General features: G+C 58.6%; 215 protein-coding genes (2 of these 215 running past the window's edge). 114 read left to right on the top strand and 101 right to left on the bottom strand.

All coding sequences use genetic code 11. The features are described from left to right. The 5 genes from LG327_RS03155 to LG327_RS03135 form a co-directional block, all read left to right on the top strand. Positions 1 to 267, top strand: the final stretch of a protein-coding gene (locus tag LG327_RS03155) for a restriction endonuclease (RefSeq protein WP_404365625.1). It extends 924 nt beyond the left edge of the window; only the last 267 of its 1,191 coding nucleotides appear in the window; the start codon falls outside the window, past its left edge; the stop codon is at positions 265 to 267. A 92-nt stretch (positions 268 to 359) separates the two neighbouring features. After that, on the top strand, positions 360 to 989 hold the full coding sequence (locus LG327_RS03150) for a hypothetical protein (RefSeq protein ID WP_404365623.1): 630 nt from the start codon (positions 360 to 362) through the stop codon (positions 987 to 989). Between the two features lie 122 nt (positions 990 to 1,111). Then, positions 1,112 to 1,669: a DUF1643 domain-containing protein gene (locus LG327_RS03145; protein ID WP_404365620.1), complete on the top strand. Its 558-nt coding sequence runs from the start codon at positions 1,112 to 1,114 to the stop codon at positions 1,667 to 1,669. Positions 1,670 to 1,787: 118 nt separating this feature from the next. After that, positions 1,788 to 2,642, top strand: coding sequence for a hypothetical protein (locus LG327_RS03140; protein ID WP_404365617.1), 855 nt, complete (start codon positions 1,788 to 1,790; stop codon positions 2,640 to 2,642). 537 nt (positions 2,643 to 3,179) lie between these two features. After that, positions 3,180 to 4,124, top strand: a complete 945-nt coding sequence (locus tag LG327_RS03135; protein ID WP_404365615.1) for a hypothetical protein — start codon at positions 3,180 to 3,182, stop codon at positions 4,122 to 4,124. 102 nt (positions 4,125 to 4,226) lie between these two features. Here the strand turns inward: LG327_RS03135 and istB are convergent, their stop codons facing one another. Beyond that, positions 4,227 to 4,982, bottom strand: coding sequence for an IS21-like element helper ATPase IstB (gene istB, locus LG327_RS03130; RefSeq protein ID WP_404361672.1), 756 nt, complete (start codon positions 4,980 to 4,982; stop codon positions 4,227 to 4,229). Continuing rightward, on the bottom strand, positions 4,975 to 6,471 hold the full coding sequence (istA, locus tag LG327_RS03125; protein ID WP_404361671.1) for an IS21 family transposase: 1,497 nt from the start codon (positions 6,469 to 6,471) through the stop codon (positions 4,975 to 4,977). Before istA ends, istB begins: the two co-directional genes overlap by 8 nt. Before the next feature lie 389 nt (positions 6,472 to 6,860). On the opposite strand from istA, the gene LG327_RS03120 reads away from it, so the two are divergent. The 4 genes from LG327_RS03120 (at position 6,861) to LG327_RS03105 (ending at position 9,549) form a co-directional block, all read left to right on the top strand. Continuing rightward, positions 6,861 to 7,391 (top strand): hypothetical protein, encoded by a 531-nt coding sequence (locus LG327_RS03120; RefSeq protein WP_404365612.1) that lies wholly within the window; start codon positions 6,861 to 6,863, stop codon positions 7,389 to 7,391. Positions 7,392 to 7,529: 138 nt separating this feature from the next. Continuing rightward, complete coding sequence (locus LG327_RS03115) at positions 7,530 to 8,198, top strand: DUF6998 domain-containing protein (RefSeq protein WP_404365609.1); 669 nt, start codon at positions 7,530 to 7,532, stop codon at positions 8,196 to 8,198. A 30-nt stretch (positions 8,199 to 8,228) separates the two neighbouring features. Then, entirely contained in the window at positions 8,229 to 9,323 is a 1,095-nt protein-coding gene (rho, locus tag LG327_RS03110; RefSeq protein ID WP_404365606.1) for a transcription termination factor Rho, read from the top strand. Positions 9,324 to 9,393: 70 nt separating this feature from the next. Continuing rightward, positions 9,394 to 9,549, top strand: a complete 156-nt coding sequence (locus tag LG327_RS03105) for a hypothetical protein (protein WP_404369185.1) — start codon at positions 9,394 to 9,396, stop codon at positions 9,547 to 9,549. A 40-nt stretch (positions 9,550 to 9,589) separates the two neighbouring features. On the opposite strand, the gene LG327_RS03100 is transcribed toward LG327_RS03105, so the two are convergent. The 3 genes from LG327_RS03100 to LG327_RS03090 all read right to left on the bottom strand — a co-directional run bounded on the left by LG327_RS03100 (position 9,590) and on the right by LG327_RS03090 (position 13,178). Beyond that, positions 9,590 to 10,426, bottom strand: a complete 837-nt coding sequence (locus LG327_RS03100) for a substrate-binding periplasmic protein (protein ID WP_404365603.1) — start codon at positions 10,424 to 10,426, stop codon at positions 9,590 to 9,592. Between the two features lie 472 nt (positions 10,427 to 10,898). Beyond that, a complete protein-coding gene (locus tag LG327_RS03095; protein WP_404365600.1) occupies positions 10,899 to 12,806 on the bottom strand; it encodes a methyl-accepting chemotaxis protein in 1,908 nt (635 codons plus the stop codon). 192 nt (positions 12,807 to 12,998) lie between these two features. After that, positions 12,999 to 13,178 carry a hypothetical protein gene (locus tag LG327_RS03090; protein ID WP_404365597.1) on the bottom strand — a complete coding sequence of 60 codons (180 nt, stop codon included), beginning with the start codon at positions 13,176 to 13,178 and terminating at the stop codon, positions 12,999 to 13,001. Positions 13,179 to 13,384: 206 nt separating this feature from the next. On the opposite strand from LG327_RS03090, the gene LG327_RS03085 reads away from it, so the two are divergent. After that, positions 13,385 to 13,939, top strand: coding sequence for a hypothetical protein (locus LG327_RS03085; RefSeq protein ID WP_404365594.1), 555 nt, complete (start codon positions 13,385 to 13,387; stop codon positions 13,937 to 13,939). A gap of 129 nt (positions 13,940 to 14,068) precedes the next feature. On the opposite strand, the gene LG327_RS03080 is transcribed toward LG327_RS03085, so the two are convergent. Then, positions 14,069 to 14,341 carry a BrnA antitoxin family protein gene (locus tag LG327_RS03080; protein WP_404365591.1) on the bottom strand — a complete coding sequence of 91 codons (273 nt, stop codon included), beginning with the start codon at positions 14,339 to 14,341 and terminating at the stop codon, positions 14,069 to 14,071. Further along, entirely contained in the window at positions 14,316 to 14,627 is a 312-nt protein-coding gene (locus LG327_RS03075; RefSeq protein ID WP_404365588.1) for a BrnT family toxin, read from the bottom strand. Before LG327_RS03075 ends, LG327_RS03080 begins: the two co-directional genes overlap by 26 nt. Before the next feature lie 134 nt (positions 14,628 to 14,761). Here LG327_RS03075 and rho (LG327_RS03070) point away from each other — a divergent pair, with 134 nt between their 5' ends. Beyond that, the gene (rho, locus tag LG327_RS03070; protein ID WP_404365585.1) at positions 14,762 to 15,814 is read left to right on the top strand and encodes a transcription termination factor Rho; all 1,053 of its coding nucleotides are present in this window, start codon (positions 14,762 to 14,764) and stop codon (positions 15,812 to 15,814) included. 81 nt (positions 15,815 to 15,895) lie between these two features. On the opposite strand, the gene LG327_RS03065 is transcribed toward rho (LG327_RS03070), so the two are convergent. From LG327_RS03065 to LG327_RS03030, 8 genes are all read right to left on the bottom strand, one after another. Then, positions 15,896 to 16,801, bottom strand: coding sequence for a nucleotidyl transferase AbiEii/AbiGii toxin family protein (locus LG327_RS03065; RefSeq protein WP_404365582.1), 906 nt, complete (start codon positions 16,799 to 16,801; stop codon positions 15,896 to 15,898). Between the two features lie 47 nt (positions 16,802 to 16,848). Next, complete coding sequence (locus LG327_RS03060; RefSeq protein WP_404365578.1) at positions 16,849 to 17,469, bottom strand: type IV toxin-antitoxin system AbiEi family antitoxin domain-containing protein; 621 nt, start codon at positions 17,467 to 17,469, stop codon at positions 16,849 to 16,851. Between the two features lie 220 nt (positions 17,470 to 17,689). Continuing rightward, on the bottom strand, positions 17,690 to 18,241 hold the full coding sequence (locus LG327_RS03055) for a hypothetical protein (RefSeq protein WP_404365575.1): 552 nt from the start codon (positions 18,239 to 18,241) through the stop codon (positions 17,690 to 17,692). A gap of 236 nt (positions 18,242 to 18,477) precedes the next feature. Beyond that, positions 18,478 to 18,921, bottom strand: coding sequence for a hypothetical protein (locus LG327_RS03050; protein ID WP_404365568.1), 444 nt, complete (start codon positions 18,919 to 18,921; stop codon positions 18,478 to 18,480). Next, entirely contained in the window at positions 18,909 to 19,328 is a 420-nt protein-coding gene (locus LG327_RS03045; RefSeq protein WP_404365565.1) for a hypothetical protein, read from the bottom strand. The genes LG327_RS03050 and LG327_RS03045 overlap by 13 nt, the downstream gene beginning before the upstream one ends. Positions 19,329 to 19,330: 2 nt before the next feature. Further along, positions 19,331 to 20,098, bottom strand: coding sequence for a hypothetical protein (locus tag LG327_RS03040; RefSeq protein ID WP_404365563.1), 768 nt, complete (start codon positions 20,096 to 20,098; stop codon positions 19,331 to 19,333). Positions 20,099 to 20,471: 373 nt separating this feature from the next. Further along, entirely contained in the window at positions 20,472 to 21,086 is a 615-nt protein-coding gene (locus LG327_RS03035) for an alpha/beta fold hydrolase (protein ID WP_404365560.1), read from the bottom strand. Beyond that, a complete protein-coding gene (locus LG327_RS03030; protein WP_404365557.1) occupies positions 21,086 to 21,421 on the bottom strand; it encodes a hypothetical protein in 336 nt (111 codons plus the stop codon). Before LG327_RS03030 ends, LG327_RS03035 begins: the two co-directional genes overlap by 1 nt. Before the next feature lie 311 nt (positions 21,422 to 21,732). Here LG327_RS03030 and LG327_RS03025 point away from each other — a divergent pair, with 311 nt between their 5' ends. From LG327_RS03025 to LG327_RS03010, 4 genes are all read left to right on the top strand, one after another. Further along, entirely contained in the window at positions 21,733 to 22,392 is a 660-nt protein-coding gene (locus LG327_RS03025; protein ID WP_404365554.1) for a hypothetical protein, read from the top strand. A gap of 305 nt (positions 22,393 to 22,697) precedes the next feature. Further along, the gene (locus LG327_RS03020) at positions 22,698 to 23,066 is read left to right on the top strand and encodes a hypothetical protein (RefSeq protein WP_404365552.1); all 369 of its coding nucleotides are present in this window, start codon (positions 22,698 to 22,700) and stop codon (positions 23,064 to 23,066) included. A 341-nt stretch (positions 23,067 to 23,407) separates the two neighbouring features. Beyond that, positions 23,408 to 24,799, top strand: coding sequence for a hypothetical protein (locus LG327_RS03015; protein WP_404365550.1), 1,392 nt, complete (start codon positions 23,408 to 23,410; stop codon positions 24,797 to 24,799). 130 nt (positions 24,800 to 24,929) lie between these two features. Beyond that, positions 24,930 to 25,688 (top strand): hypothetical protein, encoded by a 759-nt coding sequence (locus LG327_RS03010; protein WP_404365547.1) that lies wholly within the window; start codon positions 24,930 to 24,932, stop codon positions 25,686 to 25,688. A gap of 215 nt (positions 25,689 to 25,903) precedes the next feature. Here LG327_RS03010 and LG327_RS03005 read toward each other — a convergent pair whose 3' ends face one another. Beyond that, entirely contained in the window at positions 25,904 to 26,080 is a 177-nt protein-coding gene (locus tag LG327_RS03005; RefSeq protein ID WP_404365545.1) for a hypothetical protein, read from the bottom strand. 500 nt (positions 26,081 to 26,580) lie between these two features. Between LG327_RS03005 and LG327_RS03000 the strand changes: the two genes are divergently transcribed. The 4 genes from LG327_RS03000 to msrB all read left to right on the top strand — a co-directional run bounded on the left by LG327_RS03000 (position 26,581) and on the right by msrB (position 30,406). Continuing rightward, on the top strand, positions 26,581 to 26,874 hold the full coding sequence (locus tag LG327_RS03000; RefSeq protein ID WP_404365542.1) for a hypothetical protein: 294 nt from the start codon (positions 26,581 to 26,583) through the stop codon (positions 26,872 to 26,874). 47 nt (positions 26,875 to 26,921) lie between these two features. Continuing rightward, complete coding sequence (locus LG327_RS02995; protein WP_404365539.1) at positions 26,922 to 27,623, top strand: response regulator transcription factor; 702 nt, start codon at positions 26,922 to 26,924, stop codon at positions 27,621 to 27,623. Between the two features lie 3 nt (positions 27,624 to 27,626). Continuing rightward, positions 27,627 to 29,138 (top strand): ATP-binding protein, encoded by a 1,512-nt coding sequence (locus LG327_RS02990; protein ID WP_404365537.1) that lies wholly within the window; start codon positions 27,627 to 27,629, stop codon positions 29,136 to 29,138. A gap of 80 nt (positions 29,139 to 29,218) precedes the next feature. Continuing rightward, complete coding sequence (gene msrB / locus LG327_RS02985) at positions 29,219 to 30,406, top strand: peptide-methionine (R)-S-oxide reductase MsrB (protein WP_404365535.1); 1,188 nt, start codon at positions 29,219 to 29,221, stop codon at positions 30,404 to 30,406. A 9-nt stretch (positions 30,407 to 30,415) separates the two neighbouring features. Here msrB and LG327_RS02980 read toward each other — a convergent pair whose 3' ends face one another. The 6 genes from LG327_RS02980 to LG327_RS02955 all read right to left on the bottom strand — a co-directional run bounded on the left by LG327_RS02980 (position 30,416) and on the right by LG327_RS02955 (position 36,168). Then, positions 30,416 to 30,694 (bottom strand): hypothetical protein, encoded by a 279-nt coding sequence (locus LG327_RS02980; RefSeq protein WP_404365533.1) that lies wholly within the window; start codon positions 30,692 to 30,694, stop codon positions 30,416 to 30,418. Positions 30,695 to 31,184: 490 nt separating this feature from the next. Next, positions 31,185 to 31,802, bottom strand: coding sequence for a TetR/AcrR family transcriptional regulator (locus tag LG327_RS02975; protein WP_404365531.1), 618 nt, complete (start codon positions 31,800 to 31,802; stop codon positions 31,185 to 31,187). Then, positions 31,795 to 32,637, bottom strand: coding sequence for an alpha/beta fold hydrolase (locus LG327_RS02970; protein WP_404365529.1), 843 nt, complete (start codon positions 32,635 to 32,637; stop codon positions 31,795 to 31,797). Before LG327_RS02970 ends, LG327_RS02975 begins: the two co-directional genes overlap by 8 nt. After that, on the bottom strand, positions 32,627 to 34,408 hold the full coding sequence (locus LG327_RS02965) for an amidohydrolase family protein (RefSeq protein ID WP_404365527.1): 1,782 nt from the start codon (positions 34,406 to 34,408) through the stop codon (positions 32,627 to 32,629). The genes LG327_RS02970 and LG327_RS02965 overlap by 11 nt, the downstream gene beginning before the upstream one ends. A 129-nt stretch (positions 34,409 to 34,537) precedes the next feature. Next, a complete protein-coding gene (locus LG327_RS02960; protein WP_404365526.1) occupies positions 34,538 to 35,419 on the bottom strand; it encodes an ion transporter in 882 nt (293 codons plus the stop codon). Between the two features lie 170 nt (positions 35,420 to 35,589). After that, positions 35,590 to 36,168 carry a DUF3365 domain-containing protein gene (locus LG327_RS02955; RefSeq protein ID WP_404365524.1) on the bottom strand — a complete coding sequence of 193 codons (579 nt, stop codon included), beginning with the start codon at positions 36,166 to 36,168 and terminating at the stop codon, positions 35,590 to 35,592. 137 nt (positions 36,169 to 36,305) lie between these two features. On the opposite strand from LG327_RS02955, the gene LG327_RS02950 reads away from it, so the two are divergent. After that, on the top strand, positions 36,306 to 36,632 hold the full coding sequence (locus LG327_RS02950; RefSeq protein WP_404365522.1) for a monooxygenase: 327 nt from the start codon (positions 36,306 to 36,308) through the stop codon (positions 36,630 to 36,632). A gap of 14 nt (positions 36,633 to 36,646) precedes the next feature. On the opposite strand, the gene LG327_RS02945 is transcribed toward LG327_RS02950, so the two are convergent. The 4 genes from LG327_RS02945 to LG327_RS02930 all read right to left on the bottom strand — a co-directional run bounded on the left by LG327_RS02945 (position 36,647) and on the right by LG327_RS02930 (position 39,526). Further along, positions 36,647 to 36,856 carry a hypothetical protein gene (locus tag LG327_RS02945; protein ID WP_404365520.1) on the bottom strand — a complete coding sequence of 70 codons (210 nt, stop codon included), beginning with the start codon at positions 36,854 to 36,856 and terminating at the stop codon, positions 36,647 to 36,649. Positions 36,857 to 36,942: 86 nt separating this feature from the next. Beyond that, positions 36,943 to 37,752, bottom strand: a complete 810-nt coding sequence (locus LG327_RS02940; RefSeq protein ID WP_404365518.1) for an OmpA family protein — start codon at positions 37,750 to 37,752, stop codon at positions 36,943 to 36,945. 27 nt (positions 37,753 to 37,779) lie between these two features. Further along, complete coding sequence (locus tag LG327_RS02935) at positions 37,780 to 38,154, bottom strand: DUF4398 domain-containing protein (protein ID WP_404365517.1); 375 nt, start codon at positions 38,152 to 38,154, stop codon at positions 37,780 to 37,782. A 283-nt stretch (positions 38,155 to 38,437) separates the two neighbouring features. Next, on the bottom strand, positions 38,438 to 39,526 hold the full coding sequence (locus LG327_RS02930; RefSeq protein WP_404365515.1) for a substrate-binding domain-containing protein: 1,089 nt from the start codon (positions 39,524 to 39,526) through the stop codon (positions 38,438 to 38,440). Between the two features lie 140 nt (positions 39,527 to 39,666). Between LG327_RS02930 and LG327_RS02925 the strand changes: the two genes are divergently transcribed. The 10 genes from LG327_RS02925 to LG327_RS02880 all read left to right on the top strand — a co-directional run bounded on the left by LG327_RS02925 (position 39,667) and on the right by LG327_RS02880 (position 51,283). Next, positions 39,667 to 40,164 (top strand): formate dehydrogenase subunit gamma, encoded by a 498-nt coding sequence (locus tag LG327_RS02925; protein WP_404365514.1) that lies wholly within the window; start codon positions 39,667 to 39,669, stop codon positions 40,162 to 40,164. Further along, positions 40,157 to 41,743, top strand: a complete 1,587-nt coding sequence (locus tag LG327_RS02920; protein WP_404365512.1) for a formate dehydrogenase beta subunit — start codon at positions 40,157 to 40,159, stop codon at positions 41,741 to 41,743. The genes LG327_RS02925 and LG327_RS02920 overlap by 8 nt, the downstream gene beginning before the upstream one ends. 1 nt (position 41,744) lies before the next feature. Beyond that, positions 41,745 to 44,624: a formate dehydrogenase subunit alpha gene (gene fdhF, locus LG327_RS02915; RefSeq protein ID WP_404365510.1), complete on the top strand. Its 2,880-nt coding sequence runs from the start codon at positions 41,745 to 41,747 to the stop codon at positions 44,622 to 44,624. Positions 44,625 to 44,637: 13 nt separating this feature from the next. Beyond that, entirely contained in the window at positions 44,638 to 45,531 is an 894-nt protein-coding gene (fdhD, locus tag LG327_RS02910; protein WP_404365509.1) for a formate dehydrogenase accessory sulfurtransferase FdhD, read from the top strand. Between the two features lie 54 nt (positions 45,532 to 45,585). Then, positions 45,586 to 45,819 (top strand): formate dehydrogenase subunit delta, encoded by a 234-nt coding sequence (locus LG327_RS02905; protein ID WP_404365507.1) that lies wholly within the window; start codon positions 45,586 to 45,588, stop codon positions 45,817 to 45,819. Between the two features lie 123 nt (positions 45,820 to 45,942). Continuing rightward, positions 45,943 to 47,274, top strand: coding sequence for a sodium-dependent transporter (locus LG327_RS02900; protein WP_404365506.1), 1,332 nt, complete (start codon positions 45,943 to 45,945; stop codon positions 47,272 to 47,274). Positions 47,275 to 47,450: 176 nt separating this feature from the next. Further along, positions 47,451 to 48,374 carry an ABC transporter substrate-binding protein gene (locus LG327_RS02895; RefSeq protein WP_404365504.1) on the top strand — a complete coding sequence of 308 codons (924 nt, stop codon included), beginning with the start codon at positions 47,451 to 47,453 and terminating at the stop codon, positions 48,372 to 48,374. Positions 48,375 to 48,410: 36 nt separating this feature from the next. Then, entirely contained in the window at positions 48,411 to 49,565 is a 1,155-nt protein-coding gene (locus LG327_RS02890) for an ABC transporter permease (protein ID WP_404369183.1), read from the top strand. Between the two features lie 24 nt (positions 49,566 to 49,589). Further along, positions 49,590 to 50,537, top strand: coding sequence for an ABC transporter ATP-binding protein (locus LG327_RS02885; protein WP_404365502.1), 948 nt, complete (start codon positions 49,590 to 49,592; stop codon positions 50,535 to 50,537). Further along, positions 50,537 to 51,283: an ABC transporter permease gene (locus LG327_RS02880; RefSeq protein ID WP_404365500.1), complete on the top strand. Its 747-nt coding sequence runs from the start codon at positions 50,537 to 50,539 to the stop codon at positions 51,281 to 51,283. Before LG327_RS02885 ends, LG327_RS02880 begins: the two co-directional genes overlap by 1 nt. Before the next feature lie 29 nt (positions 51,284 to 51,312). Here LG327_RS02880 and LG327_RS02875 read toward each other — a convergent pair whose 3' ends face one another. After that, the gene (locus tag LG327_RS02875) at positions 51,313 to 52,080 is read right to left on the bottom strand and encodes a hypothetical protein (protein WP_404365498.1); all 768 of its coding nucleotides are present in this window, start codon (positions 52,078 to 52,080) and stop codon (positions 51,313 to 51,315) included. A gap of 385 nt (positions 52,081 to 52,465) precedes the next feature. On the opposite strand from LG327_RS02875, the gene LG327_RS02870 reads away from it, so the two are divergent. From LG327_RS02870 to LG327_RS02855, 4 genes are all read left to right on the top strand, one after another. Next, positions 52,466 to 53,104 carry an esterase/lipase family protein gene (locus tag LG327_RS02870; RefSeq protein ID WP_404365496.1) on the top strand — a complete coding sequence of 213 codons (639 nt, stop codon included), beginning with the start codon at positions 52,466 to 52,468 and terminating at the stop codon, positions 53,102 to 53,104. A gap of 124 nt (positions 53,105 to 53,228) precedes the next feature. After that, positions 53,229 to 54,068 (top strand): peptidylprolyl isomerase, encoded by an 840-nt coding sequence (locus tag LG327_RS02865; protein WP_404365494.1) that lies wholly within the window; start codon positions 53,229 to 53,231, stop codon positions 54,066 to 54,068. 190 nt (positions 54,069 to 54,258) lie between these two features. Next, positions 54,259 to 55,026 (top strand): lipase secretion chaperone, encoded by a 768-nt coding sequence (locus tag LG327_RS02860; protein ID WP_404365492.1) that lies wholly within the window; start codon positions 54,259 to 54,261, stop codon positions 55,024 to 55,026. Positions 55,027 to 55,226: 200 nt separating this feature from the next. Beyond that, positions 55,227 to 55,586 (top strand): PilZ domain-containing protein, encoded by a 360-nt coding sequence (locus LG327_RS02855; RefSeq protein WP_404365490.1) that lies wholly within the window; start codon positions 55,227 to 55,229, stop codon positions 55,584 to 55,586. 93 nt (positions 55,587 to 55,679) lie between these two features. Here LG327_RS02855 and LG327_RS02850 read toward each other — a convergent pair whose 3' ends face one another. From LG327_RS02850 to LG327_RS02840, 3 genes are all read right to left on the bottom strand, one after another. Next, entirely contained in the window at positions 55,680 to 57,704 is a 2,025-nt protein-coding gene (locus tag LG327_RS02850) for a PA domain-containing protein (protein WP_404365488.1), read from the bottom strand. A gap of 257 nt (positions 57,705 to 57,961) precedes the next feature. Continuing rightward, complete coding sequence (locus LG327_RS02845) at positions 57,962 to 58,405, bottom strand: YHS domain-containing (seleno)protein (protein WP_404365486.1); 444 nt, start codon at positions 58,403 to 58,405, stop codon at positions 57,962 to 57,964. 128 nt (positions 58,406 to 58,533) lie between these two features. Further along, on the bottom strand, positions 58,534 to 59,100 hold the full coding sequence (locus tag LG327_RS02840; protein ID WP_404365484.1) for an OsmC family protein: 567 nt from the start codon (positions 59,098 to 59,100) through the stop codon (positions 58,534 to 58,536). A 157-nt stretch (positions 59,101 to 59,257) separates the two neighbouring features. Between LG327_RS02840 and LG327_RS02835 the strand changes: the two genes are divergently transcribed. Further along, complete coding sequence (locus tag LG327_RS02835) at positions 59,258 to 60,316, top strand: GlxA family transcriptional regulator (protein ID WP_404365482.1); 1,059 nt, start codon at positions 59,258 to 59,260, stop codon at positions 60,314 to 60,316. On the opposite strand, the gene LG327_RS02830 is transcribed toward LG327_RS02835, so the two are convergent. Then, positions 60,200 to 60,664: a DUF4174 domain-containing protein gene (locus tag LG327_RS02830; protein WP_404365480.1), complete on the bottom strand. Its 465-nt coding sequence runs from the start codon at positions 60,662 to 60,664 to the stop codon at positions 60,200 to 60,202. The genes LG327_RS02835 and LG327_RS02830 overlap by 117 nt on opposite strands. Positions 60,665 to 60,866: 202 nt before the next feature. Further along, complete coding sequence (locus LG327_RS02825) at positions 60,867 to 61,331, bottom strand: OmpA family protein (protein WP_404365478.1); 465 nt, start codon at positions 61,329 to 61,331, stop codon at positions 60,867 to 60,869. Positions 61,332 to 61,459: 128 nt separating this feature from the next. On the opposite strand from LG327_RS02825, the gene LG327_RS02820 reads away from it, so the two are divergent. Then, positions 61,460 to 62,911 carry a rhomboid family intramembrane serine protease gene (locus LG327_RS02820; protein ID WP_404365477.1) on the top strand — a complete coding sequence of 484 codons (1,452 nt, stop codon included), beginning with the start codon at positions 61,460 to 61,462 and terminating at the stop codon, positions 62,909 to 62,911. Positions 62,912 to 63,094: 183 nt separating this feature from the next. Here the strand turns inward: LG327_RS02820 and LG327_RS02815 are convergent, their stop codons facing one another. Continuing rightward, the gene (locus tag LG327_RS02815; protein ID WP_404365475.1) at positions 63,095 to 64,564 is read right to left on the bottom strand and encodes a hypothetical protein; all 1,470 of its coding nucleotides are present in this window, start codon (positions 64,562 to 64,564) and stop codon (positions 63,095 to 63,097) included. A gap of 229 nt (positions 64,565 to 64,793) precedes the next feature. On the opposite strand from LG327_RS02815, the gene LG327_RS02810 reads away from it, so the two are divergent. The 5 genes from LG327_RS02810 to LG327_RS02790 all read left to right on the top strand — a co-directional run bounded on the left by LG327_RS02810 (position 64,794) and on the right by LG327_RS02790 (position 71,377). Further along, positions 64,794 to 66,617, top strand: coding sequence for an ABC transporter ATP-binding protein (locus tag LG327_RS02810; RefSeq protein ID WP_404369180.1), 1,824 nt, complete (start codon positions 64,794 to 64,796; stop codon positions 66,615 to 66,617). 170 nt (positions 66,618 to 66,787) lie between these two features. After that, positions 66,788 to 69,550 carry an aconitate hydratase AcnA gene (gene acnA, locus LG327_RS02805; protein ID WP_404365473.1) on the top strand — a complete coding sequence of 921 codons (2,763 nt, stop codon included), beginning with the start codon at positions 66,788 to 66,790 and terminating at the stop codon, positions 69,548 to 69,550. A gap of 137 nt (positions 69,551 to 69,687) precedes the next feature. Continuing rightward, positions 69,688 to 69,999, top strand: coding sequence for a DUF2288 domain-containing protein (locus LG327_RS02800; protein ID WP_404365471.1), 312 nt, complete (start codon positions 69,688 to 69,690; stop codon positions 69,997 to 69,999). A gap of 34 nt (positions 70,000 to 70,033) precedes the next feature. Further along, entirely contained in the window at positions 70,034 to 70,405 is a 372-nt protein-coding gene (locus LG327_RS02795) for a hypothetical protein (RefSeq protein WP_404365469.1), read from the top strand. 60 nt (positions 70,406 to 70,465) lie between these two features. Further along, on the top strand, positions 70,466 to 71,377 hold the full coding sequence (locus tag LG327_RS02790) for a lysine exporter LysO family protein (RefSeq protein WP_404365467.1): 912 nt from the start codon (positions 70,466 to 70,468) through the stop codon (positions 71,375 to 71,377). 150 nt (positions 71,378 to 71,527) lie between these two features. Here LG327_RS02790 and LG327_RS02785 read toward each other — a convergent pair whose 3' ends face one another. From LG327_RS02785 to LG327_RS02765, 5 genes are all read right to left on the bottom strand, one after another. Beyond that, positions 71,528 to 71,989, bottom strand: coding sequence for a helix-turn-helix domain-containing protein (locus LG327_RS02785; RefSeq protein ID WP_404365465.1), 462 nt, complete (start codon positions 71,987 to 71,989; stop codon positions 71,528 to 71,530). A gap of 630 nt (positions 71,990 to 72,619) precedes the next feature. Further along, a complete protein-coding gene (locus LG327_RS02780) occupies positions 72,620 to 73,990 on the bottom strand; it encodes a nicotinate phosphoribosyltransferase (RefSeq protein ID WP_404365463.1) in 1,371 nt (456 codons plus the stop codon). Beyond that, complete coding sequence (locus LG327_RS02775; RefSeq protein ID WP_404365461.1) at positions 73,987 to 74,541, bottom strand: isochorismatase family protein; 555 nt, start codon at positions 74,539 to 74,541, stop codon at positions 73,987 to 73,989. The genes LG327_RS02780 and LG327_RS02775 overlap by 4 nt, the downstream gene beginning before the upstream one ends. Before the next feature lie 185 nt (positions 74,542 to 74,726). Beyond that, on the bottom strand, positions 74,727 to 75,935 hold the full coding sequence (locus LG327_RS02770; RefSeq protein ID WP_404365459.1) for an HD-GYP domain-containing protein: 1,209 nt from the start codon (positions 75,933 to 75,935) through the stop codon (positions 74,727 to 74,729). Positions 75,936 to 76,064: 129 nt separating this feature from the next. Beyond that, entirely contained in the window at positions 76,065 to 76,883 is an 819-nt protein-coding gene (locus LG327_RS02765) for a TatD family hydrolase (RefSeq protein ID WP_404369178.1), read from the bottom strand. 136 nt (positions 76,884 to 77,019) lie between these two features. Here LG327_RS02765 and LG327_RS02760 point away from each other — a divergent pair, with 136 nt between their 5' ends. After that, the gene (locus tag LG327_RS02760) at positions 77,020 to 78,291 is read left to right on the top strand and encodes a D-amino acid dehydrogenase (protein WP_404365457.1); all 1,272 of its coding nucleotides are present in this window, start codon (positions 77,020 to 77,022) and stop codon (positions 78,289 to 78,291) included. Positions 78,292 to 78,300: 9 nt separating this feature from the next. Here the strand turns inward: LG327_RS02760 and LG327_RS02755 are convergent, their stop codons facing one another. The 4 genes from LG327_RS02755 to LG327_RS02740 all read right to left on the bottom strand — a co-directional run bounded on the left by LG327_RS02755 (position 78,301) and on the right by LG327_RS02740 (position 84,230). Beyond that, the gene (locus LG327_RS02755) at positions 78,301 to 79,797 is read right to left on the bottom strand and encodes a flavin-containing monooxygenase (RefSeq protein WP_404365455.1); all 1,497 of its coding nucleotides are present in this window, start codon (positions 79,795 to 79,797) and stop codon (positions 78,301 to 78,303) included. 151 nt (positions 79,798 to 79,948) lie between these two features. Next, positions 79,949 to 80,431 carry a DUF4124 domain-containing protein gene (locus LG327_RS02750; protein ID WP_404365453.1) on the bottom strand — a complete coding sequence of 161 codons (483 nt, stop codon included), beginning with the start codon at positions 80,429 to 80,431 and terminating at the stop codon, positions 79,949 to 79,951. 133 nt (positions 80,432 to 80,564) lie between these two features. Next, positions 80,565 to 81,761 (bottom strand): OmpA family protein, encoded by a 1,197-nt coding sequence (locus tag LG327_RS02745; RefSeq protein WP_404365452.1) that lies wholly within the window; start codon positions 81,759 to 81,761, stop codon positions 80,565 to 80,567. Between the two features lie 189 nt (positions 81,762 to 81,950). Continuing rightward, on the bottom strand, positions 81,951 to 84,230 hold the full coding sequence (locus LG327_RS02740; RefSeq protein WP_404365451.1) for an ATP-dependent helicase: 2,280 nt from the start codon (positions 84,228 to 84,230) through the stop codon (positions 81,951 to 81,953). 80 nt (positions 84,231 to 84,310) lie between these two features. On the opposite strand from LG327_RS02740, the gene LG327_RS02735 reads away from it, so the two are divergent. From LG327_RS02735 to LG327_RS02725, 3 genes are all read left to right on the top strand, one after another. Further along, complete coding sequence (locus LG327_RS02735) at positions 84,311 to 84,694, top strand: DUF2237 family protein (RefSeq protein ID WP_404365449.1); 384 nt, start codon at positions 84,311 to 84,313, stop codon at positions 84,692 to 84,694. Between the two features lie 4 nt (positions 84,695 to 84,698). Further along, positions 84,699 to 86,828, top strand: coding sequence for a tRNA(Met) cytidine acetyltransferase TmcA (locus tag LG327_RS02730; RefSeq protein ID WP_404365447.1), 2,130 nt, complete (start codon positions 84,699 to 84,701; stop codon positions 86,826 to 86,828). Between the two features lie 116 nt (positions 86,829 to 86,944). After that, on the top strand, positions 86,945 to 87,682 hold the full coding sequence (locus LG327_RS02725; protein WP_404365445.1) for an ankyrin repeat domain-containing protein: 738 nt from the start codon (positions 86,945 to 86,947) through the stop codon (positions 87,680 to 87,682). An 11-nt stretch (positions 87,683 to 87,693) separates the two neighbouring features. Here the strand turns inward: LG327_RS02725 and LG327_RS02720 are convergent, their stop codons facing one another. Further along, on the bottom strand, positions 87,694 to 88,797 hold the full coding sequence (locus LG327_RS02720) for an enoyl-CoA hydratase/isomerase family protein (protein WP_404365443.1): 1,104 nt from the start codon (positions 88,795 to 88,797) through the stop codon (positions 87,694 to 87,696). 227 nt (positions 88,798 to 89,024) lie between these two features. Here LG327_RS02720 and LG327_RS02715 point away from each other — a divergent pair, with 227 nt between their 5' ends. Beyond that, positions 89,025 to 89,360, top strand: a complete 336-nt coding sequence (locus LG327_RS02715) for a c-type cytochrome (RefSeq protein WP_404365441.1) — start codon at positions 89,025 to 89,027, stop codon at positions 89,358 to 89,360. A 90-nt stretch (positions 89,361 to 89,450) separates the two neighbouring features. Here LG327_RS02715 and ppnN read toward each other — a convergent pair whose 3' ends face one another. Further along, complete coding sequence (ppnN, locus tag LG327_RS02710) at positions 89,451 to 90,833, bottom strand: nucleotide 5'-monophosphate nucleosidase PpnN (protein ID WP_404365439.1); 1,383 nt, start codon at positions 90,831 to 90,833, stop codon at positions 89,451 to 89,453. Between the two features lie 154 nt (positions 90,834 to 90,987). On the opposite strand from ppnN, the gene thiI reads away from it, so the two are divergent. Next, positions 90,988 to 92,442, top strand: coding sequence for a tRNA uracil 4-sulfurtransferase ThiI (gene thiI, locus LG327_RS02705; RefSeq protein ID WP_404365437.1), 1,455 nt, complete (start codon positions 90,988 to 90,990; stop codon positions 92,440 to 92,442). A 35-nt stretch (positions 92,443 to 92,477) separates the two neighbouring features. Here thiI and LG327_RS02700 read toward each other — a convergent pair whose 3' ends face one another. Beyond that, positions 92,478 to 93,491: a histone deacetylase family protein gene (locus LG327_RS02700; RefSeq protein ID WP_404369175.1), complete on the bottom strand. Its 1,014-nt coding sequence runs from the start codon at positions 93,489 to 93,491 to the stop codon at positions 92,478 to 92,480. A gap of 210 nt (positions 93,492 to 93,701) precedes the next feature. Here LG327_RS02700 and LG327_RS02695 point away from each other — a divergent pair, with 210 nt between their 5' ends. Beyond that, complete coding sequence (locus LG327_RS02695) at positions 93,702 to 95,156, top strand: NAD-dependent succinate-semialdehyde dehydrogenase (protein WP_404365435.1); 1,455 nt, start codon at positions 93,702 to 93,704, stop codon at positions 95,154 to 95,156. Positions 95,157 to 95,660: 504 nt separating this feature from the next. After that, entirely contained in the window at positions 95,661 to 97,826 is a 2,166-nt protein-coding gene (uvrD, locus tag LG327_RS02690; protein ID WP_404365433.1) for a DNA helicase II, read from the top strand. Here the strand turns inward: uvrD and LG327_RS02685 are convergent. After that, positions 97,802 to 98,218 carry an acyl-CoA thioesterase gene (locus LG327_RS02685; protein ID WP_404365431.1) on the bottom strand — a complete coding sequence of 139 codons (417 nt, stop codon included), beginning with the start codon at positions 98,216 to 98,218 and terminating at the stop codon, positions 97,802 to 97,804. The genes uvrD and LG327_RS02685 overlap by 25 nt on opposite strands. Before the next feature lie 258 nt (positions 98,219 to 98,476). Here LG327_RS02685 and LG327_RS02680 point away from each other — a divergent pair, with 258 nt between their 5' ends. The 6 genes from LG327_RS02680 (at position 98,477) to LG327_RS02655 (ending at position 104,960) form a co-directional block, all read left to right on the top strand. Next, on the top strand, positions 98,477 to 99,526 hold the full coding sequence (locus LG327_RS02680) for a substrate-binding domain-containing protein (RefSeq protein ID WP_404365430.1): 1,050 nt from the start codon (positions 98,477 to 98,479) through the stop codon (positions 99,524 to 99,526). Positions 99,527 to 99,664: 138 nt separating this feature from the next. Beyond that, on the top strand, positions 99,665 to 101,053 hold the full coding sequence (gene pstC / locus LG327_RS02675) for a phosphate ABC transporter permease subunit PstC (RefSeq protein WP_404365428.1): 1,389 nt from the start codon (positions 99,665 to 99,667) through the stop codon (positions 101,051 to 101,053). Next, on the top strand, positions 101,046 to 102,323 hold the full coding sequence (gene pstA / locus LG327_RS02670; protein ID WP_404365427.1) for a phosphate ABC transporter permease PstA: 1,278 nt from the start codon (positions 101,046 to 101,048) through the stop codon (positions 102,321 to 102,323). Before pstC ends, pstA begins: the two co-directional genes overlap by 8 nt. A gap of 11 nt (positions 102,324 to 102,334) precedes the next feature. Next, entirely contained in the window at positions 102,335 to 103,219 is an 885-nt protein-coding gene (gene pstB, locus LG327_RS02665; protein ID WP_404365425.1) for a phosphate ABC transporter ATP-binding protein PstB, read from the top strand. A 35-nt stretch (positions 103,220 to 103,254) separates the two neighbouring features. Continuing rightward, a complete protein-coding gene (gene phoU, locus LG327_RS02660) occupies positions 103,255 to 103,977 on the top strand; it encodes a phosphate signaling complex protein PhoU (RefSeq protein WP_404365424.1) in 723 nt (240 codons plus the stop codon). 140 nt (positions 103,978 to 104,117) lie between these two features. Then, positions 104,118 to 104,960, top strand: a complete 843-nt coding sequence (locus LG327_RS02655) for a DUF2059 domain-containing protein (RefSeq protein WP_404365422.1) — start codon at positions 104,118 to 104,120, stop codon at positions 104,958 to 104,960. Between the two features lie 41 nt (positions 104,961 to 105,001). Here the strand turns inward: LG327_RS02655 and LG327_RS02650 are convergent, their stop codons facing one another. The 5 genes from LG327_RS02650 to mnmH all read right to left on the bottom strand — a co-directional run bounded on the left by LG327_RS02650 (position 105,002) and on the right by mnmH (position 109,519). Further along, the gene (locus LG327_RS02650) at positions 105,002 to 105,367 is read right to left on the bottom strand and encodes a histidine triad nucleotide-binding protein (RefSeq protein WP_404365420.1); all 366 of its coding nucleotides are present in this window, start codon (positions 105,365 to 105,367) and stop codon (positions 105,002 to 105,004) included. 3 nt (positions 105,368 to 105,370) lie between these two features. Next, a complete protein-coding gene (locus tag LG327_RS02645; protein WP_404365418.1) occupies positions 105,371 to 106,669 on the bottom strand; it encodes an FAD-dependent monooxygenase in 1,299 nt (432 codons plus the stop codon). 53 nt (positions 106,670 to 106,722) lie between these two features. Continuing rightward, positions 106,723 to 107,268 carry an aminoacyl-tRNA deacylase gene (locus LG327_RS02640; RefSeq protein WP_404365416.1) on the bottom strand — a complete coding sequence of 182 codons (546 nt, stop codon included), beginning with the start codon at positions 107,266 to 107,268 and terminating at the stop codon, positions 106,723 to 106,725. 212 nt (positions 107,269 to 107,480) lie between these two features. Beyond that, positions 107,481 to 108,314, bottom strand: a complete 834-nt coding sequence (locus tag LG327_RS02635; protein WP_404365414.1) for a mechanosensitive ion channel family protein — start codon at positions 108,312 to 108,314, stop codon at positions 107,481 to 107,483. Positions 108,315 to 108,367: 53 nt separating this feature from the next. Beyond that, entirely contained in the window at positions 108,368 to 109,519 is a 1,152-nt protein-coding gene (mnmH, locus tag LG327_RS02630; RefSeq protein ID WP_404365412.1) for a tRNA 2-selenouridine(34) synthase MnmH, read from the bottom strand. Between the two features lie 139 nt (positions 109,520 to 109,658). Here mnmH and LG327_RS02625 point away from each other — a divergent pair, with 139 nt between their 5' ends. Then, entirely contained in the window at positions 109,659 to 110,315 is a 657-nt protein-coding gene (locus tag LG327_RS02625) for a class I SAM-dependent methyltransferase (protein ID WP_404365410.1), read from the top strand. A gap of 439 nt (positions 110,316 to 110,754) precedes the next feature. Here LG327_RS02625 and LG327_RS02620 read toward each other — a convergent pair whose 3' ends face one another. Further along, positions 110,755 to 111,153, bottom strand: coding sequence for a VanZ family protein (locus LG327_RS02620; protein WP_404365408.1), 399 nt, complete (start codon positions 111,151 to 111,153; stop codon positions 110,755 to 110,757). 104 nt (positions 111,154 to 111,257) lie between these two features. On the opposite strand from LG327_RS02620, the gene cysZ reads away from it, so the two are divergent. The 6 genes from cysZ to LG327_RS02590 all read left to right on the top strand — a co-directional run bounded on the left by cysZ (position 111,258) and on the right by LG327_RS02590 (position 119,579). Then, positions 111,258 to 112,010, top strand: coding sequence for a sulfate transporter CysZ (gene cysZ, locus LG327_RS02615; protein ID WP_404365406.1), 753 nt, complete (start codon positions 111,258 to 111,260; stop codon positions 112,008 to 112,010). A 32-nt stretch (positions 112,011 to 112,042) separates the two neighbouring features. After that, positions 112,043 to 114,904: an RNA polymerase-associated protein RapA gene (gene rapA, locus LG327_RS02610; RefSeq protein ID WP_404365404.1), complete on the top strand. Its 2,862-nt coding sequence runs from the start codon at positions 112,043 to 112,045 to the stop codon at positions 114,902 to 114,904. Between the two features lie 102 nt (positions 114,905 to 115,006). Then, entirely contained in the window at positions 115,007 to 117,454 is a 2,448-nt protein-coding gene (locus LG327_RS02605) for an acyl-CoA dehydrogenase (protein ID WP_404369172.1), read from the top strand. A gap of 131 nt (positions 117,455 to 117,585) precedes the next feature. Then, positions 117,586 to 117,966 (top strand): fluoride efflux transporter CrcB, encoded by a 381-nt coding sequence (crcB, locus tag LG327_RS02600; protein ID WP_404365403.1) that lies wholly within the window; start codon positions 117,586 to 117,588, stop codon positions 117,964 to 117,966. Positions 117,967 to 118,236: 270 nt separating this feature from the next. Beyond that, positions 118,237 to 118,443, top strand: a complete 207-nt coding sequence (locus LG327_RS02595; protein ID WP_152205488.1) for a cold-shock protein — start codon at positions 118,237 to 118,239, stop codon at positions 118,441 to 118,443. 221 nt (positions 118,444 to 118,664) lie between these two features. Then, positions 118,665 to 119,579 carry a bile acid:sodium symporter family protein gene (locus tag LG327_RS02590; RefSeq protein WP_404365401.1) on the top strand — a complete coding sequence of 305 codons (915 nt, stop codon included), beginning with the start codon at positions 118,665 to 118,667 and terminating at the stop codon, positions 119,577 to 119,579. 33 nt (positions 119,580 to 119,612) lie between these two features. Here LG327_RS02590 and LG327_RS02585 read toward each other — a convergent pair whose 3' ends face one another. Then, the gene (locus tag LG327_RS02585; protein WP_404365399.1) at positions 119,613 to 120,410 is read right to left on the bottom strand and encodes a dienelactone hydrolase family protein; all 798 of its coding nucleotides are present in this window, start codon (positions 120,408 to 120,410) and stop codon (positions 119,613 to 119,615) included. Between the two features lie 206 nt (positions 120,411 to 120,616). Here LG327_RS02585 and ald point away from each other — a divergent pair, with 206 nt between their 5' ends. The 7 genes from ald to LG327_RS02550 all read left to right on the top strand — a co-directional run bounded on the left by ald (position 120,617) and on the right by LG327_RS02550 (position 126,928). Beyond that, a complete protein-coding gene (gene ald, locus LG327_RS02580; protein WP_404365397.1) occupies positions 120,617 to 121,738 on the top strand; it encodes an alanine dehydrogenase in 1,122 nt (373 codons plus the stop codon). A gap of 47 nt (positions 121,739 to 121,785) precedes the next feature. Further along, positions 121,786 to 122,358 carry a glutathione S-transferase family protein gene (locus LG327_RS02575; RefSeq protein ID WP_404365396.1) on the top strand — a complete coding sequence of 191 codons (573 nt, stop codon included), beginning with the start codon at positions 121,786 to 121,788 and terminating at the stop codon, positions 122,356 to 122,358. Between the two features lie 184 nt (positions 122,359 to 122,542). Beyond that, on the top strand, positions 122,543 to 123,154 hold the full coding sequence (locus tag LG327_RS02570; RefSeq protein WP_404365394.1) for a Yip1 family protein: 612 nt from the start codon (positions 122,543 to 122,545) through the stop codon (positions 123,152 to 123,154). 105 nt (positions 123,155 to 123,259) lie between these two features. After that, the gene (gene ilvD / locus LG327_RS02565; protein ID WP_404365392.1) at positions 123,260 to 124,936 is read left to right on the top strand and encodes a dihydroxy-acid dehydratase; all 1,677 of its coding nucleotides are present in this window, start codon (positions 123,260 to 123,262) and stop codon (positions 124,934 to 124,936) included. 93 nt (positions 124,937 to 125,029) lie between these two features. Further along, on the top strand, positions 125,030 to 125,485 hold the full coding sequence (locus tag LG327_RS02560; RefSeq protein WP_404365390.1) for a CopD family protein: 456 nt from the start codon (positions 125,030 to 125,032) through the stop codon (positions 125,483 to 125,485). Between the two features lie 2 nt (positions 125,486 to 125,487). Further along, positions 125,488 to 126,417 (top strand): D-alanyl-D-alanine endopeptidase, encoded by a 930-nt coding sequence (gene pbpG, locus LG327_RS02555; protein WP_404365389.1) that lies wholly within the window; start codon positions 125,488 to 125,490, stop codon positions 126,415 to 126,417. Positions 126,418 to 126,445: 28 nt separating this feature from the next. Continuing rightward, a complete protein-coding gene (locus LG327_RS02550; RefSeq protein WP_404365387.1) occupies positions 126,446 to 126,928 on the top strand; it encodes an asparaginase domain-containing protein in 483 nt (160 codons plus the stop codon). A gap of 37 nt (positions 126,929 to 126,965) precedes the next feature. Here the strand turns inward: LG327_RS02550 and LG327_RS02545 are convergent, their stop codons facing one another. Further along, positions 126,966 to 127,661, bottom strand: a complete 696-nt coding sequence (locus LG327_RS02545; protein ID WP_404365386.1) for a pseudouridine synthase — start codon at positions 127,659 to 127,661, stop codon at positions 126,966 to 126,968. Further along, positions 127,661 to 128,701, bottom strand: coding sequence for a metal-dependent hydrolase (locus LG327_RS02540; RefSeq protein WP_404365384.1), 1,041 nt, complete (start codon positions 128,699 to 128,701; stop codon positions 127,661 to 127,663). Before LG327_RS02540 ends, LG327_RS02545 begins: the two co-directional genes overlap by 1 nt. A gap of 40 nt (positions 128,702 to 128,741) precedes the next feature. Between LG327_RS02540 and arfB the strand changes: the two genes are divergently transcribed. Next, entirely contained in the window at positions 128,742 to 129,158 is a 417-nt protein-coding gene (gene arfB, locus LG327_RS02535) for an alternative ribosome rescue aminoacyl-tRNA hydrolase ArfB (protein ID WP_404365382.1), read from the top strand. A 21-nt stretch (positions 129,159 to 129,179) separates the two neighbouring features. Here the strand turns inward: arfB and LG327_RS02530 are convergent, their stop codons facing one another. Next, positions 129,180 to 130,445 carry a lytic murein transglycosylase gene (locus LG327_RS02530; protein ID WP_404365380.1) on the bottom strand — a complete coding sequence of 422 codons (1,266 nt, stop codon included), beginning with the start codon at positions 130,443 to 130,445 and terminating at the stop codon, positions 129,180 to 129,182. 184 nt (positions 130,446 to 130,629) lie between these two features. Here LG327_RS02530 and LG327_RS02525 point away from each other — a divergent pair, with 184 nt between their 5' ends. Beyond that, positions 130,630 to 131,460, top strand: coding sequence for a response regulator (locus LG327_RS02525; protein WP_404365379.1), 831 nt, complete (start codon positions 130,630 to 130,632; stop codon positions 131,458 to 131,460). Here LG327_RS02525 and phoR read toward each other — a convergent pair. The 5 genes from phoR to LG327_RS02500 form a co-directional block, all read right to left on the bottom strand. After that, complete coding sequence (phoR, locus tag LG327_RS02520) at positions 131,449 to 132,780, bottom strand: phosphate regulon sensor histidine kinase PhoR (RefSeq protein ID WP_404365377.1); 1,332 nt, start codon at positions 132,778 to 132,780, stop codon at positions 131,449 to 131,451. The genes LG327_RS02525 and phoR overlap by 12 nt on opposite strands. A gap of 38 nt (positions 132,781 to 132,818) precedes the next feature. Further along, positions 132,819 to 133,511 carry a phosphate regulon transcriptional regulator PhoB gene (gene phoB, locus LG327_RS02515; RefSeq protein ID WP_404365376.1) on the bottom strand — a complete coding sequence of 231 codons (693 nt, stop codon included), beginning with the start codon at positions 133,509 to 133,511 and terminating at the stop codon, positions 132,819 to 132,821. Positions 133,512 to 133,585: 74 nt separating this feature from the next. Further along, positions 133,586 to 134,473: a 4-hydroxybenzoate octaprenyltransferase gene (gene ubiA, locus LG327_RS02510; RefSeq protein ID WP_404365374.1), complete on the bottom strand. Its 888-nt coding sequence runs from the start codon at positions 134,471 to 134,473 to the stop codon at positions 133,586 to 133,588. Between the two features lie 86 nt (positions 134,474 to 134,559). Then, on the bottom strand, positions 134,560 to 135,141 hold the full coding sequence (locus LG327_RS02505) for a chorismate--pyruvate lyase family protein (protein WP_404365373.1): 582 nt from the start codon (positions 135,139 to 135,141) through the stop codon (positions 134,560 to 134,562). Further along, a complete protein-coding gene (locus LG327_RS02500; protein WP_404365372.1) occupies positions 135,122 to 135,679 on the bottom strand; it encodes a hypoxanthine-guanine phosphoribosyltransferase in 558 nt (185 codons plus the stop codon). The genes LG327_RS02505 and LG327_RS02500 overlap by 20 nt, the downstream gene beginning before the upstream one ends. Before the next feature lie 257 nt (positions 135,680 to 135,936). On the opposite strand from LG327_RS02500, the gene rd reads away from it, so the two are divergent. Both rd and LG327_RS02490 read left to right on the top strand, forming a co-directional pair. Further along, on the top strand, positions 135,937 to 136,104 hold the full coding sequence (rd, locus tag LG327_RS02495; RefSeq protein WP_166257106.1) for a rubredoxin: 168 nt from the start codon (positions 135,937 to 135,939) through the stop codon (positions 136,102 to 136,104). Between the two features lie 61 nt (positions 136,105 to 136,165). Beyond that, entirely contained in the window at positions 136,166 to 137,320 is a 1,155-nt protein-coding gene (locus LG327_RS02490) for an NAD(P)/FAD-dependent oxidoreductase (RefSeq protein ID WP_404365370.1), read from the top strand. A 41-nt stretch (positions 137,321 to 137,361) separates the two neighbouring features. On the opposite strand, the gene LG327_RS02485 is transcribed toward LG327_RS02490, so the two are convergent. After that, positions 137,362 to 137,763 (bottom strand): hypothetical protein, encoded by a 402-nt coding sequence (locus LG327_RS02485; RefSeq protein ID WP_404365369.1) that lies wholly within the window; start codon positions 137,761 to 137,763, stop codon positions 137,362 to 137,364. A 148-nt stretch (positions 137,764 to 137,911) separates the two neighbouring features. Here LG327_RS02485 and LG327_RS02480 point away from each other — a divergent pair, with 148 nt between their 5' ends. Further along, entirely contained in the window at positions 137,912 to 138,778 is an 867-nt protein-coding gene (locus LG327_RS02480; protein ID WP_404365368.1) for an acyl-CoA thioesterase, read from the top strand. Positions 138,779 to 138,794: 16 nt separating this feature from the next. Here LG327_RS02480 and LG327_RS02475 read toward each other — a convergent pair whose 3' ends face one another. From LG327_RS02475 to LG327_RS02465, 3 genes are all read right to left on the bottom strand, one after another. Continuing rightward, positions 138,795 to 141,350 carry an EAL domain-containing protein gene (locus LG327_RS02475; RefSeq protein WP_404365366.1) on the bottom strand — a complete coding sequence of 852 codons (2,556 nt, stop codon included), beginning with the start codon at positions 141,348 to 141,350 and terminating at the stop codon, positions 138,795 to 138,797. A gap of 121 nt (positions 141,351 to 141,471) precedes the next feature. After that, positions 141,472 to 141,921 (bottom strand): flavodoxin, encoded by a 450-nt coding sequence (locus tag LG327_RS02470; RefSeq protein WP_404365364.1) that lies wholly within the window; start codon positions 141,919 to 141,921, stop codon positions 141,472 to 141,474. A 55-nt stretch (positions 141,922 to 141,976) separates the two neighbouring features. Continuing rightward, complete coding sequence (locus tag LG327_RS02465) at positions 141,977 to 143,080, bottom strand: GGDEF domain-containing protein (protein ID WP_404365362.1); 1,104 nt, start codon at positions 143,078 to 143,080, stop codon at positions 141,977 to 141,979. Positions 143,081 to 143,304: 224 nt separating this feature from the next. Here LG327_RS02465 and LG327_RS02460 point away from each other — a divergent pair, with 224 nt between their 5' ends. Together LG327_RS02460 and LG327_RS02455 are read left to right on the top strand one after the other, a co-directional pair. After that, positions 143,305 to 144,867 (top strand): inorganic phosphate transporter, encoded by a 1,563-nt coding sequence (locus tag LG327_RS02460; RefSeq protein ID WP_404365360.1) that lies wholly within the window; start codon positions 143,305 to 143,307, stop codon positions 144,865 to 144,867. Positions 144,868 to 144,959: 92 nt separating this feature from the next. Continuing rightward, on the top strand, positions 144,960 to 145,226 hold the full coding sequence (locus LG327_RS02455; RefSeq protein ID WP_404365358.1) for a hypothetical protein: 267 nt from the start codon (positions 144,960 to 144,962) through the stop codon (positions 145,224 to 145,226). A 58-nt stretch (positions 145,227 to 145,284) separates the two neighbouring features. On the opposite strand, the gene panP is transcribed toward LG327_RS02455, so the two are convergent. The 3 genes from panP to LG327_RS02440 all read right to left on the bottom strand — a co-directional run bounded on the left by panP (position 145,285) and on the right by LG327_RS02440 (position 148,278). Continuing rightward, positions 145,285 to 146,961: a pyridoxal-dependent aspartate 1-decarboxylase PanP gene (gene panP / locus LG327_RS02450; protein ID WP_404365356.1), complete on the bottom strand. Its 1,677-nt coding sequence runs from the start codon at positions 146,959 to 146,961 to the stop codon at positions 145,285 to 145,287. 198 nt (positions 146,962 to 147,159) lie between these two features. Continuing rightward, on the bottom strand, positions 147,160 to 147,498 hold the full coding sequence (locus LG327_RS02445; protein WP_404365354.1) for a DUF503 domain-containing protein: 339 nt from the start codon (positions 147,496 to 147,498) through the stop codon (positions 147,160 to 147,162). Between the two features lie 144 nt (positions 147,499 to 147,642). Next, positions 147,643 to 148,278, bottom strand: coding sequence for a TetR/AcrR family transcriptional regulator (locus LG327_RS02440; RefSeq protein WP_404365352.1), 636 nt, complete (start codon positions 148,276 to 148,278; stop codon positions 147,643 to 147,645). Positions 148,279 to 148,568: 290 nt separating this feature from the next. Between LG327_RS02440 and LG327_RS02435 the strand changes: the two genes are divergently transcribed. The 5 genes from LG327_RS02435 to LG327_RS02415 all read left to right on the top strand — a co-directional run bounded on the left by LG327_RS02435 (position 148,569) and on the right by LG327_RS02415 (position 154,678). Then, on the top strand, positions 148,569 to 148,790 hold the full coding sequence (locus LG327_RS02435; protein WP_404365350.1) for a hypothetical protein: 222 nt from the start codon (positions 148,569 to 148,571) through the stop codon (positions 148,788 to 148,790). A gap of 115 nt (positions 148,791 to 148,905) precedes the next feature. Then, positions 148,906 to 149,928, top strand: a complete 1,023-nt coding sequence (locus tag LG327_RS02430; protein WP_404365348.1) for a lipase secretion chaperone — start codon at positions 148,906 to 148,908, stop codon at positions 149,926 to 149,928. Between the two features lie 285 nt (positions 149,929 to 150,213). Then, positions 150,214 to 151,155 carry a porphobilinogen synthase gene (gene hemB / locus LG327_RS02425; protein ID WP_404369169.1) on the top strand — a complete coding sequence of 314 codons (942 nt, stop codon included), beginning with the start codon at positions 150,214 to 150,216 and terminating at the stop codon, positions 151,153 to 151,155. Between the two features lie 85 nt (positions 151,156 to 151,240). Continuing rightward, on the top strand, positions 151,241 to 153,331 hold the full coding sequence (ppk1, locus tag LG327_RS02420; RefSeq protein WP_404369167.1) for a polyphosphate kinase 1: 2,091 nt from the start codon (positions 151,241 to 151,243) through the stop codon (positions 153,329 to 153,331). Positions 153,332 to 153,385: 54 nt separating this feature from the next. Continuing rightward, complete coding sequence (locus LG327_RS02415; protein WP_404365346.1) at positions 153,386 to 154,678, top strand: DUF945 family protein; 1,293 nt, start codon at positions 153,386 to 153,388, stop codon at positions 154,676 to 154,678. A 73-nt stretch (positions 154,679 to 154,751) separates the two neighbouring features. Here LG327_RS02415 and coaD read toward each other — a convergent pair whose 3' ends face one another. Next, on the bottom strand, positions 154,752 to 155,234 hold the full coding sequence (coaD, locus tag LG327_RS02410; RefSeq protein WP_404365344.1) for a pantetheine-phosphate adenylyltransferase: 483 nt from the start codon (positions 155,232 to 155,234) through the stop codon (positions 154,752 to 154,754). Positions 155,235 to 155,373: 139 nt separating this feature from the next. Then, the gene (locus tag LG327_RS02405) at positions 155,374 to 156,819 is read right to left on the bottom strand and encodes a coniferyl aldehyde dehydrogenase (protein ID WP_404365342.1); all 1,446 of its coding nucleotides are present in this window, start codon (positions 156,817 to 156,819) and stop codon (positions 155,374 to 155,376) included. A gap of 215 nt (positions 156,820 to 157,034) precedes the next feature. On the opposite strand from LG327_RS02405, the gene LG327_RS02400 reads away from it, so the two are divergent. After that, on the top strand, positions 157,035 to 157,697 hold the full coding sequence (locus tag LG327_RS02400; RefSeq protein WP_404365340.1) for a TetR/AcrR family transcriptional regulator: 663 nt from the start codon (positions 157,035 to 157,037) through the stop codon (positions 157,695 to 157,697). A 168-nt stretch (positions 157,698 to 157,865) separates the two neighbouring features. Here the strand turns inward: LG327_RS02400 and yihA are convergent, their stop codons facing one another. Next, positions 157,866 to 158,510: a ribosome biogenesis GTP-binding protein YihA/YsxC gene (yihA, locus tag LG327_RS02395; protein WP_404365339.1), complete on the bottom strand. Its 645-nt coding sequence runs from the start codon at positions 158,508 to 158,510 to the stop codon at positions 157,866 to 157,868. Between the two features lie 193 nt (positions 158,511 to 158,703). Between yihA and LG327_RS02390 the strand changes: the two genes are divergently transcribed. From LG327_RS02390 to LG327_RS02380, 3 genes are all read left to right on the top strand, one after another. Beyond that, entirely contained in the window at positions 158,704 to 159,312 is a 609-nt protein-coding gene (locus tag LG327_RS02390; RefSeq protein ID WP_404365337.1) for a c-type cytochrome, read from the top strand. A gap of 204 nt (positions 159,313 to 159,516) precedes the next feature. Next, positions 159,517 to 160,149, top strand: coding sequence for a thiol:disulfide interchange protein DsbA/DsbL (locus tag LG327_RS02385; RefSeq protein WP_404369164.1), 633 nt, complete (start codon positions 159,517 to 159,519; stop codon positions 160,147 to 160,149). An 87-nt stretch (positions 160,150 to 160,236) separates the two neighbouring features. Next, positions 160,237 to 161,097, top strand: a complete 861-nt coding sequence (locus LG327_RS02380) for an endonuclease/exonuclease/phosphatase family protein (RefSeq protein WP_404365335.1) — start codon at positions 160,237 to 160,239, stop codon at positions 161,095 to 161,097. A 72-nt stretch (positions 161,098 to 161,169) separates the two neighbouring features. Here LG327_RS02380 and rpmG read toward each other — a convergent pair whose 3' ends face one another. The 3 genes from rpmG to radC all read right to left on the bottom strand — a co-directional run bounded on the left by rpmG (position 161,170) and on the right by radC (position 162,480). Continuing rightward, the gene (rpmG, locus tag LG327_RS02375) at positions 161,170 to 161,325 is read right to left on the bottom strand and encodes a 50S ribosomal protein L33 (protein ID WP_071263342.1); all 156 of its coding nucleotides are present in this window, start codon (positions 161,323 to 161,325) and stop codon (positions 161,170 to 161,172) included. Positions 161,326 to 161,336: 11 nt separating this feature from the next. Beyond that, on the bottom strand, positions 161,337 to 161,573 hold the full coding sequence (gene rpmB / locus LG327_RS02370; protein ID WP_404365333.1) for a 50S ribosomal protein L28: 237 nt from the start codon (positions 161,571 to 161,573) through the stop codon (positions 161,337 to 161,339). A gap of 232 nt (positions 161,574 to 161,805) precedes the next feature. Further along, on the bottom strand, positions 161,806 to 162,480 hold the full coding sequence (gene radC, locus LG327_RS02365; protein ID WP_404365331.1) for a DNA repair protein RadC: 675 nt from the start codon (positions 162,478 to 162,480) through the stop codon (positions 161,806 to 161,808). A 199-nt stretch (positions 162,481 to 162,679) separates the two neighbouring features. Between radC and coaBC the strand changes: the two genes are divergently transcribed. From coaBC to argA, 7 genes are all read left to right on the top strand, one after another. Continuing rightward, positions 162,680 to 163,918, top strand: coding sequence for a bifunctional phosphopantothenoylcysteine decarboxylase/phosphopantothenate--cysteine ligase CoaBC (gene coaBC, locus LG327_RS02360; protein ID WP_404365329.1), 1,239 nt, complete (start codon positions 162,680 to 162,682; stop codon positions 163,916 to 163,918). Further along, positions 163,915 to 164,376 carry a dUTP diphosphatase gene (gene dut / locus LG327_RS02355; protein WP_404365328.1) on the top strand — a complete coding sequence of 154 codons (462 nt, stop codon included), beginning with the start codon at positions 163,915 to 163,917 and terminating at the stop codon, positions 164,374 to 164,376. The genes coaBC and dut overlap by 4 nt, the downstream gene beginning before the upstream one ends. Positions 164,377 to 164,509: 133 nt before the next feature. Next, positions 164,510 to 167,125 carry a phosphomannomutase/phosphoglucomutase gene (locus LG327_RS02350; RefSeq protein WP_404365326.1) on the top strand — a complete coding sequence of 872 codons (2,616 nt, stop codon included), beginning with the start codon at positions 164,510 to 164,512 and terminating at the stop codon, positions 167,123 to 167,125. An 81-nt stretch (positions 167,126 to 167,206) separates the two neighbouring features. Continuing rightward, positions 167,207 to 168,103 (top strand): acetylglutamate kinase, encoded by an 897-nt coding sequence (gene argB, locus LG327_RS02345; protein ID WP_404365324.1) that lies wholly within the window; start codon positions 167,207 to 167,209, stop codon positions 168,101 to 168,103. A gap of 52 nt (positions 168,104 to 168,155) precedes the next feature. Then, positions 168,156 to 169,535 carry an acetylornithine deacetylase gene (locus LG327_RS02340; RefSeq protein WP_404365323.1) on the top strand — a complete coding sequence of 460 codons (1,380 nt, stop codon included), beginning with the start codon at positions 168,156 to 168,158 and terminating at the stop codon, positions 169,533 to 169,535. 29 nt (positions 169,536 to 169,564) lie between these two features. Continuing rightward, positions 169,565 to 170,752: an acetylornithine deacetylase gene (gene argE / locus LG327_RS02335; RefSeq protein WP_404365321.1), complete on the top strand. Its 1,188-nt coding sequence runs from the start codon at positions 169,565 to 169,567 to the stop codon at positions 170,750 to 170,752. A gap of 45 nt (positions 170,753 to 170,797) precedes the next feature. After that, positions 170,798 to 172,105: an amino-acid N-acetyltransferase gene (argA, locus tag LG327_RS02330; RefSeq protein ID WP_404365319.1), complete on the top strand. Its 1,308-nt coding sequence runs from the start codon at positions 170,798 to 170,800 to the stop codon at positions 172,103 to 172,105. Here the strand turns inward: argA and LG327_RS02325 are convergent. Next, positions 172,076 to 173,146, bottom strand: a complete 1,071-nt coding sequence (locus LG327_RS02325) for an aminopeptidase (protein ID WP_404365318.1) — start codon at positions 173,144 to 173,146, stop codon at positions 172,076 to 172,078. The genes argA and LG327_RS02325 overlap by 30 nt on opposite strands. Before the next feature lie 100 nt (positions 173,147 to 173,246). Between LG327_RS02325 and LG327_RS02320 the strand changes: the two genes are divergently transcribed. Together LG327_RS02320 and LG327_RS02315 are read left to right on the top strand one after the other, a co-directional pair. Continuing rightward, entirely contained in the window at positions 173,247 to 177,008 is a 3,762-nt protein-coding gene (locus tag LG327_RS02320) for a DUF1631 family protein (protein ID WP_404365316.1), read from the top strand. A gap of 50 nt (positions 177,009 to 177,058) precedes the next feature. Further along, the gene (locus tag LG327_RS02315; RefSeq protein ID WP_404365314.1) at positions 177,059 to 177,925 is read left to right on the top strand and encodes a phosphoribulokinase; all 867 of its coding nucleotides are present in this window, start codon (positions 177,059 to 177,061) and stop codon (positions 177,923 to 177,925) included. 16 nt (positions 177,926 to 177,941) lie between these two features. Here LG327_RS02315 and LG327_RS02310 read toward each other — a convergent pair whose 3' ends face one another. The 3 genes from LG327_RS02310 to LG327_RS02300 form a co-directional block, all read right to left on the bottom strand. After that, positions 177,942 to 178,787, bottom strand: coding sequence for a pirin family protein (locus LG327_RS02310; protein WP_404365312.1), 846 nt, complete (start codon positions 178,785 to 178,787; stop codon positions 177,942 to 177,944). Between the two features lie 147 nt (positions 178,788 to 178,934). Then, entirely contained in the window at positions 178,935 to 179,726 is a 792-nt protein-coding gene (speD, locus tag LG327_RS02305; RefSeq protein WP_404365311.1) for an adenosylmethionine decarboxylase, read from the bottom strand. Between the two features lie 253 nt (positions 179,727 to 179,979). Continuing rightward, positions 179,980 to 180,399 (bottom strand): OsmC family protein, encoded by a 420-nt coding sequence (locus LG327_RS02300; RefSeq protein ID WP_404365309.1) that lies wholly within the window; start codon positions 180,397 to 180,399, stop codon positions 179,980 to 179,982. 258 nt (positions 180,400 to 180,657) lie between these two features. Between LG327_RS02300 and crp the strand changes: the two genes are divergently transcribed. Next, positions 180,658 to 181,299: a cAMP-activated global transcriptional regulator CRP gene (gene crp / locus LG327_RS02295; protein ID WP_404365307.1), complete on the top strand. Its 642-nt coding sequence runs from the start codon at positions 180,658 to 180,660 to the stop codon at positions 181,297 to 181,299. 46 nt (positions 181,300 to 181,345) lie between these two features. On the opposite strand, the gene LG327_RS02290 is transcribed toward crp, so the two are convergent. The 5 genes from LG327_RS02290 to LG327_RS02270 all read right to left on the bottom strand — a co-directional run bounded on the left by LG327_RS02290 (position 181,346) and on the right by LG327_RS02270 (position 186,246). Then, positions 181,346 to 182,305: an alpha/beta fold hydrolase gene (locus LG327_RS02290; protein ID WP_404365305.1), complete on the bottom strand. Its 960-nt coding sequence runs from the start codon at positions 182,303 to 182,305 to the stop codon at positions 181,346 to 181,348. A 96-nt stretch (positions 182,306 to 182,401) separates the two neighbouring features. Beyond that, the gene (locus LG327_RS02285; protein ID WP_404365303.1) at positions 182,402 to 183,595 is read right to left on the bottom strand and encodes a M24 family metallopeptidase; all 1,194 of its coding nucleotides are present in this window, start codon (positions 183,593 to 183,595) and stop codon (positions 182,402 to 182,404) included. 72 nt (positions 183,596 to 183,667) lie between these two features. After that, complete coding sequence (locus LG327_RS02280) at positions 183,668 to 184,273, bottom strand: DUF938 domain-containing protein (RefSeq protein ID WP_404365301.1); 606 nt, start codon at positions 184,271 to 184,273, stop codon at positions 183,668 to 183,670. Between the two features lie 54 nt (positions 184,274 to 184,327). Further along, positions 184,328 to 185,062, bottom strand: a complete 735-nt coding sequence (locus tag LG327_RS02275) for a glutathione S-transferase family protein (RefSeq protein ID WP_404365299.1) — start codon at positions 185,060 to 185,062, stop codon at positions 184,328 to 184,330. Positions 185,063 to 185,184: 122 nt separating this feature from the next. Beyond that, positions 185,185 to 186,246, bottom strand: a complete 1,062-nt coding sequence (locus LG327_RS02270; protein ID WP_404365298.1) for a PA0069 family radical SAM protein — start codon at positions 186,244 to 186,246, stop codon at positions 185,185 to 185,187. A 154-nt stretch (positions 186,247 to 186,400) separates the two neighbouring features. On the opposite strand from LG327_RS02270, the gene LG327_RS02265 reads away from it, so the two are divergent. From LG327_RS02265 to LG327_RS02255, 3 genes are all read left to right on the top strand, one after another. Next, on the top strand, positions 186,401 to 187,501 hold the full coding sequence (locus tag LG327_RS02265) for a M14 family zinc carboxypeptidase (protein WP_404365296.1): 1,101 nt from the start codon (positions 186,401 to 186,403) through the stop codon (positions 187,499 to 187,501). A gap of 1 nt (position 187,502) precedes the next feature. Further along, on the top strand, positions 187,503 to 188,243 hold the full coding sequence (locus LG327_RS02260) for an alpha/beta fold hydrolase (RefSeq protein WP_404365295.1): 741 nt from the start codon (positions 187,503 to 187,505) through the stop codon (positions 188,241 to 188,243). A gap of 82 nt (positions 188,244 to 188,325) precedes the next feature. After that, on the top strand, positions 188,326 to 188,940 hold the full coding sequence (locus LG327_RS02255; RefSeq protein WP_404365294.1) for a glutathione S-transferase family protein: 615 nt from the start codon (positions 188,326 to 188,328) through the stop codon (positions 188,938 to 188,940). A 65-nt stretch (positions 188,941 to 189,005) separates the two neighbouring features. Here LG327_RS02255 and LG327_RS02250 read toward each other — a convergent pair whose 3' ends face one another. The 7 genes from LG327_RS02250 to rpe form a co-directional block, all read right to left on the bottom strand. After that, positions 189,006 to 189,773 (bottom strand): substrate-binding periplasmic protein, encoded by a 768-nt coding sequence (locus LG327_RS02250; RefSeq protein ID WP_404365292.1) that lies wholly within the window; start codon positions 189,771 to 189,773, stop codon positions 189,006 to 189,008. Positions 189,774 to 189,878: 105 nt separating this feature from the next. Next, a complete protein-coding gene (gene trpC / locus LG327_RS02245; RefSeq protein WP_404365290.1) occupies positions 189,879 to 190,694 on the bottom strand; it encodes an indole-3-glycerol phosphate synthase TrpC in 816 nt (271 codons plus the stop codon). 45 nt (positions 190,695 to 190,739) lie between these two features. Further along, the gene (gene trpD, locus LG327_RS02240; RefSeq protein ID WP_404365289.1) at positions 190,740 to 191,771 is read right to left on the bottom strand and encodes an anthranilate phosphoribosyltransferase; all 1,032 of its coding nucleotides are present in this window, start codon (positions 191,769 to 191,771) and stop codon (positions 190,740 to 190,742) included. Positions 191,772 to 191,923: 152 nt separating this feature from the next. Then, positions 191,924 to 192,502: an aminodeoxychorismate/anthranilate synthase component II gene (locus LG327_RS02235; protein WP_404365287.1), complete on the bottom strand. Its 579-nt coding sequence runs from the start codon at positions 192,500 to 192,502 to the stop codon at positions 191,924 to 191,926. A gap of 15 nt (positions 192,503 to 192,517) precedes the next feature. Beyond that, positions 192,518 to 194,005: an anthranilate synthase component I gene (gene trpE, locus LG327_RS02230; protein ID WP_404365285.1), complete on the bottom strand. Its 1,488-nt coding sequence runs from the start codon at positions 194,003 to 194,005 to the stop codon at positions 192,518 to 192,520. Between the two features lie 232 nt (positions 194,006 to 194,237). Continuing rightward, positions 194,238 to 194,927 carry a phosphoglycolate phosphatase gene (locus LG327_RS02225; RefSeq protein ID WP_404365283.1) on the bottom strand — a complete coding sequence of 230 codons (690 nt, stop codon included), beginning with the start codon at positions 194,925 to 194,927 and terminating at the stop codon, positions 194,238 to 194,240. Continuing rightward, positions 194,924 to 195,595: a ribulose-phosphate 3-epimerase gene (gene rpe / locus LG327_RS02220; protein ID WP_404365281.1), complete on the bottom strand. Its 672-nt coding sequence runs from the start codon at positions 195,593 to 195,595 to the stop codon at positions 194,924 to 194,926. Before rpe ends, LG327_RS02225 begins: the two co-directional genes overlap by 4 nt. Positions 195,596 to 195,756: 161 nt before the next feature. Here rpe and LG327_RS02215 point away from each other — a divergent pair, with 161 nt between their 5' ends. Further along, entirely contained in the window at positions 195,757 to 196,734 is a 978-nt protein-coding gene (locus LG327_RS02215; RefSeq protein WP_404365280.1) for a DUF3530 family protein, read from the top strand. Positions 196,735 to 196,772: 38 nt separating this feature from the next. On the opposite strand, the gene LG327_RS02210 is transcribed toward LG327_RS02215, so the two are convergent. Genes LG327_RS02210 through LG327_RS02200 form a run of 3 tightly spaced genes read right to left on the bottom strand, consistent with a single transcriptional unit; the run spans position 196,773 to position 199,273 of the window. Further along, the gene (locus tag LG327_RS02210) at positions 196,773 to 197,528 is read right to left on the bottom strand and encodes a molecular chaperone DjlA (RefSeq protein WP_404365278.1); all 756 of its coding nucleotides are present in this window, start codon (positions 197,526 to 197,528) and stop codon (positions 196,773 to 196,775) included. A gap of 3 nt (positions 197,529 to 197,531) precedes the next feature. Then, on the bottom strand, positions 197,532 to 198,221 hold the full coding sequence (gene murU, locus LG327_RS02205) for an N-acetylmuramate alpha-1-phosphate uridylyltransferase MurU (protein ID WP_404365276.1): 690 nt from the start codon (positions 198,219 to 198,221) through the stop codon (positions 197,532 to 197,534). Continuing rightward, positions 198,218 to 199,273, bottom strand: coding sequence for an aminoglycoside phosphotransferase family protein (locus tag LG327_RS02200; RefSeq protein ID WP_404365274.1), 1,056 nt, complete (start codon positions 199,271 to 199,273; stop codon positions 198,218 to 198,220). Before LG327_RS02200 ends, murU begins: the two co-directional genes overlap by 4 nt. A gap of 237 nt (positions 199,274 to 199,510) precedes the next feature. Between LG327_RS02200 and LG327_RS02195 the strand changes: the two genes are divergently transcribed. From LG327_RS02195 to slmA, 9 genes are read left to right on the top strand one after another with little or no spacing between them, the layout of a single operon-like run. Beyond that, positions 199,511 to 201,907 (top strand): LPS-assembly protein LptD, encoded by a 2,397-nt coding sequence (locus LG327_RS02195; protein WP_404369161.1) that lies wholly within the window; start codon positions 199,511 to 199,513, stop codon positions 201,905 to 201,907. Between the two features lie 45 nt (positions 201,908 to 201,952). Further along, positions 201,953 to 203,275 carry a peptidylprolyl isomerase gene (locus tag LG327_RS02190; RefSeq protein ID WP_404365272.1) on the top strand — a complete coding sequence of 441 codons (1,323 nt, stop codon included), beginning with the start codon at positions 201,953 to 201,955 and terminating at the stop codon, positions 203,273 to 203,275. After that, positions 203,272 to 204,267, top strand: a complete 996-nt coding sequence (pdxA, locus tag LG327_RS02185; protein WP_404365270.1) for a 4-hydroxythreonine-4-phosphate dehydrogenase PdxA — start codon at positions 203,272 to 203,274, stop codon at positions 204,265 to 204,267. Before LG327_RS02190 ends, pdxA begins: the two co-directional genes overlap by 4 nt. Beyond that, positions 204,264 to 205,121 carry a 16S rRNA (adenine(1518)-N(6)/adenine(1519)-N(6))-dimethyltransferase RsmA gene (gene rsmA, locus LG327_RS02180; protein WP_404365268.1) on the top strand — a complete coding sequence of 286 codons (858 nt, stop codon included), beginning with the start codon at positions 204,264 to 204,266 and terminating at the stop codon, positions 205,119 to 205,121. Before pdxA ends, rsmA begins: the two co-directional genes overlap by 4 nt. Next, the gene (locus LG327_RS02175) at positions 205,114 to 205,914 is read left to right on the top strand and encodes a symmetrical bis(5'-nucleosyl)-tetraphosphatase (protein ID WP_404365266.1); all 801 of its coding nucleotides are present in this window, start codon (positions 205,114 to 205,116) and stop codon (positions 205,912 to 205,914) included. The genes rsmA and LG327_RS02175 overlap by 8 nt, the downstream gene beginning before the upstream one ends. A gap of 13 nt (positions 205,915 to 205,927) precedes the next feature. Further along, positions 205,928 to 206,314 (top strand): DUF423 domain-containing protein, encoded by a 387-nt coding sequence (locus LG327_RS02170; RefSeq protein ID WP_404369158.1) that lies wholly within the window; start codon positions 205,928 to 205,930, stop codon positions 206,312 to 206,314. Positions 206,315 to 206,322: 8 nt separating this feature from the next. After that, entirely contained in the window at positions 206,323 to 206,523 is a 201-nt protein-coding gene (thiS, locus tag LG327_RS02165) for a sulfur carrier protein ThiS (protein WP_404365265.1), read from the top strand. 57 nt (positions 206,524 to 206,580) lie between these two features. Then, on the top strand, positions 206,581 to 207,387 hold the full coding sequence (locus LG327_RS02160) for a thiazole synthase (RefSeq protein WP_404365263.1): 807 nt from the start codon (positions 206,581 to 206,583) through the stop codon (positions 207,385 to 207,387). A gap of 20 nt (positions 207,388 to 207,407) precedes the next feature. Next, positions 207,408 to 208,016, top strand: a complete 609-nt coding sequence (gene slmA / locus LG327_RS02155) for a nucleoid occlusion factor SlmA (RefSeq protein WP_404365261.1) — start codon at positions 207,408 to 207,410, stop codon at positions 208,014 to 208,016. A 309-nt stretch (positions 208,017 to 208,325) separates the two neighbouring features. Here the strand turns inward: slmA and LG327_RS02150 are convergent, their stop codons facing one another. Together LG327_RS02150 and LG327_RS02145 are read right to left on the bottom strand one after the other, a co-directional pair. After that, positions 208,326 to 209,126, bottom strand: coding sequence for an inositol monophosphatase family protein (locus LG327_RS02150; RefSeq protein WP_404365260.1), 801 nt, complete (start codon positions 209,124 to 209,126; stop codon positions 208,326 to 208,328). A 47-nt stretch (positions 209,127 to 209,173) separates the two neighbouring features. After that, on the bottom strand, positions 209,174 to 210,469 hold the full coding sequence (locus tag LG327_RS02145; RefSeq protein ID WP_404365258.1) for a pyridoxal phosphate-dependent aminotransferase: 1,296 nt from the start codon (positions 210,467 to 210,469) through the stop codon (positions 209,174 to 209,176). A 226-nt stretch (positions 210,470 to 210,695) separates the two neighbouring features. Here LG327_RS02145 and LG327_RS02140 point away from each other — a divergent pair, with 226 nt between their 5' ends. Next, on the top strand, positions 210,696 to 211,358 hold the full coding sequence (locus LG327_RS02140) for a response regulator transcription factor (protein ID WP_404365257.1): 663 nt from the start codon (positions 210,696 to 210,698) through the stop codon (positions 211,356 to 211,358). On the opposite strand, the gene LG327_RS02135 is transcribed toward LG327_RS02140, so the two are convergent. The 3 genes from LG327_RS02135 to LG327_RS02125 all read right to left on the bottom strand — a co-directional run bounded on the left by LG327_RS02135 (position 211,341) and on the right by LG327_RS02125 (position 215,315). Continuing rightward, positions 211,341 to 213,137, bottom strand: a complete 1,797-nt coding sequence (locus LG327_RS02135) for an ATP-binding protein (protein ID WP_404365255.1) — start codon at positions 213,135 to 213,137, stop codon at positions 211,341 to 211,343. The genes LG327_RS02140 and LG327_RS02135 overlap by 18 nt on opposite strands. 164 nt (positions 213,138 to 213,301) lie before the next feature. Next, positions 213,302 to 213,616: a DUF3301 domain-containing protein gene (locus LG327_RS02130; protein WP_404365253.1), complete on the bottom strand. Its 315-nt coding sequence runs from the start codon at positions 213,614 to 213,616 to the stop codon at positions 213,302 to 213,304. A 76-nt stretch (positions 213,617 to 213,692) separates the two neighbouring features. Continuing rightward, on the bottom strand, positions 213,693 to 215,315 hold the full coding sequence (locus tag LG327_RS02125) for a methyl-accepting chemotaxis protein (protein WP_404365251.1): 1,623 nt from the start codon (positions 215,313 to 215,315) through the stop codon (positions 213,693 to 213,695). A 209-nt stretch (positions 215,316 to 215,524) separates the two neighbouring features. On the opposite strand from LG327_RS02125, the gene LG327_RS02120 reads away from it, so the two are divergent. Next, on the top strand, positions 215,525 to 217,234 hold the full coding sequence (locus tag LG327_RS02120) for a putative bifunctional diguanylate cyclase/phosphodiesterase (protein WP_404365249.1): 1,710 nt from the start codon (positions 215,525 to 215,527) through the stop codon (positions 217,232 to 217,234). Positions 217,235 to 217,314: 80 nt separating this feature from the next. After that, complete coding sequence (locus LG327_RS02115; RefSeq protein WP_404365247.1) at positions 217,315 to 218,298, top strand: helix-turn-helix domain-containing protein; 984 nt, start codon at positions 217,315 to 217,317, stop codon at positions 218,296 to 218,298. A 72-nt stretch (positions 218,299 to 218,370) separates the two neighbouring features. On the opposite strand, the gene LG327_RS02110 is transcribed toward LG327_RS02115, so the two are convergent. Both LG327_RS02110 and LG327_RS02105 read right to left on the bottom strand, forming a co-directional pair. Beyond that, entirely contained in the window at positions 218,371 to 221,460 is a 3,090-nt protein-coding gene (locus LG327_RS02110; protein WP_404365245.1) for an efflux RND transporter permease subunit, read from the bottom strand. Continuing rightward, positions 221,460 to 222,587, bottom strand: a complete 1,128-nt coding sequence (locus LG327_RS02105) for an efflux RND transporter periplasmic adaptor subunit (RefSeq protein ID WP_404365244.1) — start codon at positions 222,585 to 222,587, stop codon at positions 221,460 to 221,462. The genes LG327_RS02110 and LG327_RS02105 overlap by 1 nt, the downstream gene beginning before the upstream one ends. Before the next feature lie 267 nt (positions 222,588 to 222,854). Between LG327_RS02105 and LG327_RS02100 the strand changes: the two genes are divergently transcribed. Beyond that, complete coding sequence (locus LG327_RS02100) at positions 222,855 to 223,361, top strand: J domain-containing protein (protein WP_404365242.1); 507 nt, start codon at positions 222,855 to 222,857, stop codon at positions 223,359 to 223,361. 10 nt (positions 223,362 to 223,371) lie between these two features. On the opposite strand, the gene LG327_RS02095 is transcribed toward LG327_RS02100, so the two are convergent. Beyond that, the gene (locus LG327_RS02095) at positions 223,372 to 224,148 is read right to left on the bottom strand and encodes a secretin (RefSeq protein WP_404365241.1); all 777 of its coding nucleotides are present in this window, start codon (positions 224,146 to 224,148) and stop codon (positions 223,372 to 223,374) included. A 199-nt stretch (positions 224,149 to 224,347) separates the two neighbouring features. Here LG327_RS02095 and LG327_RS02090 point away from each other — a divergent pair, with 199 nt between their 5' ends. Both LG327_RS02090 and LG327_RS02085 read left to right on the top strand, forming a co-directional pair. Then, on the top strand, positions 224,348 to 224,488 hold the full coding sequence (locus LG327_RS02090) for a hypothetical protein (protein ID WP_404365239.1): 141 nt from the start codon (positions 224,348 to 224,350) through the stop codon (positions 224,486 to 224,488). Positions 224,489 to 224,517: 29 nt separating this feature from the next. Further along, on the top strand, positions 224,518 to 225,472 hold the 5' portion of the coding sequence (locus tag LG327_RS02085) for a 3-deoxy-7-phosphoheptulonate synthase (RefSeq protein ID WP_404365237.1). The gene runs 116 nt beyond the window's last position; the window shows 955 of its 1,071 coding nt (coding positions 1-955); the start codon lies at positions 224,518 to 224,520; its stop codon lies beyond the right edge, outside the window.

Genomic DNA, 225,472 nt, shown 5'->3' with positions numbered 1-225,472 from the left:
ATCATTCAGTGCAAACATTGGCAGTCTAAGAGCGTGGGGCCAGCGGACATTGCGACCCTCAAAGAACAGATGAAGCTTTGGGAGCCTCCTAGAGTTGATGTCCACGTTATTGCGACCTCGGGTAGGTTTACATCAGATGCGGTTGCCATTGTCGAAAAGCACAATCAATCTGACAGCGCTCTTAGAGTTGAGATGTGGGCAGAAAGTCATTTGGAGCGACTACTTGCGAGTAGGCCAGGGATAATTGCTGAATTCGGGCTGCGGTAGAAAGCAACATAACCAGGCGCTGCTGCCGGACAGTTTTTCCGCTGCGCTCCAAAACTGCTGCAGAGCGCGGCGTTAGGTTGTCAGGAGAACGGGTGCAACACGATTCCGATCTAAACAAGCTCATTAAAACGAAGCTTGCTCTCATCGACCAAGATTGCGAGAGCGAGACTCGGGGTGTAGTTAATAACCTGTATTCGGGTATCAAGTACGAAGGCGGGAGGCTCCATGTCCCCGACTTTCAAAAAGCGGCAAACCTCATGGCTGCTGTCATATCCTGCAAAGAGAAGCGGTTCAATTCTGAGATTTCGCGAATCCTAAGCACCTCCGGTGGCTTTCGTAATTCCAACGAGTTGGAGCGCGCCAAAGAGCATGTTTCAAAATATTTTGAGGAAGATCTATATCTCAAGCGTTTTGACGGATTTCTTGAAGGTGTTGAACGGGCAGCTGGGCGATACGGGTTAAAGTTTGACGGTCGGGCGTATCGAACCGATATTGCGTCATCGCTGTTCGAAGTAGCGATTAAAAACTCAGCTCGACGGGCTGTGGCTTCAGTTCACGCGGAGCTTGCTATTCACTTGCACAGTGATCGGCTTGAGCCTAGAGAAAATTTGCCTGGGGCAAATGATATTGTCGATCTGAAGCCTAACTTTATGGGTTTCGGTATAAACTTCAATGCGTTAATCAAACGGCTACAGGCAAAGTGCCGCAATGGGAAAACCTAACAAGGCCAGGCACGGCGACGCCTACTACATTGCGGCTTCGCCTCCATTCCGTAGCCGCGCATGCTGACAGCGTTAGGCATCACCGTTATCTAACTACAACCTGTCGACTAAGAGATAGATCGATGTCCAAATTCTCAACCGCAGCGATCGGCTCAGCAGCCCCGCTTCCTGACGCGTCGGTCGATCTACTCATCGTGGAGCGGACAGTCTTTAGCTGTGACAGAACCCACCGTTTCACGCTCTTCCGGTATTGGGGCAATCCAGACGACTATGCCTGCGGCATTAGCATGAACCCATCTGGCGCAACTGAGGACGTTGGCGATCCAACTGTAGATGGGATGGTTCGTCGAGCTCGAGAGCACTGGGGTGTTGGTGCGTATTACCAACTTAATGTCATGTCCATTCGAGGCACTTACTCGTCAGATTTGGCCAGAACAGCGGTGGTAAGCCTTCCGGATAACGATGAATGGATTCGGCAAATAGTGGCCAGAGCACGAATCGTTGTAGTGAGCTGGGGAAATCCTGGTCACAATTCAGGACGTGGTCCTGAGGTAGAGGCGATCTTGCGCGAAGTGTGTGACCCAACGAAGGTCTATTGCTTTGGTAAGAATAAGAACGGCTCTCCGGTTCACCCTCTCTATCAACGGATTGACGCGCCGTTGATTCCATTCTTTGTGTAGACGCAATGTGCCCCAAGTTGGCATATCAATGCCTAACCCATCATTCCACCGGACCCGCGCGAACAGCCGTGCAGGCCGGTGAATTTAGACGTTAGTTGCCAAGATAAAGAGGGGTTCCGTGGAAGAACAAAAAGAATGCAGTAGTCGTAACATTCCCCTCCCGGTTCAACGTGAGGTAAGGCAGCGCTGTGGTTTCGGCTGTGTAATCTGTGGAATGCCTCTTTATGAGTACGAACATATGGAGGAATGGGCCAAAGTCAAAAGGCATGTGGCGGATGAGATCACCTTGCTCTGTGATCAACATCATCGCGAAAAAACGGGAGGATTGTTGCCCAAAGATGCGGTTCGCGAGGCAAACGATAACCCATTCAATTTAAGAGATGAAGTGTCCAAACCCTACAATTTGCACTTTTCTGGCCGAGAAGCATGCGTTGAAATTGGAGGTAACAGTTTTACTTGCGAAGATCAGGGTTATGGAACTGTAATGGTGCCAATTAGTATCGACGGCACTCCTCTTGTCGGCATAATCTTGGCTGATGGACATTTTTTGTTGAATTTGGTAGTTTTCGACGAATTCAATATCCCCATTCTTCACATCAAAAATAACCAGCTGTTTTACTCAACTCAAACATGGGATATACAGATGGTGGGAACTAACCTTATTATCAGGGAAGCGCATAGAAAAATCCTGATAGAAATTGATTTTCAGCCACCGAACAAGATAGTAATAAATCGTGGACGCTTTCTCAGAAATGGAGTGGAAGTTTTGGTTCGTCCATCCAATATACTTGTTACCAATAACTCTACTATCGTGAGCAAGTGTCATGCGCATGGCTGCTATGGTGGTCTGGTGATAGGTCATCATGAACATCCAATTGGCGGCTTTATGACGCTTGGAAATATCCGCAGGTATCTTGGAGATCGGAAAGCAGCACTAAAGTACGAGAGGGAATGGTTGGAAATCAATATATAATCCCAGAACCCAGGTAACTAAAAAATGTTAAGCACTCATCAACAACGGAGATTAAGAATCAAGTGAATACTACAAACATAGAAGACGAGTATTTCAAATATTTTATTTGTGCACTAAAAAATGAGAACGTTCGGCCAGCATCAAGTTTACAATATTTAAAACAAGAGTCTGATGGCAAAGTAATTACGGTTAACCAGTTGACGCTCAGTGTGACTACCCAGGCGGGCTGGATGTAGCTGCCGATTATCGATGCTGGCGGCATGGTGGCGAGGCCGAGCAGCCAGGGGGTGTCCTGAGGGTAGCCAAACGGGCCGAGCAGAATCAGTCGCTTGACCCGGCCCGGGTGCCTGGCTGCATAGTGAGGGATAAAAGCCGGGAGAGATTTATTTCTTTGAGTAATAAAAATTTCCCTATCAAGAGCGCGGCTGGGTCAGACTTCATTGACCTGTTGCAGAGGGGAGGTGATATAAAGAATTCTTCCCCAGAGGCTTCTTCCTCTCGTGGTTAAGCTCTACATTCTGGACAGGAGAGGGATTGATGGACGTTTCGATAGCCAGCGTATCTGAAAGAGATATCGATTTTTTGCTGCTTGAGGAATTCATTGCCTCCCCGGCCTTTGGCCTTTGGTTTGTCGGGCAGGCACTTACTCAGACTGGCTACCAAGGGCAGGTCGTCGATGCGCGTCGTTCGGTGACAGACACCACCGGAGAATCGGACATTGAGGTTACGTTTGAGGACGCCGAGGGGCGACGCACCCTTTTTCTGCTGGAGAATAAGGTTGGCGCTGGGTTTCAGCCGCAGCAGGCGGCGCGATACCGGCTCCGCGGGGAAGGATATGTATCCCGGGGTATCTGCAACGAATGCTGTAGCGTCATCGTGGCCCCAAGCCGTTATTTTGGCCTCTCCTCCGGAAATAAAGGGTTTGACCACAAAGTCACCTACGAAATGATTCTGAACTGGTTTCGCTCAGCAGAGGGTCTTGGAAACCGGAGGGACTATAAAGTTGCACTGCTGCAAGCAGCAATAGAGAAGGGCACGCTTGGCTATCAGCCCGAAGAAGACTCCGCCATAAGTTCCTTTTGGCGGGAGTACTGGTTGTGCTCCTGTGAGCACGCACCTGAGCTTGAGATGCAGGAGCCCGGCGGCAAGCCTGCCGGATCTACCTTCGTTTCCTTTCATCCTCCCGAAATGCCTCGCGGCATAAATCTGGTGCACAAGTTAACCCGCGGCTACGTTGACCTCCAGGTGCACGGAGCCGCTGTTCGGCTGAATTCACTGCGCGCGCAGCTCCAGCCTGTACTTGCTGAGAGGATGACAGTAACGAGGGCAAGCAAGTCTGGTGCAGTAAGGCTCAGCGTACCGCGACTAGATACATCCCGCCCAGTCGACTCACAGACGGCAGAAATTCTCGCTGGCCTCCAGGCAGCACAGCAGCTTTTCAGGTGGTACTGCATGAATGAGCAGGCCTTCGCCGATTTTTAATCTCCATAATAGATAGGATAGGCACATTAGGAGGAGAATCTATGCAGCGTCAACTATCTTGGCCGGTCCAGCGTCAATTAAGTTGGCCGGTTGACGGTGAACCTATGTTGTCTGCTTCTTAAGTGAGGCTTTCCTCCGGTAGCTTTCCCCCACGCATTGAAGGATGGTGGCGTGATGAACCAGCCGGTCGATGGCTGCGACGGTCATGATGGTGTCTTCGAACAGCTTGTCCCAGTGCTCGAAGTCCTGATTGGAAGTGATGATCAGGCTGTGGCGCTCGTAACGATGAGCGATCAGCTCGAACAACACGCTGCTTTCCTGCTCGGTTTTTCGAACATAGCCCAGGTCGTCGATGATGAGCACAGCGTACTTGTCGAGACGGGCCAGAGCATCGCTAAGACGCAGGGCTTCCTTGGCGCGTTGCAGGCTTTGTACGAGCGCCGTGGCGGCCATGAACTTGACCCGGATGCCAGCGTCGATCAGGCCGTAACCGATGCTGGTGGCCAGGTGGGTTTTGCCGATCCCGCTGGCACCGAACAGCAACAGGTTGTCGCCGCGCTTCACCCAGTCAGGCTGGTTAATCAGCTGGCTGATGTGAGGCCTGGTCACCCCGGTCACCGCGTCGAAGTTAAAGCTGCCCAACTGCTTGCCCGGTGGTAATGCGGCGTCTTTCAGATAGCGCTGTAAGCGCTTGTCTTCCCGTGAGGCAAGCTCCAGAGCACACAGCTCGCTCAGGTACTGTTCCGGACGCCAGTGTTCCGTCACGGCCTTATCCGCCAGGGGTTGCCAGTGATCCTTGATGCTGCCCAGGCGCAGGTGTTTCAGCATCAAGGGTAGTGAGGCCGTCACGTCACTCATGGCAGCCTCCCATGTGCAGCAGCGCCTGGTAGTCACCCAGTGCATGCTGATGAACCACCATCGCCGGCAGAGCCGGTTTGAGGCTCAGGAAGCGGTCTTCGCATTCCAGCAGGCTGGGGAGTTTGCCGCGCTCAATGCCGGCCAGCACGTAACGACCCAGGGCGCTTTCGCGGTCGCTCTTCTTGGCCAGGTGCAACAGTCTCACGATGTAGTGACAGGCCTTGTCGGCACTCAAGGCCTCATCGACGTGCTGCCAGATACGCCGGTAATCGTCGCCGGGTAGCAGGTCATCCCGCCACTGAGCGTGGCGGAAGGCGCGGGGCTTTTTAACCAGGGATTCGATCACATGGTGGTAATTGACGCTGCGCCGCCGTTGCTGTCCCCGGGCGTGGATGCGGGGCAGTGTCAGTGTTTGCACCCCAGCGCACCACAGTTCCAGGCGGGCATCGAACAGGCGTACCGTCAGCCGGCTGCCGATCAGTCGTGATGGCACCGTGTAGGTCACCCGCTTGAGCACGATGGTGCTGGTGCGACTGACCCGCAAGGTGTGCTCAGTGTAGGTGCTGCTGTCATGAACAGGCAGTGGTTGGAGACGTTGCTGCTCTGCCTTGAACGCAGTGCTGACCCGGCGGTTGCGCCGTGCCACCACCGTCTCCACGAAGTTTTCGTAGGCATCACGGGTGGTAAAGTCATGGCTTCCGCGCAGCAGCAGGGCCTGTTTGAGTTGCTGCTTGATATGGTTGTTGGGCGATTCGATGGCACCGTTCTCATGAGCCACGCCCCGGTTGTTGCGGGTAGCCTGAACGTTGTAGTGGTGACAGAACCCGGCAAATCGCTCGGTAAAGTCTTCCTGCTCCTGGCGGTTCTTATAGGCGGCGCTCAGACTGTCCGTGCGTAATTGTCGCGGCACTCCGCCACTGTTCCGGAAGGCTTTTTGCAAGCCATCTGACAGTGCACTGAAGCTCTCCCCACCGTAGATGACCTGGGCGTAGGCCCAGCCGCTGGCAACCAGACGGTAATGGAACAGCTTGTGCGGCAAGGCCTCACCCGCAATGGTCACCGGCTCTTTAACCCAGGTGAAGTCAGCAATGCCCAGTTCTCCAGGCTCGTGGGTCTGAACGAACATGACCGGCTGGGCTGGCCCGTGTAATTGTCGCCAGCGGCCAATACGCCGTTCCAATGTGCGCCGCGCACGGGGATCGAACTGATCTGTATGGTACTCACAGAGGTGGTCAAAAATACCCACTGGCGTGAGGTCGGACGATGACTCCAGCAGCGGCAACACGATGCTGTCCCAGACCTCTGCCAACGGGTCTTTACGGGTACGCCAATTGCGCTCTCGCTTCTGGGGCTGGTGCAATTGCTGATCTATGCGCCGGGCGGAGCGCTCCGAGATGCCCGCCCTGGCCGCAGCGACGGTCTGTGTCTGGCTTTTGCGGTGATGCATGAATAACCTGACCTGTTGATCTGTAATGTGTTTGCCCGACACAGCGACTCCTCCGTTCTGCTGTGTCGGACCCTATCAGATCAACCGGCCAGGATAGTTGTCGCCGGACCGGCCAAGTTAATTGTCGCGCTATAAGAATCCTTAACTCCGACAGCATTTCGGCCCAAACATGATCAATGTTTGAGAAATATCGGCTTTTCGGAAGGATTGGCGCGTTTCGGAGGCAATACATGGGCCCGCCCGGGCTTCAGACGAGCAAAACCCCGATCGTCTGCCGACAGGTTACCCGGCTTTGGAGAATGGAGGTTAAAGGGGGCGGAGGTCGATGTCGGTACTACTATTTCCTATAGTGGATAGGGCAGGGCAAAATGCGCTTGAGTGCCTGGCCAGCTTGGTTCATTTTTCGATTAGTTCGAGGGACGGCCGCTCCTATGTTAAGCGAACTAGACTTGGATAGGGCATTTGCGGATAAACTCAGCTCGTCAGACGAGTTTTGTAGCTGGGTTCTGGGTAAGACAAAATTTAAAAACGTATCTGGCGATGCGACGCTTCTGCACCGGGAACAAGCGAAAGCCAAACCCCGTAAAAAGCCAGAAAACTGGTGGCGGCATTGGTGGTGCCGGTTGCAGGACGGTAGCGAATCCGAAACGGATATCTTTGCTGTGTTTGGACTTACGAGCTCTCAGGAACGCGTTGCTCTTCACATCGAAAATAAGCCACCTAAAGGTAAATTCACCCCTCACCAACACCTGAATTACAGTCGCCGAGCAGAATTCATGGCGAATAAATCGCAGTATCTCAATTACTCGGCTTTCACAACCATTCTCGTTGCACCCAAGGCGTTCATGGATGCGAATGACGAAGAAGTGACCTACTTCGAGTGCCTGATTACATACGAGGCGATTGGGGAGTTTATTCCGCAATTCGCGCGATCCCTCGCGGAAGCCAGGACCAAGGATTAACAAATAAAACCGCCGGCACCTTTCGCGGATTTCTTGGCCTCATGCTCCCAGGTGACCCTTGAGCAGCAGGCATCATCTATAGCCAGATGGGCTTACGTAACGACCAGGGGCATTCAGCATAAAAATAACAGAGGTTTTATGGCACTAACGCAGATGCAGATCATCCAGTCATTGGGAGAAGCCATGGCCTGGTTTGAGCGGGAGCTGAACTGGGGCGTGCCGCCGACGGAGTTGCGCCACCTCTGCGGCCGTATTGGGGAACTGTACGCGGCGCTGATCACCAACGGCCAGATGGCGACCGAGGTCAACCAGCAGGGTTATGACGTAGTCAGCGCCAGCGGTGAGCGGATCTCAGTCAAGACTACGGCCACTATGGGATACGGTGGCCATGTCTCCTTTAACCCAAACTCGCTCGCATTCGTCGACCGGGTCCTGGTGCTCCGAATCAACACCGAAGAGATGCAGATTGAGACACTCCTCGACGCCCCGGTGGCGGACGCTGTTCAAGCTATGTCCGCCGAACATGGTGGTAAACGGAATCTCTCCCTCGGTCCGCTGGGCCGGAAGGAGCGGCCAAGAAGCGAGCTCAAGACCGTTCGGGAAGTCGATTTTCGGGAATATACCGTCCGCGAACTGGAGAATGGGAGTATCGAGGTCGAACAGGACGGCAGCCTTTTTGTCCCCGCAAAGCCTGTGCTGCGGGAGCTCGCCAGGGACCTGAACATTGGCCTGTTGAACAGCAACGGCAATCCTCTTAACACCCGTCAGCTCGGTAGTCAGATTATTGCCAGCTTGAGTGAGGCATGATCTTCAGACTTATTTTGTGCACACTGGTTTTTGCCCTGGGCTGGCTTTGTCGAAAATGATCTTCAGCAATCTGTCAGGGCTTCTGTTTTTTTGGCGTTATCAGCCCATTTCGAAAAACATCTATTAAACAGGATCTATCAGACAGTCATGACGAGAAAGACATTAAGTTTAACCCGGAAACCAAATAAAGATGCTAAACCAGTGGCCGAGGAAGCCGAAGCTATGGTTGAGGTTGAGAGTGAGACTGATCCACAAAAACGTTTTTTAAACGGTGTTGTTATCAATCCAGCGCCGGGGATTCGCCTGGAGTCAGGTTCAGAAAAACTCACGGTGCGCGCGATGGATCTGATCACGCCGATTGGAATGGGGCAGCGGGGTTTGATCGTTGCACCGCCGGGGTCTGGAAAATCGACGATTTTAAAAGATATTTGCCAGGCGGTGGGAAAGGCGTATCCCGAGATTAAACTTTACGCGTTATTGATAGATGAGCGACCCGAAGAGGTCACTGATTTCAGGCGTAGCGTCCCGGCTGAGGTACACGCTTCTTCTTCGGATGAAAGCTATGCTCATCACGTTCGCGTGGCCGATGAGCTTCTTGATATCGCCCGCCAACAGGCTGGTGAGGGTCACAACGTCATGATTGTGATTGATTCTCTCACGAGGCTTTCGCGTGTGCACAATGCGGAGCGAAAGAGCAGCGGTCGTACCATGTCTGGCGGGGTTGATGCTCGAGCGATGGAGATCCCGAGGAGGCTGTTTGGCTCTGCACGAAACCTTGAGAATGGCGGCTCGCTTACCATTCTGGCAACCGTTCTGGTTGATACCGGCAGCCGCATGGACCAGGTCATATTTGAGGAATTCAAGGGCACGGGGAACATGGAGCTGGTTTTATCAAGAGACGTTGCGAGTCAACGAATCTTCCCCGCGCTGGATATTTCGAAAAGCAGTACACGCCGTGAAGAGCTGCTGTTAGATCCGAAAGATTTAGACAAAATAAGAGCGTTGCGCCGGGCGCTTGGCGGTCTCAAACCGCTACAGGGCACAAAAAAGCTGGTTGAGCTGCTTGAGAAGTATCCCACAAATGCCGAGCTTCTGAAAAACATCCCCGGGACGCCCATCGATTGAATCCGCGCTACGGGGTCAGACCCGCGTCGGATTGCAGGACCTGACTCTGTTCCCCCCTGCCGGCGCGCCGATGATCAATTATGGTATTTTTTTAAATGCGCTGATCGCGTTTCTGCTGACAGTATGGATCATCTTTTTTGTTGTGAAATTTATCAATCGCCTGCGCCCAGGGGCGTTCTGTTTGACAGATGCAACACCTTTCATAGCGCTTTCCTTGCTGCTTTAGTCCTGTGATACCGAGTCCGCCAGGACCCGAGCCCAATTTTTTATTGCAGGGAACTCACACCAGCCCAATTTGGTATGCTGTCAAAATAATCCGAGCGTATTTGTTCTATTTCTCCGCTCGAACGCATCTCACTTAATATCTTATCGAGTGGTTCGACAAGGCTGAGATTTCTTTCATGTAGATAATGGTAAAGCGCCTCTGAATGAAGCACAGGGCTTACTATCTGAACATTCGAAACTGGCAAGTGTAAAAGAGAGATTCTCGCATTGGTTTCAGAAAGGAGAGTGTATTTAGCTCTCCCTAGACTTAACATCGTTAGCGCTTGATTTATGTTGACAACAAAATGGCACTCAATTCGATTTGCACTGACCAACTTCTCTACTATTATAATCCCTCGTACACACAATGGATCGTTCCGAATATCCTCAATTCCGTGGATATTCGCGCTATCCTGTTGTCCAAGCGCAACAATATCAATGGAGTTTATTGCTGTCGGTACAGCGTGTAAATTTGGGTAGATTGAGCTGAGATTAGCAATACGTGAAACTTCACCATCGTATTCCCCCCTGTTCGCGGACATCAATGAGCGAAGATTTGGTAATTTATGGACTACAAGCTGATAACCCAATTTATCGTAAGCTTTTCGTAGTACTCTGATTGAGACATCTTGAATAAAGGCTTTTTCAGGGGCTGCCAAATTAATGGTTGGCCGCGCTGGAACGCTTCCTGGCTCAGCCAGCGTTGCCGTTGTAAAGGAGGTGAAGCCAGCGCACAGGCACACAATGAGCCAAGCTTTATAGAAGCTTTGTGGATGAACTATTGCGGCTTTGGACCGGGCAAGAAACATCGTTTTCATTTTCCCATCGTTAGCAGACATTTTCAGGCCGCGTGTCAGGACTACATCATGACCGCTTCCTACTCCAGAAAATCAACGCCCTTGTTAACTTCAATAGGTACCGAATCCGCCGCCAGGCTCTCCGACACCAACCCCACTACCGGCACCGCAACTAAAACCCGTTGTCGCCATTGCATCTACATTACCGCCGAAATGGCCTTATGCAATCATAATGCCTTTGTTAAGGTTGTTCCCGTAATAAAACGGCAGAAAGCCCTCGTCCGACCCCATAATCTGGAGCGTTTGTGAGGAAACTGGAAGGAACCAGAATGCTGCGATGATCAGCAGGCCTGTTCTCATTGGGTCTTCGTCCAAGTGATCGATCGGGGTAGGCCGCCCATCTGGCAGACCAGATACCCGTTGCGGAGCCTCGAAGATGATCGTACAGGGTCAATGCGGTACCGATACAAGCCACTTCTCGGCTTCGCTTCGATCCCTGGACGGAGTTCTTGATTCAGATTTTAAATTTCTGCAGTAATTGCTGCAGCTCGTTAGCAAGCTCAGATAGCTGTTCGCTGGCCAGATGTGTCTGACCGGCTCCCTCAGCCGATTGATTACCAATGTCGTTTATTTTGACAACATTCCTGTTGATTTCCTCAGCAACAGACGTCTGCTCTTCTGCAGCCGTGGCGATTTGAAGATTCATATTACGGATCGTCATGACCGCATCGGTGATGGATTTAAGTGAATCTCCAGCTTTAGCAGCCTGTTCAACACTCGCACTGCTCACTTTTTGGCTCTGGCGCATGGCCTCCACGGCTTCTGCAGTCCTGCCCTGAAGCTGTTCTATCATCGTTTGAATTTCTTGAGTCGAGTCCTGTGTTCTTTTTGCTAACGTCCGAACTTCATCTGCCACGACGGCGAAGCCCCGCCCCTGTTCACCTGCTCGAGCCGCTTCGATGGCAGCATTCAAAGCCAATAAATTCGTTTGCTCCGCGATACCGCGTATTACGTCCAGAACAGAGCCAATATTGGCACTATCCTGCTCTACAGACATGACAACACCTGTTGCCCGCTCAATTTCTTTGGCGAGTTGATTGATGGATTGAACGGCATGATCCACGATCGTATTTCCAGACTGCGCCTCCATATCGGCATCTTGCGCGGCAGCAGATGCTTCATTGGCGTGTTTCGCGACCTCCTGCACGGTGGCCGTCATTTCATTCATTGCAGCGGCAACCTGATCGGTCTCATTCTGCTGCTGTTTTACCCCGTCCCGTGTTTGCTGTGTGACGTAGGACATTTCATCTGCCGCAGACGCCAACTGTTCGGTTGACTCGGTTACTTTTCTCAGGCTCTGCTGCACTTTTTCCGCGAACTGGTTAAAGCCACGTGCCATCATGCTGACTTCATCTTTGCCCACTTCTGACAGGCGCTGAGTAAGATCTCCGTCCCCATCGGCAATTTCCTGCATTGCCTCCGCCGCCTGGCGAACGGGACGAGAAATGCTGCGCGAAATCGCTGTCGCGATGAACGCAGCAATCGCAATCGCAATCAAGCTGGCAATGAGTACCGCATTGCGGGCGGTAGAAAGCAGTCCCAGGTAGTCACTGCGCTTTCGTGCCACCTCCAGCACCCCGACAGGGCTGCCACCAAAGTCGGTAACGACTTCACCATAGACAGCATATGGTGTCCCACTTTGATTCACTCGAACGACCCTTGGCCCGGCACTTGAGATCGAACTAAGCAGCTCTTTGGTAAGCAGCGGATTTTCAAGGGTTGAGGCAAATTGCTCAAAACGACCACCTTGCTCAACGTGCAATGCTACGTCTACACCGTATTGTTCTTTGAAGTTGTCGAAAAATGGCTGACCAAATGACATTCCAAACTCGACTGAGCCCACGTGTTGACCATTTACACCGATCGGAGCCAAACCACGAATCCCAAGACCAGCGCGTCCACGCTCCAGGCCCATGAGGGATCGTTGATCCCGGTTTGTTACCAGAATGGTTTCACGAATTTCCGACAAATCATCGCCAAATTTTTCGGGGCGATGAGCCCTGAGAAATGAGGTGGCTGGAGGAAGATGATACTGGAACTGCGCTACGTTGAATTCACGCTTCAGGGTCTTAAAAAGCGGAACCGAAGTGCTGGCCAAGCCCTCACGATCACCCATAATTAATGCCTGACGAACTTCAGGAAAACTGGCGATCACCGTACTCATCGCCTCGGCAGTTCGACCCTCCGAGGAGATTTCAGCCATTGCGCTTTTGTAGAGATTTTTCAGCTCGTTATCTTCTGCAGACTCAATCACCCGACTGATCTGAGTCAACGTTAACGGAATTATGAGGGCAAATATTACAAGCAAAACCGCGGCAAAACCGAGAGCCAACCGTGTGCTTATTTTTACTCGTGCCAGCATTGTGCGTCATTCCTCAAAGTAATCGTCAGGTTTTCCCTGCGAGCTGCCCTTGCCGGCCAGTTGTATCAGAATGGCTGCTATGTAAGTCACCGATAGCTATAGCTTTGGGTGAATCACGGCGAGTGGGTTCTGCCAGGTCGCTTTGTACCGAATGTTATCGGCAGCCTTTGGGCTTTCTGAACTTTTTTGAAGTTAATGACTTTTTTCATCATCGCAGGAGGCGGCCTCGGCTCTTGGATTGCGGGGATAGTAGTGCTTGAGCCCGCTGTATTGCTGTACCGCCACGCCCTGAAGCAGGATGCGATCCTGCTCATCAATCACAACCACAACGCTGTTGTCGGAATGCAGATCAATAGCGGAGAATAAGGTCATGTCAGCCTCCTGTAGTGGCAGGTGTGTTCGCCAACTACCGGCCTACTCCGGATGATCGGCTATGGGAGGCTGGCTACATGATCTTCAGGTCTATTTTGACTTTGCGGGAACTGAACTCGGGAAAAAACCAGGTGGCCGAATCACTGGTATGGAGCTATTTTTCTCGAAGGCGTCCCTGAGGGATTGGCGTTGAAATGAGACAAGCCGTGCTAATAGCACTGTTCCTGTTTTTAACAGGCTGCGCCTCCACAGAAGTGACGGAAAACCATATTGGATTCGCTGAATCGACCAACCTGGACGCGTTTGTCGGTTGTTACAGGAATTGCAGCAACCCATCGGACGGCTCAGCGCCCGCGTGTTTGACCTCAATCCTCTGGCCGGACGCGTTTACTTCAGAAACAGGGCCAGAGGCGGTCAACATTCAGAAAGGCGATGGCAACAGTCTAATCGCTTCTGCGATCTCAGATGGTGTCGTGCTCAAACAATCCCGATTCCAGGAAGGAGAAGATTTCGAGTTCAAGGCCGGCCTGCTCGAGCTGAAGCGAGAATACATTGCCTCCGGCGCCCGCGACCCTGGTAATCCCTTCATTGGTGTTGTGACCAGTAAGACGGTCCTTGGGCTGGATGCGTCTGGCCAGGGCCGCATCAGCCAATCGACTGCCTTCGCCGGGACTGGCTTTTTGATAATACCCCTCGCCGGGAAAACATCGAACACACAAAAGATTGAACGGGCCCCAGGAGATCTGTGCGGGCGGATCTAGGTATCAAAAAACCGTAATGAAACCGGGACAGACTTATTTTGTGCACACTGGTTTTTTGCCCTGGGCTGGCTTTGTCGAAAACGGTCTTCAGCAATCTGTCAGGGCTTCTGTTTTTTGGGATTATCAGCCTCAAGTGCGACGGCTGTCGTTCACGTCATCCGCAAGCCAGGCCTTGATCAGCGATTGATAGGGCATATCCCGCTTGTTAGCTTCGATTTTGATCCGATCAAGAAGGGTTTCCGGTAACCGGAGTGAGATCGTCCTGGTTGAGGGTTTCAGCTTCGGGAACGAAGCCGGCTTGGCCTGACTCCAGTCCACGTAGTCTGTGGAATCGTGCGTTTCCCAGAACTCCCGCTCTTCTGCTTCAGTTTTGAACTCAGGCATCTTTTTTGGTTTGCTCATAAACAGCCCTCTCTTTGCGGTGCATGTCGCGAGCGGAAATCACTCTGATCAGCGCACCGTTCTGCCTCAGTGTGAACGTAATGTGGAGCAGTCTCTCATCATCCGTTGCACCAAGCGCATGAAAACGGGCCTCAGCCTGGCTGTGTTTGGAGTCATCCAGCACCAGAAGCGGCTCATTAAAGAAAATCTCTTCCGCTTCGGACTGGTTTACGGCATGTGTCTCCGCGTTTTTGCGGGAGTTGCCTTCGTCCCAGTCAAAGCCAGTAACTTGTGCCCGATTGATCATAAAAGTATATTATCAGCATATACACAGGCGTCAACAAGTGCTAACCAGCGCAGGCACGGCGACGCCATTTCCATTGCGGCTTCGGCTCCATTCCAGGGGCGCGCATGCTGCAAGCGTCATACGGATAAAGCTCAATGAATTGGTCTTTGGCGTTATCAGCCCATTTCGAAAAATATCTATCAAACCGGAGCTATCAGTCAGCCATGACGAGAAAGACATTAAGCTTAACCCGGAAACCAAATAAAGACGCTAAACCAGTGGCTGAGGAAGCCGAAGCTATGGTTGAGGTTGAGGTTGAGGGTGAGGCTGATCCACAAAAACGTTTTTTAAACGGTGTGGTTATCAATCCAGCGCCGGGGATTCGCCTGGAGTCAGGTTCAGAAAAACTCACGGTGCGGGCGATGGATCTGATCACGCCGATTGGAATGGGGCAGCGAGGTTTGATCGTTGCACCGCCGGGGTCTGGAAAATCGACGATTTTAAAAGACATTTGCCAGGCGGTGGGAAAGGCGTATCCCGAGATTAAACTTTACGCGTTATTGGTAGATGAGCGACCCGAAGAGGTCACTGATTTCAGGCGTAGCGTCCCGGCTGAGGTACACGCTTCTTCTTCGGATGAAAGCTATGCTCATCACGTTCGCGTGGCCGATGAGCTTCTTGATATCGCCCGCCAACAGGCTGGTGAGGGTCACAACGTCATGATTGTGATTGATTCTCTCACGAGGCTTGCGCGTGTGCATAATGCGGAGCGAAAGAGCAGCGGCCGTACCATGTCTGGCGGCGTTGATGCTCGAGCGATGGAGATCCCGCGGAGGTTGTTTGGCGCTGCACGAAACCTTGAGAATGGCGGCTCGCTTACCATTCTGGCAACCGTTCTGGTGGATACCGGCAGCTGCATGGACCAGGTTATATTTGAGGAATTCAAGGGCACGGGGAACATGGAGCTGGTTTTATCAAGAGACGTTGCGAGTCAGCGAATCTTCCCCGCGCTGGACATTTCGAAAAGCAGTACACGCCGTGAAGAGCTGCTGTTAGATCCGAAAGATTTGGACAAAATAAGAGCGTTGCGCCGGGCGCTTGGCGGTCTCAAACCGCTACAGGGCACAAAAAAGCTGGTTGAGCTGCTTGAGAAGTATCCCACAAATGCCGAGCTTCTGAAAAACATCCCCGGGACGCCCATCGATTGAATCCGCGCTACGGGGTCAGACCCGCGTCGGCCAAAAATTTCGCGCTGCCCTCTTTCTTCTCCCGCGCCCCCTGAAATTAAACTAGCCATCCTCCCGCCGACTCCATGGCCCGGATGGTCGCCAGATTTTCTTCTGCGTTTGGGTGGCCGTGTCCGTGATCACGGGATCAAGAAATTCAACTACCGCCTCTACCACTTCCCGGAACGTTTCTGGCACATGGTCTTGGCCAAGACGCTTACGGAAAGCCTGCCACTGTGGCTGCCTGGTACCCACGAATCCGTCGGAAAAGGGATTGGTTTCAGGGATTTCCGTCTTACGTTTCGCAAAGGTGCCCGCAACCGCACCCTTGAGGTTTTCCGACTGGAATTCGTGCTGGCGCGAGAGCAACCAGATATCGTAAAAATCCTTCATCCGGCTGTTCAGTTCGCCAAGCTTCACCATCGCCTGAAACTTCTCGGCAATTGAGGTCTCCGGGGGGTAGCATTTGATCCCAGCGGCAGGAAAATCCAGCAATGTCGGAAACTCCAGCCAGGAAGGGAGGGGAAATATGGGATCGCCGAAACCGATATCCAGTTGCATCGCAATTCTGGTGCTGTCGAGAAAACCAATGAAGGCCACCCTCAGCCCCTGGTAATCCGCATCCTCGGTAATGCCTTCTGCTTTTAGAGTATCCGGATCGAAACGCAGGCCGTCATCCACCACCTCAGCAGAAATAATGTCCTTAACCTGTGCGAGGATCGCCTCAGGGTCGTTGCTGGTCTGGCCCAGCATATCGATATCCCGCGTCGGGCGGCTGCTCAGCCCCTGCATGGCCCAGAGCATCAGCGCACCTTTGAGGGTAAAGCAATGATTATGAGGCGACTGGCTCAGGCGATACAGGAACCGCTCCATAGCGTAATACTGCAGCAGTTCCTGAAAAGGGCGTTTGTCTTCCCGGGATTTATTCAGCAGTCTCTGTCGAACAGACGCAGCGGTATTTTTGGCCATCGTGATCTCCTTTCACTTTGGTTATTCCGTTGATTGAGTGATTCCATTCACAGCCTGGCCTCCACATAGGGAGCCATCACATTGGCGACCCGGCAGATTCTCGCGTATTCCATCAGTTTGCCCGGCAGGAAGGTTTTGCGGGTGCGGTAAAGCTCCAGAGCTTCCAGCACGACATCCATACCGATACGATTTCGGAACTTGAAGCAGTCCGCCAGAGTTTTCTCAGGGCTGTAGACCTGTAGCGTGATGCCATCCACGTCCACCCGTTCAATGCCTTCGCTGAAGGCCCGACCGGAGAACCGGTACCCGGCCACCGGCGGATATTCCAGAACCGGTAGTCGGGCACCCCTCTCCACGGCCAGATGCACCTGATGGGGAATCTGTGTGGTGATGCCATGCCAGTCCAGAGCGGAAATAAGGCAGAGCACGGCGTTGGGGAAACGGGTGCCAGCAGCGACAAGATCAGGGTTTTCAATAGAGGGCAGATCCGCCAGCCGATAGAGACCACGGCTCACCGGCTCGATCAGTCCCTCATCCCGAAACTGATAGAACTGATACCGGCTGATACCCTCGTCCAGCGCCTCGCTCAGCCGAAGCTGGCCGCCGTGCTCGCAGAACAGGGTTTGGAGTTGCGCCCGCGGAGATCGGGCCGAGCCAGAGTCAGACAAACTGTCACCACTTATTGATATCTGGTGACAGTTTGTCTGATTGCGGTTAAGGGTTCAAGCAGCAGGTTTGTCGGCATTTTATGCCTTTTGGCTCTGTATAGGATGAGGGGAGCTGGATATCAAGCTTTTCGGTAATACCTTGCCGGAGACTGGCCAAGGTAGGAGCCGCCACCGGGAAGGAAAGGGATCACACCGACGACGTTACAGGACCCTCGCCCCGCTATTCCCCTTTCGTTCTGCTGCTCAGGATAAAAGTGTTGACGTCGTGGTCCTCCTGGCCGGGCGAACGCAAAAATTCGATGACAGCAGGGTTGCTGCAAAGCGAAGGGGAGTCGACCCAGACTTCCTTCGCCCATTTTCCCGTCATTACAAAGGGAGAGGCACAACGGTGGTAGCCATGGGAAGAAAAATAATCTGACCAGAACTTCTGGCCGAGATGGAAGCCCGTAAAGGTTAAAGCTACCGCCACCAGGGACAGATAGGCCGTGATGTTCAGCGTCCTTGCATGGGAGGCTTTGGTTTTTCTGGGTTTTATGCTGACAACCGAGCTGTAGATACCGAGAAACACCATCAGCAGAAATAAAGACCATCCGCCATAAATGATGTTGATTCCCCGCTCCTTGACGATCAATGACGCTGATCCATTGACCATTTCACGGTACTCAGCATGCAAAGACGGAACGATCAGGATTAGAGTAATGCCCACTGCTCCGCAAACACCGGCCAGAAAAAGCCCGCCCCAGAAGTTTGTGTTTGAATCCGATGTGCTCAAGATCAGTTCCTAAAAGCGGAAGTTGTTGCTTCTGGAAAACCTGTTTATGAAGTTCATGGCACCTTCAGTTGAAAACAGATAGTACGTGGGTTTAGAACAGATAGGACAGGCACAGCATAAGGCCTGTGTCGCTAAAAGAAGGCGGCAACTTCAGTGAACTGCTGCCCAGATGATGTTCATTGCTGTTTCTGTGTGGGTCATTCAGGCGGCTTGGCCGCGTCTTTCACGGCCCGGTCTCAGTTGGGATCGGAGCACTTGAAGATAACAATCCCCTCATACCAGTCGGTTTTGGGTGTATAGGTCACCATTTCCAGGCGCGCATGATGAGGCCCTCCGGCATAGGACGCGCTGGCAGCCTTGGTGCTGTAGTCATTTTCACGATCCCTGGCTTCCACATAAAAGTCCATCAGAGTCGCTTCGCCGCCCTGAATCCTTGAACGACCGGTAACCACCCGGAACTGAAACGATGCATCCTCGTAAACGGTGACCTGGCCGCCAGTTTCACCCTGCATCCCGGTCAGGAGCACATGTTTGCTCTCAAGGAGCCCATCCTCAACGCCCGGGAACTGGTCCGCTGAGATAGTGCACAGAAGTTCCAGGCTGGCCGCTGATAGATGAGGGCTTGCAGCGAGGGCCAGAATCAGCATTAAGGAACGGAAAACTGACTTCATGTCGGGCATAGTGATGTGTCTTTTGTGTAGGTTATAAACACTGAGCGGATGCCGGAACTGCGGCTCTCACAGGGTTGGTAATCGTTATTCTCGAGTAGAGAGTAGTAGCGGTCTTCAAGCAGCCATCCAGATACAAAAAGCACTATTGCCACAACCAAAAACAGATCACCCTGCCGCCTGAGCAATCTGCTTTTTTTTGAATGGCTGGGGCCACGTCCAAAAGTGCTGATAATGTGCAGAATCGGCAAGACCAGTGGGAGCAGCAGATACCGAATGCCCGTTTGCGTATCTATGACAGGTTTTGCCGCCATTATGTCCTGATAGGTTGATGACCAGATCCACAGAAACAGGGCAAAAAAGGCCAGCGCCAGGCAATGCATTAATGCCACAAAAAGCATTGTGAGATTAAGGCGCATGTTTAGTAGCGTCCACCCATGCCGGGCATTCTGCTGATGGCTCTTTCAATAAGACTTCTTTCGAAACGATAGACTTGCCTGCTGACCTCACCAATCGTCCGGTCATGAGCTGTTTCCATGGCCGCGATCAGGGCGTTGGTCACGCCAAACTTCCCATCCAGGTAGTCCAGAGTAAATCCCGTGGCTACACCAACGGCAACTGCTGCAATGAGGGGGCCTGCAGCAACTGTTGTTACTGCCCCCGCCGCAAAAGCCGCTCCCGAGCCAACAAGTGTGGCAAGCCCAATTTTTGTAAGATCGGTAGCTGTGCGGCCAATTAACTGAGTAAGCGTTGCTTCTTCATCCAGCAGATACTGCAGGACATTGACAGGAACCGTTAGGTAAATAGTAAGACGCGTCCCCTTAATAAGGTTTCGGTTGACACCTTTTTGACCAATTGCAAGATCCACGATTTTGGGGTGTGTAGACAAATACCTTGTGCCGGTGAGTTTCTGGCGAAGCCCTGGGTACCCCTTCAAAATGACATAGGTAGTGCCATTCACGTTTTTGGTAACTGCTCGACCAGTGAGACCGACCTCGTTGATCAGCGCTCGGGCTAACAGGATGTCCTGGGCGGGTGATACCAATGCGGCCGCTGTGTGGGGGTTGATGCTGTCAGATGCGGTGGTTCGCAGCTTCTGTGCAATTTCGCGAAACTCATCCAGAGACATGATGTGCAGTTCTTCTGGATTGGCGTTGATGGTGCTCTGTAACTGGCGGGGGTTGGACATCCATGATCCTCATTAGTAGCTTGGCGATACCGTAAGCTGTCGACACACTTACCGCGTATCCGTTCGTCGCATGAATCCTTATGCGGCCGGAGCGGAACTATACCAAGGTATATTGCCGTAGACCAAGCTGATGCAGCATTTTCTGGGAGCCTGGTCTGGGTTTGAGCGAATAGGGGTACTCCCCCGGGATCATGGGCAGGTCCATTCCGGTTCAATTACCCCACCGGCATTGCTGCTACAGGCGGCAGCCAGGCCCTGGCGGAGGCAGAGCGCCGCATCCCGGGCCGTGTTTTCAGGCAACTCTTCCATCGGAATGTGGTCTACTGTGGGATAGACCACCAGGCCGGCGTCTGGCAGGTTCTGCCGCCAGCGATCAGCTAATGTTAACGGTACCCAGCTGTCTTCTTTCCCACATCAGCAGTGTTTCGGCGGTGATGCTGCTGAATATCGGGGGCTTTGGGTTATCCGTGCGGGCATCAACAAGTTCCAGTGTTTTCATATAAACAGGCTTGGCGCCGGGTCGCTGGTTCATGTGGACGTAGCGGCTGTAAGATTCCGGAGTGATCCGGTCGCTGTCACCGTACACCCAGTTGAAGCTCAGTGTGACTACCCAGGCGGGCTGGATGTAGCTGCCGATTATCGATGCTGGCGGCATGGTGGCCAAGCCAAGCAGCCACGGGGTGTCCTGAGGGTAGCCAAACGGGTCGAGCAGAATCAGTCGCTTGACCCGCCCCGGGTGCCTGGCTGCATAGTGGGCGGCCATTAAACCGCCCAGGGAATTGCCTGCCAGAGACACCTGGTTCAGGCCCAGCTGGTTCACGAAACCCTCAAAGGTTGCCAGCAGCTCTTTTTCATTGAAGGCTTCGAGATCTGCGGGTGCCCCGGTCAGGCCGAACCCGGGCATGTCCAGGGCAATGACTCTGTGGGTTTTGGCAAGTTCTTCAGCCCACCCGTCCCAGGTCTGGAGGGCAGAGAAAATGCCATGCATCAGTATGATTGTCTCGCCGGTGCCGCGATCCTGGAATGAATGTCATAGTCGTTGACGTGTACGAAGCATGAATACTCGTTGGTGTAGCGGGCCTTGAGATCGTCGTCCTGCATGCTGATCAGGCCGCCCCAGTGACTCATGGTCGGGGTAGACTTCATCGAGGAGCCGATGGCAGAGCAGCCTGATATGGCTGACATCATGGTCAGTAGCAGGGTGAGGACAAGCGGCAGTCGGGCGGTCTGATGCAGCGTCCCTGGCTTCATTCCGTACATGGGTGTGGTATCCGGTAAAATGAATTCGATGGCTAGGATGGCAACATTCCCCAGATGGAACATTGACCCTACTGTCCTGCTTTCAGGGGCATCAGGTCAGCTTTGCATTTTTGCCAACTTGAACACCTTTTCAGCAGTCCTTGAAGCAAGAACCAGAACAGACACAACACGAGGGCTGTGTTGTTAAAAGAAAGCAAAGGCTTCGGGGAGTGGCCGGCCGGGCGCCCGTCAGTCGCCTTCCCGCGGCGCCCGCCATGCCGCATCTTCGAACACCTCGATAAAATCCTTGAACATTGAATACCCGGTTGACAGCGAGTTGCAGCTCCGCAAATAATCCGCTCTCAGGATATTAACCCCCACTAAGGATAGTGACTATGAGCCAGGCAGGCGTGCTTTCCCGTTACGTAACCCCCGACTTTTCAACAGCTCCTCTTGCTGCGCTGGCGGACCTGATGGGACTAAAGCGATTTTCGCCAGAAATCTTAGCTAAACCCGAAATCTATGGTCCGATACTCACCGGCATCGCCACTTTCCGGCATTTGCCGACTGCTCAGCAGATGCAGATTCAACGCTCTATCGTCACCAATGCTCCGGGCGTGATGATTGCGCCCCTACGGACGTTGATCTCCGATCTGAGCGTTCAGCGTTACTGGTATATGTGGAGCCTTTCCGATGAAGAGCTGAAAGAGTTTTACCAGTTCTCCAGGAGAAAGGCTGAGGTCACGGATCAATATGATGTGATTGCTCTGCCCAGCCCCACGGTAGCCACTCTGGCAGGGGCGGTGTACGCAGTCGCAGACAAAGGGCTCAGAGCTCACGCCTCGAACATCGTTTCTTCCACGCTCAGGGCGCCTATCGTCCAGGAGACCGCCAGAAAACTGGGATTGAGTACTGCGCGGGCAGAAGTTGCGGGAGCGATCGCGGTACCGACCCTGATCTGTATTTCCGTCGTCAATTTCATGGCCCTCAAAGAGTCCGGTAAAGCGAGGCGTGAACTGGCTGCCAGAGGACTTCTGGCGTATAGCGACCTGTAAAATGATTCTGATCGGAGCCGTATCGGTTTTATTGGGGTGGCTGCTGTACGTAGCGGGACTCAGGGCGATAGTCGCCAACTCGGTGACCGTGAACCTCGTTCTTTGGTCACGATGCGTGGGCGCATGCAGCCTGTTGCTGGCCAATGGAGCAATGTTCTTCGTGGGCCTCCCCTATGGGGAGGCCGACTGGTCGGTTACCTTCATCCTGTGGCCGATTTTCGCTTTGGCTCTGGATGCGGGCTATAGAGTTGCCGCCGGACCGCGAACTTCGCAGCCTCTCACGGACGTTAAGGACAGCAGCACTGATGAAAATTAATGCATTTCTTGTGTTCCTGCTCCTTTCAATATCTGGCTTCACTCAGGCTCTGGAGATCGAAAGGCGCATCCTGGAACAGACCGCTGTATATGTGAATCTGCAGATCTGTTCGAACACCTACAGTGAATACCAGAACGACCAGGCTTCAGCTGAGAAATTCCTGGAGGTTTCGTTGGCCATCCAGCGAGAGTACATGGAAGGGGATGAATTTGATCAGTTCATCCACGCTATCCAGGAAGCACATGACCAACAAAAACACATCAAGGTTTACGAAAACGAGACCCGGGAAGAGTTTTATCTGAGGGTGTTCAATGATACCCGCTGTAGACGAGAGCTGGAGTTGGCCGAGGGGTTTTGAGAGCTCCCAGTCTCGTTTGCAGCCCCGGTGCTGTAGCCATTTTTCAGGATCCCTCCGTTCCATATAAAAATCCATCAGTCGCTACTCCATTCTCGCAAGCGCGCTCGCGGTTCAGTGTGTTGTGCTGAGCTACCGGGCATTCACATTTCTTCCCTGCTTGCGAAGCTGCCAATCTCACACATTGGATACCCGTTGCGGGCCCTCGCTTTCGCACCCTGCTGGGCTATGCTTGGCTTATCTGCGGGCGGTTGTGGGTGGCTTGCGGGAGTATCATTCCAGACGGTGCAGAGTAGTGGTGGTAACAGGAAGTTCTGCCCGAAAAAATCAAAAAGGAATTTGCCATGAAAGATCGCTCTAAAGGCGCCCGTTTCGCCCTTGTTATCGCACTGGTTGTGTCACTGTCGGCCTGTATTTCTCATCAGCGACACCGTACCGAATCCGGTTTGTGTGTTTCCGCCAACCCTCTTGAAGAATGTTCGCAGCATACGCTTCAGGTATTTCAGTCTCCCGAGGCGAGTGGCGAAGAGTACCACCTGGGCTTTGTCGAATTCGACGACCAGGGTCAGCTCTGGGACCGTGGGCAATTGCGGGAGGTGATCGGCCAGGTCAATACCCTTGCGGCGGATCAGGATCTGCTGATGGTGGTGTTTGCCCATGGCTGGAAACACAGTGCGCAGGCCGGGGACAGTAATATAACCAGTTTTCGGAAGTCACTGCGTCGACTGAGTGCAGTGGAGTCAGCGATAAGCGCCAGGACCGGTACGCCGTCAAGGGCGGTGGTGGGCATTTACCTCGGCTGGCGCGGCGGCTCAGTGAGTCTGCCTGGATTGAAAGAGCTGACATTCTGGGAGCGCAAGAATACCGCCCATAAAGTAGGGCGCGGCGGTGCCACGGAATTACTCAGCCGCCTGGAGCTGGTGCAGAAAACCAAGCGTGCCCAGGCGCTTGCCGATGGCAAACCCAACCGCACCCGTTTTGTGGTGGTGGGGCACAGCTTTGGAGGAGCTCTGGTCTTTTCCGCGATGAGCGAAATTCTGGAGAACGGATTTGTGCAAACCCATGGTCCGGACGCCGTGGTCAGCGATACGGTGGGGTTCGCGGATCTGGTGGTGCTGATCAACCCGGCTTTCGAGGCTGCACACTATTCGACGCTCAGTGACATGGCCAACGAGCGGCGCCGCTACTTTCAGAGCCAATTGCCGGTGCTCGCGGTACTCACCTCCGAGGACGACGATGCCACCGGCAAGGCTTTCCCCATGGGGCGCTGGTTTGCCACGCTGTTTGAAACCGAGCGGGACGCCCAGCGATTCAATCCCGTTCTTGGGGAGAACGAAACAATAGATCAGGGCTCTGCGAATATGACCGCACTGGGCCACTTCGGTCCCTATCTCACCCATTACCTCCGGGCGACGGACACCTTCGCGGACCGCGAACAGGCCACGTTCGATCCGTCCGCGGAAGTTCAGACCTTCGTTGAAGCCAGCAGGGGCTGGGAGAAGGACGACAGGGGGAGTCGCATCCCATTTGAAGGGGCGGTGCTTGAACGCACGGAATCCTCGGCGGGGCGCAATCCCTATCTGAATATCCGGGTGGATGGTGAATTGATCAGGGATCACAACGATATCTATGATCCAAGAATTGCGAGCTTTATTCGTCAGCTGATTCTGATTTCTTCCCAGAGCCTGGATACGGAGAGCCGGGTGGATTCCCGGGCCAGGATGGCCAGTCCCTGACCGTGGTTGCGCGCGGGGGCCGTGCTACCAATCCTCGGGAAACTATGAAAAGCTGAGTGGGAGTCGTGTCCACTGAAGTGGTGCAGGATCATGCCGCTTCACCCCACCTGGTCGGTGGAGGGATAATTCAATGAAAACGCTAGCAAGAATTGCCATCATTGCTGCTGGTGTCATCCTGGTCTTATCGACTGCGTGGATAGAACCAACTGCCACGGAGGTCAAATGGTCCAAAGCCATAGCGGATACCCTGAAGGTCATAGGTGCCTCCCTCGTTTTGGCGGTTGTTGTCTTCTGGCTTGAGCAATGGGTCCACAAGGAACTCAGGAAGGGCGCAAAGGTAAGCCTGATTACAGCGGACAAGAGATGTGATGCGCTCAAAAAAGCTGTGAGTGAACATCAGTCAAATGACCTCTTCACAACGAGATATTCCTCCCGATCGATTGGTAACGCAGACAAATCGAAAGCCTATATCGCTGCATTGGACTCCAGGATCTATTCGAAGACATCGGACGTTTACAGGATCGTCACGCTCGATAACGAACAGAAGCTCAGTCACGTCAAGGATCTGATCAACAAGCACTGGAAAAACGACAGATTTGCCATAAAGGCACTCGATCCGAATGCTGGCATCAGGCTTGTCGATCTTGTCTGTGTCGACAATCATTTTGTATGTCTGGGTATTGAGACGCGTACACCTGAAGAGAATTACTGGGTGCGGATCGATGACGATGATATAGCCATACACTTCCGCAAGTATTTCTTCGAAAGCCACTGGAATCGCGACGAAGCGCGAGAAATAAAGCCGTTAAGGGCACTGGACACCGAAGAAGGTAAAAACGCCGCCATCCAGAAGGTGGAGGAGATGTACCATGAAATACACGGGGCCTGAGGAGCCTCCGAAGAATGACGGCTTTGCGGGCAATCAAAAACCTGATCATAGGTCGGCAGAATTTGAGCCCAACTCTGATCAATAAGGTAGGCAGGACAGGCAAGACAACTCGTTCCTGTCCCGGTTGGTTTCACTCAGGGGCTGGTTTTGCTCTGGTCAACTGAACGCCAACCACGCTGTTATCGAAAAATCTTTAACCCGGCGTCGCCGGACCGTCAAATATCTTCCATGCATTCAGCGATATCGTCGATACCCTTCATGGGCATCGGCGGCCGGCCGCTGTCGAAGGTTACCCAGAACGAAGCTGCCGAGGCATCAATATATTTGGCTGGTTCGTTTTCTGGCCAGCGCTTCTGCTCTGTCTCAAGGCTTTTTTTGGACTCAAGAAACATCCCCGGGGCGAATTCGACCTTGCCTGTCTCCTTTTAATTGATTCCGCGTCCCAGGAGAATTTTTCTGAACGTGGACTGGTATATTGGCCATCCCACACCATCGGGATAGGGATGTTTTTTAGCCTATGGCATTACATTTTTAATACAAGACCAGCAATCCATTTGTGATTTACATCAATTCCACGCAGTTCTGCTGAGTGCAAAAACCGGGACAAGATTTTTTTTCACGCCATTACATCAAGTTGGTTTCGGTGCTGCCGTCTGAGTTGCGCCATCTCTGCGGTGCTGGTGGGGAGCTCTACGCGGCGCTGATCACCAAGGGCAACCCTCTTAAAACCCCGGGGTAATCCCCCAATAGCCAGCAGCAGCCGTTACAGATTTGTGAAGTTTGCGCTATAGAATCGTAATTGCTTTGTGACTGGCCTGTGATGGCGGCCACTCATGCTGTTTCCCGAGCCTGTCATACGGTTTGGCGGGTAACTGAACTCTGGGAGAACACCATGAACAGATATACCAATGCAGCCGGCATCGCGACCATGCTCGTTATGGCCATGGGAGTTGTCGTGGCTCACGCTGATGATATGAAATCGTCCGACACCATGATGCAGGACACCATGAAGGGTGATGACATGAAGGATCATATGAAGGACGAGGGCATGAAGAGCGACATGAAGGACTCTTCGAAATCCGGCACCATGGCGGGTGATACCATGTCCGACGAGGACTCCATGATGTCCGAGGACATGAAAACCATGGACGACAAAGGCATGCACAGCGATACCATGGACGAGTAGGAGGCACTGACTGTGCCCGACCTGACCACCCCGGGAGCCCGGAGTTAATGGCACGACACGTATTGATCATTGAGGACAACGCGGGCATTGGTCAGCTCGTGCGCATGCACGTGGAGGACCTGGGCATGCAGGCTACTCTGAAGGATCGGGGCGATACCGGCCTGGCGCGTTTCCAGCAGGGTGGTATCGACCTGGTGATTCTGGACCTGATGCTGCCAGGGCTGGACGGCCTTGCGGTGTGCCGTGAGATTCGTGCCGGTGAGGATTACGTGCCGGTGCTGATGCTGACGGCCAAGGGCACCGAGCTTGACCGGGTACTGGGGCTGGAAATGGGCGCGGATGACTATCTCACCAAGCCTTTCAGCGTGGCCGAACTGGGTGCCCGCATCAAGGCCCTGTTCCGGCGGATTGATGCCATGGCGGCCAGGTCGGAGAAGGATGCCGATAGCGAGGAAATTCAGATTGAGGGGCTGCGCATCGACCCGGCCAGGCGCCGGGTAGAGGTCCGTGGCGAGGAGGTGGAACTCACTGCCCGTGAATTTGAGCTGCTGTGGCATTTCGCCAGCCATCCCGGGCGCGTGTTCAGCCGCGCCCAGTTGCTGGATGCGGTCTGGGGCTACAACCACGAAGGTTACGAGCATACCGTCAACACCCACATCAACCGCCTGCGCAACAAGATTGAGCGGACACCCGCCACCCCCGACTTTATCCAGACAGTCTGGGGCGTGGGTTACCGGTTCATGGACTGACTCATGCCCAAAGCCCTGCCAAGTACCCTCTACGCCCGTCTGGCTCTGGGGCTGTTCCTGCTCCTGGTTGCCGTGGGCATCATCTATTCCTTCGTCAGCATCTATACCCTGAAGCAGTACAACGCCTCGTTGAATCAGGAGCTGAACCGGGACCTGGCCAAACATCTGGTGGCAGACCGCAATCTGGTGGATGAGGGGCGCCTGGACGAAGAGGCCCTGAAGGAGCTGTTCGAGCTGTACATGACCATCAATCCCAGTATCGAGATTTACCTGCTGGATACAGACGGCACCATCCTCTCCTATTCCGCCGACCCGGCAAAGATCAAGCGCAAGCGGGTTTCCCTGGAGCCCATCCGCACACTTCTGGAGGATATGAGCGAGTACCCGGTGCTGGGAGATGACCCCCGCAGCCACGACCGGCGGAAGGTGTTTTCGGTGACGCCGGTACCCTCAGCGGAGAACCCGGAAGGCTACCTCTATGTGGTGCTGCGGGGCGAAGAATATGACCTGGCGGAAGCCATGGCCCGCAGCGACCACTTCATAGAGATGAGTGCCTGGGCTGTGGGCATCAGCCTGACGGTGGGCATGCTGGCGGGGCTGGCGGTATTCCATCGGCTCACCCGGCGCCTGACTCATCTGACACAGCAGGTGGAGGCATTTGCGAGCAGTGGCATGTCCCGGCCTCCCCGGTCGTCCCTTCAGCGCAGGCCAAAGGGGGGAGGTGACGAGATTGATTATCTGGCGGGGCGGTTTGACCAGATGGCGGAGCGGATTGCCAACCAGATCGAGCAGTTGCAGGACAAGGATGCCCAGCGCCGGCGCCTGGTCGCCCAGGTCTCCCACGACCTGCGGACGCCGCTGGCTTCCATGCAGGGGTACATCGAGGCACTTCGCATGAAGCGCGAGAGCCTCAGCGCTACCGAGCAGGACGCCTTCCTCGACATTGCCCTGCAGGAAGGCCGACGCCTCGGCCGGCTGGTGGACGAACTGTTCGAGCTGGCGGCGCTGGAAGCCCGGGAAAAAGTCCCGCAGGCTGAGCCATTTGTACTGGCGGAGCTGGTCCACGATGTTGCCCAGAAGCATGGGCCGGAGGCTGCCAGCAAACAGGTGACCCTTGAGGTGAGCGGCAATGCACCAAACCCCATGGCCTTTGCTGACCTGGCCATGACCGAACGGGTGCTGGATAACCTGATCAGTAACGCCATCGCCTACAGTCCGGCGAACAGCCAGGTCGAACTGGTGATTGCGGGCAACGGCCAGTCGCTGGAAGTCAGTGTCCGCGATGCCGGGCCTGGTATCCCGGAGCCGGAGCTGGAACATATCTTCGAGCCTTTCTGCCAGGGCTCTCACACCCAGACCCAGAACCAGGCGCTCAGCCACATGGGGTTGGGGCTGGCCATCGCACAGCGGATGATGACGCTGCAGCAGGGGTCTATCAGTGTCGTCAACCGTCAGCCCCAGGGTGCAGAGTTCGTCATTTGCCTGCCTGCGGACAACCCACAGCCCGCTTTATAGATTCGTGAAGATTTGCGGACACTCCTGTGATTTCACCCATATAGAGTAAAACCTGAGATTGTTATCAGGAGAAAAAGCTTATGAAACGCATCATGGTTTATGGTTCGCTGGTTTTTATGGTCGCTCTGGCGGCTGTTGCAGTGAACGCGACCAGTTCAGTGAATACCGACTCCGCATACGCCCCGGATGATCCCGACCTGGCAGTGGCTACCTTTGCCGGCGGCTGTTTCTGGTGTGTGGAAGCCGGCTTTGAAAAGATTCCCGGCGTGGTGGAGGCCGTCTCCGGCTATAGCGGGGGCGATGAGCCCAACCCGAGCTACAAGGAGGTATCTGCCGGGCGCACCGGTCATACGGAGGCCGTTCAGGTTTATTATGATCCGCAAAAGATCACCTACGAAGGGCTGTTGGCGGGGTTCTGGCGCTTCATGGACCCCACTGATGCCAATGGTCAGTTTGTTGACCGGGGCAGGCAGTACCGTCCAGCCATCTTCTACCATAACGCTGAGCAGCGGCGCCTGGCCGAGGCCTCCAGGCAGGCCCTGACAGAGTCCGGCCGCTATGACGAGGCGGTGGTGATTGAAATCCAGCGGCTCAAGTCATTCCATGACGCGGAGGATTACCACCAGGACTACTACAAAAAGAATCCGATCCGCTACAAGCTCTATACCCTCAATTCCGGCCGCTACCAGTTTATCGATGAGGTTTGGGGCGAGGACCAGAAGATCGATTTTTCCCGGTTCAGGCCCGAGGCCGACACCATGGGTATGAAGGACAGCGACGGGCAGGCTTTCGTCAAGCCGAGCGATGCCCAATTGCGTGAAATGCTGACCGGGAGGCAGTATTACGTCACCCAGGAGGATGGCACCGAACCGGCTTTCGAGAACGAGTACTGGGATGAGACGCGCCCGGGATTGTATGTGGATGTGGTATCCGGCGAGCCTCTGTTCTCGTCCCGCGACAAGTACAGGTCCGGTACCGGCTGGCCCAGCTTTACCCGGCCTATCAGCCCCGATGCCGTGGTTGAAAAAGCGGACCGCTCCTGGTTCGGGGTCCGGACGGAAATTCGCAGCACGATGGCCGACTCCCACCTTGGGCATGTCTTTGATGATGGTCCTGCTCCCACCGGTCTGCGTTATTGCATGAACTCGGCGGCATTGCGGTTTATCCCACTGGAGCAGATGGAGAAGGAGGGCTACGGCCGTTACGTCAGCGAGGTCACGCGCAGCCCGGCAGGGGAAGTAAACGACGTAAACAGCGAAGCGAAGTAAACAGGACCGTCAAATATCTTCCATGCATTCAGCGATGTCGTCGATACTCTTCATGGGCATCGGCGGCAGGCCGCTGTCGAAGGTTACCCAGAACGAAGCTGCCGAGGCATCAATATATTTGGCTGGTTCGCTTTCTGGCCAGCGCTCCTGTTCTGCCTCCAGGCATTTATTGGACTCAAGAAACATCCCGGGGGCGAATTCGACCTTGCCTTTCTCCAATGCCTGATCCATCAGTCGATGCACCTCAGCAGGGTGGCGGCGCCGTTCAACTCCATTGCGTCTTTCCATTGCCTATCTCCTTTTATTGTTTCCCGCGTCCCCAGGAGAATTTTTCTGAACGCAAATTGATATATTGGCCATCCCGAACCATCGGGATAGTGATATTTTTCACCCCAATGCATTACACCTTTAATACAAGACTAGCAGCCCACTCGTGATTTGAATCAAATTCCCGACAGTTCTTCTGAGTGCAGCACCAATCGGTTCTGAATTAATTGAAAATTCAAGGGTGGGCTGGTTGGTATTACAGATAGGGTAATGACAGACATACAAGCCAATGACAGACAAATGACAGACAGGACAGGCACAGAGCCAGGGGGGATCCAGACAAATGACAGACAGGACAGGCACAGAGCCAGGGGGGATCCTGAGCTCCGAGGGCATTCCAGCCCAGGCCTGATCAGTATTTGAGAGATGTCCGTTTTGCGGTCGAGTGTTATGCGGTTACGCCAGAAGTGAAAGGCACTGCAGAAACTTCAGAAAAGAGGCCACCGCCGGTTCACCTTTCTGCGTACTGCCTGATCATCGCCAGCGAACATTCCAGCCGCTCCCGGTCCGCGGCTTCGTTGTTCTCGATAAAACCGTTGATGGTTTCGCCATGGAACTGGTTGACGATGCAGTTGACAAAGGCGGGGAAGTCGGGGTGTTTTTGAGCGAGAGCCGGGAACATGCTGATGGCCCGTTCCAGTGTGCGCTCACGATTGTGCCGCCAGATGGGCACCATGGCGGTACGCAGGGTGGTGTCGGTGCGGGCGGCCAGAATCAGCTCGAACCAGGCTTCGTTGTCCCGCGCGCGGCAGTTCTCCCGTAACAGGCCCAGGGCCAGCCGGAAGGGGTCGTCTTCCTGGTTGAGTGCCTGGAAGCGGCGGTCATAGTGGTCGATCAGCGCATTGCTCACGTCATCCGCCACCTCGATCAGCAGGTCCAGGCGAGTTTTGAAGTGGCGGAAAAGGCCGCCCTGGGACACGCCCGCCCGATGGCATATCTGCTGAATGCTGGTGTTGGCATAACCCACTTCGATCAGGGATTCCCGGGCCGCATCCAGCAGTTTGCGGATGGTCGCTTCCCGACGTTCCTGCTGGGTCCGCCGGAGTGGGGTTGTGGCATTGTCAGGCATTTTCGCTCGCTTGCTCTGCGGTTCTCTGTGCTGTCGTTTCGGGTATGTCGGTTTCCAGCACGGCTGCAATTATGGCCTCAGGCGCTTCTGCCGGCACCCAGTGGCCGCACTCTGGTACCACGTGCATGCGTCGGGGGTGAAGGAGGCGGCCCTGGTAAGTGGGAACGTAGGGGTCGTCCGCTCCCCACACCAGGTCGATAGGCACCTTGCGGGCCAGCAGCTCCACGCGGGACTGCCAGGGCTGGAAACGCCGTGGCGGCATTGAGCGGTAGAGTCTGAGTACGCTGTTGCGGGTCTCAGGCCGGGTGGCTCGCCCGGCGTACATGGCGTGTATCTGGCTTTTGTCCAGGCGCTGGCTACCCCGCTGGATTTCCCAGCGAAACAGCGGTTCGTTCATCATGGCCATGGACAGTTCACCCAGTACGGGGGTCTGCCAGACCCGGGCCCAGGGGTGCCACTGGTAGAGATGGGAAAACGGGAAGGAACCGCCCACGATGCGGCTGACGCGCTCGGGGTACAGGCAGGCGAAGGCCATGCCGAAGATGCCGCCCCAGTCGTGCAGGATCAGGGTGACCGGCTGTTCAATACCCAGGGCGTCGAGCAGATCCTTCACAAAGGTGGCGTAGCCCTCGAGGCTGTAATCGAAACCGGACGGCACCTGGGAGCGGTAAAAGCCCGGCAGATCCGGGGCATAACAGGTGTAGTGGTCCCTGATGCCGTCTATGACCGGCTGCCAGAGCTCCGCCGAATCCGGCACCCCGTGGAGCAGCAGCGCAGGTGATCCCTTGCCATCCCGGGCTACGTAAATGCGCCCGTTCTGTACGTTAACCTGCATGTTTGATCCCCTTGTCCGTAGCATTGTCCGTAGCGGGGAGGAAGGTGCCGAAGCGGGTGCTTTTGCCCAGATCTTCCGCAAAGGTCTCGTTACGGAAAGCCAGGCCGCCGTTGATGAAAACGGCGGTCACCAGTCCCTCGTTGCGGTTAACGATGCGGGGGATGCCGCCGAATGCCTCGATTGGTGCTTCGTGGTAGTCGTCCAGGGGCTGATCCAGCCTGGTCGGATCAATCACGGTGATATCGGCACGATCGCCTTCGCGGATATAGCCAGCTTCGATGCCGAACCAGTCCGCCAGTTCGCCGGTCAGTCGCCACACGGCTTTTTCCATGGACATGATCGGCTCGCCCCGCTCCCGCGCCTGATGGACCAGTTTTAGCAGGCGTAAGGGGAAGTTGTAATAGGCCATGTTGCGAATGTGCGCGCCGGAGTCGGCAAAGCTGATGATCACGGACGGGTCCTGAACCAGCTTCTCCACGACTTTGGGATTGTGATTGGCAATGACCGTGTGCCAGCGCAGGTCGGTGCCGTATTCCACGATCAGATCAAGGAACAGGTCGACAGGATGCAGGCCCCGGGCATCGGCCACCTCGCCAAAGCTCTTGCCCGCCAGTGAGTCATCCGGGCATGACACAATCAGGGCGTCATGAAAATCCCGCTGCCATACCCGTGGGCCCCAGTTGTTCTCATAGTCCTTGCGGAACCAGCGCCGGTAACTTTCCTCGTGCAGCAGTTCATTGCGCTCCACTTCATCCCGCAGATGCAGGGCGGCCTGGCCTGCGCCAAATTCTTCAAAGATCACCAGATCAATACCGTCGGCATAGACCTCGAACTTGTTGGGCAGGGTCTGCCAGCGAAAGTCGGCCTTCAGCAGCCGGTTGAACCAGCCGGTCAGGGGGGCGACAACCTTGACCAGCAGGGGGTTGGCCTTCAGGTCCATGAGTGAGAGCAGGGTGGTCTTCAGGGGCTTGCGCCAAAGGCCTACGCTCTCCGAGAGGAACAGGAACATGTTCCATTTGGTGACGATGTTGGGGGCGCCCTGATGAATGCGGCCGCGCCGGCGGAGAATGCGGTTAAAACGGCGGAACTCCGACCAGGGCGCATAGGTGGAGGGCAGGGAAGCGCTGCGGTAGCGGTCGCCGTCGAGTTTGTCCCAGCTGGTGGTCATGGTGGACAGGCCCAGCAGCCCCTCATCCAGTGCCTCTTCGAGGATGCCTTCCATGGTTTGCATCTCGGCTTCCGTTGGCCGCTCGTCTCTGCTCACGGCCCGGCCGAGACCCATGACGGCGGTGCGCAATTCGGAATGGCCGAGAAAGCTGGTGACGTTGGGGCCGAGCGTGTGCTGCCTGAGAAAAGCAACGAACTCCCTGGGGCGGTGCCAGGTTTTTTTGGCCTGCAGCAGGGGCAGCACATGTTCCCGGGGCACGGATTCCACGCGGGTGAAGAGATCGGCGCAGTCTTCCGGATCGGCCAGAATCATGCTGATGGAGCAGCTGCCGAAGGTCACGGTGGTCACGCCATGGCGCACGGATTCGCTGAGGGCCGGCGCTGCCAGCATCTCGGCATCGTAATGGGTGTGGGTATCCAGAAAGCCCGGCATTACCCATTGGCCGGCGGCATCAATGGTTTCGCTGGCCTCAGCGTCGGCAAAAGGGGTGTCCGCCATGCTCGCGACCCGGCCGTCTTTCAGTGCCAGGTGGCGGACGCGTGCGGGCTGGGGGCTGCCGTCGAAAACGAGGCCGTTATTAATGATGGTATCGAACCTGGGCATGATGTTCTCCGCGACCGATTTTGTTGTTTTAGGGGCAGGGCATGTCCAAAGCTAGCATAGAATGCGAGTGGTCGCTTTTTTTTGCGGCAGGAACGAAAACAGAGTACACAGGCCGGGAAATTTCCGCATTCACCCAGAGCTACCCGGCTCGGGCTCCTCTTCATGACGCGGGTCGGGCCTCTCTTCATCAAGCCACGTGCCACAGTATTTACAGTACCTGGCGTCGACTTCATGCCGGTGCTTGCCGCAGCCCGGGCAGGCTTCATGGGAGTAGCGTTCCGCACGCAGGGCGCGGATAACTTCTGCGGAAAAAACGCCAACGGGAAGCGCAATGATCGAGTAGCCCGTCAGCATGATCATCATGGAAAGGAACTGCCCCCAGGGTGTCACTGGCGTTATATCGCCATAGCCCACCGTGGTCAGTGTCACGATTCCCCAGTAGATTGATTTGGGAATGCTGGTAAAGCCCGCTTCGGCCGGCTCAATGAGATAGAGAAGCGAAGAGAAGATGGTCACGACCATCAGCACTGTGAACAGGAAAAGCAGGATCTGGTCCCGGCTGCGAATCAGGGCGTCCATCAACAGGCGGCCCTCCCCCACTAACGCCATCATTTCCATTACCCGGAACAGGCGCAGGGTACGGAGCAGGCGCACTACTACAAGGGTCTGCGCACCGGGGAACATGAGTGCCAGCCAGGTCGGCATGACGGCCAGAACGTCGATAATTCCGTAAAAGCTTTTCAGGTAGAACTTCGGTTTCTCCAGGCAATAGATGCGCAGGGCCAGCTCAGTCGTGAACAGCAGCGTTATGCCCCATTCCATGACATAAAAGATGTCACCGAAGCGGGCACGATACTCCGGGACACTGTCCAGGAGGATGATCCCGACGCTGAGAAATATCAGTAAAGCCAGACAGATATCAAAACCTTTGGCCAGGCGGGTGTCTGACTCGAAAATGATCTGAAACAGACGCGTTTTGATTCCCAGGCCGCCGGGTTTTATCGTCGCCATCTAAGCTGCCTCTTTAACTAAAACTGAAAATCCGGCGACCCCGTAAAACCGGGGCCGCCTCTTCTGAGAACCGCATTGGTCCTGGGGATTGCCCATCACCTCGTTCGGGAACCTGGGTCTGTCCCGGTTTTGCGGGTTTTGCGAGAGCGGCATACGATCAGTCCATTCGATTATGGAACCGGGTTTTCCCTGGTCACCACGAATGCGCCGCGCAAATCCCCTTCGGAGAATCCGGTAGCCCTGTCTTCGGGGTATAGCTCCGCCAGTTTGGCCTTCACTTCCGGATTGATTGATTTGCCATGGCAGCCAAGGCAGAGCTTCTGTGTCGGGATCGCGCTCATATATCGAAACGGGGGCTGGCCTGAAGCTTCGGAAACCTGCCAGGTCTCTACGGGTTTTCCATTTCGGACTGGCTTCTCCGCCATCGCATGAAGTTGCAATTCCTGCCAGTCAGTGGGGGCATTATCCGGGTTCCGGACTTTCAGGCTGGTCCGGCTGATGGTCCATCCCCCGGTGCTGTTGTCGGCGGCAATTTCCGGCGCTATCGTGTTACAGACCTCGATGGCGTTGGTGAGGCCACCTTCCTTTATGGCGGCCTGGAGCGCCTTCTTCAGGGAACCACTGAAGTCTTTTACCATTGAGCGCGCCTCGGTGACCAACTCGTCCGTTTGTTCTGGCGGCACCTGAGCCATGGCGGGCATGGAAAGAAACGAAAGCAGCACGGCAGTTGTGTACGTCGTCCTGGCCATTGGGTATCTCCCTGGTGATTTTTGTGGTCTGGTATAACTATATAACATGATCGTGATCACGAAATTAAGCCAGAGCCGGGGCCTGCGACAATTTGTGCCAGTGCCGTTTCCTGGCCAATTCGAAACAGGAGACTGTCATGAAAACCCTGTTACAGGTCGATTTCCCGTTCGCCGGGCCATTTGGCGACGAAATGGCCAGTGCGATGAAGGATCTCGCCGAGTCCATAGCACAGGAGCCTGGCTTTATCTGGAAGCTGTGGACAGAAAACCCTGAAACAGAGGAGGCAGGTGGTATTTATCTTTTCGAAGACGAAGCCAGTGCCCGTGCTTATCTGGCAAAACATACCGAGCGGCTGAAGGGGTTCGGGATTCCGGAGGTCAATGGCAAGGTGTTCCGGGTGAACGAGGCTTTGTCGGCTATTGATAATGGGAATCGGTGCCTGGAGGGGAAGGGGTCCTGCTAGTGGGAGTCAGCTCCTCACTGCTTCTGTTCCTCCTCCGCAGCTCGCCTGTTGTCTCTGGCGGTAAAACCCCAGCCGACGGCTGTAAGAAGAATCAGCCCGGTAATGATTGGTGAAACCTCTCCAAGAGTGAATACGGCCCCAATGACTGCCGCCAGTGCAGCAACGGCGGAGAGCTTCCATGAATAGCCACTCGTGCCGGACTGTTTCCGGGGTACTTCTGCCATAAAAAAATCCTCGTGAGCCAGTACTCCCAACTCAGCCCCGGCTTTCGCCAGGACTGAGTTGTCAGCTTGCATGTTCAGGAGCGGATTTAACGGGATTCGATATTGCCTTCCTCGTCGGAGATGACGATCTCCACCCGGCGGTTCTGCTGCCGGCCACCGGAGGTGTCATTACTCGCCACAGGGAATTTTTCCCCAAATCCTTTTGTTTCAATACGATCCTGGCTGATGCCCATGTTGACCAGAGCATCGCGGACAGCTTCGGCCCGTCGTTCAGACAGTTGCTGGTTGTAGGACGCTGAACCGGTGCTGTCGGTATAACCTTCGACGCGTACCCGGCGTTCCGGGTATTCCCTCAGGAACTCCGCCAGCCGCTCGACGGTTGTTTCGCCGGAAGCTTTCAGTTCTGCCCGGTTGAGATCAAATAATACATCACCGAGCGTCAGCACCATTCCACGATCCGTTTTCTCGGCCTGCAACTCTTCCAGTCGCTGCCGCAGCTCTTCTGCTTCCCGCCTGGCTTCTTCTGCTTCGCCGGAGCGCATCTGCAACTTCAGCTCCCGGCGCCGCTCCTCGGCAGAATCGATCTGCTTCTGCAGTTCCGCACGCTCTCCCTGCTCCCTCGCGATCTGTGCGTGTCGCTGCGCAAGGTAGGCAGCATGCTCGATTTCGGAAATGTCCTCACCTTCTTCCAGCAGCGTTTCAGCGCGAGAAAGCTGGTCTCTGGCATTCCTTAGCTGACGATCGCCACTGCGGGCAACGTTCGGGTCGTTTCTGATTTCTTCATAAAGAGCCCTTGCCTCGCTGACCTCCTCGTTGTCCTGAGGTGTGCTGGCACATCCGGCCATAAGCACAGAAAAGCTCACAGCCACGCCTACAGTCATGTTGCGTTTGTTCATAACAATCTCCCTGTTTCCGCTGAGACCTTACTGGGATTCTTCGACTCGTTGGCGAAGAGCCTCAATATTCCGATTGATCTCCTCAACCGCCCTTCGTGCCTTCGCGGTATCCGAGCGGGCCGCGGCCAGCTGTGCGTCGACGGCCGCCTGCTCAAGAAGGCGGGCTGCTTTCTGGTATTCTTCTGTTTCGATCAATTCTTCAGCATCGGCCACCTTGTTCTGCGCCTGGTTCAGCAGTACTGGCTCAAACTCTCTGGCATCCGATGCTACTGCCTGTTGAATGGCAGACTCGGCGGTTTGCAGTTTTCCGGATGGCCGTTCGCCAGGGCTCGCACAGCCACCCACGGCGACGGCGATGCCAATAATGCCAGCAGCGCCTAGTATCGAAGTATGCTTGTTCATGCACTATCTCCTTCCATTGAAGAGCAGGCACTGTATGCCCGCCCGAACTCGAGTAGGCGCTCCGTGCGTGGAGCACCCTCGCTCCAGAAACTTCGTTGTTCAGTCAAAGCATTCCCTGCGGATAAGGTCAGGATTACCAACTGGCTCAGTACCCGGCATGACGGCGTGGAATGAAACAACAGTATTGTCGTTTACCTCTTAAACAACAATGAGGAGAGCATGTTTATATTCAATGCCCCTGACCTGCGCAATCTTCGCCGATTGAGGGGATTTGTAACCCGACTCACCCCCACTCGGACCGATGGCTCGCCATAAACTCCGCCAGGGTGCCGATCTCGCCGCAGTGATCCGGCGCATAGCCAGGTTGTTTGACGATCTCGTCAACGAAGTCGGGCGAGCGCATCAGGGCCAGTAACTCGCTGATGATGTGCTGATGCAGCCGGTCTTCATGGCAGATCAGCAGATAGTGTTCAGTGGCAAGGTTCATGAAGCCCAGGCCGAACTGGCGCGCAGCGGCTTCAACGCCAAAGCCGACATCGGCCATGCCCGCCGCCACATAGGCCGCCACAGCGGTATGGGTGAATTCTTCCTGTTCGGCGTTCTGGATATTCTGGGGGTCAATGCCCGCTTCCCGCAGCAGCAGACTGAACAGGAAATGTGTGCCTGAATTCCGGTCCCGGTTGATAAAACGGAGGCCGGGCTGCGCCAGGTCCTTCAGGCCGGTGATGCCTTTTGGATTGTCCCGGGGAAACATCAGCCCCTGCTCACGGGTGACGAAACGGATGACCCGCAGGTCTTTTGCCTGCAATGAATCCTGATAGTAATCCAGCGTCTGCTCGGCCAGACGAGGGGAGGTGGGCACATGGAAGCTCGCCAGGTCGCATTCGCCTGATTTCAGTGCCGACAGCGCCTCCCGCACGTTGCAATACTGCAAACGCAGTTCCAGGCGTTCAGGAAACTTTGGCAGCAATGCCACGGCATAGCCATGGCTGGCATGAAGGCGCAGTACCGGATGATCGCCCTCCAGCAACTGCTGGAGCTGGTTGTTCAGCTCTGACGCCATGCTGTCTATCTGCGGTCCAAGACGTGCCTTGATGCGTTGCTCGGACCACAGCAGCGTCTCGCCCAGTGGTGTCAGCTCGGTACCCTTGCCTTTGCGCATCTGCACCAGAGGCTGGCCGAAGAAGTCGGCACCCTTGTGTACAAGGTTCCACGCATGGCGATAGGAAATGCCGGAATCCTTCGCAGCGGTGGTCAGACGACGGGTGTCCCGAATGCTTTTCAGCAGCCGGAACAGGCCGGGTTCGAACAGTTCGCCGGTGTCGGTCTGGAACAACCAGGCAGGTGTAATGCTGAATTTATTCTTATGCATGAAAATTCATATTTGATGTGATCGAAAAACGAGCTAATTTAGTGAAAACACCCTATCAGAGCACGGGGAAAATAAGAACAGTTATGCATAACCTATCAAAAAACACCGGTGTCAGGAATGCTGTCGCCCCCGATGCAGGGATGACCGCGCGAATTCGGGATCTTGTGGGGGCGCTCAGACACAAGCCCGGCGCCATGCTGCCCATTCTGCACAGTCTGCGGGATGAATTCGGTTACGTTCCGGAAGATGCCGTGCCGGTGATTGCCGAGGCTTTACAGGTCACCCGGGCCGAAGTGCACGGGGTGATCAGCTTTTATCACGACTTCAACACCCAGCCGACCGGTCGCAATCGCCTGCAGATCTGCCGGGCTGAAGCCTGCCAGGCACGGGGCAGTCGCGAACTGGAAGCTTATGCCAGAAAACGTCTGGGCATTGATTATCACCAGACGACAGCGGACGGTGAAGTGACGCTGGAACCTGTTTACTGCCTCGGCAACTGCGCCACGGGCCCATCGGTTCGCCTGGGCGACAGGATACATGGCAGGGTCAATGCGGGCCGGCTCGATGCCCTGCTGGACCGCGCCGCCACAGTACCCCTCAATTTCAAGGCTCTCGCCGGGGGCAACGCCCATGATTAAGGTATTCGTCCCCCGCGACACCACCGCGCTGTCCCTGGGCGCTGACGAGATTGCCGCGACCCTGGCCCGTGAAATTGACGCCCGCCATCTGGACGTCGAGCTTGTGCGCAACGGCTCCCGCGGTCTGTTCTGGCTGGAACCGCTGGTGGAAGTGGAAACCCCCCGGGGCCGTGTGGCCTATGGGCCGGTAGCGCCTGAAGACCTGGAGGATCTGCTGGAAAATGGCCTGCTGGAAGGCGCGGACCACCGGCTGTGTCAGGGTCTGACCGAAGAAATACCCTGGCTGAAAAACCAGCAGCGACTCACTTTTGCCCGCGCCGGGGTGATCGACCCGGTGGCCATCGATGATTACCACGCCCACGATGGATTCAGCGGCCTGTACGCCGCGCTGAAAATGACGCCGCAGCAGATCGTCGACCAGATCAAGGCATCGGGCCTGCGGGGCCGGGGTGGTGCCGCATTTCCCGCTGGCATCAAGTGGCAGACGGTGCTCGACGCCAGTCCGGCGAACCCGGCCAGCCGTTACCACAACCAGAAATTCATCGTCTGCAATGCGGACGAGGGCGACTCCGGCACCTTCGCCGACCGCATGGTGATGGAAGCCGATCCCTATATGCTCATCGAGGGCATGATCATCGCCGGTCTCGCCGTGGGTGCCGAGCAGGGTTACATCTACCTGCGGTCAGAATACCCGGTGGCGCACCGGATCTTCAACGAAGCCATTTCACATGCCGAAGCAGAAGGAATTCTCGGGGATGACATCCTGAATTCCGGCAGGAACTTCCATCTGGAAGTGCGCCTTGGCGCCGGCGCCTACATCTGTGGTGAAGAGACCTCGCTGCTGGACAGCCTCGAGGGCAAGCGCGGGGTGGTGCGCGTCAAACCGCCGCTGCCTGCGATCAAGGGCGCCTTCGGGCAGCCCACTGTGGTCAACAACGTACTGACCCTCGCCGCCGTGCCCTTCATTTTAAGCCAGGGTGGCGACGCCTATGCCCAGTACGGCATGGGTCGCTCCCGGGGCACACTGGCGTTCCAGCTCGCTGGCAACATTGAGCGCGGTGGCCTGGTGGAACTCGCCTTCGGCATCACACTGAAAGACCTGCTTGAGCAATACGGCGGCGGCACCGCTTCCGGGCGCGCGATGCATGCGATTCAGGTGGGCGGCCCACTGGGGGCTTACCTGCCGGAGCATCTGTGGGACACCCCCCTCGATTATGAAGCCTTCGCCGAGGTGGGCGGCACCGTCGGTCACGGCGGCATCGTCGTGTTCGACGACACGGTCAACATGGCGGCCCAGGCCCGTTTTTCCATGGAATTCTGCGTGGTGGAGTCCTGCGGCAAGTGTACGCCCTGCCGCATTGGTTCGACTCGCGGCGTGGAGGTCATCGACCGCATTACCGCCGACGACAACCGCCAGGCCAATCTGGAACTTCTGCACGAGCTGTGCGAGACCCTGGAATACGGCTCGCTTTGCGCCATGGGCGGCATGACGCCGAACCCGGTTCGCAGCGCCGTGAAATACTTTCCGCAAGACTTCGCACGCCCGGCCAGAACGCCGGCGAGCACTGAGGACGCCTGACATGCTGCATTACTTCGATCCCAACAGCCGCACCGACAGGGACCTGGGTACACCCCCGGTCGATTCCGCCACCCTGGTGAGCGTCAGCATTGATGGCGTAGACATTGCAGTGCCTGAAGGCACCTCGGTACTGCGCGCCGCGTCTCTGGCCGGTATCAACATTCCCAAGCTCTGCGCGTCGGATAATCTGGAAGCCTTCGGCTCCTGCCGGCTGTGTGCGGTCGAGATCGAGGGCCGGCGTGGCTACCCGGCCTCCTGTACCACGCCGGTCGCCGATGGCATGAGCGTGAACACCCAGACCAGATCTGTGGCCAGGCTGCGCCGCAATATCATGGAGCTGTACATTTCCGACCACCCCCTGGACTGCCTGACCTGCCCGGCCAACGGCGACTGCGAACTGCAGGACATGGCCGGTGCTGTCGGCCTGCGTGAAGTGCGCTATGGCTACGAGGGCGACAACCACCTGGACGCCGAAAAAGACACCTCCAACCCCTATTTCACCTTCGACCCCAGCAAGTGCATTGTGTGCTCCCGCTGTGTGCGGGCCTGCGAGGAAGTGCAAGGCACCTTCGCCCTGACAATCCAGGGCCGGGGCTTTGAATCCACCGTGGCCGCCAGTCAGGACAACGACTTCATCGATTCCGAATGCGTGTCCTGCGGCGCCTGCGTGCAGGCCTGCCCGACCTCGACCCTCATGGAAAACAGCGTCATCGAGATGGGCCAGCCGGAGCACAGCGTGGTGACCACCTGTGCCTATTGCGGTGTGGGCTGCCAGTTCAAAGCCGAGATGAAAGGCTCAGAAGTGGTGCGCATGGTTCCCTACAAGGACGGCCAGGCCAACCACGGCCACTCCTGCGTCAAGGGCCGTTTCGCGTTCGGCTATGCCACCCACAAGGACCGCCTGACCGCGCCGATGATCCGCGATCACATCGATGAACCCTGGCGCGAAGTGAGCTGGGAGGAGGCCATCGGATTCGCGGCGAACCGCATCCGGGCCATTCAGGCAAAGTACGGCCGCGACAGTGTCGGCGGCATTACCTCGTCGCGCTGCACCAACGAAGAAGCCTATCTGGTACAGAAGCTGGTACGTGCTGCCTTCGGCAACAACAACACCGATACCTGCGCACGGGTATGCCATTCACCGACCGGCTACGGCCTGAAGCAGACCCTTGGCGAATCCGCCGGCACCCAGACATTCGATTCGGTCATGAAGGCCGATGTGATTCTGGTGATCGGCGCCAACCCGACCGACGCCCACCCGGTGTTCGCTTCCCAGCTGCGCCGTCGCCTTCGCCAGGGCGCCAAACTGATCGTCGCCGACCCGCGCTCGATTGATCTGCTGAAAACCCCTCATGGCGGAGAGGGCATTCACCTGCCATTGAAGCCCGGCACCAACGTTGCACTGGTTAACGCCCTGGCCCACGTGGTGGTTACCGAAGGCCTGGAAGACCGGGAGTTTATCGCCGAGCGCTGCGAGCCCGAGGACTACTCCCAGTGGCAGGCCTTCATCCGCGATGAAAGCAACTCGCCGGAGGCCATGGAAAGCATCACTGGTGTGCCGGCCGAGCGCGTGCGCGCCGCCGCCCGCCTTTATGGCAGTGCCCGCAATGGCGCCATTTACTATGGCCTGGGCGTAACAGAGCACAGTCAGGGCTCGACCATGGTGATGGGTATCGCCAATCTGGCACTGGCAACCGGCAACATCGGTCGCGAAGGAGTGGGCGTCAACCCGCTGCGCGGTCAGAACAATGTCCAGGGCAGCTGCGACATGGGCTCCTTCCCCCACGAACTGCCAGGCTACCAGCATGTATCCGAGGATGGCCCGCGCCGGATGTTCGAAGCGGTGTGGGGCGTCGATATCGACCCCGAGCCAGGCCTGCGTATTCCCAACATGTTTGACGCAGCCATCGACGGCAGCTTCAAGGGCCTGTACGTGCAGGGCGAAGACATCGCCCAGTCCGACCCCAACACCCAGCACGTGGAAAAGGCCCTGAGTTCGCTGGAGTGCCTGATCGTACAGGACCTGTTCCTGAACGAGACGGCCAAGTACGCCCATGTGCTGCTGCCCGGCTCTTCCTTCCTGGAAAAAGATGGCACCTTTACCAACGCCGAACGTCGCATCAACCGCGTGCGCAAGGTAATGCCGGCACTGGCGGGCAAGGAAGACTGGCAGGTGACCATGGACCTTTCCAATGCCCTGGGTTATCCGATGAACTACAACCACCCGTCCGAGATCATGGACGAGGTGGCGAGCCTGGCACCGAGCTTCAGTGGCGTCAGTTTCGCCAGACTCGATGAGCTGGGCAGTATCCAGTGGCCATGCAACGAGCAATACCCGGCTGGCATGCCCATCATGCACGAAGAGACCTTCCCGATCGGCCGCGGCCGCTTCGTGGTGACCGACTTCGTTGCCACCGAAGAGCGGACCAACCGTCGTTTCCCGCTGCTGCTGACCACCGGGCGCATCCTGAGCCAGTACAACGTAGGCGCCCAGACCCGGCGTACCGAAAACCAGACCTGGCACAACCAGGACATCCTGGAGCTGCATCCCCACGACGCCGAAGAGCGGGGCATAAACGAGGGTGACTGGGTGGGGCTGACCAGCCGTGCAGGCAACACCGTGCTGCAGGCGAAGATCAGCACTCGCATGCAGCCGGGCGTGGTTTACACTACCTTCCACCACCCGGTCAGCGGTGCCAACGTCATAACAACCGATAACTCGGACTGGGCCACCAACTGCCCTGAATACAAGGTAACCGCCGTGCAATGCGAAAAGGTCGCCCAGCCTTCAGCCTGGCAGGAGCGCCACAAAGAACAGCACCAGAAGCAGTGGGGCTTCCTGAAATCACGGGACACGGACACCACGCAGGTGTTGAAGTAGAAGGAGGCAGACAATGGCAGTCAAAGCCTTGAGCCAGCACCACAGCACGGGCTATCGCATAAAAAACGTGCGAGTCCGCCGGGCCAGCCAGTGCCCTCTCCCGCTGGGAGGGGGGCGGGGAATGGGCTGGAAAGAGGGTGACCGCCATCCTGCCCAAACCTGGGCATCCATGCCCCAGGACGACTGTCTGGCAGAAGAACTACCCATAGCCCTGGCCTACAACGGCGTTTCCCATGCAGTCATGATGGCTACCCCGACGGATCTGGAAGACTTCGCCCTGGGCTTCAGTCTGGCCGAGGGCATCCTCGGCACACCGGCAGAACTTTACAGCGTCGAGGTAACCGGCCACGGCCCTAAAGGCATAGAGCTGAACCTGCACATTCACGGCGCCCGCATGAGCGCCCTGAAACAAAACCAGAGAACCCTGGCTGGCCCAAGCGGCTGTGGCCTGTGTGGCAAAACCTCGCTGGAGCACGCCCTGCGCCCACTGCCACGGGTAACCACAAGACCTCTGCCCAAAGCCGAAGGCATCCAGCACGCCCTTACCCAGCTGAAACACCACCAGCATCTCCAGGGCCTCACCGGTGCCAGTCATGCCGCCGCCTGGTGCACACCGGATGGCCGCATCCAGCACCTGCGCGAAGATGTTGGCCGCCACAACGCGCTGGATAAACTTATTGGTGCCCTGCACCACAGTGGTAGCCAAACCGACACCAGCACCGGCTTCCTGCTGATGTCCAGCCGGGCCAGCTACGAGCTGGTCGCCAAGGCCGCCCAAATCAACCTTGGCACCCTGGTCGCTGTCTCCGGCGCTACCGCACTCGCCGCCGAGCAGGCCGAACAGACCGGTCTGAACCTGATCGGCTTCGCACGGGATGGCCGGCAGGTGATTTACCACGCTTCCTGATTTTATCCCGTCTCTGATGGGTCGAACCTCCGACAACCACGAGCAGCCCCAGCCATGAGCGAAACCACAATCGAAAACAGCCACCGTGCCGAGCCACTGGTCAAAATGCTGAACCAGATTGCCGCCAATACGCCCCGTAAGGAAAGCCCCGATGCAACGGCGGAGACGATTGCCGCCCATGTGAAGAAATTCTGGGCCAGGTCCATGAAGCAGGATATCAAGGCGTATGTTGAGAGTGGGGGAGAAGGTTTGAGCGGGATGGCTCTGGTGGCTGTCAGGAAGTTGTGAAATCAGCGAAAATCCCTCTATAAAACAGGATTCCCTTCCCGTGGGGGCTACCATCTGTCCCTGATGCGCGTCAGACTTTGAGCTCTTTGCCGACGTGTAATCGAACAGTCGAGAGGGAGCCCGATGTTCCGCAAGCATTATTTCATTGAAGAATCCCGAAAAGAGTGGAGTTCCGAGCCCGCTTTTGTGGCCTCCATGGCGGCGGCTGCGGTGGGCCTTGGTAACCTGTGGCGCTTCCCTTACATCATGGGGGAAAACGGTGGCGGTGCCTTTGTGGTGGCTTACCTGGTGGCCCTGATTGTGGTGGTCATGCCCATCATGATTCTGGAGGTGGCGGCGGGCCGGCTGTCCAAGGGCAGCACAGTTGGCACTTATCGTCAGGTAGGTCGTTTTGGCGTTGTCTATGGCTGGTTTGTGGTGCTGGTGACAATGGCCATTACCAGTTATTACCTGGTCATCACAGGCTGGACTCTGGGCTATGCCGTGGATTCGGTACGGGGGGATGTGAGGGTATTCGACGACTTCAGTGCCGGATTCAACTCCCTGTGGTATTTCATACTGGTTACCCTGCTGGCGGCCCTTGTACTGGCGCGGGATGTGAAGGCCATAGAAACCATGTCCAAGGTGTTGATGCCGGTCTTGCTGGTGGTCATCATTTTTCTGGTATACCGGGCCTCGCAAACGCAGGGCTGGGGGGAGGCCAAAGACTTTTTCTTCCGCGTCGACTGGTCACGCCTGATGGATGGCAGCCTCTGGGGGTTCGCCTTTGGCCAGGCTTTTTATACCCTGGCGATTGGTCAGGGTTATCTGGTGACATACGGCAGCTTTATCCCCCGGAAAACTCACCTACCCAGGGCCTGCATCACGGTAGCAACGGTAGAGACCAGTGTCGCCCTGCTGGCGGGCTGGATGATCTTCCCGTTCGTTTTCAGTTATGGCATGGAGCCGGGGCAGGGCTCGGCCCTGGCCTTTGAGACCCTCCCCCTGGTGTTCACTGACATGCCAGGGGGCAGGTGGCTGGCCATCCTGTTCTTTGGTCTGTTCTTTGCCGCCGCCTTCAGCTCCTCGCTGGCGGGTCTGAAGGTGATGATCGCTGCAGTTGCTGAGGAGTTTCGCCTGCGTAACACTTCAGCCGTTATCCTGGTGTCGTTCGTGATGCTGATTCTTGGTACCGCCTCGGCCCTGAGCTTCACGCCTCTGGAATGGCGGATTGCCGGCGAACCGGTGCTGGATGCAATAGACCGTGTTGCGGGAGGTGATGTGATCATCTTCTCCGGTATCACCGGTGCGGCCCTGCTGTGCTGGTTCATACCACCCCAGCGCATACGCACCGTGCTGGGCACCGCCAGCCGCTGGTGGGAATGGCGGATGTACCTGGTGGGCCGTTATCTGCCGGTTCTCGTGCTGGCCTGGATTGTGGTTACCTATGGCGTCAGCCAATTGCGGGGTGGGTAGTGGGTGCCGGTAGCAGGCACCTGCCTTTGAAGCCCGGCGCTGTTCCTGGCAGCAGGCAAGACCAATTCGGCCTTGCCATCGTAATGGGGTCCAATAGACTGATAAGAGCTGTGGCAAGATCGACTTCTGATGTCGCTGCAGCGTAAAGATGACAATTCCGCCAACGATCAAAAGGAATGACCGTGCCTCCTACCTCCCACTTGCGCCGTACATTTGCACTTACCTTGATGCTGATCGCCGGACCGGCCATGGCCGCGGATCCGGTGGTGGTTTCGTCCAAGATCGATACCGAAGGCGCCGTACTGGGCCAGATGATACTTCAGTCCCTTGAGGAGGCTGGTATTCCGGTCGAGAACCGTCTCCAGCTTGGGACCACCAGTATTGTGCGCAATGCCATCAAGGCCGGCGAAATCGACATCTATCCGGAATACACCGGCAATGCTGCCTTCTTCCATGACGAGGCCGACCGGGATATCTGGAAAGACGCCGACAAAGCCTACGAGCAGGCAGCCAGCCTGGATAAACAGGCCCACAACATCGTCTGGCTGCAACCGGCCCCAGCGAACAATACCTGGGCCATGAGCGTTCGGGGTGATCTGGCCCGGGAACACGACCTTGAGACGCTCGAAAGCCTCGCTGACTATATCAATCAAGGCGGTGACTTCAGGTTTGCGGCCAGCGCGGAGTTCGTCGAATCTGCCAGTGCCTTGCCAGCTTTCCAGCAGGCCTACGGCTTCAGGCTGGATTCTGACCAGTTGCTGATTCTCTCCGGAGGCAACACGGCCGCCACGCTCCGGGCCGCTGCCCTGAACGATAACGACGTCAACGGCGCCATGAGCTATGGCACCGATGGCGGGCTTGCCGCACTTGACCTGAAGGTGATGGAAGACACCCTGGGCGTGCAGCCGGTCTACCAGCCTGCTCCCATCGTGCGGGCAGAGGTGCTGGAAACCTATCCCGATATCCGGGAGATTCTTGCCCCCATCTTCGAGACCCTGGATCTGGAAACCCTTCAGCGTCTGAACGGTGAGGTGGCGGTAAATGGCGTTCCGGCCAGGACCGTGGCCCGGGATTATCTGGATTCCCTGAGCCAGGACTGAAGCTTGTCCGCTGCAGGAAGTGCTTCAGGCCGGGACATGCCGAACCGGGTCATTCTGGCGCTTGGGGCTCTTGCCCTGGCGCTGGTCTGGGCGCTCGATTTTGGCAGCATACAGCCGAACCGTATCGTTCCCGGTATCGGCCATGGTCTGTTGTCTGCGGTGGGCTGGACAGGCGCGGGGCTGGTCACCGGGGTTCTGGTGGCCGCCATTGGACTTTCCATCGCACCCCTGCGCCGGCGTTACATGCTACTCCTCGGGCTGGTTGGCCTCTCGCTGGCGGTGATGCCCCTGTTGCTGGAAGTGTTTGCCGCCCGGCACCTGCCAGAGGGCTCTCCCTACGCACGCTCGTCGATCGGGGCAGGCTTCTGGTGCCTGTTATTCCTGCTTTCACTGATGCTGATCGAGATTCTTGGCCGCCTCAGAACCAGGCGATGGCTGCATTTCCTGTTGCTGGTGGTAATCGGTGGAAGCTGGGTGGCGCTGTTCCAGAGCGATGGCCTTGAGAGCCTGTCGCTGATGCGGGAATTCAACGCACGGCCGGACAGGTTTGAAAAGGCGCTCTGGACTCATCTGGCGCTGGCGTTCGGCGCTGTGGCTATCGCCGGCGGGATTGCCTTCGCTCTGGCCCTGAAAATGATCCGCAGCCCCGGCTGGCAGCAGCCCATCCTCGGCGCCGTCAGTTTTCTGCAGACCATTCCCAGTCTTGCAGTATTTGGTCTGCTGATCGCGCCGCTCAGTGCCCTGTCCTCGGCGTTCCCGGTTCTGCAGGATCTTGGCATTCGGGGCATCGGCTGGGCGCCAGCCCTGCTGGCGCTGATCGCCTACAGTCTGCTGCCCATGGTGCGCAACACCTTTGTCGCGATCACCGGCGTGCCCGCTTATGTTGTGGATGCCGGCCGGGGGATGGGCATGACGGAAAGGCAGCTGTTTTTCCAGGTCAAATTGCCGCTGGCCCTGCCGGTCATGGTCGAGGGTGTGCGCATCACAACCATTCAGGCAATTGGCCTTACTGCGGTCGCGGCGCTGATCGGCGCTGGTGGCTTTGGAGGCTTTATTTTTCAGGGGCTGGGCCAGGCGGCGATGGATCTGGTGCTGCTTGGCGCCCTGCCCACCATCGCTCTCGCTCTGCTGGCAGACATGTTGCTCACAATGCTGGCAGCCAGTCTCAAACCGACACCGGTTACAACCTGACAGGGAAAAGGAGCTGGCTCCGGGATGATCGAACTGAAAAATGTAACCCGGCGCTTCGGTCATACCGTCGCTGTGGACAGTGTCAGCCTGACGATCGAAACCGGCGAAGTGTGCGTGCTGGTGGGCAGTTCCGGCTGTGGCAAGTCCACCATACTGCGAATGATCAACCGCCTGTTGCCGCGCACCTCCGGTGAGATCCTGGTAGATGGTGAGGAGATTGCCGGCATGAACCCGCAACAGCTCCGGCTGAACATGGGGTATGTCATCCAGGGGACCGGGCTGTTTCCCCACTGGACTGTGGCCCGCAACATCGCCATGGTGCCCCGGCTTCTGAAATGGCCCAGAGACCGGATCGACGCGCGGGTTGAGGAGCTGATGAAGCTGCTGGATCTCGACCCGGCCACCCATGCCGGTAAATACCCCCAGCAGCTGTCCGGCGGCCAGGCGCAGCGGGTGGGGGTGGCCCGGGCACTGGCGGCGGACCCCAACATTCTGCTGATGGATGAGCCATTTGGCGCCCTGGATGCAATCACCCGGGAGAGCCTGCAGATGGAAATGCTGCGTATTCAGCAGCAGGTCCGCAAGACCACCGTTTTCGTGACCCACGACATCGATGAAGCCCTGAAACTGGCCACCCGTATTGCGGTCATGGATCAGGGGCGCATTATCCAGCACGACACCCCAGAGAATATTCTCCGGCGGCCCGCCTCTGAGTTCGTCGAAAACCTCGTTGGTAAGCAGGACCGGGGCCTGAAGCTGATGAGCCTGCGGCCGGTGCGTGACCTGATGACGCTCCATACAGAGCCAAGGCTGACAGAACCCGGGGTGGAAGGGTTGAAAGAGAATGACAGCCTGCGCCTGGCTCTGTCTGTCATGCTCTGGCAGGATCTCGGAGAGATTCCGGTTTTCAATGCAGAGGGCCAGCAGACCGGTGTAATCAGCCGCGACCGCATTATCCAGGAAGGGGTCTGATGGGCATCTGGTTGTCACCCGCGCTGCTGACCGGCCTCCTGTTAGGGCTGAGCGCCGCCATGCCGGTGCTTGAGCCGCTGTTTCAGTGGGTGGAGCCGGACAGGCAGCGGGTAATCTATGACAGGGACAGTTTCCTGTTTCTGCTGCAGAACCACATGCTGCTGGTCGCCATCTCTGCGGCTGTCGCCACGGTCGCTGCGGTTGCCGGCGGCATCTTTGCAACCCGTGAGTCGGGCCGCGACTTTCTGCCGCTGATCAGTCAGGTGGCGTCAATCGGCCAGACCTTTCCTCCGGTAGCCGTCCTGGCGCTGGCGGTGCCGGTGCTCGGCTTTGGCGAAGCACCGATTCTCGTTGCGCTGATTCTTTATGGCCTGCTACCCATCCTCCGTAACACCCTGGCGGGCCTGGAAGGGATCAATCAGGCCGTGCTTGAGGCGGCAAGAGGCATGGGCATGTCGCCATTTCAGGTATTGATGCGGGTTGAGCTGCCGCTGGCCGGCCGGGTAATTGTCGCGGGGATCAGGACCTCCGTAACCATCAACATCGCCACCGCCGCCATCGGTTCAACAATCGGTGCGCGCACCCTGGGCGATCCGGTCATTGCCGGGCTGGTGAATGGCAATACCGCTTACGTGCTGCAGGGCGCGATCCTCATTGGGCTGCTTGCCCTCGCCACAGACAGCCTGTTTGAGGCGCTGGAGCGGCTCTGGGATCGTCGGTTTTCAGGGCAGGAGTCCACAATCTGAGTGCCCCGGGTTGGGACTTCCGGCGGGAATCAGCCCTGCACTCCAACCACAATCGACCCCCCATAACCGCTTTCAGAATCTCCGGACAGTTCAAGAAGCTGGTTTTCGAACCCGTCCCTGAACAGGAAGTCCTGGTCATTGGTTACTGCGCGGGCGGCCCCGCTTTCCTGATAGGCACTGGATGCCGCATAGACCTGGCTGGTCCTGGCGTCGTCGAACGCAAACTGCGTTGTTCTGAGTGGGGTGTTGAAACTCTCGTCCTGGTAGATACGGGCGTGGAAATGGGTTGCCCGGCCAGGGTAGCGGCCCGGGTAGATGGTCCTGAATCTGACCTGGCCACTGGAATCGGTTACCTGAACGCCACGCAGGAATGTGCTCCCTGAACGAGCATCCTGCCCCATTCCGGGATAGCCTGAATAGTCACCGTCAGCGTTGCAGTGCCACAGATAGACCGCAGCACCAGCCATCGGGGCGCAGTCCCTGGATACGTCGACCACGCTCATCTGCAGCAGGAATTTCACGCCGGGCTGAGGGTTGCTGCCGTCCAGATTCGGCCGGATATCGCTGCGAAACACGGCCGGGCTGGTCAGTACATCGGGGCCGTTGGAGCCGTCTGCCACAAAGGGGCCGGCGGATTCGCGGTTGATGAGCTGGCAGGCGGCATCATTGCCTGCATGGCTGCTACGTCCGGGCAGCAGGACCGCAGCGCCGGCGGCGGCAAGACAGCCCAGGGCGCGCCTTCGGGATACCAGCGTCCGGAAACGCTCGATCTGCTGTTCATTCACCTGCCTGGCCATACGCTCGGTCCTCCTGCATTGATGGTATCAGTATAGATCGATATCGCCCGGCAAAGCCCTGGTGTCTGAAGCAGTTTTGTCCCGGTTCACGTCTCTGGCATGGTCTAAGCTGTGGTAGAAGCCGCCCGCTATGGCAGACACCTCTTGTGGTTGTGTGAGCTGACCCTGGCGGTGGGGATTCTGTCGGTGATCCTCCCTCGAACAATTCGTGACGCGCATCACATCCCCGCCTCTATCCCCCATTCGGGGGATAGTCGAAGAGGCCAGAGCTGGTCTAATTTTGATCAGAAGGAAGGGGTGCGCAAGGCCGGTTTCCGGTTGCGCAGATCCACTCCGAGCACCTTGATCCAGAATTCAAAAAATAAATACAAGAAAGGACAACCTGATGAAAAACCCCATAAAAAAGCTGTCCCTGCTGGCGCTGCTGGCATCCATGCTGTTTGCCGGCTCTGCTCACGCAGCCTGCAATGCAGACCCTGTTGTGTTCATTCACGGATATTCAGGCTGGAAATCCCAGTTTGATACGATGATCAACCGCTTCAGGAATGACGGCACACCGGCCTGCGCCTTGTACAAGTTCGGTTACAACAGCCTGTTCAAAAGCAACAAGACCAGTGCCAGGGAACTGAAGTCGTTCGTCAATAACATCCGGCCAAACCATAACTACCGCAAGGCCAAGATCATCGCTCACTCCAACGGTGGCCTGGTCTCGCGGTGGTACCGGGTATTTGAGGGTGGTTATTCGGCAACCAGCCGGCTGGTCACGCTCGGCACTCCCCATAAAGGCACTTCATGGGCCTATGCCTGTTTCAGCCCTGCCTGCTTCGAGATGCGTTACAACTCGTCTTTCCTGCAGTCCCTGGCGGGGCGCGGTTGTGATGTGTCCCTGTGGTCGGCACTGGATGAAATCGTCATCCCGCAGACCAACGCAAAGTGTGGCTACAGCCTCCGGACATCCAGTGTGGGTCACCTGACTCTGATGGTCTGGGGGGGCGTCTATAATGACGTGAGACGTTTCCTGTAATTCAGAGCGCCCTGCGCCTGGTCAGTGTAAAACAGGACAGGGACTCCCGGATGAGCAGGTCAGGCAAGCTGACTTGCTCATTTTCGTTCAGGAAGCAGGTCACCATCCCAGGTTGAGACGACAAATGAAGAATCTGATCCCGATTGTGTATTTCGGCATTCTTTTGGCTGCAACCAGCACCCTCCAGGCCGAGCAGAAGCCTTTCGAAAGCCGGGAAAAAACCGGTGAGCAGGAAGTTTTTGTCACGGTAAACGGCACTCCTTTGGCCATGAACCTGTATCAGTTCCTTTTGGGTTCCAGGCAACAGGACAGCACTGAGAGACAGAGCTTCGACAACAGCTTTGATGCGGAGCTGCATCGCCAGCAGGCAGCAAAAGATCTGGTGATGACGGAGTTGCTGGCGCAGCAGGCAACTCAGCTCGGTATGCAGGAGTCAGAGCTGGTGAAAGTGGAGATGGCGATGGCCGAGAAAACCCTGCTGGCGCAGCTCTATGTCAGGAAGTTGATGGACTCGATAGACATTGGTGAAGCGGAGATACGCCAGTATTACGACCAGCAGAATGAACAGGCCATGTATCGCTTCATGATCTGGCGGACATCCGACGAGGACCATGCCGTGGAAATCCTCAACACCCTGAAGGCGGGGAAGGGCGCAGACATAAGCGATCAGGACATTATTGAAACGCCCTGGCTGCGGGATGCGGATATCGCACCGGAAGTGAACGATATCGTGCGTCAGATGGGTGTGAATGATTTTGCGGAAAAGCCGGTGTTTCAGGATGGCTTCTGGAAAGTTATCCAGGTGATCGACAGGCAGACAATGGCCAGGCAGAGTTACGAAGAGGAGAGGGAGATGATCAGGGCGGAGCTGGCGAGCGTGAAGCTGGACGAAAAGCTTGAAGAGCTCGCCGAAGGCGCGTCAATCGTCTTCAATGATGTACATGTTACCCAGCCAGTGAAGTAACCGGACCATGTTGGGAACAGCCAGGCCAAAGACAAAACTGCTGGGCTATGTTCTGCTCGGGTTGGGGCTTTGGGGCCTGATTTTCGCCTGGCATTCTGCCTCCCCTGGTGGCACAGCGCCTTTTGACAGCGCCCCGGCAGACCAGCCACAGGACGTTAGGTCATCCTCCTCCAATGGCCTGGAGAGTCCATTGGTCAGAGGGGAGGCCGGTCCATTGCCCTCGGACGTGGAACGGCCAACCATCGATGCCATTCCCCCAGGGGAGGAAACGGGCACTCAGCCGGCTTCCCGCCTTCAGGAGGCTGAACTCGAGCACCTGAGCGAAGTGTTTCTGAACACCTTACACACTCTGTTTCAGTACGACTTTCCCCTGGATCAGGAGGCTCGTGCGGCGCTCGATACATTCGTTGCCAGCATGCCGGAAGATCTGACCAGTGAAGACCTTGAGACCATTTCAGCCATGATTCAAGCCGGGCTTTCCAGCCCGGAGTCGGAAGACCTGGCTTTCATCATCACCCACCTTTATCGGCTGGAACAGGAAGAAGCACGGCTCATGAGCGAAGGTGCGCCGGTGACCACCATGGCACAGCAGCTGGAGGCACAGGAACGGCTCGCACAGTTACGGGATCAGTGGTTCGGGCCGGAACTGTCCGAACTTCTGTTTTCGGGCGCCGATGATGCCGGGACCAGCTCCGATCAGATCTCCGCAGGAAGCCAACCCGCTTACGATGGCATGGAGGAACGGCCGGAAGCTCTGGCTGAGGCGCAGGCTGAGCTTGCGGACATGGAAAGTGCCTGGGAGCAGAGATATCAGGTATTTCTGGCGGAGAAACAGGTGATCGACAGGGCAGGACTGGACCAGACAGAAAAAGACAGACAGATTGAGGCGCTGTTGCAACAGCACTACATTCCGCGGGAGCTCGAGGCTGCAAGAGCCTTTGATCAGAAGGCAGAATAGCGCCCCGGATCCGGGCAGATCTGAGCCCCCCCTGCCTGTTGATTTCCAGCCCGACAGGTGCATTTTCTGACCTCCGTGTTTCATCTTGATCCACATCAATTGTCGACCCCTTAGACAGCGTTATCCTGAAACCAGATGAAGCAGGCAGACGCCCGGTTTTCTCAGCAAATTTTCAAACCAGGCAAGTTAAGGGGCACTATATGGAACATCGACTTACTCAACGTTATCAGGCAGGCAAGAGTCTGCTGGTCTATAAGCGCGGCCTTCCCATCGCGACGGGCACGCTCAAGGATGTGAGCAAACGCGGCATGTTCATGGTTACAGACTTGGCCGAAGTGGGTTTGCATCAGAAGCTGGAAATCGAATTCTGTATCCCCGGAAAGAAGCGCGACATGCCCCGGCGCATCGCGGCTGTTGTGGTTCGTAAAACCGAAAATGGTGTGGGCATGGAATTTGATCTCGACGATGAGCAGGAGGCAGATCGGGACGAGGTACAGGCCCTGCTGACGGCCAACGCAAACAGTCTGGGCCAGGCAATGCGGGATTTTGCACTCTTCTAGGGGAACAGGGCAGCGGCCGGGTTGAAGATATTCGATTGAATTCCTGAAAAATCACCCGGGCAGCATTGCGCCGCCCGGGGTATCATTCGACGTTCAAGGTGTAGCCGGGGCGTTGCAGTACAACACGTCCGTAGCGTCTTCACAGGTCCACCGGAAGATCCAGAGTCCGGTATTGCGGTCGCTGCCGAGGATGTACTGCTTGCCCTGCACTTCCGTGACATGGATGCCCCAGAAATTCGAGCCCGCCGCATCGCCGTATTCGTCGCCGGCGATGAATCGTCCCACTTCGTGCATGTTCCAGGACACCACACCTTCGCCATTGCTGTTGTCATGCAGGTGGCCTTCGCGCCATTCCACCGCACGCATGCCCAGTGAATACCAGCTGATGAAGGTCCGGTCCGGGTTCGATGGGTCAATCTCCAGGTTGTGCATGGTGAGGTCGCCAGCGCCGGTAGCCAGTGCCGGATCGGTGACTTCGGCCGGTGCGTAGTAGCCCATTTCACCCAGGTAGTCGACGGTAACCGTCGGCGAAGTTGGTCCCATGCCGCGCTTTACGGAGATCTGGCTGTTGGTATTGTTCAGCGTATGGAGGTAGCCCCAGCCATCGAACGCTGCGCCCAGCGTGGCAACCAGTCCCAGTGAGGGAGGAGCAGGCAGGGCGGGGTTGGAGCCTTCGCCGTCAGGGCAGAGGGCGGGGTCGTAGCCATCGATACCCAGTATCTCAAAGCCAGTGGAGCGGGGTACAAACACCATTGGGATGCCCGCTTCAACCAGCATCGACACCGTAGCCTCACAGTTGCTCGGGGCTGCTGAGTTAAATACCACGCCTGCGCTATAGCCAGCCGCCTCGACGGTCTGGGCTTTCAGGGTAAAAGAGCAGCCGCCACGTTCGATGAGCGCAATGCCAGCGCCCACATTGGCGGCTGGTGTCAGGGCATCGCCGCAGGCCTGACCCACAAACGCGGTCTGCGCTGTTAGCTCTTCGATGTCGGCGCCTGGGCCGATCTGTGGCACGTCACTGCCCTGGGTTGCCGGATAGTCTTCACCAGCCACAGTCACTGCCGTGAAGAAGGAATCGAAGTCTTCATCGCCAGCGAATATCTTGTCGAAATTGGGACCGGCGAAAACCGCCGCATGGGCGTTGCCCTCAGGGGGAGAAATGCCATGCACCGGGTCCGGGTCCGGGTAGGTGGAATCCCCGAGAAAGACCGGGTTGTAGGGGTCATTGATGTCGAGTGTGATAAAGCCGGCGTCCCAGTAGGACAGTACCGCCTGCCAGTTTTCACCTGGTCCGGGGTCCATGTCATTGACCCAGACGTCGTGGAGCAAGGAGGCGGCAAATGTCCCCATAAACAGCTGGCCGTCGTCTGCAATCTCCGGATTGGTCGCAAGCCAGGTTTCAATGCCGGTGGTGGTGATCAGTTTTGGCGCCTGGGGCTTGGTGATGTCGGCGATTTTTACGTCGTTGATGGCGACATCGTCAACGATAAGCAGGTAGGTATTGCCGCCTGCGGTGGTCCAGGCGAAGGTGTTGTGCACAGGAAAATCGAGAAAGTTCTGTTTCAGCGCATGGGGCCTGGCCGGGTCGCTGACATCCCAGAGTGAGATGCCGAACTGTCCCCGCTGGTGGCCGCCGTTGCCGCCGCCAACTGCCCGCCCGCCGCCAACGAGTTGGCCGCAGGGTTCAAGTGAGTGGATCAGCACGTCCCGGTCACCGATTCGGGTCACTTTGACGTCGTTTATCCGGGTTTCGGGGGGTGATTTGATCATGCCGACCGTGACCGGATTGGCCGGGTCGCGGATGTCGGAAATATAGACGCCGGAGCGGTCACAGGTGGGCTCCTGGAAGGTGCCCACATAGGCGTAACCCTTGTGAGCCCATACATCCGTGTAGAGCCCGCCGGAAATGCCGGCGAGGGTATCCCGCCCAACCACGGTGAAGCCGTAATTAGTGTTGGCCGGTACGTGGCCATCCGGCAGTTGCGTATCGTGCAGCAGGTGTTTGTTATGGGCTTTGTCACCATCGGAGACAAGGAGTTCGTCTGCCAGTGCCTGGGTCGTGAGTGTTGCAGATAGGGCGATCGCTGCAAGCGAGTGCCAGTTTCGGATTATAGCCATGATGCAGTCCCTGTATTTTTGAAGGCGTCATCCCTGATTCAACGCGTTTTTACGGAAATCAGTCCAATGACGGTCCCGTTGTTTTTTTCACTCAGCATCAGGTATTACTTCCAACGTTGATACCCGCAAAAACAATAGCAGGGTTTGCAGTTGGGCCTTAGTCAATTTGGAACCATAGGTTCCGGGGTGATGCCAATTTGTTCTGAAAGAGTTTTCACGGTCGCGGCGAAAAGCTTCGTTTTGAGCAGCCGCTCCCTTCACTCCAGCACTGCCGGCCAATTCGCGTCCGCCTGCCGAATGAAACTCTCGGGATCCTCCAGCCAGCGGTTGTGTACGGATTCGTCGTAGTTGAGATAGAGCCGCCCATCTCTGATGGCCCAGTGCTTTGGATCGCCTTTGGCCAGGTAACCCTGGCTTACTGCCCAGGCGCAATAGCCCCCGTAAGCCGGCGCATAGCGTGCCGGGTCTTGCTGGAACCTGCGCAGGTTTTCAGCATTGGTAAATCGCCAGGTAGCACCCTTGTAACTGGCAGTGAATTGGGTTGAGCCTTTGGCTGGTTCACCTGACTCAAAGTAACTCACGATGTCATAGCCGCCAGCAGCGGTATTGCCTATCAGGCCGGTGTAAACGGGTGATTCCGACGCCAGGGCGCTGGTGGTTAAAAGGATGACAAGGGCAGCGAGAGCCAGGAGCCTGTTCATGTCGTTTTCCTTTTTCAGGGAGAAGATGATGACTGAGACACCACTGGGTGATTTTTGTTACTTCCGGCCCGGAAGACCAGGATCCTGGAGGGGGATCCGGGACGGGTAACCCCGCCCCGGAATAGTTCTCAGACTCGCTCGAGGGTTACCGCCACTGGTCGGCAGACTGTGTTGCAGACCGGAGAGTGGTCTTTGGCGAATGACAGGAGATCATCCAGCTCTCTGTCGCTGCAATCGGCATCGATATCCATGAGGATGCGGATACCCTCGTAGCCGACCGTCGCTTCGTCATTCAGCGCCAGCAGTCCTTCCAGGTTGATATTTCCCGACAGTCTGGTTGACAGCTTCCTGATGGTGATGCCCCGTGCCGCCGCATGCAGGACTGTGGTGGTTGTGACACAGCCGGCCAGAGCATGCAGAAGAAATTCCACCGGGTTGGCACCTTCGTTTTTGCCCAGCAGAACGGGGGGCTCGCCATTGGTGAAAACGAAGTCGCTGGTGCGGGACTCGTCTTCGGCGCCGGCTCCGTAGAAACCGCGGATAGCAGAGCGGTTTTCGCCGCCGTCCACCCACTGGTTACTTGCCCGGAACTCGAACTGCGCAAGGGCCGGGTCGTTTTTCAGTGCCTCAATTGTCTGGCCCATCTGGATCAGGTCGAGGCCATTGCGGGTCTGGATATTTACCTGTGTATTCATTTTTTCACCTTGCTTCATTGTCTAAAGGGACCCGGCCGGGCCGGGAGGCGCTCTTTATGGCGTCTGGGTATAAAATAAGGAATGACTGTGTACCGGGTCAGATGGAGTTCTGACAAAAAGGGGGCATTTGTGCCACCAATTGCAGGGAGAATGGAAGATGGAGCGCCAGCAGAGAAAAGTCCTGATTCTGGCTGTGCCAGAAACGTCGGGTTCGGCGCTGTACGGGATGGTGGATGTGCTCATGTCGACGGGCAATGTCTGGCAGACGCTGGTGGGCGATGCGATTCCCTATCAGCCATTCGACGTGCGGATTGTTTCCGTGGATTCAGCACCATTTCACTGCGGCCACGGCATTCCGGTTGAGCCGGCGTATGCCATTGCTGATGAGCCTGCCGCCGATATCCTGATTCTCCCGGAGATCTGGCTGGGACCCGATGAAGCGATCAGTGGCCGCTATGAAGGTCTCATGGAATGGATCAAGACCAGGTTCCGTTCGGGTGCAACTATCTATTCCGCCTGTTCCGGATCGGTGTTACTGGCCGAGAGCGGTCTGCTGGATAACTGCGAAGCAACCTCCCACTGGGGATATCAGGAGCTTTTCCGCACCCACTACCCCAAAGTGCGCTTTCGGCCGGAGAGCAACCTGGTGTATGCCCATCCCGATGGCCGGCTGGTGACGGCGGGGGGAACAACTTCGTGGCATGACCTGGCATTGCATATCATTGCCCGGCATGTGGGCGTTGGCGAAGCGCTCCGCATTGCCAAAGTGTATCTTCTGAAATGGCACGGTGAAGGCCAGTTGCCATTCACGGGCCTGGTCCGACGTACCCATCATGCGGACTCGGCGGTGCGCAGGTGTGAAGAGTGGCTCAATGTGCACTGGCGGGATCCCGGGGCCATTTCCCTGCTGGTAGAGAGCTCACCCCTGCCTGCCCGAACCCTCAAACGACGGTTCAAGGCTGCTACGGGTTGCTCAGTCATTGAGTACCTGCAGAACCTCCGCATCGAGGCGGCAAAGCGGGCTCTGGAGCATGGCAGGCTGTCGGTGGAAGAGGTGAGTCAGGAGATCGGCTACGAGGATGTGTCTTTTTTCCGACGGTTATTCAGGCGTCTGACGGGCCTGACTCCGGGCGAGTACCGGCGTCTGTTTCGGCCTCTGGTTGAAGAGTCGGCGTGCCTTCCTCAAGCCCGGGTACCACTCAGCGAGCACCCTTAGATGCCGGGTCGGGTCCACGCCGACAGGCTGCACCTCAAGCATGTTTTCGAGCCGCTCAGGGTCCAGTTGCTCGCTACGATCCCTCACCCCACCGTCTTTGCCAATCAGCACCACCCGCGTCTGGCCGGGCTGGTTCCGAAGAGTCTCCCGGACACTCGCCGCGAGGGCGGGGTCGACTTCTTCAAGGTTGGATCTGATGTCACCATCCGTGGCCACCAACCAGACGATATCCCGTTCTGCAATCTCCTGCCTGTATCGATTCAGGATTTCCATGGCCCCTGAGCCGTCACTGGATGCCTTTATCAGGAGGACGCGGTTTTTCCACTGCAAATCCGAAAGGGAGTTCATGGTGTGCGCCTCACTACTGGCGACCAGAAAAAGGCACGAAAAGAAGAAGGCGTTGAGCCGATTTGCCAAACCTGACCTGGTGCCCGGTTTCATGCCGGGAGCTCCGTCCACTATTTGTGAGTTTCTACGTGAGATGAGGAGGACGGATCAGTCAGGAAGGCGCACTTGGCAGAAAGCCACCCTTCCTGGCGGTTTTTTTGCATTACACAGCAAGTGTTCGTATTACTTCTGACATACCTGCGCAGTGATACTCCAGCTCCAGCCTCCGGTTTGCCGCATGGTCCTCCGGCCGTGTCAGGGGCTTGCGACAGCCCCAGCCGGTAAGCGCAATGCGGGACTGGTGGACGCCTTCCCGTTGCAGAAGCCTTGCCACGGAACTGGCCCGGAGGCGCGAAAGGAAGCCGTTGTAAACCTCATTTCCGAGGATGTCTGCATGTCCGTGCAGGGTTATCCTGATTTCCGGATGTTCCCTCAGGTAGAGGCCATGCTGACGAATGATTTCCTGGTCTTCCTGGCTTAGCCGGTGCTGGTCGAAGCCAAAGTGAAAGCGCATCCGGTGAGGTTTACGGGGCCCCTGTTCAGCGGGCAGGGAATTCTGGCCGGAGAATGCCTCCAGTATCGCGAACCTGGCCATCAAATCCGGGTGATCCATTACAAGTAAGGTCATGTATTTTTCTCCGTTTTTGCCGGGCCTCACGTTTGTGAGGGTCAGGAGTCATTTGAGCGCGAAAAGCAGGCGCTGCTGTGGTAAAAAGCAGACCGGAGACGATAAATCATGATGAATTGTGGCTGGCCATGCTGATCATTCCTGCTGAGAACACCATCAACTGGAAACGCCCACCCTGGGTTACCCTGGGGCTGATGCTGGCCTGCCTGCTGGTGTTCGTATTCTATCAGGCCCCGGATTCGCGGCTCATGGCAACAGCTATTGAGCGTTACCTGGCAACCGACCTGGTGGAGCTGGAGGCGCCGGTTTACGAGACCTATCTGCAGCGCCAGATCAATGTTCAGGGCGACTCGGGTCGCACCGACGAGCTTGAGGCCTTCCAGCAGGCAGCCAGCGAGAACAATCGGGTCTGGATGGCTGGCATGATGCTGTCGGACCGCGCTTTCCATGATTATCTGCAGAGAAACCGCAGTCTGGTCTGGGCCCCTGCAGAACAGAGCCGCTGGCAGGACCTTCGGCCCCCCATCCAGGACGAACTTATTGAAAAACTCAGCACAAATGCCCTGGGCCTGATTCCGGATGAGCTGAACGCCTACACCCTCGTGACCTACCAGTTTCTGCATGGCGGCTGGGGGCATCTCATCGGCAATCTGGTGTTCCTGTTTCTGCTTGGCTTTACCGTTGAGAAAGCCATGGGCCCTGGCCGGTATCTGCTGGCCTATCTTCTGTGCGGAATCACTTCAGGGCTTGTGTATACCGGATTTGCGGCGGGCAGTCAGGTGCCCCTGGTGGGAGCTTCCGGGTCCATTTCCGGGCTGATGGGCATGTATGTGGCTATCTATGGCACCCGGAAGATCCGGTTTTTCTATTTTCTGGGCGTCTATTTCAACTATTTCCGGGCTCCGGCGCTGGCCATGCTGCCGGTGTGGCTGGGCAAGGAGATCTACGATTACTGGTTTGCCGGTGCCACCGGCATTGCCTATATGGCTCACGCCGGCGGTCTTGTGGCGGGGGCGGCGCTGGTGCTGATGCTGGGGAAAAGCTGGTTTCAGGTCCGGGAAGAGTTTTTTGAGCCAGAACCGGAAGAACAGGATGAACGCTTTACTGCCGGCTATGCCCAGGCCATGAACAGTATCGGCCGCATGGATTTTGATCTCGCCAGGCGTCAGTTCGAAGCCCTGTGGGAGCGCTACCCGGAGCGGGGGATACTGCTGGAGCATCTGTATCAGCTGGCGAAACTGCGACCTGACCTGGCGGAATACCGTGAGCGGGCCCGGGAGCTGATGAACCTGGCTCTGAGCAGCCGTCAGACAGCGCAACTGGTGGAAGTCTGGCAGGAATACCTGTCGAAGGGGGCAGACAACAAACCTCTGGACGCTGAAGACCACAACCGTGTGCTGTTCGCCAGCCTCCGCGACGGGGACCTCAAGACTGCAGAGAAAGCCTTCGAGCGCCTGCGCTCAGCCGACGCTCCCACTCTCGCCCGGGAAGCCTGCCGCCTGCTGGCGGAAGAATTCGACAAACGCCAGATGACCCCCAAAGCGCGGCATTATCAGAGCCTGATGCAGACTACGGGTTAGCCACGGAATCCACGGAAGAACACGGAAAAAGAAAAGAACAGGGAAAAGATGTAGCAGCCACGGACGACACGGACAAGTGATTTAAAACCAAAAGAATTTTCTGTTTTTTTTGTCTGTGCCAGTCAGTGTCGTCCGTGGCTATTTTTTCTTTTTCTTCCGTGTTCTTCCGTGGCAAAAAAAATCCTAGGAAGACATGCCCCCCACCACATCAAAACTCGCCTTCGGCCCTTTCAGCGGTTCCCTGCGGGCGGCCTGCTCGAGCCATGTGTCTATCTGCGCGTGCAGGGGATGGTCGAGGCACTTTTTGCGGATAAAGTTGAGGAACGCGGTGGCTTTCTCCCACTGCCCCAGGCCATTGGCGAGGGTCTGGGCCACCAGAAGGTAGGCCGGGGCCAGGTGATCGCTGTTGGGAAAGCGTTTGTGGAAATCCTGCAATAGCCGCAACACCCATTTGTACTCGCCATGGCGGTAGAGGGGCAGGGCACAACTCACCGCCAGTTCCGGGTCTTCCAGCCGGAAGCCGGGTTCGGCTTCATTCAGTGTTTTCAGAAGGTCACGGATGCTGTCAGCGTCATTCCGGCTGGCCAGCCACTCCAGCAGCCGTGGGTGGTGCCGGTAAAGCTCGGCGACGTCCTTCCGGGCAGTGAGCAGACGGTGCAACTGGCCCAGGCGGTGGGCATTGCCTGGTTCCCGTTTGAGGGCTTCCTTCAGCATGCCCAGCACACGGTCGTAATTGCCGTCTTTCAGGTTCATATCGATATCTGCGTCCAGCCGCTTGCTGCGGTCCCGATGCGGGCCCTGATCTTCTTCCCCATTGCTGTCCTGCAGGTCGCTGGCGAAGCCCAGCTCCTCCTGATACTGAAACAGCAGGTAGCCCAGCATGTGGAACAGAATCAGCGTAAAGGTGGAGTTGAGGAAGCCAGCAAGCGGCTGGGCCAGCCAGGGCTCGAAATGGTTGAGGGCGAATTCCTGGGCGGCACCGGAAGCCAGGGTCAGCAGGATCACATAGCCGTAAAGCAGGAAATAGGGCCAGCCAATCCGGGAGATCAGCACCGCCAGGTTCATCGGGTTGATGGCCGGACCCACCTCGTTCTCCATGGCCAGCACCATGATGCTGGCGGGCAGAGCCAGAATCACGAAGGCCAGGACCAGAAAGGCCAGTAGAGGCCCGCCGATGAGAGCTGCGCTGAATACCAGGCCGCCCATGAGGAAAAATACCACCAGTTGCAGGATGACAATGCTGAAGCCGCCGCCGGTAAACGCCGTGGCCAGTGGAGGGGGTTCCATATGACCGTCGGCGGTGTGACGGATCACGGTGTAGGTGTACTTGAACAGCGCCAGCAGCAGGGCCAGGGTAATCAGGGCGCCGGCCAGATTGGTGCTCAGCATCATGGGCACCAAGGTGCAGATGCCGATGACCATCAACGGGCCCAGATGGAACGGATACCGGAAGAACGCCGATAAACGATTCCAGAAAGGCACCACCTCGCTGGCGGCCCCCAGGTAGCGCATGCTCTGGCCACAGTGTGGGCACAGGGCAAGCTGCTTGCGGGTGTCGGCGTCTGGCATGCAGCTGGAGCAGTAATGCATCTGGCAGGCGCCGCAGTGCCACTTGGCTGGCTCTCCGGGATGGTAATGACAGTCGTGTTTCACAGCGGTGCCGGATCCGGGTTGTTGTGTTGGGCCGAACGCAATGATCGCAGATGCCCTGCCTCCGAACCATAGCCCGGTTGGCAAAAACTGCTGGTAGCCGGCCATGCGGCACGAAACCGGGTAAGTTATCATTATCGGAAGGCCGGAAGCCTGATCGACCCGTACCATTCACGGTAGAGCAAGCAGGGCCCGTTTTAAGCAGTTATCAGGAGGTGAGTTGGAAAGGTCCATTGGGTACGAAGGCACAGACGGGGAAAACCACGGCGAGGGGCGCTCGCACCGGCGCTATAGCTGGCGGACCATTGCCAGACTGGCCCTCAGGCACAAGCCCCGGCTTGTCCGTGCCAATATTCTGGCCATTTTCGCCACGGTAGTCAGCGTTCCCATACCGCTTCTGCTGCCGGTTCTGGTGGACGAAGTGCTGCTGGATGAATCTGGCCCGGTGCTGCCGGTCATGCGGACATTTCTTCCGGAGGCCTGGCATCAGCCAGTGGCCTACATTGCGGTCATGGTGCTGGCAGCCTTCCTGATGAGGCTGATGGCCCTGGTCTTCAACGTGCTGCAGTCACTGGAGTTCTCGAAGATCTCCAAGGATGTGGTCTTCCGCATCAGGTCCCGCCTGCTTGGCCGGCTGCAGCGGGTGGCCATGTCGGAATACGAGACCATGGGCTCCGGTGCCGTGACCAGTCACTTCATTACCGATCTGGATACCATCGACCAGTTTCTCGGCACCACCATCAGCCGCTTTCTGGTGGCCAGCCTCACCGTGCTCGGCACCGCCCTTGTGCTGCTCTGGGTGCACTGGCAGCTGGCTCTGCTCATTCTGCTGTTCAACCCACTGGTGATCTTCGTCACCATGCTGATCGGCAAGCAGGTGAAAGAGCTCAAGCGCAGGGAAAACAGCGCCTACGAAGTCTTCCAGGGGGATCTCACGGAGACTCTCGATGCCATTCACCAGCTCCGGGCCGCCAACCGTGAGGAACACTACGTCCGCAACCTGATCGGCCGGGCGCGTAATGTGCGGGATCACGCCATCCAGTTTGAATGGCGCAGTGATGCCGCCAGCCGGGCGTCTTTTGCCCTCTTCCAGTTCGGAGTGGACGCCTTTCGGGCGGCAGCCATGGTGGCGGTGCTCTTTACCGACCTGAGCATCGGCATGATGTTCGCCGTCTTTGGCTATCTCTGGTTCATGCTGACCCCGGTGCAGGAAATGCTCAACATGCAGTACGCTTTCTACGCCGCCAACGCGGCCCTCGGGCGGATTAACCGGCTGCTGGATCTGAAGGAAGAGCCCCGTTATCCGGCGCGGGAAAATCCGTTTGAAGGCCGCCATACCGTGAGCCTGACCCTGAAAGATGTCCACTTCGGCTATGATGAAGAGTCCATTCTCCGGGGCATCAATCTTCACGTGGCGCCGGGAGAAAAGGTTGCGGTGGTGGGCGCCAGTGGTGGCGGCAAGTCCACTCTGGTGCAGGTGATTCTGGGTATGTACACGCCGGACCGTGGCGAGGTGCTGATTGACGGTATCCCGGTTCAGCGCATCGGCTTTTCCCGGCTGCGGGAGCATGTGGCCACCGTGCTGCAGCATCCGGCGCTGTTTAACGACACCGTCCGGCAGAACCTCACACTGGGCCGTGAGAAATCCAATGACGAGCTCTGGGAGGCCCTGAAGATCGCCCAGCTGGAGGCCACTGTTCAGGAGATGCCCCAGGGCCTCGACACCATGATCGGCCGCCAGGGCGTGCGCCTGTCCGGCGGCCAGCGCCAGCGCCTCGCCATTGCCAGGATGGTGCTGGCCAATCCGTCGGTGGTGATTCTGGACGAGGCCACCTCGGCACTGGATGCGGAAACCGAGTACAAACTCCACCAGGCGCTGGAAACATTCCTCGAGCAGCGCACCACCCTCATCATTGCCCACCGCCTGAGTGCCGTGAAGCAGGCGGACCGGGCCTGTGTGTTTGAGGACGGCCGCATCATCGAGGAAGGCTCCCATGACGAGCTGATCGCCAGGGAGGGGCTCTACGCCCAGCTCTATGGTGACCTGCAGACCTGAAGCAGCTTTCATTCATCCCCTGAATATGGAGCATTCAGCCCACCAGGGTTGAACTGTTGCCAATTAGTGCAATAGTAAAAGGATAAACAACAGGCGTGTTGCCCGCCCCTGCGTCCGGATGAAAGTGCGGGAGGGCCGGGCGCCCTGAAACCATTCTGGAGGAGACGGACATGTCGAAAGAAATCACCAGTCAGGACAGTTTCGATACACTGACCAGCCTCGATGTCAGCGGCAAGACCTTCCATTACTACAGTCTTCCCAAAGCTGGTGAATCTCTCGGCGACGTCGACAAGCTGCCGTTTTCCCTCAAAGTGCTGCTGGAGAATCTGCTGCGCAATGAGGATGGCACCACGGTGGATGAATCCCACCTCAAGGCCATGGGCAAGTGGCTCAAGGACCGCAAATCCGATACCGAGATCCAGTACCGCCCGGCCCGGGTGCTGATGCAGGATTTCACTGGCGTACCGGCGGTGGTTGATCTTGCCGCCATGCGGGACGCGATGAAGGAGGCCGGTCAGGATCCGGCCAGGATCAATCCGCTGTCGGCCGTGGATCTTGTGATTGACCATTCGGTGATGGTTGACCGCTTTGGCGATCCTTCTTCTTTCAAAGACAATGTTCAGATCGAGATGGAGCGCAACAAGGAACGCTACGAGTTTCTGCGCTGGGGGCAGGATGCTTTCGATAACTTCCGTGTAGTGCCCCCCGGTACAGGTATCTGCCACCAGGTGAACCTTGAGTACCTGGGCCGGACGGTCTGGACAAAGGACATGAACGGCAAGACCTTTGCCTTCCCTGATACCCTGGTGGGCACCGACTCCCACACCACCATGATTAACGGCCTGGGCATCCTTGGGTGGGGTGTCGGTGGCATCGAGGCGGAAGCGGCCATGCTCGGCCAGCCTGTGTCGATGCTGATTCCCGAAGTGATCGGTTTCAGGATTTCCGGCAAACTCCGGGAGGGCATCACCGCCACCGACCTGGTGCTGACGGTGACCGAGATGCTCCGCAAGAAAGGCGTGGTGGGCAAGTTCGTGGAATTCTTCGGTGACGGTCTTAAAGACATGCCAGTTGCGGACCGGGCGACCATCTCCAACATGTCTCCGGAGTTTGGCGCCACCTGCACCTTCTTCCCGGTGGATGAACAGACCCTCAAGTACCTGCGCCTGACCGGTCGCGAGGAGGACCAGGTCGAACTGGTGGAAGCCTACGCCAAAGCCCAGGGACTTTGGCGCGAACCCGGCCAGGAACCAGCCTACACTGATACCCTGCAGCTTGACATGGGGGATGTGGAGGCCAGTCTGGCTGGTCCCAAGCGGCCCCAGGACCGGGTTGCCCTCAAGGATATGAAGTCCGCTTTTGAGCTGATCATGTCCCAGTCCAATGGCAAAAAGGGAAAGGAAGACCAGGATCGCCTGCTGTCAGAGGGGGGCCAGACCGCCGTGGGCGTCGACGAGAGCTACTCTCACCCGGACAGCGAGCACTTTGAGATAGAAGGTGAGCGCGTTCGCATGGACCCGGGCGCCGTGGTCATTGCCGCGATTACCTCCTGCACCAACACATCCAACCCGAGCGTGATGATGGCCGCCGGCCTGGTGGCCCGAAAGGCCAGGGAAAAGGGCCTCAATACCATGCCCTGGGTAAAGACTTCGCTGGCGCCCGGCTCCAAGGTGGTGACCGAATACCTCAAGGCTGGTGGCTTCCAGGAGGACCTGGACGCGCTCGGATTCAACCTGGTGGGTTACGGTTGCACAACCTGTATCGGCAACTCGGGCCCACTGATGGAACCCGTTGAAAAAGCGATCGAAGACGGCGGTTTGACGGTGGCATCGGTCCTGTCCGGAAACCGTAATTTTGAAGGCCGCATCCATCCCCAGGTCCAGACCAACTGGCTGGCGTCGCCGCCGCTGGTGGTGGCCTATGCCCTTGCCGGCAATGTCCAGATTGATCTGGCCAATGAGCCTCTGGGCAAGGACAAAGAGGGAAACCCGGTTTACCTGAAGGATATCTGGCCCACCCAGCAGGAAATTGCCGAGGCTGTGGAAAAGGTCAAAACCGACATGTTCCGCACCGAATACGCGGCCGTGTTTGAGGGTGACGAAACCTGGAAGGCACTGGAGGTGCCGGACAGCAAGGTGTATGAGTGGTCTGACAAGTCCACCTATATCCAGAACCCGCCCTTCTTCGAAGGCATGAGTGCGGAGCCGGACAAAATCGAGGATATCGAGGATGCCAATATCCTGGCTCTTCTGGGTGACTCGGTAACCACCGACCACATTTCCCCCGCCGGTGCGATCAAGGCCGACAGCCCGGCCGGTAAATACCTGAAGGAAAATGGGGTGAAGAAGGAGGACTTCAATTCCTACGGCTCCCGTCGGGGCAACCATCAGGTCATGATGCGGGGGACCTTTGCCAACGTCCGGATCAGAAACGAGATGCTGGATGGCGTGGAAGGGGGCTTCACGCGGCATGTGCCCAGCGGGGAGGAAATGCCTATTTACGATGCCGCCATGAAGTACATCGAGGACGGCACGCCACTGGTGGTCATCGCAGGCAAGGAGTACGGAACAGGCTCCAGCCGGGACTGGGCGGCGAAAGGCACCCGGCTGCTGGGGGTCAAGGCCGTAGTGGCGGAGTCCTACGAGCGGATTCACCGTTCCAACCTCATCGGGATGGGCGTGATGCCACTGCAGTTTGAAGGCGACGCAAACCGCGAGAGTCTGAAGCTCACCGGCGCCGAAACCATCAGCATCAAGGGTCTCGCTGGCGACATCAAGCCCGGAGACACCCTCGAAATGATCGTTACCTATCCGGACGGCAAGACCGAAACCTGCAAGCTGCGGTCCCGCATCGACACGGTGAACGAAGCCACCTATTTCAGGCATGGCGGCATACTGCACTACGTGCTGAGGGACATGATCGCGTCGGCCTGACTCCGACCCCTGAGGCTTGTCGAATCGGGGCAATCGTGCGACGCTAACAGCTGTTATAAACGACTGTCAGCGTCCTCTCTCCGGGGGTGCAGGGCGGTCACGTGTGGAAAAGATACTGAGGCGAGGCAGGCCCCCTGATGCAATCAGCTGATGAACTGAAGGAAAAGCTCAATCTGGAGACCTCCTGGATTGGCTGGCATGATCTTCAGACCTATTATGCCCGGGGGCATGTGGTTCGGGTGTCCCCTGATCTGGACCTGCTGACGGTGGCTGCAGAACTTGCCGCAGACAACAGACCCCTGTTCGAGAAATGGATGGCGAGTGGTGAGGTAGGGGATGTGCCCCCCGACCTTGCGCGTGCATGGTATGAGCGAAATGCTGAGCTGTGGGCGGTAGTGATTGCCCCCTGGGTGCTGATACAGGACAGAAATGGGAGCGCACTGCACTGATGCGTGCCATCGAAGGGGGTCTGAAGACAGCCTGATGAAACTCCACTATTTTCATGGGCGGGGTCCGCTACGAGCTCTGGTGATGACCCGCGATGAGCGCCGGGTGGAGTTACACATCAAGAACGTGGGCGAAGACATCTGGGCTCTGGTTGCCATGGGTGGCCCGGCAGTCCAGCAGCCGGAACGCCACAGGTGTCAGGGGCCGTACCACAGTGCCTCCCAGGCAGAAGCCGCTCTGCGCGGAGTGGCTGGCTCGCTTCTGGGTGCGGGTTTTGAGGCCCGGCCGGAGATCCACGTGGTCTGGTCGGTGGTTGCCCAGCGCCTCGCCCGGAGCATCCGCAATGACAGGGATGCCAGCGAGGGCGATTACCGGTTCGATCCGGATCAGCATGAACCCATCTGGTGAGCTTATTCCCCGCCTTTCCTTTTTAGCCCAATCACTCAGTTTCAGAACCGGGATCTTCCCATGCTGTTCGACGCCCTGCTGATTCTTGCGCCCCTTTTTCTCGGTTTTGCAATCGCATTGACCAGCCGGAAGACCATGACGGTGATTCATTACGGAGTAGAAGGCCTGGTGTATTTCATTCTGGTACTTCTGGGCGTTGGCCTTGGCCAGATGGAGGGGTTGTGGGCCCAGCTGGGGGTCATGGCGAGTCAGGTGTCGGTGCTGGTGGTGAGCCTGCTGGTGCTGAATATGGCAGGACTCTGGCTCTGGCACCGCTGGCAGCCCATGAGTGCAGACGCCTCCGACCTTGCGCCGCCGCCCGGCTACCGTCGGCTGTTTCTGTCAGCACTGAAGCCGATGGCAGCGGTGGTAGCAGGCCTGCTGGCTGGCTATTTTCTTCTGCCGGCCCTTCCCCTGGTCGAGGACGTGGCGACCGCCGGCCTTATGCTTCTGCTGTTTCTGATCGGGCTGCAACTGCGCAATGCCGGCCTTTCCCTGAGGCGCCTGCTGATGAACCGGCAGGGTCTTGGCGTCGCCCTGAGCCTGACTCTGAGTTCCATGCTGGCAGGTCTGCTTGTAATTCCGCTCCTGACGATTCCCTGGCCTCATGCCATGGCGCTGGCGTCCGGCTTCGGCTGGTATTCGCTATCGGGAGTCGTGGTAGGGGATGCCCTTGGCCCGGCCTGGGGTGGGGTGGCTTTTCTTAACGACGTGCTGCGTGAAATCATTGCCCTGGCCATTATCCCGCTGATCATCACCCAGCGCCCCGCGATGGCGATCGGTTATGGCGGCGCTACTGCCATGGATTTCACCCTCCCAATTATACGCAGCAGCGGTGGGCTTGCCTGCGTGCCTGTGGCCATAGCCTCCGGATTTATCCTGTCCTTTATTTCACCGGTACTCATGGGGCTGTTTCTGTCGTTTGCTTCCTGAAAGCAGCCGGTTTCAGCATTTCCGATGACTGCCGGGAGGCAGGTGCAAGCCCTGAGGGCTCAGTGTGGGATGACGGACAGGGAGGGCGCATCAGGGGGTAGGGCGCGTTCAGAGCAGTTTTATGATGAAAGAATGTTCCGGGTATGTCTGTCAGGTTTTTGACTGATGCCCCTGCTCCCCAAGATCGTCGTCGTCGTCGTCGTCGTCGTCGTCGTCGTCGTTGTTGTCATGGCCGTCCGGACCTTCTATGCGTTCCACCGGCATTGACCTGTCCTCAACAAACACTTCTGAAGGATCGCGGGAGGCCCGCTCATGAAGAAGCCTCGCGAAATCCACCAGCAGTTCCCGGTCGTCATCCAGCAGGGCAATAAAAAGGGAATTGAGCTCAACCTGCTTGTCGTCCCGGGACCGCTGATCTGCCGCGGAGAAGATTTCTGCAAGAGTGAAGTCGAGAGAATCCGCCAGCCGGTAAAGCAGGTCAAGGCTGGGCTTCGCAGTGCCCCGCTCAATACGCGAAAGGTTACCCACGTGGGAGCCGGCCCGCTCTGCCAGTTCTGCTAGCGTAATGTTTTTTGACTTTCGAAGCTGACGTATTGCGCTACCGAGGCCCATATCATTCCTGTCTCTTAGGGCCTCCAACTTTACTCTTAAATGTGTCATAGCACAAAGCTACATTCCAGGCAATTTGTAACATCAAAAATGCCTGATATGCATTTTATTTTAAAAGCTAATTTAAATGCCGGTGTTATAGTTTTTTTGTAAGAACAGGATCTAAGGCGCTTTCGGGAAAAATGCTCTGTTTTATATTTTATTTCCAGAATAATTTAAAAGTTGCTTAAAAAAATACATAAAATAAATGTTTATTTGGGATTGGTCTTCTATATGATTTTGGACATTGATATATCCAGTGCTTTGATAGCGTAGGTTTTTATTCCGGATGTTGTCAGGATTGGAGAAGCGATTTTCCGGTTTGGTGTAATTGTGAAGCCACCTGGTTTCGCAGACCTCTGTTCCCGCATCATTCGGGCGGATTCAGCTCATCCGCTCGGTGACATGGCGGCCGGTTATGATAACTGAATAAAGCGACTGCGAAAATCGCGCAGGATGGGCATGAGAAAGGCCGGGAATCTCCGATAGCAGGCCCAGACAGAGCGGTGTGGAAATGCCGTGTAAGCAATCAGCGTAAGCCGGGCCGAAGGCGGTTTCCGAGCCCTTCGGCGTGCAGGGGGGCAGGAGGGACTCTCAGTCAGTCCCTTTGATAGCCTCCAGGGTCTTCTTCTGAATGGCTTTCAGGTGATCGCTGATGGTGACTGGATAATCGGCGTCCCGGTCGATGGCTCGCAGCTCCGGTGGCAGCTTCGCCACGGCACTCTGGCTGTATTCACAGATGTCGGCGAGAGGCCGGATGGCGCCATCCACCAGTTCGCCGTCGCGCAGGGTCTGCACCAGCAGGGCTTCGCCCTGCTGGCTTTCATCGCGGGCGGCAAGAATGTCTCCGGTGTAGTTGCCGTCGCTGTCGCTCTGGCGGAATACCTGCTTGGCAGCCGGCCAGGACTGCTTGCCTGGTGAGTTTTTCATGCGCGGTTTGCCAGCATACTCGGTGAGCTTGTAGGCCAGTTCCACATTTGGTGAGTCTTTGGCTGACCCGATGGCAGTGCCAACGCCGAAGCCGTCAATCGGAACATTATTCCGAACCAGCTCCTGAATGCTGTGCTCGTCGAGGCCACTGCTGGCCAGCACCTTGATCTTTGTGTATTCCGCCTCGTCAAACAGCCTGCGGCATTCCGTCGCCAGTTCCGCCATGTCGCCGGAGTCCAGGCGGATGGCGCCAATGCTGATGTCGGGGTTGGCCTTCAGCCAGGCAATGATTTTTTTCACCGCGGCCACCGTATCGTAGGTGTCCACCAGCAGTATGGTATCCGGATAGAGGCGGGCGTAGGTTTTAAAGGCATCCATTTCGTCATCATGGGCCTGGACAAAGCTGTGAGCCATGGTGCCCTGAACCGACAGAGCGAAGTCTTTCCCTGCCTGAACGTTGCTGGTGCCTGAAATTCCGGCGATGCGGTAGGCCCGAACCCCCCGGTAGGCTGCGTCGATTCCGTGCATGCGGCGCATGCCGAAGTCCACTACCGGCTTGCCGCCGGAGACCTGAACCAGCCGTAGTGCCTTGGATGCGATCACGGTTTCCAGGTGCACGTAATTCATGGCGAGGCTTTCCAGAATCTGCGCTTCGGCCACCGGGGCCTGCACCTCGAGGAGGGGCTCCTGGGGGAACACCGGCGTGCCCTCGGGCAGGGCCCAGATGTCGCCGCTGAAGCGGAAATCGGCGAGCCAGTCGAGAAACTTCTGCTCGAACATGCCAAAGCTCTCCAGTTTTTTCAGCTGCTCGCTGGTAAAGCACAGGCTGGTGATCAGCCGGCAGAAATTCTGCTGGCCGCAGGCCAGGACGATGTTGCGGTGATCCGGCATGTTCCGGAAGAACAGGCTGAAGGTGGCCCGCTCACCCATATCAGTTTTCCAGTAGGCCTGGGCCATGGCCAGTTCGTACAGGTCGACCATCAGGGCCAGATCCCGGGGTGGCAGCAGTGTCTGATCTTCGTCGAGTGTACTCATGAGGTGATATCCGCTCCCTTTGCTGAAAGTCTGTCCATTACCTCGGGCGCCTTGTCGCTGTCGACGGCACGGGTGCCGTCCGCCATCAGTTCGACGCTGAATCCTTTCTCGATGCCATCATTGACGGTGGCTTCAACACACACATCAAGGGCAAGGCCCACGACGTGCAGCTTCGATACGCCCCGGTACTTCAGAAAATCAGCAAGGCCGGTACCATCGAAAGCGGAATACTGGTCGCGGTTGAATGCGGTGCCCTTGCTGACCCGGATGGCATCATCAGGCAGGTTCATGTCCGGGTGGAATTCCGCGCCAGGCGTGTCCTGGACACAGTGCACCGGCCAGGGCCCTCCCCGGTGCTCGAAGCTGCAGTGATCAACCGGGTGCCAGTCCCGGGAAGCAATGATCAGCCAGTCTTTCCTGGTGGCCTCATCAATGTAGCGATTCACAGCGGGGAATATTTCCGGGCTGTCCGGAACTTCAAGAGAGCCGCCCCTGCAGAAGTCATTCTGGATATCCACCAGGATCAGGGCATCGGACGTGTTTTTAGGCATTGGGTCCTCCTTCGCAGTTGATCAGATGTTCCGTTTCTGTGAGGAGGCGCTCTGGAACGTAAAATACAGGGTGCCCGGAACCGGTTCGGAAAGCGCCATGCTGTATACGACTTTAACACCAGTCTGCCAAGGGCGGGAGAGGTAAGCAAATGGCAGGAAGGGGGGAGGTGGTCGTCAAGGGGGCGTCAGGCCAGAAATTTCCGGACGTCTATGTCGTAGTGTCTGGGGTCAACGGCCTCCCTGATCCGGTCCTGATTGCCGGGGCGGGACAGGTCGATGGTTTTAACGGTGATCGGCATGCGAAAACGGGTGTGATACATCACACGTACCACTGGCAGACGCTGATCCGCCTCGTTGCTTTCCACCACGACGCCGAGCCTGCCGCTTTCCAGAAGCACAAGGGAGCCCACCGGGTAAAGCCCGATACAACGGATAAATTGGCGCACGAGCTCACCATCAAGGTGGTCGCCACTCCACTCCAGCAATTTCTTCAGCCCCTGGGAGGGGGTCATGCTGCGGTGATATACCCGGTCGCTGGTAATGGCATCGTAGACATCGGCAATCGCCACCATGCGGCCGTGAATCGATATCTCCGCGCCCTTGAGACCCTCCGGATAGCCGCTTCCGTCCATCCGCTCATGGTGCTGGGCGGCGGTCAGCACGGTGAGTTCGCCAATGCCTTCGGTAGCCTGAAGAAGGTCCCGGGAGTGCCGCGCGTGTTCCTTCATGATCTGGAACTCGGCAGGAGTAAGGCGGCCGGGTTTGAACAGGATGTCATTGGGGGTAAGGATTTTGCCAATATCGTGCAGCAGTGCCCCGACGATGGTCTGGTAAAGGACTTCGTCAGTATGGCCTAGGGATCTGCCGAAGATGGACATGAGCACGCTCAGGTTGACCGAGTGCTCCAGAAGGTAGTTGTCTTTCTCCCGGATGCGGCCCAGGCAGGCCAGCGCATTGGGGTTCCGTGACACCGAGCCGAGCAGGTTTTCGGCTAGCTCGTGCACCGGGGAAAGATCGATTGCCTTGCCGAACTTGACGTTCTGCATCAGGTTGCCGACCAGGGTCTGGGCTTCTTCGTGAGTCTTCAGGGCGAAGCTGAACTCTTCATCCAGTGTCTTGCGTGCCTTGACAGCCGGAGAAAGTGAGCCGGATTCCCCCAGCAGGGCCTGATTGCTCTCATCAATTTCATGGGCCGGAACGCCGTCCGGGGAGTCCAGGCCACGGGCCGCGTCTATATAGACATGGGTGACGCCCAGATCACGGACCCGCTGGATCGTCTCATCGTTGCGGATAATGCCTCGGCGACGCTGGGTGTTGTGGGGGATCCAGTCGTTGTTCAGGTCAGTGATGTACATGCCGACATTTAACGCTGAAACCGGGATGCGCTTGATCATCAGGAGGGTCCAGAATATACGGGGTCAGAGATGAGAGAGCAGGCCGGCATTCTCCGCAGGCCAGGGGGCAGCTGCAACAGCCCCTTCCATTATTCCTTATGGGTTGATACGTGGCGGCCCCTGAATGGCTCACATTGATGGGCGGCTCTCAAAAAACGTTCGCAGACTGTTCCGGTAGGTGGCCTGGAGGACTTCCTCGATGGCCAGTTCCTTCACGTCGGCGATTTTCTCTGCCACAAAAGGAATGTAAAAAGGCGCATTCTCTTTTCCCCGGTAAGGTACAGGCGTCAGGAAGGGAGAATCGGTTTCCAGCAGCAACTGGTCAATGGGGGTCATGCGGATGATGTCCCGCACGTTTTCCGCCTTGTTGAAGGTGGATATGCCATTGAACCCAAGACACCAGCCCTGGCTGATGGCGTATCTGGCAAGACCCGGTCCGGAGGTGAAGCTGTGGATCACGCCCCGGCGTTTGAGGGTGTCCTCAAATTCGCCAAGGATGGCAATGGTGTCTTCATCTGCGTCCCGGCTGTGGATGACCACGGGCCGGTCCGTGTCACAGGCAATCTGCAGCTGGCGCCGGAACACCTCACGCTGGATTTCCCGGTCGGCGTTGTCATAGAAGTAATCCAGACCGATTTCTCCGACGGCTACCATTTTTTCGCCACCCACGTGGCTGCGGATCTCCGTTTCCACCCCGTCGGTGTAGCTCTCGGCATCGTGGGGATGGATGCCCTGGGTTCCATAGACAAAAGGCGCCATCTGGCTGAGTTCGCGAACCCGGGCAAGGTTTTCCGGCGCCACGGCAATGGTGATGATGCGCTCAATATTGACCCGCCGGGCCTCTGCCAGGGTCTCTTCCAGCGGCCGCTCTTTCAGGTAATCCAGGTGGCAGTGGGTCTCGATGATCGGATGTTCGAATACCGGGATTTCGCGTCTTTTGCTGCCCATAAAGCCCTGGCCATTGATTTTTGAAGCGGGCAGCAATTCTACCATGCCCATTCATTCCAGACAGCCAGAGCATGCTTTCCTCCTTGACCCTGGCGGCGATAAATCGTGAGATGGAAGTTCGAGGGAGGGCAATCACATGCATGCTGTTGTCATCGGTGCCGGAGTGGTGGGAGTTACAACAGCCTGGGCGCTGCAAAAGCGGGGCCACCAGGTCACCGTTATAGAGCGTCTCGACAACGCCGGGCTGGAAACCAGTAGCGCCAATGCCGGCCAGCGATCCTACGGAGTGGTCTACCCCTGGGCTTCGCCTGCGATGGTGCGCAAGGCGCTGCCCATGCTTCTGAAGCGGGATGGGGCCCTGAAGATGTCTGTGCCTCCCTCGTTATCCGCTCTCGGCTTCCTGCTCCAGACTCTCAGGTTTGCCTTGGCGCCGGGGGTTTACGGTCTCAACCGCCGGGCCATGCTGCGCCTGGGCATCCATAGCCGTTTCTGCTTTGCGGCTCTGGAAGAGGAGCTCTCACTGGTGTTTGATGGCGCACATTCCGGCCTGCTGCATCTGGCAAGCACTCCCGGCGCCATGGATGATTACAGGAACACGGCCTGCCTGCTCCGTGAGCTGGGCATAGCGCACCGCCTCCTGACACCGGAACAGGCCCGCGAAGCCGAACCCGGCATGACCGGGACGGGGCCGCTCTATGGCGCCCTGAGTTATGACACAGATGGCACCGGAGACTGCGGGCTGTTTTCCCGGGCTCTGGCCGGAGCCTGTCAGGCTGCTGGTGTCAGCTTTCATTTCAGCACGGAGGTTGTCCGCTTTCTCAGCGACGGCCACAGTGTTCACGGTGTGGAAATTCGCGAGGCCGACCAGGCTTCCCGGGAGCTGGAGGCCGATGCCGTCGTGGTGACCGCTGGCTGTGGGTCGCCCACGCTGCTGGCGGCGATCGGGGAGCGCCTGCCCATATACCCCGTCAAGGGCTACTCTCTTACTGCAGACATTAACGACCCGGAGCTGGCGCCGCTTTCCACAGTCCACGACGACCGCTTCAAGGTGGTATCGACCCGGCTGGGTGATCGTCTGCGGGCTACGGGATTTGTGGAGCTGGCGGGCTTCAACCGGGATATTCCGGAGCGGCGGCTGGACACCATACGCCGCTCCGTTGCCTCCCGGTTCCCCGGCGCGGCAGACCTGTTCAAAGCTGAAACCTGGACGGGATTCCGGCCGATGACGCCTGACGGGCCACCGATCCTGGGGCCCGGGCCCAGGAAGAACCTCTATCTCAATACCGGGCATGGCACCTTTGGCTGGACCCTGTCAGCCGGCAGCGCGGATCTGATTGCCCAGGTGATGGACGGAGAGACACCAGCCCTGAATCTGGACGCGTTCAGACCGGGGCGCTACAGCGAATAGCGGGATCCTTCAGGCCACCTGGTTGCTGGTGTCCTCTTCAGTCTGACTGCGGCGGGCACGGCAGAAATTCATGGACCCGTCCTCGACGCGGCCGAAGCGCAGGTTGAGCAGGTCCAGCAGATAGTTCTGATACAGCCGCCAGGGCGAGCGGTCTCCCTGCTTGGGCAGATGCGCCAGGGCCCGTGTGACATAGCCGGAATCCAGATCCAGGAAGGGCTCTTCCTGCACGTCCGGGTCTTTCTTCGGCACACAGATGTTGTATCCTTTTTCGTCCATGTGATTGATGAGCCGGCAGATATACTCTTCCGTCAGATCCGCTTTCAGGGTCCAGGAGGCATTGGTATAGCCCACCACCAGCGCCATGTTGGGCACATCGCTGAGCATCATGCCCTTGTAGCCCATGGTTTCGGGCAAATTCACCTCTTTGCCGTCCACCAGCAGCCTGGCGCCACCCATCGCCACCAGATTGAGGCCCGTGGCAGTCACGATGATGTCGGCCTTCAGTTCCCGCCCGGAGGCCAGGCGGATGCCGTCGGAGGTGAAGCGGTCGATGTGGTCTGTGACCATGGCTGCGTCACCCTTTCGCAGGGCCCGGAAAAGATCCCCGTTGGGCACCATGCAGAGCCGCTGATCCCATGGGTCATAGGAAGGGTTGAAGTGGGTGTCGATGTCAGCATCGGGACCCAGCTCCCGAAGTAGCTGCCGGCGGATCATTTTGCGCATGAGGCCTGGAAAGCGCCGGCATGCCTGGAAAAACAGCATCTGCATGGTGACGTTCTTCCACCGGGTAATCCGGTAGGCAGCGATCCCGGGTAGCAGCCGCTGCAGGAAGCGGGCAATCACGTCGACATCCGGCAGGGACACTATGTAACTGGGGGAGCGCTGCAACATGGTGACGTGGGCGGCTTCTTCCGTCATGGAAGGCACAAGGGTGACTGCTGTTGCACCGCTGCCAATTACCACCACCCGCTTGCCGCGGTAGTCCAGGTCTTCCGGCCAGTGCTGGGGATGGATGACCTGGCCCCTGAACTCATCACGCCCGGGGAATTCCGGGGTGTAACCCTCGTCGTAGCGGTAGTAGCCGCTGCAGTTGATCAGGAAATTGCAGCTGAACCGGACGGTCTCGCCTTTCTCACCATGGCTGGCTTCCACGGTCCAGGTGGCGTCGTTGCTGTTCCATGAATGCTGGATCACCCGGTGTCCATAATGGATCTTCCGGTCAATGCCGCTGTCCCTTGCCGTGTCGCGGACGTAGTCCAGAATGTCAGGCCCGTCGGCAATGGACTTGCCCCTGGTCCAGGGCCGGAAGGAATAGCCCAGAGTGTACATGTCCGAGTCTGAGCGGATGCCCGGGTAGCGGAACAGGTCCCAGGTGCCACCAATGGTCTCCCTGGCTTCCAGAATGGCAAAGGTTTTCCCGGGGCAGCGTTTTTGCAGGTGGCAGCCGGCCCCGATGCCGGACAGACCGGCACCTATGATTAAAACATCGAAGTGTTGAATCGCCATGAGGAAACCCTGTTGTCTGTTTGTTGGCCGGCTGGGAGTTCCGGGTGCCAGCTCTCACGTGGAGCGGCGGCTGGATTTCATTACACCCTCTGGCAGGAAAAGGATGCAAGTCATCTGGGGCCAGACATCGGTCCGCTCCCGCCAGTCCGGCTCAGGGTTTGCGGTACTCCATCCGTTCGACGCAGCCATCCTCGAAATAGACATAGGTGAGTTCGTAGAGTCGCCCGTAGTAGTCGGTGTGATATACCCAGGTTTCCTGGGGCACGGGATAGGTCTCCGGCGGGCGACCGAACGCCCTGATGACCTGGTCTTTGGTCATGCCTTGCACAACCTCACCGGCTACCAGATGCCGGCGCAGCCTGGTGGAATTTATGTGGCGGCAGGGCCTGTCTTTTTCAGCGTGTTCCTCGTCCCCGTCATGCCCGGAATCTTTTTCCGGGGATGGTTCCGGCTCCGGCAGGTTCGAGTCGAAGCTGCCTCCGATACGGTTGTCCGGGACCGTTATTCTCTGTGCATCCGGGCCGCAGGGCTGGTCGGAAAAGCGCACCCCTGACTCCGTCTCACAACGATAGACCCCTGCAACTGCAGGAGACAGAAGCAGTGACAGAACACTGAGCAGTAACCAGCGAATCATCCTCTTCCCCCGCTTTGTTCCGTTAGTCACCATTTTACGGCAATGGGTCTGACAGGGATTGCCCGTCAGTGACCGACGCCAGAAACAGAAAAGGCGCCCGCAGGCGCCTTGTCATATCCGTTTGGCCGGTGTTTTAGCGACGAACCTGAATCCGCGCTTCAACCCGACGGTTCTGTGCCCTGCCTGCGGCAGTTTCGTTGGTGAATGCAGGCTCTGTTTCGCCATAACCCACAGCGGTCACCCTGTCCTCGTCAACTCCGAGCACATCGGTCAGCCGGGTAGCCACGGCTTCGGCACGGCGCTGTGACAGGAACTGGTTGTAACTTGCTTCGCCCCGGCTGTCAGTATGGCCGGCAATTTCCACGGTTGTTTCCGGATGCTCCCTCATGAAGTCCGCCACCTCGCGGATTTCATTGTCGAAGCGATCTCCGATAACGGAGCTATTGGTGGGAAACTTCACTGAAAGCTCAATGGTTTCAACGGTTTCGGTAATGCCCTCGCAGCCGAATTCATCGACTTTGGCTCCAGCAGGAGTGTTCGGACACTGATCGACGCTGTCCAGAACGCCGTCGTTATCACTGTCGACTTCACAGCCACTGGCGTTCACTTTGACGCCGGGTTTGGTGCCGGGGCACTGGTCCCTACCGTCAACGACGCCATCGTTGTCAGAGTCGAGTTCACAGCCGCGGCTGTCGACGGATCTACCCACCGGTGTGTTGGGGCACTGGTCCCTGCTGTCGGGAACCCCGTCGGTGTCGCTGTCCTCCGGTGCCTGCTTCTCAACCTTGCGTCCAAAGGCAACGCTTAAACCCAGCGTGGCAAGGGTGTCCCAGGTGCTTTCATCAACGCCGTGGAATTCGCGCAGGTCGCCCCGCAGGGAGAGGCGTTCATTGATGTTGTAGCGCATGCCCACGCCAACGTTTACCCGGGTCTCGTCGTGATTGGTGCCCAGGGTGTTGATGCCTGGATCTCCGTCAAAATCCATATGGCCCACGCCAGCCGACACATAGGGATTCCAGGTCTCGGTCGGGTTGGCAAGGTAATAGATACCGTCAAGCCGGACGGAGTCGAAGTCATTGCGGCCGGAGCGATACTTCCGGTCGGCATCCCCGTGGGAGCCGACCAATTCCACCGCCCATCTGGGCAGAAAGCGGTATTCCGCGCCAACGCCGAAGGTGGCTGTTTCGCTCAGGTCCCGTTCGTCATCAAATAACTGGAAGCCGGCAAAGGGGTTGATGTAAATCCGGTCCTTCACTTCGTCCTGCGCAATGGCAGGTGCCGCAAATACCGTGGCCAGGGTAGCGAAAGCCAATGGACGCATGATCCTCATGCTAAATCTCCTGTCTTGTTCTGCAGATTTGTGAACACGAAAGCCTTTGGTTTCAGGGGCCTTGTCAGCTTTATTCTTCTTCATGTTTTGCAGCTTACGTGCAATTCATAATAAAAGTTACACCAAAAACAGCTTTTCGTCCTTACCGGTGCTCTGGAGAGCCGGTATTGCGACCACCATGGTATCCTCTCACTCCAGGGCATGGAAATAGAGATGAGCGCTTTTTTTGCTGAAATTCAACGTCTTGCCGGCATCAAAACTGACTTCAAACGCCCCCTCATCTTCGCTGATCACGGACCCCTGGCCAAAGATGGTATGAGACAGACGTTCATGCGCCCAGAGCGCTCCCTGGTTGTCGCCGGACTCAGGTGCGCCCGTGCTGCCGCTGGCCGTCCTGCCGCTGAGAGTCACGCCGGCTCGCCGGGCATAGCGTTCGCTCACCAGGGTGGCGGCTTCATCAACTGTCACCTGCTCCGGCATTTCTTCGGTGCTGTCCGCGATGGCTTCCAGGTGTTGCCCCAACTGGTCGGAAAGCCTGAAATGCAGTTCGGCAATGAAGCGGCTGGGCCCGGCACCGGCATCCATCGGTGGCCTCTGGCCGGAAGTCCGCGTAATGAGGTGCAAATGGTTGCGGGTGCGGGTCATGGCCACATAAAGCAGGCGGCGTTCGCTTTCGATCAGGCCTTTTATGTCGGTCCCCTGGCGCGGGCTGTAAGGCAGATACTTTTCCTGCAGTCCAGGCAGGATGACCGTGGACCATTCCAGACCCTTGGTGCGATGAATCGTAGACAGCAGTACGCCGCCGTTGTGGGGCCTCGCTGCCTTGCTCTTGAGTTCGCGCAGGTGCGCCAGGGCCTCTGCGGCTCCGACATTCAGGCCCGCAAGATAGGTCTGGAAGCCTTTTACCGTATCCACCCGTTCGCTGGCGGTATCGTGGGCCATGGCGAGGCTGCGCAGGCCTTCGAACAGGTCGGTGTGGTCTGCGTACTGCCTTATCAGGTCTGAAACCTGACCATCGAAGCGCTTAAGCCGCTGAAGGATCTCCCCGAGACGGCGCAGCTTGCGACCGGCCAGTGGCGGCAGCGCATCAAAATCCATGGCCAGAAGACGCTCGGCCCAGCCTTCGCCAAATCCGGCGAGAAATCCTGCCAGTTGATTCAGCTCGGCTTCCTTGAGACCGACATGGGGGAACCGTAGCAGGTTCCGTGCGACAGTCACCCGATCGGCTTCCGGCGTTTCTGGCAGAGTGCCGGTCGCCACCTGCAGCAGAGCGGTTATGGCCTCCACTTCGCGGCTGAACAGGGCGCCCTTGCCGGTGTCGATGCGATAGGGCAGTTGACGGTCCAGCAGCCGGAGTTCGATGGCTACACTCTGGCTCCAGACCCGGAACAGGATTGCCGTTTCATCCCGCTCTGCGGGGGACTGCTGTTCCAGGATGGCGAGTACCGCCTCCGGGTCACTGTCATTTTCATGGAGGCTGATTTTTGAATCCGGGGTGGACCGATGGGCGTGGCAGAGCACGTCTCTGCGTCCCAGATTGCGGCTGATCAGGTGATTGGCGAGAAGGGCGACCCTGTGACCGTAGCGGAAGGAATAGCTCAGGGTCTGTTCCAGCGGGCGTTCAAACTCATCGCTGAAGCGCCTCAGAATGAATTCCGGACTGGCGCCACGGAATTCATAGATGGTCTGGTCTGGGTCTCCCACCACGGTTACCCTGGCGCGATCGCCGGCCACATAGCGCAGCAGCAGGTGCTGGATTTCGTTGGTGTCCTGATATTCATCGACAAGGATCAGATCCATCCTGTTACCAACCAGCCTCTGCAGAGGGGGATTCTGGTGGATGGCCATCACCGGCTCGTAGAGCATGTCAGCATAGCTGATCCGGCTTCCGCCTTTGCGCCATTGCTCGAAAGCGTGAAACAGATCAATCAGATACCTGTGTCTGTCGCCAAAGCCCATTTCCTCGAACACGATTTCTGCCGGGGACAGTGTAGTCTTGACCCGGTCAATAAAGCCGGTGGCGGTTTCCACGTAATCCTTTTTGTTGCGGCGCACTTCATCCTGCAGGTCTTCCGGGACCAGACGCCGGGTCAGAATCCATGCCTGAAAGCTGATCTCCTGTTCGGTCAGAATGGCTTCGGAGAACGCCGGCAGGTAACCCTCACGGATGAAACGGCGGTAAAGCCGCAGGCCCATGGCGTGATAGGTGCGGATCTCCGGCAGCATCAGCCCGGAGTCCCGGGTTACGGCTGTCAGCTTGCGCTCAAAATCCTGCCTGGCGCTGCGATTGAACATCAGTACCAGCATGCGTTCCGGCCGCTGGCCCTGCTCCAGCAGATAACGGATGCGCCAGGCCAGAGTCGAAGTTTTGCCGCTACCCGCCACCGCCGTAATCACGGCGTGTTCGGGATCGGCGGTGATGATGGCGCGCTGTTCGTCGGTAAGGAAATGCGGGAGTTCAGTAGGCATTGGGCTATTGTAATCACCAACTGGCTTGTGGGTAACCTGTCACCCATAATGAGTTCCATTTTTCGGGCAGGAGATGTTTGATGGCCACTGTCATTACCGAATCGCTGAATGTGCTTGGAGAGAAGCTGGAAGTCTGCGGCACCGAGCCGAACACCGGGTTTTACCGGGATGGCTGCTGCAATGTGGGCCCGGACGACATGGGAGTGCATGCCGTGTGCTCCGTGGTCACGGATGAGTTTCTGGCGTACTCCCGCAGCCGGGGCAACGATCTTAGCACACCCGTGCCGGAAGCCGGCTTTCCCGGCCTCAAAGCGGGCGATGCCTGGTGCCTCTGTGCACCCCGGTGGCAGGAGGCCTTTGCAGCGGACTGCGCGCCCCGGGTAAAGCTGCGGGCCACTCACCGGGCGGCACTCAGGCATTGCGGGCTGGATGATCTCAAACGCCATGCCATCGATCTGAGCTGAGCCAATGGCAGCTGCCACTCCGTCCTGCTGGCGCAATTTCCAGCAGTCTCTTCAGGCTGCTGGGCAGCGCCGGTTGGTGCTGGTTGAGGGTAGCCGCGAGGAGGCTCTGTCATGGCTGGGCAACGTCCTTCCGGAGCTGGTGTTCGAAACAGGCCTGTGGAGCGGTCCCGCAACTGGACCGCCGCATCCGGGGCTGACCGCAATCAGGCCCGATGCCGGCAGACGCTGGCTCGGCCGGGAGATCCAGCTGCTGGTGTGGGATGGCTGGCAGGGCAACCCTCCGGACAGCCTGGCGGCTCTGAGCGGAACTCTGGCGGCGGGCGGACTCTGGTTCTGGTTGATGCCACCACTGGATACCTGGGGCGAGTTTGCGGACCCTGACTACGCCCGCACCGGTCTGGAGGAGGCAGGCCATCATCCTTTTGCAGAGCGTATGGCCAGGGTGATTGCGTCCGACCCGTCTGTGATCCGGGTAAGTCCCGGCGCAGAGCCGGAGTTGTCCGGTCCTCCCAGCCAGAATCCTCCATTCGTTCCCGGAGGCACTGCGGATCAGGCAAAGGCTGTCCGGGAGGTTCTGCGCACCGCCCGGGGCCGGGCCAGGCGGCCTCTGGTGATTACCGCGGACCGCGGTCGCGGCAAGTCGGCAGCTCTGGGCATGGCAGCGGTTGAATACCTGAAAGCGGCACGGCAGCCAGCTCCCGAGACCAGGGTTATAGTCACTGCACCTGGCACAGGCGCGGTGCGAACCCTGTTTGAACATGCCCGTCTGGCGGCGGGAGCGGAGGCGGTTCCGGGTCGGGATGAGTTTTCCCTGGTCCTGAGCGGCGGCCAGACCCTGTCTTTTTACGCAGTGGATGAACTCCTGCGGCACCGACCGGAAGCCGGGCTGGTGCTGGTTGATGAGGCTGCTGCCATTCCTGCGCCGCTGCTGGAAAAAATCCTGGGGGGCTGGCCCAGGGTGGTCTACGCAACCACAACCCATGGTTATGAAGGCTCCGGTCGCGGCTTTGCCCTGAGATTTCGCCGGGTGCTTGAGAAGAAGGCGCCTCGCTGGCAGTCCCTTCAACTTCATGACCCGGTGCGCTGGGCCGAGGGAGACCCGCTGGAGGCGCTGGTCCGGGAGCTGTTTCTGCTGGCAGCCGAGTCCCCGGTGGTTGAGGCTTCAGGACCGGTTACACTGAGCCCCTGGCGTCCTGCTGAGGCCACGGAAGGCGAACTGGCAGCGGCTTTTGGCCTGCTGGTGGATGCTCACTACCGCACTACCCCCGGAGATCTGCGGCAGTGGATGGATGATCCCCGGGGCCAGAGCTGGCTTGCCCGCTCGGGCGCTCAGGTCGTCGGGGTGCTGTGGATGACAGTTGAAGGCGGGCTGGATCCGGAACTGGCTCAACAGGTAGCCCTGGGGGAAAGGCGGCTGAGAGGCCACCTTCTGCCCCAGTCCCTGGCCAATCACAGTGGCTTTCCCGCTGCCGCGTGTCTGCGTCTTGCCCGGGTAGTGAGGGTGGCTGTCCATGAGCGCTGGCGCAGGCAGGGGGTAGGCATCGATCTGGTGCTGGCGGCCGGTGACCATGCCCGGGCAGGCGGCCTGGACGGGCTTGGGACCAGTTTCGGGGTCAGCCCCGACCTGCTTGGATTCTGGCAGCGCTGCGGTTTCGAACTGATGCGCCTGGGCCTTCAGCGCGAGGCCAGCAGTGGTGAGCATGCGGTACAGATGCTGATCGGCTTCTCGGACGAAGGGAAAGGGCTTGCGGGCCAGATCCGTGCGCGGTTTGCCGAGCACTGGCCGGTTCTGCTGCCCCGGGTGTGGCCGGATCTGGCGCCTGAACTGGTGTTGTCACTGACAGGTGCCCTGACAAGAGGCGCGGAACTGGATGCGCTGGATGAAGTGGAGCTTGAGGCTTTTTGCCATGGCCATCGTGGTCTGGAGCTGAGCCTGCTGCCAATGATGCGCCTGAGCATGAATCCGGGTGTGGCTGGCAGGCTTCTTTCGCTGCCTGATAAAGTCCTGTGGTGCCGCGCTGTTCTGCAGAACTGGTCGTGGCAGCAGCTGCAGGCCAGTGGTGACTGTCTCGGGCGACGGGATGGCGAATCCCGCCTGAGGGCGCTGGCAGCAGAGCTCTGGGTGGGGGCCTGAGGTGCTGTTTCCGGCAGGTGTGGGGCAAGGGGTTGCCAACTTGTGAACCGCTCGCTTTATTTCGCCGGCCTCACTGAGCAGAATGGCGGACGTCCTCTGAACTGGAAAACATCACCATGGCCAATGGAACTGGCGCTCGCGCCCTTCTGCCGATTCTGTCCTCTGCGCCTGTTCATGCTCTCACCCTCCGGTATGCAGCCGTGCTGGCATTCACACTTTTTCTGGGCGCCTGCGCTTCCCCCAGAGGACCTTCCAATCTCGATCAGGGGCAGGCCCGTGCTGATACAACCCCCATGGTGGCTGCAGTACGGCATGGCGACCTGGACCGTGTGCAGGCTCTGGCCGGGGACGGTGCCTCTCTCAATACGGTAACGGAGCAGGGTACGCCACTCTTTGTTGCAGCCGAGGCCGGCCACGCCCGGATCACCTGGTTCCTCCTGAGCGAAGGTGCCAGCCCGGATCTGGTCACAGAATCAGGCATGACGCCGCTGATGGTTGCGTCCCTGAAAGGTCATCGGCAAATCGTGGCCCTGCTGCTTTCTGCTGGCGCCGGGGTCAACGCCGCTAGCGAAGCCGGCGACACCCCCATATTTCTGGCAGCCCGGGAAGGTAATCTCTCGGTAGTGAAGGCACTGTTGTCGGCGGGGGCCAACGTCAATGTCAGTCAGGGCGATCACTCGCTGCTGATGCAGGTGGTTGAAGGAGGTGACCTGCTGATGGCGGAAGTGCTGCTGGCAGCCGGAGCCGATCCGGGCTACAAGGGGCCGGACGGGCTGACGGCACTGGCCATCGCCCGCCAGAATAATAGCCGGGAGCTGCAGATGCTTCTGATTCAGGCGGGCGCCGGCTCCTGAGATGACTCTGTTCAGAGTGCGATCAGAGGATCGTCCTGTGCGCTCCAGGCCGGGGTGAAATACGACTCCACATGCTCCCGCGGAACCTCCCGGACATGGCTGTGACTCCAGCTGGGCGAATTGTCCCGCTCGATCAGTCGGGCGCGGATGCCCTCGGCAAGGTTGGGCTCCCGGGCGCAACGGGATGCCATGACCAGCTCCATCCGGAAGATATCCTTCAGACCCATCTGCCGGCCCCGCAGCAACTGTTCATGGACCAACCAGGCACTGACCGGGCAGCCGCTTCGCAGGGTTCCAATGCACACCTGCCACCATTCATCCTCTCCCGGCTCGGACAATAAACGGTCCACCACAGTTTCCAGGTCGCCATCACGGCACAGTCGGGCGATCGTCTGTTCGTGGTGCGCCAGATTGCTGGCGGGCAGGCTGGGATCGGGGGGCGCATCAAGCTGATTGATCAGCCGGTAAACACGGTTGTCGTCCGTTGCGGCTTCGCCGCTCCATCGAGTGGCCAGGATGGTGTCAAGCAGTGCTTCCCGCTGCTGGGGGTAGACCGCAAGATCAGCAAGGCCCAGTCGCAGGGCATCGCTGATATTCAGGCGGGCACCGGTCAGGCCGAGAAACAGGCCCAGTCCTTCTGGCAGGCGATTGAGGAACCAGCTGGCACCTGCGTCCGGAAACAGGCCGATGCTGATTTCCGGCATGGCCATCATGAGATCCGGTGTTACGAGGCGATAGCGGCAGGCGGACAGCAGGCCCAGGCCGCCGCCCATGACCACTCCATGGGCCCAGCCGATTACGGGTTTGGGGAAGCGGTGAAGGGTATAGTCGAGACGGTACTCCTTACTGAAGAAACGCAGGGGCATGGCCGGATCATCCCTGCCAGTCAGGGCGTCGTGAAGTTGACGGACGTCGGCCCCGGCACAGAATCCCCGCTTCCCGTTGCCCTGAAGCATTACCAGGCAGATCCTGTCATCCACCGCCCAGGTGTCGAGGGCGGCCTGCATCTCATCAATCATCACGCCGTTAAGGGCATTGATAGTAGCGGGGGAATCCAGAGTGATCAGGCCGATCCGGCCCTCCATGCAGTTTCGTTCTTCAGTTTGAATCGTCATGCTGTCTGTCGGTCTCCGCTGCTGATCAGGATCTGGGGCTTCCGTATTGGCGACTGATGAAAAGCGCCGGGGAAGTACAGATATTGAGTTCCATCGTATTTTTCAGCAAGGCGCATTTGATTTATGGCATTTGGGGTGTTCAGCCCCTATGGTATAAGTCAGTAAATGTGCAATCATTCTTGAAAAGAATGCACTGAAACCAGCAAGATGATGAGAGGGTAGACCGCATGAGATTGAAAAACTATACCGCAGCCGGCGTTTTTGCATTAATCACAGCTTTACCCATGGCTGCGATGGCAGCCGGAGATCCAGCCGCAGGCAAAAGCAAATCGGCAGTCTGCGCCGCCTGTCATGGCGCCGATGGCATATCCCAGATTCCCACCTATCCCAATCTGGCAGGCCAGAAAGCGGGCTACACGGTTCTTGCACTCAACGCCTACAAGAACAAGCAGCGGTCCGGCGGTCAGGCCGCAGTCATGCAGGGCCAAGCTATGAGCCTGAGCGAGCAGGACATGGCAGATCTGGCGGCTTACTATGAAAGCCTGCCTGCTGGCGGGAAATAGATCCATCTGTAAGGGAGCCGATTCCTGCCGAGCAGGAGCCGGCTCTGTTATCGAATGTTCACTTTTGCCAATCATGCCAGCATCCGGTGTTCAGCCAGTCCTGGGAACAATGCGATAGCTTGGCCGGTAGGCTGAACTGCCGGGCAGTTTCATCCGGTTCTGCTCAACGAATGCGGTGAGCAGTGCGTCCAGCGGCTGCAGAAGTGCCGGGTCACCGGATATTTCAAAAGGTCCCTTCTCTTCGACCTGCTTGATGCCGCCTTCTTTCACATTGCCCGCCACAATGCCGCTGAAAGCCTTGCGAAGGTTGGCAGCAATCATGTGTACCGGCTGGTCGCGGTGCAGCTCCAGAGCCAGCATTTTTTCATGGTCCGGCTCGAAAGGTAGCTGGAACACCGGATCGATCTTCAGCATCCAGTTGAAATAATAAGCGTCCTGTTTCTCGCGGCGGTAGGCCTCGACATCCGCGATGCCCTCTTTCATGATCCGGGCGACTCTGGCTGGGTCATCAATGATGATTTCGTATTTTTTGGCAGCCTCGTCACCCAGGGCGTTGCGGATAAACTCGTCGATCATCTGGAAATAGCCGGCATTTTCCTTCCGCCCGGTGAAAATAACCGGATAGGGCAGGTCGACATTGTCGGGATGCAGGAGGATGCCGAGCAGGTAGAGAATTTCCTCAGCGGTGCCTACGCCACCAGGAAAGACGATGATGCCGTGGCCGGCGCGGACAAAGGCTTCAAGCCGTTTTTCGATATCCGGCAGAATCACCAGTTCGTTCACGATCGGGTTCGGCGCTTCCGCACCGATAATGGCGGGTTCGGTGAGCCCGATATAGCGACCATTTCTGACCCGCTGTTTGGCGTGGCCGATGGTGGCTCCCTTCATCGGACCTTTCATGGCGCCAGGGCCACAACCGGTGCAGATGTTCATGCCCCGCAGGCCAAGTTCGTGGCCCACGTCCTTGGTGTAGATATACTCGTCCCGGCTGATGGAATGGCCGCCCCAGCACACCACCATGTCCGGCACGCGCCCGGCCTGTAACACGCGGGCGTTACGCAGAATGTGGAAGATCAGGTTGGTAATGTCTTCTGGATTGTCGCGTTTGAAACCGGAGGCGGAGGAGGGCATTGAGTTTGAGTAGACGATATCCCGCAGCACCGAGAACAGATGCTCCCGCAGGGCCCGGAGCATTTCGCCGTCAACAAAGGCATTCGCAGGCGCATTGATCAGCTCCAGTTTCAGGCCCCTTGGCTGGGGCACCAGGCGAACATCAAAGTCCGCGTGGATTTCCATCAGCTTCTTGCAGTCGTCGGTTTCAGCACCTGTATTCAGAACGGCCAGCGCGCACTGGCGGAAGAGCTTGTAGAGCCCTCCTTCGCTGCGATCCTTCAGGCGATTGACCTCATGGCTGGAAAGTATCTCCAGGCTGCCCTCGGGGGAAACCAGTGCATTTATGGTGTCCTGACTCATGGAAAACGGAGCTCCTGCTGCCAGCCGGCGGCGTTCAGTTGTCTGTGTGATTGGATTGCCCGACTTTGAGGCGTGGTTCGAACCCGTTACACTAAGCGCTTTGGACAATTTTCTCTACCCACCCGATCACCTATCCGCCTCTGTGTCCCATGCCATGAAGCTTCTTATCCGTCCTGCGCCTGAGATAACCATAAAGAGCAAGCCTGTGCGCCGCAGCCAGATGCGTCAGCTCCGTCAGAACGTCCGCAAACTGCTGCGGGAGTTTGATCACGGTATCCGGGTGGACGGCAGTTGGGACCGGGTTGAGGTTACGCTGCCCGCGGATTCGGAGCTGGCTGAGCCTGTCCTTGATGCGCTGAAACGGATACCGGGAATTTCCACCATTCAGGAAATTGGCGAGTTCCCGCTTCAGGATATCGCGGATATCGCCAGTCAGGCCCTGGCAGCTTCCGCTGGAACACTGGAGGACAGGAGTTTTGCCGTCAGGGTCCGCCGCCACGGACTGCATGATTTCCGGTCAGGGGATGTCGCCCGCCAGGTGGGTACGGTTCTGCTGGAGCAGGGTGGGGCGCGATGTGTGGATCTGCGGCAGCCGGACATCACCGTGCGCATTGAAATACAGCAGGACCATTATCACATTGCCCTCAGTCGCCATCGGGGTCTGGGGGGTTACCCTCTGGGCAGCGTGGAATCGGTGATGACACTCATCTCCGGCGGTTATGACTCGTCGGTTGCGGCCTGGCTGATGATGCGGCGGGGCATTCGCTCCCATTTCCTTTTTTTCAACCTGGGAGGCGCTAATCACGAGGACGGTGTGCGTCAGGTGGTGCATTATCTCTGGTCCCGGTATGGCGCTTCCCACAGTGCAAAGTTCATTTCGGTGCCATTTGACGGGGTGGTTGCCGAGATCATGCAGTCGGTCGGACACAGGCACTGGGGTGTTGTACTCAAGCGCCAGATGCTGAAGGCGGCCGAAGAGATAGGCCAGCGCAACAATGTCGCAGGTCTGGTGACCGGTGACGCCGTGGCCCAGGTGTCCAGTCAGACCCTTACCAACCTGAGTGTGGTGGACCGGGCCTGTGATCAGGTTGTCCTGCGCCCCCTGGTATCCATGGACAAGGAAGAGATCATCCGGATTGCCCGGGAGATAGGTACGGAGCCGTTTGCGCGCAATATGCCGGAATACTGTGGCGTCATTTCCCAGCGGCCCGCGACAAGAGCAAAGCTTCGCAATGTGGAACTGGACGAAAGCAGGATGGATCCTGCGGCACTGGCGCAGGCCCTGGAGAGTCGGACCGAATGCCATGTGGATCAACTGCTGGACAAAAGGGCTGCACCGGAAGAAGTTGAGATGGTCACCACCCCTGTAAAGGGCGATGTCATCATTGACCTGCGCCACCCCACGGAGGGCGACAGGACGCCGCTGTGTCTGAGCAACAACGATATTGTCCGGATTCCCTTCTATGAGCTTTCCAGCGGATTTGCCGCCCTGCCGCCGGCCCGGCGCTTCCTGCTTTATTGCGACAGGGGCACCATGAGCCGGATTCAGGCCGGCCAGTTACAGGCCGAGGGCCACACCAATATCAGCGTGTATGCCCCTGTCCACTGATCTGGAAAAGTCCACCGGGTTGAAATACGCCCGATTCAGACTCCGAGGCCCCGGAAAAACTGTTGTACGTTCTCACTCAGGCTTTCCAGGTCGTAGCCGCCTTCCTGCACCACCAGGGTGGGTAGACCGGCCTGGCTGATGCGCTTGCCAAGACGGCTGAACCCTTCCGAACTCACGGAGACCTTCGCCTGCGGGTCGTTGTGATAGATGTCGAAGCCCAGTGGCAGAACCAGGGCGTCGGGCCGGAACAGGGTGACGGCCGTCATGGCCTCCTCCAGGCGGTTGAAGAAGTCTTCCTCGGAGGATCCGTGGGGCATGGGCAGGTTGATATTGTAGCCAAAACCTTCGCCTTCACCCCGTTCATTTTCAAAGCCGCTGACCACCGGGTAGAAATTGGTGGGGTCCCCGTGAATGGAGATGTAGAGCACATCGCTGCGGTCGTAAAAGATCTCCTGGATGCCCTGGCCGTGATGCATGTCCGTGTCCAGGATAGCGATACGGCGGAACCGGGATGTGAGTTTCTGGGCGGCAATTGCAGCATTGTTCAGATAACAGAAGCCTCCGGCTGCGTCCTTCCGGGCATGGTGTCCGGGCGGGCGGCATACCGCATAGGCGGTACGCTCTCCGGCCATCAGGGCATCAGCTGCCCCCAGCGCTGCCTGCGCTGACCAGTAGGCGGCGTCCCAGGTATTGGCGCCGATGGGGCAACTGCCATCGGCCTGATAGCGGGCGGCTTCGGCGAGAATGCCCTGCAGGTGGTTGGGGGACCGGACAAATATGTTGGACATGACCTCGTCACCCCAGTCCCCCATTGCCTTCCACCTCCGATGGGCGGACTCCAGAAATCTCAGGTAGCCCAGATCGTGGATCCGGGAAATATCCGCAGCGCCCTGGTCAGCCGGCTCCAGAACCGGGATATCCATCGCTTTCAGTCCTTCCAGCATCTGGCCGGTACGGTCTGGAATTTCCTGGGGTTCACGCATCTGGCCGCGGGTAAAATAGGTTTTTGGCAGGTGCTGGTCCTGTGCGGGGTGGAAAAAAGCTTTCATCATCCGGCCTCCTCTGGTGATCATCCCCCGAGTATAGGCCGCCGAGTCCCCGGGTCAAAACCCGGCAATGGTCGCAACCGGTCGTGCCCTCCCACTCCTGGCTACTTTACAGCACCGGGTTCAGCGGCCACTATGAATTGAATAGAGATCCGTAAATCCCTGCACCCTGGATTTACAGTTCGATAACCGGATACATGACAAGGAGCCTGGATGATGGATTCACCACTACTGAAGAACCTGCACGGCTACGTGGGCGGCCGCTGGAAAGACTCCAGCGACGGCAATACCTTTGATGTTTATAACCCCGCAACGGGCAAAGTGATTGCAAAGGTCGCATCCATGACGGCAGGCGATGTCGAGGATGCAATCGAGGCGGGCTCCGGAGCCCTGCGGCTGTCCGAGCCCTACTCCCTGGAAACCCGCAGGGGCTGGCTTGAAGGCATTCGGGATGCCCTGATGAATAATAAGGACGAAGTTGGACGCATCCTGTGCTCCGAGCATGGCAAGCCGCTGAAAGAAGCGAAAGGTGAGGTCGAATACGCAGCCGGTTTCTTTGATTACTGCGCCAAACACATCGACGCCCTGGACTCCCATACTCTGGACGAGAAGCCGAAAGACTGTACCTGGACGGTGCATTACCGTCCTATCGGAGTCGCCGGCCTGATCACGCCCTGGAACTTCCCGATCGGCATGATTGCCAAGAAACTTTCCGCGGCGCTGGCCGCCGGCTGTCCTTCGGTCATCAAGCCTGCCAGCGAAACCCCGCTGACCATGATTGCGCTCTTTACCCTGATGGATGAGCAGGTCGATATGCCGGATGGCATGGTCAATCTGGTGATGGGCAAGGCCAGCGTGATCGGCAAGGTACTCTGTGAACACCCGGATGTACCCATGCTGAGCTTTACCGGCTCAACTGAGGTGGGCCGCAAGCTGCTGGTGGATACCAGCGAGCTGGTCAAGAAGCTGGCGCTGGAGCTGGGCGGCAATGCTCCGTTCATTGTGTTTGAGGATGCGGATATCGATGCGGCTGTCAGCAATCTGCTGGGCAACAAGTTCCGTGGCGGTGGCCAGACCTGTGTCTGCGCGAACCGTATTTTCGTTCATGAAAAGGTGGCCGACGAGTTCGGTAAAAAACTGGCCGACAAGGTCAATGCCATGAAGGTTGGCGATGGCATGAACGACGATGTGGACATTGGTCCCCTGATCAACAAAGGTGGCTATGACAAGGTGCATCGTCATGTGTCGGATGCCCTTGAAAAGGGCGCAAAACTGCTCGCCGGGAAGGATCCATCGGAGCTGAAGGGCGACGATCTGTTCTACCCGCCAACGGTTGTTTCCGGCATAACTTCGGAAATGGCCTGCTATAAAGAGGAAACCTTTGGGCCGCTGGTGCCGATGGTGAGCTTCAGCTCCGATGAGGAAGTGATTAAAGCCGGCAATGATACCGAGTTTGGCCTCGCATCCTATCTGTTCACGGCGGATGCCGATCGTGCGCGGAAGGTGGCCGCGGCCCTGCGGTTTGGCCACGTGGGCTGGAATACCGGCACTGGCCCGACTCCGGAAGCGCCGTTTGGTGGCATGAAGGCTTCTGGTATTGGTCGTGAAGGAGGGGTTGAAGGCCTGTTTGAGTTTGTTGAGGCGCAGACGGTGCCGCGCGGGTTTTGAGCTGAACCATAAACGGAGCCGGGTTCTCGGTACTTGCTGTTAATCACAGCATACCTCCGAAGTCTGAGAACGGGGGCGTGTCCTGAAACAGTGTACCCGGCTCCGTTCCTTCGCCAGAACTCGCAGACCAGGTCTTTTAGCAGTTCTGTCCCGGGCCCGGATAGCCCGATAGCTGCAGAGCACAAGCCCGGGCGGTCCTTCCTTTCAGAACACGCCCGTAAATACCCGCAAGGGGTCCGGCCCGCAATCACAGATTGCGGTCGTTCGGCGGCGCATGAAGCTTTGCTTCATAAACGCTTGCCTCACCCCTGTAGGGCTCGGGTGTGGCCATCCCTGGCCACACACGGTTCTGAAAGGAAGGCCCGCCCGGACTTCTCCGGCGGCGCAGCATGCTTTTCGGGTTTCGAGCACGGCGCTGTATGGTTAATCCCTTCACATAAATATTCTCTGCCCTCTCCTGTTATAATCTGTCACCTAAATTCTCAATCAGCCTGCGACGAATCCATGGATGTGTCCCCGATTATAGACCCCCTTAACGAAGCCCAGCGCGAGGCCGTTACCGCCCGGAATGACCACCTGCTGGTGCTGGCAGGGGCCGGTAGCGGCAAGACCCGGGTGCTGATCCATCGCATGGCCTGGCTGATGCAGGTGGACGGTGTGCCGCCCACTGGTCTGCTGGCGGTTACCTTTACCAACAAGGCCGCCCGGGAAATGCGCTACCGGATCGAGCAGATGCTGAACCTGCCATCCCGTGGCCTGTGGTTCGGCACTTTTCACGGTATCGCGCACCGTCTGCTGCGCTCCCACTGGCAGGATGCCGGCCTGCCTGAGAACTTCCAGGTGCTGGACAGCGATGACCAGTTGCGGATGGTCAAGCGTGTGATGCGGGAGTATCAGATTGATGAAAGCCGCTGGCCGCCGAAGCAGGCTCAGTGGTTCATCAGCAGCCAGAAAGATGAAGGCCTGCGGGCAAATCATATCCAGGAAAACCCCGGGGATCATTTCGCCTCCACCATGTTGAAGATCTACCGCCGCTATGAAGAGCTGTGCCAGCAGGCGGGCCTGGTGGATTTCGGTGAACTGCTGCTGCGCTCCCATGAACTCTGGCTGCACCGTCCCGAACTGCTGGCGCACTATCAGAAGCGCTTCCAGCACATCCTGGTGGACGAGTTCCAGGACACCAATACCATTCAGTACGCCTGGCTGCAGGTGCTGGCGGGCAACCGGGTGCCGCTGACCGTGGTGGGTGACGATGACCAGTCCATCTATGGCTGGCGGGGCGCGAAGATCGAGAATATCCAGCAATACCAGCGGGACTTCCCCAACGCCCGGCTGGTGCGGCTGGAGCAGAATTACCGTTCCACCCAGCTCATTCTCAAAGCGGCCAACTCGGTGATTGCCAATAACCAGGGGCGCCTGGGCAAGGAGCTCTGGACCGACGGGCCGGAGGGTGAGCCGATCAGTCTCTATGCGGCTTTCAATGAGCAGGATGAGGCCAACTATATCGCCGACACCATCAGCAGCTGGGTGGCGGACGGCAATCTGCGTAGCGAATCGGCGATTCTGTATCGCTCCAATGCCCAGTCCCGGGTGCTGGAAGAATCCCTGATGCGTCAGGGCATTCCCTACCGGGTTTACGGCGGGCTGCGGTTCTATGATCGTCAGGAGATCCGCAACGCCCTGGCTTACCTGCGTCTGGTGCATTATCGCAATGACGACGCCGCGTTCGAGCGGGTGGTGAATATTCCGGCCAGGGGTATTGGCGCCAAGAGCCTGGCGGAAATCCGCGAACTGGCCTCGCGGGAGAGTCTGTCCCTCTGGGAGGCCTCCTCACGCCTGCTGGAAGCGGGCCATATGAAAGGGCGCGCGAAAACCGGGCTGCAACGTTTCATGGAGATTATCGAGTCGCTGACTGACATGGTGCCCAATGCCAGCCTTCAGGGGCTGGCCCGGCAGGCCATTGAGGCCAGTGGCTTGCGGGATTATCACGCCAGCGAAAAGGGTGAGAAGGGCCAGGCCCGCGCGGAGAACCTGGACGAGCTGGTGAATGCCATGGCGGATTTTGAGGTGGATGAGGGCACGGATGCGCTGGCCGAGTTTGTCGCCCAGGCGGCTCTGGACGCCGGCGAGGCCCAGGCCGAAGCCCACGAAGACAGTGTTCAGCTGATGACCCTGCATTCAGCCAAGGGTCTGGAATTTCCGCTGGTGTTTCTGGCGGGTGTAGAGGAAGGTCTGTTCCCCCACAGCATGTCCCTGGAAGAACCTGGGCGCATGGAAGAGGAGCGGCGTTTGGCCTATGTGGGGATTACCCGCGCCATGAAAAAGCTGATTCTGACCCATGCGGAATCGCGGCGACTGTACGGCCAGGAAAAATTCCATGCCCTGTCGCGATTCGTGCGGGAGATTCCCGGTGACTGCATCCAGGAAGTGCGGCTGCGCAATACCGTGACCCGGCCTGCCATGTTGCAGCGACCCAATGAGAGCATGTTCAGCCAGGACTCCGCCCAGGAAGCCGGTTTCCGGCTGGGACAGTGTGTGCGCCATCCCAAGTTTGGCGAAGGGGTGGTGATGAACTGCGAGGGCAGCGGCCACCACGCCCGGATCCAGGTCAACTTCGACGACGGTGCCAAATGGCTGGTGGTCGCTTATGCGCCGCTTGAGGCCTGCTGATCCGGCACTTCCCGTATGCGGCCGTTATCATCAATGGCCACGAACACAAATAGCGCCTCGGTCACCTTCCGGGGCTTTTCGGAATTGCGGTCGATTGTCCAGACTTCCACGTTGATTTTCATGGAGCTGCGGCCGATATCAATCAGCTCGCAGTAACAGCCCACCTGCGATCCCACCCGCACCGGCGACAGGAATTCCATCCGGTCGATGGCCACAGTGGCGCTGCGTCCCCTCGAAATCCTTGCGGCAGTCGTTGCCGCGGCAAGGTCCATCTGTTTTATCACCCAGCCAGCGAAGACGTCGCCATTGGCATTTGTGTCAGAGGGAAGGGGGATGACCTGGATCATCAGCTCCCCGCGGGGAGTCGGTTTGGAATCATCAAGTGCGGTCATTGGGGCACTACCTCATGGTTATTGTGTGTGCATGTTAATACGCCGCGCGCAGGCTGCAAGAAAAAAACCTGTCATGTATTCTGTTTCAGCGGATGTCACAAAGCTGTCATAGAGAGCCCGTATTCTGCATCCATCGGCTCAGTCACGCCGGTTTGTCTGACGGCCGGAACGCATTCTGGTTTCATCTGATTCGCCTTCGGCCCAGTCAGCGCCACTAACGCAGCTAACCATAGCTCAAGTGAATGATGGAGACTCAACGTGATCAAACTGAAAACAGCATTAGCCAGTGTCGCCGTAGCCGGCGCCATGGCCGCCGTCTCGACCCCAACCATGGCTCGCGACACTATTAACATCGTCGGTTCATCCACTGTTTACCCATTCGCCACTGTGGTTGCCGAGCGCTTTGGCCGCAACACGGATTTCCCGACCCCGAAGCTGGAATCAACCGGTTCCGGCGGTGGCCTGAAGCTGTTCTGTGCCGGCGTCGGCACCCAGCACCCGGACATCACCAACGCCTCACGTCGGATCAAGGCAAGCGAATTTGAACTGTGCCAGTCCAATGGTGTAGAGAAAATCACCGAAGTGCGGATTGGCAGTGACGGCATCGTGATGGCCAACGCCGTTGGTGCCGAGCAGATGGATCTGACCCTGAAGGCGGTCTTCCTGGCGCTGGCCAAGGACGTACCGGATCCCGAGGGCGGTGAAAAGCTGATTCCCAACCCCTATAAAAACTGGAACGAAGTCGATTCCAGCCTGCCCGGCAAGCCAATCGTAGTCATGGGTCCGCCTCCGACTTCAGGCACCCGTGATGCTTTCGTTGAGATCGCAATGGAAGGCGGATGCAAGCAGTACGACTGGATCAAGGCAATGGGCAAGAAAGACATGCGCGCCATCTGTCATAACATGCGCGAAGACGGTGCCTTCATCGAAGCCGGCGAGAACGACAACCTGATCGTTCAGCGTCTGGTCCAGGATACTGATACTCTTGGCATCTTCGGTTACAGCTTCCTTGAAGAAAACCGCACCAAGGTACAGCCTTCCCTGATCAACGGCGTGCAGCCTACCCAGGACACCATCAGCAGCGATGAGTACCCGGTGGCCCGCTCACTGTTCTTCTATGTCAAGAACGCCCACGTTGGTGTGGTTCCTGGCATCAAGGAATACATCTTCGAGTTCACCAGCGAAGGCACCTGGGGCGATAACGGTTACCTGGTTGACGTCGGCCTGATCCCGAGTTCACGGGACATGCGCATGAAGATGGCGAAACAGGCGAGAAACCTGGAACCCATGACTGGCAACGAATTCTGAAAACCACCATTCAGGATTGAAAAGGAACCTGGGCCTGGGAGCCCGGGTTCCTTTTGTTTCATTCGCGTGAACCATCTACGGGTTGCTGGCACAATGGCAGCTTCGGAAAAACTAACCCGATTCTAAACAGAGAATGTTATGCAGACCGCTAACCTCCTGGCCCTGATTGTGGCTCTTGCGGCGCTTGCTTACGGACTTGCTTACATGCGGTCCCGGGCTGTCGCGGAACCTCTGGGTGGCATTCGGCACCTCAAGTCCCTGCCATTCTATTACGCAGCCAGAGCGTCGCTCTGGTGCGGCATTCCGGCCCTGATTGTGCTTGCCCTCTGGGTGGGCTTTGAGGGCAAGGTTATCCAGGGTCTTGTCATTTCGTCCCTGCCACCGGACATGATGCCGGACTCTCCCGGCCGGGCCAGCCTGATACTGTCGCAGATAAGCAACGTGGCGGCAGGAAAACTGGATCCCCAGTTCGTGCCTGAAGAAATTGCCCGGGCAGGGTCCCTGCTGGAATCTCTCAGGAGCCAGAGCCAGGTGTTCAAGGCGGTGCTGGTGCTGCTGGTTGCCATTCTGGGCGCCACCTTTGCCTGGTCCCGGGTGGCGCCACACGTCAATGCCCGCGAAAGCGTTGAAACGACCCTTCGGCGCATCTTCTTCGTCTGTGCAGGTGTTGCCATCCTGACCACCGTCGGGATCGTGTTCTCAGTGATCTTCGAGACCATCCGGTTTTTCGGCATGGTGTCTTTCTGGGACTTCATTTTCGGAAGCAACTGGAGCCCCCAGACTGCCCTGCGTGCGGATCAGGTGGGCGCCGACGGCTCGTTTGGCATGATTCCGCTGTTTACCGGAACCCTGCTGATCTCTGCCATCGCCCTGCTGGTGGCTGTACCCATCGGCCTGCTGTCCGCCATCTATCTGGCGGAATACGCGGGCAGCCGGGTGCGCGCCACGGTCAAGCCGGCTCTTGAGCTGCTGGCCGGCATTCCCACCGTGGTTTACGGCTTTTTCGCCGCCCTGACGGTCGCTCCGTTTATTCAGCAAATGGCGGAATCCATAGGCCTCGAAGCTTCCTCCCAGAGCGCGCTGGCTGCCGGTCTGGTAATGGGTATCATGATCGTACCCTTCGTGTCTTCTCTTTCAGACGATGTCATCAATGCGGTTCCCCAGAACCTGAGGGACGGCTCCCTGGCGCTGGGCGCAACCCAGTCCGAAACCATGAAAAACGTGATTTTTCCGGCAGCTCTGCCCGGCATCATGGGGGGCATTCTGCTTGCAGCCTCCCGGGCAATCGGTGAAACCATGATCGTGGTGATGGCCGCGGGCCTGGCTGCGAATCTCACTGCCAATCCGCTGGAGTCAGTAACGACGGTAACCGTGCAGATAGTCACCCTGCTGGTGGGCGACCAGGAATTTGACAGTGCCAAGACTCTCGCAGCCTTTGCCCTGGGCATGATGCTCTTTATTGTGACGCTGCTTCTGAACGTGCTTGCCCTGAAGATTGTTCGCAGATATAGGGAACAGTATGACTGACCAACGCTCCCCGGCGGAGATTGTCCGCCAGTCCCTCAAGCGCCGTTACCGCAAGGAGCGCCGCTTCCGGGCCTATGGTGTGCTCGCCATCGCCATTGCTCTCTCGGCGTTGCTGCTGCTGTTCGTGGATATCATCGGGAAAGGCTATACAGGCTTTATCAAGGCGACCGTCACACTGGATATCACCCTCGACGGTGATGTCATGTACCTGGAGGATCCGACGGATCCGGAAGAACTGTCGATGGCGGATTTCTCCGCTCCGATCATCAGGGCGTTGCAGTCCCATATTCCGGAAGCACAGAGTCGTGCAGAGCAGCGGGAGCTGAGCCGTCTGGTCGGCACCTACGGCCCCAACAAGGTCCGGGATCTGGTGAAGGATAATCCGGAACTGATGGGAACAACGCAGACCATGACCTTCCATGCCAGTGACCGGACAGCAGTTTACGTCAAGCACGCGGGCGATGCGGACTACAGTGTCAAGCTCTCGGAGCAGCAGATTGAATGGGTCGAAAGGCTGCGCGAGAAGGGTGTTATTGAGACCAGCTTCAACGACAAACTGTTTACCACGGGAGACTCCAGGGAACCGACCTACGCTGGCATTCTGGGCGCCATAGTCGGCTCGCTGCTGACCCTGATCGTAACTCTGGTCATTGCCTTTCCGGTTGGGGTGGCGGCGGCTGTCTATCTGGAAGAGTTTGCGCCAAAGAACAGATGGACCGACTTTATCGAGGTCAACATAAACAACCTGGCAGCCGTGCCCTCCATCATTTTCGGTCTGCTTGGCCTGGCGGTCTTTATCGGACTGTTTGGCATGCCCCGGTCGGTGCCTCTGGTTGGCGGTCTGGTGCTGGCGCTGATGACCCTCCCCACGATCATTATTTCCAGCCGCGCCGCCATCAAGAGCGTGCCGCCTTCCATTCGCGAGGCCGCCGAGGGCATAGGTGCCTCGAAGATGCAGGTGGTACTCCACCATGTGGTGCCGCTGGCCATGCCCGGGATGATGACCGGGTCGATCATCGGCATGGCCCAGGCCCTGGGTGAAACCGCCCCCCTGCTGCTGATCGGCATGGTGGCGTTTATTGTGGATGTTCCCGAAGGGTTTCTGGATTCAGCCACGGTGCTGCCCGTTCAGATCTACCTCTGGGCCAGCAGCGCGGAGCAGGGCTTCATCGAGCTGGCGTCTGCGGGAATCATGGTTTTGCTGACGTTCCTGTTCAGCATGAATGCATTGGCCATCTGGCTCCGAAAGCGCCTTGAGCGCCGCTGGTAAGGAGAAAGTTCATGAGTATGTTAAAGCACCCAGTCACTGCCGGTGACGCTGCCAGGCTGCAGGAGCCAGAGTCTGGAGCCGAAGTTCGCACGGAAGATGGCGTGGTCTACGGCAGGACTGTTGGTAGACCCTTTGCCGATGCGGCCAAATTCAGCCTGCGGGACGTAAACGTCTTCTATGGTGAGACCCAGGCCATCAAGAACATCAGTCTTGATATCGCAAAGAACGAGGTTATTTCGTTCATCGGGCCATCAGGGTGCGGCAAGTCCACATTTCTGCGCTGCCTGAATCGCATGAACGACAGCATTGATATCTGCCGTATCGAGGGCCGCCTGGAACTGGATGGGGTGGACATCTACGAATCGAAACGGGACGTGGTGGAGCTCAGGGCACGGGTTGGCATGGTCTTTCAGAAACCCAATCCTTTTCCCAAGTCGATTTACGACAATGTAGCCTATGGCCCCCGGATTCACGGCCTGGCCAACCGCAAATCCGAGCTGGATGACATGGTTGAGAACAGCCTGAAAAAAGCCGGCTTGTGGAAAGAGGTGAAGGATCGTCTGGATACGCCTGGTACGGGGCTTTCCGGTGGCCAGCAGCAGCGTCTGTGTATTGCCCGGGCGATCGCGGTGAGCCCTGAGGTGGTACTGATGGATGAGCCCTGCTCGGCGCTGGATCCCATCGCGACAGCCAGGATCGAAGAGCTCATCTCCGAGCTGTCCGAGAGCTACACGATCGTGATCGTGACCCACTCCATGCAGCAGGCGGCCCGGGTATCTCACCGGACTGCCTATTTTCACCTGGGGCATCTGGTGGAGGTCAACGAGACCAACAAGGTCTTTACCTCGCCCGAGCATGAGTTGACAGAATCCTATATTACCGGCCGTTTCGGTTAATCCCGGCCAGACCTGAACATCAGGAGAACAGAGCAATGAAAAAAGGCAAGGACGATGTCTACGGCGATCACATTTCCCATCAGTTCAATGATGATCTGGCTGCCCTGAAATCCGATTTCCTGAAGATGGGCGGCATGGTCGAGCAGCAGATCAACGATGCAGTGACCGCACTTATTGAAAATGATGGCAATCTTGCAGACGAAGTCCGCACCAAGGACAAGGTGGTGGACCGCCTGGAAATGGCTATCGACGAGGAGGCCACCCAGATCATCGCCCGCAGGCAGCCCGCCGCGCGGGACCTGAGGCTGGTCATATCGGTGATAAAAATGGTGGCCGATCTTGAGCGGGTGGGTGATGAAGCCAAGAAAATCGCCAAGTTCGCCATTAGCCTGTCAGAAGAAGGCCAGGCGCCCCGTGGCTATGTGGAGGTGCGCCATATTGGCCAGCATGTTGCCAGCATGTTGCGGGACGCGCTGGATGCCTTCGCACGGCTGGATTCCGAGCAGGCGCTCCGGATCATGAAAGAAGACAAGCGGGTGGACGAAGAGTACCAGGCGGCCATACGGACCCTGATTACCTTCATGATGGAGGATGCCCGCAATATTTCCCGCTGCATGTCCATCATGTGGGTGCTCCGGGCTCTGGAGCGGGTCGGGGATCACGCCTGCAATCTGGCAGAACATGTCATCTTCATGGCGGAAGGTGAAGATGTCCGCCACACGCCGCTGGAGGAAGCGGAAAGGATTATAGGGAGGTAACTCCCTGTTTCGGTTGCCGGCAAAACCACGGGTCTGCCGGCAGTTTCCTTGATGTCTTTTTTGTAAACTTCCTTCGCTTGTCCCTGGTGGGCAAGCCGTGGCATAAGAGGGCTCTGTTTTTATCAACCTGGAGCCCGCCCATGTTATCCCGCCGTTTCCTGCCTGCCCAATTGACCGGGGGGCTTCTGTGCCTGATTCTCCTGTTTGCCGGCGGTGCCAGAGCCCAGGGGTCCGACCTGGCTCACTCTGTTATCCGCAATTCCGCTCTCGCCACAGTGATTGATCAGTACCCGAAAATGCTCACGCAGGGCGTGGTCCAGGGGCTGAGCCAGACAGGCAATGTGGACCCGCTGATCAAAGGAGCGATTTCGGGAATGATTGGTCAGGCTTTCAACAGTGCCAGCATACGGCGGGAACTGGCCGCGGACCTTGACCGGGGAATGTCCGAGGCTGCCCTGGGCGAGGTCAACGACTGGTACCAGTCCCCACTGGGCAGGGAAGTGACCATGCTTGAAAGAGCTGCCGCTCTGCCGGTCGCCTGGCGTGAAATCGAAAAACGGGGCCCGATGCTGGCAGAAAAGTACGAAGGTACTGAGCGGGCGAAGCTTTTTGCGGACTTCGATCGGGCTTCCCGTGCGACTCAGAGTGCGGTTGATACCGCCGTCGCCATTCAGACCGCCTTCGGCACTGCGATGGCCGCATTCAATGGTGCCGTGGTAGATGTGGAGGCCATCCGAAAGCGCGTGGAGAGCCAGCGGCCAATGTTGCGGGGGGTGGTCGAGCAGCAGGTCTATACCGGCTATCTCTATACCTACGAGGCCATGCCCACCGACCAGTTGCGCTCCTATATCCAGTTCATGGAAACCAGTGAAGGCAGTCAGTTCAACAGGGTTGTGACAGAGTCAGTTCATGATGCCATTATTGAGCCGATTGAAACCATCGGCGCGGGGCTGGCGCGCCTGTTCGGGGCCTCCGGCCGATAGGAAGTGCCCGGAAAGCCCCTCCCGCGCTGGAGGGGCAGCAATTACTTCTCTTTCGCGACTTCAGTATAGGGCGGCCAGCCCAGTGGCTTGCCGGCCAGCAGATGCAGGTGAATATGAAACACCGACTGGCCTGCCTGCTCGTTGCAGTTCATCACCACGCGGTAACCATCTTCGTCAAAGCCCATTTCCTTTGCCAGCTTTGAAGCCACCAGAAACAGGTGTCCCACCAGCTCCCGGTCATCCGGCTCCATGTCATTGATGGTGGCAATGGGTTTCTTGGGAATGATCAGCAGGTGTATGGGCGCCTGCGGATTGTTGTCCTTGAAGGCCAGGCTGACATCGTCCTCGTGCACGATGTCAGCGGGTATCTCACGGTTGATGATTTTGCTGAAAATTGTTTCGGCCACGACTCATAATCCTTTTGTCTGTTTCATGAAACCTGGTCGGGGGAGACCTGCCAGAAATCCCGTCAGTGCTGAGGGGGTTGCGCCTTCCAGACCCATAGCGTAACGGGCTACCTGATTGCGGGCAAACGGCAGATGCTGCGCCAGCCCAAGACCTGCGTTGCGGAGCAGGTGAACGGGTGGAATACGGTTGCTGAAAAGATAATAGAAAGCGTCCATCGCCAGCATCATCCGCTGATTGGCGGGCCTGCGCTGGCGCTCGTAGTGCCCCAGCCATCGTGCATCCGCCAGATCTCCCCCGACCCGGCCGGCTTCCCGCGCCATACTCTGCAGGCATTCGGCATCCTGAAATCCCAGATTGACGCCCTGTCCCGCCAGCGGGTTGATGGTGTGGGCCGCATCCCCCACCAGCACCACGCGGCCTTCAACGTAACGGCTGGCATGCTGCCTGGCAATGGGAAAGCTGGCGCGGCCGGCGACATGGGTAAGGGGAGGCAGGGCATCGGGGAAAGCGGCCTGGACTTGACTCAGAAATTCAGCTTCCGGCAGCGCTTTCAGCCGGGCGAGCACGTCGGGAGCGTCGTACCAGACCAGTGACGCCCAGCTTTCGCTGCCACAGCCGTGGAGGGGCAGGAAAGCCCGTGGCCCGGTGGGGAAAAAGGCCTGCCAGGTAATATCCTGCACCGGGCCCAGATAGCGAACTGAAGCCACCAGGGCCTGCTGGGCATACTGGTCCCGGGATACGCCAATTCCCGCGAGCTCTCTTGTCCGTGACTGGGCCCCATCCGCGCCAACAATCAGCTGGCAGTCCAGCACAAGGCCGCTTTCAAGGGTGATGCTGGCCCCTTCCGGGCGATTGTCCATGCTTTTCAGGCTGTCGCCGGAGTGAATGCTCACCGATTGAACCCTTTTGGCAGCCTGCCACAGGGCCCGCTGGGTTACCCGATTCTCCACGATGTGGCCGAGATGGCTGCAGCCCAGTTCGGTGGCACTGAAGGTGGTGTGGGGAGGGTTTGGAGCCAGGCCTGAAAGCGGATGGGGTGTCTGGTCCCAGACCGAAAGCCGGCGGTAGGGGGTCAGCCTCTGCTGCTCAATGAGCGGCCAGACACCCAGCTTGCGCAGGTAATTTTCGCTGCCGGCGCTGAGGGCGGAAACCCGGATGTCGGGGTCCTGCTCCGGATCAAAACCCGGCTCTGACTCCCGGTCCACCAGCGCAACACGAAACCCGGCCTGGCCAAGGCCGGTTGCCAGCGCAGCGCCCACCATGCCGGCTCCTACAATCACTATGTCCGTCTGCTGTGTCATGTCGGATCCCTGTCTGAAGGACCCAGTTTACCCTGTAGAGAGCGACAGACAAGTCATCTCGCTTCCTGCCGCATGGCTTCCATGCGCGCCCTGGCCGCACCTTTGGTGAGCCATGCCGGGCGTTTTGTGCCGGGTTTGATGAAGCCCTGCCGGATAACTACCGGCTGCACCAGTTGCAGAAAATCATGGGTTTTCATGTGAATCGATTCGGTATGTGTGCCGGCGGAAAATGCAAGCTCGGACTGTTCGCTCAGGGCTTCGCTGCAGTAAACGGACATTCCGAAAAGGTTTCCAAACGGGGGCATGGCGCCGACTTCACAATCAGGAAACCGGTCCTTGAATTCCTGTTCGTCCGCCAGCTGAACAAAGTCAGTATCCAGCACGTCTGTGAGCCTGTCCCAGCGAACACGCCAGGTCGCAGGCATGACCAGCATCGCCATCTTTCCATCAAGCTCGATAATCACGGTCTTGGCAACCTGGTCACCGGCAAGCTGAACATGGTGGGCCAGTTCCTGAGCGGTAAAAGCGGGAGGATGGGTCAGGCACATGTAATCGGTGCCCGAGATGTCGAGGAATTCTTTCAGTTGCTGTACCGGCATAGTGACAACCTCTTACCAGCAAAGACAGCGTATCCCGGGGCGGTCCGGACAGGAATCCCGGGGCCAGTGGCCGCGTATGAACACGGCCCTTTAAGCACGGTGTTCAGTCAGCTTAGTCGAGGTTTCGGGTAAAGCGAAAGTCCGATTTCGGAGATGGGGTGCAGGCTGGAAAAATATTCCGGAGCCGGCAGGGCGGCTCCGGAATGGCAGGGTTATTTTTCCTGGTACATGTGAACATCCCGTTGTGGGAACGGAATGGTGATGCCCTCCGCATCGAAGGCCTTTTTGACCTTTTCCTGCATGTCCCAGTAGTAGGGCCAGAGATCGTCGGTGGCGGTCCAGGGCCGTGCCATGATATTGACCGAGCTGTCACCGAGGCTGCCTACGGCAATGCGCGGAGCAGGATCGGTCAGCGACCGCTCGTCTTCCTCAATCAGCCGCTGGATGATGGCTTTGGCCTTGTCGATGTCATCGTCGTAGTGGATACCGAATGTCATGTCACAACGGCGCTTGTCGTAAATGCTCACATTGACCATGCTTGAATTGGCCAAGTCTCCGTTGGGGATCACCACCCTGCGGTTGTCGAAGGTGTTGATAACCGTATACAGGATCTGGATTTCGACAACCACCCCGAGAAAGCCCTGGGCTTCGACAGTGTCCCCCACCTTGAAAGGCTTGAAGACGAGGATGAGCACGCCGCCCGCGAAGTTGGACAGGCTGCCCTGGAGGGCAAGGCCGACGGCAAGGCCCGCGGCACCGATAACGGCGATGAAAGAGGTGGTGGCGATTCCCACCATGGAAGCCACGGAAATAAGGAGCATGATCTTGAGAATTGCACTGACAAGGACACAGACAAATTTGTTCAGGCTGGGATCTCTGGCGCCGAGCCTGACGTCCATTGCATGGACCAGGCGCTTGATCAGCCAGAGGCCGATAAGCAGCGTTGCCACCGCCAGCAGTACTTTCGGAGCGTAATTCATCACCATTCCGATTGCCTGCTGCGCCAGTTCGGCCGCCGGGCCATCGCTCTGGAACAGGTTTTCCATAAATACTCCTTTGTCAGTTGATAGGGACCGGGTGCCTGCCGGCATACTCTGTGTCAGATCACTGATGTCTGAGCTGTGCGGGGACAGCTTCTGGTCAGGGGACCATCCGGCGTCAGACTACCAGCTACCGACCTCAGTTCTTCGTGGCTCCCACTCAATACGATCCTATTCTGTTTCTGGCCCAGCTGGTAATCGTACATGGGATCGTAGTAGTCGGTCAGCAGCACTTCGATCCATTTCTCGTGTCCGCTGAGATCGCCGCTGGCCTGCTGGGCGTCCAGCGCCGCCATCATGATTTCCCTCAGCTGGCGGTGTCGATCCCCGCCGAGGCGCCTGCGAACACGGTCCAGAGCGCTGAGAAGGTAGTCGCGGAAGCCGGCCCAGCCCGCCTGCTCGCCATCCCGCCGGCACCAGGCAGCGAGCATGTCCTCGACGTAGTCCTCCCGGATGATCCGGATGCGTTCGGCCAGGCTGCGCTCCAGAATGATCAGTGGAGCTTCTGCCATCCGCGCGCACAGAGCGTCGGGGAGATAGCAGCGGCCAATAAGACGGCTTTCATCCTCCAGAAAGATGGGACCGGCTCCAGCTTCGGTGGATTTCAGCAAGGCAATGGCCAGACGGTTTTCAAAGTCAATCTGCGACGGCTGTGGCGTCACCTGCCGGCCAAAGCTGGAACCCCGGTGATTTGCCAGGCCTTCCAGATCAATGAAATCTGGCAGCTCTCCCAGCAGTCGGGTCTTGCCGGTGCCGGTACGACCGCTCACGATTACGAAGCTGGCGGATGCTGCCCTGGCTTCGAGCTCATCGATCAGAAAGCGCCGCAGTGCCTTGTAGCCTCCGGTGACCAGAGGATAGTCAATGCCAGCCTCTTTCAGCCACTGCTGGGTCAGCCGGGAGCGCAGGCCACCCCGGAAACAGAATAGGTAGCCGTCGGGATGCTGACGGGCAAAGCCCGACCAGGCGGCGATGCGTTCCTCCCTGATGCTGCCCGTCACCAGCTCGTGCCCCAGTTCGATGGCGGCGTCCTGTCCCTTTTCCTTGTAGCAGATGCCCACCTGGTGGCGCTCATCATCGTTCATCAGGGGAGCATTGAGGGCCTGGGGGAAGCTGCCCCTGCTGAACTCCACCGGTGCCCGGACATCCACTAACAGGGTGTCGTTCAGGAACAGCGAAAGATAGTCGGCGGTGTCGGATCTCGACGTCATCAGGGGTATCCGGTAGCTCTTTGAATGAAAGCGGGAGTATACCTGAACTGACTGTTTTTTGTCCTTTTGCCAGTGCAGGGGCAGGCCTTCAGGGATAAACTGCTCCGCCACAGATCTACAGCGACAGGACAGACATTGCATGACATCGGAGCAGCTCAACAGACAGTTGCAGCAGACCCTGGAGCGAGGCCGGGTGCGGATGACCCGGCCTGCGGGCTGCCCGGCTATCGTCCTTTATCTTTTTGACCCCTCGGTGCTGGAAGGCCCGCTGAGCCATGATGAAGCCCAGGCCGTGGTAGCGGAGCCGGCCTACTGGTCGTTCTGCTGGGCCAGCGGGCAGGCTCTTGCTGGCTGGATTCTGGCGCACCCGGAGCGGGTGACTGGCAGGACAGTTCTGGATTTTGGCTGTGGTTCCGGTGTGGTCGCCATCGCCGCAGCCCTTGCCGGCGCCCGTGAGGTGATAGCCTGTGACCTGGCCCCGGCGGCACTCCTGGCCTCAGAGGCCAACGCCCGGCTGAACGGGGTCCGTCTGACGCCATGCAACAGGTGGAACCTCCGGCCTTCCGGGCTGGATGTCGTGGTGGCTGCGGACGTGCTTTACGACAGGGACAACATGCCGTTGCTGAATGAGTTCTGCGAAGCGGCGCCAACCGTCCTGCTGGCGGACTCCAGGGTAGCGGATCCCGGGGATGACCGGTATTGCCTGCAGACAGTGGTGGAGGCCAGAACATGGCCGGACCTGAACGAGTTCGAAGAATTTAACCGGGTAAGGATCTATCAGGCGAAAAAGCAATAAAAAAAGGACAACCGAAGTTGTCCTTTTTTACGAAGCGGTGCGTCCCTGCAAAATCTGCAACAGCCATGTTGCGTGTGCCTGTCCCTGTGCTGCTGTGCCCGCTCCGTAGCGCTAGCATCCGAGCCGGCGATCCAGATGGATTCCCTTAAGCTTTGCGTCCCTTACATCCCTGCTTCCCCTCACCTCCTGTGAGGGAACGTCCATTGCGTCGTCCATTTCCCTGTCGTCCTGACGAAGTCACTATACCAATCTCTTCAGGGAAATGGCTGCCACAGTTTTCGCGCCCGTGCACTGTGTCCCGGATGGCATACAGGAATTACCTGCCAAATCAGCATGATAAAAATCTCTGACAGGGGCTGGATCAGGAAGCGCACAGCGGGTGGCGGATAAGGCTTACGCTTATGTGCGATATTTCCTACACAAGGCGTGGCGAATATCGCTAGTCCACGGAGTGGCTTGCGGGACTCTGGCGGGCAAGAGCCTGGAGCCAGGGTGAAATTGCCAGTCCGAGCGCGATGCCAATACCATCAGCCAGCAGATCTAAAACGGAAAATTCCCGGTAGGGCAGGGGCGCCTGCAACAGTTCGATCAGCAAACCGAACCCCAGTAGCAGGCCGGCCGATGTGAGCATTCGGACATGGGGCCAGCTGAGACGCGCGAGAATGGTCAGCTCCATGAAGGCAATCAGGTGATTGAACTTGTCACTGAAGCTGGCCGCCGCCGGAAAATTCTGGCTGGTGGTTGCCAGGTATATGATGGCGGCAATCGAAACTGCCAGAGCAATCCGCCAGAGCAGCTTTGCTGCCAGCAGTCTGGCGAATCGGTTTTTTACTGTCATGGTACCGCCCGGCTGTGAGGAAGATCGCGACATGATATGCTCTGCGCCCGTCCAGCGCCAAAAACGGTCTGGAAGAATCACGGTAAATCGGAGATCAGGAGACCATGGCAGCAGGTAGTTTCTTCTCGGGTCTGGGCTATCTGGGGGAGGGTTTCCGTCTGATCCGCGAGCCCGGTCTGCGTCTGTTTGTGATTATCCCTCTTGTGCTGAACGTTCTTCTCTTCGGACTGTTTTTCTTTTTTCTGGCTGAGCTGTTCAGTGCAATGATTGCCAGTGCCATGGGCTGGCTGCCGGACTGGGCCTGGCTGCAGAGCCTGGAATGGCTGTTCTGGATATTCTATGGCCTGGTGATTCTGCTCATGCTGGCCTATGGCTTTGTGATCGTCGCCAATCTGATTGGCTCGCCTTTCTATGGGTATCTGTCGGAATTGACGGAAAAACATCTCACCGGCCAGGTCGTGGACACGGAGGGCGGCTGGGGCCAGATCGCCCGCGACATCCCCCGGGCCCTGTGGCGGGAAATCCAGAAGATTCTCTATTACCTGCCCCGGGCTCTGGGGTTGCTGGTGCTTGGCCTGATTCCGGTGGTAAACCTTGTGGCCGGTCTGCTGTGGTTCCTTTTCAACACCTGGATGATGGCGCTGCAGTACGTGGACTACCCGGCAGACAATCACCGTGTCAGCTTTCCGGACCTGAAGCGGCGCCTGGGCCGCCACCGGCTCAGTGCCCTGGGCTTCGGTCTGCCTGTGGCCCTGGCCGCCATGGTGCCGGTGCTCAATCTGGTGGTAGTGCCTGCCGCGGTATGCGGGGCAACGGCGTACTGGGTCCGGGAAGGCAGCCAGACCCCGACTTCCTGAGTCAGACAGACTGAAACTTTTGTGGAGGCTTTTTGGATATTTCGGATTTTGTCACAGGTCAGCGCTGGGTCAGCCACAGCGATACAAGTCTTGGTCTCGGCATCGTCACCGAGGTTTCCGGACGCCGGGTAACTCTGGGCTTTCCAGCAGTGGACGAGGAACGCACCTATGCCACGGACAATGCGCCTCTGGCGCGTGTGCTTTTTCAGATCGGTGAAGAAATAGAAACCTTTGACGGTGAGCGTCTTACGGTCCGGGCGGTAGACGAAACCGGCGGGGTAGCCATTTATCACGCCGAGGACGAGCAGGGGGAGCTGCGCACGATTTCCGAGGTGCGGCTGGGGGGCTTTGTCAGTTTTACTTCGCCCCAGCAGCGGCTTTTCGCCGGCCAGTTTGATCGCAACGGTGCTTTTCGGCTGCGGGTCGCAACCCTTGAGGCCATGGACCGCCTGAGGCTGTCTCCGGTTCAGGGGCTGATGGGTGCGCGCACCCAGCATCTGCCCCACCAGATCTATATCGCCCATGAAGTGGCCCGGCGCCATGCGCCCCGCGTCCTGCTGGCGGATGAGGTAGGGCTGGGCAAAACCATCGAGGCCGGCCTGATTCTGCACTATCAACTGCACACCGGCAGAGCGCGGCGGGTGCTGATTGTCGTGCCCGATTCCCTGATTCATCAGTGGCTGGTAGAAATGCTGCGTCGTTTCAATCTCCGGTTTTCCATCGTCGACGCCGGGCGTTACGAGGCAGATGCTGACCCCGGCTTTCCTGACGAGCAGGATATGGACGCGGGCCCGGACAGCGACAATCCGTTTGAGAGTGAGCAGCAGGTTCTCTGCAGCCTCGATTTCCTGACATCAAACCCGGACGCACGGGCAGATGCCCTGGCCGCTGGCTGGGACCTGATGGTGGTGGATGAGGCCCACCACCTGGCATGGTCGCCGGCTGAAGCAAGCCCGGAATACCAGGCCATTGAATCCCTCGCGACCCAGACCCGTGGCCTGCTCCTGCTTACTGCCACGCCCGAGCAGGTGGGGGTAGCAAGTCATTTTGCCCGCCTGCGCCTGCTGGATCCGGCGCGCTTCCACGATCTTGAGGCGTTCCGCCAGCAGGAACAGAACTACGAGGCCATCAATCAGGTGGTCCGTCAGCTGCTTGAGCAGGATTCACTGCCGGATATGCAACAGCAGGAAGTCCTGCGCCAGTGGCTGGGAGACGAGCTCAATACCCTGCTGGCCTCCGACAACCCGAAGGATGCCATCATTGATGCCCTGCTCGACCGCCACGGTACCGGCCGGGTTCTGTTCCGCAATACCCGGGCCGCCATAAAGGGTTTTCCGGATCGCCGACTGCACCCGGCGCCTCTGCCATGCCCTGACATCTATCCGGAGCGGGAGCAGCGCTTCGGCCATCAGGGGCTGGCTCCCGAACAGGCGGTTGATGATGAACTCTGGCTGGCCGGAGATCCCCGGGTTAGCTGGCTCGAGCAGACGCTCACCCGACTGCGTCCCGAGAAAGTGGTGGTTATCTGTGCCCGTGCTGAAACCGCCATGGCGCTTGAATTTCATCTCCAGCTCCGGGCGGGAATCCGCAGCGCCGCATTCCATGAACACCTCAGTCTGATCGAACGTGACCGGGCTGCTGCCTATTTTGCAGAGACCGGCCAGGGCGCTCAGGCCCTGATCTGCTCGGAGATTGGCAGCGAAGGCCGCAATTTCCAGTTTGCCCATCATCTGGTGCTGTTTGACCTGCCGGCAAACCCGGATCTGCTGGAACAGCGGATTGGCCGCCTTGACCGCATCGGTCAGGCGGAAGTGATTGATATCCACGTGCCTTTTCTCGAAGGAACGGCCCAGGCTGTACAGTTCCGCTGGTTTGATGAGGGGCTGCAGGCCTTTACCGAGAGCAACTCTGTGGGTGTGGCGGTCAGGGAGCAGGTGCTGCCTGACTGGGAAGCCGCCATTGGGGGTGATCTGGACAAATTTGAGGACCTGCTGGCGAGGACCGCCGCGGAGGCGGCAAATCTGCGGGCCATGCTCCAGAAAGGCCGGGATGCCCTCATCGAACTTAACTCCTGTCGCCGTGACCAGGCCGATGACCTGATCGAGCAGATAGAAAAAGAGGAATCCTCATCCCTTGTCAGGGCCTATATGACGGAGGCCTTCGACATATTCGGTGTGGAGGTCGAGTACCTTTCGGATGATGCAGACGTACTCCGCCCCAGTGACCATATGCTGACGGGTCAGTTTCCGGAACTGCCAGAAGAGGGAGTTACGGTCACCTGGAGCCGGGAGCAGGCTCTGCAGCGGGAGGATTTTTCGTTCCTCAGCTGGGAGCATCCGATGGTGACCGGCGTCATGGAGACGGTGACCAGCTCTGAGCTGGGCAAAGCGGCACTGGCCAGTCTCTCGGTGAAAAGCCTGCCGCCAGGCACGCTGATGCTCGAGGCGCTTTTTACGGTTCACTGTCCCGCCCCGGAGTCGCTCCAGCTGTCCCGCTCTCTGCCTCTGTCGCCGCTCCGGTTGCTGGTTGACGTGAATGGCCGGGATCTTTCTGCGGCGCTGCCCCACGACCGGCTTAACGAACTCTGCTCCAATATCCGCCGGCGCACCGCTCAGGCAGTGGTCCCGAAAATCCGGGCCGAGGTGGAAACCATGGTTGATCATGCGGAAGGTTTTGCCGCCCAGCAGCTTGAGCCTCTGCAGGAAGCCGCACTGGTAAGGGTCAGGGCGCTGTTCCAGCCGGAGATCAGCCGGCTGGAGGCGCTCAAGCGCCATAATCCGGCCATCCGGGAGGAGGAGGTCGCGTTTTTCCGGGACCAGCTGGCTGCAAGCGAGGCTGCCATCGGGCGTGCCACCCTTGCGCTGGAAGGCATCCGGGTAATTGTGACGTCCTGACAGCCGGCCGGCCGTCTCTGGTCAGCCGGCATCCAATCAGTTACTTTAGTCGTAGTTAATCATGTACATTTTTCAACTCAGGGAAAACAGAGAAAGCCTATGATGACGTTTATTCTGTTCATTATTGCCGTGGCTGGACTGCTCACGGTCATGCGCCGTGAATCCGGCGCCCAGCCCGCGATCGCCGTCATGGCAGGTGTTGGCATTCTGTCACTCATCTTCGCGTCCGGGTGGCTCGCTTTTGTACTGCTGGTCGGTGCTGCCATTACCGCCGTGTGTGGCCTGCCGGGCCTGCGCCAGAGCTGGCTGACCCCCCGCCTGTTCGCCATGTTCAAGAAGGTGGCGCCCAAGGTTTCTGCCACTGAAAAGGTGGCCCTGGAGGCCGGAACCGTGGGCTGGGACGGCGATCTGTTTACCGGCCGCCCCGACTGGCACAACCTGCTGGCGAATCGCAACAAGGGACTGACCGAAGAGGAGCAGGCGTTTCTGGATAACCAGTGCGCGAAGGCCGCAGCCATGTGTAACGCCTGGGATATCGCAGTGGAGCGGGCTGACCTGCCGCCGGAACTCTGGGATTTCATCAAGAAAGAAGGTTTCCTGGGCATGATCATTCCCAGGGAGTACGGCGGCCTCGGTTTCTCTGCCAAGGCTCAGTCTGCGGTTCTGCAGAAGCTTTCCGTCAACGAGGCCCTGATGGTTTCAGTCGGGGTGCCGAACTCCCTCGGCCCAGGCGAGCTGCTTCTCAAATACGGTACTGACGAACAGAAAAAACATTACCTTCCCCGCCTGGCCGACGGTCGGGAAATTCCCTGCTTCGGCCTGACCGGTCCACGTGCGGGCTCCGACGCCACGTCGCTGCCTGATACCGGTATCGTTTGCAAAAAGAAGGTAAACGGCAAAGAAGTCATCGGCCTCAAACTGAATTTTGAGAAGCGCTGGATAACCCTGGCTCCCATCGCAACGGTGGTCGGCCTGGCCTTCCGCATGTTTGATCCGGATGGCCTGCTGGGGGACGAGAAGGATCTGGGCATCACCTGCGCGCTGATTCCCCGTGACACCAAGGGCATGGAAATCGGGCGCCGTCACTGCCCAATCGGCAGTCCCTTCCTGAACGGTCCGATCAAGGGCAAGGATGTGTTCATTCCCCTGGACTACATCATTGGTGGTCCGGATATGGCCGGTGAAGGCTGGCGCATGCTGGTTGAGTGTCTGTCGGTGGGCCGCTGCATCACCCTGCCTTCCGGAGCTGCTGGTGCCGCGGCCTACGCCGTGGGCACGGCTGGAGGTTTTACCCGTATCCGTCGTCAGTTCAATACACCGGTTGCCGACATGGAAGGCGTACAGGAGCCGCTGGCCCGGATTGCCTCCCAGACCTATATCTGCCAGGCAGCTGTCAGTCAGACCGCCAACATGGTGGACAAGGGCGAGAAGCCAGCAGTGCCTTCAGCGATCCTCAAGTATCACCTGACAGAGATGCAGCGCGCGGTTCTGACGGATGCGATGGACGTGCATGGTGGCAAGACCGTGACCCTTGGCCCGAAAAACTATCTCGGTATCGGTTTCAGTGGCGCGGCCGTTTCGATCACGGTAGAGGGTGCCAACATCATGACGCGGAGCCTGATGATCTTTGGTCAGGGCGCCATCCGTTGCCATCCCTATGTCTTGCGGGAGCTTGATGCCAAGGACCGGGATGACTTCAAAGCCTTCGATGACGCCTTCTTCAGCCATGCTGGCCTTATCTTCGGCAATGCGGCCCGGGCCTTCACCCAGGCTCTGGGGCTGGGCAAGGCAGTTGTGCCGTTTGACAGTGCCTCCAGCCGCTATGCCCAGGCGGTGGCCCGCTTCAGTGCAGCCTTTGGCCTGTGCGCAGATGCAGCCATGGTCACCCTGGGTTCCGAACTCAAGATGCGGGAACTGATTTCCGCCCGCCTGGGAGATGTTCTTTCCAATATGTACCTTGCGTCCATGGTGCTGAAACACTGGCATGAAACCCAGCCGGTGCAGGGCGAAAAGGAAATCATGGAGTACAGCCTCGGGCTGCTGCTGTTCCGTGCCGAGCAGGCACTGGACGAGTTCCTGCACAACCTGCCCAACCGGCCGGTGGCCTTCGCCCTGCGGGCAATCACCATGCCGCTGGGACGCCGCTGGGACAAACCCCATGATGACCGGACCAGGGCGTTGGCAAGGGCTATCTCGACCGATACTCCGATCCGCACCAAGCTACTGGCCAACATCTGGCACAGTCAGAGTGAGGGGCCAATGGAGAACCCGGTAGCCCGTTACAATGACCTGCTGAAAGAGAACGACAGGGCAGAGACGCTTTACCGGAAGGTCAACAAGGCTTATGCCAAAGGCGAACTGCCAATGGAAGCCCTGCATCCGGAAGAGCGTTTCGAGGCCGCGCTGAAGGCTGATATTTTCTCGAAAGAGGATGCGGACTTCATGCGGGCCTATGAGGCCAACGTGTTGGACCTGCTGATGGTGGATGATTTTGCCTTCGATGCCTTCGCGCAGAAGAAGGACACAGTGATCAACCACAACGCAGCCTGACGTTCTGAACGCCAGCGCCGTCCGGTAAACAGGGAGCTGGGGCTGGTGGCTCGGAAAAGCAGAAGGCCCGCAGACGATCAGCGTTGCGGGCTTTTTTTATGTTTCCTGCTCATAGGCCGAAGAGGTGTTTCATGTGGCTTTCCTTTGTTGCAGTCAGCGCTGGTGCGGTAATCGGTGCAAACCTGCGATGGGCACTGAGTCTTTGGCTGAACAGCGGCTACCAGACAATCCCCCTCGGGACGCTGGCCGCCAACCTGGTTGGCGGCGGTCTTGCGGGGCTGCTGCTGGGCTATTTCGTCCATGGGACCTCTTTATCACCAGAATGGCGGCTTTTTGCCATTACCGGTATCTGTGGAGCACTTACGACTTTCTCCACCTTCTCCCTTGAAATAGTGGCCGCCCTGCAGTCAGGGCGCTGGGCCATGGCGTTCGCTGGGGTCATGTTGCACGTTTTGGGCTCACTGCTGATGACGGGCGTCGGCCTCGCGGGGTATACCCTGTTAAGGGGCTGAACCCCGGTCAGCTGGCAGGGTCTGGAGTTGCGGTTGGTACCCTTGGTATCTTTACTTACATGCGGAAAAAAATGTTTGCATTCCTCGTTACATGGAGTAAAGTTCTTTGGCAAGGAAAGATGATTGCAGCAGTTCATGAATAAGACGCATCCCCGTAGTACGTAGTGCATCGTCCTGTTTTTGATTCCGCGAAGTTTTGTTTTTCCGTAAACGTCGATCACCCAATCTGGGGACGGCAGATTAAAAATATTGAGTTCAGGAAATTTAAGTATGTCTACTACTACCGGTACTGTTAAGTTCTTCAACGAAGCGAAAGGCTTTGGTTTCATCACCCGTGAGTCTGGCCCGGACGTTTTCGTTCACTACAGCGCCATCACCGGTTCAGGATTCAAGACTCTGGCTGAAGGCCAGCAGGTCGAGTTCACCGTGACTCAGGGCCAGAAAGGTCCTCAGGCGGAGAACGTAGTTGCTCTGTAAATAACAGACAGCTTCTCCAGAAAAGGCAGCCAAGGCTGCCTTTTTTTGTGTCTGTATATTTTGTCCGGTCGCTGATGCATTCAGCAGGTTTATCCGGATCAATAAGAAAAATGAATTTTCCGCATTGCTCCGGACGGGCTAGACTGGCTCGCATCATCATAAAAACAAACCAGTAATGCCTGGCCCGGAACGCTCCCGGGTCACCGGGTAAAGGAGTTGCCATGAGCCCTGAGCAGCTGATCCACGTCGTCAATGTGCAGGTTATTCCCCTCTGTCTTTTTCTGATCATGCTGGGGATGGGTCTCTCCCTGGTAGCTGACGACTTTCGCCGGGTGGTCGCCTATCCCAGAGCCGTGGCCATCGGACTCGGTTGTCAGCTGGTCCTCCTGCCCCTCATCGGATTTGGCCTGGCCAATGTCATGCCACTTTCTCCGGAGCTGGCAGTGGGTGTCATGCTGCTGGCGGTATGCCCGGGTGGCACCACGTCAAACCTCTACGCCCATCTGGGCCGGGGGGACGTAGCGCTCTCCGTTACACTGACAGCCGTGGCCAGCGTGGTGACCGTGTTTACCATTCCATTCATTATCAACGGCACACTGCTGCATTTCATGGGTGAAACTGCCCAGCTTTCGCTGCCGGTTGGCAAAACCATGATCAGCCTGATGGCGCTGACCGCCATTCCCATAGCCATCGGCATGACAATCCGGAGATTCTTTCCCCGTTTCGCCATCATCGTGGAACAGAAAGTTAAATACTTTGCCGTTATCTTCCTGATACTGCTGATCGGTTTTCTTGTTTTTCAGCAGATGGATGTGTTTCTTGACTCCCTGATCAAGGCAGGTCCGGTGGCGCTGGTGCTCAATCTTTCCACCATGGCAATCGGTTTCTGGTGTGCGCGGGCATTTGCCCTGAACCGGGCACAGAGTGTTTCCGTCACACTGGAAGTCGGGCTGCAGAACAGCAGCCTTTCCATGGTTCTGGCTCTGGGTATGCTGAACAATTACGCCATGTCCCTGACACCGGCAATCTATACTGGCGTCATGTTTATCACGGCAGGGATGCTGGTGTATTTTACCAGCCGCTGGCTGCCAGCCCGGGATCTCAGAACAGCCGTCGTGCAGGCCGACAGCGCCTGAATAAATGGGCGGCCCAAATTCTGTTAAGGGACACTAGCGATTAAAAATCTCGCCGTAGAATCTCAGCGTTCTTTCCCAGGCACGGCTGGCCGCCTCTTCATTGTAAGCAATCGGCATTCCGAACTTTTCAGCTATTTCGTCAGCGGCGGGTGACATGAAGGAGTGCTTCGCGTCCGGGAAGGAGACCAGGGTCAGGTCGGCTTCGGCGTTCATCATTTCGCCCACGAAGCCGGTCACCTGGTCCACCGGCACGAACTCGTCGGAACCGCCTGTGTAAACGAGGAGGCGGGGGCTGACGCCACCCTGTTCCGGACTGATGTCTGATCCCAGAGAGCCATGAAAACTCACGACCCCGTCCAGATCCAGCCCCATGCGCGCCATGTTAAGCACCACTGCGCCACCAAAGCAGTAGCCCTGAGCGGCAATACGGCTGGCATCCACGGTATTCTGGTCCTGCAATACCTTCATCGCAGCCCGGAAGCGGTCTTCCATGGCCTGTTTGTCTCCCATCGTTGCCTGCATCAGCTTCTGGGCATCTTCCGGGTGGCTGGCCTGTTTACCGCTGCCATACATGTCCAGAGCAAAGGCGGTATAGCCTGCTGAGGCCAGTTTTTCGGCTTCACTGCGGGCAAACTCATTGTGCCCCCACCACTCGTGGACCACCAGAACTCCAGGTCTTTCTCCCTTGAAATCATCGTCGTAAGCGAGATAGCCGCTAAAGACGCTGTCATTGACCGTGTATTCGATGGTGCTTGTCTGCAGCTCAGACACAGCAGGAGTACTGGCAATCGCCAGCAGCAGGGCGAGGGCCAGCGGTGAGGTTATCTTCATAGTCCTTTTCCTTATTCGTCAGAGTGCCAGTTCAGCTGGCAGTTTTTCTGGTTTTTCTGCAGCACCGGAATTCCAGAGCTCAGTGCAAAGAGCCAATTATGTCCGGACAGGCGGGCAGACCTACGACTATGGTCCAGCCGGGCCCTTCCTCAGCTTACTGTATTGTCTACACTAAGGTCAGGATTCTTCAAGGCAGGGGACAGGCTATGCGTATCGGTGTGCCCAGGGAAATAAAAAATCACGAATACCGGGTCGGGATGACGCCGGCCTCCGTGAGAGAGCTCAATGATCATGGCCACGAGGTTCAGGTGGAAACCGGTGCCGGGGCTGCCATAGGCTTCAGCGACAGTGATTATGAGAAGGCCGGGGCCGTGATTCTTGACAGTGCCAGGGAGATTTACGGCGAGTCCGGGATGATCGTCAAGGTCAAGGAACCCCAGGCCGGCGAGCGTGAATGGCTTACCGGTAATCATACGCTGTTCACTTATCTTCATCTGGCCCCTGATGAGGAGCAGACCCGGGACCTTGTGCACTCCGGTGCCCTGTGCATCGCCTATGAGACGGTGACTGATGGTCGCGGGCGTTTGCCCCTGCTGGCACCCATGTCGGAAGTGGCGGGCCGGATGTCTGTCCAGGCTGGAGCCCACTGTCTTGAGAAATCCATGGGCGGCCGCGGGGTGCTGCTCGGTGGAGTGCCAGGCGTCCCCCCGGCACGGGTGACCCTGGTGGGTGGCGGAGTGGTGGGTCAGAATGCCCTGGCCGTGGCTGTGGGCATGGGAGCGGACGTCACGGTAATTGACCGCAACATGGATGTACTGAGGTATCTGGACCAGCTGTACGGTAACCGGATCACCACGCTTTTTTCCACCAGCGTCGCGCTGGAACAGGCCGTGATCCACTCAGATCTGGTGATTGGAGGCGTGCTGATTCCGGGGGCTTCGGCGCCCAGACTTTTGACCCGGGAGATGATCCGGCAAATGCCGGAGGGTAGCGTCATTGTGGATGTCGCCATTGATCAGGGTGGCTGCGCGGAAACGTCACGACCAACCACCCATGCCGAACCAACCTTCGTGGAAGAAGGCGTCATCCATTACTGTGTTGCGAATATGCCTGGTGCGGTTGCCCGCACCTCGACACTGGCGCTGAATAACGTCACCCTGCCGTTCATTGTCGCGCTTGCGGACAAGGGTCCCAAACAGGCCCTGCTGGGCGACCCCCACCTGATGAAGGGGCTCAATGTCTGCAATGGAGAGATAACCTACCAGCCGGTAGCCGAAGCCAGGGGCTACAGCTACAGAGAGCCCGGCATGGCTCTCCAGGGCAAATAAGTTTTTGCGACACCGCACACCTGGCCTGTGTATCTTCTGGAGACTGTATGAAACTGATTGGCTCGACCACTTCTCCTTACGTTCGCCGCATACGGCTTTTGCTGGGTGACCGGGATTATGAGTTTGTAAATCTGGATATCTATGGTGAAGGGCGGGAACAGCTGCGCCGTACAAATCCGGCCCTGAGGATTCCGGTTCTGATCGACGGCGGGCAGGAAGTCTACGATTCAAGGGTAATCGCCCGTTATCTTGGCAGCAGCCAGAACGTCAAGCCGTTGAGCTGGGACCAGGAAAATCATCTGACCCTGATCGATGCTGCCAATGACTCCTGTGTCACCCTGCTCCTCTCCCGCCGTTCCGGGCTGGATGTGAATCAGGATGTGCTGTTCTATAACCTTCAGCGGGAGCGGGTCATCACCAGTCTGCGAACACTGGCGGCCCTGGCTGGGGAAGGCCGGTTTGATGAATGGCACTACCCATCGATGTGCCTCTATTGCCTGGTAGACTGGCTGGAGTTCCGCTCTCTTGTGGACTTTGACGGCATTGAAAGTCTGCAGTCGTTCCGGGACCTGAATCGTTCACAACCGATGGTGTCCAGGACTGATCCCCGCGACAACTGACCACCGAGCCGCGGTGGATGCAGACAGTGAAAAAGGTAGGCGGAGTGGCAGGAATACTCCAGAATTGGGAACTATACTCAGGTTAAAACGAGGGGCCGTCAGGGCATTTTTAACGGCCTCTCACGCTGATCCCGGATCGGGCGCGATCCGTATCTTCGGGGATAATAACGAGAGGGCTTCCGCAATGCTGTTACAACACGCTTTTGGTCTTTTTACCCACCCTGACGACGAATGGAAGTCAATCAAGCGGGAGCATGAGCCGCCGCGGCGACTCTACGTCGCCTACGTTCTTGTTCTCGCCGCAATCGGACCAATATGCGCCTATATCTCAACGGCGCATTTCGGCTGGACCGTGAGTGCTGACCGGGTGATCAAGCTCAGCCCGGAAAGTGCGATGTCGCTGAGCATCCTCACCTATCTCGCCATTCTGGTGGGGGTTTTCGCCCTTGGTTATGCCATAAACTGGATGGCAAAGACCTATGGCGCGAGGGAGGAGCCGAGCCGCTCCAATGCCATAGCTCTGGCATCCTACTCCTGCACGCCGCTGTTTCTGGCCGGTTTTGCTCTGCTTTACCCTGTGCCCTGGTTCAATGCACTGATTTTTCTGGTGGCCGCCTGTTACGGCGCTTACCTGATGTACGATGGGCTGCCCATTGTCATGGGTATTCCCAAAAGTCAGGCCGTGATGTATGCCGGCGCCATGCTCACGGTTGCCCTGGTTATTCTGGTGGCGACCCGTGCGGGCTCCGTACTGTTGTGGAGCATGGGTTTCGGTCCGGAATTCGTTGACGGTTAACACTCGCCTGTCTTCATGTCCGGCTTGCAGTTGGGAGCAAGGCGGGGAATGCTGTAAAGTCTGTCGGCAGCTGCAATAACAACAGGTTCAAAAGGAACTCCAGCAATGACTGACGACAGAATGCGCCGTTTTTCCGCCCCCGTGGTCGATGGCATCGGCAAGTCAGCCAGCCGCGCGATGCTGAGGGCTGTCGGGTTTACCGATGAGGATTTCAAAAAACCCCAGGTGGGCATCGCCTCCACCTGGAGCAACCTCACGCCCTGCAACATGCACATCAACCAGCTGGCAGAAGAGGCCGGACACGGCGCTGATGAGGCGGGAGGCAAAAGCCTCATTTTCAACACCATTACGGTTTCTGACGGCATTGCCAATGGGACAGAAGGCATGAAGTATTCCCTGGTGTCCAGGGAAGTGATTGCCGACTCCATTGAAACCACTGCCGGCTGTGAAGGCTTCGACGGACTGGTGGCCATTGGCGGCTGTGACAAGAACATGCCGGGCTGCGTGATGGGCCTGGCCCGGCTGAATCGGCCATCGGTCTTTGTGTACGGCGGTACCATCCAGCCGGGCGAAAACCACACGGACATCATCTCGGTATTCGAGGCCGTGGGTGCCTATGCCAAGGGCGACATGGATCTGATCGAAGTGAAGCAGATCGAGGAAACTGCGATCCCCGGGCCCGGGTCCTGCGGCGGCATGTATACCGCCAACACCATGGCTTCCGCCATTGAGGCCATGGGCATGAGCCTGCCTGGCAGCTCCGCCCAGAATGCCGTTTCGCAGACCAAGATGGATGACTGCAGGGCAGCGGGTGCAGCGGTGCTCAACCTGCTTGAAAAGGACATAAAGCCGCGGGATATCATGACCCGGGAAGCGTTTGAAAATGCCATTACCCTGGTGATCGCTCTCGGAGGTTCCACCAACGCCGTTCTGCACCTGCTTGGCATGGCCAGCACTGTGGATGTGGATCTGACCCTCGATGACTTTACCCGCATCGGCAAGCGTGTGCCCGTGCTGGCGGATCTGCGGCCCAGCGGTCATTTCATGATGTCCGAGCTGGTGGCCGTTGGCGGCATTCAGCCCCTGATGAAAATGCTGCTGGATGCCGGGATGCTCCATGGCGACTGCATGACGGTGACCGGCGTTACCCTGGCCGAGAATCTTGCTGACGTGGCGCCCTACCCGGAGAGCCAGAAGATCATCCGTGAACTGGATAACCCCATCAAAAAAGACAGCCACCTGCGAATTCTCTACGGCAACCTGGCCCCCACCGGAGCGGTTGCAAAAATCACCGGCAAGGAGGGCACCCACTTCACCGGCAGGGCCCGAGTGTTCCACTCCGAGGAAGAAGCCCAGGAGCGCATCATGGATGGCACGGTGGTTGCCGGCGATGTACTGGTTATCCGCTACGAGGGCCCAAAGGGCGGGCCGGGCATGCGGGAAATGCTCACACCCACCTCGGCCATCATGGGCAAGGGTCTGGGCAGCGATGTTGCCCTGATTACGGATGGCCGTTTCTCCGGTGGCAGCCACGGGTTCGTGGTGGGCCATATCACTCCGGAGGCGGCGGATGGCGGCCCTATCGCTCTGGTGGAAGACGGTGACGAGATCACCATCGATGCTGAGGAAAATCGCATAACGGTGAGCATTTCCGACGAAGAGATGGAAAGGCGCCGGACGAACTGGAGAGCTCCGGAACCCAGGTATCGCCGTGGTGTGCTGGCAAAATACGCCTTCACGGTGAGTTCCGCTTCCGAAGGTGCGGTTACAGACAGATTCTGAGCGCCGGGTTTCCGATGCCCGGCCGGGACAGGTTCATTCCGCCGGTCGGGCAGCCTCCGCGCGGTAAACTGATTTGATAAAAGAGACTTCTTAATGAGTACCATGATTGCCCTGCATACTCTCGCCGCCCTGATCTGGGTCGGCGGCATGTTCTTCGCCTACATGGCGCTGCGTCCCGCTGCGGTCAAGGTTCTTGAACCGGCCCAGCGCTCCCTGCTCTGGTGCCATACCCTGTCATTGTTTTTCCTCTGGGTCTGGCTGAGCATCGTCGTGCTGCTGGTCACCGGCTATGGCATGGTGGGAGCCTATTTTGGCGGCATGGCCAACGTCGGCTGGCATGTGCATGCCATGCAGGGGCTCGGCCTTGTCATGATGCTGCTTTTTCTTCACATATTTTTCGCGCCCTATCGGCGCCTCAAGCTTGCCATCGACGCGGATGACACGGCTGAAGCGACCCGCAGGGTGGGCCAGATTCGCCGATTTGTGGGCATCAATCTCATTCTCGGGCTGATCGTCGTGGTGATTGGCTCCGGCGGTCGGTACGTCTGAAGATGAACATCATGGCCTGTTTCCGGACTTCTTCCCTGATGCTTCTGCTGCTGGCCATGGCCGGTCCGCTGGCGGCAAAGCCTGCAGTCAATCCCGATGGTCTCACCCTGGCCTCGGTCAACGCGGCGGTCGCCCTGGCCGGTAGCAATGAACTGCTGCACGACAAGCATGCCAATCGGGTCGTGCCCGTGGCTTCACTCACCAAACTGATGACGGCCCTTGTGGTCATGGAGTCTGGCGCACCGCTCAACGAGTGGCTGGAGGTCTACCCCCGTCATATTCCAGCCGAGGCCAACGCTTATTCTCGCATCCGCAAGACCTCGGAGCTGCGGCGCGGCGACATGCTCCGGATCGCCCTGATGTCATCGGAGAATCTGGCGGCCTATACCCTGGCCCGGCATCATCCCGGGGGGTACGACGCCTTTGTGGCTGAGATGAACCGGACGGCAGCCAGACTGGGCATGAACCGCAGCCGGTTTGTGGATCCCACCGGCCTTTCTGCCGGCAATCAGTCCACGGCGGCAGACCTTGTGCGCCTTGCGAATGCGATCATGGCTCACCCGAAAATAGGGGAGTACTCAACCACCCGATATTTCACCGCCCGTTTCAGGCAGCCCAGGTATTCGCTTCCCTACGGCAATACCAATGTTCTGGTGCACAGGCAGAGCTGGGGCGTCGCCTTGACCAAGACCGGGTATCTTGAGGAAGCGGGCCGGTGCCTGTTGATGATCAGCGAAATGCAGGGCAAGCCTGTAATTACAGTGCTGCTGGACTCTTTTGGAACCCGCTCGCCCATCGGGGATGCGGGCAGGGTCAAACGCTGGCTGCAGACGGGAGATAGTGGCAGGGTCGCCGGGGCCGCCTACCGTTATGAACAGAAGAAAAACGCTCATCATGCGGCCCGTGGCGGTACGGCCACGGCCACCAGATAATATCCCAGTGACCGGGGAAGACAGCCGAATGATCCAGATATTCACCACCGGTGGCACCATCGACAAGGTCTACTTCGACGCCAAAAGCGAATTTGCCATCGGCGACTCCCTGTTGCCGGAGCTGATTGCGGAGGCCAATGTCACTGGCCCCTGGCAGATTCAGGAGCTGTTGAGAAAGGACAGCCTGGAAATGGAAGATGAGGACAGGGCTGCCGTGTACAGGGCGGTACTCGACAGTCATGCCTCAAGGATAATCATCACTCACGGCACGGATACCATGCCGGATACCGCCCGGGCCCTGAAGGATATTGAGGGCAAAACCATCGTACTCGTCGGCTCGATGCAGCCGGCGCGGATGCGCCGTAGTGATGCGGTGTTCAACCTTGGGTTTGCATGGGCGTCTGTCCAGCTGCTGCCGCCTGGGGTTTATGTGGCGATGAACGGTGAGGTCTTTGAAGCTGGCGTCGTGCGGAAAAACCTGAAAGCCGGACGCTTCGAGCGTGCTTCCTGACGCTTGCTTCAGGGCTCCTTCGTTGTCCTGCCTGAAGTCACTCCACGCTGGCAATTTCCTCGTCTTTCAGATGCCGGAATTCCCCCGGCGCTAGCGCAGTATCCAGCCGGATCTCACCGATTTGTAGCCGATGAAGTCCGATCACATGGTTGCCCGCCGCAGCCAGCATCCTTTTGACCTGGTGATAGCGGCCCTCGGTGATGGTCAGCTCAATGGTAGTGGGACCAGCTTGCCTGACCATCGCAGGGGCGGTTGGCAGGCTCTCATCCTTCAAATGCACACCGGTTTCCAGCTGGTTTCGAGCTTCCTGGCCCAGCGGACCGGCCAGTTCCACGCGGTAAACTTTGGGGCATTCGCTCCTGGGTGAGGTGATGCGATGGGACCACTGGCCATCGGTGGTCAGGAGCAGCAGACCCGTGGTATCCAGATCGAGTCTGCCCACGATGTGCAGGCCGGTTTGTTCTTCCGGGGGCAGCAGGCTGAGTGCCGTCAGGTGATCCCGGTCTTCCGTTGCACTAACCACGCCAGCAGGCTTGTTCAGCATGATGTAACGTTCGCCTGGCAGGTGGACAGTCTGCCCCCGCCAGCATACCTGCTGTTCCGGACTGATGTGTGTCGCCGGCTTACGGCAGGGCAGGCCATCTACCATGACGGCGCCTTTGCGGATCTGGCGCCTGGCATCGCTGCGGGACAGGCCGGTACTGTTGGCGAGGTAGAAGTCCAGGCGGGGCATCAGGAGCAACTCAGTCCAACCGGGCCAGTTTCCAGTGTGGCCAGGCAGATAACCGGAGACGCGCCGGTTATGCGCTTCCAGAGAGCCGTAAACAGTCCGCTTCGCATCGGTGTCCGGTCGGTTTTGTAGCTTGTAACCGGCTGCCAGCCGGTGTCCTGTGGCCCCTGTTCGGCCAGGACGAAGGTAAAGGGATGGGCTCCCGGCACACCCAGCCGGATATCGGTGGCGGCAAGCCTGCCATCCTGACGGTGCCAGGCCAGAAATCCCCCGGTGAACCAGATCAGCCGCTGTGCTTCTTCCAGCCCGGCCGCTGCCTCTTCCAGCTCCCGATTCCGGGGAAAACGCTCGATATTCAGCGGCACGTCTTCATCGTCAAGAAATCCGGTCACAATTTCCAGTCGTTCCTCGGGTGCCATTACGGTTATCCGCCAGAGCACTGTGGTCAGGGGCATGGGCTGAATGAGTCGCGGCGCATCTGACAGACCCTCTGCCGCCAGGGCGGGCGCAACCCGCGCCGAGATCATCTGCTGGGCTGCAAGGCTCCAGCCCAGGTAGAGGGTTGAAACCAGCAAGCCCAGCCCCAGGGCGCCAGTGAGCCGGGGGCGCCAGAGCGCGAACAGGATGGCCAGAGCCAGGGGCAAAGTATAAAGTGGATCGATGATGAACACGCTCGACAGGGCAACGGGCGCGCCAAAAGGCCAGAAAATCTGCGTGCCATAGGTGGTCAGACAGTCGAGCAGGGGGTGGGTGATCAGAATCAGCCCGGTGAATGCCAGCCACCGGGGCTGGGAGAGGTCAGGCCGCCAGCGGTGGCCCAGCCAGGCCAGGGCAAAGGCGAGCGGCACCAGAATCAGCAGCGAATGGCTGAACCCACGGTGCTGGGTGAAGTTGGCCACCGCGCTGCCGTAGTCGAGAACCACGTCCATGTCCGGCAGGGTGCCGAGGAGTGCGCCTGTCAGAAGCGCCTTGCGGCCGAGAACGCTGCCGGCGACGGCGCCTCCGAGAGCTGCTCCCAACGCAGCCTGTGTAATTGAATCCATGGAAATTTCCAGCCCGGACAAAAATCAGGTTTCACAAAGTATGCTCAGAATAACCGATCAGATCATCATTCCCGAGGCAGAAATCGATTTTCAGGCCATACGGGCCCAGGGGGCCGGGGGTCAGAACGTCAACAAGGTTTCCTCGGCAGTACATCTCAGGTTCGACATAGCCGGCTCGGTGGTTCTGCCTGAGTTCCTCAAGGAACGCCTGCTGGCCACTTCCGACAACCGTATAACCGCAGATGGCGTGCTGGTGCTCAAGGCGCAGCGTTTTCGCAGTCAGGAGAAAAACCGGGCTGACGCCCTGGAGCGCCTGAAAGAGGTGATTCAGGACGCACTGGTGGTCCAGAAGGCCCGGAGGGCCACCCGGCCAAGCATGGGTGCGAAAAAGCGGCGGATCGAAAAGAAGAAACAGCGCGGGCAGAAGAAGCAGCTTCGGGGAAAGGTCGACATGTGACCTTCCCCGGCTCTGGTTTGATTACTCCGGAGTCTGGCCGGATTCCGCCTTCAGTCTGATACCCAGTGCCCTGAAGAGTTCGGCTCCGGGGTAACCATCGGCAATGAGCCCTTTGGCCTGCTGGAAATTCCGGATGGCTGCCCGCGTTGCCGGGCCCAGAATGCCGTCGGCATTTCCCGGCCCGTAACCCTTTTCCTTCAGGGCCAGCTGAAGCGCTTCGATATCTTCCCGGGCCAGGTTTGGCGTGTCGGTGGGGGGCGGGTTTTTCAGGCCGCCGGCCCCGGCAATCCGGTCCGCCAGATGGCCTACCGCAATGGCGTAGAACTCGGAACGGTTCCAGCCCATGATGACCCGGAAATTCTGGTAGGCAAGGAACGCTGGCCCCTCGTGACCGGCGGGTACGACAAGAGCCGCTTCTATGTCTTCGGGGGGAAGGGGATTGCCGAAGGCGTCGGTCACTCCAAGCTCGCGCCATTCTCCCAGGGGTAAACGGCGACCGTCCGCGAGGGCATAATTGAAGCCATCCGGCAGCACTACCTCGCGGCCCCAGCGATAGTCTTCCTTCCATCCAAGATGATTGAGGAAGTTGCCGGCGGACATCATGGCATCTGCCACGCTGTTCCAGAGATCCCGCCGCTGATCGTTATCCGCATCGACGGCATACCGGAGGAACACCGAGGGCATGAACTGGACATGGCCCATGGCGCCGGCCCAGGAACCTTCCATCTGCTCCTCGCTGATGGCTCCTTCATCGATGATCTTGAGCGCAGAGATCAGCTCACCGGTAAAATAGTCGCTCCGGCGCGGATCGCAGGCCAGGGTCGCCAGCGAGCTGGGCACCGGCATTTTGCCGAAATAACGGCCAAAATTGGTCTCCAGGCCCCAGAACGATACCAGATAGGCGGCAGGGACGCCGGTTTCCACAGTCACTCTGTCCAGCAGTTCGCGATGCTCGCTGAGCAGTGCTCTGCCCCGGCTGATCCGGTCCTCGGTAACCCGACGGTTCAGGTAATCGGCAAAGGTGGTGGTGAACTCCGGCTGGCTGCGGTCAAGTTCAATAACCCGTTCCAGATACTGGGCATTTGCCAGAACCGTGCTGGCGGTCTTTTCGGATACCCCGGCCTCGACGGCCTGATTCTCGATACGCTGAAGACATTCGGTAAAAGCCGGCTCGGAAGGGGCTGATGTCTGGGCAACTGCCGGCGGCGCCACTAGCAAAGCAGCGGCACTGAGACCGGCAAGCCAGGAGCGGGCACTGGTCAGGGATAGAATCTGGTGGCGAAGCACGGCAAACCTCATTATTCGTAAAGGACATCAGGCTGCCATGGTAGCCTGTTTACGGTGAAACTAAACAGCTTATAACACCGGTCTCAATGACATTTCATTAACAGAGCTCACGAGCCGATACAAACATCCGTGACGCTTTGATCTATAGTAGGAAATCCATTTCTGCACGGGGTTACCAGACATCATGGCATTACTGAAAGCGCTGGTTGTTGATGACGCCAGTTTCGTCCGGGATCTGGTCAAGCGAACCGTGCGCCAGCGTTTCCCCGTAATCGAACTTGTCGATGCCCCAAACGGCAAAAAGGCCCAGGGACTGATGAGCCGGACCAGTTTCGACCTGATCCTGTGCGACTGGGAAATGCCGGAGATGTCGGGCCTGGAGCTGCTGCAGTGGATGCGCCAGCAGGACAACTACAAAAAAACGCCGTTCATCATGATCACCAGTCGGGGCGACAAAAGCCACGTCATTGAGGCCGTTCAGGAGGGGGTGTCGGAATACCTGGGCAAGCCCTTTAGCCCGGATGGCCTGAGCAGGAAGATCATCAAGGTCATGGGGGCCAGCCTCCGTGACGCCATGGGCCGTAGTGGCAAATCCATGGACGGGCCGGCAGAGGCATTCCGCGAGTCGGCGAATCTTCTGACCCGGAAGCGGGAGCCAGAGGAGGCGCCGGACACCGGCACAAAAACCCCCGCTGCCGTTCAGCGCAGTGTCGCTGCCGTGCGTTTTGCCGGCAGCATGCTCAAGTCGGTGGTGAAAGACATCAACCTCACGGAAGTCAGGGTGATCGCCAAGCGGGATCAGTCATTCCCCGGCATTCTCGACCAGGCGGTGGTGGACATGGAAATTGCCGAGGGCAAGGTGGCTCGCCTCAATGGCTATGTGCATCAGTTGCAGGCGGTGGACAAGCGCCAGGATACGGACTTTGTCAGCCTGGTGATCCGGTTTGTGGATGAGGATCCCCAGAAAATGGAAGACCTGTCCCGTTTTATTGCCCGGTTCAAATCAGGCCTCTGACCCTTCCTCGTCCGCCCCGGCGGGCCTTTCTGCAATTCGTTCCCGGGGAAAGTGGCAGATGAATTCGCTGCCGGTGCCCACTCCGCTTATGATTTCCAGTTCGCCATCATGGTTCAGAAGCACGTGCTTGACGATGGCCAGCCCCAGTCCCGTACCTCCGGTTTCCTGATGCCGGCTGGGGTCGGCACGGTAGAAACGCTCGGTCAGCCGTGGAATATGGACAGGATCGATACCGATACCCGTATCCTTCACCGAAAGGTGACCGCCGGCGCTGTTGGTTGACCAGGCCACGCGTATCTGTCCGCCTGCCGGGGTATATTTGACGGCGTTGAATACCAGGTTGGAGATGGCGCTGCGGAGCTGGCTTTCGTCGCCCTGCAGGTAGGGGCGTTCGCCAATATGGATCCCGAACTCGTGCTGTTTTTCGCCGCTCAGGGCCCGGGCGTCGCAGCAGACCTCCGTGATCAGCGCCCCGAGGTCGGTGATATTGTCAGCGCGCATCTGCTCCCCCGTCTCAAGCTTGGACAGCAGAATCAGGTCGGTAATCAGCGCTTCCATCCGCGAGGCCTGCTGGGCCATGGTATGGATTGGCCGGCGCCATTTCGCTGGCAGCTCGTCCGCGTGATCGACAAGAGTTTCCAGGTAGCCACTGATAACCGTAAGCGGGGTTCGCATCTCGTGGGAAACATTACCCACAAAATCCCGCCGCATCTGCTCCAGCTGGAACAGACGGGTGACATCCTTGGCAACGATCAGGCGGTCATCATTGCCAAACAGGCTGATCTGGATCAGCAGATGGATATGGGGCCGGGCGGGAGAGTTCAGCTCCAGAGGCTCCCGGTAATCCCTGCTGTCGAAATAGGCCTTGAAGGCGGGGCTGCGGATCAGGTTGTGGATAAACTGACCGCGGTCGGACTGGCGCCGCAGACCAAGCAGATATTCCGCCGAGCCGTTCCACCACTCCAGAACGCCCCGGGCGTCCGTCATGATGACGCCGTCGCGCATGGCGTTGGTGGATTCCTGCACCCGGCTGACTTCTGCCTGAAGCCGGTCACGTGTGTGCAGGTGGCTCTGGTGAAGGCGGTTCAGGCCGTCAAAAATGTCGCCCCAGAGCCCGACGCTCTGGGGCGCTTCGTCGCCGGAGCCAGGCTTGTGCAGCCAGTGGTAGAGTTTTCGTGCCTGAGCCAGCGACCAGCAGAGGTAAGTGAACAGTCCCACTAGCAACCCCTGGAGTGGGTAGCCGAGGAACAGCCCGATGACGCCGCAGGCGGCCAGGAAGAAAACAATCAGACGCAGGTATCGCGACCAGCTGTAATGCATGAGTTTCCCGCCAGGTCAGGTCTTGCGGTGGCCCGGTTTCAGGCAGCCCGGGTGGAAAAACGGTATCCGGTGCCCCGCACAGTCTGTATCAGGTGATCGTATTGGTTTCCCAGGGCCTTGCGCAAGCGGCGGATATGAACATCGACCGTACGTTCCTCAACATAGACGTTGCCGCCCCAGACCTGGTCAAGTAGCTGGGACCGGGTGTAGACCCGTTCCTGGTGGGTCATGAAGAACTGCAGCAGCCGGTATTCCGTGGGTCCCATGGTCAGGGGGCCTTCCTGTGTAGTTATCCGGTGCCCCACCGGGTCCAGGGTGAGACCATCGACTTCGATGGGACTTTCCATTCCAGGTGGGGTGGCCCGACGGAGGACGGCCTTGAGTCGTGCCACCAGCTCCCTTGGGGAAAACGGCTTGGTGATGTAATCGTCCGCACCCACTTCCAGGCCCTGGATTTTGTTATCTTCCTCCACCTTCGCTGTAAGCATGATGATGGGGATTTCGGCGGTGGCGTCATCCTTCTTCAGCCTCCGGGCCAGCTCGACGCCGCTGGTGCCGGGAAGCATCCAGTCGAGCAGTACCAGATCGGGCTGTCTGTCCACAATCATGGCATGGGCTGTTCTGGCGTCAGCCGCTTCCAGGCATTCGTAATCGGCCATTTCCAGCGCGACCGCGATCATCTCGCGGATGGAGGCCTCGTCATCAACAATCAGAACCGTTTTTCCAGACATGAGCATTAACCTGTATCGAACCGGTGTTTGTTGCTGCCCCATTACAACCGGCTGGTGTTACAAGTATATGACAGTTATCCGGCCAGGCTGTCGAGAAACAGTCCGGCGAACACGGCAAATCCGGCCCAGTTGTTGTTGAGAAAGGCCCGGAAACAGCCCTCCCGTTCCCGATAACGGGCCAGGTGGAGCTGGTACAGAAACAGGCAGGCCATGGCCACCAGCCCCACATAGTAGAAGCCTCCCAGACCGGCCTGCACCCCCACCAGAATAAGTACAAGGATAACCAGGCTCTGGAGCACTGCAATCATGACCCGGTCGGCCTCACCAAAGAGGATGGCGGTGGATCTGACTCCGATTTTGAGATCGTCGTCCCTGTCGACCATCGCGTAGAAGGTGTCGTAGGCTACCGTCCAGAGTACATTGGCGATGAACAGCAGCCAGGCCAGTCGGGTAACTTCGCCGGCCTCCGCTGCCCAGGCCATGGGTATGGCCCAGGAAAAGGCGGCCCCAAGAAACAGCTGCGGCAGGTGGGTGTAACGCTTCATGAACGGGTATATGAATGCCAGCACCACCCCTCCGAGCGACAGGTAAAGAGTCAGGGTGTTGGTGAACAGGACCACCAGCAGGAACGCAGACAGGGCCAGGCCGGCAGCGAGGACAATAGCTTCGACGGGCTGGACGCGGCCGGATGGAAGGGGGCGATCTCTGGTGCGACTGACGTGGCCGTCCACCCTGCGATCGGCGAAATCATTGATGGCACAGCCGGCGGCCCGCATGAGGAAAACCCCGAGAGTAAAAACAATCAGGTTACTCAGGCTCGGGGTGCCATCTGCCGCCAGCCAGAGGGCCCAGTAGGTGGGCCACAGCAGAAGCAGACTGCCGATCGGTCGGTCCACACGCAGGAGCCGGGCATAATCCGTGAGGCGGACACGGAGGTGAGCTGGCAGAAAATCAGAGGTCATGGCGGGCCCAGTCTGGCTGTCTAAATGGGTGTGGCGCGATTATAGCGGCCCGAGCCGGCAGGGGTAAGGGTTGTCCGGTTTTCGCCTTACTCCCGGTTTCCGCTACGGCCCAATAGCGCCGGCAGGAAATATTCCCCCACCAACAGGTGCCTTTTGCCGGAATAGAAGCGGGAGCGCCGTGCAATCCGGGGCTGGTCGTGTTTCGTTGTGCGCTGGCAGATACCCGTCTGGAAGGCTCCACGGCGCCATTCCGGGCGGCTGAATAGCCAGGCCCCCAGAGGCTTGCGGCCCAGGTGCCGGAGACGGCGGCCTTTTCCTGTCAGCGTCTGCCTGGGGATGACGGTTCGCGCCATGACCCAGGGCTCGCCATCGCCGCAGAGCTGAACTTCGCGGATCCAGGCTCTCTGCCGCAGAGGCAGGCCGAGGGTCAGGGCTTCCTCCACCGACGGCATCGTGAAACTTTCGCTCAGCACATCCACATGGAACTGCTGGCGGCATCGCATTTGCAGAGCCCGGGTGAGAGAACCTTCAAGGCTCAGCCAGAAAGCCCCCGAGCCCCGGACCAGCCGGCTCTGCAGGCCGGCCGCCGGAAGCGTGGGGTACCAGCGGGTGGGAGGGACCTGTTGGCTTCCGCCAGAAAAAACCGGGCTAGAGTCCCTTGACGGCATAAATCCCCGGCGCGTTGCGCCAGTACCCCTTGTAGTCCATGCCAAAACCGAAGAGGAAACGGTCTTCCACTTTGAGACCGGTAAAGTCCGCCTTCAGGTTGGGCCGGGCCTTGCGGTCATGCTGCTTGTCCACCAGCACCGCGGTGAGTACTTCCCTGGCGCCATGAGCCCGGCAGTAATCGGCAATGGCTTCGAGGGTGGTGCCTTCATCAAGGATGTCATCGACGATCAGCACCGAGCGGTCGGTCATGTCGGCGTCCGGGCGCAGTTTCCATTCCAGGATGCCCCCGGTGGTTTCCTGGCGATAGCGGGTAGCATGGAGGTATTCGGCCTGAACCGGAAACTTCAGCCGGGTGAGCAGTTGGCCGGTCAGAATCAGCCCCCCGTTCATGACACAGAACAGCAGCGGATTGCTGCCCTCCAGGCGATGGGAAATGGCATCGGCCATAGCCTGGATAGCAGCGTGAACCTGTTGCTCGTCCACAAGGCAGTCCGCCTCGGCAAGCACCTGATTCATCTCTGTCACGGTGTCGGTCATAGTGTTCAGATCCTGTCATGAAACGGCGGATTATACCGAAGCGGGTGCCCGGAAGGGAGGGTTGTCGGTGAATCTGTCCTGTTGCAGACCCAGACCGCGTCAGCACTGGCTCTGACCCCTCCGGCATTGGTCAATGACCACACAATGCGTATTATGGGCGGCCGGAATCATGTCGCAGGTTTTCTGATCAGGGCTTGCATGCAAGATTGTCTAACAATTACTATCTCGCCCTTTAGTCAGGGGCCAGGAGGTTCGGAATGAAAAAATGGCAGTGTGTGGTGTGTGGCTGGATTTACGACGAAGCCATGGGCTGGCCCGAAGATGACATAGCACCGGGAACCGCCTGGGAAGATGTGCCGGAAGACTGGGTGTGCCCGGACTGCGGCGTGGGCAAGGAAGACTTTGAAATGATCGAAATTGGCTAGAAAAAGCCGGCTCTTTTTGTCGATCCAGCAAGGATAATCAAACGCTACGGGAGAGCAGGACATGAGTGCAGAAGCGCCCATTATTATCATCGGCACAGGCCTGTCCGGCTATTCGCTGGCCCGTGAGATCCGCAAACAGAACAAAGATGTGCGGTTGCTGATGATTACCGCCGATGATGGCTTCAGCTATTCAAAACCCATGCTTTCCACCGGCTTTACCAAGGGCAAGGCAGCGGACGAGTTGGCTCAGGGAGCCCCGGAAACCATGAGTAAGCAGCTTGATATTGAGGTGCGTACTCATGCCAGGGTTACCGGGATCGACACGGAAGCCCATGAGCTCAGCGTGGGGGGCGAACGCCTGGGGTATTCAAAACTGGTGCTGGCCTGGGGGGCTGATGTCATCCGTCTGCCCATGGAGGGCAATGGTCAGGAGCATGTGTTCTCCATCAACGATCTCATGGATTACCGGGCTTTCCGAAAGGCTCTTGAAGGTAGTCGGAAGGTTGCGATCATGGGTGCTGGCCTGATCGGCTGTGAGTTTGCCAATGACCTGCGCAATGGCGGCTACGAAGTGGATGTGATCGCGCCCTCGGATGCGGTGATGCCGGGTCTTCTGCCCCCTGTCGCCGCTTCGGCAATGCAGGATGGCCTGACAGAGGCCGGGGTCAGGTTTCATCTGGAGACGGTGGTCAACCGGATTGACCGTGCCGGAGATGGTGTAGCGCTCAGCCTTGCCAATGGCGAGACGCTTTCCGCTGACCTGGTTATTTCCGCAGTCGGGCTAAGGCCCCGGGTGGAGCTGGCAGAGAATGCTGGTCTTGATACCAATCGGGGGGTCCGTGTGAACCGCGCCCTGGAAACCAGCGCACCGGATGTGTATGCGCTGGGTGACTGTGCCGAAGTGGACGGCCATGTGTTGCTTTATGTGCTGCCGCTGATGGCCTGTGCCCGGGCCCTGGCAAAGACCCTTCTGGGCGAGCGTACAGAGGTGCGATATGGCGCCATGCCGGTGATGGTCAAAACTCCTGCCTGTCCGGTGGCGGTATGCCCGCCACCTGCTGCTGAGCAGGGCGAGTGGCAGGAGGAGCGGGACGGAAACAGCGTACGTTCTCTTTACCTGGATACGGAAGGAAATACCCTGGGCTTTGCGGTTACCGGGGACTATGCAGTTGAAAAACAGACCCTGGCTCGGGCAGTGCCGCCCTTGCACCTGTGATGCCGGACGTTTGTGCTACCGGCTTGACCTGGCCTGGTTGGCTAGAACCGGTATTCCACTCCGACCTCAACCCTGAAGCTGAGGCCCTGAAGCTCCTCCGGTAGCTCCTCCAGACCGGGCGTGGGTTCTGCGCTTTGGAGCAGAGCCGCGGTCTGCTGTTCTGCCGCTATCTGTACCGCAGTCCGTGACTCATTAACATTGGGCCTCAGGCTGTCGGGGCGGATGGCAGGTTCTTTCAGCTGCCAGCCCCGCTTCCGGGCTGGCTCTGCTGGCTCGGGCCATTTGGCTCTGGGCAGTACCACCGGAGCAGGCTCCCATTGCGGGTGTTCAACTTCGCCAGCGAGCCTGATTCCGCTTTCCTGCCACGAAGATTCATCCGCCTGCGCACCGTTATGGCACCAGTCCAGCCGTTTTACTGCTGGCGGCTGTGCACTCGCGGCCATGCCCAGTAGCAGTGCAAGCAGGCCGCAGCCCCACTGAAAGACCCGTGAAGATTTCCGCCAACAGGATTTGACAGTCTCACCATTGCACACGACGTAACTCTGGGGTAGAAGGATACGTCGTGAGCTAATCATATCTTTGGGAGAGTGCATGCTGGAAGTCACCAGAAAGCTGGTTGAGTTGCTGGATCTGGCCCCGTTGGGGGACGATCATTTTCAGGGTGAAAGTGAAAACCTTGGTTTTCCCAACGTATTCGGAGGGCAGGTTCTTGGTCAAGGGCTGATGGCGACAAGCCGGACGGTTGAGAACCGGCTGCCGCATTCCATGCATGCCTATTTTCTCCGGCCGGGTAATCATCGTCTGCCCATTGACTACGAAGTGCAACGGGTCCGGGATGGCGGCACTTTCTCGGTGCGTCGTGTCATTGCAAGGCAGGAGGGGCGGGAAATCCTGACCGGCTCGGTGTCATTCCAGGTTGAAGAGGAAGGCCTTGCACACCAGGTTGACATGCCCCCTGTACCGGATGTGGACGGCCTGACCTCGGAGCAGGCGCTTAGTCAGAGGCTGCTGCCCCACATACCCGAAGCGCTTCATGACATGCTTACCCGTGACCGGCCCATCGAAATCCGGCCGGTGAATCCGGTCAATCCTCTCAAACCGGAGCCCCGGCCCCCGGCCAAGCAGAGCTGGCTGAGGGCACAGGGAAGCCTGCCTGATGATCAGGTTCTGCATCGTTGCCTGCTGGCCTACGCTTCCGATTTCAGTTTTCTGGGAACATGTCTGCACCCCCATGGGGTGACGTTCATGAATCGGGACATGCAGGTCGCCAGCCTTGATCATGCCATCTGGTTCCATCGTGACTTCAGGATGGACGACTGGCTTCTCTATGACAAAGACAGCCCCAGTGCATTTGGTGGTCGGGGCTTCAACCGGGGCAATATATTCAGTCGTGACGGCCGGCTGGTGGCTTCCACGACCCAGGAGGCGCTGATCCGGAAACGCCCGGCCGGGAAGTGAGTGGCGGTCCGGTGTGTCAGCCCGTCCCGCGGGACGTCTGCCGGCCGCGCTCAGCCAGCCAGTCCAGGATGCTGGTCAGTGATCCGGGTGGCGTCAGGACATAGCCCTGAATCATGTCGCAGCCCATCGCTTCCAGCACATTGGCTGTGGCTTCATCCTCCACGCCTTCGGCCACCACCTGATAGCCCAGGCTCTGGCACATGTCTATGGTGGTCTGCACTATGACCCGGTCTTCCTCCTGCAGCGCCAGATCGGTGATCAGTGAGCGGTCAATCTTGATCTCCTTTGCCGGCAGCTGCTTGATGTAGGAGAGGGAGGAATAGCCCGACCCGAAATCGTCTATGGACAGGGGGATGCCGGCGGCCTCCAGAGACTGCAGGGCTTTGAGGGAATTGACAGGATCCAGCATCATGGATGTTTCGGTGACTTCGAGAATGATTCTTCCACGGTGCCGGCAGTGGCTTGTCATGAGGCGCTGGACAAAAAGCGGAAACCCCGGCTCCCGCAGATTGTTCGGCGATACATTGACGGAAATGCTGAAATCGTAACCATATTCGAGAAAGCAGTCCCGGGCGGCCAGTCCATTCTCCAGCACCCAGCGGGTCAGCGGCTTGATCAGGCCAGTCTGTTCTGCCACGGCAATGATCTGGTCGGCCGTCAGTGAATGGTCCCGTCCTGGCCACCGGATGAGAGCCTCCATACCCACGATTTCCCGGCTTTTCAGGCTTATCTTTGGCTGAAAAAACAGCGTTAGCTGGTTGTCGGCAAGAGCCTGCTTCAGTTCGGTGACCAGCGTCAGCCGGTCAGCGCTGTAGCTGTCCCTCATGGATTCGTAATAGGCCAGCCCCCGGTCGCGGGCCTCGTCGGATTCCTGCGCGATATAGGCGCGGCGGATCAGTGCATCCGTATCACCGGCATGATCCGGATAGATGGCAACGCCGGTCAGTGGGTCCAGCGGCAACTGCATGCCCAGGTAGTCCAGGGGTTCCTTGAGCTGCTCCAGACTCAGGGCAATGCGCTCGGGAAACTGCCGGGCGACATCGGCGTCCATCAGAAAGGCGAAAGTAGCCGACTCCAGTGATGCCAGATGGAACTGCTGACGTTCGCTGAGTTCAACGACCTTCATCCCCGGCAGTTCCCGGACAATGCTGTTGAATCGGCTGGCGACAAGTTTCAGTAGTCTGTCGGTGTTGTGGTGGCCCAGGGTCCTGGTGATCGTCGGCAGATTTTTCAGCTGGATAAGGCCCACTGCGTGACGCCGGTTGTACTCACGGTTCAGGTGGTCCTGAACCAGCATCTCGAAGCTGCTGCGATTGGGCAGGCCGGTCAGCGGATGGTGCAGGGTCTGCTCCATCATCCTCAGTTCCGCTCTGCGACGCGCAGCCATTGCCCTCAGCTCAGCCTCCCTGGCTGCGACCCTGTCCTCCCTGTCCTGGTAGAGCCTCGCAGCCAGCGCAATGGTCAGCAGGATGGCTTCCAGGGCAGAGCCGATCTGCATGGCATAGACCGTGGTGAAACTGGTTGGCACCAAGCCGTATTTATTGGCGGCGGTCAGCGCACTGCCTGCTGTCAGAAGGGTCCACGCCAGGGTATAGAGGCCGGCCTGGCGGTTGCCTCGCCACCACTGCACCGGCCCGACGACTGTGAGAAGAAGGCAGGTGGGTATGGCAAGGGCTACCGAAAGCCGGATTGATGTGTCGTAGCCCAGCAGGAAAACGCCGGCGATAGCTGCCATGTTTACGGCCAGGACTGATTGCATGAGCCAGTCAAGCCGGCGACTCCCGCTGGGTATCTTGAGAAAATTCCGGGCAAACAGCAGGGCAAAGACCATGGTGAGGGGGACGCTGAGCAGCATGGCCTTGTTATGCAGCCAGGGGCTTTCAGGCCAGAGCAGAGGGTAGGTGATTCCCCGCAGTGTCGAAATGAGGAACAGGTAACCGAGTGTGGACAGCACATAATAGAGGTAGGTGCGTTCCCTGAGCGCCAGAAAAATGAAGAGATTGAAGAAAATCACCGTGATCAGAATGCCGTAGTAGATTGCGTGCAACTGATCTTCGACCGAGGCATGGGCGAAAAAGGCGTCCTGATGCCAGATCCGGATGGGTACCTGCAGAGCACCGCTGGTGGAGACCCGGATGAATACTTCGATGTTTTCTTCCCCGGCCTCAAGAGGCACCAGGAAATTGGGATGTTGCAGGGGGCGCTGCTCAAAGGACCGGCGGTCGCCGGTAAGTACCTGGTTTTGCAGTCTTGTGTTCCGGAAAATGAAAAAGCGGATGTCATCCAGGTGGGGATAACTTACCTCAAGAATCCGGCGCGAGGCACTGCCTTTCACCTTTATCCGGAACCAGAAAGTGTCGGTGACATAGCCAAAGTTTGGGCTGCTATCGGGCAGGCTTTCCCAGCGGTTGCTGTCCAGCACATCTGCCAGTGCCAGCTCCTGGCCGGCGGGGCTCCGGATGAAGTCAACCGCAGGGCGGCTCCAGCCTGGATCCGTGTTTTCGGCATGAGCTCCGGAAGAGGCAGTGATCAGCGGGGCCAGAAGGGCGAGAAACAGCAGGATTTGGTGCACGGAATGAGGTCTTGTTCTGATTGTTACTGACTGTTGCAGGTTTCATTATGGTCAGTGCCGGAATTGGCCTCAAGTAAATCAGGGCCGTTCTGGTACGGCTTTCACCTTTCAGGCTCTTTAATCAGGGCAGTTCTCTTATCCAGGATCTGACCCAGGGCACAGCAACCGTCTCGGGTTCCATGGTTTCCAGGGCATCAATGCAGAGTGTTTCTCCCACCTTTCGGGCGCCCACTTCAAGAAAAGCTTCCTCCATGAGGTCTCCGGCACCGCAAAAGGTGTCACCGTACGAGCTGTCGCCCAGCACGATAACGCCGAATGGCCTGCCCTGCTGCATGGGCATCTGGTCCTTCAGGTCCAGATAGAAGGGCAACAGATCTGGCGGCACCTCCCCCTGGCCGGTGGTGGAAGTGCAGACCAGTATCGGCCGATCGTTGCTGGTCAGGTCCGCCAGTTCAGGCTTTTCAAAAATCCGGATTTCGTGGCCTTCCTCTTCAAGCTGCTCGCGGATTTCCCTGGCCGTCAGAAGGGCTCCGCCATACACGCTGCCAACGAGGAGGGTTATTGCTGTCATCAGGGGCTCTTTCTCAGCTGTTTGGCGGCCATGTTACGGGGCTGACGGAGGCCATTCAAGATGGCTTGACGCCCGGAACTGGAGCGGCCCGGTTGCGCACCCGCGGCGCAATCCGGTTGCGTCCGGCATTCTTGGCCTCGTAAAGGTTGATGTCGGCCTGCTTCAGCAGGTGTTCAACAGAGTCTGACTGGGTGATCGAGCAGACCCCCGCGCTGATGGATACTGGCAGCCGCCGGCCCTGGAACAGGAACTCTGTCTGCTCTACCTCCTCGCGCAGGCGTTCCGCAAGGGACAGGGCCTGCAGAAGGGAAGTGTCCGGTAGCAGGATGAGAAATTCCTCGCCGCCCCAGCGCGCCGCAAGGTCTGACTGGCGGAGGATGTCCCGCATCAGGCCGGCAAACTGCTTGAGGACTGCATCGCCGGCAGTGTGGCTGTATTCGTCATTGATTCTCTTGAAAAGATCCAGGTCGATAAGTACCACGGAAAAATGATGGCCGGCACGTTGATAGCGCACGAATTCTCCGGTCAGCCGCTGCTGCATGTCCCGCCGATTGGCCAGCCCTGTGAGCTCATCGGTCCGGGCGGCCTGCTCGTGCGTTATTGCGAGTCCTACGAGTTCATTCCGGGCTTTGCGGCGACTGGCCTCAAGGACATAGCAGAAAACCGATTCGAAGGTGATAGTGGCAAAAAAACGGATCTTGAAGTCACTGTGGTATTCAGCCTTTACGAAAGGCAGTTCCGGAAACTGGAAAACTATTGCGGTGAACACCAGGCATCCCGCCAGCATGGCCGTCCCCGTCTTCAGGTCCGTGAGATAAAACACCAGAGGGGGGAATACATAAAGCCAGAGAGGGCCGGTGTTGCTTTCCCCGCCCGAGGTCACCAGGTAGGCAAAAAGCAATGCGACAATGCCGAGCATGCCACTCTTGTTGAGGTTTCTGTTCCGGGTTCGCCAGAAAACCAGAAGATTTACGCATACGAGGCCCGCGAAAAACCACAGGGTTGCAGCGTGCTCGAGGTGGCTGGATGCCAGCGATTTGGCGCCAATGGCCACCAGAAAGACAATCGCCATCAGCGAGAGCCATGTCAGCACTCGCGAAACGCGCGCTTCCTCGTCCTCTTCCGCTGTCTGAAATCGTGCCTGGGAAAGCTGGCTCATGATCTCCGGCGTAACTCTGTTATGGTTCTGGATGGCATGCTGCGCGAAGATTATGCGTCAAACAAACGCTTTATCATAGAAATTGCCACCTCTGCTTCTCCACCGGACGGCTGGTTTACCGCTTGCTGGCTGAACGGCGCTCCCACTCGAATATTTCATTTTCGTGACAAAAATCCTATAGTGGCGACCACTATGCACTCACCACATCCAGCGGCGGATTTGTCATGGCAAAAACAAAGGGCTTTTTTGAGCAGGCGCTGACCAGTCGTTCCACCGAGCGTTTTCGCATCGGCATCTGCCTGCTTTTTCTTCTCGGCGTCTGGCTCTATGTGGGCCAGCTGAGTGCCGGCATGCCTTCCAGTATGCTGCTCATGGCTGCCGCCGTTATCGGCGGATATATGGCCATCAATATAGGCGCCAATGACGTAGCCAACAATGTCGGCCCGGCAGTCGGGTCAGGCGCCCTTTCCCTGGGCGCTGCGGTGCTGCTGGCGGCGGTTTTCGAAGCTGCCGGTGCGATAATTGCTGGTGGCGACGTGGTTTCCACCATCAAGGGCGGCATCATTGCCGCCGACAGACTGGACGACATCAACAGTTTTGTGTGGCTGATGACCGCGGCCCTGCTGGCCGGCGCCCTCTGGCTGAATCTGGCGACCTGGATGGGCGCGCCTGTGTCCACCACTCACTCCATCGTGGGAGGGGTGCTCGGCGCGGGTATCGCTGCTGGGGGATGGGGTATTGCGGACTGGAATGTGATGGCAGCCATTGTTGCAAGCTGGGTGATTTCTCCGGTTCTGGGTGGTGTCTTTGCGGCCTTTTTCCTCTATCTGATCAAGCGAACCGTGCTCTATCGCCAAGATGTCGTGGCTGCCGCCCGGAAGATGGTTCCCTGGGTAGTGGCCGTTATGGCCTGGGCCTTCGGTACCTATCTGATGCTCAAAGGGGTTAAAAAGATCGTCAAAGTGGATTTCATGACCGCAGCACTGATCGGTCTGGCCATCGCGGTGGTGGTCATGCTGGTGATGAGAGCGCTGGTGGCGCGTCGGGCCGCGACCATGGAAAGCAATGCGACTGGAGTGAACACGCTGTTTACCTGGCCCCTGATTTTTGCCGCGGCTCTGCTGAGCTTTGCCCATGGCGCCAATGACGTGGCCAATGCCATCGGCCCACTGGCCGCCATCAACGATGCCCTGGCCGGCGGTGAAATTGTGATGGCGGCAGGAATACCTCTGTGGGTAATGCTGGTCGGAGCCCTGGGTCTGGCCGTGGGGCTTATGCTGTTCGGCCCGCGGCTGATTAAAACCGTGGGCAGCGAAATTACCGAGCTGGACAAGACCCGGGCCTTCTGCATTGCCCTGTCTGCGGCATTAACGGTGATTATTGCTTCCCAGCTGGGCCTTCCGGTCAGCTCAACCCACATTGCCATTGGCGGTGTTTTTGGCGTGGGCTTTCTCCGGGAATACCTCAAAACCAGCTACGCCAGCCAGATTCACAACATCATCGAAAACCATGACGAAACAGAGCAGGCACGTCTGAAACCCTTCCTGGATGATTTCCGGAACGCCTCGGTGGAGGAGATGGAGAGCCTGCTCAAACAGGCAAGAAAAAAGAAAAAGGACCTGCCCCTGTCCAAGTCCGAGCGCAAGCGGCTGAAGAAGATCTACCGGGAGGAACTGGTCAAACGCTCCCATCTCACCCGCATCATTGCGGCTTGGGTGATCACGGTGCCGGCCTCTGCAACCATGGCTGCGCTCCTGTTTTTCACCATTCGCGGCCTGCTGATCTGACGGCGGGCTGGTGGTGCCCAGGGGGAATCCGGCATACTGGTCATTGACCTCTGCCGGTACCGGTCCGGCGTGAAACAGATTCGGGAGAAAGCATGAACAAGTCGTCAGAAGGTCGTCAGGCCAGGATCATTGATGAACTGAGGGTTTTCATCAAGAAGGTGATGAGTGATCCCACCATTGCGGTGAAGTCCATGGAGATCGCACGCAAACACCGGGGCAAGCCCAATGCAGATGAGCTCATAGCGCGTGAAATCAGCTCCAGCACCAATGTAAGGATTCCTGAAAACTGGAGCGAAGCAGACAGGATGTTCCTGGAAATCCTCCATGATGCCCTGGATGATGAAGAGGCGATGTATTAGGAGCCTTTTCTTTCCGGCAGCCCGGGGCGAGTCCCGGCACTGAGTCTGGTGCTGGGGGTCAGGCCAGCCGGCTCTTCGGGCGATGCAGGGCAAGGATGGATTCTGCATGCTGTTTCAGAATGGCCAGTTCGTCCTGGATATCCGCCTCCTGAGCCAGTTCCTTCTGCTCATCCAGAATATCCCGCAGGATCTCCACCGTGGTCAGCGGGTTGGCAAGCACTACGCGGAAAACGATGCAGGGGAAGTGGTGATACCGCGCGGGCTCCAGCCGGGTTCGGGACACGAAGGCTTTTCCGCGTTCACGCTGGGTTTTCTGCAGGAATTTGGTGATTCTGTTCAGGCTGGTGTTAAGCCGTTCAGCCTGGTCTGCATCTGCAACCGCCAGCGCCTGACGGGCGATACCGGGGCAGTATCTGTAGGTCAGGATATTCAGCTCCGGCCGGGTGATCAGCTCAAAATCAGGTTGCTCTTCAATCATCTGGGCAAAATCCCGCGCTTTTTCAATGCCCTGGTCAATCAGTATCTCGTAACCTTCCCGCGCCAGTATCCTGAGACCCGAGTGAATCAGCATCGCCATGCCTGGCCTTGAGCCTTCCAGCGTATTGCTGCCCAGGTCCCGTGAGCCCTTGCGGATAATGTACTGGGCATGGTGCTCCACTGCGCTGGCCAGGGCTGGATCCCGGAACACCACCAGACCTGATCCCATGGGTACATAAAGCTGTTTGTGGGCATCGAAGGTAACGGAATCCGCCTGTTCTATGCCCCTGAGAAGATGGCGGTGGGTGCGGGAGAACAGTGTCGGGCCGCCCCAGGCAGCATCCACATGGAAGTGCGCGCCGAATTCGCGGGCAATGTCCGCCATGGCATCCAGTGGGTCCACATTGCCTGTCTCGGTGGTTCCAGCGATGCCGCAGATGGCCATGATCCTGATTTTCCGCCGCTGCAGATCAAGGCATTTCTCACGCAGGGCATCGGTATCTATGCGATTTTCGTCGTCTGTATCCACTGCAACGAGAAACTCCCGGCCCAGACCCAGCACGTCGGCCGCCTTGCGCAGGGAATAATGCCCTCGCCGGGATACGAGAATGGCTGCGCCCTCGTGGCCATAATATTTCAGGGCCCGAAACAGGCCTTCCTGATGCAGCCCCCGAAAACTCCCTTCTGGCGGAAAAGCCTGGTTGCGTGCTACCCACAGGGCGGTCAGGTTGGCGATGGTGCCGCCCGAGCACATGACCCCCAGTGCATGACGGGGGTCATGCATCCACTTGCGATAAAATGCGCCATCCTGCTGGTACACCAGCCGGTGAATCATCCCCAGTACCTGGCGCTCCATGGGTGTAAATGCCTTGGAGGTTTCGGTTTTGACCAGATTCTGGTTCAGGGCAATCATGATCTTGGACAACGGCAGCATGAAGTAGGGAAGTGCCGATGTCATGTGTCCGACAAAGCTGGGGGAGGCGGTATGAACTGAGTTGGCCACCAGTTTGTCGAGAAGAAACTGGGTCTGCTCGGAAACAAAAATGGGTTTTTCCGGCACAGCCGACTCGGAGAAATTCTTCTCTACGTCACTGAGGTCACGCTCTACAGCGACTATGTGTTCCTGTAGAAAACCTGCCAGGTTACGGGATATATCCTGGTCAATACGGCTCAGGGTGGACTCCGGGGCTTCGGGCACCGTGAACACGCGATACATTGCCTCGATCGAGGCCTGAGCGGTTTTTTTCTTGCCGGTCATAGGCGCCACACACCGTCAGTGGTATTCCGTCGGTATCCACCCTGATACTTCAACGGTCAGGAGCAGGAGAAGAGACTTCCTCCCGGATAGTCTGGCATGTTGTTCGCCCCGGGACTCGGAGCCGGATGCGCTCGCATCCTCCAGGATCGCGTAGTATACGGCGTCAGTTCCCGCCCTGCCACCGTCCGCCCAGGCCCATCAGAGTATTTCGCGCTGAACATCCAGCACGGGGGCATCGATGCGTTCCGCAATGGCCTTCTCGACCTGGTCCAGGCGCTCCTGGATCTGACGGGAAGAGGCGCCCAGAGCAGCAATGGTCCAGGTGGCACAGTCCAGGCTGTCCAGATCGGCGGTTTCCGCCACTGCCAGGTCGGCCTCTCTGCCCCACACTGCACGCATCGGCGTAAATACCCTGCGCTTCGCTTTGAGGTCCTCACAGCCGTACAGCTGGAAGTGAAGGGTGAGCAGGCCAACGTGGGGCGTTATCGCTGGTGTCTGCGGCTGGGTGTTGAGCAGCCGCTTCATCGCATTTGGCATAGTGTAACCTGCAGCAGAGTCCGATCGGCATGGGGCCAGCCGGGGGTTTCAGTCTGTGAACACTAGCAGTGTACCAACAGGAGCTGTTATCCGACTACTTGAGCGGCTGGGCCTGCCCGGCAACGGCTGCCGGATCAGTGCCAGTTATCTCCGTATCCCGGTCAGTCCCTGAATACAGAACCGCACGATGGACTCGACCAGTTGTCTTTGGGCCTCTGGCTCCGGGGCCTGCTGACTGCCGTCGGACTGGGCCGGCGACAGGGGCCCCACCAGGCTTTCAGCAATCGCTCCGACCAGACACGTACTGCTCTGACGGGCATTCTGGTTCGGTAATGTGCCCTCCTCTATGCCCTGCTTTATCGCTTTCTGAAAATGCTCTGCATAGGCTTCGCGATACATCAGTCGCTCGGCTTCAACCCTTGGGTCCACTGGTTCGGCAATCAGTGACCAGGCCATGGTGGGGCCCCGGAGTGCCCTTTCGGCGAACTGCGTCAGGGCTTTTTCGAGCCTTGTGACAACATCATCAGAGGTGGCAAGAGCTTCAGCGACCTTGTTCATTTCCCGCTGGGTGGCGAGGCGGAATATCTCGGCAAACAGCTCTTCCTTTGATTCAAAGTGCCGGTAGATGGTTCCAGTTGCAACACCAGCAGCCCTGGCCACGTGGCTGATCCGGGCATTGCGGAATCCCCCTTCCGCAACCCGCATGAATGCGCAGTCCAGAATCCGTTTGCGGGCCTGGGCTTTCCGGCTGCGCATTTTTTCGGTTTCGCGATAGGCCATTGGGGCTCCTTCAAGCAGGGTGGGTGTCTCTAAGACTTTCCGGTCAGGTCATTTACTGGAAGCATACAGACAGGGGTAAAAGCCTGGTGTAGCAAGATGTTCGTCCGGTTACAAAAAGTTACGAAAATAATTTTGCAGGTTAATGGCGCTGCAATCAAAACCGGATTATAAAGACGCCAAGATGAGATAGCATTGAAAAATGCTCATCGAGAAGGGCGCGCTTCTCCTGTCTTGAATGCTGCGCTCACATTATCGACGCAGTAATGTTTTCGCTGGTGGGGAGCAAAGCCATGAGTGAATTCGATGAAAGTAACCTGGAGCGCTCGGCCGGCTGGTCGTTCGGGGGCGAGGATAACCACTCAGTCGCAGGTCGTGCCCGGGCGCGCGCCCAGCTGAATGCTGATATTGAGGCCTATCTGCGCCAGGGTGGAACCATCCAGGAAGTGGACAACAGGCTTCGCGTCGACCCGGCGCGCAAAGTTGATACAGGTTTTAACAACCGGTCGATCTGACCGATAAGCCAGCGGCGCCCTCCACCTGGAGGGCGCCGCTGCGTCTGTACTGGCTGCCTTCCATTGCTATACTCCGGTCCTGTCTCTGTTACTGGTATTTACCAGGATAACTGCCATGAAGCTTGACCAGCGTTTTGCCCTTTTACTGCTGCCCATCATGGCGGCGTCTGTTGCTTTTGTATTTATGGGCAGCGCCGGCGACGAAGCCGCGGGCAATGAGAGCCGACTGTCCGTGACCCCGGCATCGGGAAAAGCGGCTGTGGCGCTGGAGGAAGGAAAACCTTCCGCCCTGGTGGATGGTTCCCCGGTGAGTCTGCCCCCGCAGCTTCCGGCATCGCTGGACGGCACTGATCCTCCTGACGGGTGGCTGCAATTCGACAGTCAGGGCGGGCTGATTCCCACGCCGGAGCTCAGGGCGCTGTTTGAATATTACCTGGCGGCTCTGGGGGAGGAGTCCCTCGGGCAACTGGTGGCGAGGATTGAACAGGCCCTGACGGAGCTGCCAGAGCCGGCCAGGTCCCAGGCACGAAAAACCCTTGGGGACTACCTGGATTACAAGCTGGCGGTCAGCGAGCTCGAAAAGCGCAGTGGTGGCAGTGGCGCTTCCGCTGACCTGGATGGGCTGGGGCGGCGTTTGCAGGCGGTGCATGACCTGCGCCGTGAGTGGCTGGATTCCCGCACCGCCGATGCCTTTTTTGCCAGCGACGAAGCGCTGGACCGCTTTCAGCTGGAGCGTCAGCAGATTGCCCGGGATGATGCCCTGAGCAGCGATGAAAAACAGGCGCAGATTGCCCGCGCCGAGGCCGCGCTTCCGGAAGCGCTTCGGGAGTCCAGGCAGCGAACGCGCCGGTTTCAGGATTACCAGCAGATCCGCTCTGAGCTGGCCGGAGACCCGGAGGCCCTGCAGCTTTATCTTGAAGCCAGTTTTGGCTCCGAGGCGGCAAGGAAGCTGAACGAGGTGGAGCAGGCCCGGGAAGCCTGGAGTCAGCGCTGGCAGGCCTACCGTGCCGACGTCGCCAGGGTGGACGCCGCAGGTCTCGCCGGACCGGAGCGCGAGGCGGCGATTACCCGTCTCAGGGAACAGCACTTCCGGGGCCCTGAGCGGGTTCGCGCTGAAGCTCTCGATTCCCTGGAATAGCCGGGACTATCCTCTCGTGCCACCGCCCGCGCGTGCGGTGGGTGCCGGCTTCTGTGTATGATGTAGTGGCAGGTCAGCATTACCGTGGCTGTCACGGAATTGTCATCCTGCTCTGTCATCGTGCGGACCCCGGCTGTCTGTTTTCAGCGTATTCCGGCCGCTCCGGCACCCTCAAGATCCAGATATTTCCAGCAGCCAGGAGGTAGTCCCGTGTTTTCGCCCCAGCATCGTGTTTTTCCCGCCACCCGACCCCGCCGTAACAGGGCAGACGATTTTTCACGGCGGATGGTGCGGGAAACCCGGCTGTCGGTGGACAACCTGATATTTCCCGTATTTGTGCTGGAAGGCCAGAATCGCCGTGAGGCCATTGCATCCATGCCAGGTGTCGAGCGCCTGAGTATTGATCTGTTGGTGGCCGAGGCTGCCGAGCTGGTGGATCTTGGCATTCCCGCAGTGGCACTGTTTCCGGTGGTACCCCCCGAGCAGAAAAACCTCTCCGGTTCTGGTGCCTGGGACTCCGAGGGACTGGCTCAGCGGGCCAGTCGGGCTCTCAAGCAGGCATATCCGGATCTGGGCGTTATCACGGACGTGGCGCTTGATCCTTTCACCACTCACGGCCAGGACGGAATCATCGACCATGATGGCTATGTGATCAATGATGTCACCGTCGAGGCCCTGGTCCGCCAGGCTCTCTCCCATGCTGATGCAGGGGCGGACGTGGTGGCGCCATCTGACATGATGGACGGCCGGGTGGGCGCCATCAGGGAAGCTCTGGAATCCGCCGGCCATGTCAACACACGGATTCTGGCCTACGCTGCCAAGTATGCGTCAGGTTATTACGGCCCATTTCGCGATGCCGTGGGCTCTGCATCCAGTCTGGGCAGGAGTAACAAGGCCAGCTACCAGATGGATCCTGCCAACAGTGACGAGGCGCTGCATGAAGTGGCCATGGATCTTGCCGAGGGTGCAGATATGGTCATGGTGAAGCCGGGTATGCCCTATCTGGACATAGTGTATCGGGTAAAGAACGAACTGAAGGTGCCCACCTTTGTTTACCAGGTCAGCGGCGAATATGCCATGCACATGGCTGCGGCCGAGCAGGGCTGGCTTGACGCCGACACAGTTATGATGGAAAGCCTGATCTGCCTGCGCCGGGCCGGTGCAGATGGCATTCTTACCTATTTTGCGCGCCGGGCCGCCCGGTTGCTGAAGAGTCAAAAAGCCTGAAATCCTGCCAGCCAGGAGAAGGGCAGTTACAACCCAGGATGTGATACCCATGAGTACCGAATCCGCGAAGCCCCTGAGCCAGGACATGGAAGAAACCCGAACCTTGCCTGAACTGCTGCCTCCCCTTGACCCGGCAGCGAGCGAGAATTACCTCAACCGCGAACTGAGCCACATCCAGTTCAATTTCCGGGTTCTGCAGCAGGCACTGGACGAAAATATTCCCCTGATCAACCGTCTGATGTTCTGCTGCATTTTCAGCAGCAACATGGACGAGTTTTTCGAGATCCGGGTTGCGGGGCTGCGTCAACAGATCAAGTACGGGCGGGAAAGCGTAGGCGCGGATGGCATGCTGTCCGAGCAGCTGCTGAATGAAATCAGCAAAGTGGCTCACGATTACATTCACGCCCAGTATGACATTCTCAATGACATCCTCATTCCGGCCATGGAGCGGGAAAATATCCACTTCCTGCGGCGCCGGGAGTGGACGCCGGAACAGACAGCCTGGGTGCAGCGTTACTTCGAGGAAGAGATTCTTCCCGTTGTCAATCCGATCGGGCTGGACCCGTCGCATCCTTTTCCACGTCTGGTGAACAAGAGCCTCAACTTCATTGTGGAGCTGGATGGCAAGGATGCGTTTGGCCGCGAGACGGGCATGGCCATTGTTCCCGCTCCCCGGTCTTTACCGCGGCTGGTGCGGCTGCCGGATGACATCTGCAATGGCGGTAACAACCTGGTGTTCCTTTCCTCAATGATCCATGCCCATGCCGATGAGCTGTTTCCCGGCATGGAGATCAAAGGCTGCTACCAGTTCCGCCTGACCCGGAATGCCGACCTTGAGCTGGAAGACGATCTGGAAGACCTGGCTTCGGCCCTGCGGGGCGAGCTGTTGAGCCGTCGTTTTGGTGACGGTGTACGGCTGGAAGTTGCTGACAACTGTCCCGATGAACTGATGAATTTCCTGCTTCGGGAGTTTGGCCTGACAGAGCGGGATCTGTACAAGGTCAACGGGCCGGTCAACCTGACCCGCCTGATGGCGGTGGGTGGACTGGTGGACCGACCTGACCTGACGTTCCCCGGGTTTTCACCGGCCGTGCCCAAACAGATCCGCAACAAGGAACTGATTTTTGATGCCATCCGTCAGCAGCCGGTGCTTTTGCAGCACCCTTATGAGAGCTTCACGCCAGTCATAGACTTCCTGCGACAGGCAGCGAAAGACCCCCAGGTGCTGGCCATCCGTCAGACGCTGTACCGTACCGGGTCTGACTCGGAGATAGTGGAAGCCCTGATGGATGCCGCAAAACGGGGCAAGGAAGTGGCCGTGGTGATCGAGCTGCGGGCGCGATTTGACGAGGCAGAAAATCTGGAGCTGGCAAGTCGCCTCCAGGAGGCCGGTGTCATCGTGGTCTATGGCGTTGTCGGCTATAAGAGCCACGCCAAGATGATCCTGGTTGTGCGTCGGGAGGAGGGTCGCCTCAAGCGTTACGTCCATCTGGGCACGGGTAACTATCACGCGGGCAATGCCCGCCTCTATACGGATTACAGCCTGCTCTCCAGCGACGATGCCCTGGGCGATGACGTCAACAAGCTGTTCCAGCAGATGACCGGCATGGGCAAGGCTCTCAAGATCAAGAAGCTGTTCCACGCCCCCTTTACTCTGCACAAGCGCCTGATCGAGCTGATTGACCGGGAGGCGGGCCTTGGAGAGAAGGGTCATATCATTATCAAGGTCAATGCGATGACCGAGCCGGAGGTGATGAAGGCCCTCTACCGGGCTTCCCAGGCCGGCGTCCGGGTTCAGCTGATCATCCGGGGTGTCTGCTGTCTGCGCCCGGGGATTGCAGGACTCTCCGAGAATATCCATGTGCGCTCCATTATTGGTCGGTTCCTGGAGCACAGCCGGGTCTACTACTTTGGCAACGACGGAAAGTCGGAGGTCTTCTGCTCCAGTGCCGATGCCATGGTCCGCAACCTCGTAAACCGGGTTGAGGTGGCTTTTCCCATTGAAGACAGCGAACTGGCGGCCCGACTCCGGGAAGATCTCGATATCTATCTGGCGGACAATTGCCAGAGCTGGGTGTTGCAGGCAGACGGCAGTTACGTTCAGAATCAGCCGGCGCAGGATGAGGAGCGTTTTGCCGCCCAGACCGTGCTAATGGATCGACTGACCAGCAAGTGAGTAGTGCGATCACCCAATCGCCAGTAAAGCCGTAATCGGCCGGAGCAGGTATTGATGAACAAATGGATAGTCGCTGGTGTAGTTGTTGTGATTGCCGGCGCCGCCGCCCCGTGGGGCACAGGTGTACTGACCGAGAAACAGTGGGCCGAAGGGCAGAAGCGTCTGAACGGTCAACAGCTCGTAGTGGGGGTGGAAACCGAACGCTACGACCGGGGCTATCTCGGCGCCAGTGTGGCAGGCACAGTGCAGTTTGAGGATCCTGACTCTGGTGAGCAGCTGGAGATTCCCTGGCAGGGACAGGTCAGTCACGGCTTTGTCAGCAGCCAGGTGGACATCGAGTTTGGCAGCAGCGACTCGGAGCTGATGCAGCAGCTTTTTCCCGCTGAAAAACCATCCCTTTCAATCAGCCTGAATGCCTGGGGCACGGCCGGGCTGGTGGTGGCAGTTCCGGCCATTGATGCCAGAGATGAAGCTACGGGTGAATCCCTGAAGATGGCTGAGGCAGTTGTCAGGATCGGTGTCCATGATGCCGGCGACAGTTTCGATCTGGTACTGGAGTGGCCTGGGCTTGTGGCCCGGGGGCCGGATGTCGAGCTCACTCTTGGTGACGTAACGGTGAATCAGACCATGTCCCGCCTGAGGGGTGATGTCTGGACCGGCGAGGGTTCGCTGGCGCTTGAAAATGCGACCCTGGATCCCTCTGGTCAGCCGGGGCTGAGCCTGCAGGGTATGTCGCTACAGAGCACCACCAGCGCCGACAACAGTGACAGCTTCAGTGTTGACAGCACTTTTGGAATTGAGCAGGTAGTCAGCGACGGCATCCCTTCGGGCCCACACAGGGCGCGCTTTGTAATGCAGGATTTCGCGGTGGACCCCTGGAACCGTCTGTTGGGAGCGTTCGGGGACATGCAGATGCTCAGTACGACGGCAGAGGTGTCGAGTCTCTCGCGGCAGGCCCTGCTCGAGCAGCAGATGCAGGCGATGGATGCCGTCAGTTCCGCTCTCAGGGACCTGGCAGCGGCAGGCCTGTCATTTGGATTTCCGGAAGTGAACCTGGAGTTCCCGGAGGGCCAGATAAGCGGCGAAGTCATGCTTTATCATCCGCAACTCACCACGGAAGAGGGTGAAGCCCTGACCTTGGTCATGCAGCGCCTCACCGGGAGCATGGATGTCCGTCTGCCGGTTGATCTGGTGGAATCCCGTCCGGCCCTGATGGAGGAACTTGCACCCCTGGTGCAGCAGGGCATCCTGGTCCGGGACGGAGGGGACTTTGTGCTTAAGGCCAGGCTTGAGGATCTGGAGGTTGATGTTAATGGTAACCGGTTTCCCCTGCCTCCGATGATCTGATCCCGGGGGCTGCCCGGGCAGGTGTCTGCGGCGCTTGTAACACCCCGGCAGCCCTGACTACCCGGCCTTCCTTTCAGGAGGCACTGAAGCGGCGTTTGAGGGCATTGGCCACGGCTGGGTCTACAAATTCGCTGATGTCCCCGCCCAGAGCTGCGATTTCCCGTATCAGAGTCGAGGAGATATAGGAGAGGTGGTTGGCCGGGGTGAGGAAGACGCTTTCCACCGAAGGTGCCAGCCGCCGGTTCATGTCTGCCAGCTGGAACTCATATTCGAAGTCCGAGACAGCGCGAAGCCCGCGGAGAATCACGGTCGCACCCTGCTGGAGTACAAATTCCGCCAGCAGGTTCGAGAAGCCGGTAACAGTCACGTTGGGCAGGTGGCTCGTGGCATCCCTTACCAGCTGGACACGCTCCTCCAGGGTCAGCAGAGGCTGCTTCTTGGGGCTGAATGCGATGGCCACAATCACCGTATCAAAGAGCTTGCCAGCGCGCTCAATCAGGTCCGTGTGGCCATTGGTAATGGGGTCAAAGGTTCCGGGGTAGACTACCCTGGTCATATGTCTGGTCCTCGCAAGCTTGCAGTGCAGGTTTCTCTAAGAGTAGCGAATTAACCAGAGAGCGCACCAACATACAAGCCTGAAGGGGGATTCTTTTCCCCGTTCCGGCCCGGAAACGGGGAAAAGTGACTCCCCCGGCTTAGCGGATGAACATTTTGTAGACCATCTTTTGCAACGAGCTGCCGTAGGGAGGGTAGACGAATTTGCTGCTGTTGAATTTCTGCTTGCTGAACACGCCTTTTGCGTGGGAGAAGGTCATGAAACCCTCCTTGCCGTGGTAGTGACCCATACCCGAGGCGCCTATGCCACCGAAAGGCATGTCATCCTGGGCAACATGCATGAGAGTGTCGTTGATGCATGCGCCCCCCGAATGGGTCTGCGCAAGGACATGGTCCTGCATCTCGCTTTCGTATCCAAAGTAGTAGAGAGACAGCGGCCGGGGGCGATCATTCACGTACTGGATGGCATCCGCAATGGTGTCATAGCTGACAATGGGCAGAATCGGGCCAAAGATCTCATCCTGCATGACATCCATCTCGTCGGTGGGGTTGAGCACCAGGGTAATGGGCATCTTGCGGGTGCCGTCCTTGAGATTTTCCCGGGCCGGATTGATTTCGATCAGTTCCGCGCCCTTGTTGCGGGCATCCTCCAGGTAGCCCTGCAGGCGTTTGTGCTGGCGTTCGTTGATAATTGAGGTGTAGTCGTCATTGTCCCGCAGGTTCGGGTACATGCTGGCAAACTGGTCGCGGAATTCATCAACAAAGGTCTGGACTCTGTCCGCAGGACAGAGCACGTAGTCCGGCGCCACGCAGGTCTGACCGGCGTTGAACGCCTTGCCGAAGGCCAGCCGGTGGGCTGCGTCCTCCATGGGAATGTCCGTTGAGATGATGGCCGGCGATTTGCCGCCCAGCTCGAGGGTCACGGGGGTCAGATGCTCAGCTGCAGCCTTCATCACAATTTTGCCCACTGAGGTCGAGCCAGTAAACAGCAGATGATCAAAGGGCCGGCTGGAAAAATCTGCGGCCACGTCCGCCTCACCATTGATGACCGCTACCAGATCCTGGGGGAAGGTCAGATCCATCAGCTCCGCGAACAGGGCGGACGTATGGGGGGTAAATTCCGACATCTTGACCATCACCCGGTTGCCGGCTGCCAGCGCCGATATCATCGGCCCAACGGCAAGAAACAGTGGGTAGTTCCAGGGAACGATCACGCCGCACACGCCGAGGGGCTGGTAGTGAACCCTGTTGGTGGCAGGCTGGAACAGGGCCGAAACCTTGCGTCTGGAGGGCTTCATCCACTCACCAAGGTGGCTGATGGTGTAATTGATGCTCTGAATTGAGGGCATGACTTCAGCAATGCGGGTTTCGTCTCTGGAGCGACAGCCAAAATCACGGTCGATTGCCTCGATGATTCTGTCTTCGTGGGCGAGGAGTGACTTCTTGAGCCGCTTCAGGTTTTCCCTGCGTTCAGTCAGCGAAGGCATGGGGTTGCGCCGGAAGGCCTGGCGCTGTTCCTCGAAGATCCGCGCGGTGTACTGGATCTGTTTCTTGCTTTCGGTCAGCTGAACCACATTGGCAACCATGATTTTCTCCTTGACGTCGCAGCAGGCCGGTCTGTTGCCTGTTGTTGTGAGTAATGCCGGGTTTGATGATTAAAAAGTGCCCGATTTGCGTGTAGGGCTATTATTAGAGTATATACTCTACCCAGTCAAGCGGGCCGGGGCGGGGGATCAGGCCAGAAAAGCCGATCCGTCCGCAAGAGCCCGAATGAACCCCAAGTCCGTCCCACAGTGAGCGTATGAAAACACGAGACAGGATACTGCTATCCGCACTGGAGCTGTTCAACGAGCGGGGGGAGCGCAATGTGACGACAAATCATATTGCTGCCCACCTGGGTATCTCTCCGGGCAATTTGTATTACCATTTCAGAAACAAGTCCGACATCATTTATGAGATATTTCTGGAATATGAAAAGCTTGTGGATTATTACCTGGAGGTTCCCGAAGGCCAGCCTCTGGGCCTGGAGCACCTGACATTTTATCTGGAGTCGGTGTTCGATGGTCTCTGGAGCTACCGGTTTTTCCATCGTGACCTGGAGTTCCTGCTGGACAGCGACGTGCGCCTGAGAGAGGACTACCGGGAGTTCACAAATCGTTGCCTGGTTGCGATCAACCGCATTTTTGATGGTCTGGCGGAGGGGGGGGTCATCAAGCCCCAGCCGGAAGAGCTGCGCTCTGCCATGTCCCTGAATGTATGGCTGGTGGTGACAAACTGGATGGCCTTCCTGAAAACGGCCCACGGCTCGGAGCTCACTAACAGCCTGTCGCTGAGGCAGCTCAAGCAGGGCATCTATCAGGTTCTGACTCTCGAACTGCCCTACCTGACACCGGCATTCCGGGAGCCGGTGATGAGGATACGGGAGAAATACCGGCCAGACCTGCCGGAAACCCGTGTAGCCTGAGGTGAGAGGTGTTACGAAAAAATGCAGGGCAGGGAACTTTTTTCGGGGGGCCGGGTCTCAGATACAGACAATGGGAATTCGGACATTCCCTGCGTCTTCCTGAGTTAATCAGGTTTTAGCACGTCGCAAACCCTGACGTTTCACCCGGTCGCCCTGCGGCCGGGTTTTTTATGTGCTTTCGATTTCTCCGGTGGCCCCTTCCAGCCACGCCACCAGTGCTTCTCTGCTCTCCTCGATACCCACTTTTGTTGTCGCCGAAAACATGACCAGGTGGTGAACGCAGGCATAATCCCTGAGCTGTGCTGCAACCCTGAGGAGGGTGGTTTTGGCTGCTCCGAACTTCAGTTTGTCTGCCTTGGTAGCCAGAATCATCAGTGGCAGGTTGTTATGTTCACACCATTCCACCATCATCTGGTCAAAATCCGTCATCGGGTGCCGGATGTCCATGACCAGCACCAGGCCCCGCAGGCTGTTACGCTGGGACAGGTAGTTGTCCAGGTGTTGTTGCCAGTCATCCTTTATGTCCCGGGATACCCTGGCATAGCCGTAGCCCGGCAAATCCACGAGCCGGCAGTCGGGCCGGTTGAGAGAAAAGAAGTTTATCAGCCGGGTGCGTCCTGGCGTCTTGCTTGTGCGGGCCAGCTTGCCATTGACTGTGATGGTGTTGATGGCGCTGGACTTGCCCGCGTTGGAGCGGCCTGCAAAGGCGACCTCCGCGCCAGTGTCCGGCGGACACTCGCTTAATCTGGAGGCGCTGACGAGAAAGCGGGCGCTGTTGAAAGAAATGGGTTTTACAGAGAGTTCTTCGGACACGGTCAGCTGATGGCCTATTGGATTTCAGTTGTCTGGGATTAATGTATAATGCTACACCAAATTCGGTCAGCGCGCAGAACTCTGGTGCCGACAGCCCCTGGTGGGGCTGGTTTCGACAGCATCTGCCGACTGCACACCCTACAATGTGTCTATTGCGCATAACGTGTAATCAGATGAGAGAAGCGGAGCGAGCATGAGAAAACTGATCGCAGGTGTTGTTCTCGGCGTCAGCCTTACAGCCACGGCCTGGGGCGCGGGAGATCCTGAAGCCGGCGAGGCAAATGCAGGGGTGTGCGCAGGCTGCCATGGTCAGAATGGCGCCCAGCCGACAATCGCAAGTTACCCCAGGCTGGCAGAGCTGGGTGAAACCTACCTTTACCGGCAGCTTTCCTATATAAAGTCCGGCGAGCGGGCGATTGCCGCAATGACAGGCATTCTGGACAACCTGTCTGACCAGGATCTGCAGGATCTTGCAGCTTATTTCGACAGCCAGGACATGCCGATTGGCCAGGCCAGCCCGGAACTCGTGGGCCTGGGCGAAAAGCTATACCGCGGTGGCAATATGGCCTCCGGCGTGCCTTCCTGCGCCGCCTGCCATAGCCCCCAGGGCAAAGGCAATGAGCCGGCCGGTTATCCGCGTCTGAGCGGCCAGACCCCTGAATATGTTTCGGCCCAGCTGAAGGCCTATCGGGATGGGTCCCGGGACGGTGGCCCCGAGGCTTCGATCATGATGGACGTGGCTGGAAGCCTCACGGACAGTGAAATAGAGGCCCTTGCCAGTTATGTCTCCGGCCTGCACTGATCCGGACCTGTATTGATGCAGAAAGCCCCGCCGTGAGCGGGGTTTTTTGTTCCCAGGGTGAAGAAACCGTCACTGGAAGCCTTTGTGGACCCTGGTCCATAATCCGAAAGTCAGGCGCAGGCCCGGCTCACGAACTTTGTATCCTTTTCATGGTCACATTGATCAATTCAGACAGCCGACGCAGTTGGCAAACGACCGGAGAGCATTATGAAACAGGTTTGGAAGGCGGCAGCATGCCTGCTGGCAGTCATGGCATTTGGAGTTCAGGCCCAGGAGACCGACTGGCAGGAAGGGCGACACTACGAAGAGCTGGCGACACCGGTAACAACCTCCACCGGTGACAAAGTCGAAGTTGCCGAAGTGTTCTGGTATGGGTGCCCCCACTGCTATGCGTTCAAGCCGCTGATTGAGGAGTGGAAAAAGGATCTTCCAGAGGATGTCGAGTACGTGGGTATTCCCGCAGCGCTTGGAAGAACATGGGAGCCTCATGCCCGTGCCTATTACACTCTTCAGGCCCTTGGCAAACTCGACCAGACCCATGATGCGATGTTTGAGGCGCTTGCCCGGGACCGCCGTCAGCTGGATACCGCAGAAGCCCTGGCGGACTACCTTTCGGATTACGGCGTCGATGAAGAAGCCTTCATCAAGACCTTCAGCAGTTTTGGCGTTAACGCGAAAATGCAGCAGGCCCAGGCCAAAATCCGTGGTGCCCGCATCACCGGAACCCCGAGTCTTCTGATTGATGGCAAATATGTGGTGACTGGTTCCATGGCTGGCAGCCATGAGAACATGCTCAAGGTGGCTGACTACCTGATCAGCAAAGAGCGGGCCGAGTAAGGGTCGGCCTGTCCGAGTGGTGCCGGGCTTCCCTGCCCGGCAGTCAAGATACTGGTACCGAGGTGAATCGTGGTGAAGCCTAGCCCGATGTACAGACGTATCCAGAAGCAGTTTGCGAGCCGCCCGGATGGCCGGCAGCCGCGTCGCGGCACCTGTTCCGGCATGGATCACGTGCCGGAGTTTGAGGCTCACCGTCACATCAGGCTTCTGACATTCAACATCCAGGTAGGCATCAACACCTCCTCCTACCGCCACTATGTGACCCGCAGCTGGCAGCATTTCCTGCCCCACAGAAAGCGTTTCGAGAACCTGGACCGGATTGCTTCCCTTGTCAGCCAGTATGACGTAGTGGCGTTGCAGGAATGCGATGGTGGGAGTCTGCGGAGCGGTTTCGTCAATCAGGTCCAGTACCTGGCGGAAGCCAGTGGCATACCCTACTGGCATCAGCAGCTGAACCGGAACCTCGGGCGTATCGCCCAGCACAGTAACGGTCTTCTGAGTCGCTACCGGCCCCTTGAAGTGGCGGAATACCGTTTGCCCGGCCTGATCCCCGGTCGTGGCGCCATTGTCGCCAAGTATGGGGCGGAGGAAGACCCTCTGGTGCTGGTGGTGATGCACCTGTCTCTCAGCAAATCCGCCCAGCAGCGGCAGCTGGGGTATATCCGGGAGCTGATAGGCGACCACAGGCATGTGGTTCTGATGGGTGACATGAATAATCATGCAGACCAGCTGCTCAATAACACACCCCTTAGCGATGCCGATCTGGTGCCGCTGCCGTCAACCGCTCACAGCTTTCCCAGCTGGCGCCCGGAGCGGGCTCTTGACCATATCCTGGTCAGTCGCAGCCTGGAAATCCGTCGCTCGGAAGTGGTGAGCTACCCGGTTTCGGACCACCTTCCTATTGCCATGGATATTTCCCTGCCCAGCGGCTATGTGGAAACCTTCTGAGACAGCCTGAAGGCAAGTCCAGACACAAAAAACCCGGCCGTGGCCGGGTTTTTTTCAGAGCCGGGATCAGGTTTACTTGATCTTGGCTTCCTTGTACGCAACATGCTTGCGGACAACCGGATCGTACTTCTTGATCTCGATTTTTTCCGGGGTGTTACGCTTGTTTTTCATGGTCGTGTAAAAGTGACCGGTGCCTGCTGATGAAACCAGCTTGATCTTCTCGCGCATGATGCGGCTCCTTAGAATTTCTCGCCGCGGGCGCGAAGATCGGCCAGCACAGCGTCAATGCCTTTTTTATCGATGATCCGCATGCCTTTGGTGGATACCTTCAGCTTAACGAAGCGCTTCTCTGATTCAACCCAGAAGCGGTGGCTCTGAAGGTTGGGCAGAAAGCGACGACGGGTGTGGTTCATCGCGTGGGATACATTGTTACCGGAAAGCGGTCGCTTACCGGTAACCTGACAGACTCTGGACATACTTGCCTCCGACCTGAGCTTTGGTCCTGAAAATACGGATTCGTTCAATCGCACCTGATACGTAATCGTCAGACGCGGCCAGAACAGACGGTGTGAAACGCTGGCCTGCGCTGCTGACGTTTGGCACTGCCTGAAAATAAGGGACGCTTTTATACCAGAACCAGGACTCTAACGCAAAAAATTGTTGGGAAAATAGCCAGGAAATGGCTCGCCGGGGCTTTTGTGAGATGAGTCACATGAGTCCGCGCTCGGCCAGGGAGATTACCTCGCCATGGCCAACCACCATGTGGTCGAGCACCCGGATGTCCACAAGCCCCAGTGCCTCCTTGAGGCGGCGAGTCAGGCTGATATCTGACTGACTGGGCTCGGCAACCCCGGAAGGGTGGTTGTGCGCAAAGATGACCGCTGCCGCGTTGTACTCCAGCGCGCTGCGCACAACTTCCCGGGGGTAGACCGCGGCGCCGTCAATGGTCCCGCGGAACAGCTCCTGATAGCGGATTACCCGATGGCGGTTGTCCAGAAACAGGCCGGCAAATACCTCGTGGGGAAAAGTGCCAAGGCGGCTGCGCAGATAGCTTCGGGTATCTTCCGGGGACCGTAGCGGGTCTCCCTGCCGCAGGGGCTCATCCATCACCCGGCGGGCCATTTCCATGGCTGCCTGGACCTGGGCATACTTCGCGGTGCCGAGTCCTTTCACGCCGCAGAAGCTGCCACGGGACGCCGTCATCAGGCTCCGCAGGCCGCCGAACTGCTCTATCAGGTACCTGGACAGCTCCATGACCGGCTGGCCAGCCGTGCCGGTACGCAGAAATATCGCCAGTAGTTCGGCGTCGGAAAGGCTACCGGCGCCATGGGCGAGCAGCCGCTCGCGGGGCCGTTCGTCAACCGGCCATGGGGTATTCGTCATGATTGCATCCCTGCTGATTGTTCGGCAGGCCCTGATGCCCGGAAAAGGCAGCGGCCTGATTGTGGCGCATCCAGCGCGGCGGGAATTCTAGCATGCTCGCCGGACTGTCGGGAGGCGTCATCCAGTGCTATCTTTAACGCCTTGATTCGGTTTGCAGAAAATCATCTGGAACCTCCGTTTCCCGGTCAAAGGAGCATGCATGGCGCAGAAACGAATTCTGCTGGGGGTAACCGGCGGCATTGCGGCCTACAAGAGCGCAGAACTGGTCCGTTTGCTGAAAAAGGCAGGCCATTCGGTGCAGGTCGTGATGACAGGAGGCGCAGAGGCCTTCGTCATGCCCCTCACTTTTCAGGCGCTCAGCGGCGAGCCGGTCAGGACCTCGCTGCTGGACCCCGAAGCCGAGGCCGGCATGGGCCACATTGAGCTGGCGAAATGGGCGGAGCTGGTCCTTGTGGCCCCGGCGTCGGCGAATTTTATGGCCCGGCTGGCGAATGGCATGGCTGATGACCTGCTTACCACGGTGTGCTGCGCCACGGAAGCGCCGATAGTGCTGGCCCCTGCGATGAACCAGGCGATGTGGGCCAACGCCCGTACCCGTCGCAACCTCCGGCTGCTTGAAGAGGATGGCCAGATCAGCCTCTGGGGGCCCGATGCGGGAGATCAGGCGTGCGGCGACACCGGTCCTGGCCGCATGCTGGAGGCCAGGGCCATCGCCGACCGTGTTGATGCGCCTGCACGGCAGGTGCTGGCCGGCCAGGTAGTGGTAGTCACAGCCGGTCCCACTCGCGAGGCCATTGACCCGGTGCGCTATATCAGCAACCACAGTTCGGGGAAAATGGGTTACGCGCTGGCGGCCGCTGCCCGTGACGCTGGCGCCAGGGTTATCCTGATCAGTGGTCCGGTAAGCCTGCCCGCTCCGGCGGGGGTGGAGGTCCGGTCTGCCACCAGCGCCCGGGACATGCTGTCCGCGACTGAAAACGCCGTGGAGGACGGCTGCGACATTTTTGTTGCGACCGCAGCGGTTGCCGATTACCGGGTGGAGAGCGAAGCCGGGCAGAAGATGAAGAAAACCCGGGAAGAGCTTTCCCTCACGCTGGTTCGTAATCCGGACATTCTTGCGACCATTGCCGGCCGGCCGCGACCGCCCTTTACCGTAGGGTTTGCAGCCGAGACCAATGATGTTGAAAAGTACGCCCTCGACAAGCTGGAGCGGAAAAACCTGGACATGATTGTTGCCAATGACGTATCCCGGCCGGACACCGGCTTCAACAGTGACCGGAACACGGTTACCGTATTCTGGCCTGGCGGCAGCGAGGCCCTGGCAACCGACACCAAGACAGCTCTTGCGGCGCGTCTGATCGATCTGATCGCGGCTCGCCAGCATCACGATGACACTGCCACACCCAGAAAAAAGACCAACAGCAGGATAAAACGATGACCAGACGTTCGTTGCAGATACGGATCCTGGATCCACGCATTGGCCAGTCCATTGCTTTTCCGGAATACGCCACCGATGGCTCCGCAGGCCTGGATCTCCGGGCCTGTCCTGATTCCCCGGTGACCCTGGAGCCGGGGCAGACAGAGCTGCTTAAAACCGGTCTGTCGATCCACATCGGGGACCCGGGGCTGGCTGCCATGATCCTGCCCCGCAGCGGCCTGGGCCACAAACACGGTATTGTGCTTGGCAACCTGGTGGGCCTGATTGATTCCGATTACCAGGGGGAGCTGATGGTTTCCTGCTGGAACCGGGGCAACACCACATTCACCGTGGAAGTGGGAGAGCGTATCGCGCAGCTGATTCTGGTTCCGGTGGTGCAGGCCCAGCTGGAGGTGGTTGAGAGTTTTGACCTCAGCGAGCGTGGGATCGGCGGCTTTGGTTCCACCGGCAGGCACTAGTCGTCCCAGTCGGGGTTTCTCCGTAGCGGCCGCAGCTGCTGCAGATGCATCTATACTGTCAGTCGAATCCGGCAGCGCCAGCATCCCACAGACCAAGTGCCTTCAGGGCGAAAAATAGTGAGCGGATCCCCTTATGAAACTCGGCAAGAAAAAAGAACCAGACGAGCTGCCTCAGGAGGCTCCAAAGAAGCAGAAAGCAGCGAAGTCTGCCAATGGTGCTTCCCTGAAAAGCCTGAGCTCGGTGGTGACCCTGCAGGCACTGATCGTCCTGGCATCGGGGATTCTGGCCTCGGCCATGCTTTATTTCCTTGTGCTTCAGCCAGCTGGGACGGAACACAGAAGCCAGCAGGTGAACACCCTGGCGGATGAGGCCGTGGCGCGGGTCGAGCAGCGCGTGTCGCTGCTGCAGCAGCTGGTCAGCGGTTACGCTCTCCAGCCAATGGTGGTGGGCGCCGCGGAAGACCCGGGTCAGCTGGGGGCCGTCAGGGCTGGTCTCAGCAGGCTTCTGCCGTCCGTGGCCGATGGGTTCATCTTTCCCTACGGTGATATTCCGCGGCGCACCGCCGGCTCGGAGCTGGGTTTTGCCTCCCTTGACCTGGCCCGGCGGGCGGAGTCGGGCCGCCAGGTGACGCCCGATGCTTTCCCGCGGGAGGGGAGGTGGTTCATACAGATAGCAACGCCGGTGAGAAGCCCCTCAAGCCAGGCTGTGACCGGAACTCTGCTGGTGATTTTTGATACCGGGATACTGGCTTCAGCCCTGACGCCGGAGGGTTATGATGCCGATGGCCGGCTGGCAGTGATTCAGACAGTGGCTGGGCAGTCCCAGCCACTGGTGGCCGCCGGTTCGGGCACAGGTGAGCTGATCAGCCGTCAGCTCAGCCCGGTGAACTGGTCGCTGCAGTTCACTCCGGCCCCAAGGCAGGTTGAAGTGGTGAATACACCCCTGGCTCTTACGGCCGTGGTCGCACCGGCGCTGGTTGCCGCCGTACTCGCATGGCTGCTGATGGCCGGTGCCCTGCGCAGGCAGCGGGAAGAGATTGCCCTTCTTATCCAGTGGACCCACAAGGCTTTTGGCGGCGAAAGGGTCAAACTGCCAGTTCTGCGGTGGGATATGGTGGCATCCCTGGGCGAAGTTCTGCAGCGCCTCGCACAGGTAGTGGAGAAGCGCATCAGCAAGGCAGACCAGGATGCCCGGGCAAAGGCAGGCCGGTCACTGTCCCCGGCCAGCGACCGGCCTGCAGGAGCCAACAGCGCGGAGCCCCTGTTCCAGGAAAAGGACATGCTGGACATCGACATGCTGGATGGTGATGACGATGTGCTCGGATTCGGATCCGGTGAGACCGGGTTGGACGTGAATGAGGTCCGGCCGCCGGCAGTGGAGGTTTCGCCCTCGATTTTCCGTGCTTACGATATCCGGGGCATCCTGGGGGAAACCCTGACGGCGGAAGTTGTCAGCATCATTGGTCAGGCCATTGGCAGCGAGGCCATCAGCCGTGAGGTCACGACTCTGTGCATCGGCTATGATGGCAGACACTCCAGTCCCGAACTCGCAGACGCGCTCGCCCGGGGCATTATGACGACCGGCTGTAGCGTGATTGAGCTCGGCGCCATACCGACACCAGTACTCTATTTCGCCACCCACCATCTGGAAACCGGCTCTGGAGTCATGGTGACCGGCAGCCACAATCCGGCCAACTACAACGGCCTGAAGATCATGATCGGTGGCGAAACCCTGTCCGGTGATGCCATTCAGAAGCTCCTGAAACGGATTCAGACCGGGGATTTCGAGAAAGGTCAGGGCGCGCGTTCGGAAGACGATGTGCGCCGCGCCTACCTCGACAGGATTACGGGCGACATTGCGGTGGCGGCTCCACTGAAAGTGGTTCTGGATGCCGGCAACGGGATTGCCGGAGAACTCGGTCCCCTGCTGGTGGAGGAACTGGGTTGCGAGGTGATACCCCTGTACTGCGAGGTCGATGGCAGCTTCCCCAATCACCATCCTGATCCGGGCAGGCCGGAAAATCTCCAGGATCTTATTGACCGGGTGGTGGCGGAGAAGGCGGATATCGGTCTGGCATTTGACGGCGACGGCGACCGTGTCGGTGTGGTTACCAATACAGGGCGCATCATCTGGCCGGATCGCCTGATGATGCTGTTTGCGCGGGATGTCGTGTCCCGTAATCCGGGGGCCGACGTGATATATGACGTCAAATGCAGCCGCCGGCTGGCTGGCGTGATCAGCCAGGCGGGCGGGCGGCCCATAATGTGGAAAACCGGCCACTCCCTGATCAAAGCCAAAATGCGGGAAACCGGCGCCCTTCTGGCGGGGGAAATGAGCGGTCATGTGTTTTTCAGCGAGCGCTGGTATGGTTTCGATGATGGACTTTACGCGGCTGCCCGACTGCTGGAGATTCTCGGCATAGAGGACCGTCAGATAGACGAGGTTTTTGACGAGTTCCCTGAAGACATCAGCACGCCGGAGATCAACCTGCCGGTCAGCGATGAAGTGAAATTCCAGCTGGTAGAGCGGCTTGCCAGGGAAGGGGTTTTCGGTGACGGCAGTGTCAACACCATTGACGGCGTCCGCGTGGATTATCCGGATGGTTGGGGGCTGTGCCGTGCATCCAATACCACGCCGGTTCTGGTGCTGCGTTTTGAGGCAGAATCAGAGGATGCCCTGGAACGCATAAAATCGGTTTTCCGGGCTGGTCTGAAACAGGTTGCGCCGGATGTGGTGGTGAATTTTTAACAGACCTGGAATACGATAGCGACGGCCTCCCGGCGGCGGCCTGTCACCAACACCATGAATCTGATGAGGAAGGCTTGAGGAATGGCACTGGATCGTGAAACGGCCATGCAGGTGGCGGCAGTACTCAGCAAGGGACTGCCTTATATCCAGCGGTTTACCGGCAAGACCGTGGTTATCAAGTACGGCGGCAACGCCATGGAGAACGAGGAGCTCAAAAGCAGCTTCGCCCGGGACATGGTTCTGATGAAACTGGTGGGAATCAATCCGATCGTGGTGCACGGCGGTGGGCCCCAGATCGGAGACCTGCTGGAACGCCTCAATATCAAGTCCCACTTCGTCAATGGCATGCGGGTGACGGATACCCAGACCATGGATGTGGTTGAAATGGTACTGGGGGGGCAGGTCAACAAGCAGATTGTTTCCCTGATCAACAGGCAGGGCGGCACGGCCATAGGCCTGACCGGCAAGGACGCGAATCTGATCCGGGCCCGCAAGCTGGAAGTCACCAGCAAACGGGACGAGCTGGCACGCCCGGAAATCATTGATATCGGCCATGTGGGCGAAGTCGAGAGCGTTAACGTCGAAGTGATCGACATGCTGACCCGCAGTAACGTCATTCCTGTGATTGCCCCCATTGGGGTAGGCCGCGATGGCGCCTCCTATAACATCAATGCTGACCTGGTGGCTGGCAAGGTGGCAGAGGCCATGAAGGCTGAAAAGCTGATCCTGCTGACCAACGTTTCCGGCCTCAAAAGCAGGGAAGGCAAGGTCCTGACGGGACTCACTGCCGCACAGGTCAACGCGCTCATCGAGGACGGCACCATCCATGGCGGCATGTTACCCAAGATCCGCTGTGCCCTGAATGCCGTTGAGAATGGTGTTCGTACCTCCCATATTATCGACGGCCGGGTTGCTCATGCCACCCTGCTGGAGATTTTCACCGACGAAGGGGTCGGCACCCTGATTTCCAGGGGGTGAGCCTGCGCCGGAGGACAATGACCGCAGCAGTATGGCGAAACAGGAGCCAGGCATGAAGAAGTTGGTAATGACGCTGGTTGTGCTGGCCCTTGTGGGTTATGCCGGCTTCAAGGGTTCGGCCTGGTTTCTGGCGGACAAGCGTCTGGCTGAAGCGCGGGAGGCCCTGGCTGATCAGGGTGCGCTGCTTCGGGGCGGCCTGGGTTCCAGTATTGCCGGAGAGCTCATCGTTCACGAGCTCAACTACCACCCGCATCGCCTGACCCAGGGGATAGAGGCCCGTTCCGTGCGGTTCGCTGCCGGCTCCCCGTTGGCGCTTGTGACCAGCCTGCTGACGCCGGGAGACCTGCCCCGGCAGTGGCGACTGGAGGCGGGCAGCCTGGCCATGTTGCTGGACACGGTCATGATCCGGGACTGGGCAGCAGCAGGGGCTGAAGATCAGCCGGACCTTTTCGCACCCATCTGTGGCTCCGGCCCGAGCAGGAAGCTGGGGACGGGTGATCTGATCCGCATGGGTGTGACCAGCCTGACTGGCGACGCCAGCCTGAGGCAGGAGCCAGATGGCCTGCAAGCCGAGCTGAATACCGCTACCACCGGTAGCCTTGAGCTCAGCTGGCCGGGAGCCCGGCTGGATCCCACCGCTCTTTCAGACATTGCACAGACCACCACAGAGCCGATGGATATCGTGCTGCGGGATGGTGGTCTGATGCGCAAAGTGGCGGCCTGGTGTGCACGTGAAGCAGGTATCGAAGTGGAAGCCTGGGCGGATATGGTAACCAGGGACTTCAAGGCGGCGCTCAGGCTCCGGGGTTATGAGCCGAGCCAGCAGTTGAGCGCGCTTTACCGGCGCTGGATGACCGAAGGGGGGCGGCTGGAGCTTCAGGTTCAGCCCACGGCTCCGGCGCTGGGCATGCCGATTTACTCCGCAGTCCCGCCTCCGTCTGATCAGCAGGGTGGGGCGGAAACCGGAACAGCCGACAGCCCCCGGGGCCTGGCCGTCCGCTACAACGATGCCGGAGTGCCCGGGGTGTACCTCACACTTGCTCAGGTTCAGTCACCATCAGTGGCAAGCCAGGGGCGGGAACCGGGGATGGCAGATGAGGCGCTGGCTGATGCTCCAGCCTGGCGTCCAGCCAGCCCGGACCAGGCCCCGCGCTGGCTGGAAAAGCCGGTGAAAATCCTTCTGGAAAGCGGCAGGGTAGTGGAAGGGAGGCTGAATGCTGTCGGACAGTGGCGGATGGACATAGCACGCAATGTGGAAGGTGGTGAGGTGAGTTACCCCATCAGGCTGGACGCCATCGAAAAGTTTGAGGTCTGGCGGCGGCCAACGGATGCCGGCCGGCCGATGCCGCCAGCAGATCGGCCGGAGATATCTGCTGAGGATGCCGGCGTGGAGGCGGAGATCTGGCGGGAGACCGGAGGCCCGCCTGAGTAACGCCGGAACGAATCGATCGAGGAGGGCATATGGCCCAGAACAAGCATGATGACAAAGCCCGGGCCCCCGGTATAAAAGACATGATGAGCCGGCTGATTGCGCTGCCTTCAATCAGCAGTGCCAATCCTGACTGGGACCACAGCAATGAGTCCGTGGTGCGCACCCTGGCTGAGTGGCTTGAACCCCTGGGCTTTGTCACCGAGATTCTTGCGGTTCCCGGCATGCCCGGCAAATACAACCTGATCGCCACCCTGGGCAGTGGCCCGGGCGGTCTGGTCCTGTCCGGCCACACGGATACCGTGCCCTACGATGACAAGCGCTGGCAGAGCGATCCTTTCGTGCTGACCGAGCGCGACGGCCGCTGGCATGGCCTGGGCACCTGCGACATGAAGGGCTTTTTTGCGCTGGCCATCGAGGCCGCCCGGGAGTTTGTGGGGCAGGATTTCAGGCAGCCGCTGATCATTCTGGCGACCGCCGACGAAGAAAGCTCAATGAATGGCGCCAGGGCCCTGGCAGAGTCCGGCCGACCGAAGGCCCGGTATGCGGTGATCGGTGAGCCCACAGGCCTGAAACCGGTACGCATGCACAAGGGCATCATGATGGAGCGCCTTGTGTTTGAAGGCCGGTCTGGCCACTCCTCGGACCCCTCCCTCGGCAACAGCGCCCTCGAAGGCATGCATGAGGCGATGGGAGAACTGCTTTCCCTGCGCGCGGGCTGGCAGGCCAGGTACAGCAACCCCAGCTTTGCGGTACAGGTACCGACCCTCAATCTGGGCTGTATCCACGGTGGCGACAATCCGAACCGGATCTGTGGCCGCTGTGAACTGCATTTTGATCTGCGCCCGCTGCCCGGCATGAAAATGACAGAACTCCGTCAGACCATTCTCAACCAGATTGAACCAGTGGCAACCCGCCGCGGTCTCAGTTTCGCATTTGAGCCCCTGTTTGACGGCGTGCCTCCTTTTGAGACGGCGGCAGATGCGGAACTGGTGAGGGTCTGCGAGCAGCTTACCGGGCACACCGCCGAAGCGGTTGCCTTCGCTACCGAGGCTCCCTGGCTGCAGCAGCTGAACATGGAAACCCTGGTGATGGGGCCGGGCTCCATTGATCAGGCGCATCAGCCGGACGAGTTTCTGGATATGTCCCAGATAGAGCCAGGCGTCGACATACTGAAACAGCTGATCCGTCATTTCTGCCTTGAGCCGCCCCGGGAATGACAGCTGTTACCAACATCACTTTGTATCAACCCGGGAGTTGAGGTCTTGAAATCGAACGACTGGCTGCATGGATTCCGCCATTCATCACCCTACATAAATGCGCACCGGGGCCGAACCGTGGTGCTGACACTGGGTGGCGAGGCGATTGCCCATGACAACCTCATCAACATTATTCACGACATCACCCTGTTGAGCAGCCTGGGGGTCCGGCTGGTGGTGGCCTTCGGTGCCCGGCCGCAGATCCAGGCAAGACTCGATGAGGCGGGCCAGCCCTCCAGCTTTCACAAGGGCATGCGGATCACCCCGGAAGAACATCTGCCCTGCGCAATGGAAGCCATCGGAGCCCTGCGATCCCACCTGGAAAGCCGCCTCTCAATGGGGCTGGTGAATTCCCCCATGCATGGGGCGAGAATCCGTGTCAGCAGTGGCAACTATGTGGCAGCCCGTCCCATGGGCGTGCTGGACGGCATCGACCACGGTTATACCGGTCGGGTGCGGCGGGTGGATGTCAGCGGGATGGAAAAGCTGCTGGAACAGGGGCACATAGTGCTGTTGCCTCCCATGGGCTATTCTCCCACCGGCGACGCGTTCAATCTGTCTTACGAGGACGTCGGCAGCCAGGTTGCCGCCGCCCTCAAGGCAGAAAAACTGATCATGTTCACCGGACATCAGGGGGTAGTGGATGAAGGCGGTACGCTGATCCGGGAGCTCACTGTCAGGCAGGCCACCGACCGGCTTGCCGTTACCGAGCCCGGACCGGACCGTGATCTCCTCAAGGCCGCCTGTGATGCCTGCGTCAAGGGTGTCAGGCGCTCCCATATCATCTCATTCACCCAGGACGGCGCCCTGCTGGAAGAACTGTTTACCCGGGACGGCTCCGGCACCCTGGTCAGTGACGATAACTATGAGCAGATACGTGGGGCCCGGGTAGAAGACATAGGCGGCATCGTTGAGCTTATCCAGCCTCTGGAAGAACAGGGCATTCTGGTTCGCCGTTCCCGGGAGCTGCTGGAAACCGAGATAGACTGCTTCATCGTCGCAGAGCGCGACGGCACCATAGTGGGTTGTGCTGCGCTTTATGCCTGGCCCGAAGAGAAAGCCGGAGAGCTGTCCTGTTTTGCCGTGGATCCGGCCTACCGCCGGGCTGGCCGCGGGGATGAAATCTTCGCCATGGTGGAGGAAAAAGCACGGGCTATGGGGCTGACGCAGCTGTTTGTGCTGACTACCCAGACTGAACACTGGTTCCGGGAAAGAGGCTTCCACACGTCGAATGTGCAGGCCCTGCCGGGGCCCAAGCTGGCGGCCTATAACACCCAGCGTAACTCAAAGGTGTTCGTCAAACCGCTTGCCTGAGTCGAGCAGCCGTTGCTGTCGGTCCGCCTCTGGCAGTTCCGAAAGCCTGATCACGGCCTCGTGAAAGGCGGCGAAGTCCCGGTTGTGCTCACGGAACAGCTGGCGAAAGCCAGGCACGTACTGATTGTACTGGCGGAACAGTGCCAGGTGGGCATTGTTGAGGCTCTCGGGATTGCGGCCAAAGGGGCCGGGGTCATGCCAGTCTGCGGCCAGCCGCCTGTATTGCCGGGTCAGATCCTCGAGTATGGCTTCCTTGCGCGCCCTGAGGGTTTCAGTGTTGAGGCTGTCCTGCCGGGCATAGAGGGCCTCCAGCTCTGCCACTGTTCCTTCAACCAGCGCAAGGGTCTGGTTCCTTTGCTTCAGGCGGTCCAGAGCGGGCCTGAAGTCCGCCTGTTTCCCCTTCCGGTCAAGCCACAGCTTCAGCCCTTCCAGCTCCACCGCAGTGGCGTAACTCTCATTGAAGGCCGTGTCGCCCGCCACGTAGACCACTTGATGGCTGAGCTCATGGATGATCAGCGCCGCCATCCGGTCCGTGGACAGGCGGGTAAAGCCGGAGTGCAGGGGGTCGTCGAACCAGCCGAGAGTGGAGTAGGCAGTGACGCCGCCAAGGAAGGTGTCATAACCTCTGGCATCAAACTGCCGCTGCTCAGCCCTGGCGTAATCCGGTCTGAAGTAGCCGCGATAGGCCTGGCAGCCGATGACCGGGTAGCACCAGTGATGGGGTTCAAGGGAAAACTCCGGCACCGCCACAAGGTTCAGGACCACCCAGGGACGATCAAGCTCCACGTAGTCCTGAAAGCTGCCTCCAACAGGCAGCGCGAGTCTGTAACGGGCGAACTCCCGGACATCGACTGCGGTAATCAGCGACTCCCGGAGTCCGGAACTGGTGGCTGGGTCGGCCACCAGTTCCGGAATGGGCTCCCCTGCCATCAAAAGGGATATCTGGCCGCCAACCGCCTGTGAGTAATAGCGGATACTGGTGCAGCCAGACATAAGGATGAATAGTAGCGAAAGAAGGCAGATCTGATTAAGCTGTTTCATGAAGTTCACTGTCAATCCGAATCCTGCACTCCATACTAACAGGTGTTGGCCGGTCGGGCTGACTCTGCTGAATGCCAGCTTTACGAGAATCAGGTAGTCCATGGACCCGAAGGAACGTCGTGCCAGCCTGCGGCAGCCTATCAAGCTGGCCGCCCAGATAGTCATGGAACCGGAAAAGATCTGGCCCTGTCAGATAGCCGATTTCTGCGCTGAAGGTCTGTTTCTGAGATACTCCGGAGAGACCTCCCGCAGGATAAACCAGACTCTTGCCCATACAGGCAGGGACGAATTTGTTGTGCGTTTTCGCGGCCTGGACGGCCGCACCAGGCATGAACTGCAGGTCCGCGTGGTCCGCAGGATGGATAGTGCCATGGGGGTTGTTTTTAGCAGTGCCAATCCGGCGGCAGTGGGTGCCATGCTTCACCAGTGTGGCGCCGACAGAAACCAGGAGCGTTCAGCGCTCAAGCCACCAGGCGAACGCGTTCAGTTTGTGCTTCACCAGTGCGCCCGTGCCGTTGTTCAACATGTTGAGCCCCTGATGGACGCCTGCTTTGGCAGCATGACTGAAGGGCTTCAGGAGGCTGCTCGCCGGGCGCCTTCCGATCAGCAGGCAAACGACTACATGGATACCGCCGGTCAGGTTCCCATCCGGCAGCGGGTGATCTGGCACCAGATGATGCAGAGCCTCGAATCACCCCTGAAACCCGGCCGCAAGAGTGCGACCGCCGCAGAGCTTTCCCTGGTGGACAAGGGAGATTTTGAGGACTGGCTGACCATCAGGGTCATGATTACCAAAGCGGACACGCTTTATCGCCACGAGCTTCTGCAGCTCAGAATGCGTTTCGACAAGCTGTCCATCAGCAACGCTACGGGTCATCAGAACCCTCTGGGCCCGGCGCTGGTCTGTGAAGCTTTCGCCGTGGGGCTGCAGCAGTTGAAGGCCAGCCGGACCGCCGGGAAGATCTGCCTGAAGGCATTCGACACCGTGGTGCTGCAGGCGCTTGGACCATTGTATGTGGCGCTGAATGACATTCTCATTCGCCAGGGGGTGTTGCCGGATCTTGACCTCAGCAAATACCTGAGCGAGCGCTCCGGAAGACCGGAGCCCCAGCCCCTGCCGAAAAAGAAGTCAGCAGAGAAATCGGCTTTTTCCCAGCCTGACCCGCAGCCGGAAAAAGCACCCGGCGCCGCGCCGGCTTTTTCCCGGCCCTCCCGGAACAGCACCGGTAACGCAAACGAAGCTGCGCGTTCTCTTTCCGCCGGTTTTCGCAGCTCCGCACGGATGGCGCAGTCGGCGTTTGCAACCGTCAAAAATCTCCTTGGCACCCTCTCGGCAGGCAGGGCGAATGAACCAGCCCCTTTTCCTCCCGAGGCCAGGCCTCTTTCAGCGGGGGAGTTCCAGCGGGAACTCCAGCAGCTACAGTCGCACGGCCCCAGTCAGGGAACAGAAACCGGGTCCCTGAAAGATCGCGTGGTGGGACAGATAAGGGCCGGTGGCGGCCTGGGGCTGAATGAGGAACAGCAGGATACCCTGGACGTGGTTGACCGGTTTTTCCAGAGCGTAGCGGAGAGCCCGAAGCTCAGCGAGGGCGCCCGGCAGCAGCTTCGTCAGCTGGAAATCCCCGTACTCAAGGTCGTGCTCCGGGACAGCGCTTTTTTCGATGATCAGACAAGCCCGGTGCGGGGCGTGATGGACCGGCTTGCCCAGCTTGGCGGAAGCGAGGGCCGGCCCAATCCTGTAGTTCAGCGCCGGGTCGAAGAGCTGGTGCAGAGAATTACCTCCGAATTTGAGCAGGACACCCGGGTTTTTGAGCGTGTGATGGAAGAGCTGGATACCCTGGTGGAGCGTCAGAAGCAGGTATACCAGCGCAACGTCGAGCGTGTCACAGCCGCCGCCGAAGGCTCCCAGAAAGTGGCGGAATCCAGGGTTGCGGTCGGTGAGGCACTGGACCAGCGACTGGCTGGCCAGCAGGTGCCCCGGGTGGTGATGACCCTGCTCAGTGCCGGCTGGCGGGATCTTCTTTCTCTGACCTGGATCCGCCAGGGCCCGGAAAGCCCTCTGTGGCATGAATATCTGGTGGTGGTTGATTCCCTGATCAGTTTTGGCAGGGACATGGAGGGCGGTGTAAATCTTCCCGAACTGCTCCGCACCATCCAGGATGGGATGGCATCCATTTCCAGCAGCCACATGCCATCCTCGCAGGTCCGTGATGAGCTCAAGGAGTTCCTGGTGCGGGCGCCGGGCACGCCAGTGGATATGGTCGATATACCGGCGGCGCCCCCCCAGCCGGAGTGCCGCGAGTCGAGGCTTGCCGAACGTGAGCGCAGAAGCCTGCAGAGGTGGGTCAACCGGGTCCAGAAGCTCCGCACGGGAGACTGGATGTGCAATCAGGAAAAAGCGGATCGGCCCCAGTATATGCGGGTGGTCTGGATCGCCCGCGGATTCAACCGCTTTGTGTTCGTCAACAACCAGGGCATGCGCGTGGTCGAGCTGGAGCTTGAGGACCTGGCGCGCCAGATGCAGAAAGGCATCCTGATACAGGACACACTCTACGACCGGCCCCTGGTGGACGAAAGCATCGACCGGATGGTGCGTAATGTCTACGATCAGCTGTCCTGGGCTGCCACCCATGACCAGGTCACCGGGCTGCTTTGCCGTCACGAATTCGAACGCATGCTTGAACAGCAGCTCAACCGGCACGAGGACGAGCGCACGCTGGCGAGAATGAGTCTGCGCCTGGTCGATTCGGTTCCGGAGAAGATCGGTGACCCGGCACTGGTGAAAGTGGCGGACATTCTTCGTGCTGAGGTAGGGGACGGGATGCCACTGGCACGTCTGGAAGGCAATGAGTTCAGCTTTCTGCTGCCTTCCGAGGCCGCCGAAACCATCGCAGAGCGGATCATCCGGGCTGTTGAAAACATTGAGCTGATACCCGGTGGCGAGCACCGGCTGACGGCCAGTGCCGGCCTTGCTCCGGGGCTGTCGGCCCTTACTACGGCGGAGCGCTGGCTCGGAGCTGCGGGCGAGGTCTGCCGAAGTGCACGGGACAAAGCCGGAGCCCGGATTATGGTGTGCCAGCTGGATGCCGGGGACCACGTCACGCAGCAGCAGATTGCTGCCAGGGTCGCGGGCCTGGGCCAGCTGGACGTTGAGCGCATGCTGCTGCGCTGTCAGAAAATCATCCCCCTGCATGGGGAAACCAGCATGGGAGCACAGTATGAAGTTCTTATCAGCATGTACGATGAGGCTGGCAATCTGATCCCGTCCGCGGAATTTGTCCGGATGGCAGAGCGCTATAACCACATGCAGGCGGTGGACCGCTGGGTGGTTGGACACATGCTCGACTGGCTGACGGATTCCCGTAAGGGCCGGACCCATACGGGGGGCATGTGCGTCAAACTCTCCGGTTATTCACTGAACGATGAGGCCCTGCTGGAATTTATCTATGACCGGCTCAGCCAGAAGGATGCGCCGATCGAGAGGCTCTGGTTCGAAATTACCGAACCTGCGGAAATCAATAACCTGACGGGAGTGGTGGAATTCATCGAGGAGATGAAGGAACTGGGCTGCCGCTTCTGCCTGGGGCGGTTTGGCAGCGGCGCCGCCTCCCATGAGTATCTGCGCCGCCTGCCAGTGGACCTGATCAAACTGGACGGCGCTTGCGTCCAGCGGATGATGACCAGTGAGGCGGATCATGCCGTGGTCCGTTCCATGGTGAACATGGCACACTACATGAAACGGGAAGTCATCGCCTCTCAGGTAGAAACCAGGGAGACCCTGGAGGCCCTGAGGATGCTTGGTGTCGACTATGCCCAGGGCTATGCCATCGAAAAGCCAGGGTTGCTCAGCAGCCTGACCTGACTGACGGCAGCTCCGGGAGCTGCCATTCATCTGAACGGAATCGGAGCTTTATGTCCCGCCGCCATCCCATCATTGCCGTCACTGGGTCTTCCGGTGCTGGCACCACAACCACCGGCCGGAGTTTCAGCCAGATCTTCGCCAGTGAAGATCTCAGAGCCGCCATGGTCACCGGCGACAGCTTCCACCGTTATAACCGGGAGCAGATGAGCCGGCTCGCCGCCAAGGGTCAGTTCGGTGAGCGCAACCACTTTGCCCTTGCCGCAAACCACATCGACAAGCTGGAGGCCCTGTTTTACGACTATGGCCACACAGGCAGCGGGCAGTTCCGGCATTACGTGCATGATGACGACCGGGCGCTGATTGCCACTGGCTACAAACCGGGCACGTTTACCCCCTGGAAGGCACTGCCGGCGGACACCGACCTGCTTTTTTATGAAGGGCTGCATGGCGGTGTGATCAGCGACTCCTGGGACATTGCCCAGTATGTCGACCTGCTGATCGGCGTGGTGCCGATAGTTAACCTGGAGTGGATACAGAAAATCCGGCGGGACACCCATTACCGGGGCTATTCGGAAGAGGCCGTGGTCAAGACCATCATCAACCGCATGGACGACTATGTGCGGGATATAGTGCCGCAGTTTTCCCATACTCACGTCAACTTCCAGCGCATACCCCTGGTGGATACATCCAATCCTTTTGTGGTCAGGGAGGTGCCTACCGAGGATGAAAGCCTGGTGGTCATCCGCTTCCGCGAGCCGTCCTCGGTAGACTTTCCCTACCTGCTGCGAATGATCCATGACAGCAAGGTATCCCGCCACGATACCCTGGTCATTCCCGGTACCAAGCTGTCGCTGGCCATGGATCTGATCATGCGTCCCATGGTGGTCGATCTCATGGCTCACAAGCCGTTTGCCTGACCGGTTGAATGCCTGTTCAGGCCGTCAGGACCCCTGACCGGTAATCCTGAAGTGCCTGCTCTATCTCTTCCCGGCTGTTCATGACAAACGGGCCATACTGCACAACCGGCTCGGCAATGGGACGGCCTGCAACCAGCAGCAGGCGCGCGCCCTGCGGCCCGGCTTTCAGCCGCACGTCGGTCCCGGGCCCCAGCACGCTGGCAGCGCTGACGTGGAGTTCATCATTACCGAGGGAGACGTTTCCACCGTAAAGGTAGATCAGACCGTCCAGCTCTTCGGCCACCGGCAGCGTCACCTGCCCCCCCGCCTCAAGATGAACGTCTGCATACAGCGGCCGGGTAAAGCCTCCGGTCACTGCGCCTGTGTGCTCATTGCCATCCGGCTGGATTCGGCCGGCAATCAGTTTCAGGGAGCCGCCCGGAATGGAAATCCGGGGAATATCCTCCGGCTGTATGTCCCGGTAGCCGGCCGGCATCATCTTGTCCTGCGCTGGCAGATTGAGCCACAGCTGGAACCCCCGCATGGCGCCTTCATCCTGCTGTGGCATCTCGGAATGGATGATGCCCCGGCCAGCGGTCATCCACTGTACGCCGCCATTTTTCAGATGCCCCCGGTTTCCCAGATGGTCCTCATGCAGCAGGTGGCCTTCAATCATGTAAGTTACGGTCTCAAACCCCCGGTGAGGGTGGGCGGGAAAACCGGCTATGTAATCCGCCGCCTGTTCCGAGCCGAATTCGTCGAGCATCAGGAAGGGGTCCAGGCGAAGAGACTGGGACTGTCCGATGGAGCGTTTGATGCGGACCCCCGCGCCATCGGATGTCTCGATGGCAGGGATGGTGCGCCCGAGTGTACGTATGGTCATGTCACACCTCCTGACTGGATGAAGACTCTGGAAGAATGACCGTATTTAACATGGAGGTGAGGCCGGCATGAAACCGGAGAATTCTGGAAGGAGTAGTCAAAAAAACTGAACAACCGACGGGCAGCGCTCCGCCCGCTGGTTCAGAGCTTACTCGACGTTGCGGGAATAGAAAATTTCCAGCATTTCACGCTTGAGGCGCTCTTCAATGGACTGGGCTTCAGCAGGATCCAGCTCGTCGGCATTAACACCGAAAACATAGTTATCCAGCTTGAAGTTCTTGAGCATCATCTTCGTGTGGAACATGTTTTCCTGATACACGTTGACGTCGATCATCTGATAGGCGTTCTGGGTATCTTCGGTCAGATAGTTCTGGATCGAGTTGATGTCGTGATCAATGTAGTGCTTGGTGCCATCGACATCCCGGGTAAAGCCCCGTACCCGGTAATCCACGGTGACCACATCCGAGTCAAAGCTGTGAATCAGGTAGTTGAGCACCTTGAGGGGCGAAATCAGGCCACAGGTGGATACGTCAATGTCGGCCCGGAAGGTGCTGATGCCTTCGTAAGGATGGCTTTCCGGATAGGTGTGAACCGTAACGTGGCTCTTGTCCAGGTGAGCAACGATGGTTTCCGGCAGTGGTCCGGGAGATTCTTCGTTGTCCGGGGAGCCGGCGCTCAGCTCATGCTCGGCGATGAGCATGGTCACGGAAGCGCCGTGAGGCTCGTAATCCTGGCGGGCGATGTTCAGGATGTTGGCGCCAATGATCTTGACCACATCGGAGAGAATCTGGGTCAGGCGCTCAGCGTTGTACATCTCATCGATGTAATCGATATATGCTTTGCGCTGTTCTTCTGTCTGCGCGTAACAGATGTCGTAGATGTTGAAGCTCAACGATTTGGTGAGGTTGTTGAAACCGTGGAGTTGCAGTTTGGATTCCATGCTCAGCCCCCGGGCTCTGGAAATGAATGTCGATGGCCATGCCCGCGTGCGCATGACAGCCTGTTATTGGCACTGAGGCCGCCACCGATGACTGGCCAGGCTGATCACCTTTTGCGCAGACCGGCGGAGAGGATGCGTATTATGCACATCGACCGGGGCATTGAACAGGCTTCCCGCCCAGATTTGGCCCTGATCGGCCATGCACTCCCGCGCCGGAAGAAAAGCCGCTGACATACCGGGCCGTCTGCTCCTGTCAGGCTTCCCTGATTTCGTGGCTGTGAACGATCCTGACGCCGGCGTTTTCAAGCATGATGGATGCCGAACAGTATTTCTCGGCAGACAGACTCACGGCGCGGCTGACCTGGCTCTCTTTGAGGTTGTTTCCCGTGACTATGAAGTGCAACTGGATTGCGGTGAACACTGCCGGCACGGCGTCTGCCCGGTCGGCAGTCAGTTCGGCGCGGCAGGCGGTGACATCCTGGCGACTTTTTCTGAGAATACTCATGACATCAAAGGAGGCACAGCCGCCAAGGCCCATGAGCATCATTTCCATGGGTCGCGGACCGAGATCACGGCCGCCGTGATCCGGTGGGCCGTCCATCTGCACCTTGTGGCCGCTGCCGCTGGTGGCCTGAAAACTCGCTTCCCCGGACCACTCGATTGTCGCTTTCATTGTTCAACTGGCTCCCTGAATCACAGTGAATGGCATGCTAGCACATCGCCGGATTTTCCTGCACGGGGAGTCGGCAGCAATAGATGTCGCGGCAAACTACAGTTCCTGTTCTATACTCTGTACTGGTTGCTGAATTCTGGCCATCTTGCTATAAGTTGCGTCGCCACAGGCACCAGACTGGGTCCGAACCCGCAGGGAAAGCCGGGTCATTACAAAAAACACTGGAAACCGCCAGTATAAGGAGGCACGACACGCGTTATGGCCACTATCGTCAAGCCGGTTGAACATAAAACAAAGCATCTGGATTACTTCCTGTCGCAGTGCCATCGTCGGCGCTATCCGGCAAAAAGCACCATTATCTACGCAGGCGATAAAAGCGATTCCCTGTTTTACATTGTCAAAGGTTCCGTCACGGTCATTATCGAGGATGACGATGGCCGGGAAATGATCATGGCCTACCTGAATGCCGGAGATTTTTTTGGCGAAATGGGGCTGTTCGATAACCTGGATTCCCGCAGCGCCTGGGTCAAGGCGAAAACCGAATGTGAAGTGGCTGAAATCAGCTATACAAAGTTCCGTGAGATTGCCCAGCAGGATCCGAGGGTTCTGTATTTCATTGGTGAGCAGATGGCAACCCGGCTTCGCCAGACCACCCGCAAGGTTGGCGATCTGGCCTTTCTTGATGTCACCGGCCGGGTGGCCAGAACCCTGCTGGATCTGTGCAAGGAACCGGACGCCATGACCCACCCCGATGGCATGCAGATCAAGATCACCCGTCAGGAAATTGGCCGTATTGTAGGCTGTTCCCGCGAAATGGTTGGCCGTGTTCTAAAGACCCTGGAAGACCAGGGGCTGGTGCAGGTCAAAGGCAAGACCATGGTGGTGTACGGAACCCGGTAGGGTCGGATTTCCTGGAAGACGCCCCCGGGCGTCTTCCAGGTCCGCTTCAGGCCGACATCCGCTCAGTCTGCAGTGCCCCTGCCTGGTGGCAGTCCAGCAGATGCAGCCAGACCTCCTCCGCATTGATTTCATTGACCAGTTCGTGGCGTCCGCCCTCGAACAGTCGCTCTGATCCTCCCGTTACCCCCGCAGACCGGATAGCCCTGATGTGCTGTTTCACGCCACGGCCCATTTCGCCAACGGCGTCCGCCGTGCCGGAAAGGATATGGACCGGAAGATCTCTGCGCCACTGTCCGGGGTCGATGGCCAGCATGCCGCCAAGAAAATCGCTCCAGAGCTGGGTGGTGCAGCCGAAGCCACAGTAAGGATCCGCCAGATAACGGTCCACCTGGGCTGCATCCCGGCTGAGCCAGTCATGGGTGGTGCGGTTGGGACGGAAAGCGCGGTTGAAGGCGCCAAAGGTCAGCCGGCCAATCAGAGGACTGACGTATCGTTTGCCCTTCAGTGCCCGGATGCCGTTGACCAGTGCCTGTGATGCCCGAAGCTGACGATGGTTGATCCGGTTGGTGGCGCTCAGCACCAGGTTGTCAATCTGATCACCATGACGCTGGGCGAAGGCCTGGCTTATGAAGGATCCCATGCTGTGACCAAACAGGGTGAGCGGCAGAGCGGGAAAGCACTCCCGGACATGACTCACTGCGATGCCCAGATCGGAAACCACCCTGTTCCAGCCGTCCGTGTCTGCATAGTGTCCCAGGTTTTCCCGCTCGCAGTGGGGGCCGTGCCCCCGGTGTTCAATTGCAAACACAGCCACGTCACGCTGATTCAGCCACTCGGCGAGGGCGGCGTAGCGTCCGGCGTGCTCGCCCATGCCGTGAGCAATCAGCAGGGCGGATTGTGGCTTTGCCGGCAGCCAGCTTTTCAGGGGAATCAGGTGGCTGTCCCCGGCTGGCAGGAAATGTTCGGTATGGATCATGGAAGTCTGTGGCTCTTTCGTGTTTTCCATTTTTTTCGTTTTCCATCAGCCCGCATTCTAGCGGGAAACATTCCGGCCAAATGAGATCTGGATGGAAAAACCGGCAACAAAATGAAAAGGGCCTTTTCAGTCGCTGGGCTGGAGTACCCAGCTGTTCCTGGTCAGCGGTTCCGCTCCCCGGCTGGTCACACGGACCGTTTCGCTGAAGCCGATCCCCCATTTGCCTGGAACCCGCAGGCAGAGCGGCAGGTGGAAGACCATGTTCTCCTCAAAACGGACCTGCTGACCCCGGGCAATGAATGCTGTGCCTTCGACCCATGACGGAGGAAACTGGGCGCCAACCGAATAGCCATAGACCCCGGAGAAGAAGACATCTTCCACCAGGGGTGCCAGTACCTCTTCTGCTTTGCGGGCGGCCTCATCAAAGGTGTTGCCCGGTATCATGGTTCCGATGAGTGCCTGATAGATGGCCTGGCCGGTATCCGCCACCCGCCGCATCTGGTCATCCGGTTCCCCCGGCCCTGCGACCAGGGTGTGCATGAGGGGCGCGGTGTATCGCTCGAACGCAGCCCCCACCTCAATGAATACAGGTTCTCCGGTCGCGATGGTGAAGCGCCGGTGATTGGTGTGAATAATACTGCTGCGCAGACCGCCCACCACGATGGGCTGCATGCTCATGAACTCGGTGCCCTGTTCGAGCATCGCCCGGGCAGCGGCGGCGGCTATGTCGTTGTCGGTGACTCCAGGGGTCACGGCGGCACGGGCAGCCGCGATACCCGCCTCGGTAATGCGCGCGCTGCGCTCCAGACACGCCAGTTCCGGTGCAGATTTCACGCGGCGGAGGGGAGCCAGCAGGCCCGAGGCATTCACCAGCTGGTGATCCGGCAATCGCTGCTGCAGGCCTCCAGCAATTCCGGCTCTCAGACCGCCGCCCCAAAAATCCATGCCAATGCGTCTGCCCAGGGGGGCAAGCATGTCCGCAAGCGGTTCAACAATTTCCTCCGGCCCTTCCCAGCGGTAGCCGACAATTTCGTCGCAGCGGGCACAGGCAACTGCAGGTCCGGTCTCAATGGAGGGCACCTGAAGTATCCGGCGGCCGGGGGCATATACCAGGGCTGTGTGCACCGAAACCTCAAAGGTGTTGTAGCCGGTGAGGTAGTAGATATCGGCGGGCTGGGTAACCAGAAGCGCGTCCAGGCCTGCTGCATCAAGTGCGCGATCAAGAGCCAGGCAGCGGCGATCAAACTCCTGGTCAGGGAAGGCGGCTTCCCGGTTCATCAGGACCTGGCGAAGACGATTCTGGTAGGCGATGTGATCCATGGCGGTTCCTCTGCCTGACAGGGTATACCCAAGTGTAGACCGGATTCCGCTCTGCGATAGCGACTTCTGTCTTCAGTGGGGCAGGCGGCGCCATACCAGAATGCGATTGTTCGCAGGCATGGCGATGTCTTCTTCAAGCTCAAGCCCGAGCCTGGCAGCCATGGGGACCAGGTCCGCGAGATCACGGATGCCCATGGCGGGATTGCGGGCTCTCAGGTGGGCGTCGAACTCCCTGTTGCTGTCACTGACAGGCCTGCCCTGGTAATGGAAAGGCCCGTAGAGACAGAACTTCCCACCGCCTGCAAGGAGGCTCGCCACGCCTTCAAACATGGCCTCCACCTCCGGCCAGGACATGATGTGTGCGGTGTTGGCGGAAAACACGGCGTCCGCTTCTTTCAGGGGCCAGGGCTTGCGGGTTACGTCCAGAGGAAGGGCCGGACGCAGGTTTGGCAGATCTGCCGCCCGTATTCTTGCCTGGCAGGCATTCATGGTTTCCGGCCGGTCGGTCGGCTGCCATTCGAGGTGGGGAAGGGCTGCGGCAAAGTGGACAGCGTGCTGGCCCGTGCCTGTACCGATTTCCACAACCACACCGGGTTCAGTCAGCAGGCGCTGCAAAACATTGAGAATCGGCTGCCTGTTGTTTTCGCAGGCCTGGGAGAAGGGAATGTCCTGGCTCATTCTGAAGGCTCCTGCTACCCGCTTATCCTGTTGCTCATCAGCAGCTTTCGTGAGTCAGCGGTGATTCTGATAGATGGCTTCCAGCGGCTGCAGCAGCCACTGGTTCTTGTCCAGCCAACGCTGCATTTCCACGGGTAGCTGTTTTCTGTCGGGCCAGGCAACCGGATAACGGGCTGGCATGAACAGAGGCGAAAAAAGCGCCGCCGCGGTCAGATCCGCGCGGGAGAACCTGTTTCCTGTGAGATATTCGGACTGGCCGTAGGCGGCCTCCAGCGCAGCCAGAATGTTTTCCATGGTGACCTGGGCTGCGGCGGCCGTCCGGTCATTGATGTTCATCCACCGGCGCATGCTGTCTTCCAGCCGGCTGAAACCCAGCCGCATGCCCCAGCGATACACCATGGGCTTCTGTGCTGCCAGCAGTGGTACCACGAGATCAGGTTTTTTCAGCAGATGGTGATAACAGTAACAGCGTACAGCGACCCCGGCCCGTTCGTCCAGGCGCCCCTCCCATGCTTCGGCCTCTGCCTTTTCTTCGGGGTCTTCGGGTGTAAGGGGATGGTCGGGAAAGTTTTCATCCAGGTAGTCAATGATTCTCGCCGAGCCCTGCACTGCCTTTCCGTCGTGCTCCAGAACCGGTACCGAGCTGCCGTCAGCGAGGCGCCGGATGGTTTTGACGTGAGTTCCAGGCAGAAGGTTCACCGTCTGATACTGGATGCCTTTGAAATCGAGGGCCCAGCGTGATTTTTCACAATAATGTGAGATGGCGAACTGAAACAGCTTGATGCTCATGGGAACCCCTTGTCCTGCCCGGATCAGACCTGACCCGGATCAGAGCCTGATTATTGGCCGCCGTGAGTTCCGTGTAAATGCCCTGTCGCAGATCGGCCCGGGGCGGGAGAGATGCCCGGCGCTCAGAGCAATGTCATCTGCTCACCCGCCGGTCGGCGGAAGAGGTCGGCCCGCAGGGGCTCTCTGGGTGAGGCATTCATCTTCATGGCCCTGACTTTCCGGTCAAACCTCTGCCGGATGAGTTCCGTGTACGGGCCCTGGCCGGTCATCCGTTGACCGAAGCTGGCGTCATAGGTTTTGCCACCCCGTAAATCACGAATGCGGTTCATGACATGATCTGTGCGTTCCGGGAAATGTTGCCGCAACCAGTCTTCGAACAGCCCACTGACCTCATGGGGCAGCCGGACCATGATCCAGCTTGCCCTGGTTGCGCCGGCGTCCGCGGCCGCTTCGATCATCGCTTCAATCTCATGGTCGTTCACAAAGGGAATAACCGGCGCCAGGATGACGCTGGTGGGAATGCCAGCGGCGGTCAGTTCCCGGATCATCCGCAGCCGGGTTGCAGGAGCAGCGGTGCGGGGCTCCATACGCCTTTTCAGATCATTGTCCAGGGTGGTCAGGCTTATGCTGGCGGAGCACAGGCCCAGTGCTGCCAGTTCCGAGAGCAGGTCCAGATCCCGCAGAATCAGTGCGCCCTTGGTGATGACCGACACCGGGTGGCGGTATTCCAGCAATACTTCAAGCAGTGCACGGGTGATCCGCCGGTGCTTTTCGATGGGCTGCCAGGCATCTGTGTTTACACCAAGGGCAATGGGCCGACACTGGTAACCCGGGCTGTCCAGTTCCTGACGGAGACGGGTAGCGGCGTTGGGTTTGGCAATCAGACGGGTTTCAAAATCCAGGCCCGGAGACAGATCCCAGTAGGCGTGGGTAGGCCTGGCGAAGCAGTATATGCAGCCATGTTCGCAGCCGCGATAGGGATTGATGGACTGTTCAAAAGGAATGTCCGGTGACTGGTTGCGGCTGATAATGGATCTGACCTGCTCCTCCGCCACCTGCGTAGCGATGCTGTCCGGGCAGATTTCGTCCTCAGGGTCCTGGTACCAGTCGTCCCTGGCCTGACGGTCGGTCACAATCGTGTGAAACCGGTTGTGCGGGCTGTTTCCGGTGCCTCTGGTTCGCATCTGTCGCCTGTACCCTGATTCTGTGAATAAATACTGTATAAAAAAACAGTGTTTGGCATCATACGTCAGGACTTTCGACGCCGGCAAGGCGTCTGGTCAAAAATCTGTAGCAATGGCGGTTTATGGTGAGGGGTCCTGGAATCCGGAGCCCGTGATGACCGAACTCAAAAACCTGACGCTTCATCCCGTCATCTCTGATCAGCAGAAAGGCAGAGATAGTCGTCAGCGCCGTCTGCTGAGATCTTTCCTTCCCGAGCTTGTGCAGCTTGAGCGGCTGCTGGCCGAAGCGCCGCAAAGAGTGCAGGTCAGGGTGGCCGGAAGTGTGCCCCTGAAGCAGGTGACATTACCGATCTACCGGGTCGATATTGGCAGTGATGATCCGAACGTCCCGGTTCTCCTGCTGGTAGGTGGCGTCCATGGCCTTGAACGGATAGGCAGCCAGGTAGTCATCTCATGGCTGGAGAGCCTCCTTGTGCGGATGAAATGGGATGCGGGGCTCAAGGGCCTGCTCGAGCGCGTCCATATCACACTTCTGCCGGTGCTCAATCCAGGCGGAATGTATCTCAATCAGCGCAGCAATCCCAATGGTGTCGACCTGATGCGGAACGCACCGATCACCGCTCAGGGAGAAAGCACTTTCCTTCTGGGTGGTCAGCGGGTTTCCCGGCGCCTGCCCTGGTACACAGGTAGCCCGGAACAGAGTATGGAGCCGGAGAACCTGGCGCTGGAGCAGGTGGTTCACGAGATGCTTCCCGGGCGGCCATTCAGCCTCTCGCTGGACTGCCACTCAGGATTTGGCTGGCAGGACCAGATCTGGTTTCCCTACGCCTACCGACGCCGGCCCATGCGACGCATTGCCTCGGTGATGGCTCTCAAGCTGATCTGGGAACAGGCCTATCCCAATCACAGGTACGTTTTCGAGCCCCAATCACAGCACTATCTCACCCACGGCGACCTCTGGGACCACTTCTACAAGCAGGTCAACCGGACCAGTAACGGTACCTTCATTCCGCTGACGCTGGAAATGGGTTCCTGGCGGTGGATCCGCAAACGCCCGCGGCAGCTGTTGCGCCTGAACGGACTGTTCAATCCACTGGCTCCCCATCGTCATCAGAGGGTATTGCGCAGTCACCTGACCTTTATCGACTTTCTGATGAGCGCTGCCGCCAGCCATGAAGCCTGGTTGCCAGCCATGGAGCAGGAGTCCATGCTTAGAGAGGCCGCCATCATGCACTGGTACAGGGAGACGAGCTGAAATGCACTGGATTCTGCTGAGGGGGCTTGCGCGGGAACAGGCGCATTGGGGCGATTTTCGCCAGGCTCTGGCCAGAACCATGCCGGAAGAACGCTTTCATACAGTTGACCTCCCCGGCACCGGAGTGCGTTTCCGGGAGTCCTGCCCATGGACGATCAGCGGCATCCGTCAGGAGGTCGAAAAGCAGGTCCAGCACATTCCCCGGCCTTACGGTCTGATCGCTCTTTCCCTTGGTGGGATGGTCGCTCTGGACTGGGCCCAGCAGGCCGCGGGAGGAACTATTCAGCGGCTGGTCCTGATCAACACCAGCTGTGGCTTCAGCACTCCCTGGCGCCGCATGAAGCCCTCAGCTGTGCCATCCGTTGTCCGGCTACTGGCAAGACGGGAACTGTTTGACCGGGAGGCAGGCATCCTTTCCCTGACATCCAGCCGCCCTGTTCGCAGGGAAACGGTCAAGCGCTGGTACAGCATCCAGCGACAGCGGCCGGTGACCCGCATGAATGCACTGCGTCAGCTCACCGCCGCCGCCCGGTTCCGGCCACGGGCAAAGCGCCCGCTGCCGGACGCCCTGGTGCTGGCCAGTATGGGTGACCGCATAGTCGACTGGCGATGCAGTCAGGTCATGGCTGACCGCTGGCAGTGGACGCTCAGGGTGCACCCTGATGCCGGGCACGACCTGCCTCTGGATGAAGCGCAGTGGGTGATTGAACAGATCAGTGCACACATTGGGTCGCCGCCATAATTTCTTGACGCCGGCAGGGTGTAGAGGCAGTCTGCGCAACTGATAAATCAAATTACTGCCTGACTACAAGAGGTTGCCGCACGTGAAGATTTACGAGACCAGAACTGCTCCGAACCCCCGCCGCGTGCGCATGTTCCTGTCCGAGAAGGGGCTGCTTGACCGGGTTGATTTCATCCAGATAGATATTCAGAAGGGTGAAAACCTGACTCCGGAATACGCCGCCAGAAACCCCATGAAGAAGGTGCCGGTGATGGAGCTGGACGACGGCAGCTGTATTTCCGAGACCATGGCCATCTGCCGCTATTTCGAGGAAGTGTTTCCGGACCACCCCCTGCTCGGTACAACTCCTCTGGAGAAAGCCCGGATCGAGCAGTGGCTGCGCTGGATCGAATATTATTTCTTCCTGCCCACCGGCATGTGCTTCCAGCACAGCACCGGGTACTTCAAGGATCGCATGAATCCGATCAAGGAATGGGGCGATGAGTGTGCGGTGACGGTGCAGAAATTTTTCGACTTCCTCAACGACCACCTGGCGGATCATCAGTACATCTGCGGCGACCAGTTCACGGCGGCGGACATCAACGCTTTCACCACTGTTGATTTCAACAAGGTCAACAACATCCGCATCAAACCGGAACAGGCCAACCTGAAAGCCTGGTATGACCGGATAAAACAGCGTTCCTCCGCCGGCGTCTGACGTTACTGAAAGTGGCTGGTGACCCGGCTGGCGGACAGGACAGAGAGCCTGGCTGGTAGCCGGATTCAGAATTCTTTCAGATAGACATCCAGAATGCTGTCGTAAGTACCATCTGCCTTCATTGCCTGCAGCGCCGTGCTGAACTGTTTTACATACTCCGGGGAAACCGTCTGGCGGGAGAAGGCCGCGTAGGTCGGTGAGACGGAAACCACCAGTGGCCTGTCGGTGCCCTCTTCCCGTACCACATGGACCCTGTCGCCCAGCCCCATCTGTTTTAGGTAATAGCGGGTGGGCAAAAGATCGCCGAGAAACAGATCAATCCGACCGGCCAGCAGCTTCTGCAGACTTTTCTGGATGGTATGCATGGTCTCTATCGACCGGAAGCGCTCATTGGTAATCTTGTTGTGAAAGCGCTCGCCGTAGAAATAGCCGAGCTGGTTGCCCAGGGAGAGATCCTCTACGCCGCTCAGGTCCGCAGGCAATACCATGGGGCGGGATGAGAAAAACACGTAGGTTTCATCAATCAGGGATTCTTCCGGATACAGGGCCCAGGCTTCCCTTTCTTCTGATCGGCCGGCGTTGATGGCAATATCCGCCTCGCCCCGGGCAACTTCATAAAGCACGCGTTTCCAGGGAAGAATTCTGAACTCGGCGTCATGGCCCGTGCGCCGGATGGCTTCCCGGGTCAGATCCACGGCCACGCCGGTTATCTCCCCGTTTTCGGTATATTCCAGCGGCGGATTCTCAAGAGTCCGGACCTTGAGCGTCTGTGCTCCGGAGAGTGCAGGGACGGCAAGAACGATGATCAGAGCAACAATCCGGGTGATTGACATGTATCCTGCACGGTCTAGCGGCATGGAGCCTGAGTATACCCTCCTGTCGGGCCGGGAGCAGCCGATGGATGTAAAGAATGGACAAAAAACGGGCAGCCTGCCCGTTCAGCTGAAAAACAGCTCTTTCAGTTTTTCCCCGGGATCCTCCGCCCGCATGAAGGACTCACCTACCAGAAAACCATAAATGCCATGGCCGGTCATGGCTTCGACGTCATCGCTGCTCAGGATGCCGCTTTCGGTTACGGTGAGACGGTTGGCAGGAATACGATCCTGGAGCCCGAAAGTGGTGTCCAGGGATACCGCAAAGGTGTGCAGGTTGCGATTGTTGATGCCCACCAGGGGCGTTTTCAGGGTCAGGGCATCTTCCAGTTCTTCCCCGTTGTGAACCTCCACCAGAACATCCAGGCCGATTTCATGGGCGATGCCCTCAAGCTCCTGCATCTGGCTGCGGGTGAGGCAGGCAGCAATGAGCAGAATGCAGTCCCCATTGAGCGCCCGGCTTTCGTATATCTGGTATGGCGCCACCATGAAGTCCTTGCGGATCACCGGCAGGTCACAGGCATGCCGGGCCTCGGTGAGGTAATCCTCATGGCCCTGAAAGAAATCCTGGTCCGTGAGCACTGACAGACAGGTTGCCCCGGCTTTCGCATAGCTTTCCGCTATGGCCGCAGGCTTGAAAGGGTCCCGGAGGATACCCTTGCTGGGAGAAGCCTTCTTGATTTCAGCAATCACCGCAGGCTTTTTCTGGCTGATGGTGCGTGCCATGGCGGCGGCAAACCCCCGCGCAGGCGGCTGGTCGCCAGCCTTTGCTCTGAGGTCGGCAAGAGAGGCTGAGCGCTTGCGTATGTCAATTTCTTCCCATTTCCGGGCAACGATCCTGCGCAGGATGGTGGGGGTCTTGTCGTCCTGTTGGTTGGTCATGTCAGCGCTTCGCAATGGTCTTTAAAGTCCGGGAAAAGGGTTAAATCAGTCGAAACAGTGGGAAAAGTCCGCGAGTTCGGACATCTTGCCCGCCGCCAGCCCGCTGCCCATGGCATCCTGGGCCATATCCACCCCGTGAGCGAGCGTATCCGCGAGCCCGGCAATGTAGATAGCTGCGCCGGCGTTCAGGGCGATCAGGTCGCGGGCCTTTTCTGCTTTTTCGTCATGGCCGCGGCCGAAAGCGGCGTAGATCAGCTTGAGGGAATCTTTGGCGGTTTCCACGCTAAGGCCAACCAGCGACTGGCTCTTGATGCCAATGTCTTCCGGGGTGATATCGAATTCCCGGATTTCGCCGTCTTTGAGCTCGACTATGTGGGTGGGGCTTGCCAGGCTGATCTCATCCAGTCCGTCCTGACCGTGAACCACCATGATGTGTTCGCTACCCAGCTTCTGCAGCACCTCGGCCATGGGCCGGCAGAGTTCCCGGCTGAATACGCCGATCAGCTGACGCTTGACGTTTGCCGGGTTGGTCATGGGACCGAGAATATTGAAAATGGTCCTCATCCCCAGTTCTTTGCGGGGGCCTATGGCATTTTTCATGGCGCCGTGATGAGCCGGAGCAAACATGAAACCGACGCCAATCTGTTCCACGCAGCGGGCAACATGTTCGGGCGTCAGGTTGAGGTTGATGCCGGCCTGCTCCAGCAGGTCCGCACTGCCGCTTCTCGAGGATACGGCGCGATTGCCATGCTTGGCAACAAAACCGCCGGCGGCGGCCACGACGAAGGCGGAGGCGGAGGATACGTTGAACAGGTTGGCGCTATCGCCGCCGGTGCCGACTATGTCGATCAGGGGCTCTGCCTTGATGTTGACGACAGTGACCAGCTCACGCAGGACCTCGGTGGCGCCGGTGATTTCTTCGATGGTTTCGCTTTTGAGTCGCAGGCCCATGAGGAATGCGCCAATCTGGGCGTCGGTGGCTTCGCCTTTCATGACGATTCGCATGGCGTCTTTCATTTCGTCACGGTTGAGGTCGAGGTTGCCGGCGATGCGGTTTAGCGCTTCTTTCATGTCCATGGGTGGCCGTCTCTTCTTCTGTGAATGCTTGGGTTCGAGTTGCGTTATAGCTTAGCAACTTGCCTCGTTTCCTGCTTCTGCGCTGTTGCAGGCCTGCCCCGTAGCGGCCGGAGCCTGCGGGGAGCACCACGCAATTCAGCTTAAGCACAGTCTTAAAGCCGCAGAAAATTCCGCAACAGCTCATGGCCCTGTTCGGTCATGATGGACTCCGGGTGGAACTGTACGCCCTCAATCGGCAGGGTCCTGTGCCGCACACCCATGATTTCCTCCACCGAGCCGTCTTCGTTCCGTGTCCAGGCCGTCACTTCCAGGCAGTCAGGCAGTGTGGTTTTGTCGATAACCAGACTGTGATACCGGGTGGCCTGCAGGGGTTTGTTCAGTCCCTTGAATACCCCCAGGTCCGTGTGAAAAACCGGGGACACCTTGCCGTGCATGACTTTGCCGGCACGGATAACATCACCGCCGTAAACCTGGCCAATCGCCTGGTGGCCAAGGCATACGCCCAGAATCGGCAGCTTGCCGGCAAAGTGCCGGATGGCCTCCATGGAAATGCCTGCCTCGTTGGGCGTGCAGGGGCCGGGGGAAATCACCAGCCGCTCCGGTTTCATGGCTTCAATTTCAGCCACCGTAATCTCATTGTTCCTGAACACATGAACGTCCGCACCCAGCTCCGCCAGATACTGCACGACGTTGTAGGTGAAGGAGTCGTAGTTATCGATCATCAGCAACATGGTCGTCTCCCCGCCTCAGTGATCAAAATCGTTAAGGGTCATGGAGACCGCACGGAAAATCGCGCGGCCCTTGTTCATGGTCTCTTTCCATTCCAGCCTGGGAATGGAATCGGCCACGACCCCGGCGCCGGCCTGGATGTGCAGGGTGTTGTCCTTGATCACCGCCGTGCGGATGGCAATGGCGGTGTCCATGTTGCCGTTGTAGGAAAGGTAGCCGACAGCGCCGCCATACACGCCACGTTTGACCGGCTCCAGCTCGTCAATGATTTCCATCGCGCGAATCTTGGGTGCCCCACTGAGGGTGCCGGCAGGCAGGGTGGCCCGCAGGACATCCATGCAGGACATGCCGGCTTTCAGCCGCCCGGTGACATTGGAGACTATGTGCATCACATGGGAGTAACGCTCCACGGCCATTTTCTCAGTGAGCTTCACGGTGCCGGTTTCCGATACCCGGCCGGCGTCGTTGCGGCCCAGATCGATGAGCATCAGGTGCTCGGCGATCTCCTTGGGATCGGCCAGCAGTTCCGCTTCCAGAGCCCGGTCTTCAGCATCGGTGGCACCGCGCTTGCGGGTGCCGGCGATGGGGCGGACGGTGACTTCCTCGTCCTCTACCCGGGCCAGGATTTCCGGGGATGAACCGACAACCTGGAAGTCCCCCAGGTCCAGGAAATACATGTAGGGAGAGGGATTGAGCACTCGCAGGGAGCGATACAGGTTCAGTGGCGGCGCCTCAAAGGGAATCGACATCCGCTGGGAGATGACCGTCTGCATGACATCACCATCCAGCACGTAATCCTTGATTTTGCCTACCGCTGCTTCGAACTTCTCCTGGTTGAAGCCGGAAATGAAATCGCTTTCGTCGACTGTTTTGCCACGGAGGTGTCGAGGGGTGACCGGAGCATCAGCTACCTGTCGGTGGAGTCGGTTTTCCAGCTCATCCAGCTGTTTCTGGGCCTTTTCCCAGCCACCAGGGGAGTCGGGGTCAACGTGGGTAATCAGATGCAGACGCCCGCGCAGATTGTCGAACACCACAAGCTCGTCGGAAACCATCAGCAGGATATCCGGGGTGCCGATTCCGTCCGGAGGGCAGGTGGCCGCCAGGCGCTTTTCGATAAAACGCACGGTGTCGTAGCCGAAATAGCCCACCAGGCCGCCATTGAAGCGGGGCAGCTCTTCCAGATCCGGTGCGCGGAATCGGCCATGGTAGGCCTCGACAAATGCCAGGGGATCGTCGCTGTGGGTGTGCTCCACCACTTCGTCATCGCGGCTTACGGTAACGTCATGACCGGTGATCCGGAGAACCTCCCGGCAGGGCAGTCCGATAATGGAATAACGGCCCCATTTTTCCCCGCCCTGAACCGATTCCAGCAGATAGGAATATGGGCCGCTGGCAAGCTTGAGGTAGGTGCTCAGAGGAGTCTCAAGATCCGCGAGAACTTCGCGGTAAACAGGGATGCGATTATAGCCGGCTTCGGAGAGCGAAGCGTAATGCTCGGGTGTCATGTCGGTTTTCCTGAAGTCTGATCTGCTGGTGACTGCCGTTTTCGCTGGCAGTCCGGTGTCAGGCGGATTATGGGCGCAGACAGCGCGACCGCCGGGCTGGTGTCAGCCGGTGCGCCATCGCCACCATTGGGTTGCCCGGGTCGGCATTGCGCCCTGGGCTGCAGTCAGATTCAGTCCCTGCACGGCAGGTTCTCCCGAATTCATGAATAAGTGAATGCAAGCAGCCACGAGATTACAAAAGCTCCGTCAGTGAATCAACCACAATATCCGCCCCCAGGTCGTCCACCGGGCCGCCGTAGTTGTAGCCGTAGCGCACGGCCACCACCGCCACGCCGGCAAATCCGGCGGCCTGCACATCGGTGGCGGAGTCCCCCACCATCAGAGTGGTGGTGGTCTCACCTCCCAGAAATTCAATGGCATGATGGAGGGGGGCCGGGTCCGGTTTACGGACGGGCAGGGTGTCGCCGCTCACCGCAATTTCAAACCAGTGGTCCAGTTCCATCAGTTCAAGGAGGTGGCCGGTGAAGGCGCCTGGCTTGTTGGTGACCACGCCGAGTCGGCAGCCATGATCCAGCGCCGCCTGCAGGAAGGGGATGACTCCGGGATAGACCGAAGAATGCCGGCCATTTCTGTCGGCGTAGGCGGTATAGAACAGATCCAGTGCCTGCCTGAAATCGGTTTCCTCCAGCACAGGACCATTGTCATAGTCCACGCGCCCCGCCAGGGCTCTGCGTACCAGAATCGCGGCGCCATTGCCCACCCACTGCCGCACGGATTCTTCACCGGCAGCCGGGCGACCCAGGGCTCTGAGCATCTGGTCAACAGATGCCGCCAGATCAGGAGCGCTGTCCACCAGGGTCCCATCCAGGTCGAACAGAATCGTGCGGGGCCATTCTCCCCGGAAAAGTCCCTGCAGCATCATCGTACCGCCGCGAGCTCGGCCCGCATTCTGTCAATGGTGGCCCGGTAATCGTCGGTGTTGAATATGGCCGAGCCGGCCACAAACGTGTCGGCGCCGGCTTCTGCAATTTCCCGGATGTTGTCTGCCTTTACCCCGCCATCGATCTCAAGGCGAATGTTGTGGCCGCTGGCATCGATTCGCTGGCGGGCCTGGCGGAGCTTGTCCAGGGTGCCGGGAATGAATTTCTGCCCGCCAAAGCCCGGGTTCACTGACATGAGGAGGATCATGTCGATCCTGTCCATGACATAATCCAGGTAGTGCAGGGGGGTGGCAGGATTGAATACCAGACCCGCCTTGCAGCCGCCATCCCGGATGATCTGCAGGGAGCGGTCGATGTGGGCTGAAGCTTCGGGATGGAAGGTGATATAAGTGGCGCCAGCATCGATGAACATACGGATAAGGTCGTCCACCGGCGAAACCATCAGGTGCACATCAATAGGGGCCGTTACCCCGTGTTTACGCAGGGCTTCACAGACCATCGGCCCGATGGTCAGATTGGGTACATAGTGGTTGTCCATCACGTCGAAGTGCACAATATCGGCGCCAGCGGCGAGAACATTGTCGACTTCCTCGCCCAGTCGGGCAAAGTCGGCTGACAGGATGGAAGGTGCAATATGGAACGGATTCATGACGGCTCTCTCGAACGGACTGGAAACGTTTGCGGCAGGCGGGAAACCCGCGAACCAGACAGACAGGTGTCAGTCTAACAGTTCGGACTGGTTTTTGGGGTGTGTCCGACGACTGCGGCGCAGCCATCATTTTGCAGGATGGATTCCGGAAGGGGAATGCGTTGATCAGACAGAAGATTGCAACATGGCTCGGTGTGGTATTGATGGCCTGGCTGTTCGCGGGCGCCGTGGGCGCAGAAGAAACTGCCGAAACCGGCTCGCCGGGGTCCGCGTCGCAGCCAGAACGGCTGAGCCTGTCTCTGGGCCTGAACCCGGAGGCCCTGGCAGAGCGCTATCCGGATCAGGCCCTGTGGCTGGATACCCCCGAGCACGGCCGTGCCGTCGTGCTGTTTGAACGTGAGCACAGGGGGGATGCCCGAGGTGCGCTACTGATCCTTGCAGACGAGGGTCAGACTGCTGGCACCCAGCTGGCCGGCGCATTGCGTGAGCCCCTTGCCCGCAAGGGCTGGGCTGCCATGTCCATGGGGCTTCCGCCAATGCCCATGGCTCTCAGACAGGGCCTGGAGGCAAAGCGGGAGCGATCCGACCAGGGCGCCTCAGGGCCCTCGCCTGGAGATGAATCCACGGCGGACAGTGAGCGGGGCGAAGCTGATCGTGAAGACGGAGGTGAGGCCTCGGTGATGATCGATGTGATGGCCGGGGAAGACCTGGCGGATCTTTCCGACATCTACACACAGGGCATTCAGGCGCACCTTGCCGCCGCCCTCCGGGAACTTCGTCGGCAGGGCTATGAGCGTCTCGTACTGGCAGGAATCGGTCGGGGAGCTGAGCATGTGACCCGGCAGGCAATGGCGGGCGGCGAGGGTCAGTTGTCCCTGGTGTGGATTGCGCCGGTCTTCCAGTTTGACGGAGAGGGAACTCTGGCTGCTGAACTTCAGACCGCCGGTTCCATCGATCTTCTGGATCTGGTGAGCAGCCGCCAGGATATAAGATATGCCCGGGAGCGGGCGGCATTGATGCAGCGCCAGCAGATCAGCTCATACAGCCAGCAGCGGTTGGCCATGCCAGGGGTGCCGGTCAGCCGTAACGCGGGCCAGGTGGTGAACCGGATGCTGGCCTGGCTGGGGCGCCAGGGGTAAGGACGCAAGCATCCCGGTTTCGCCTTGCGGCAGCTGTGCTAGCGTCGGGCGTGGCGCCGCTTGACCAGCTCCCAGGCCTTCTGGTAGCGAAGCAGACGTTCCTTGGCCACAGCCAGGTCGGCCTCACCAAGATCGCGATCGAGTTTATCCGGGTGGCACTCGGAAACCCGACGGCGGTAGGCCTGTTTGGTCTTTTCGAATTTTTCCCTTGTGCTTACTCCCAACAGCTTGCAGGCCTGTTCATAGCTGTCTGGCAGCGGCTGGAGCTCGGCCCGGCTTTGCCAGACCTTGCGGGAGTAGCTGTCGAGGATTTCCTGTAGCAGCCGGAGGGGGAGTCCGATCAGATCCACTGCGTCCTCACACCGGTGCTTCCGGGCTTTGCCGGGCCTGCCGTGAAGCTGGGCGGCATGGGCGAGACAGAACAGCATGTGGAGGGCGGGAGAAGGCCGGAGACCTGCAATTGTCCGGACACCCAGGCCACGAAGGCTTGAGGGGTTTTCTGTTTCCTTGCCCAACCTGAATTGTTCAATGGCCCGTTTACGTTGTCGCGGGGTCAACGTCAGGGATTTCATCAGGGCCTCGGCAAAGCTGATGTCGGCGGGGCTCACCCGGCCTTCGGCCCTGGCGATATAGCCCAGAAAATAGAACAGGCTGCGGCGGCACCAGCGGGGCAGGCGGCCCGGGGTAATCATTTTATCCGGCCTGTGGCCGCTGGCGCCCAGTTCCTCCAGCAGATCATAAAACCGGATTTCGAGCCGGGCAGACAGAGCGGGCTCCCCCGTGACGGGTGTCATGATTCAGCCGCCTCCCTGGGTCTGAAGGAATCGGTCGAGCTCAGCCAGCCTGGCCGGGGTGCCTATGTCAAACCAGGCGCCGGAGTGCAGCAGGCCGCGAACCTCGCCCCGGCCCATGGCTGCGGTCAGAATGGGTGCAAGGCGGCGATGGCCTGGCTCCAGATTCGCGAACAGGCTGCGATGCAGAAGGCTGATGCCTGCGAAGGTCTTTCTGGCAGGGCCTTCGGGGTGGACCGAGCCGTCGGCGGCAAGATAGAAATCCCCCTCTGGATGGTGCGGCGGGTTTTCCACCAGTACCAGCAGGGCCCTGGCTACTGGATCTGCGGGGGCGGCCAGCTCGGCCGGATCAAAATCGCTCCAGATGTCGCCATTGATCACCAGAAACCAGTCGCTGCCGGCCCCGGTCAGTAGCGGCAGCGCCTGACGGATGCCGCCGGCTGTTTCCAGGGGCTCGGGTTCGGGGGAATAGACAATGGATAGTCCCATGTCACGGCCGTCTCCCAGGGCCTGCTCGATCTGCTCGCCCAGCCATGAATGATTGACTACGATCTGCTTCAAACCTGCCGCCCGCAAATGCTCCAGGTGGTGTCCAAGGAGGGATCGGCCGCCGGCGCGAAGCAGCGGCTTGGGGGTTGTCAGGGTCAGGGGTCGCATGCGTTCACCCTTCCCGGCTGCCAGGATCATCGCCTTCAAGGGATCAATGTCTCCCGGGGCCTGTCAGGGGGGGCGTTTTCTTTCAGCTCCATTGCTGGCAGGACCACCTCCCGGAGCCAGGCGTGAAACTGACGCAGGGCCGGCTGACGGCCACTGGCTTCCACCAGGTAGCCAAGGGTGCGGGGAATATCCGCCAGGTAGCGGGTTTTGCCATCCCGGATAGCAAGGCGGGCGAAAATACCGGACGCCTTCAGGTGGCGCTGCATGCCCATGAGTTCAAACCACTGGCGAAAGGTATCGGGGTCGGCATGGTGGACACCGGCCTCCAGGCCAAGCTGCCGGTATTGCTCGATCCACTGTTCAAGCCGTGATTCCGGCCAGCGGATGTAGCAGTCCTTGAGCAGGGATACCAGGTCGTAAGTGACAGCGCCCCGGACGGCGTCCTGGAAATCCAGCACACCGGGCACGGGGGTGCCGGGCCGGACCAGCAGGTTGCGGGAGTGATAGTCCCGGTGAACATTGACCTCCGGCTGGGCCATCGCGCTTTCTCTCAGCATCGCAAATGCCGTATCCAGCATGGCGCGCTCAAGGCCGGAAAGCTGGATGCCCAGGTGACGTTCAACCAGCCAGTCTGGAAACAGCGCCATTTCCCGGTCAAGAAGCGCGGCGCTGTATGGAGGGAGCGGATAATCCGGATTGTCGGGGGCCTGCTGTATGCGGCACAGCTCGGTCATGGCACCGCCATAGAGCTGGTCGGCGTTGTCGTCACTGAGCCGGGAAAGCATGAGATCGTCGCCAAAGTCCTCCAGCAGCAGAAAGCCCTGGTCGAGATCCTGCGCCAGCACCAGTGGCACAGCCACGCCTGCGTCCCGCCAGTGACGGGCAATCGCAACAAAGGGGCGACAGTCCTCGTGCTCGGGCGGCGCATCCATGACGATGGCGGCTCTGAGCTGATCACTGCTTTTGCTGGGGGCTGTGGCCCGGAAATAACGGCGGAAACTGGCGTCACCGGACACGGGGGTCAGCGATGCCTGCTCAAAGCCGGATTGCTGGCGGACCCAGCGGGTAACTGCCTCTGATCTGCTGTCCATGGATGTATTGGCTGCCTGTCAAAATGCGCTGAAACGGCGGGTGATGAGTGAGGAAAGTTAACAGAAGCCCGCAGGCTGGACAATTGCGCTGGATATGGCGGATGGGTTTCCGTTAACAAGGCGGGTTGTGGCGTGTAAACTAGGCGGCCCGACTGCATTCATTTCTCTGGGTGAGCCATCCAGGTCCTGCACGTCGTCCAGCGCACAGCCAGCCACAGGAATTCAGCCAAGGTGCCTATCCGCTTCCCCAACCTGTCCGACTGGTCGCCATCCTCCGGCCGACCCGGAACCTGGTTGCGTGGTGCAGCGCTGGCCTGCGCAGCTTCGGCGGCTCTGGGCTGGGCAGAATTTACACAGGCTGACGAAACACCCACTGCGGCGGAACTTGACTGGCGTCCCCGGGCGGAGCTGCCAGAGGAGGTCAGGAGAACACTGCCGCCATTCTGCGAGGGTGGATATCTGCCTTCCGGCGCTGATGCAGCCGGCGGAGGGCTGGCAGCGCCCGGCCCGGACAGTGATCAGCCAGTGGAAATCAGCAGTGACTACGCCCGCTACGAGATGGACAGCGAACTGCTGCTCACAGGAGATGTTCATCTGCGCCAGGGCCTGTTCAGTGTCAAAACCCGCGAGGCAACCTACGACCAGCAAGCCGGCCGGTTCACTTTAACCGGTCCGATGGTCAGCCGCGGTCGCGGTGTGCTGTTGACCGGCGCGCAGGCGGACTACGACGTTGATGCCGGTAGCCTCGATGTCAATACCGCCAGCTTTCTGCTGCATGAGCAGGAACTGCGTGGTACCGCAGGGCATCTGTCCCGGCCGGCGGCGGACCAGCTGTCAATCCGCCAGGGCTCGCTGACCACCTGTGCGCCCGGCAGCAATGACTGGGCCCTGGTGGCATCGGAAATCCATCTTGATCGGGCCGAAGGCGTGGGCAGAGTCAAAAATCTGCGTCTCGAAGTGAAGGACGTGCCGGTTTTTTACTGGCCATGGGCCAGCTTCCCCATTGACGACCGGCGCAAATCCGGATTTCTTTACCCGGCTTTCGGAACCTCCAATACTGGTAGCGGGGGGTTTCTGGCCGTGCCCTACTATTTCAACCTGGCGCCGCACTACGATGCCACCCTGACGCCTCAGTATATCGGGGGCCGGGGTCTGTTTACCGAGCTTGAGGGGCGTTACCTGAGCCGGTCTGGTGAATCAGTTCTTCAGCTGGGTTATATCGGTAGCGACCAGGACTTCCAGGACGAGTCGGGTGACGACGATGGCGAGCGCTGGGGCCTGAATTTTGAAAGCCAGGCCACATTTACGGAACGCTGGCAGGCTTCTGCCGACTACGCGGTTATCTCGGACAATGACTACCTCTCTGATCTGAACCGCGGACTGGATATCGACAGGGAAACCCATCTTTTCCGTCAGGGAGAGGTGCAGTACCTGGATGACAGGCAGTTCTTTCAGGCCAGCCTGACCGGCTACCAGACTATCACCGACCGGATTGCCGAGCGCGAAAGACCCTATGATCAGCTCCCTGATCTGCGTTACGGCGTGCAACATGAATGGGGCCTGCTCGAGTCCGGTCTTGAATCCCAGTACACCTTCTTCCACCGTGACAATGATGATCTGACCGGTCTGGATCAGGCTAATGGTCATCGATTCCGGGCGCTGCCTGAACTGGCCTTGGGTCTGCGCTCGGTGTGGGGGTACTCAAGACCTTCGGTAACCCTGGATTACACCAGGTACGAGCTTGAGGATTTTTCCGGCGATTCGACCTCCTTCGACCGCACGGTGCCGGTTTTTGAATGGGATAATGGTCTGTTCTTTGATCGTCAGAGCACGCTGTTCGAGGTGCCTTACAGCCAGACCCTCGAACCCAGGCTCTACTACGCCTGGGCTGATGCGGACAGCCAGGATGACATCCCCGATTTTGATTCGGCAGTGCGAACCTTCAGCTTTGATGAGCTTTTTGTGCGCAACCGTTTCAGTGGTGGCGACAGGGTGGGGGACACAAACCGGCTGACGGCGGCCGTGACCAGTCGCTTTAACGACATGAACACCGGAGCCGAACGGGCGGTATTCAGCCTGGGCCAGATTTATTACTACGATGACCGGGAAGTTTCCCTTGCGGGTGAGGGGGCGGACGACCGCGGCGATTCCGAACTTGCCTACGAGGCGGTGCTGCGGCCGCTGGACACCCTGGACCTCCGCACCGATGGGCTCTGGGATCCGCGTGCCAGCGAGACCAGCCAGGCGCGCACCCAGCTGGTGTTTCACTCCGCTGATTACCGGTATCTGGCCAATGTGGGCCACACCTACCGGCGGAAAGAATTCGAGCAGACGGATATCGGTGCGGTTTTTCCTGTCACAGATCGTGTTAGCCTGGTTGGCCGCTGGGTCTATGATGCCCGCAACGATGAGACGGTCGGTTCGCTGGCCGGCATTGAGTACAATGACTGCTGCTGGAGCGTACAGTTGCTCAGCCAGAGCTATCTGACCGAGGACGAAGGTCTTGAGAATCGAGTGCTTTTCCAGATTGAACTCAAGGGACTGGGGGGCGCTGGTGGTGCGTCACGCCGGATTTCCGATGCCATTCCCGGCTTTGAAGAAAGAGAACGTCGCCGCTTTGGTCCTGGCTATTGATGCCGGGAGCGGACGGCTTTTACAGAGGCATTATCTGAGGTGATTATGAAGTTGATCATGGGTTACGGCACACGGGCCGTCATATTCCTGATGGCGCTTTCAGTGGCATCCATGGCGCTGGCAGAGCGCAAGCCACTGGATTCGGTTGTGGCCATTGTTGATGATGATGTGATTCTGCAGTCGCAGCTGGATGCCAGAGTGCGCACAGTTGTCTCCCGTCTCAGGGCCCAGGGCACGAGAATGCCTCCGCGTGAGGTACTTGAAGGAAGGGTGCTTGAGCAGCTGGTCACGGATGCGATCCAGCTTCAGAAGGCGGAGCAGAGGGGCATGCGCATCAGCGATAACGAGCTTAATGAAACCATGCGGAGTATCGCCGCTCGCAACAACATGACCCTGGCCCAGTTCGAGTCCCAGCTGCGGATGGAAGGCCTGACCTATCGGGAAGCGAGGGAGCAGATCCGCCAGGAAATGCTGGTCAGCCGGGTGCAGCAGCGTCACGTGGATAACCGTGTCCGGGTGACCGCCCGCGAGGTGGAAAACTTCATCCAGGCGCAGGAAGGCAGGGCCGGTTCAGGCGTTGAATATCAGCTCGCCCACATTCTGGTGGCGGTCGAAGATTTCAGCGACCCGGCGGAAGTCGCGGCGGCCAAAGAGAAAGCGGAAAGACTGCAGCAGGAAATCCGGGAAGGCCGGGATTTTCGTGAAGTCGCCGTCGCCGAGTCAGATGCCAGCAACGCCCTTGAAGGCGGCGTGCTGGGCTGGCGGCCGGAGAACCAGCTGCCGTCACTGGTTGCCGATGTGATCCCCGCTCTGGAGCCCGGGGAACCGTCCGAGGTGCTGCGAAGCGGAAGCGGTTTCCATATTGCAACGGCGCTCGATCGGCGCGGCGGTGACCAGAAGCTTGTCGAGCAGTCGCGTGTCCGTCACATTCTCGTTCGGCCCACTGAAACAGTATCTGATGACCGCGCAGAGCAAAAGATCAATGAGCTTTACCGGCAACTTGAAGAAGGGGCGGACTTTGCGGAGCTCGCCCGGGAGCACTCAGATGACCCGGTATCCGGTTCTGATGGCGGCAACCTGGGCTGGGTAGGCCGAGGCCAGATGGTGCCCGCGTTTGAGACAGCGATGCTGGAAGCGGGGGTGGGTGAACTCGCCGGGCCGGTCAGATCCCGTTTCGGCTGGCACATCCTTGAGGTGATGGAGCGCAGGGAAAAGGATATTGGTGGCGAACTGAAAGAGACGGAAGCAAGGCAGTCCCTTTATCGCCGGAAGTACGAAGTGGAGCTGCAGAACTGGCTCCGGGAAATCCGCGATGAAGCCTACGTGGAAATCAAGTCAGACGCCGTCGGCAGTGGCGGGTCTTCATGACCCGGCAGGTACTGCTTGCGCTCACCGCAGGTGAGCCTGCCGGCATAGGGCCGGAACTGTGCCTGCAGCTGGCCGCCAGCGAACGTGATGCCGGAATTGTGGTGGTGGCCAGCGAGGCTCTGCTGGAAGCCCGGGCGGCCCATCTTGGTCTGACTGTTGAGCTGCTGCCCTGGCAGCCGGGTGAGCCCGCTGCTACTGGCCCGGGAGAGCTTTCAGTCTGGCCGGTGGCCGGTCTCGCCAGTGATCAGCCGGGACGGCTGGACCCGGCTAACAGCGCCTATGTTCTGGCCAGCCTGGAGGCGGCGGCAAAGGGCTGCCTGGATGGAACCTTTGATGGCATGGTGACTGCGCCGGTCCATAAGGGCGTGATCAATCAGGCCGGTATTGCATTTAGCGGACACACGGAATTCCTTCAGGAGATCTGTGGCGTCGAGCGAGTGGTGATGATGCTGGCCACCGGGGGCCTGAGAGTTGCCCTTGTAACCACGCACCTGCCACTGAAAGATGTCGCCCCGGCCATCACGGCAGAACGAATTACCCAGGTTGCCCGCATTCTGGATCAGGATCTCAGGACTTTCTTCGGCATCGCCAGACCCCGCATTCTGGTTGCAGGCCTGAACCCTCACGCCGGCGAAGGCGGTCACCTCGGACGTGAGGAAACAGACATTATCGAGCCGGCGCTGGACCGGCTGCGGGACGAAGGCCTCACCCTTATTGGGCCTCTGCCTGCGGATACGCTATTTACACCTCACTGGCTGGAGCAGGCGGATGCGGTGCTTGCCATGTACCACGATCAGGGCCTGCCGGTCCTCAAGTACCAGGGCTTTGGCCGGGCGGTGAATATCACCCTTGGGTTGCCCATTGTGCGCACCTCTGTCGACCATGGCACAGCTCTTGATCTGGCAGGAACCGGCCGTGCCGACATCGGCAGCCTCAGGACCGCCATCACAGTGGGCCAGCAGATGGCCCGGAGCCGGAGGGACCGCTCATGAGCCGCGCCCCTGGACACCAGGCCCGCAAACGCTTTGGCCAGAACTTCCTGCAGGACCCGGGAGTGATCGAGCGCATCGTTCGCAGCATCAGCCCCCGTCCGGAGGATGTCATGGTGGAAATCGGTCCCGGCCTGGGTGCCCTGACCGAAGAGATACTGGCGGTAAATCCCAGACTGCAGGTGGTGGAGCTGGACCGGGACCTGATTCCGGTGCTGCGTACAAAGTTCTTTAATTATCCGGACTTCCGTATCCACGAGGGTGACGCTCTCAGCTTTGATTTCCATCAGCTGGTTACCGACCGGCCCCTGCGAATAGTGGGCAACCTTCCCTATAACATTTCCACACCGCTGATTTTCCATCTGCTCAATCAGGCAGACATAATCCAGGACATGCATTTCATGCTGCAGAAGGAAGTGGTGCAGCGTATGGCCGCCGTTCCCGGTGACAACAATTACGGGCGCCTGGGCATCATGACCCAGTACTTCTGCCGGGTTCAGCCCCTGTTTGAAGTGGGCCCCGGAGCCTTCCGGCCCTCGCCGAAGGTGGACTCGGCGATTGTACGGCTGGTGCCGCACCGGACTCTGCCTCATCCGGCCAGAGATCTCGCCACTCTGCAACTGGTCGTGCGAACCGCTTTCAACGCCAGACGCAAAACCCTGCGCAAGGCTCTGGGTGGCCTGATTACGGTGCCGGAACTCAATGCCCTGGACATCGACGACGGCCTGAGGCCGGAGAACCTGACGCTGGCGCAATACGTATCCATTGCTGACGCCATTGTGGAAAGGGGTCCCCTGGATCAACAATCCAGCCCGCAGGCCAGCGACCGCAAGAGCAGTGAGGGAGACCATGACTGATTACGCCATAGGTGACATACAGGGCTGCCACGACGAACTGGTGGAAATGCTCTCGCTCATTGATTTTTCGCCCTCCAGGGACAGACTCTGGGTGGCCGGGGACCTGATTAACCGGGGCCCGGAATCCCTTGCCAGCCTGCGTTATATCGAAAGCCTCGAAAGCTCCGCGGTGGTGGTTCTGGGCAATCATGATCTTCACCTGCTGGCGGTGGCCCTGGGTGGCCACAGGGCCCGGGGCAAGGACACGCTGGATGACATCCTGGCCGCTCCGGACTACGATCGCCTGATCGAATGGCTGCGACAGCAGCCACTCTGCGTCTACGATCCGGATCGACAGCTTCTGATGAGCCATGCCGGCCTGCCTCATATCTGGACTGTGGATGACGCTCTGGCTCACGCAAGAGAAGTGAGCTCCGCTATCATGGGCCCGGAAGCCGGAGAATTTTTCACCCATATGTACGGCAATCAGCCGGCCCGCTGGAGCGAGAGCCTCACGGGCATTGACCGACTGCGGATGATCACCAACTATTTCACCCGTATGCGCTTCATCGCGCCCGATGGAACCCTGGAGCTTGAAACCAAGGAGTCTGCCGGCAGTGCTCCCCCGGGCTTTGCGCCCTGGTTCGACTATCCACGCGGCGACGGTACCAGGATCGTGTTTGGCCACTGGGCCTCACTGGAGGGTAAAACCGGGAGCAGCCAGTTTATTGGTCTGGATACCGGCTGTGTCTGGGGCGGTGCGCTGACAGTGTTAAATCTCGATACCGGAGAAAAGACCCGTTGTGAGTGCTAGTCCTTGCCGGCTGATGCGGTGGCCACTGATTCTGGGGGCCCTGTTTGCCATGCTGGCTGTCATGGCGGGGGCCTTTGGCGCCCATGGTCTGCGGGCCCTGGTCAGTGAGCGGGGCCTTGAAATATTCCAGACCGGGGCCACCTATCAGATGTATCACGCCCTCGGTCTGATCCTGATTGCCCTGCTCGCCGTACTGCCGGTTTCGCGCCGATTACTGGGCCTTGCGGCCGGTTTTTTTACGGCGGGAATCGTCCTGTTCAGCGGTAGTCTTTACCTGCTGGTTCTGACCGAAACACCCTCGCTTGGCGCTGTCACTCCCATTGGGGGAGTGTGTTTCATTGCAGGCTGGGCACTGCTGATTGCAGCCGGCGCACTGGCGTCTCCCTGCCCTACGGAGTGAAGAAAACAATGGAAATCCAGCTGAATGGCGAACCCCTGGAGGTTCCCGACAATGCCACCGTTGCAGACGTTCTGGGGCAGCTCTCAATAACCGGCAGGAGGCTGGCAGTGGAGGTCAATGAGGATATAGTTCCCCGGAGCACTCACGCTGAATTCAGGCTCAGCCCGGGAGACAGGATAGAGGTGGTGCATGCCATTGGCGGCGGCTGACAACTCAGCTGTCACTGGTGCCGGCCCGTAAGCAATTTCAACAATTACAGGTGCAGTATGAACGAATCGTCCAACCCGTTACCGGAAGACAGACCGCTGATCATCGATGGCCGTGAATATTCATCCCGGCTGCTGGTGGGCACCGGCAAATACCGGGACCTGGCCGAGACCCGCGCGGCCATAGAAGCCAGCGGCGCGGAGATAGTAACCGTTGCAGTCCGCCGCACCAACATCGGCCAGAATCCGGACGAGCCCAATCTTCTGGATGTTATTTCGCCGGACAGGTATACCATTCTGCCCAACACTGCCGGTTGTCACACCGCCAGAGACGCGGTGCGCACCTGTAAACTGGCCCGTGAGCTGCTGGATGGCCACAACCTGGTCAAGCTGGAGGTGCTGGCGGAACACAAGACGCTTTATCCCAACATGACTGAAACCCTGATCGCCGCCGAGGAACTGGTGAAGGATGGCTTCAGGGTGATGGTGTACTGCAGCGACGACCCCCTGCTGGCAAAGCGCCTGGAAGAGATGGGCTGCATCGCCATCATGCCACTGGGCGCCCCCATAGGGTCCGGGCTAGGCATCCAGAACCGCTACAACATCCGTCTGATCGTGGAGAACGCCCAGGTGCCGGTGCTGGTGGATGCCGGCGTGGGTACCGCCTCGGATGCCACCATTGCCATGGAGCTGGGGTGTGACGGTGTGCTGATGAACACAGCCATCGCCCAGGCGAAGGACCCGGTCAGGATGGCAAAAGCCATGCGGCTGGGCATTGAAGCCGGCCGGCATTCTTATCTGGCTGGCAGGATGCCGAAAAAGCTCTATGCCAGCGCCTCATCACCATTGGATGGTACTTTTTTCTGATCCAATGGAAGTCCTGTCCCATGAGCCAAGCTGAACCGAGCCGTCGTGACCGCATCCTTCAGGCCCTTGTGGGCCTGCTGGAGACAGACCCGGCTGCCCGCATCACTACCGCGACTCTGGCCCGCGGGGTAGGTGTCACCGAGGCGGCGCTGTATCGCCATTTCCCCAGCAAGCGCAAGATGTTCGAGGCGCTGATTGAATTTGCCGAGGATGCTGTCTTTTCCCGATGTCAGGTGATTCTCCAGGAGCAGGATGCTGCCCGGACCCGGATGCAGCAGCTGGTGCATCTGGTTCTGGTGTTTGCAGAGCGCAATCCAGGGCTCTGTCGGATTCTGACTGGCGATGCCCTGATGGGGGAGGATGAAGGGCTCAGGCGCAGGGCTTCGCAGTTTTTCGAGCGTCTGGAGACCCAGGTCCGGCAGATTCTCAAGGAAGGCGATATCCGAGAGGGCCTCCGGCCCCGCACCAGCGCCGCCCGGGGTGCGGACTGGGTGATGGTGTTTGTGGAAGGACGCATCCACCGGTTTGTACGGTCTTCTTTTGAGCGCCTGCCTACTACCGAATTTGATGAAAGCTGGGGGCTTATGGCTTCCGGGCTTTGGGCTGGTGCTGTTGATACGGGCTCTTAATGCTTTAATGCCCGTGCCTGCTCAGGGCTCGCATTGCCTGCAGAATAAAACGCGGTCGAAGATCAGGACCTGCTTGCCCTTGGGTCTTTAGCGGCCCGCTTGAAGCTCACGAGGTCCTGGCAGGAGGGTTATTCCCAGAGTGTTGGAGGCCAGGGATGGCCGGAAACAAGCTACAGGGACGTACTCGGAGCGTCTCTGGGAATAACCCTCCTGCCAGGGCCGGACTCAAAACCAGAACGGCATTCTCCCTGTTCAGGGTCAGTCCCCACGCCCAGACCCAAAACTAAAACGGCATACCTTTAAACTGCATCACGCCGATGCAGACCTCAAAACCATCCTGATTTCGTCGTAAATAGCCGGCGCAGAAATCAGCAGGTCCTGCCCCCAGAGATCTTCCGGGTGCCCCTCTGGCACTTCCGAAAAATGCCCGGCCCGGGCTCCAGCCTCCAGGGCGATCAGCCGGCCGGCGGCAAAATCCCACGGGCTCACCGACTCGTAATAGATGTCCAGCCGGCCGCAGGCCACCCAGCAGATATCCAGCGCCGCCGAACCAATCCGCCGCAGGTCGCGGCACTTGTGGATCATCGCATCCAGCCGGTTCACCAGTGGTGGCAGCTTGTCCTTGGTGTAAGGGAATCCTGTGGCAAACAGGGAATCCCGCGGCGTAGTGGCCCCGCTGTGTTCAATGGACTCGCCATTCAGTGTGGCTCCTCCGCCCCTCACTGCCCGGAAGGTCTCGTTAACAAAGGGGGCATGCACTACACCCACCTGGACGCGGCCCTTCTCGGCATAGGCGATGGAAACGGCCACCTGATGATGACCGTAGGCGTAGTTAACCGTGCCATCGATGGGGTCAATGATCCACAGAGGGCTGTCCAGATCCTGCGCCTGGGCCCTGTCCGGTTGCGACTCCTCCGACAGGATCCGATGGTCCGGAAACCGCTTTCGGATGGCATCGGTGATCATCTGGTCTGCCATCAGATCGGCGTGGGTGACCAGTTCGGTCTGGTCCTTGTAGTCCGTTCTCAGGGTCGTGTTTTCCCTTTCATGGCGGACCAGATCGCCGGCTTCCCGGGCGAGTTGTTCAGCAAAGTCGGCAATGGTGTGCAAGCAGTGCTCCTTGTTGGGGGCTGGGGTGTTCAAAGCCTGGCGGACTCCTAAAGCTTTATCAGCCAGTCTTCCACTCTGTCCATGGCCAGTTTGAGGCGGGGGCAGGCTTCATCGATAAAGTCGTCATTCAGCTCTTTGTCACTGTAACTGCCTCCTGACAGCGCCAGGGCGCCTGCGCCGTCGAAATCGACAAAGGCCAGCCGGGCGCTCAGCTTGTCCGGCGGAAAGCCAAAATCACTGGCGGGCAGGATGGCCACGCCCGTGTCTTCCAGAAGAGTGTTGCAAAGTGCGGGGCTGGTCTTGATGTCGTGACGCTCCAGGCCCTCCTGGTAGGCCGAGAAATCAGGGAACAGGTAGAAGGCCCCTTCAGGCTTCTGGGTGGGAACGTTCATGTCTGTCAGGCGCCGGTGCAGATACTCTCCCACCACCTTCAGCACGCGTCGGGAGTGATGGAGGTACTCGTCAAGGTCGCTGCCGCCGTCGAAAGCTGCAATGGCTGCATGCTGGATCGGCGCGCTGGTGGCGGTATAGGTTTCGCTGGCGATAATGGCCATGGCGTCCTGCAGGGGGCGCAGCTCAGGTGGAAATATGAACGTGCCCAGCCGCCAGCCACCAGCGCCGGCCCACTTCGAGAGACCGGTGCTGATGATGGTGCCTTCCGGATAGTAACGGGCAATGGATTTGTGTTTTCCTTCGAAGTGCACCTCGCCGTATATCTCATCGGAGAGCAGAATCAGCCGGTACTTGCGGGCCACATTGGCAATGGCAAGTAATTGTTCGTCCGTGTAGGTGCAACCTGTGGGATTGGAAGGGTAATTGAGAATCAGGATCCGTGGTCGCGAGGCGTCGTCCCGGCAGATAATGTCCAGCTCCTCTGCGGTCAGCTGCCAGTTGTTTTCCGCGTGAGTCGGGAGCCAGTGGACGGAACGGCCAATAATGCGTGCCTGGGGCGCGTAGGAAACCCAACTGGGACGGGGAATCAGAAGGTCACCGTAATAGGCCAGCTGAAGGATGAACAGCAGCTCCTTGGAGCCAGGGCCTATAAGCACATCTTCCCAGTCGCATTTCATGCGTTCGCGGCGGTTGATGTAGCCCGCGATCGACTGCCGCAGAGCTTTGAGCCCTTTTACCGGCAGGTAGTCTTTCTCATGAGCATGCTCACGGAGGGCTTCCACCACCCGCTCGGGAACCGGGAAAGGTGACTGCCCCAGCCCCAGTTTGATTATGTCCCTGCCTTCAGAGCGCAGCTGGTTGCTCAGTTCGTTGATGCGCAGGGTTGCCGAGGGCTGTATGCCCCGGACATTCAGGTTGATGGCGTAGCGGTGGTCAGCGTGGATGTTCATATCTCCGGTCCAGGGTTGATCAAGTTGCAGTCAGTATAGAAAACCTGGCGGCGGGGGCGGCAATTTCTGGATAGGTGATTGCCGAGGGCCATGCTGAAAAACCAGGGGTTCTCCTCTTTCGAAAGTGTTAAGTGGCCAAGGTCCTGCGTCTGGTTTTGCGCGTATAGTTGTGGTAACCGCTACAACAAAAACAGTACTGAAAAACAGTGCTCACGCGGAGCAAACCATGGACGCACTTATAACTGATGAGGCGTGGGATACTCGCACGTCTGGCCGGGGTGACAGGCCTCTGTCCCGGGCGCTGATTGTGGATGATCACCCCTTTTTTTCCGATGGTCTGGCGAGCATTCTCACAGCCGAGCAGCTTGTCTGTTCGGTCGGCAAGGTGAGCTCGGTGCCTGCTGCCCTGGATGACCTCAGGACAAATCCCGACACGTCACTGGTGCTTCTGGACCTTACGCTGCAGGGTGAGGCAGGGCTTTCCCTGTTCCGGGGGCTGGACGAGATGGGATTGCCGGTGCCGGTGGTTGTGATTTCCAGCAGGGAGGACGAAACCTCAGTCCGTGCCGCCCGCGCGGCAGGGGCGATGGGCTTCATGCCAAAATCCTCGGGCCGGCGCACTCTCATCCGGATGATCCAGTGCCTCAGGGGCGGTGATCTTTTTTATCCCTCGCTCCAGCTTTCCGGAAGACCGCCGGAACAGCTGACGCCCAGACAGCTGGATGTATTGAGGTTGCTGGCGGATGGCCTACCCAACAAAAGGATCTGTCAGGAGCTTGATCTCACCGAGCACACGGTCAAAACTCACCTGAAAGCAATTTTCTCCCAGCTGGGTGTCCACAATCGCACCGAATGTGTCGCCCAGGCCAGGTCATTTGGCCTGATCTGACCCTCCGCTGCCTCCTGCATCCACCCTGGCCGGGATCAGGGGCTGTCGACGGCTCAGCTGCACTATGGCGGCGCGCAGGCGCATGGGAGAAAGAGGCTTGTGCATGATCCAGAGCTGGCGTTGACGATCATGCCCCTGGGGCAGACTGGTATCGGCGGTCATCAGAACGCCCCCAAGGATCACTGCTTCTTCCGCAAGCCGGTCAAAGAGCATCTGGCCGGTCATGGCCGGCAGATGAACATCACTGATCAGCAGATCCGGTGCCGCCTCCCGGCAACCGGCCAGGGCCTGCTCCGCCGTCCTGAAGCCATCCGCCCTGTAGCCCCATCCAGTCAGTGTCTCGCAGATCCAGTGTCGGGCTTCGTCATGATCCTCCACTACCAGTAACCGGAGATTCTCTCTCGCATGAGTGACCAGAGGAAGCGTGATCGGCCGCCGCAGCGCCGGCGCCTCAGCGGTCGGAAATCTGACCTGGAAACGGCTACCCCGGCCCGGCTCGGACGCCACGCCACAGGTGCCGCCCATCAGCTCCGTAAGCTGGCGGACAATGGCCAGACCAAGGCCAAGACCTGGGTGCGGCTGGGGCTCATGATCCGCCCGGAAAAAGGGCTCAAACACATAAGCCAGGGTTGCGTCATCAATGCCCTTGCCATTGTCTGAAACCTCGAAGCCAACCTGATTGCCGCACTTTTCAGCGCTCACTTCGATGCTGTCGGCACCACTGTGCTCAAGTGCGTTAACCACCAGATTCTGGAGAATCCGATGCAGAAGCTGGGGGTCGGCCATGATGCCGAGCGGTTCTGGCAGGGGCTTCAGGCTCAGCCGTATGCGCCGGTCCGCGGCATCATCAATGCACGTATCGACCAGTTGTGCCAGGGTCCGGCTGACGTCCAGCGCCCGGCATTCAGGGGTAACCATGCCTTCGTGAATGCGTGAGATGTCCAGCACGGATATCAGCAGACTGTTGAAATGTGCCACCGAGGTTTTGAGCCGGGTCACCAGGGCGGACTGGGAGGCTGGCAGGCCTTTTGTCCCCAGGTTTTCCAGAATGAGGCTGATGACATTGAGCGGCTGACGCAGGTCATGGCTGGCCACGGTGATCAGGTGGGATTTCCGGGTGCTTTCCTGCTCGGCTTCACTGCGGGAGAGTTCAAGCATCTGACGGTCGAGGAAATGGGCCCGCTGCCGATATTCGCTGAGCCATGAGCCGACCATGCCGATGATGTTGGCCGTGCCGATGAAGAAGCCGTTGATCATCACTTCCACCAGCGCCAGGCCTGTTGCCAGTTCCATGGTCAGGTACGCCAGGATGATCAGCAGGGAGGCCAGGGACACTGTCCGGAATGGCAGCCCCATGACGAAGTACCCGAACATCAGGATCAGCAGGGTGCCTTCGTAGGGCATGGGGAAGTCGACAAGGCGCGCCAGGCCAATGATGGCGACCACGCTCAGGCCGCCGGCAATATAGGCTGCGGCGTAGAAGAGGTTGAACGTGCTTGCTGACACCGGCCGGTAAGAGAGATAAAGCACCAGTGCAATGACGGGGCAGGTAATGAACGCCCTGACTGATACCGTCTTCCACGCCAGCTCTGGCGGCAGCATGACTATGTCCAGCGCGGCATAGAGCAGCAACAGGGCAAGGGCGCTGGCTGTCACTGGCCGGCAGCGCTCGCGAACCATCTGGTCGCGGTCGCGCTGGTAGGCCTGCTCCATGTCCGGAGCGAACCGGAGGCGCCGGAAACCGGCACTTTTCTGCTGCTTTAACTGGGCAAGGAGCATCGCGATCCTGTGTCCTGGCGGAAGGTCGCAGTTTACCCCCTGGGGTTGGCCGGAAACTGGCTGTGCTGCACATTATCGCAACTGTCCGCTTACTAACGCACAGATTAGTAAGTCAAAGGTGCCGGTAGTGCGTAGTAGACCAGCCAGTTGACCAGAGGGCGACACTAGCCGAAGCGGTGGGGTTCCAGCTCAATCCGTTCTATGTGGCGGCCCAGCATGATCACGCGGCCGATATAGCGTTCTTCGCCGGTGGAGGTGAATTCAAAGAGAAACCGCCGCCAGACACGAAGATTGCCCTGGCGGTCCCGCTTGAACCAGAGGCCGCGAAGAAAGATGGCGTCATCCAGTAACATGACGTCCATTTTCCGGCAGTGATCCCGCGCAGCTGTCAGGACAAAATCGGTGATGGCCTTCGCTTTCCACCAGTACCATGCCAGAAAACCCAGCAGAAAAATCCAGAACAGGGAGGAAAGAGTCAAACGAGGCACCCGTTTTATCGGTTGGCAGGAGGCCCAAGCCTACACCGAACCTGCCATCCGAAGCGAGAGGGCAGGTTCAGGCGCTCGAGCGGCGTCCCGCCCGGTCGTTGGCCGCAGTGCCCCCTCGGGTATTGAGCATGGTCAGGAAGTGGCTGGCCAGCAGGTGAGCCTGATCAACATTGCTGGAAAGCTGCTCTGATTCCTGGCGCGCGCTTTCGCTGGAATTGACCGAGAGATCCCCCAGTTCCAGCAGATTGCGGGCCTGGCGCTCTACCTGAAGGCTGAGGGCGGACTGCTCCTCGGTGGCCCCGGCAACTTCGTGTGAGCAGGCTGCAATGACATCGATATCCGCAAGTGTGGAGTCCAGTGCTGCGGTTGCTTCTGCAGTGACCTGGCGGGCCTCTTCTGATGCTGATACCCCCTGGTTGATGATCTGTACCACCGCTTCGGTCTCTTCCTGGAGGCTGCCAATGATGCCGCCAATTTCCCGCGTTGAATCATGGGTCCTCTGGGCCAGTGCCCGCACTTCGTCGGCGACGACGGCAAAACCACGACCCTGGTCGCCTGCGCGGGCGGCCTCAATCGCCGCATTGAGTGCCAGCAGGTTGGTCTGTTCCGCAATCGAGGTAATGACCTCCAGAACCACTCCGATGGATTCGCTGCGGGAGGAGAGTGCAGCTATCCGGGTGTTGGCCGTGCGCAGTTCACCAGCGAGCACCTCGATGGCGCGGGACATGTCCTTCATTCGCCCATTGCAGGTGGAGGCGGAGCCCTTGACCGCCTCCGAAGCCTCCCAGGTCTGGGTAGTCAGCTCGCTCACCCGGGTGACGCTCTGGCCAAGTTCCTCAAAGGCACGGGTGATGGCATGAATGTCTGACTGCTGATTACGGATGCTGTCGACGGAGCTGGCCAGCCAGTCCATGGCGCGGCTCTTGCTGACCTGCATGCTGCCGGCATTGGTGTGCATCCTGGCCGAAATGGCCCGCAGGATGGAGTCCTTTTTCTGGCTCTCGAATTCCACCCAGGCAGCCTCATCGCGCCTGCCAGTGTAAATCCAGGGCATCGCCGGGTGAATGCCCTCGCGCAGCTTTTGTGTCAGCGCCACCAGGGGCCGGACCAGGATCAGGGCCAGAGTGAATGCAGCCAGCAGGGCTCCCTGAAGCAGGACCTGCTGCCATGCTCCTGCCGCGGACCAGGTGACGGCCCCCGCCACCATGGCGGTAATGCCATAAAGACCTGCAAGTTTTACCGTGAGGGAAGGGCTGCCGGCCAGGTAGCGACGGGGGTTCTGGCTGTTTTCCCAGGCGCTGTAGACTTTCTGTGCGCGTTCGATCTGCTCGTCCGTGGGGCGGGTCCGGACCGACTGGTATTCCACCACACGACCATCCTTGCGGATGGGGGTCACGAAGGCGTCGACCCAGTAATGATCGCCGTTTTTGCAGCGATTCCTGACAATGCCTTTCCAGGAATCACCCCGTTCAATGGTCTGCCAGAGATCCGCGAAGGCGGCTTTGGGCATGTCGGGATGACGGATGATGTTGTGGTATTCCCCGATCAGCTCCTCCCGCGAGTAGCCGGCGACCTCGAGGAAATCATCGTTCACTGCGGTGATCCTGCTGTCCAGGCTGGTGGTGGTGATCAGATGAAGTTCTTTTGAATACTTGCGCTCCTGCTGGGTGACCGGTTCGTTGCGTCGCATAAACATGACCCTGTTGAAGATTCCCGTGATGCTTCAACTGTTGCCTGGGTTCTTCCGTTGGGATGTCCGATTTTTGCAGAATTTGATGCTTTCAGTGCATTTCGCGCAGAAAACTCAGTGTCTTTTGCATTATCTGGCCAAATGCGGCTGCGCTGGTTATCTAGACTGGGGTAACGAAGCTCACGCGCAGCAGATTGGGGAGTGCAGATATGGCGGACACCATGGTCCGGAACCACGAATTCCGTTCTTTTGTGGACCAGCTTCCGAAAGCGGTCATGATGACTTCCGAGGACAGACTCATCACCTACGTCAATGCTGCATTCCAGGACATCACAGGTTATCGCAGCGAGGATGTTATCGGAAGGCAGCCATCCATGCTCAGCTCAGGGCTGCACAATGAAACTTTCTACGCCAGAATGTGGCTAACCCTTGGGGACAGCGGTCGCTGGGAGGGATTGATCTGGAACCGCAGGAAAAACGGTGAAGTCTATCCCCAGTGGCTGACCATCTACAGCGTACGGGAGCCTGGCCACAGGTTCTTTTCCGCGGTGTTCATGGATGTCAGCGAGCTGACACGGCTGAATGAGCCCCTGGCCACCATGGCCTATTACGACCCCCTCACGGAACTGCCCAATCGCGTCCTGTTCATGGAGTTTCTGGAGGCCCGCTTGCAGCAGCGCCAACAGAGCGGGAAAACCTTCGGGGTGTTCTTTGTGGACCTGGACTACTTCAAGTCAATCAATGATCTGCATGGTCATGCCGTGGGGGACCAGGTGCTATGCCAGGCCGCCCTCAGAATCCGGTCAATGCTGCGCAATGATGACATTCTTGCCCGGCTGTCCGGAGACGAGTTCGCCGCCATTGTCGAGCTGACAGGTGCTGGCGAAGACATGCCCGGCATCTGCGAGCGCATGATCAGCGCATTTCGCAAACCGTTACAGGTAGATGGCAGGGAGCACTTCCTGTCGATTTCTGTGGGCACGACCCTTTTTCCCCGGGATGGTACATCTGGTCTGGAGCTGCTTGAAAAGGCGGACAAGGCGATGTACATGGCAAAGACCAGCGGCCGGGCCTGCTGCCGCTCGTTTGATTCCCGGCTTTCGCAGGACGCCCTTAACCGGGAGCGCCTGTCGGAGGCGCTGGTGGCTTCCCTGAAGGCCGCTCCAGAGGAGTTCAGTCTGGTTTACCAGCCCCAGTTTTCACTGGCTGACGGGGCTCTTGTGGGGATGGAAACCCTGATACGCTGGCAGCACCCTGAGTTTGGCCAGGTGCCTCCCGCAGAATTTGTGCCGCTGGCGGAAACCCGGGGCCTCATGCACTCCCTCACGGAACTGCTGGTGGATATGATCAGGATCAACCTGAGCGGCCTTTGTGCCGGCCAGGTCCCGCCGGGGCTATGCCTGTCGCTTAATCTTTCTGCCCGCCACATTTCGGACGACCGGGTTGATGGCCTTCTGCAACCTCTTTTCGACGATCTTGCCCGACTCGGCTGGATTCCGGAGGTCGAAATCACCGAAACCCACATCATGGACCTGTCACCCCCCTGCCTGGAACGTCTACGCCGGTTCGCAGAACTGGGCGCCAGAGTGGCCATTGACGACTTCGGTACCGGCTACTCCTCGTTGGCCTATCTGCACCGCCTCCCCGTCCATGTCCTCAAGATCGACCGTCGATTTGTCGCCCGGCTTGGCGGTGAAGAAAGAGAGGGCAGGATTGTCGAGGCCATTCTGGCCATTGCCGGTGCCCTCGACCTGGAGACTGTTGCCGAGGGAGTCGAGACAATGGCCCAGAAGGCAGAACTGACCGAGCTGAAATGCCCCCGGGCACAGGGTTTTCTGCTGGCGCGCCCCATGGTCTGGCCAGAGCTGGTGAGCCGAATACTTGACATGGATCAAGCAGACCGTGGAATCCGGGCCTGATAATGTTTCAGGTGCAAAATACGGACATGTTGCTACGTCCCGCTCCTGTATAACGTCGTTATTTGCGGGAGTAAAAAAGATTGTCCGACGTCATCGCACAAGGGCGAGAGCTCGAGGCTTATTCCCGGGTGATCAATGCCTCTCCTGGCCGTTTGATTGCGGCCCTCAGGTATTTTGGCCACTGCCCGGAGCTGGAGCTTTGCGTTTCACATCCCGGCCGTACCGTGGGGTCCCTGGCTTCCCTGGAAGTCGGGTCCCAGCGCATCTGTCACATGACTTCGCGAGTGCCTTTCTGTCTCTGCGGGCGAAAGAGCGCCGGAAGGACCCTGATGATGGTACGGTCGGGCGAGCTATTGCTCGAGCAGGAGGGCGCGCACCGCGAGCTCGGGCCGGGGGCTCTGGTATTGCTGGGGTCAAGGGAAAAGATTGCAGTTCGGGCCAGCAGTGAAACCAACGTCATCCTGATACAGCTTCCTGCGAGCGAAACGCTTGAGGCCGTTGGGACGGGCCCGGTTGCCGCAGCCAGAAAAATGGTCCCTCTTGTAGAGCATTATCTGGCCGCATCCCGGTATTTCAGAAACCACAGTCAGGCGGTCAGTGAGACCTGCGCTCTGACTGACAGACTGTTGCTGTGCCTCCGTGATCCTTCAGTGGAATGCCACCCGACTCCTGCAGCGCCGGACGATGAGCGTGCCCTGAAAGCCCTGGCCTGGATGCGGTCCCGGCCCCACTGGAAGTTCAATCTCCAGGAGCTTGCAGGTGTCGCGGGCGCCAGCCGGAGAAATCTGTATTATCTGATGAAGGCTGAGACGGGCATGACGCCCTATCAATTCTACCAGCGTTGCCGGCTCCTGCGATTCCGGGATGCCCTGATTACCTGCAGCCGCCCTGACCCGAAGATTTCATGGCATGCCAGTAGTGAGGGCTTTACTCACCTGGGGCGATTTGCCTCTCTCTACCGGGAGCACTTCGGAGAATTGCCGAGCGAGACTCTCTGCTGGCTTAACCAGCTCAACCCGGCACCCGTGTCCTGTCCGGTGGAAGCCTGTCTTACCTCTGACTGAGCAGTCGACGTGCCGGGACAGGGAAGCCCGGCTTCCCAGGTCATGCCGCGCGTTTCTCTCCTGTCAGCACGCTCAGTGTGCAGACGCGCCTTTGCCTTCCTGGTCACCGGTTTTCTGCTGTTCGTCCTCACCGCCTTCCACATGTTGTCGGGCAAGTAGTATATAGAACGCCGGCAGCACAAAGATGGTAAACAGGGTGCCGATACCCAGGCCGGTTGCGATGGTCAGGCCGATGGCGAAGCGGCTTTCCGCTCCAGGTCCGACCGCGATTAGCAGCGGGACCATGGCGAAGATCAGCGCCAGGGATGTCATGATGATGGGGCGCAGGCGGATGGCCGCCGCCTCGATCACTGCGTCCCTCTTGCTCAGACCCTTCTCCCGCTGCAGCTGGTTGGCAAACTCCACGATCAGGATGCCGTTTTTGGACACCACGCCGATCAGGGTGATCAGACCCACCTGGGTGTAGATATTCATGGTGGCGAAGCCAAGAACAATGAAGGCCATGGCCCCTGCCACGGACATGGGAACCGACACCAGGATGATGAACGGGTCCCGCCAGCTTTCAAACTGTGCCGCCAGAACCAGGTAGATCACCAGCAGGGACAGGAAGAAGGTCACCGCCAGTGCTCCGCCTTCCTTCGCCAGTTGCCGGGTCTGGCCGGTGTAATCATAACTGAAGCCCTGGGGCATGATTTCAGCGGCGATTGTTTCCATGAAGTTCATGGCATCGCCGGAGCTGACCCCTGGCTTGGGCACGCCCTCCAGGGTGAGCGAATTCAGCTGATTGAACTGGGTGCGCTGGGACGGCTCCACATCTTTTTCGAAGCTGATCACGCTGCCCAGAGGGACCAGCTCTCCGGTGTCGGCCCGGATATAGTAGTTATTCAGGGACTGCTCATCAGGCCGGAAATCCCGCTCAACCTGGGGGATTACCTGATAGGAGCGGCCTTCCATATTGAAGCGGTTGATGTAGCCGCCACCCAGCATGCTGGACATGGTGCGGCCTACGTCCTGCATGGACAGCCCCAGGTCTGCCACCCGGTCCCGGTCCACCTTGACCCGCACGACCGGCCGGTCAAACTCGATCGACTTTTTCAGGAACATGAAATTGCCGCTTTGCATCGCCTTGCCGAGGAGCTCGTCGGCAACGCTGTTGAGCTGGTCGTAGTCCTCGCCGGTCGTTACAACGAACTGGAACGGCAGGCCGCCGCCGGAGCCTGGCAGAGAGGGTCTTGGGAAGACAGCTGTCTGCAAGCCAGTGACCTTTTTGAGCTCCTGGTCGAGCTGCGGCTGTACCTCGAACTGGCTGACCTCGCGCTGGCTCCAGGGCGCCATCTTGAATCCGCCGAATACCGCGTTGGGCCCGGTGATCCCGATAATCATGAAGTCTTCGTTGTAGCCCGGAAGTTCCGACATGCGACCCTGGATTTCATCGCCGTGTTCCACCAGGTAGTCCAGCGTTGAAGTCTGCGGGCCCAGCCCCTGATAGAACAGGATGCCCTGATCTTCTGTCGGGGCCAGCTCGGTCTGGCTCATGGCCACCATGAAGTAGATGGATCCCAGCACCACAAGGGCAAAGAAAATGACCACCGAGATGCTTTGCATACAGGCGCCCAGAGCCCTTTTGTAACCGTTGGCCAGGCCGGTGAATGTATGCTCGACCCTGTTTTCAAACCAGCCCGGGTTGCCGTGAGGTTTGAGCACTTTACTGGAAAGCATCGGAGAAAGGGTTAGAGCAACAATGCCGGATATCACTACGGTGCCCGCGAGGGTGAACGCAAACTCCGTGAACAGGGAGCCCACCAGACCGCCCATGAAGCCGATCGGTGCGTAAACAGCCACCAGGGTGGTGGTCATGGCAATGATCGGTGTCGCCATTTCCCGGGCGCCGTTGATGGCTGCGTCAAAACGGGACTCACCGGCCTCGATATGCCGGTGCACGTTCTCCACCATGATGATCGCGTCATCCACCACCAGACCGATGGCCAGTACCATCGACAGAAGTGTGAGCAGGTTCAGGGAAAACCCCATCATGAGCATGAAGAAGGCGCCACCTATGAGGGACAGTGGCACCGCAACCGACGGCACAATGGCTGCTCTCAGTGAACCCAGAGTCAGGAAGACCACGACCAGAACGATCAGTATGGCTTCGATGAGGGTTTTTATGACCTCGTTGATGGAGTCCTCAATAAAATCGGAGGCGTCGTAGGCCAGCTTTACACTGAGGCCCGAGGGCAGCTGCTGTTCGATGCCGGGCAGTTCGTCCTTGACCAGACCGGCAACTGTCAGGGGATTGGCGCCAGGAGAAAGCTCAATAGCCACATAAGTGGCAGGCTGGCCCTTGTAGAGTGCCAGCTGATCGTAGGTCTGGGAGCCAAGTTCAACTCTGGCAATGTCTCTCAGCCTTATAAGGGTGCCACCAGACGACTTCACCACAAGATCCCTGAACTGGTCGGGATCCCCTACGTCGGTGTTGCTGGTCATGCTGATTTCGACGTATTTGTCTTTGGTGTTGCCAACCGCTGCCTGGTAATTATTGCTCAGGAGAACTTCGGTGACTTCCTGTGGCGTGAGATCCACTGCCGACAGCCGTTCCGGGTCCAGCCAGACCCGCAGGGCAAATTCCCTGCCCAGAAGGTTCGCCTTGCCTACACCGGGAAGTGCCTGCAGCTTTGGCTGCACGACCCGTGTCAGGTAATCGGTGATCTGGGGAACCTCCAGCTCAGAGCTGAAGAAAGCGATGTACATCAGTGCGGTGTCATCGCCGGTTGTGGAGGTGATGACCGGATCCCGCGCCCGTTCCGGAAGCACGTTGCGCTGGCTGGCCACCTTGGCCTGGATTTCCGCCAGAGCGGCGTTGGCGTCGTAGTTCAGCTCCATCTTTGCGGTAATGACGGAGCTGCCCTGGGAACTGGTCGAACTCAGATAGTCAATCCCGCTGGCCTCGGCTATGGCCTGTTGCAGCGGGGTGGTGATGAAACCCTTGATAAGCTCCGAACTGGCCCCCGGGAAAGCCGTGCTGACGGTAACCGTGGTGCTTTCAAGCTGGGGATACTGGCGGATTTCCATTTCCATGGCCGCCCGGGCTCCGAGCAGGAGGATAAGCAGGCTGACCACCGTTGCCAGCACCGGCCGGTGGACGAATATATCGGTAAATTTCATCAGTCGGAGGCCTCATCCTGAGTCGTGGTATCGCCGCCAGCCTCGTTTTCGGCCTCTTCCTGGATTTCCACCCTCTGGCCGGCCCGCAGTCGCAGCAGCCCTTTGGATACCACCTGCTCGCCTTCCTCCAGTCCTTCGACAACAGCGACCCGGTTATTGCGGGTCTCTCCGGTGGTTACTGTCCGTCGCTTCACCACCAGCTTGCCCTCTTCGTTCTCCTGGACCACAAAAACGAAATCCCCGTAGGTGTTGTAGGAAATGGCGGTCCTCGGCAGGGTGACCAGTTGCCGCGGCACCGGCTGCCGGGTCTGGACGGTGGCGAACATGCCGGGTTTCAGCAGTTTGTCCGGATTGGCCAGAGTGGCGCGGACACGGACAGTGCGAGTCTCCGGGTTTACCGAGGAGTTGATGGCGCTCACTTTTCCAGTAAAGGTCCGGTCTGGCAGGGCGGCTACTGTCAGAACAACTTCATAGCCTATTTCCAGGTTTGATATCTCACGCTCCGACAGGGTGTAGTCCGCATAGATGGGGTCGAGCATGTTGATTTCGACAATGCTGGAGCCAGGGGGAAGGTATTCCCCCTGATCCACCATCCTCAGGCCAACAATCCCGCCGAAGGGTGCCCGGATGATTTTCTTGTTTAGCTGGGCTTCCGCTTCGTTGACCCTGGCCCGGGCTGCGTCAAAGTTGGCTTCGGCTTCGTCATAGCGGGACTGGGACACGGCGCGGCGGGGCAGCAGGTCGGAGGCCCGCTTGAATTCCTGTTCTGCCAGCTGTGCCTCGGCCCGGCGGGTGCGAAGCGCAGCCTCCTCTATCTCAGCATCCAGGCGTATCAGGATATCTCCCTTTTTGACGGAATCGCCGGATTCGAAGCTGATGGTTTCCACCACCCCTGCCACTTCGTTGGCCACACGGATGCCATTGACAGCCTCAAGGCTGCCAACAGCCTTGATGGCCGGCACCCAGGATTCTGTTGTGGCTCTGGTTGCGGAAATGGCTGCGGGAGGCTGGGGCTGGGACATCTGCTCCTGCATCTGCCCGAACTGATAGAACTTGTAGCCAAAGATGCCGCCAAGAACGACGCCGAGAAAAATGATGACTATGACAAAACGGGAGGCAGTTCGCATGGGTCAGATCCTGAAAACAGATGTCCGTAAAACAGTGTCGTGATTCCGGAGAGACAGCACTGGCCTGGCATTAAAGAGGAGACGAAGTATAGCGCAAACATAGCTGGCTACATAACAGCTCACCGCCTGTGACACGGAAATGTCAGCAAAGACCTGTATCCTTGAGTAATCCGGCATATGGACTGTATCGCCGGATCTGGCATTATGTCCGCTGCCACATGAAAAGCCGTAGCTTGTACGAAAATCGCCTCGAAAAGGACCAACCGCATGCAGTTGATTCTCGGTATCGTGCTCACGGTACTGGTGTTTCTCATCCTCAGGCACTGGGCTGACCTGGCGCCGGGAAAAAAGAAGGCCACAACCTGGAAAGCCGGGCTGCTGGTGCTGGGTCTGATCCTGGCATTTCTGGTACTGACCGGGCGGATGCATGTCCTGGTGGCTGCCGTGGCGGCACTTCTGCCCCTGGTGAAAAAGCTGCCCGCATTGATGCGTTATCTTCCGTTTCTCCGGCGGCTCCATGAAAACTACAGGGGGGCCGGCAGTGCCGAGGCAGAGACTGGCGGGCCCCAGGGGCGCCATGTTGCGGCAGCGGCGATGAGTGCCAGTGAGGCCTGTGAGATTCTCGGGGTGGTTCCGGGCTGCACTGACGAGGAAGTGGTTCTGGCTCACCGACGGCTGATGCAGAAGATGCATCCTGACCGGGGTGGTACCGACTATCTCGCCGCCAGGATCAATGAGGCCAGAAATACGCTGCTGGGTGGACGGCGACGCTGAGCGGCAAGGCTCAGAGAACTTCAACCCGGACTTCATAGAACTGGCTTTCCTGCCGGTCGCCTCCGACCCGGTAGGTGATCCCGGATCGGTTGCCGGCCTCGGTGCTCTGGCTGCTTCCCAGCTCCACCCATTCTCCGGTTTTTACCCGGCGGACCGTCACCACGGCTTCAGTTTCATAACCGGCAAACTCGTCTTCCGGGTCATTCTCAAAGGACACGATATTCAGCTCGACCATCTGGTCGGAAATGACTTGCGGGCTGACCAGAAAGCCGCTGCGGGTCTCTACCTGGCCGAGGATGGCGCCGGGATTCAGCCCTCCCTGGATGGCGATGGGCAATGTCCGAACCTGTCCGGAGGTAATGTGGGCAGACTGCCCGTCCTGGATGACCAGGCTGCGCTCGTGGTTTTTACGGGTGGTGGTAACGCGCCGTTCACCAGTGATTTCCACTTTTCCGTTGTGGGCAGAAGCGCCTCCACCCTGGGCTCTGGTGTCCCGGCTGCTGCCTGATCGGACGGTGATTCTGAGTTGCGGCGTCGCCACGTCCATTGTTTCGATCAGGCGGCCTAGTTCATCCAGTATCCGGGGCTCTGCCCGAACGGTCATCTGTTGGCCGCGGCTGGTGATGGTGACCTGGTTGCCCGGGTACAGTTCCCGCATCTGCTGTGCCACATCGCCTGCTGGCCGGGCGTCCAGGGTATAAGTGCGCACCTCGGGATCCGCAGCCAGAGGCGTGGCAAGGACAAGAGCCACTGACAGCAACAGGTAACGTGCAAGACAGGTAATCATTGAACATCCTTGGCGGGTCGCCTGGTGTATGGCCCAGTCACCTTGTGCGGCCTGGCTGACAAATTGGTTGCAAACCGGAAACACAGCGTTATAGTAAAAAGCATGAAGATAAAACACGCAGCCTGTCAATTGAATGTTACGCAAGCTTTTCGCCTCGTGGCGGCGGCAGGCTCTGCTGTGTTTTTCTGGTGGTCTGATTTTGGCTTTTATTTTAGCCAGAAACCGGGCCATCCGTAAGAACCTTCACAAGACTCAATACGAGGAAGGCGGCCCGGCAGAAACCCAGGCTGCCACCGGACTCGAAAAGCCCCGACTGGTAGCCCAGCCGGGGCTTTTTTGATTCTACACAGGGAAATGGGAACAACGATCATGAACATGCCTCTGAGCCCGGAGACAACAGGCAGAGCAGACGCCCTTTCAGCCACAACCCCTGAAACAGCGTCCTCCCAACGGGAAACCCTGCTGCCAACAGCCTTTGGACTGCAGGCGGAACTTCCTGCATCGAAGCGGCTGCGAAGCCGGATCGACGGCCATCGGGAGGCCATAAAACGGATCTTTTCCGGCGAGGATACCCGGACACTTGTCGTTATCGGGCCCTGCTCGATCCACGATGAAGTTGCCGCTCTGGAATACGCTGAGCGGCTGGGCCGGCTGGCCGGAGAGATCAGTGACCGGTTCCTGGTTGTCATGCGGGCTTACCTGGAAAAACCCCGAACCACCGTGGGCTGGAAAGGGCTGCTTTACGATCCCGAGCGCACAGGTGCCGGCGACCTAGCCCAGGGCCTGGTGCGATCGCGTCGCCTGCTGCTGAATCTGGGGGAAATGGGGCTGCCCCTGGCAACAGAAGCCCTCAGTCCGATGGCGATGGATTACCTGGGGGATCTGGTGAGTTGGACCGCCATTGGCGCCCGCACCACAGAATCCCAGATCCACCGGGAGATGGTCAGCGGCCTGCCCATGCCAGTCGGTTTCAAGAACGGCACCGATGGCAGTGTGGCAGCAGCGGTCAATGCCATGAAGTCCGCTGCTCACTCCCATCACCGGCTGGGCGTCACCAGCCAGGGCGCACCTGCCATGATCACCACCGCCGGCAACAGACACACTCACCTCGTCCTGCGGGGTGGGCACGGCGTGACCAATTACGATGCCAGCAGTATTGGGGAGGCGGTTAAGGCCCTGACTGGTGCCGGTCTGCACACTGGGGTCATGGTGGATTGCAGTCACGACAATGCCCGGAAGCAGCCGGCTCGCCAGCTGGACATAGCCAGGGACGTGATGGCCCAGAAAGCCGCAGGTAATGCCAGCATTCGCGGCCTCATGCTGG

Origin of the sequence: Marinobacter sp. (assembly GCF_044799475.1) — a bacterium.
Classification (GTDB): Bacteria; Pseudomonadota; Gammaproteobacteria; order Pseudomonadales; family Oleiphilaceae; genus Marinobacter.
Note: the sequence above shows the minus strand (reverse complement) of the source record. Positions and strands in the feature narration are given on the sequence as shown.

What these genes read in the sequence shown, in the direction of transcription:
- LG327_RS03145 (WP_404365620.1), top strand. Translation starts at nt 1,112, where the DNA reads ATGTCCAAATTCTCAACCGCAGCGATCGGCTCAGCAGCCCCGCTTCCT.
- LG327_RS03135 (WP_404365615.1), top strand. Translation starts at nt 3,180, where the DNA reads ATGGACGTTTCGATAGCCAGCGTATCTGAAAGAGATATCGATTTTTTG.
- istB (WP_404361672.1), bottom strand. Translation starts at nt 4,982, where the DNA reads ATGAGTGACGTGACGGCCTCACTACCCTTGATGCTGAAACACCTGCGC.
- LG327_RS03120 (WP_404365612.1), top strand. Translation starts at nt 6,861, where the DNA reads ATGTTAAGCGAACTAGACTTGGATAGGGCATTTGCGGATAAACTCAGC.
- LG327_RS03115 (WP_404365609.1), top strand. Translation starts at nt 7,530, where the DNA reads ATGGCACTAACGCAGATGCAGATCATCCAGTCATTGGGAGAAGCCATG.
- LG327_RS03105 (WP_404369185.1), top strand. Translation starts at nt 9,394, where the DNA reads ATGATCAATTATGGTATTTTTTTAAATGCGCTGATCGCGTTTCTGCTG.
- LG327_RS03100 (WP_404365603.1), bottom strand. Translation starts at nt 10,426, where the DNA reads ATGTCTGCTAACGATGGGAAAATGAAAACGATGTTTCTTGCCCGGTCC.
- LG327_RS03095 (WP_404365600.1), bottom strand. Translation starts at nt 12,806, where the DNA reads ATGCTGGCACGAGTAAAAATAAGCACACGGTTGGCTCTCGGTTTTGCC.
- LG327_RS03090 (WP_404365597.1), bottom strand. Translation starts at nt 13,178, where the DNA reads ATGACCTTATTCTCCGCTATTGATCTGCATTCCGACAACAGCGTTGTG.
- LG327_RS03080 (WP_404365591.1), bottom strand. Translation starts at nt 14,341, where the DNA reads ATGAGCAAACCAAAAAAGATGCCTGAGTTCAAAACTGAAGCAGAAGAG.
- LG327_RS03075 (WP_404365588.1), bottom strand. Translation starts at nt 14,627, where the DNA reads ATGATCAATCGGGCACAAGTTACTGGCTTTGACTGGGACGAAGGCAAC.
- rho (WP_404365585.1), top strand. Translation starts at nt 14,762, where the DNA reads ATGAATTGGTCTTTGGCGTTATCAGCCCATTTCGAAAAATATCTATCA.
- LG327_RS03065 (WP_404365582.1), bottom strand. Translation starts at nt 16,801, where the DNA reads ATGGCCAAAAATACCGCTGCGTCTGTTCGACAGAGACTGCTGAATAAA.
- LG327_RS03050 (WP_404365568.1), bottom strand. Translation starts at nt 18,921, where the DNA reads ATGCCCGACATGAAGTCAGTTTTCCGTTCCTTAATGCTGATTCTGGCC.
- LG327_RS03045 (WP_404365565.1), bottom strand. Translation starts at nt 19,328, where the DNA reads ATGCGCCTTAATCTCACAATGCTTTTTGTGGCATTAATGCATTGCCTG.
- LG327_RS03040 (WP_404365563.1), bottom strand. Translation starts at nt 20,098, where the DNA reads ATGTCCAACCCCCGCCAGTTACAGAGCACCATCAACGCCAATCCAGAA.
- LG327_RS03035 (WP_404365560.1), bottom strand. Translation starts at nt 21,086, where the DNA reads ATGCATGGCATTTTCTCTGCCCTCCAGACCTGGGACGGGTGGGCTGAA.
- LG327_RS03030 (WP_404365557.1), bottom strand. Translation starts at nt 21,421, where the DNA reads ATGTTCCATCTGGGGAATGTTGCCATCCTAGCCATCGAATTCATTTTA.
- LG327_RS03025 (WP_404365554.1), top strand. Translation starts at nt 21,733, where the DNA reads ATGAGCCAGGCAGGCGTGCTTTCCCGTTACGTAACCCCCGACTTTTCA.
- LG327_RS03020 (WP_404365552.1), top strand. Translation starts at nt 22,698, where the DNA reads ATGAAAATTAATGCATTTCTTGTGTTCCTGCTCCTTTCAATATCTGGC.
- LG327_RS03015 (WP_404365550.1), top strand. Translation starts at nt 23,408, where the DNA reads ATGAAAGATCGCTCTAAAGGCGCCCGTTTCGCCCTTGTTATCGCACTG.
- LG327_RS03010 (WP_404365547.1), top strand. Translation starts at nt 24,930, where the DNA reads ATGAAAACGCTAGCAAGAATTGCCATCATTGCTGCTGGTGTCATCCTG.
- LG327_RS03005 (WP_404365545.1), bottom strand. Translation starts at nt 26,080, where the DNA reads ATGTTTCTTGAGTCCAAAAAAAGCCTTGAGACAGAGCAGAAGCGCTGG.
- LG327_RS03000 (WP_404365542.1), top strand. Translation starts at nt 26,581, where the DNA reads ATGAACAGATATACCAATGCAGCCGGCATCGCGACCATGCTCGTTATG.
- LG327_RS02995 (WP_404365539.1), top strand. Translation starts at nt 26,922, where the DNA reads ATGGCACGACACGTATTGATCATTGAGGACAACGCGGGCATTGGTCAG.
- LG327_RS02990 (WP_404365537.1), top strand. Translation starts at nt 27,627, where the DNA reads ATGCCCAAAGCCCTGCCAAGTACCCTCTACGCCCGTCTGGCTCTGGGG.
- msrB (WP_404365535.1), top strand. Translation starts at nt 29,219, where the DNA reads ATGAAACGCATCATGGTTTATGGTTCGCTGGTTTTTATGGTCGCTCTG.
- LG327_RS02980 (WP_404365533.1), bottom strand. Translation starts at nt 30,694, where the DNA reads ATGGAAAGACGCAATGGAGTTGAACGGCGCCGCCACCCTGCTGAGGTG.
- LG327_RS02975 (WP_404365531.1), bottom strand. Translation starts at nt 31,802, where the DNA reads ATGCCTGACAATGCCACAACCCCACTCCGGCGGACCCAGCAGGAACGT.
- LG327_RS02970 (WP_404365529.1), bottom strand. Translation starts at nt 32,637, where the DNA reads ATGCAGGTTAACGTACAGAACGGGCGCATTTACGTAGCCCGGGATGGC.
- LG327_RS02965 (WP_404365527.1), bottom strand. Translation starts at nt 34,408, where the DNA reads ATGCCCAGGTTCGATACCATCATTAATAACGGCCTCGTTTTCGACGGC.
- LG327_RS02960 (WP_404365526.1), bottom strand. Translation starts at nt 35,419, where the DNA reads ATGGCGACGATAAAACCCGGCGGCCTGGGAATCAAAACGCGTCTGTTT.
- LG327_RS02955 (WP_404365524.1), bottom strand. Translation starts at nt 36,168, where the DNA reads ATGGCCAGGACGACGTACACAACTGCCGTGCTGCTTTCGTTTCTTTCC.
- LG327_RS02950 (WP_404365522.1), top strand. Translation starts at nt 36,306, where the DNA reads ATGAAAACCCTGTTACAGGTCGATTTCCCGTTCGCCGGGCCATTTGGC.
- LG327_RS02945 (WP_404365520.1), bottom strand. Translation starts at nt 36,856, where the DNA reads ATGGCAGAAGTACCCCGGAAACAGTCCGGCACGAGTGGCTATTCATGG.
- LG327_RS02940 (WP_404365518.1), bottom strand. Translation starts at nt 37,752, where the DNA reads ATGAACAAACGCAACATGACTGTAGGCGTGGCTGTGAGCTTTTCTGTG.
- LG327_RS02935 (WP_404365517.1), bottom strand. Translation starts at nt 38,154, where the DNA reads ATGAACAAGCATACTTCGATACTAGGCGCTGCTGGCATTATTGGCATC.
- LG327_RS02930 (WP_404365515.1), bottom strand. Translation starts at nt 39,526, where the DNA reads ATGCATAAGAATAAATTCAGCATTACACCTGCCTGGTTGTTCCAGACC.
- LG327_RS02925 (WP_404365514.1), top strand. Translation starts at nt 39,667, where the DNA reads ATGACCGCGCGAATTCGGGATCTTGTGGGGGCGCTCAGACACAAGCCC.
- LG327_RS02920 (WP_404365512.1), top strand. Translation starts at nt 40,157, where the DNA reads ATGATTAAGGTATTCGTCCCCCGCGACACCACCGCGCTGTCCCTGGGC.
- fdhF (WP_404365510.1), top strand. Translation starts at nt 41,745, where the DNA reads ATGCTGCATTACTTCGATCCCAACAGCCGCACCGACAGGGACCTGGGT.
- fdhD (WP_404365509.1), top strand. Translation starts at nt 44,638, where the DNA reads ATGGCAGTCAAAGCCTTGAGCCAGCACCACAGCACGGGCTATCGCATA.
- LG327_RS02905 (WP_404365507.1), top strand. Translation starts at nt 45,586, where the DNA reads ATGAGCGAAACCACAATCGAAAACAGCCACCGTGCCGAGCCACTGGTC.
- LG327_RS02900 (WP_404365506.1), top strand. Translation starts at nt 45,943, where the DNA reads ATGTTCCGCAAGCATTATTTCATTGAAGAATCCCGAAAAGAGTGGAGT.
- LG327_RS02895 (WP_404365504.1), top strand. Translation starts at nt 47,451, where the DNA reads ATGACCGTGCCTCCTACCTCCCACTTGCGCCGTACATTTGCACTTACC.
- LG327_RS02890 (WP_404369183.1), top strand. Translation starts at nt 48,411, where the DNA reads ATGCCGAACCGGGTCATTCTGGCGCTTGGGGCTCTTGCCCTGGCGCTG.
- LG327_RS02885 (WP_404365502.1), top strand. Translation starts at nt 49,590, where the DNA reads ATGATCGAACTGAAAAATGTAACCCGGCGCTTCGGTCATACCGTCGCT.
- LG327_RS02880 (WP_404365500.1), top strand. Translation starts at nt 50,537, where the DNA reads ATGGGCATCTGGTTGTCACCCGCGCTGCTGACCGGCCTCCTGTTAGGG.
- LG327_RS02875 (WP_404365498.1), bottom strand. Translation starts at nt 52,080, where the DNA reads ATGGCCAGGCAGGTGAATGAACAGCAGATCGAGCGTTTCCGGACGCTG.
- LG327_RS02870 (WP_404365496.1), top strand. Translation starts at nt 52,466, where the DNA reads ATGAAAAACCCCATAAAAAAGCTGTCCCTGCTGGCGCTGCTGGCATCC.
- LG327_RS02865 (WP_404365494.1), top strand. Translation starts at nt 53,229, where the DNA reads ATGAAGAATCTGATCCCGATTGTGTATTTCGGCATTCTTTTGGCTGCA.
- LG327_RS02855 (WP_404365490.1), top strand. Translation starts at nt 55,227, where the DNA reads ATGGAACATCGACTTACTCAACGTTATCAGGCAGGCAAGAGTCTGCTG.
- LG327_RS02850 (WP_404365488.1), bottom strand. Translation starts at nt 57,704, where the DNA reads ATGGCTATAATCCGAAACTGGCACTCGCTTGCAGCGATCGCCCTATCT.
- LG327_RS02845 (WP_404365486.1), bottom strand. Translation starts at nt 58,405, where the DNA reads ATGAACAGGCTCCTGGCTCTCGCTGCCCTTGTCATCCTTTTAACCACC.
- LG327_RS02840 (WP_404365484.1), bottom strand. Translation starts at nt 59,100, where the DNA reads ATGAATACACAGGTAAATATCCAGACCCGCAATGGCCTCGACCTGATC.
- LG327_RS02835 (WP_404365482.1), top strand. Translation starts at nt 59,258, where the DNA reads ATGGAGCGCCAGCAGAGAAAAGTCCTGATTCTGGCTGTGCCAGAAACG.
- LG327_RS02830 (WP_404365480.1), bottom strand. Translation starts at nt 60,664, where the DNA reads ATGAACTCCCTTTCGGATTTGCAGTGGAAAAACCGCGTCCTCCTGATA.
- LG327_RS02825 (WP_404365478.1), bottom strand. Translation starts at nt 61,331, where the DNA reads ATGACCTTACTTGTAATGGATCACCCGGATTTGATGGCCAGGTTCGCG.
- LG327_RS02820 (WP_404365477.1), top strand. Translation starts at nt 61,460, where the DNA reads ATGCTGATCATTCCTGCTGAGAACACCATCAACTGGAAACGCCCACCC.
- acnA (WP_404365473.1), top strand. Translation starts at nt 66,788, where the DNA reads ATGTCGAAAGAAATCACCAGTCAGGACAGTTTCGATACACTGACCAGC.
- LG327_RS02800 (WP_404365471.1), top strand. Translation starts at nt 69,688, where the DNA reads ATGCAATCAGCTGATGAACTGAAGGAAAAGCTCAATCTGGAGACCTCC.
- LG327_RS02795 (WP_404365469.1), top strand. Translation starts at nt 70,034, where the DNA reads ATGAAACTCCACTATTTTCATGGGCGGGGTCCGCTACGAGCTCTGGTG.
- LG327_RS02790 (WP_404365467.1), top strand. Translation starts at nt 70,466, where the DNA reads ATGCTGTTCGACGCCCTGCTGATTCTTGCGCCCCTTTTTCTCGGTTTT.
- LG327_RS02785 (WP_404365465.1), bottom strand. Translation starts at nt 71,989, where the DNA reads ATGGGCCTCGGTAGCGCAATACGTCAGCTTCGAAAGTCAAAAAACATT.
- LG327_RS02780 (WP_404365463.1), bottom strand. Translation starts at nt 73,990, where the DNA reads ATGAGTACACTCGACGAAGATCAGACACTGCTGCCACCCCGGGATCTG.
- LG327_RS02775 (WP_404365461.1), bottom strand. Translation starts at nt 74,541, where the DNA reads ATGCCTAAAAACACGTCCGATGCCCTGATCCTGGTGGATATCCAGAAT.
- LG327_RS02770 (WP_404365459.1), bottom strand. Translation starts at nt 75,935, where the DNA reads ATGATCAAGCGCATCCCGGTTTCAGCGTTAAATGTCGGCATGTACATC.
- LG327_RS02765 (WP_404369178.1), bottom strand. Translation starts at nt 76,883, where the DNA reads ATGGGCAGCAAAAGACGCGAAATCCCGGTATTCGAACATCCGATCATC.
- LG327_RS02760 (WP_404365457.1), top strand. Translation starts at nt 77,020, where the DNA reads ATGCATGCTGTTGTCATCGGTGCCGGAGTGGTGGGAGTTACAACAGCC.
- LG327_RS02755 (WP_404365455.1), bottom strand. Translation starts at nt 79,797, where the DNA reads ATGGCGATTCAACACTTCGATGTTTTAATCATAGGTGCCGGTCTGTCC.
- LG327_RS02750 (WP_404365453.1), bottom strand. Translation starts at nt 80,431, where the DNA reads ATGATTCGCTGGTTACTGCTCAGTGTTCTGTCACTGCTTCTGTCTCCT.
- LG327_RS02745 (WP_404365452.1), bottom strand. Translation starts at nt 81,761, where the DNA reads ATGAGGATCATGCGTCCATTGGCTTTCGCTACCCTGGCCACGGTATTT.
- LG327_RS02740 (WP_404365451.1), bottom strand. Translation starts at nt 84,230, where the DNA reads ATGCCTACTGAACTCCCGCATTTCCTTACCGACGAACAGCGCGCCATC.
- LG327_RS02735 (WP_404365449.1), top strand. Translation starts at nt 84,311, where the DNA reads ATGGCCACTGTCATTACCGAATCGCTGAATGTGCTTGGAGAGAAGCTG.
- LG327_RS02730 (WP_404365447.1), top strand. Translation starts at nt 84,699, where the DNA reads ATGGCAGCTGCCACTCCGTCCTGCTGGCGCAATTTCCAGCAGTCTCTT.
- LG327_RS02725 (WP_404365445.1), top strand. Translation starts at nt 86,945, where the DNA reads ATGGCCAATGGAACTGGCGCTCGCGCCCTTCTGCCGATTCTGTCCTCT.
- LG327_RS02720 (WP_404365443.1), bottom strand. Translation starts at nt 88,797, where the DNA reads ATGACGATTCAAACTGAAGAACGAAACTGCATGGAGGGCCGGATCGGC.
- LG327_RS02715 (WP_404365441.1), top strand. Translation starts at nt 89,025, where the DNA reads ATGAGATTGAAAAACTATACCGCAGCCGGCGTTTTTGCATTAATCACA.
- ppnN (WP_404365439.1), bottom strand. Translation starts at nt 90,833, where the DNA reads ATGAGTCAGGACACCATAAATGCACTGGTTTCCCCCGAGGGCAGCCTG.
- thiI (WP_404365437.1), top strand. Translation starts at nt 90,988, where the DNA reads ATGAAGCTTCTTATCCGTCCTGCGCCTGAGATAACCATAAAGAGCAAG.
- LG327_RS02700 (WP_404369175.1), bottom strand. Translation starts at nt 93,491, where the DNA reads ATGAAAGCTTTTTTCCACCCCGCACAGGACCAGCACCTGCCAAAAACC.
- LG327_RS02695 (WP_404365435.1), top strand. Translation starts at nt 93,702, where the DNA reads ATGATGGATTCACCACTACTGAAGAACCTGCACGGCTACGTGGGCGGC.
- uvrD (WP_404365433.1), top strand. Translation starts at nt 95,661, where the DNA reads ATGGATGTGTCCCCGATTATAGACCCCCTTAACGAAGCCCAGCGCGAG.
- LG327_RS02685 (WP_404365431.1), bottom strand. Translation starts at nt 98,218, where the DNA reads ATGACCGCACTTGATGATTCCAAACCGACTCCCCGCGGGGAGCTGATG.
- pstC (WP_404365428.1), top strand. Translation starts at nt 99,665, where the DNA reads ATGCAGACCGCTAACCTCCTGGCCCTGATTGTGGCTCTTGCGGCGCTT.
- pstA (WP_404365427.1), top strand. Translation starts at nt 101,046, where the DNA reads ATGACTGACCAACGCTCCCCGGCGGAGATTGTCCGCCAGTCCCTCAAG.
- pstB (WP_404365425.1), top strand. Translation starts at nt 102,335, where the DNA reads ATGAGTATGTTAAAGCACCCAGTCACTGCCGGTGACGCTGCCAGGCTG.
- phoU (WP_404365424.1), top strand. Translation starts at nt 103,255, where the DNA reads ATGAAAAAAGGCAAGGACGATGTCTACGGCGATCACATTTCCCATCAG.
- LG327_RS02655 (WP_404365422.1), top strand. Translation starts at nt 104,118, where the DNA reads ATGTTATCCCGCCGTTTCCTGCCTGCCCAATTGACCGGGGGGCTTCTG.
- LG327_RS02645 (WP_404365418.1), bottom strand. Translation starts at nt 106,669, where the DNA reads ATGACACAGCAGACGGACATAGTGATTGTAGGAGCCGGCATGGTGGGC.
- LG327_RS02640 (WP_404365416.1), bottom strand. Translation starts at nt 107,268, where the DNA reads ATGCCGGTACAGCAACTGAAAGAATTCCTCGACATCTCGGGCACCGAT.
- LG327_RS02635 (WP_404365414.1), bottom strand. Translation starts at nt 108,314, where the DNA reads ATGGAAAACCTGTTCCAGAGCGATGGCCCGGCGGCCGAACTGGCGCAG.
- mnmH (WP_404365412.1), bottom strand. Translation starts at nt 109,519, where the DNA reads ATGACGTCGAGATCCGACACCGCCGACTATCTTTCGCTGTTCCTGAAC.
- LG327_RS02625 (WP_404365410.1), top strand. Translation starts at nt 109,659, where the DNA reads ATGACATCGGAGCAGCTCAACAGACAGTTGCAGCAGACCCTGGAGCGA.
- LG327_RS02620 (WP_404365408.1), bottom strand. Translation starts at nt 111,153, where the DNA reads ATGACAGTAAAAAACCGATTCGCCAGACTGCTGGCAGCAAAGCTGCTC.
- cysZ (WP_404365406.1), top strand. Translation starts at nt 111,258, where the DNA reads ATGGCAGCAGGTAGTTTCTTCTCGGGTCTGGGCTATCTGGGGGAGGGT.
- LG327_RS02605 (WP_404369172.1), top strand. Translation starts at nt 115,007, where the DNA reads ATGACGTTTATTCTGTTCATTATTGCCGTGGCTGGACTGCTCACGGTC.
- crcB (WP_404365403.1), top strand. Translation starts at nt 117,586, where the DNA reads ATGTGGCTTTCCTTTGTTGCAGTCAGCGCTGGTGCGGTAATCGGTGCA.
- LG327_RS02595 (WP_152205488.1), top strand. Translation starts at nt 118,237, where the DNA reads ATGTCTACTACTACCGGTACTGTTAAGTTCTTCAACGAAGCGAAAGGC.
- LG327_RS02590 (WP_404365401.1), top strand. Translation starts at nt 118,665, where the DNA reads ATGAGCCCTGAGCAGCTGATCCACGTCGTCAATGTGCAGGTTATTCCC.
- LG327_RS02585 (WP_404365399.1), bottom strand. Translation starts at nt 120,410, where the DNA reads ATGAAGATAACCTCACCGCTGGCCCTCGCCCTGCTGCTGGCGATTGCC.
- ald (WP_404365397.1), top strand. Translation starts at nt 120,617, where the DNA reads ATGCGTATCGGTGTGCCCAGGGAAATAAAAAATCACGAATACCGGGTC.
- LG327_RS02575 (WP_404365396.1), top strand. Translation starts at nt 121,786, where the DNA reads ATGAAACTGATTGGCTCGACCACTTCTCCTTACGTTCGCCGCATACGG.
- LG327_RS02570 (WP_404365394.1), top strand. Translation starts at nt 122,543, where the DNA reads ATGCTGTTACAACACGCTTTTGGTCTTTTTACCCACCCTGACGACGAA.
- ilvD (WP_404365392.1), top strand. Translation starts at nt 123,260, where the DNA reads ATGACTGACGACAGAATGCGCCGTTTTTCCGCCCCCGTGGTCGATGGC.
- LG327_RS02560 (WP_404365390.1), top strand. Translation starts at nt 125,030, where the DNA reads ATGAGTACCATGATTGCCCTGCATACTCTCGCCGCCCTGATCTGGGTC.
- pbpG (WP_404365389.1), top strand. Translation starts at nt 125,488, where the DNA reads ATGAACATCATGGCCTGTTTCCGGACTTCTTCCCTGATGCTTCTGCTG.
- LG327_RS02550 (WP_404365387.1), top strand. Translation starts at nt 126,446, where the DNA reads ATGATCCAGATATTCACCACCGGTGGCACCATCGACAAGGTCTACTTC.
- LG327_RS02545 (WP_404365386.1), bottom strand. Translation starts at nt 127,661, where the DNA reads ATGCCCCGCCTGGACTTCTACCTCGCCAACAGTACCGGCCTGTCCCGC.
- LG327_RS02540 (WP_404365384.1), bottom strand. Translation starts at nt 128,701, where the DNA reads ATGGATTCAATTACACAGGCTGCGTTGGGAGCAGCTCTCGGAGGCGCC.
- arfB (WP_404365382.1), top strand. Translation starts at nt 128,742, where the DNA reads ATGCTCAGAATAACCGATCAGATCATCATTCCCGAGGCAGAAATCGAT.
- LG327_RS02525 (WP_404365379.1), top strand. Translation starts at nt 130,630, where the DNA reads ATGGCATTACTGAAAGCGCTGGTTGTTGATGACGCCAGTTTCGTCCGG.
- phoR (WP_404365377.1), bottom strand. Translation starts at nt 132,780, where the DNA reads ATGCATTACAGCTGGTCGCGATACCTGCGTCTGATTGTTTTCTTCCTG.
- phoB (WP_404365376.1), bottom strand. Translation starts at nt 133,511, where the DNA reads ATGTCTGGAAAAACGGTTCTGATTGTTGATGACGAGGCCTCCATCCGC.
- ubiA (WP_404365374.1), bottom strand. Translation starts at nt 134,473, where the DNA reads ATGACCTCTGATTTTCTGCCAGCTCACCTCCGTGTCCGCCTCACGGAT.
- LG327_RS02505 (WP_404365373.1), bottom strand. Translation starts at nt 135,141, where the DNA reads ATGCCGTCAAGGGACTCTAGCCCGGTTTTTTCTGGCGGAAGCCAACAG.
- LG327_RS02500 (WP_404365372.1), bottom strand. Translation starts at nt 135,679, where the DNA reads ATGACCGACACCGTGACAGAGATGAATCAGGTGCTTGCCGAGGCGGAC.
- rd (WP_166257106.1), top strand. Translation starts at nt 135,937, where the DNA reads ATGAAAAAATGGCAGTGTGTGGTGTGTGGCTGGATTTACGACGAAGCC.
- LG327_RS02490 (WP_404365370.1), top strand. Translation starts at nt 136,166, where the DNA reads ATGAGTGCAGAAGCGCCCATTATTATCATCGGCACAGGCCTGTCCGGC.
- LG327_RS02485 (WP_404365369.1), bottom strand. Translation starts at nt 137,763, where the DNA reads ATGGCCGCGAGTGCACAGCCGCCAGCAGTAAAACGGCTGGACTGGTGC.
- LG327_RS02480 (WP_404365368.1), top strand. Translation starts at nt 137,912, where the DNA reads ATGCTGGAAGTCACCAGAAAGCTGGTTGAGTTGCTGGATCTGGCCCCG.
- LG327_RS02470 (WP_404365364.1), bottom strand. Translation starts at nt 141,921, where the DNA reads ATGACAGCAATAACCCTCCTCGTTGGCAGCGTGTATGGCGGAGCCCTT.
- LG327_RS02465 (WP_404365362.1), bottom strand. Translation starts at nt 143,080, where the DNA reads ATGAGCCAGCTTTCCCAGGCACGATTTCAGACAGCGGAAGAGGACGAG.
- LG327_RS02460 (WP_404365360.1), top strand. Translation starts at nt 143,305, where the DNA reads ATGGCAAAAACAAAGGGCTTTTTTGAGCAGGCGCTGACCAGTCGTTCC.
- LG327_RS02455 (WP_404365358.1), top strand. Translation starts at nt 144,960, where the DNA reads ATGAACAAGTCGTCAGAAGGTCGTCAGGCCAGGATCATTGATGAACTG.
- panP (WP_404365356.1), bottom strand. Translation starts at nt 146,961, where the DNA reads ATGACCGGCAAGAAAAAAACCGCTCAGGCCTCGATCGAGGCAATGTAT.
- LG327_RS02445 (WP_404365354.1), bottom strand. Translation starts at nt 147,498, where the DNA reads ATGCCAAATGCGATGAAGCGGCTGCTCAACACCCAGCCGCAGACACCA.
- LG327_RS02440 (WP_404365352.1), bottom strand. Translation starts at nt 148,278, where the DNA reads ATGGCCTATCGCGAAACCGAAAAAATGCGCAGCCGGAAAGCCCAGGCC.
- LG327_RS02435 (WP_404365350.1), top strand. Translation starts at nt 148,569, where the DNA reads ATGAGTGAATTCGATGAAAGTAACCTGGAGCGCTCGGCCGGCTGGTCG.
- LG327_RS02430 (WP_404365348.1), top strand. Translation starts at nt 148,906, where the DNA reads ATGAAGCTTGACCAGCGTTTTGCCCTTTTACTGCTGCCCATCATGGCG.
- hemB (WP_404369169.1), top strand. Translation starts at nt 150,214, where the DNA reads ATGGTGCGGGAAACCCGGCTGTCGGTGGACAACCTGATATTTCCCGTA.
- ppk1 (WP_404369167.1), top strand. Translation starts at nt 151,241, where the DNA reads ATGGAAGAAACCCGAACCTTGCCTGAACTGCTGCCTCCCCTTGACCCG.
- LG327_RS02415 (WP_404365346.1), top strand. Translation starts at nt 153,386, where the DNA reads ATGAACAAATGGATAGTCGCTGGTGTAGTTGTTGTGATTGCCGGCGCC.
- coaD (WP_404365344.1), bottom strand. Translation starts at nt 155,234, where the DNA reads ATGACCAGGGTAGTCTACCCCGGAACCTTTGACCCCATTACCAATGGC.
- LG327_RS02405 (WP_404365342.1), bottom strand. Translation starts at nt 156,819, where the DNA reads ATGGTTGCCAATGTGGTTCAGCTGACCGAAAGCAAGAAACAGATCCAG.
- LG327_RS02400 (WP_404365340.1), top strand. Translation starts at nt 157,035, where the DNA reads ATGAAAACACGAGACAGGATACTGCTATCCGCACTGGAGCTGTTCAAC.
- LG327_RS02390 (WP_404365337.1), top strand. Translation starts at nt 158,704, where the DNA reads ATGAGAAAACTGATCGCAGGTGTTGTTCTCGGCGTCAGCCTTACAGCC.
- LG327_RS02380 (WP_404365335.1), top strand. Translation starts at nt 160,237, where the DNA reads ATGTACAGACGTATCCAGAAGCAGTTTGCGAGCCGCCCGGATGGCCGG.
- rpmG (WP_071263342.1), bottom strand. Translation starts at nt 161,325, where the DNA reads ATGCGCGAGAAGATCAAGCTGGTTTCATCAGCAGGCACCGGTCACTTT.
- rpmB (WP_404365333.1), bottom strand. Translation starts at nt 161,573, where the DNA reads ATGTCCAGAGTCTGTCAGGTTACCGGTAAGCGACCGCTTTCCGGTAAC.
- radC (WP_404365331.1), bottom strand. Translation starts at nt 162,480, where the DNA reads ATGACGAATACCCCATGGCCGGTTGACGAACGGCCCCGCGAGCGGCTG.
- coaBC (WP_404365329.1), top strand. Translation starts at nt 162,680, where the DNA reads ATGGCGCAGAAACGAATTCTGCTGGGGGTAACCGGCGGCATTGCGGCC.
- dut (WP_404365328.1), top strand. Translation starts at nt 163,915, where the DNA reads ATGACCAGACGTTCGTTGCAGATACGGATCCTGGATCCACGCATTGGC.
- LG327_RS02350 (WP_404365326.1), top strand. Translation starts at nt 164,510, where the DNA reads ATGAAACTCGGCAAGAAAAAAGAACCAGACGAGCTGCCTCAGGAGGCT.
- argB (WP_404365324.1), top strand. Translation starts at nt 167,207, where the DNA reads ATGGCACTGGATCGTGAAACGGCCATGCAGGTGGCGGCAGTACTCAGC.
- LG327_RS02340 (WP_404365323.1), top strand. Translation starts at nt 168,156, where the DNA reads ATGAAGAAGTTGGTAATGACGCTGGTTGTGCTGGCCCTTGTGGGTTAT.
- argE (WP_404365321.1), top strand. Translation starts at nt 169,565, where the DNA reads ATGGCCCAGAACAAGCATGATGACAAAGCCCGGGCCCCCGGTATAAAA.
- LG327_RS02325 (WP_404365318.1), bottom strand. Translation starts at nt 173,146, where the DNA reads ATGAAACAGCTTAATCAGATCTGCCTTCTTTCGCTACTATTCATCCTT.
- LG327_RS02320 (WP_404365316.1), top strand. Translation starts at nt 173,247, where the DNA reads ATGGACCCGAAGGAACGTCGTGCCAGCCTGCGGCAGCCTATCAAGCTG.
- LG327_RS02315 (WP_404365314.1), top strand. Translation starts at nt 177,059, where the DNA reads ATGTCCCGCCGCCATCCCATCATTGCCGTCACTGGGTCTTCCGGTGCT.
- LG327_RS02310 (WP_404365312.1), bottom strand. Translation starts at nt 178,787, where the DNA reads ATGACCATACGTACACTCGGGCGCACCATCCCTGCCATCGAGACATCC.
- speD (WP_404365311.1), bottom strand. Translation starts at nt 179,726, where the DNA reads ATGGAATCCAAACTGCAACTCCACGGTTTCAACAACCTCACCAAATCG.
- LG327_RS02300 (WP_404365309.1), bottom strand. Translation starts at nt 180,399, where the DNA reads ATGAAAGCGACAATCGAGTGGTCCGGGGAAGCGAGTTTTCAGGCCACC.
- crp (WP_404365307.1), top strand. Translation starts at nt 180,658, where the DNA reads ATGGCCACTATCGTCAAGCCGGTTGAACATAAAACAAAGCATCTGGAT.
- LG327_RS02290 (WP_404365305.1), bottom strand. Translation starts at nt 182,305, where the DNA reads ATGGAAAACACGAAAGAGCCACAGACTTCCATGATCCATACCGAACAT.
- LG327_RS02285 (WP_404365303.1), bottom strand. Translation starts at nt 183,595, where the DNA reads ATGGATCACATCGCCTACCAGAATCGTCTTCGCCAGGTCCTGATGAAC.
- LG327_RS02280 (WP_404365301.1), bottom strand. Translation starts at nt 184,273, where the DNA reads ATGAGCCAGGACATTCCCTTCTCCCAGGCCTGCGAAAACAACAGGCAG.
- LG327_RS02275 (WP_404365299.1), bottom strand. Translation starts at nt 185,062, where the DNA reads ATGAGCATCAAGCTGTTTCAGTTCGCCATCTCACATTATTGTGAAAAA.
- LG327_RS02270 (WP_404365298.1), bottom strand. Translation starts at nt 186,246, where the DNA reads ATGCGAACCAGAGGCACCGGAAACAGCCCGCACAACCGGTTTCACACG.
- LG327_RS02265 (WP_404365296.1), top strand. Translation starts at nt 186,401, where the DNA reads ATGACCGAACTCAAAAACCTGACGCTTCATCCCGTCATCTCTGATCAG.
- LG327_RS02260 (WP_404365295.1), top strand. Translation starts at nt 187,503, where the DNA reads ATGCACTGGATTCTGCTGAGGGGGCTTGCGCGGGAACAGGCGCATTGG.
- LG327_RS02250 (WP_404365292.1), bottom strand. Translation starts at nt 189,773, where the DNA reads ATGTCAATCACCCGGATTGTTGCTCTGATCATCGTTCTTGCCGTCCCT.
- trpC (WP_404365290.1), bottom strand. Translation starts at nt 190,694, where the DNA reads ATGACCAACCAACAGGACGACAAGACCCCCACCATCCTGCGCAGGATC.
- trpD (WP_404365289.1), bottom strand. Translation starts at nt 191,771, where the DNA reads ATGGACATGAAAGAAGCGCTAAACCGCATCGCCGGCAACCTCGACCTC.
- LG327_RS02235 (WP_404365287.1), bottom strand. Translation starts at nt 192,502, where the DNA reads ATGTTGCTGATGATCGATAACTACGACTCCTTCACCTACAACGTCGTG.
- trpE (WP_404365285.1), bottom strand. Translation starts at nt 194,005, where the DNA reads ATGACACCCGAGCATTACGCTTCGCTCTCCGAAGCCGGCTATAATCGC.
- LG327_RS02225 (WP_404365283.1), bottom strand. Translation starts at nt 194,927, where the DNA reads ATGATGCTGCAGGGACTTTTCCGGGGAGAATGGCCCCGCACGATTCTG.
- rpe (WP_404365281.1), bottom strand. Translation starts at nt 195,595, where the DNA reads ATGAATCCGTTCCATATTGCACCTTCCATCCTGTCAGCCGACTTTGCC.
- LG327_RS02210 (WP_404365278.1), bottom strand. Translation starts at nt 197,528, where the DNA reads ATGACACCCGTCACGGGGGAGCCCGCTCTGTCTGCCCGGCTCGAAATC.
- LG327_RS02200 (WP_404365274.1), bottom strand. Translation starts at nt 199,273, where the DNA reads ATGGACAGCAGATCAGAGGCAGTTACCCGCTGGGTCCGCCAGCAATCC.
- LG327_RS02190 (WP_404365272.1), top strand. Translation starts at nt 201,953, where the DNA reads ATGAAGTTGATCATGGGTTACGGCACACGGGCCGTCATATTCCTGATG.
- pdxA (WP_404365270.1), top strand. Translation starts at nt 203,272, where the DNA reads ATGACCCGGCAGGTACTGCTTGCGCTCACCGCAGGTGAGCCTGCCGGC.
- rsmA (WP_404365268.1), top strand. Translation starts at nt 204,264, where the DNA reads ATGAGCCGCGCCCCTGGACACCAGGCCCGCAAACGCTTTGGCCAGAAC.
- LG327_RS02175 (WP_404365266.1), top strand. Translation starts at nt 205,114, where the DNA reads ATGACTGATTACGCCATAGGTGACATACAGGGCTGCCACGACGAACTG.
- LG327_RS02170 (WP_404369158.1), top strand. Translation starts at nt 205,928, where the DNA reads ATGCGGTGGCCACTGATTCTGGGGGCCCTGTTTGCCATGCTGGCTGTC.
- thiS (WP_404365265.1), top strand. Translation starts at nt 206,323, where the DNA reads ATGGAAATCCAGCTGAATGGCGAACCCCTGGAGGTTCCCGACAATGCC.
- LG327_RS02160 (WP_404365263.1), top strand. Translation starts at nt 206,581, where the DNA reads ATGAACGAATCGTCCAACCCGTTACCGGAAGACAGACCGCTGATCATC.
- slmA (WP_404365261.1), top strand. Translation starts at nt 207,408, where the DNA reads ATGAGCCAAGCTGAACCGAGCCGTCGTGACCGCATCCTTCAGGCCCTT.
- LG327_RS02145 (WP_404365258.1), bottom strand. Translation starts at nt 210,469, where the DNA reads ATGAACATCCACGCTGACCACCGCTACGCCATCAACCTGAATGTCCGG.
- LG327_RS02140 (WP_404365257.1), top strand. Translation starts at nt 210,696, where the DNA reads ATGGACGCACTTATAACTGATGAGGCGTGGGATACTCGCACGTCTGGC.
- LG327_RS02135 (WP_404365255.1), bottom strand. Translation starts at nt 213,137, where the DNA reads ATGCTCCTTGCCCAGTTAAAGCAGCAGAAAAGTGCCGGTTTCCGGCGC.
- LG327_RS02125 (WP_404365251.1), bottom strand. Translation starts at nt 215,315, where the DNA reads ATGCGACGCAACGAACCGGTCACCCAGCAGGAGCGCAAGTATTCAAAA.
- LG327_RS02120 (WP_404365249.1), top strand. Translation starts at nt 215,525, where the DNA reads ATGGCGGACACCATGGTCCGGAACCACGAATTCCGTTCTTTTGTGGAC.
- LG327_RS02110 (WP_404365245.1), bottom strand. Translation starts at nt 221,460, where the DNA reads ATGAAATTTACCGATATATTCGTCCACCGGCCGGTGCTGGCAACGGTG.
- LG327_RS02105 (WP_404365244.1), bottom strand. Translation starts at nt 222,587, where the DNA reads ATGCGAACTGCCTCCCGTTTTGTCATAGTCATCATTTTTCTCGGCGTC.
- LG327_RS02100 (WP_404365242.1), top strand. Translation starts at nt 222,855, where the DNA reads ATGCAGTTGATTCTCGGTATCGTGCTCACGGTACTGGTGTTTCTCATC.
- LG327_RS02095 (WP_404365241.1), bottom strand. Translation starts at nt 224,148, where the DNA reads ATGATTACCTGTCTTGCACGTTACCTGTTGCTGTCAGTGGCTCTTGTC.